The sequence below is a fragment of the Pelagibius sp. Alg239-R121 genome, assembly GCF_947331435.1.
Taxonomy (GTDB): domain Bacteria; phylum Pseudomonadota; class Alphaproteobacteria; order Kiloniellales; family Kiloniellaceae; genus Denitrobaculum.
The window spans coordinates 168508-399193 of sequence record NZ_CAMZOF010000006.1; the positions used below are offsets into that span (position 1 = coordinate 168508).

At 57.7% G+C, this 230686-nt stretch carries 209 protein-coding genes and 4 tRNA genes (2 of these 213 running past the window's edge); 134 read left to right on the plus strand and 79 right to left on the minus strand.

The genetic code is table 11. The annotated features are described in order from the left end of the window. From QMZ18_RS19840 to QMZ18_RS19880, 9 genes are all read right to left on the minus strand, one after another. On the minus strand, positions 1–650 hold the 5' portion of the coding sequence (locus tag QMZ18_RS19840) for an ABC transporter permease (protein ID WP_282608087.1). It extends 325 nt beyond the left edge of the window; 650 of the gene's 975 nt are visible here — the first part of the coding sequence; the start codon lies at positions 648–650; the stop codon falls past the left edge of the window. A gap of 4 nt (positions 651–654) precedes the next feature. After that, positions 655–1788, minus strand: a complete 1134-nt coding sequence (locus QMZ18_RS19845; protein ID WP_282608088.1) for an ABC transporter permease — start codon at positions 1786–1788, stop codon at positions 655–657. Then, positions 1785–3359, minus strand: a complete 1575-nt coding sequence (locus QMZ18_RS19850) for an ABC transporter ATP-binding protein (RefSeq protein WP_282608089.1) — start codon at positions 3357–3359, stop codon at positions 1785–1787. The genes QMZ18_RS19845 and QMZ18_RS19850 overlap by 4 nt, the downstream gene beginning before the upstream one ends. 142 nt (positions 3360–3501) lie before the next feature. Further along, positions 3502–4497, minus strand: coding sequence for a BMP family protein (locus tag QMZ18_RS19855; protein ID WP_282608090.1), 996 nt, complete (start codon positions 4495–4497; stop codon positions 3502–3504). A gap of 293 nt (positions 4498–4790) precedes the next feature. Then, positions 4791–5801 (minus strand): peptide ABC transporter ATP-binding protein, encoded by a 1011-nt coding sequence (locus QMZ18_RS19860; RefSeq protein ID WP_282608091.1) that lies wholly within the window; start codon positions 5799–5801, stop codon positions 4791–4793. After that, on the minus strand, positions 5798–6829 hold the full coding sequence (locus QMZ18_RS19865; RefSeq protein ID WP_282608092.1) for an ABC transporter ATP-binding protein: 1032 nt from the start codon (positions 6827–6829) through the stop codon (positions 5798–5800). The genes QMZ18_RS19860 and QMZ18_RS19865 overlap by 4 nt, the downstream gene beginning before the upstream one ends. A 2-nt stretch (positions 6830–6831) precedes the next feature. After that, positions 6832–7752 carry an ABC transporter permease subunit gene (locus QMZ18_RS19870; protein WP_322097255.1) on the minus strand — a complete coding sequence of 307 codons (921 nt, stop codon included), beginning with the start codon at positions 7750–7752 and terminating at the stop codon, positions 6832–6834. Between the two features lie 22 nt (positions 7753–7774). Continuing rightward, on the minus strand, positions 7775–8785 hold the full coding sequence (locus QMZ18_RS19875) for an ABC transporter permease subunit (RefSeq protein WP_282608094.1): 1011 nt from the start codon (positions 8783–8785) through the stop codon (positions 7775–7777). Between the two features lie 185 nt (positions 8786–8970). Further along, a complete protein-coding gene (locus QMZ18_RS19880) occupies positions 8971–10560 on the minus strand; it encodes an ABC transporter substrate-binding protein (protein WP_282608095.1) in 1590 nt (529 codons plus the stop codon). A gap of 643 nt (positions 10561–11203) precedes the next feature. Between QMZ18_RS19880 and QMZ18_RS19885 the strand changes: the two genes are divergently transcribed. The 11 genes from QMZ18_RS19885 to QMZ18_RS19935 all read left to right on the plus strand — a co-directional run bounded on the left by QMZ18_RS19885 (position 11204) and on the right by QMZ18_RS19935 (position 28353). Then, positions 11204–12688: a sigma-54 dependent transcriptional regulator gene (locus QMZ18_RS19885; protein ID WP_282608096.1), complete on the plus strand. Its 1485-nt coding sequence runs from the start codon at positions 11204–11206 to the stop codon at positions 12686–12688. Positions 12689–13112: 424 nt separating this feature from the next. After that, entirely contained in the window at positions 13113–14813 is a 1701-nt protein-coding gene (locus QMZ18_RS19890; RefSeq protein WP_282608097.1) for a long-chain fatty acid--CoA ligase, read from the plus strand. Positions 14814–14941: 128 nt separating this feature from the next. Next, the gene (locus QMZ18_RS19895; RefSeq protein WP_282608098.1) at positions 14942–15388 is read left to right on the plus strand and encodes a MerR family DNA-binding transcriptional regulator; all 447 of its coding nucleotides are present in this window, start codon (positions 14942–14944) and stop codon (positions 15386–15388) included. Between the two features lie 2 nt (positions 15389–15390). After that, a complete protein-coding gene (locus tag QMZ18_RS19900; protein WP_282608099.1) occupies positions 15391–16533 on the plus strand; it encodes a thiolase family protein in 1143 nt (380 codons plus the stop codon). Beyond that, on the plus strand, positions 16530–18863 hold the full coding sequence (locus QMZ18_RS19905) for a 3-hydroxyacyl-CoA dehydrogenase/enoyl-CoA hydratase family protein (RefSeq protein ID WP_282608100.1): 2334 nt from the start codon (positions 16530–16532) through the stop codon (positions 18861–18863). Before QMZ18_RS19900 ends, QMZ18_RS19905 begins: the two co-directional genes overlap by 4 nt. A gap of 44 nt (positions 18864–18907) precedes the next feature. Continuing rightward, the gene (locus QMZ18_RS19910; RefSeq protein ID WP_282608101.1) at positions 18908–20692 is read left to right on the plus strand and encodes an acyl-CoA dehydrogenase C-terminal domain-containing protein; all 1785 of its coding nucleotides are present in this window, start codon (positions 18908–18910) and stop codon (positions 20690–20692) included. 174 nt (positions 20693–20866) lie between these two features. After that, positions 20867–22684, plus strand: a complete 1818-nt coding sequence (locus QMZ18_RS19915; protein ID WP_282608102.1) for a DUF1302 domain-containing protein — start codon at positions 20867–20869, stop codon at positions 22682–22684. A gap of 39 nt (positions 22685–22723) precedes the next feature. Next, the gene (locus tag QMZ18_RS19920; RefSeq protein WP_282608103.1) at positions 22724–24088 is read left to right on the plus strand and encodes a DUF1329 domain-containing protein; all 1365 of its coding nucleotides are present in this window, start codon (positions 22724–22726) and stop codon (positions 24086–24088) included. Between the two features lie 185 nt (positions 24089–24273). Then, positions 24274–25284: a YCF48-related protein gene (locus tag QMZ18_RS19925; protein WP_282608104.1), complete on the plus strand. Its 1011-nt coding sequence runs from the start codon at positions 24274–24276 to the stop codon at positions 25282–25284. 60 nt (positions 25285–25344) lie between these two features. Continuing rightward, positions 25345–27705 (plus strand): RND family transporter, encoded by a 2361-nt coding sequence (locus QMZ18_RS19930; RefSeq protein WP_282608105.1) that lies wholly within the window; start codon positions 25345–25347, stop codon positions 27703–27705. A 117-nt stretch (positions 27706–27822) separates the two neighbouring features. Then, positions 27823–28353, plus strand: a complete 531-nt coding sequence (locus QMZ18_RS19935; protein WP_282608106.1) for a thioesterase family protein — start codon at positions 27823–27825, stop codon at positions 28351–28353. A gap of 83 nt (positions 28354–28436) precedes the next feature. On the opposite strand, the gene QMZ18_RS19940 is transcribed toward QMZ18_RS19935, so the two are convergent. Together QMZ18_RS19940 and QMZ18_RS19945 are read right to left on the minus strand one after the other, a co-directional pair. After that, the gene (locus QMZ18_RS19940) at positions 28437–29207 is read right to left on the minus strand and encodes a GNAT family N-acetyltransferase (RefSeq protein WP_282608107.1); all 771 of its coding nucleotides are present in this window, start codon (positions 29205–29207) and stop codon (positions 28437–28439) included. 110 nt (positions 29208–29317) lie between these two features. Then, the gene (locus QMZ18_RS19945; RefSeq protein WP_282608108.1) at positions 29318–29572 is read right to left on the minus strand and encodes a hypothetical protein; all 255 of its coding nucleotides are present in this window, start codon (positions 29570–29572) and stop codon (positions 29318–29320) included. Positions 29573–29894: 322 nt separating this feature from the next. On the opposite strand from QMZ18_RS19945, the gene QMZ18_RS19950 reads away from it, so the two are divergent. The 3 genes from QMZ18_RS19950 to QMZ18_RS19960 all read left to right on the plus strand — a co-directional run bounded on the left by QMZ18_RS19950 (position 29895) and on the right by QMZ18_RS19960 (position 32534). Then, complete coding sequence (locus QMZ18_RS19950; RefSeq protein ID WP_282608109.1) at positions 29895–30623, plus strand: hypothetical protein; 729 nt, start codon at positions 29895–29897, stop codon at positions 30621–30623. A 74-nt stretch (positions 30624–30697) separates the two neighbouring features. Continuing rightward, complete coding sequence (locus tag QMZ18_RS19955; protein WP_282608110.1) at positions 30698–31537, plus strand: hypothetical protein; 840 nt, start codon at positions 30698–30700, stop codon at positions 31535–31537. A gap of 370 nt (positions 31538–31907) precedes the next feature. Next, the gene (locus QMZ18_RS19960) at positions 31908–32534 is read left to right on the plus strand and encodes a hypothetical protein (RefSeq protein ID WP_282608111.1); all 627 of its coding nucleotides are present in this window, start codon (positions 31908–31910) and stop codon (positions 32532–32534) included. Positions 32535–32542: 8 nt separating this feature from the next. Here the strand turns inward: QMZ18_RS19960 and QMZ18_RS19965 are convergent, their stop codons facing one another. After that, positions 32543–33574: a histone deacetylase family protein gene (locus tag QMZ18_RS19965; RefSeq protein ID WP_282608112.1), complete on the minus strand. Its 1032-nt coding sequence runs from the start codon at positions 33572–33574 to the stop codon at positions 32543–32545. 249 nt (positions 33575–33823) lie between these two features. Here QMZ18_RS19965 and QMZ18_RS19970 point away from each other — a divergent pair, with 249 nt between their 5' ends. Further along, positions 33824–35515, plus strand: a complete 1692-nt coding sequence (locus QMZ18_RS19970; protein ID WP_282608113.1) for a thiamine pyrophosphate-binding protein — start codon at positions 33824–33826, stop codon at positions 35513–35515. Positions 35516–35588: 73 nt separating this feature from the next. Here the strand turns inward: QMZ18_RS19970 and QMZ18_RS19975 are convergent, their stop codons facing one another. The 11 genes from QMZ18_RS19975 to QMZ18_RS20025 all read right to left on the minus strand — a co-directional run bounded on the left by QMZ18_RS19975 (position 35589) and on the right by QMZ18_RS20025 (position 45635). Then, entirely contained in the window at positions 35589–36125 is a 537-nt protein-coding gene (locus QMZ18_RS19975; protein WP_282608114.1) for a TadE/TadG family type IV pilus assembly protein, read from the minus strand. 94 nt (positions 36126–36219) lie between these two features. After that, positions 36220–36720 (minus strand): TadE/TadG family type IV pilus assembly protein, encoded by a 501-nt coding sequence (locus QMZ18_RS19980; RefSeq protein ID WP_282608115.1) that lies wholly within the window; start codon positions 36718–36720, stop codon positions 36220–36222. A gap of 104 nt (positions 36721–36824) precedes the next feature. After that, positions 36825–37799: a type II secretion system F family protein gene (locus QMZ18_RS19985; RefSeq protein ID WP_282608116.1), complete on the minus strand. Its 975-nt coding sequence runs from the start codon at positions 37797–37799 to the stop codon at positions 36825–36827. Next, positions 37796–38806 (minus strand): type II secretion system F family protein, encoded by a 1011-nt coding sequence (locus QMZ18_RS19990; RefSeq protein ID WP_282608117.1) that lies wholly within the window; start codon positions 38804–38806, stop codon positions 37796–37798. Before QMZ18_RS19990 ends, QMZ18_RS19985 begins: the two co-directional genes overlap by 4 nt. Further along, the gene (locus QMZ18_RS19995; RefSeq protein WP_282608118.1) at positions 38806–40548 is read right to left on the minus strand and encodes a CpaF family protein; all 1743 of its coding nucleotides are present in this window, start codon (positions 40546–40548) and stop codon (positions 38806–38808) included. Before QMZ18_RS19995 ends, QMZ18_RS19990 begins: the two co-directional genes overlap by 1 nt. Positions 40549–40553: 5 nt before the next feature. Beyond that, a complete protein-coding gene (locus QMZ18_RS20000; RefSeq protein ID WP_282608119.1) occupies positions 40554–41789 on the minus strand; it encodes a P-loop NTPase in 1236 nt (411 codons plus the stop codon). Further along, positions 41786–42523: a CpaD family pilus assembly lipoprotein gene (locus tag QMZ18_RS20005; protein WP_282608120.1), complete on the minus strand. Its 738-nt coding sequence runs from the start codon at positions 42521–42523 to the stop codon at positions 41786–41788. The genes QMZ18_RS20000 and QMZ18_RS20005 overlap by 4 nt, the downstream gene beginning before the upstream one ends. Before the next feature lie 22 nt (positions 42524–42545). Then, complete coding sequence (locus QMZ18_RS20010) at positions 42546–43934, minus strand: type II and III secretion system protein family protein (RefSeq protein WP_282608121.1); 1389 nt, start codon at positions 43932–43934, stop codon at positions 42546–42548. Next, positions 43931–44836, minus strand: coding sequence for a Flp pilus assembly protein CpaB (gene cpaB, locus QMZ18_RS20015; RefSeq protein ID WP_282608122.1), 906 nt, complete (start codon positions 44834–44836; stop codon positions 43931–43933). The genes QMZ18_RS20010 and cpaB overlap by 4 nt, the downstream gene beginning before the upstream one ends. A gap of 9 nt (positions 44837–44845) precedes the next feature. After that, positions 44846–45343, minus strand: a complete 498-nt coding sequence (locus QMZ18_RS20020) for a prepilin peptidase (RefSeq protein ID WP_282608123.1) — start codon at positions 45341–45343, stop codon at positions 44846–44848. A 112-nt stretch (positions 45344–45455) separates the two neighbouring features. Next, entirely contained in the window at positions 45456–45635 is a 180-nt protein-coding gene (locus QMZ18_RS20025; protein WP_282608124.1) for a Flp family type IVb pilin, read from the minus strand. Between the two features lie 328 nt (positions 45636–45963). Here QMZ18_RS20025 and QMZ18_RS20030 point away from each other — a divergent pair, with 328 nt between their 5' ends. Continuing rightward, the gene (locus QMZ18_RS20030) at positions 45964–47460 is read left to right on the plus strand and encodes a cobyric acid synthase (protein ID WP_322097245.1); all 1497 of its coding nucleotides are present in this window, start codon (positions 45964–45966) and stop codon (positions 47458–47460) included. Positions 47461–47504: 44 nt separating this feature from the next. Here the strand turns inward: QMZ18_RS20030 and QMZ18_RS20035 are convergent, their stop codons facing one another. From QMZ18_RS20035 to QMZ18_RS20070, 8 genes are all read right to left on the minus strand, one after another. Next, positions 47505–48200 (minus strand): fumarylacetoacetate hydrolase family protein, encoded by a 696-nt coding sequence (locus tag QMZ18_RS20035; RefSeq protein ID WP_282608125.1) that lies wholly within the window; start codon positions 48198–48200, stop codon positions 47505–47507. A gap of 70 nt (positions 48201–48270) precedes the next feature. After that, positions 48271–48606: an iron-sulfur cluster assembly accessory protein gene (locus QMZ18_RS20040; protein WP_322097256.1), complete on the minus strand. Its 336-nt coding sequence runs from the start codon at positions 48604–48606 to the stop codon at positions 48271–48273. A gap of 77 nt (positions 48607–48683) precedes the next feature. Then, a complete protein-coding gene (locus QMZ18_RS20045) occupies positions 48684–49061 on the minus strand; it encodes a DUF59 domain-containing protein (protein WP_322097257.1) in 378 nt (125 codons plus the stop codon). Between the two features lie 56 nt (positions 49062–49117). After that, positions 49118–50404 carry a cysteine desulfurase gene (locus QMZ18_RS20050; RefSeq protein ID WP_282608127.1) on the minus strand — a complete coding sequence of 429 codons (1287 nt, stop codon included), beginning with the start codon at positions 50402–50404 and terminating at the stop codon, positions 49118–49120. Positions 50405–50418: 14 nt separating this feature from the next. Beyond that, positions 50419–51717 carry a Fe-S cluster assembly protein SufD gene (gene sufD / locus QMZ18_RS20055; protein WP_282608128.1) on the minus strand — a complete coding sequence of 433 codons (1299 nt, stop codon included), beginning with the start codon at positions 51715–51717 and terminating at the stop codon, positions 50419–50421. Positions 51718–51765: 48 nt separating this feature from the next. Continuing rightward, positions 51766–52515, minus strand: coding sequence for a Fe-S cluster assembly ATPase SufC (sufC, locus tag QMZ18_RS20060; protein ID WP_282608129.1), 750 nt, complete (start codon positions 52513–52515; stop codon positions 51766–51768). Between the two features lie 55 nt (positions 52516–52570). Beyond that, the gene (gene sufB / locus QMZ18_RS20065) at positions 52571–54025 is read right to left on the minus strand and encodes a Fe-S cluster assembly protein SufB (protein ID WP_282608130.1); all 1455 of its coding nucleotides are present in this window, start codon (positions 54023–54025) and stop codon (positions 52571–52573) included. Between the two features lie 52 nt (positions 54026–54077). Further along, positions 54078–54707, minus strand: a complete 630-nt coding sequence (locus QMZ18_RS20070) for an SUF system Fe-S cluster assembly regulator (RefSeq protein ID WP_282608131.1) — start codon at positions 54705–54707, stop codon at positions 54078–54080. Positions 54708–55003: 296 nt separating this feature from the next. Here QMZ18_RS20070 and upp point away from each other — a divergent pair, with 296 nt between their 5' ends. Continuing rightward, the gene (gene upp / locus QMZ18_RS20075) at positions 55004–55636 is read left to right on the plus strand and encodes a uracil phosphoribosyltransferase (protein ID WP_282608132.1); all 633 of its coding nucleotides are present in this window, start codon (positions 55004–55006) and stop codon (positions 55634–55636) included. A gap of 44 nt (positions 55637–55680) precedes the next feature. Here the strand turns inward: upp and QMZ18_RS20080 are convergent, their stop codons facing one another. Further along, positions 55681–56868, minus strand: a complete 1188-nt coding sequence (locus tag QMZ18_RS20080) for an MFS transporter (RefSeq protein ID WP_282608133.1) — start codon at positions 56866–56868, stop codon at positions 55681–55683. A gap of 48 nt (positions 56869–56916) precedes the next feature. Here QMZ18_RS20080 and QMZ18_RS20085 point away from each other — a divergent pair, with 48 nt between their 5' ends. Next, a complete protein-coding gene (locus tag QMZ18_RS20085) occupies positions 56917–57402 on the plus strand; it encodes an Lrp/AsnC family transcriptional regulator (RefSeq protein ID WP_282608134.1) in 486 nt (161 codons plus the stop codon). Positions 57403–57414: 12 nt separating this feature from the next. Here QMZ18_RS20085 and QMZ18_RS20090 read toward each other — a convergent pair whose 3' ends face one another. Then, positions 57415–58608: a 3-phenylpropionate MFS transporter gene (locus QMZ18_RS20090; RefSeq protein ID WP_282608135.1), complete on the minus strand. Its 1194-nt coding sequence runs from the start codon at positions 58606–58608 to the stop codon at positions 57415–57417. Between the two features lie 215 nt (positions 58609–58823). On the opposite strand from QMZ18_RS20090, the gene QMZ18_RS20095 reads away from it, so the two are divergent. Together QMZ18_RS20095 and QMZ18_RS20100 are read left to right on the plus strand one after the other, a co-directional pair. Further along, positions 58824–59552, plus strand: a complete 729-nt coding sequence (locus tag QMZ18_RS20095) for a hypothetical protein (protein ID WP_282608136.1) — start codon at positions 58824–58826, stop codon at positions 59550–59552. A 74-nt stretch (positions 59553–59626) separates the two neighbouring features. Further along, on the plus strand, positions 59627–60709 hold the full coding sequence (locus QMZ18_RS20100) for a 2OG-Fe(II) oxygenase (RefSeq protein ID WP_282608137.1): 1083 nt from the start codon (positions 59627–59629) through the stop codon (positions 60707–60709). Positions 60710–60736: 27 nt separating this feature from the next. Here the strand turns inward: QMZ18_RS20100 and QMZ18_RS20105 are convergent, their stop codons facing one another. Both QMZ18_RS20105 and QMZ18_RS20110 read right to left on the minus strand, forming a co-directional pair. Then, positions 60737–60979 carry an Lrp/AsnC ligand binding domain-containing protein gene (locus tag QMZ18_RS20105; protein WP_282608138.1) on the minus strand — a complete coding sequence of 81 codons (243 nt, stop codon included), beginning with the start codon at positions 60977–60979 and terminating at the stop codon, positions 60737–60739. 163 nt (positions 60980–61142) lie between these two features. After that, a complete protein-coding gene (locus tag QMZ18_RS20110) occupies positions 61143–62633 on the minus strand; it encodes a DEAD/DEAH box helicase (RefSeq protein ID WP_282608139.1) in 1491 nt (496 codons plus the stop codon). A gap of 229 nt (positions 62634–62862) precedes the next feature. Here QMZ18_RS20110 and QMZ18_RS20115 point away from each other — a divergent pair, with 229 nt between their 5' ends. Together QMZ18_RS20115 and QMZ18_RS20120 are read left to right on the plus strand one after the other, a co-directional pair. Continuing rightward, the gene (locus QMZ18_RS20115) at positions 62863–63405 is read left to right on the plus strand and encodes a hydrolase (RefSeq protein WP_282608140.1); all 543 of its coding nucleotides are present in this window, start codon (positions 62863–62865) and stop codon (positions 63403–63405) included. A 77-nt stretch (positions 63406–63482) separates the two neighbouring features. Next, positions 63483–64193, plus strand: a complete 711-nt coding sequence (locus QMZ18_RS20120; RefSeq protein WP_282608141.1) for an alpha/beta fold hydrolase — start codon at positions 63483–63485, stop codon at positions 64191–64193. Here the strand turns inward: QMZ18_RS20120 and QMZ18_RS20125 are convergent. The 5 genes from QMZ18_RS20125 to QMZ18_RS20145 all read right to left on the minus strand — a co-directional run bounded on the left by QMZ18_RS20125 (position 64177) and on the right by QMZ18_RS20145 (position 69232). Further along, entirely contained in the window at positions 64177–64779 is a 603-nt protein-coding gene (locus QMZ18_RS20125; protein ID WP_282608142.1) for a hypothetical protein, read from the minus strand. The two genes, QMZ18_RS20120 and QMZ18_RS20125, sit on opposite strands and share 17 nt — an antisense overlap. Before the next feature lie 139 nt (positions 64780–64918). Next, on the minus strand, positions 64919–66457 hold the full coding sequence (locus QMZ18_RS20130) for a tripartite tricarboxylate transporter permease (RefSeq protein ID WP_282608143.1): 1539 nt from the start codon (positions 66455–66457) through the stop codon (positions 64919–64921). A gap of 4 nt (positions 66458–66461) precedes the next feature. Continuing rightward, the gene (locus QMZ18_RS20135; RefSeq protein ID WP_282608144.1) at positions 66462–66917 is read right to left on the minus strand and encodes a tripartite tricarboxylate transporter TctB family protein; all 456 of its coding nucleotides are present in this window, start codon (positions 66915–66917) and stop codon (positions 66462–66464) included. Positions 66918–67025: 108 nt separating this feature from the next. Next, positions 67026–67997 (minus strand): tripartite tricarboxylate transporter substrate binding protein, encoded by a 972-nt coding sequence (locus tag QMZ18_RS20140; protein WP_282608145.1) that lies wholly within the window; start codon positions 67995–67997, stop codon positions 67026–67028. Positions 67998–68131: 134 nt separating this feature from the next. After that, the gene (locus QMZ18_RS20145) at positions 68132–69232 is read right to left on the minus strand and encodes an ABC transporter substrate-binding protein (protein ID WP_322097246.1); all 1101 of its coding nucleotides are present in this window, start codon (positions 69230–69232) and stop codon (positions 68132–68134) included. A 109-nt stretch (positions 69233–69341) separates the two neighbouring features. On the opposite strand from QMZ18_RS20145, the gene QMZ18_RS20150 reads away from it, so the two are divergent. Further along, positions 69342–70007, plus strand: a complete 666-nt coding sequence (locus tag QMZ18_RS20150) for a response regulator transcription factor (protein ID WP_282608146.1) — start codon at positions 69342–69344, stop codon at positions 70005–70007. A gap of 3 nt (positions 70008–70010) precedes the next feature. Further along, on the plus strand, positions 70011–71426 hold the full coding sequence (locus QMZ18_RS20155; RefSeq protein ID WP_282608147.1) for a sensor histidine kinase: 1416 nt from the start codon (positions 70011–70013) through the stop codon (positions 71424–71426). On the opposite strand, the gene QMZ18_RS20160 is transcribed toward QMZ18_RS20155, so the two are convergent. From QMZ18_RS20160 to QMZ18_RS20180, 5 genes are all read right to left on the minus strand, one after another. After that, a complete protein-coding gene (locus QMZ18_RS20160) occupies positions 71421–72062 on the minus strand; it encodes a class I SAM-dependent methyltransferase (protein WP_282608148.1) in 642 nt (213 codons plus the stop codon). The genes QMZ18_RS20155 and QMZ18_RS20160 overlap by 6 nt on opposite strands. A gap of 6 nt (positions 72063–72068) precedes the next feature. Next, positions 72069–74216: a N,N-dimethylformamidase beta subunit family domain-containing protein gene (locus QMZ18_RS20165; RefSeq protein WP_282608149.1), complete on the minus strand. Its 2148-nt coding sequence runs from the start codon at positions 74214–74216 to the stop codon at positions 72069–72071. 4 nt (positions 74217–74220) lie between these two features. Further along, complete coding sequence (locus QMZ18_RS20170; protein WP_282608150.1) at positions 74221–75516, minus strand: TRAP transporter large permease; 1296 nt, start codon at positions 75514–75516, stop codon at positions 74221–74223. Continuing rightward, positions 75513–75995 (minus strand): TRAP transporter small permease, encoded by a 483-nt coding sequence (locus tag QMZ18_RS20175; RefSeq protein WP_282608151.1) that lies wholly within the window; start codon positions 75993–75995, stop codon positions 75513–75515. The genes QMZ18_RS20170 and QMZ18_RS20175 overlap by 4 nt, the downstream gene beginning before the upstream one ends. A gap of 131 nt (positions 75996–76126) precedes the next feature. Beyond that, entirely contained in the window at positions 76127–77140 is a 1014-nt protein-coding gene (locus QMZ18_RS20180; protein ID WP_282608152.1) for a TRAP transporter substrate-binding protein, read from the minus strand. A 99-nt stretch (positions 77141–77239) separates the two neighbouring features. On the opposite strand from QMZ18_RS20180, the gene QMZ18_RS20185 reads away from it, so the two are divergent. Together QMZ18_RS20185 and QMZ18_RS20190 are read left to right on the plus strand one after the other, a co-directional pair. Further along, positions 77240–78133, plus strand: coding sequence for a LysR family transcriptional regulator (locus tag QMZ18_RS20185; RefSeq protein ID WP_282608153.1), 894 nt, complete (start codon positions 77240–77242; stop codon positions 78131–78133). A 22-nt stretch (positions 78134–78155) separates the two neighbouring features. After that, entirely contained in the window at positions 78156–78695 is a 540-nt protein-coding gene (locus tag QMZ18_RS20190) for an NADPH-dependent FMN reductase (protein WP_282608154.1), read from the plus strand. A gap of 8 nt (positions 78696–78703) precedes the next feature. On the opposite strand, the gene QMZ18_RS20195 is transcribed toward QMZ18_RS20190, so the two are convergent. Further along, positions 78704–79828, minus strand: a complete 1125-nt coding sequence (locus QMZ18_RS20195; protein WP_282608155.1) for a serine hydrolase — start codon at positions 79826–79828, stop codon at positions 78704–78706. Between the two features lie 135 nt (positions 79829–79963). Between QMZ18_RS20195 and QMZ18_RS20200 the strand changes: the two genes are divergently transcribed. The 6 genes from QMZ18_RS20200 (at position 79964) to QMZ18_RS20225 (ending at position 86336) form a co-directional block, all read left to right on the plus strand. Then, on the plus strand, positions 79964–81133 hold the full coding sequence (locus QMZ18_RS20200; RefSeq protein ID WP_282608156.1) for a pyridoxal phosphate-dependent aminotransferase: 1170 nt from the start codon (positions 79964–79966) through the stop codon (positions 81131–81133). 78 nt (positions 81134–81211) lie between these two features. Beyond that, complete coding sequence (locus QMZ18_RS20205) at positions 81212–81664, plus strand: GFA family protein (RefSeq protein ID WP_282608157.1); 453 nt, start codon at positions 81212–81214, stop codon at positions 81662–81664. An 8-nt stretch (positions 81665–81672) separates the two neighbouring features. Then, a complete protein-coding gene (gltS, locus tag QMZ18_RS20210) occupies positions 81673–82881 on the plus strand; it encodes a sodium/glutamate symporter (RefSeq protein ID WP_282608158.1) in 1209 nt (402 codons plus the stop codon). Positions 82882–82979: 98 nt separating this feature from the next. After that, complete coding sequence (locus tag QMZ18_RS20215; protein WP_282608159.1) at positions 82980–83837, plus strand: NHL repeat-containing protein; 858 nt, start codon at positions 82980–82982, stop codon at positions 83835–83837. A gap of 209 nt (positions 83838–84046) precedes the next feature. Further along, complete coding sequence (locus tag QMZ18_RS20220; protein ID WP_282608160.1) at positions 84047–85381, plus strand: hypothetical protein; 1335 nt, start codon at positions 84047–84049, stop codon at positions 85379–85381. A 7-nt stretch (positions 85382–85388) separates the two neighbouring features. Continuing rightward, on the plus strand, positions 85389–86336 hold the full coding sequence (locus tag QMZ18_RS20225) for a triacylglycerol lipase (protein ID WP_282608161.1): 948 nt from the start codon (positions 85389–85391) through the stop codon (positions 86334–86336). A 112-nt stretch (positions 86337–86448) separates the two neighbouring features. On the opposite strand, the gene QMZ18_RS20230 is transcribed toward QMZ18_RS20225, so the two are convergent. Next, a complete protein-coding gene (locus tag QMZ18_RS20230) occupies positions 86449–86778 on the minus strand; it encodes a PAAR-like protein (protein WP_282608162.1) in 330 nt (109 codons plus the stop codon). 393 nt (positions 86779–87171) lie between these two features. Here QMZ18_RS20230 and QMZ18_RS20235 point away from each other — a divergent pair, with 393 nt between their 5' ends. From QMZ18_RS20235 to QMZ18_RS20245, 3 genes are all read left to right on the plus strand, one after another. Continuing rightward, a complete protein-coding gene (locus QMZ18_RS20235) occupies positions 87172–88647 on the plus strand; it encodes a pyridoxal-dependent decarboxylase (protein ID WP_282608163.1) in 1476 nt (491 codons plus the stop codon). 198 nt (positions 88648–88845) lie between these two features. Beyond that, positions 88846–89196 carry a hypothetical protein gene (locus QMZ18_RS20240; RefSeq protein ID WP_282608164.1) on the plus strand — a complete coding sequence of 117 codons (351 nt, stop codon included), beginning with the start codon at positions 88846–88848 and terminating at the stop codon, positions 89194–89196. 64 nt (positions 89197–89260) lie between these two features. Then, complete coding sequence (locus tag QMZ18_RS20245) at positions 89261–89794, plus strand: hypothetical protein (protein WP_282608165.1); 534 nt, start codon at positions 89261–89263, stop codon at positions 89792–89794. Between the two features lie 11 nt (positions 89795–89805). On the opposite strand, the gene QMZ18_RS20250 is transcribed toward QMZ18_RS20245, so the two are convergent. The 3 genes from QMZ18_RS20250 to parE form a co-directional block, all read right to left on the minus strand. Continuing rightward, the gene (locus QMZ18_RS20250) at positions 89806–90567 is read right to left on the minus strand and encodes an ABC transporter permease (protein ID WP_282608166.1); all 762 of its coding nucleotides are present in this window, start codon (positions 90565–90567) and stop codon (positions 89806–89808) included. Then, entirely contained in the window at positions 90564–91490 is a 927-nt protein-coding gene (locus tag QMZ18_RS20255; RefSeq protein ID WP_282608167.1) for an ABC transporter ATP-binding protein, read from the minus strand. The genes QMZ18_RS20250 and QMZ18_RS20255 overlap by 4 nt, the downstream gene beginning before the upstream one ends. Positions 91491–91570: 80 nt before the next feature. After that, positions 91571–93562 (minus strand): DNA topoisomerase IV subunit B, encoded by a 1992-nt coding sequence (parE, locus tag QMZ18_RS20260; protein WP_282608168.1) that lies wholly within the window; start codon positions 93560–93562, stop codon positions 91571–91573. Between the two features lie 93 nt (positions 93563–93655). Here parE and QMZ18_RS20265 point away from each other — a divergent pair, with 93 nt between their 5' ends. Beyond that, entirely contained in the window at positions 93656–94045 is a 390-nt protein-coding gene (locus tag QMZ18_RS20265) for an acyl-CoA thioesterase (protein ID WP_282608169.1), read from the plus strand. A 115-nt stretch (positions 94046–94160) separates the two neighbouring features. Then, positions 94161–94574, plus strand: a complete 414-nt coding sequence (locus tag QMZ18_RS20270) for a hypothetical protein (RefSeq protein WP_282608170.1) — start codon at positions 94161–94163, stop codon at positions 94572–94574. A gap of 95 nt (positions 94575–94669) precedes the next feature. On the opposite strand, the gene QMZ18_RS20275 is transcribed toward QMZ18_RS20270, so the two are convergent. After that, the gene (locus QMZ18_RS20275; protein WP_282608171.1) at positions 94670–95314 is read right to left on the minus strand and encodes a papain-like cysteine protease family protein; all 645 of its coding nucleotides are present in this window, start codon (positions 95312–95314) and stop codon (positions 94670–94672) included. Between the two features lie 1781 nt (positions 95315–97095). Between QMZ18_RS20275 and QMZ18_RS20280 the strand changes: the two genes are divergently transcribed. Both QMZ18_RS20280 and QMZ18_RS20285 read left to right on the plus strand, forming a co-directional pair. After that, positions 97096–98124 carry an SGNH/GDSL hydrolase family protein gene (locus QMZ18_RS20280; protein WP_282608172.1) on the plus strand — a complete coding sequence of 343 codons (1029 nt, stop codon included), beginning with the start codon at positions 97096–97098 and terminating at the stop codon, positions 98122–98124. A gap of 320 nt (positions 98125–98444) precedes the next feature. After that, complete coding sequence (locus QMZ18_RS20285; RefSeq protein WP_282608173.1) at positions 98445–98810, plus strand: Hpt domain-containing protein; 366 nt, start codon at positions 98445–98447, stop codon at positions 98808–98810. Between the two features lie 107 nt (positions 98811–98917). On the opposite strand, the gene glnA is transcribed toward QMZ18_RS20285, so the two are convergent. The 3 genes from glnA to QMZ18_RS20300 all read right to left on the minus strand — a co-directional run bounded on the left by glnA (position 98918) and on the right by QMZ18_RS20300 (position 102245). Continuing rightward, entirely contained in the window at positions 98918–100327 is a 1410-nt protein-coding gene (gene glnA / locus QMZ18_RS20290) for a type I glutamate--ammonia ligase (protein WP_282608174.1), read from the minus strand. Positions 100328–100445: 118 nt separating this feature from the next. Beyond that, complete coding sequence (locus QMZ18_RS20295; RefSeq protein WP_142897311.1) at positions 100446–100784, minus strand: P-II family nitrogen regulator; 339 nt, start codon at positions 100782–100784, stop codon at positions 100446–100448. 267 nt (positions 100785–101051) lie between these two features. Then, complete coding sequence (locus tag QMZ18_RS20300) at positions 101052–102245, minus strand: pyridoxal phosphate-dependent aminotransferase (RefSeq protein WP_282608175.1); 1194 nt, start codon at positions 102243–102245, stop codon at positions 101052–101054. Between the two features lie 195 nt (positions 102246–102440). On the opposite strand from QMZ18_RS20300, the gene QMZ18_RS20305 reads away from it, so the two are divergent. The 53 genes from QMZ18_RS20305 (at position 102441) to gloA (ending at position 158317) form a co-directional block, all read left to right on the plus strand. Next, positions 102441–102517 (plus strand) — tRNA-His (locus QMZ18_RS20305). Between the two features lie 215 nt (positions 102518–102732). After that, positions 102733–104037, plus strand: a complete 1305-nt coding sequence (locus tag QMZ18_RS20310; RefSeq protein ID WP_282608176.1) for a tetratricopeptide repeat protein — start codon at positions 102733–102735, stop codon at positions 104035–104037. A 150-nt stretch (positions 104038–104187) separates the two neighbouring features. Further along, on the plus strand, positions 104188–104973 hold the full coding sequence (locus tag QMZ18_RS20315) for an HpcH/HpaI aldolase/citrate lyase family protein (protein WP_282608177.1): 786 nt from the start codon (positions 104188–104190) through the stop codon (positions 104971–104973). A gap of 62 nt (positions 104974–105035) precedes the next feature. Next, positions 105036–106526 carry an NAD(P)H-hydrate dehydratase gene (locus QMZ18_RS20320; protein WP_322097247.1) on the plus strand — a complete coding sequence of 497 codons (1491 nt, stop codon included), beginning with the start codon at positions 105036–105038 and terminating at the stop codon, positions 106524–106526. A 286-nt stretch (positions 106527–106812) separates the two neighbouring features. Continuing rightward, complete coding sequence (locus QMZ18_RS20325) at positions 106813–107061, plus strand: hypothetical protein (protein WP_282608178.1); 249 nt, start codon at positions 106813–106815, stop codon at positions 107059–107061. Positions 107062–107269: 208 nt separating this feature from the next. Beyond that, positions 107270–107354, plus strand: a tRNA-Leu gene (locus QMZ18_RS20330). Between the two features lie 175 nt (positions 107355–107529). Beyond that, positions 107530–109098 (plus strand): trigger factor, encoded by a 1569-nt coding sequence (gene tig, locus QMZ18_RS20335; RefSeq protein WP_282608179.1) that lies wholly within the window; start codon positions 107530–107532, stop codon positions 109096–109098. Positions 109099–109280: 182 nt separating this feature from the next. Then, complete coding sequence (gene clpP, locus QMZ18_RS20340) at positions 109281–109931, plus strand: ATP-dependent Clp endopeptidase proteolytic subunit ClpP (RefSeq protein WP_282608180.1); 651 nt, start codon at positions 109281–109283, stop codon at positions 109929–109931. A gap of 227 nt (positions 109932–110158) precedes the next feature. Continuing rightward, complete coding sequence (clpX, locus tag QMZ18_RS20345) at positions 110159–111424, plus strand: ATP-dependent Clp protease ATP-binding subunit ClpX (protein ID WP_282608181.1); 1266 nt, start codon at positions 110159–110161, stop codon at positions 111422–111424. Positions 111425–111603: 179 nt separating this feature from the next. Beyond that, the gene (gene lon, locus QMZ18_RS20350; RefSeq protein WP_282608182.1) at positions 111604–114012 is read left to right on the plus strand and encodes an endopeptidase La; all 2409 of its coding nucleotides are present in this window, start codon (positions 111604–111606) and stop codon (positions 114010–114012) included. A gap of 182 nt (positions 114013–114194) precedes the next feature. After that, positions 114195–114467 carry an HU family DNA-binding protein gene (locus tag QMZ18_RS20355; RefSeq protein ID WP_282608183.1) on the plus strand — a complete coding sequence of 91 codons (273 nt, stop codon included), beginning with the start codon at positions 114195–114197 and terminating at the stop codon, positions 114465–114467. A gap of 210 nt (positions 114468–114677) precedes the next feature. Continuing rightward, positions 114678–114753, plus strand: a tRNA-Val gene (locus tag QMZ18_RS20360). A gap of 528 nt (positions 114754–115281) precedes the next feature. Next, a tRNA-Asp gene (locus QMZ18_RS20365) sits at positions 115282–115358 on the plus strand. Positions 115359–115934: 576 nt separating this feature from the next. After that, positions 115935–116300, plus strand: a complete 366-nt coding sequence (locus tag QMZ18_RS20370) for an NADH-quinone oxidoreductase subunit A (RefSeq protein WP_282608184.1) — start codon at positions 115935–115937, stop codon at positions 116298–116300. Between the two features lie 4 nt (positions 116301–116304). Continuing rightward, entirely contained in the window at positions 116305–116844 is a 540-nt protein-coding gene (locus QMZ18_RS20375) for an NADH-quinone oxidoreductase subunit B family protein (protein ID WP_322097248.1), read from the plus strand. A 36-nt stretch (positions 116845–116880) separates the two neighbouring features. Continuing rightward, a complete protein-coding gene (locus QMZ18_RS20380) occupies positions 116881–117504 on the plus strand; it encodes an NADH-quinone oxidoreductase subunit C (RefSeq protein WP_282608185.1) in 624 nt (207 codons plus the stop codon). Further along, positions 117504–118682: an NADH-quinone oxidoreductase subunit D gene (locus QMZ18_RS20385; RefSeq protein ID WP_282608186.1), complete on the plus strand. Its 1179-nt coding sequence runs from the start codon at positions 117504–117506 to the stop codon at positions 118680–118682. The genes QMZ18_RS20380 and QMZ18_RS20385 overlap by 1 nt, the downstream gene beginning before the upstream one ends. Then, complete coding sequence (gene nuoE / locus QMZ18_RS20390; protein ID WP_282608187.1) at positions 118679–119356, plus strand: NADH-quinone oxidoreductase subunit NuoE; 678 nt, start codon at positions 118679–118681, stop codon at positions 119354–119356. The genes QMZ18_RS20385 and nuoE overlap by 4 nt, the downstream gene beginning before the upstream one ends. Continuing rightward, a complete protein-coding gene (gene nuoF / locus QMZ18_RS20395) occupies positions 119356–120645 on the plus strand; it encodes an NADH-quinone oxidoreductase subunit NuoF (protein ID WP_282608188.1) in 1290 nt (429 codons plus the stop codon). The genes nuoE and nuoF overlap by 1 nt, the downstream gene beginning before the upstream one ends. A gap of 9 nt (positions 120646–120654) precedes the next feature. After that, positions 120655–122718 carry an NADH-quinone oxidoreductase subunit NuoG gene (gene nuoG, locus QMZ18_RS20400; protein WP_282608189.1) on the plus strand — a complete coding sequence of 688 codons (2064 nt, stop codon included), beginning with the start codon at positions 120655–120657 and terminating at the stop codon, positions 122716–122718. Further along, positions 122711–123715: an NADH-quinone oxidoreductase subunit NuoH gene (gene nuoH, locus QMZ18_RS20405; protein WP_282608190.1), complete on the plus strand. Its 1005-nt coding sequence runs from the start codon at positions 122711–122713 to the stop codon at positions 123713–123715. Before nuoG ends, nuoH begins: the two co-directional genes overlap by 8 nt. Before the next feature lie 46 nt (positions 123716–123761). Further along, complete coding sequence (gene nuoI, locus QMZ18_RS20410; RefSeq protein WP_282608191.1) at positions 123762–124250, plus strand: NADH-quinone oxidoreductase subunit NuoI; 489 nt, start codon at positions 123762–123764, stop codon at positions 124248–124250. A 114-nt stretch (positions 124251–124364) separates the two neighbouring features. Next, entirely contained in the window at positions 124365–124985 is a 621-nt protein-coding gene (locus QMZ18_RS20415) for an NADH-quinone oxidoreductase subunit J (protein ID WP_282608192.1), read from the plus strand. A 3-nt stretch (positions 124986–124988) separates the two neighbouring features. Next, on the plus strand, positions 124989–125300 hold the full coding sequence (gene nuoK, locus QMZ18_RS20420; RefSeq protein ID WP_282608193.1) for an NADH-quinone oxidoreductase subunit NuoK: 312 nt from the start codon (positions 124989–124991) through the stop codon (positions 125298–125300). Between the two features lie 10 nt (positions 125301–125310). Beyond that, the gene (nuoL, locus tag QMZ18_RS20425; RefSeq protein WP_282608194.1) at positions 125311–127245 is read left to right on the plus strand and encodes an NADH-quinone oxidoreductase subunit L; all 1935 of its coding nucleotides are present in this window, start codon (positions 125311–125313) and stop codon (positions 127243–127245) included. A gap of 4 nt (positions 127246–127249) precedes the next feature. Continuing rightward, positions 127250–128779, plus strand: a complete 1530-nt coding sequence (locus QMZ18_RS20430; protein ID WP_282608195.1) for an NADH-quinone oxidoreductase subunit M — start codon at positions 127250–127252, stop codon at positions 128777–128779. Positions 128780–128794: 15 nt separating this feature from the next. Next, a complete protein-coding gene (gene nuoN, locus QMZ18_RS20435; protein WP_282608196.1) occupies positions 128795–130243 on the plus strand; it encodes an NADH-quinone oxidoreductase subunit NuoN in 1449 nt (482 codons plus the stop codon). Further along, on the plus strand, positions 130240–131028 hold the full coding sequence (locus QMZ18_RS20440) for a biotin--[acetyl-CoA-carboxylase] ligase (protein WP_282608197.1): 789 nt from the start codon (positions 130240–130242) through the stop codon (positions 131026–131028). Before nuoN ends, QMZ18_RS20440 begins: the two co-directional genes overlap by 4 nt. Before the next feature lie 74 nt (positions 131029–131102). Continuing rightward, positions 131103–131882, plus strand: a complete 780-nt coding sequence (locus tag QMZ18_RS20445; protein ID WP_282608198.1) for a type III pantothenate kinase — start codon at positions 131103–131105, stop codon at positions 131880–131882. Beyond that, positions 131879–133573 (plus strand): ribonuclease J, encoded by a 1695-nt coding sequence (locus tag QMZ18_RS20450; RefSeq protein WP_282608199.1) that lies wholly within the window; start codon positions 131879–131881, stop codon positions 133571–133573. The genes QMZ18_RS20445 and QMZ18_RS20450 overlap by 4 nt, the downstream gene beginning before the upstream one ends. Positions 133574–133676: 103 nt before the next feature. Further along, a complete protein-coding gene (gene mce / locus QMZ18_RS20455; protein ID WP_282608200.1) occupies positions 133677–134081 on the plus strand; it encodes a methylmalonyl-CoA epimerase in 405 nt (134 codons plus the stop codon). A 33-nt stretch (positions 134082–134114) separates the two neighbouring features. Then, the gene (locus QMZ18_RS20460; protein WP_282608201.1) at positions 134115–134351 is read left to right on the plus strand and encodes a DUF1467 family protein; all 237 of its coding nucleotides are present in this window, start codon (positions 134115–134117) and stop codon (positions 134349–134351) included. Positions 134352–134898: 547 nt separating this feature from the next. After that, positions 134899–135390 (plus strand): hypothetical protein, encoded by a 492-nt coding sequence (locus tag QMZ18_RS20465; protein ID WP_282608202.1) that lies wholly within the window; start codon positions 134899–134901, stop codon positions 135388–135390. A gap of 265 nt (positions 135391–135655) precedes the next feature. Then, positions 135656–136975: a proline--tRNA ligase gene (gene proS, locus QMZ18_RS20470; protein ID WP_282608203.1), complete on the plus strand. Its 1320-nt coding sequence runs from the start codon at positions 135656–135658 to the stop codon at positions 136973–136975. Between the two features lie 4 nt (positions 136976–136979). Beyond that, a complete protein-coding gene (locus tag QMZ18_RS20475) occupies positions 136980–138227 on the plus strand; it encodes a lipoprotein-releasing ABC transporter permease subunit (RefSeq protein ID WP_282608204.1) in 1248 nt (415 codons plus the stop codon). Between the two features lie 22 nt (positions 138228–138249). Next, entirely contained in the window at positions 138250–138954 is a 705-nt protein-coding gene (locus tag QMZ18_RS20480; protein ID WP_282608459.1) for an ABC transporter ATP-binding protein, read from the plus strand. Positions 138955–139073: 119 nt separating this feature from the next. Next, positions 139074–142547 (plus strand): DNA polymerase III subunit alpha, encoded by a 3474-nt coding sequence (gene dnaE, locus QMZ18_RS20485; protein ID WP_282608205.1) that lies wholly within the window; start codon positions 139074–139076, stop codon positions 142545–142547. A gap of 200 nt (positions 142548–142747) precedes the next feature. Continuing rightward, the gene (rpsB, locus tag QMZ18_RS20490; protein ID WP_282608206.1) at positions 142748–143656 is read left to right on the plus strand and encodes a 30S ribosomal protein S2; all 909 of its coding nucleotides are present in this window, start codon (positions 142748–142750) and stop codon (positions 143654–143656) included. Positions 143657–143752: 96 nt separating this feature from the next. Further along, positions 143753–144679, plus strand: coding sequence for a translation elongation factor Ts (gene tsf, locus QMZ18_RS20495; RefSeq protein WP_282608207.1), 927 nt, complete (start codon positions 143753–143755; stop codon positions 144677–144679). A 465-nt stretch (positions 144680–145144) separates the two neighbouring features. Continuing rightward, positions 145145–145873, plus strand: a complete 729-nt coding sequence (gene pyrH / locus QMZ18_RS20500; protein WP_282608208.1) for a UMP kinase — start codon at positions 145145–145147, stop codon at positions 145871–145873. A gap of 52 nt (positions 145874–145925) precedes the next feature. Further along, on the plus strand, positions 145926–146447 hold the full coding sequence (gene frr / locus QMZ18_RS20505) for a ribosome recycling factor (protein ID WP_322097259.1): 522 nt from the start codon (positions 145926–145928) through the stop codon (positions 146445–146447). A 38-nt stretch (positions 146448–146485) separates the two neighbouring features. Next, positions 146486–147220 (plus strand): isoprenyl transferase, encoded by a 735-nt coding sequence (locus QMZ18_RS20510; RefSeq protein WP_282608210.1) that lies wholly within the window; start codon positions 146486–146488, stop codon positions 147218–147220. Beyond that, positions 147141–148040: a phosphatidate cytidylyltransferase gene (locus QMZ18_RS20515; RefSeq protein ID WP_282608211.1), complete on the plus strand. Its 900-nt coding sequence runs from the start codon at positions 147141–147143 to the stop codon at positions 148038–148040. The genes QMZ18_RS20510 and QMZ18_RS20515 overlap by 80 nt, the downstream gene beginning before the upstream one ends. A 39-nt stretch (positions 148041–148079) precedes the next feature. Further along, on the plus strand, positions 148080–149285 hold the full coding sequence (locus QMZ18_RS20520; RefSeq protein ID WP_282608212.1) for a 1-deoxy-D-xylulose-5-phosphate reductoisomerase: 1206 nt from the start codon (positions 148080–148082) through the stop codon (positions 149283–149285). Between the two features lie 132 nt (positions 149286–149417). After that, a complete protein-coding gene (rseP, locus tag QMZ18_RS20525) occupies positions 149418–150518 on the plus strand; it encodes an RIP metalloprotease RseP (RefSeq protein ID WP_282608213.1) in 1101 nt (366 codons plus the stop codon). 59 nt (positions 150519–150577) lie between these two features. Next, complete coding sequence (gene bamA / locus QMZ18_RS20530) at positions 150578–152866, plus strand: outer membrane protein assembly factor BamA (RefSeq protein WP_282608214.1); 2289 nt, start codon at positions 150578–150580, stop codon at positions 152864–152866. Between the two features lie 4 nt (positions 152867–152870). Continuing rightward, on the plus strand, positions 152871–153449 hold the full coding sequence (locus QMZ18_RS20535) for an OmpH family outer membrane protein (protein ID WP_282608215.1): 579 nt from the start codon (positions 152871–152873) through the stop codon (positions 153447–153449). A gap of 8 nt (positions 153450–153457) precedes the next feature. Beyond that, the gene (lpxD, locus tag QMZ18_RS20540) at positions 153458–154498 is read left to right on the plus strand and encodes a UDP-3-O-(3-hydroxymyristoyl)glucosamine N-acyltransferase (RefSeq protein WP_282608216.1); all 1041 of its coding nucleotides are present in this window, start codon (positions 153458–153460) and stop codon (positions 154496–154498) included. Then, complete coding sequence (gene fabZ / locus QMZ18_RS20545; RefSeq protein ID WP_282608217.1) at positions 154491–154961, plus strand: 3-hydroxyacyl-ACP dehydratase FabZ; 471 nt, start codon at positions 154491–154493, stop codon at positions 154959–154961. Before lpxD ends, fabZ begins: the two co-directional genes overlap by 8 nt. After that, positions 154961–155752, plus strand: a complete 792-nt coding sequence (lpxA, locus tag QMZ18_RS20550) for an acyl-ACP--UDP-N-acetylglucosamine O-acyltransferase (RefSeq protein WP_282608218.1) — start codon at positions 154961–154963, stop codon at positions 155750–155752. Before fabZ ends, lpxA begins: the two co-directional genes overlap by 1 nt. A 4-nt stretch (positions 155753–155756) precedes the next feature. Then, positions 155757–156578 carry an LpxI family protein gene (locus tag QMZ18_RS20555; protein ID WP_282608219.1) on the plus strand — a complete coding sequence of 274 codons (822 nt, stop codon included), beginning with the start codon at positions 155757–155759 and terminating at the stop codon, positions 156576–156578. Further along, entirely contained in the window at positions 156575–157888 is a 1314-nt protein-coding gene (gene lpxB / locus QMZ18_RS20560; protein ID WP_282608220.1) for a lipid-A-disaccharide synthase, read from the plus strand. Before QMZ18_RS20555 ends, lpxB begins: the two co-directional genes overlap by 4 nt. Before the next feature lie 30 nt (positions 157889–157918). Further along, positions 157919–158317, plus strand: coding sequence for a lactoylglutathione lyase (gloA, locus tag QMZ18_RS20565; RefSeq protein WP_282608221.1), 399 nt, complete (start codon positions 157919–157921; stop codon positions 158315–158317). 63 nt (positions 158318–158380) lie between these two features. Here the strand turns inward: gloA and QMZ18_RS20570 are convergent, their stop codons facing one another. Both QMZ18_RS20570 and gltX read right to left on the minus strand, forming a co-directional pair. Then, positions 158381–159691, minus strand: coding sequence for a citrate synthase (locus QMZ18_RS20570; protein ID WP_282608222.1), 1311 nt, complete (start codon positions 159689–159691; stop codon positions 158381–158383). A gap of 111 nt (positions 159692–159802) precedes the next feature. Next, positions 159803–161215: a glutamate--tRNA ligase gene (gltX, locus tag QMZ18_RS20575; protein ID WP_282608223.1), complete on the minus strand. Its 1413-nt coding sequence runs from the start codon at positions 161213–161215 to the stop codon at positions 159803–159805. A gap of 265 nt (positions 161216–161480) precedes the next feature. Here gltX and QMZ18_RS20580 point away from each other — a divergent pair, with 265 nt between their 5' ends. After that, the gene (locus QMZ18_RS20580) at positions 161481–162416 is read left to right on the plus strand and encodes a carbohydrate kinase family protein (RefSeq protein ID WP_282608224.1); all 936 of its coding nucleotides are present in this window, start codon (positions 161481–161483) and stop codon (positions 162414–162416) included. A gap of 176 nt (positions 162417–162592) precedes the next feature. After that, complete coding sequence (locus QMZ18_RS20585) at positions 162593–164818, plus strand: ComEC/Rec2 family competence protein (RefSeq protein ID WP_282608225.1); 2226 nt, start codon at positions 162593–162595, stop codon at positions 164816–164818. 81 nt (positions 164819–164899) lie between these two features. On the opposite strand, the gene lexA is transcribed toward QMZ18_RS20585, so the two are convergent. From lexA to QMZ18_RS20615, 6 genes are all read right to left on the minus strand, one after another. Continuing rightward, positions 164900–165607 carry a transcriptional repressor LexA gene (lexA, locus tag QMZ18_RS20590; RefSeq protein WP_282608226.1) on the minus strand — a complete coding sequence of 236 codons (708 nt, stop codon included), beginning with the start codon at positions 165605–165607 and terminating at the stop codon, positions 164900–164902. A 274-nt stretch (positions 165608–165881) separates the two neighbouring features. Further along, complete coding sequence (gene glp / locus QMZ18_RS20595) at positions 165882–167096, minus strand: gephyrin-like molybdotransferase Glp (RefSeq protein WP_282608227.1); 1215 nt, start codon at positions 167094–167096, stop codon at positions 165882–165884. Further along, positions 167096–167572: a cyclic pyranopterin monophosphate synthase MoaC gene (gene moaC, locus QMZ18_RS20600; RefSeq protein ID WP_282608228.1), complete on the minus strand. Its 477-nt coding sequence runs from the start codon at positions 167570–167572 to the stop codon at positions 167096–167098. Before moaC ends, glp begins: the two co-directional genes overlap by 1 nt. A 16-nt stretch (positions 167573–167588) precedes the next feature. Beyond that, a complete protein-coding gene (gene trpC / locus QMZ18_RS20605; RefSeq protein WP_282608229.1) occupies positions 167589–168428 on the minus strand; it encodes an indole-3-glycerol phosphate synthase TrpC in 840 nt (279 codons plus the stop codon). Beyond that, a complete protein-coding gene (gene trpD / locus QMZ18_RS20610; RefSeq protein ID WP_322097249.1) occupies positions 168425–169462 on the minus strand; it encodes an anthranilate phosphoribosyltransferase in 1038 nt (345 codons plus the stop codon). Before trpD ends, trpC begins: the two co-directional genes overlap by 4 nt. Positions 169463–169493: 31 nt before the next feature. Next, complete coding sequence (locus QMZ18_RS20615) at positions 169494–170072, minus strand: aminodeoxychorismate/anthranilate synthase component II (protein ID WP_282608230.1); 579 nt, start codon at positions 170070–170072, stop codon at positions 169494–169496. Positions 170073–170347: 275 nt separating this feature from the next. Here QMZ18_RS20615 and QMZ18_RS20620 point away from each other — a divergent pair, with 275 nt between their 5' ends. Continuing rightward, the gene (locus QMZ18_RS20620) at positions 170348–171664 is read left to right on the plus strand and encodes a divergent polysaccharide deacetylase family protein (protein ID WP_282608231.1); all 1317 of its coding nucleotides are present in this window, start codon (positions 170348–170350) and stop codon (positions 171662–171664) included. Beyond that, positions 171651–172250, plus strand: a complete 600-nt coding sequence (locus QMZ18_RS20625; RefSeq protein WP_282608232.1) for a nucleotidyltransferase family protein — start codon at positions 171651–171653, stop codon at positions 172248–172250. The genes QMZ18_RS20620 and QMZ18_RS20625 overlap by 14 nt, the downstream gene beginning before the upstream one ends. A 121-nt stretch (positions 172251–172371) precedes the next feature. On the opposite strand, the gene QMZ18_RS20630 is transcribed toward QMZ18_RS20625, so the two are convergent. Next, entirely contained in the window at positions 172372–173181 is an 810-nt protein-coding gene (locus QMZ18_RS20630; RefSeq protein ID WP_282608233.1) for a helix-turn-helix transcriptional regulator, read from the minus strand. A 120-nt stretch (positions 173182–173301) separates the two neighbouring features. On the opposite strand from QMZ18_RS20630, the gene QMZ18_RS20635 reads away from it, so the two are divergent. From QMZ18_RS20635 to QMZ18_RS20655, 5 genes are read left to right on the plus strand one after another with little or no spacing between them, the layout of a single operon-like run. Further along, complete coding sequence (locus QMZ18_RS20635) at positions 173302–174423, plus strand: ABC transporter ATP-binding protein (RefSeq protein WP_282608234.1); 1122 nt, start codon at positions 173302–173304, stop codon at positions 174421–174423. A 32-nt stretch (positions 174424–174455) separates the two neighbouring features. After that, positions 174456–175616 (plus strand): PotD/PotF family extracellular solute-binding protein, encoded by a 1161-nt coding sequence (locus QMZ18_RS20640; protein WP_282608235.1) that lies wholly within the window; start codon positions 174456–174458, stop codon positions 175614–175616. A gap of 22 nt (positions 175617–175638) precedes the next feature. Then, a complete protein-coding gene (locus tag QMZ18_RS20645) occupies positions 175639–176490 on the plus strand; it encodes an ABC transporter permease (protein WP_322097250.1) in 852 nt (283 codons plus the stop codon). 10 nt (positions 176491–176500) lie between these two features. Beyond that, a complete protein-coding gene (locus QMZ18_RS20650; protein ID WP_282608236.1) occupies positions 176501–177319 on the plus strand; it encodes an ABC transporter permease in 819 nt (272 codons plus the stop codon). Further along, positions 177316–178113, plus strand: coding sequence for an SDR family NAD(P)-dependent oxidoreductase (locus tag QMZ18_RS20655; RefSeq protein ID WP_282608237.1), 798 nt, complete (start codon positions 177316–177318; stop codon positions 178111–178113). Before QMZ18_RS20650 ends, QMZ18_RS20655 begins: the two co-directional genes overlap by 4 nt. 210 nt (positions 178114–178323) lie before the next feature. Here QMZ18_RS20655 and QMZ18_RS20660 read toward each other — a convergent pair whose 3' ends face one another. After that, the gene (locus tag QMZ18_RS20660) at positions 178324–178518 is read right to left on the minus strand and encodes a hypothetical protein (RefSeq protein WP_282608238.1); all 195 of its coding nucleotides are present in this window, start codon (positions 178516–178518) and stop codon (positions 178324–178326) included. 270 nt (positions 178519–178788) lie between these two features. On the opposite strand from QMZ18_RS20660, the gene QMZ18_RS20665 reads away from it, so the two are divergent. Then, positions 178789–179592: a polyphosphate kinase 2 family protein gene (locus tag QMZ18_RS20665; RefSeq protein ID WP_282608239.1), complete on the plus strand. Its 804-nt coding sequence runs from the start codon at positions 178789–178791 to the stop codon at positions 179590–179592. A gap of 332 nt (positions 179593–179924) precedes the next feature. On the opposite strand, the gene QMZ18_RS20670 is transcribed toward QMZ18_RS20665, so the two are convergent. From QMZ18_RS20670 to QMZ18_RS20685, 4 genes are all read right to left on the minus strand, one after another. Further along, entirely contained in the window at positions 179925–181847 is a 1923-nt protein-coding gene (locus QMZ18_RS20670; protein ID WP_282608240.1) for an alkyl sulfatase dimerization domain-containing protein, read from the minus strand. A 72-nt stretch (positions 181848–181919) separates the two neighbouring features. Then, complete coding sequence (locus QMZ18_RS20675; RefSeq protein WP_282608241.1) at positions 181920–182303, minus strand: hypothetical protein; 384 nt, start codon at positions 182301–182303, stop codon at positions 181920–181922. Positions 182304–182324: 21 nt separating this feature from the next. Next, entirely contained in the window at positions 182325–182984 is a 660-nt protein-coding gene (locus QMZ18_RS20680) for a hypothetical protein (RefSeq protein WP_282608242.1), read from the minus strand. Between the two features lie 254 nt (positions 182985–183238). Further along, the gene (locus tag QMZ18_RS20685; protein WP_282608243.1) at positions 183239–184018 is read right to left on the minus strand and encodes a 2OG-Fe(II) oxygenase; all 780 of its coding nucleotides are present in this window, start codon (positions 184016–184018) and stop codon (positions 183239–183241) included. 137 nt (positions 184019–184155) lie between these two features. On the opposite strand from QMZ18_RS20685, the gene QMZ18_RS20690 reads away from it, so the two are divergent. Further along, positions 184156–185061, plus strand: a complete 906-nt coding sequence (locus QMZ18_RS20690) for a LysR family transcriptional regulator (RefSeq protein WP_282608244.1) — start codon at positions 184156–184158, stop codon at positions 185059–185061. 12 nt (positions 185062–185073) lie between these two features. Here the strand turns inward: QMZ18_RS20690 and trpE are convergent, their stop codons facing one another. Together trpE and QMZ18_RS20700 are read right to left on the minus strand one after the other, a co-directional pair. Further along, positions 185074–186609, minus strand: coding sequence for an anthranilate synthase component I (gene trpE / locus QMZ18_RS20695; RefSeq protein WP_282608245.1), 1536 nt, complete (start codon positions 186607–186609; stop codon positions 185074–185076). Between the two features lie 10 nt (positions 186610–186619). Further along, positions 186620–188515, minus strand: coding sequence for a SurA N-terminal domain-containing protein (locus QMZ18_RS20700; RefSeq protein WP_282608246.1), 1896 nt, complete (start codon positions 188513–188515; stop codon positions 186620–186622). Between the two features lie 395 nt (positions 188516–188910). On the opposite strand from QMZ18_RS20700, the gene tpiA reads away from it, so the two are divergent. The 6 genes from tpiA (at position 188911) to QMZ18_RS20730 (ending at position 194658) form a co-directional block, all read left to right on the plus strand. Next, the gene (gene tpiA / locus QMZ18_RS20705; protein ID WP_282608247.1) at positions 188911–189660 is read left to right on the plus strand and encodes a triose-phosphate isomerase; all 750 of its coding nucleotides are present in this window, start codon (positions 188911–188913) and stop codon (positions 189658–189660) included. Positions 189661–189950: 290 nt separating this feature from the next. Then, the gene (gene secG / locus QMZ18_RS20710) at positions 189951–190292 is read left to right on the plus strand and encodes a preprotein translocase subunit SecG (RefSeq protein ID WP_282608248.1); all 342 of its coding nucleotides are present in this window, start codon (positions 189951–189953) and stop codon (positions 190290–190292) included. A 133-nt stretch (positions 190293–190425) separates the two neighbouring features. Next, positions 190426–192054, plus strand: coding sequence for a CTP synthase (locus tag QMZ18_RS20715; protein WP_282608249.1), 1629 nt, complete (start codon positions 190426–190428; stop codon positions 192052–192054). Positions 192055–192123: 69 nt separating this feature from the next. Beyond that, entirely contained in the window at positions 192124–192972 is an 849-nt protein-coding gene (gene kdsA / locus QMZ18_RS20720) for a 3-deoxy-8-phosphooctulonate synthase (RefSeq protein ID WP_282608250.1), read from the plus strand. A 92-nt stretch (positions 192973–193064) separates the two neighbouring features. After that, positions 193065–194342, plus strand: a complete 1278-nt coding sequence (gene eno, locus QMZ18_RS20725) for a phosphopyruvate hydratase (RefSeq protein WP_282608251.1) — start codon at positions 193065–193067, stop codon at positions 194340–194342. Positions 194343–194439: 97 nt separating this feature from the next. Next, positions 194440–194658: a hypothetical protein gene (locus QMZ18_RS20730; protein ID WP_282608252.1), complete on the plus strand. Its 219-nt coding sequence runs from the start codon at positions 194440–194442 to the stop codon at positions 194656–194658. Positions 194659–194676: 18 nt separating this feature from the next. Here QMZ18_RS20730 and QMZ18_RS20735 read toward each other — a convergent pair whose 3' ends face one another. Beyond that, a complete protein-coding gene (locus QMZ18_RS20735) occupies positions 194677–195291 on the minus strand; it encodes an SCO family protein (protein WP_282608253.1) in 615 nt (204 codons plus the stop codon). Positions 195292–195565: 274 nt separating this feature from the next. Further along, on the minus strand, positions 195566–196156 hold the full coding sequence (locus QMZ18_RS20740; protein WP_282608254.1) for a hypothetical protein: 591 nt from the start codon (positions 196154–196156) through the stop codon (positions 195566–195568). A gap of 436 nt (positions 196157–196592) precedes the next feature. Between QMZ18_RS20740 and QMZ18_RS20745 the strand changes: the two genes are divergently transcribed. The 8 genes from QMZ18_RS20745 (at position 196593) to QMZ18_RS20780 (ending at position 204884) form a co-directional block, all read left to right on the plus strand. Beyond that, entirely contained in the window at positions 196593–196928 is a 336-nt protein-coding gene (locus QMZ18_RS20745; RefSeq protein WP_282608255.1) for a septum formation initiator family protein, read from the plus strand. A 169-nt stretch (positions 196929–197097) separates the two neighbouring features. Continuing rightward, positions 197098–198165: a pyruvate dehydrogenase (acetyl-transferring) E1 component subunit alpha gene (pdhA, locus tag QMZ18_RS20750; protein WP_282608256.1), complete on the plus strand. Its 1068-nt coding sequence runs from the start codon at positions 197098–197100 to the stop codon at positions 198163–198165. A gap of 88 nt (positions 198166–198253) precedes the next feature. After that, positions 198254–199627 (plus strand): pyruvate dehydrogenase complex E1 component subunit beta, encoded by a 1374-nt coding sequence (locus tag QMZ18_RS20755; protein WP_282608257.1) that lies wholly within the window; start codon positions 198254–198256, stop codon positions 199625–199627. A gap of 21 nt (positions 199628–199648) precedes the next feature. Further along, a complete protein-coding gene (locus QMZ18_RS20760) occupies positions 199649–200980 on the plus strand; it encodes a pyruvate dehydrogenase complex dihydrolipoamide acetyltransferase (RefSeq protein ID WP_282608258.1) in 1332 nt (443 codons plus the stop codon). A 15-nt stretch (positions 200981–200995) separates the two neighbouring features. Then, a complete protein-coding gene (gene lpdA / locus QMZ18_RS20765) occupies positions 200996–202399 on the plus strand; it encodes a dihydrolipoyl dehydrogenase (protein ID WP_282608259.1) in 1404 nt (467 codons plus the stop codon). A gap of 57 nt (positions 202400–202456) precedes the next feature. Next, entirely contained in the window at positions 202457–203428 is a 972-nt protein-coding gene (lipA, locus tag QMZ18_RS20770) for a lipoyl synthase (RefSeq protein ID WP_282608260.1), read from the plus strand. 172 nt (positions 203429–203600) lie between these two features. Then, positions 203601–204080 carry a GNAT family N-acetyltransferase gene (locus tag QMZ18_RS20775; RefSeq protein ID WP_282608261.1) on the plus strand — a complete coding sequence of 160 codons (480 nt, stop codon included), beginning with the start codon at positions 203601–203603 and terminating at the stop codon, positions 204078–204080. Between the two features lie 351 nt (positions 204081–204431). Continuing rightward, on the plus strand, positions 204432–204884 hold the full coding sequence (locus QMZ18_RS20780) for a type II toxin-antitoxin system RatA family toxin (RefSeq protein ID WP_282608262.1): 453 nt from the start codon (positions 204432–204434) through the stop codon (positions 204882–204884). A 47-nt stretch (positions 204885–204931) separates the two neighbouring features. Here the strand turns inward: QMZ18_RS20780 and QMZ18_RS20785 are convergent, their stop codons facing one another. From QMZ18_RS20785 to QMZ18_RS20800, 4 genes are read right to left on the minus strand one after another with little or no spacing between them, the layout of a single operon-like run. Then, a complete protein-coding gene (locus tag QMZ18_RS20785) occupies positions 204932–205651 on the minus strand; it encodes a CPBP family intramembrane glutamic endopeptidase (protein ID WP_282608263.1) in 720 nt (239 codons plus the stop codon). A 59-nt stretch (positions 205652–205710) separates the two neighbouring features. Then, on the minus strand, positions 205711–206214 hold the full coding sequence (locus QMZ18_RS20790; protein ID WP_282608264.1) for a CinA family protein: 504 nt from the start codon (positions 206212–206214) through the stop codon (positions 205711–205713). A 6-nt stretch (positions 206215–206220) separates the two neighbouring features. Then, on the minus strand, positions 206221–206706 hold the full coding sequence (locus QMZ18_RS20795; RefSeq protein WP_282608265.1) for a phosphatidylglycerophosphatase A: 486 nt from the start codon (positions 206704–206706) through the stop codon (positions 206221–206223). 17 nt (positions 206707–206723) lie between these two features. Continuing rightward, on the minus strand, positions 206724–207929 hold the full coding sequence (locus tag QMZ18_RS20800) for a bifunctional 2-C-methyl-D-erythritol 4-phosphate cytidylyltransferase/2-C-methyl-D-erythritol 2,4-cyclodiphosphate synthase (protein WP_282608266.1): 1206 nt from the start codon (positions 207927–207929) through the stop codon (positions 206724–206726). Positions 207930–208110: 181 nt separating this feature from the next. On the opposite strand from QMZ18_RS20800, the gene ccsA reads away from it, so the two are divergent. The 16 genes from ccsA to QMZ18_RS20880 all read left to right on the plus strand — a co-directional run bounded on the left by ccsA (position 208111) and on the right by QMZ18_RS20880 (position 226745). Then, positions 208111–208917 (plus strand): cytochrome c biogenesis protein CcsA, encoded by an 807-nt coding sequence (ccsA, locus tag QMZ18_RS20805; RefSeq protein ID WP_282608267.1) that lies wholly within the window; start codon positions 208111–208113, stop codon positions 208915–208917. Between the two features lie 359 nt (positions 208918–209276). Further along, a complete protein-coding gene (gene dusB / locus QMZ18_RS20810; RefSeq protein WP_282608268.1) occupies positions 209277–210263 on the plus strand; it encodes a tRNA dihydrouridine synthase DusB in 987 nt (328 codons plus the stop codon). Further along, positions 210260–211432: a nitrogen regulation protein NR(II) gene (locus QMZ18_RS20815; protein ID WP_282608269.1), complete on the plus strand. Its 1173-nt coding sequence runs from the start codon at positions 210260–210262 to the stop codon at positions 211430–211432. Before dusB ends, QMZ18_RS20815 begins: the two co-directional genes overlap by 4 nt. After that, the gene (ntrC, locus tag QMZ18_RS20820; protein ID WP_322097251.1) at positions 211429–212877 is read left to right on the plus strand and encodes a nitrogen regulation protein NR(I); all 1449 of its coding nucleotides are present in this window, start codon (positions 211429–211431) and stop codon (positions 212875–212877) included. Before QMZ18_RS20815 ends, ntrC begins: the two co-directional genes overlap by 4 nt. Before the next feature lie 70 nt (positions 212878–212947). Further along, positions 212948–215323, plus strand: a complete 2376-nt coding sequence (locus QMZ18_RS20825) for a PAS domain-containing sensor histidine kinase (protein WP_282608270.1) — start codon at positions 212948–212950, stop codon at positions 215321–215323. A 6-nt stretch (positions 215324–215329) separates the two neighbouring features. Continuing rightward, entirely contained in the window at positions 215330–216718 is a 1389-nt protein-coding gene (locus QMZ18_RS20830; RefSeq protein WP_282608271.1) for a sigma-54 dependent transcriptional regulator, read from the plus strand. Between the two features lie 59 nt (positions 216719–216777). Beyond that, positions 216778–218154, plus strand: coding sequence for a Trk system potassium transporter TrkA (gene trkA, locus QMZ18_RS20835; protein ID WP_282608272.1), 1377 nt, complete (start codon positions 216778–216780; stop codon positions 218152–218154). An 81-nt stretch (positions 218155–218235) separates the two neighbouring features. Then, positions 218236–219099, plus strand: a complete 864-nt coding sequence (dat, locus tag QMZ18_RS20840; protein WP_282608273.1) for a D-amino-acid transaminase — start codon at positions 218236–218238, stop codon at positions 219097–219099. After that, a complete protein-coding gene (locus tag QMZ18_RS20845) occupies positions 219096–219782 on the plus strand; it encodes an HAD family hydrolase (RefSeq protein ID WP_282608274.1) in 687 nt (228 codons plus the stop codon). The genes dat and QMZ18_RS20845 overlap by 4 nt, the downstream gene beginning before the upstream one ends. 119 nt (positions 219783–219901) lie before the next feature. After that, the gene (gene hfq / locus QMZ18_RS20850) at positions 219902–220156 is read left to right on the plus strand and encodes an RNA chaperone Hfq (protein WP_282608275.1); all 255 of its coding nucleotides are present in this window, start codon (positions 219902–219904) and stop codon (positions 220154–220156) included. A gap of 29 nt (positions 220157–220185) precedes the next feature. Further along, complete coding sequence (gene hflX, locus QMZ18_RS20855; protein ID WP_282608276.1) at positions 220186–221514, plus strand: GTPase HflX; 1329 nt, start codon at positions 220186–220188, stop codon at positions 221512–221514. Positions 221515–221716: 202 nt separating this feature from the next. Continuing rightward, the gene (groES, locus tag QMZ18_RS20860) at positions 221717–222004 is read left to right on the plus strand and encodes a co-chaperone GroES (RefSeq protein ID WP_282608277.1); all 288 of its coding nucleotides are present in this window, start codon (positions 221717–221719) and stop codon (positions 222002–222004) included. A gap of 14 nt (positions 222005–222018) precedes the next feature. Beyond that, on the plus strand, positions 222019–223671 hold the full coding sequence (gene groL, locus QMZ18_RS20865; protein ID WP_282608278.1) for a chaperonin GroEL: 1653 nt from the start codon (positions 222019–222021) through the stop codon (positions 223669–223671). Positions 223672–223884: 213 nt separating this feature from the next. Next, the gene (locus QMZ18_RS20870; RefSeq protein ID WP_282608279.1) at positions 223885–224688 is read left to right on the plus strand and encodes an inositol monophosphatase; all 804 of its coding nucleotides are present in this window, start codon (positions 223885–223887) and stop codon (positions 224686–224688) included. Between the two features lie 30 nt (positions 224689–224718). Then, positions 224719–225426 (plus strand): hypothetical protein, encoded by a 708-nt coding sequence (locus QMZ18_RS20875; RefSeq protein WP_282608280.1) that lies wholly within the window; start codon positions 224719–224721, stop codon positions 225424–225426. Positions 225427–225443: 17 nt separating this feature from the next. Next, on the plus strand, positions 225444–226745 hold the full coding sequence (locus tag QMZ18_RS20880) for a radical SAM protein (protein ID WP_282608281.1): 1302 nt from the start codon (positions 225444–225446) through the stop codon (positions 226743–226745). A gap of 108 nt (positions 226746–226853) precedes the next feature. Here QMZ18_RS20880 and QMZ18_RS20885 read toward each other — a convergent pair whose 3' ends face one another. From QMZ18_RS20885 to mazG, 3 genes are all read right to left on the minus strand, one after another. After that, entirely contained in the window at positions 226854–227378 is a 525-nt protein-coding gene (locus QMZ18_RS20885; RefSeq protein WP_282608282.1) for a GFA family protein, read from the minus strand. Positions 227379–227438: 60 nt separating this feature from the next. Further along, entirely contained in the window at positions 227439–228131 is a 693-nt protein-coding gene (locus QMZ18_RS20890) for an aspartate/glutamate racemase family protein (RefSeq protein WP_282608283.1), read from the minus strand. Positions 228132–228202: 71 nt separating this feature from the next. Beyond that, positions 228203–229048: a nucleoside triphosphate pyrophosphohydrolase gene (gene mazG / locus QMZ18_RS20895; protein WP_282608284.1), complete on the minus strand. Its 846-nt coding sequence runs from the start codon at positions 229046–229048 to the stop codon at positions 228203–228205. A gap of 510 nt (positions 229049–229558) precedes the next feature. On the opposite strand from mazG, the gene QMZ18_RS20900 reads away from it, so the two are divergent. Then, a protein-coding gene (locus QMZ18_RS20900; RefSeq protein WP_282608285.1) for a PEP-CTERM sorting domain-containing protein crosses the window boundary here: on the plus strand, positions 229559–230686 show its 5' portion. The gene runs 129 nt beyond the window's last position; the window shows 1128 of its 1257 coding nt (coding positions 1–1128); it begins with the start codon at positions 229559–229561; its stop codon lies off the right edge, out of view.

Here is a 230686-nt window from a genome sequence, read left to right on the forward strand (position 1 = left end):
CAGAGCAGGCCGCAACACATCATAGCCTGGTACCGAAGTGCCGTGACGGAAATACCGGCCGTATCCACGGCAGATGGATTTTCGCCCACTGCCCGCAGGCGCAAGCCGAAACGTGTGCGGTATACGACCCACCAGGTCAGGGGGACTGCCAGATAGGCGACGTAGACGAGCAGGTTATGCCCGCTGATGATCTCGCTGTAGAGGGCACCGATGACAGGTACGCCTGTCAGGGCCTCGGCACCTGGCCAAATGAGGGGGCTGAAGCGTGCGTCGTTGGTGAGTGCCGGTGTCTGCCCGCCGCGCGAGAACCAGGCAATACCCAATGTTACGGTCAGCCCGGCGACCAATATGTTGATGGCAACGCCGCTGACCACTTGATTGCCCCGGTGGGTAATACAGGCAAACCCATGAACCAGAGCAAGAACAACCGAGATGCCGATTCCGCCGAGCAACCCCATCCAGGCTGAATTCATGACATAGGCTGCCGAGGCGGCAGCAAAGGCGCTGGCCAGCATCTTGCCTTCCAGGCCGATATCGATGACGCCCGAACGCTCGGCGTAGAGTCCGGCAAGAGATGCGAGCACCAGTGGTGTGGCCACGCGGATCGTGGCGTCGAGGGTGGAGACCAGAAGTACGAAAAACTCATCCATCGCCTTAGCCCTCCGCCGCAGATGCGCGCCGGGCGGCGGCCGATGCCAGGATAAAGTAAATCCGTTCCACGGTTGGCTTAATCATCAGGGCGAGGGCACCGCTGAAGAGAATCACCAGTCCCTGAACCACTTCGACCATCTCTCTTGTGACCTTCGGCATGTCGAAGGAGAGCTCGGCGCCGCCTTGATAGAGCGTGCCGAATAGCAGGCTGGCGAAGATGATGCCGACGGGGTGATTGCGGCCCATCAGTGAGACGGCGATGCCCGCGAAACCATATCCGAGCTGGAAGTTCAGCAGCAGCCGGTGATGTACGCCCAAAACCTCATTCAGGCCGACGAAGCCGGCGAGACCACCAGAGACGCACATTGCCAGGATAACGATCTTTTTCGGATTGATTCCGGCATAGACGGCGGCAGTTTCGTTAAAACCCACTGTCCGGATCTCGTAACCCCATCGGGTTCGCCAGATGAAACCCCAGATCAGAACGCAGCAGACCAGGGCCCAAAAAATCGAGAGGTTCAGGGGCGACCGGGTAATCTCCACACCGAACCAGGCGAATGCCTCATGCATGAACGGCAGCCAGGCAGATTGCGCGAACTCCCGGCTTTCGGGAGACATCTGACCCGGTTGGATCAGGACGTTGACCAGCAGATAGACCATCAGCGCAGAAGCGATGAAATTGAACATGATGGTCGTGATGACGATGTGGCTGCCGCGGTATGCCTGCAGGTAGGCGGGGATATAGGCCCAGGCCGCACCGAACAAGGCTGAGGCCGCAATGGAGATCGGTAATATCAGAATGAACGGCAGACTGTTGTCGAACAGCAGCAAAGCAAGCCCAACGCCGAGACCGCCAATGTAAGCTTGGCCTTCACCGCCGATATTGAAAAGGCCGGCGTGAAAGGCGACGGCAACCGCCAGGCCGGTGAAGATGAAGTTTGTGGTGTAATAGAGGGTGTAGCCGATACCCTCTTCAGTGCCGAAGGCACCCCATATCAGGATCCGCACGGCTTCGATCGGATCCTCGCCGATCAGCAGAATAATCAGGCCAGACGCCAGAAATGCCAGCAGGATGTTGATGAAGGGAATGAGACCAACGTCGACCCAGCGTGGCACTGTACCGGAAATCACTCTCATAGTTCGGCTCCCGTACTTGCCGGCGCTGTTCCTGAAGCGGGAGCCGCTTCCTGGGCGTCCGGCGCGGCGTTGGCCATCATCAGCCCGAGCAAGCGTTCGTCGGCGTCTTTGGGGGCGACTTCGCCGACGATCCGGCCTTCAAACATCACCAGGATGCGATCGCTCAGCGACATAATTTCTTCGAGTTCGACAGAGACCATCAGGACTGCGGCACCTGCGTCTCGCATGCTCACCAAATTCTTGTGAATGTACTCGATTGCACCGATGTCCACACCACGCGTCGGCTGTCCGACAAGCAGCACATCGGGTTTACGGGCCATTTCCCGCGCCAGTACGATCTTCTGTTGGTTGCCGCCTGAAAAATTGGCGGACTTTAGGCTGGGTGTTGGAGGCCGGACATCGAACGCCGCCATTTTTCCGGCGCAATCCTCCACGATCGCCTTGCGGTCCATGAGAATGGAGCCGTTATAGGCTTTATTCCTGTGGTAGCCGAGAATGGCCGATTCGTCGGCGGTAAAGGCCGTCACCAGCCCCATGCGATGACGGTCTTCCGGCACATGCGCGACCCCGAGATCGCGAAACTCGCGGGCGTCCAGGTGAGATTCGCGCGTTATCACAGTGCCATTGAGTTCGATCCGGCCCTTACTCGGGGCGACGATTCCAGAAAGCGCCTCAAGCAATTCGCTTTGCCCATTGCCCGAAACGCCGGCAATGCCAACGATCTCACCGCGGCGCACTGTCAGACTGACGTTATCAAGCCTGGGCACCCCATCGCTGTCGATGACCGAAAGGCCTTCGACTTTTAGGGCCGTCTCGCCGACCTGGGCTTCGTATTTGTCGACCTTTAGCAACACTTTGCGGCCGACCATCAATTCAGCCAGCTCTTCCTTACTGGTTTCGCTGGTTGTCCGGTGAGCAACCATTTCGCCGCCGCGCATGACGGAGACACCGTCGGTAACGGCCATGATTTCCTGGAGTTTGTGGGTGATGAGGATGACCGTCACGCCCTGGTCCTTCAGGGCCTTCAGGATCCTGAAGAGTTGGTCCGTCTCCTGCGGCGTCAAAACACCGGTCGGCTCATCGAGAATCAGGATTTCGGCACCCCGGTAGAGCGCCTTGAGAATCTCTACCCGCTGCTGCAAGCCAACCGGCAATTCACCCGCGAGCGCGTCAACCGGTACGTCGAGACCGTATTCACGCTCCAGCCGTTCGAGCTCTTCGCGGGCTGTATCGATGCCCTTGTCCAGCAGCGCGCCGCCTTCGGCGCCCAGCATGACGTTTTCCAGCACCGTAAAGGGATCGACCAGCATGAAATGCTGGTGGACCATGCCTATTCCGGCAGCGATCGCTTCGTGCGACCCGCGTATTTTGGTGGCTTGGCCGTTGATCAGGATGTCGCCGCTGTCGGCTTCGTAAAAGCCGTAGAGGATCGACATCAAGGTCGATTTGCCGGCACCGTTTTCGCCGATGATGCCGTGGATCGTGCCCTTGTCGATAGCGAGCGCAACGTTCTTGTTGGCGTGGACAGGGCCGAAAGACTTATTGATTCCCCGGAGTTCGATCGCGGTCATAGATGAGCCAATCGTTGAGCCGGAAGATAGACGGAACTAATTTCCGTCTATCTTCCTGGTGCTTTCCGAACGACGGTTTCGCGCGCTTCGACTTCTCCACAACGATGTGGGAGAGGCAGTTACAGCGCAAAAGACACGTCGATTAGTAGCTGCAGCTATTGTCCGACATATAGTCGTGGACAGTGATGGTGCCGGCAATGATGTCAGCCTTCACCTTGTCGACCATGGCCTGCATCTCTGGAGTGATCAGACCTTTGTTGTGCTCATCAAGAGCCCAGTCGATGCCGCCTTCGGCAAGGCCGAGGACCTGAATGCCTGGTTTCCAGGTGCCGTCCTGCGCCCCTTTGAAGGCATTGTAGGCGGCAACGTCAACCCGCTTCAGCATTGAGGTAAGCATGGTGCCCGGATGCAGGTAATTCTGGTTGGAATCAACACCGATGGCCAGCTTGCCGCTGTCCTTGGCGGCCTGATAGACACCGATGCCGGTTCCGCCGGCTGCTGCATATACGACGTCGACACCCCGGTCGAACTGGCTCTTTGCAAGCTCGCCACCCTTGGAAGGATCGTTCCAGGCCGCAGGTGTCGTACCCGTCATGTTCTGAATGACTTCGGTGCTCGCACCGGCGTGTTTAGCGCCTTGCTCGTAACCGCAGGCGAAGCGGCGAATCAAAGGAATGTCCATGCCCCCGACGAAGCCGACCTTACCGCTCTGTGACGCGGCGGCAGCCAGTGCACCTACCAGGAAAGAACCTTCCTGCTCTTTAAAGACGACCGACTGCACGTTAGGCAGATCGACGACCATGTCGATGATGGTGAAGCGCGTGTCCGGAAACTCCTTGGCGACCTTTTCCATCGCCGGGCCCTGTGCGAAACCGACACCGACAACCGGGTCTGCGCCGCGCTGTGCCATTTTGCGAAGGGCCTGTTCACGCTGGGTTTCGTTCGTAACCTCGAACTCGCGATAGCTAATTCCGGTTTCGGCCTTGAACTTTTCGACGCCGTTATAGACGCCTTCGTTGAACGATTTATCAAACTTTCCGCCCATGTCGAAGACCACGGCGGGTTTCACGTCAGCCGCGCTGGCGCTGGCGGCGGACAGAATTATTGCTGCTGATGCGGCAAGTAAAATCTGTTTCATTCGGAAGCCTCGTTTCCCTGTCATATCGGAGGTTGCAGTCTATTGTTATCCATTCAGCCGACTTTGTCGCGGCTGTTCTGGCGTTCGATCGTTTTCCCCGGTTCAGAAAAAATCGTAAATCAGCTTCTGGATTATATTAGTGGAGCGCGAATCACGTTCCTGATTGATTTACCTGGGATCGATTTATCCTTGATGATCGACATTTCTTGTCCATCTGGTCAAGTTTTATATGTAGAACACAAACGTTTATTAGTGAAGTGATCAGGAAACAGCCCTCGGAGATTTTTTCGATGTCAGGCCGCAGTTTGATCCTGGTTGATCGTGTCTGCAAAATGGCAGGCAACCTTTTGCCGGGGGAAGTCGGTGAGTTCCGGCCGTTCCGTGCTGCAGCGTGCTTCGGCAAAGGGGCAGCGCTGATGAAATGCGCAGCCCGAGGGCGGATTGATAGGCGACGGCAGTTCGCCCTTCAGCTTGATGCGCTCGACTCTGTGGCGTGGATCAACGGCCGGCGTACTGGCGAGAAGCGCCTTGGTATAGGGATGCATCGGGTTTTGGAAAATCGCATCTCTCGGTCCGTGTTCGACCGGACGGCCGAGATACATCACCATCACTTCGTCCGCGATGTGGCGCACGACACTGAGATCATGCGAGATAAAAAGATAGGCGAGGTTGAATTCCTCCTGCAGGTCCATCAACAAATTGAGAACCTGGGCCTGGATTGAAACATCGAGTGCGGATACCGGTTCGTCAGCGACCAGGATACGAGGCTGCAACATCAGTGCCCGGGCCACCGCGATGCGCTGCCGCTGACCGCCGGAAAACATATGTGGGTAGCGATTGTAGTGTTCGCGCCGCAGACCAACCTTGGTCAGCATCTCAAGCGCACGTTCTTTGCGTTCGGCCGCCGAGGCATCGCTGTTGATCACCATCGGCTCTTCCAGAATCGTCCCGATCTTTTTCCGCGGATTGAGCGAGCCGTAGGGATCCTGAAATACGATCTGAACGTCCTGCCGCAGACGTTTCATCTCTTCACTGCTGGCATGGGCGACGTCGGCACCGTCGATGAGCAGTTCACCGGCCGTCGGTGTTTCGATCAGGGTCGCAACTCGGGCGAGGGTAGACTTGCCGCAGCCGGATTCCCCGACCACAGCCAGGGTCTTACCGGCCTGGAGGTTGAAACTTGCGCTCGCCAGCGCCTTGACGGTCTTTGGTTTGCTGAAAAACCCTCCACCAATGTCGTAATGACGGGCAAGCGACCTGGCTTCGAGGACGCTTTGAGAGTCGTGGTGCAACTGTTCGCTCATGCCGTGCCTCCTGGCGCTGTGCCGCCTGTTTCATCGGCTGCCGACGCGCTGGACGATCCGGGAACCGATACAGGCAGTGGAAAATGACAGCGCACGAAGCCGGTGTGATCGGACGCCAGTTTAGGGGTCCGGTGTTGGCACTCATGCTGCATAAAACGGCAGCGTGGATTGAAGAGGCAACCATCCGGCCGGTCGCCGGCACCCGGTACCACGCCGGGAATGGTCGAAAGGCGCGATCCCTCGACACTGCGCTCCGGCAAGGCATCGAGAAGGGCGGAGGTGTATGGATGCCTGGGGCCTTCAAATAGGTCTTCGACACTTCGGACCTCAACCTGTTGCCCGGCGTACATGACCGTCACTCTTTGCGCGGTCTCTGCGACCACACCCATGTCGTGCGTGATAAGCACCATCGACATGCCGCGATCCCGTTGAAGGCTGCGCAGCAGGTCCAGGATTTGCGCCTGGATGGTCACATCGAGCGCTGTGGTGGGCTCGTCTGCGATCAGGAGGCGTGGGTTGCAGGAGATCGCCATCGCGATCATCACCCGTTGACTCATGCCGCCTGATAGCTGATGCGGAAACGCGTTAAGTCGCGATTCCGGAGCGGGAATTCCGACCTGCTCCAACAGTTCGATCGCCCTCCGCCGGCGCTCGGGCCGCGGCAGTCCCTCATGCACCTTCAAAGATTCCATGATTTGGAAGCCGACAGTGAAACAGGGGTTGAGGCTGGTCATCGGCTCCTGGAAGATCATGGCAATGTCCTTGCCGATGATCTCGCGGCGTTGTTTCGCCGAAATCTGCAAAAGGTCAGTTCCGTCGAAGCTCAATCGATCAGCCGTCACCGTTGCGGTTGGTGGCAGTAATCCCATCAGGGCCAGCATTGTGACCGATTTGCCTGACCCGGATTCGCCGACGACGCCGACCAGTTCACCAGACTGAATATCGAGATTAATGCCGTCGACGGCGCGGAAAGGGCCATGAGCGGTCTGGAATTCGACGGCGAGGTCGCGGATTTCAAGCAGTGCCATGGTCAGCTCCGCTTCAACTTGGGATCAAGGGCATCGCGTAAGCCGTCGCCCATCAAATTAAAGGCCAGCACCGAAATCAGGATTGCAAGTCCGGGGAAGGTCACGACCCACCAGGCGCGCAGAATGAAATCGCGGGCCTCTGAGAGCATGGTGCCCCATTCCGGAGTCGGCGGTTGTGCGCCCATTCCCAGAAACCCGAGCGCCGCCGCATCGAGAATGGCGGTCGAAAAGCTGAGGGTCGCCTGGACGATCAAGGGGGCCATGCAGTTCGGCAGTACGGTGATGTACATCAGCCGGAAGATTCCCGCACCGTTGACCCTGCTGGCGGTCACGTAATCTTTTGATAGTTCCGACATGACAGCCGCGCGGGTCAACCGCACGAAATGCGGCTGCAGCACGATGGCGATGGCGATCATGGCGTTGGTCAGGCTTGGCCCGAGAATCGCGACAAGCACCAGTGCCATCAACAGGCTGGGAAACGCGAGGATCATGTCCATCAGGCGGAGGATGATGGTGCCGATGAAGCCCGGGAAAAAACCCGCAATCAGGCCCAGGGACACGCCCAGAGTGAGAGAGATCGAGACAACGATTACGCCCACAAAGAGCGATTCCCGCGAACCGTAGATCAGGCGCGAGAGGAGGTCTCGACCGACAGCGTCCGTGCCGAGCACGAAAGACCAGCTTCCACCTTCCTGCCAAGCCGGCGGTTGCAGCAAGTGATCGCGATACTGCTCGCTGGGCAAATGTGGTGCGACGACGTCGGCAGCCAGTGCGATCACAATCAAGAACAGCACGACGAAGAAACCGGCTACCGCGCCTTTGTTCTCGCTGAAATAATGCCAGAACTCCCGAACAGGATGAATTGGCGCGGCTTCCGGTGTGGCCGAAGGACTCCCGGAGGGGTCTTGCGGGTTCGCGGACATATCTGTGGTTACGGCCATGGGATTACCTGGCGTGTCTGATTCGAGGATTAATGAGGCCGTACAGCAGGTCGACAATCAGATTGACCACCATAACGATTGCAGCGATCAGCATGAGGCCGCCTTGGACCGAGGGGTAGTCACGGCGGAAGATCGAGTCGACCATCCACTTCCCAATACCCGGCCAGGCGAAAATTGTTTCGGTCAGGATCGCGCCTGCCAGCAGCACTCCGACCTGCAGACCGATCACGGTGATCACCGGTATCAGGGCATTGCGGAGTGCGTGCAGTCCGACCACGCGTCCTGGCGGCAGGCCCTTGGCTCGCGCTGTGCGCACGTAGTCTTCGCTCAAGACCTCCAACATGGCGGAGCGGGTCTGGCGCGCAATGACGGCGAGTGGGATGGTTCCCAGCACGATTGCGGGCAGAATTAAGTGACTCAACGCTGAGGAAAAGGCGCCTTCTTCATCCGACAGCAGGGTGTCGATCAGCATGAAACCAGTGACCGGCTCGAAGTAATACAAAACCGAAATTCGCCCCGATACCGGTGTCCAGCCGAGGATCCCCGAGAAGAAGATGATCAACAGCAGACCCCACCAGAAGATGGGCATGGAAAAGCCGGTCAGGGAGATCCCCATAACCGTGTGGTCGAAAACGCTGCCGCGCTTGACGCCCGCGACGATACCGGCGGGCAGGCCGATGACAATGGCGAAGACAATGGCAAAGAGCGCGAGTTCGAGCGTTGCGGGGAACAGCGAGAAGAATTCGTCGAAGATCGGTTTCTTCGTGACGATCGAGGCCCCGAGATCGCCTTCGAGCAGCTTACCCATGAAAACCAGATACTGCTCCCAGATGGGTTTGTCGAAACCGAATTGCGCCATCAACTGCGCGTGCCGCTCAGGCTCGATGCCACGCTCGCCGGCCATGAGTTCAATGGGGTCGCCTGGAAGAAGCCGAATGAAGGAGAAAGAGATGATTGTCACGCCGATGAAAGTCGGCAAGAGCAATCCGATACGGGTCAATATGAATTTAAGCATTGGTCCACCTAGAGCGCGTGGGTTCTTGAGTTAAAACAATCAAGAACATGTTTCGCCCTCTGACCTACAGACCGGGAGACTGATCCGATTTTGCTCTAACGCAAAGCAAACCGATCAACCTCTGAGGAAACTTCGGGAGGGGCCAGCGCCCCTCCCGAAATTCTGCCTACAGGCGTTCCCGAATTTTACTTCAGGTCGACGCCGTAGAAAATGTGACCGCCAAGCGGGTGGACACGGAAGTCGACGACTTCATTGCGGACCGGCATGAAGACGACCGAATGCGCGATGGTCACCCAGGGAGCTTCCTCCTTGAAGACCAGCTGTGCTTCTTCGTACAGACGTGTGCGCTCTGCCGTATCGGCGGTCTGCTTGGCTTGCTTCAGCAGATCGTCGAATGGCTTGTGGCACCAGCGTGCGCGGTTGGCACCGGAAGCGGCGTCGCAACCCAGTAGGACATAAAGGAAGTTGTCCGGATCGCCATTGTCACCTGTCCAGCCCAGCAGCACGGTTTCGTGCTCGCCTGCCTTGGAGCGCTTGAGGTACTCACCCCACTCGAAGGTGACGATCTCAGCTTCGACGCCGACCTTGGCCCAGTCCGCCTGGATCAGTTCAGCCATCCGACGCGCATTGGGGTTATAGGGACGTTGTACCGGCATGGCCCAGATGTTGGTCTTCAGGCCTGATACACCGGCTTCGGCGAGCAATGCCTTAGCCTTCTCGGGGTCGTAAGCGTAGTCCTTGGTGGACTCGTTATAGGACCAGATTGTCGGTGGGATCGGGTTTTTCGCGATCTTGCCGGCGCCCTGGAACACAGCATCGATGATCGCCTGCTTGTCGATCGCCATGTTGAGAGCCTGACGGACCCGCTTGTCGGTGAAGGGGGCTTTTTCCGTGTTGAAAGCGAGGTAGCCGACGTTCAGGCCTTCTTGCTCCAGAAGGTTGACGTCGCTGTCGCTTTTCATGGCTTCGATGTCAGCCGGGTTCGGGTAAGGCATGACATGGCATTCGCCAGCTTTCAGCTTCTGATAACGTACCGAAGCGTCCGGCGTGATGGAGAAAATCAGAGTGTCGAGTTCGGACTTGCCGGCCCAGTAGCCATCGTTGGCCTTATAGCGGATGACCGCGTCTTTTTGGTACTGTTGAAGCTGGAAGGGGCCGGTTCCGACTGGTGCCAGATCGACCTGCTCAGGCGTACCTGCCTTTAACATCTGGTCCGCGTATTCCGCAGACATGATCGATGCAAAGTCCATTGCCAGATTGGCGACGAAGGGGGCTTCCGGCTTGCTGAGAACGAACTTGACCGTGTAGTCGTCGATCTTTTCCACCGTCTCAATGATATCCGGCATGCTCATGCCTTCGAAGTACTCGTAGGAGCCTCCGGAAACCTTGTGATACGGGTGGTCTTTATTGCCTTGGCGTTCGAAGCTGAAGATCACGTCGTCGGCATTGAAATCCCGGCTGGGCGTGAATGCTTTGGTGGTGTGAAACTTAACGCCTTTGCGCAGCTTGAAAGTATACTGCAGGCCGTCGTCGGAAGCCGTCCAGGATTCAGCCAGACCCGGAATAACAGTGGTCGATCCACGTTCAAACTCGACTAGGCGATTGAAGATTGGATGCGATGAGGCATCGAAGGTGGTTCCCGCTGTATAAAGCGCTGGGTTAAAGCCTTCAGGGCTGCCTTCCGAACAATAGACCAGTGTTTTGGCACCGGCAGAAGCTCCAAAGGCAACACTTGCGGCAATCGCAACGGATGCCATCCATAGTTGGCGTCTCATGATTTAATTCCCTGCTGTTTAGGTCTGTATTCTCGCCTACTCTTGGTGAGTTGGGTAGGCGTATGGGGCATCAAGCTAGGCGCTTGAGATGCCTCTCGTCAACGGCATTTCTGGAACCCGAGCATGGTCGGTCGGGTGCGCCCACGCTTTGTGCAAGCCCCTGCAATGTCCCACTTTCGGCCGCTGGAGCACGGGGATAAACGCTAACATCATGAGTTGATTGATTCATTTTGGATCCAATATCCTATCATGATTTTGTCTGTTATCGATCACAGGCGTAGCGGGGAGGGGGGGCAAAAAAAAATGAACGAAACCCCGGTTGGATGCGCCACAGAATAAAAGCTGTGCGACCTTCCACCTACTATTGTATGCGGGGCTCAAAAGGAGTCGTTCGCGCGTTAGGAGGATGCAGTGGTTTAAACGGTCTTATATGCCATATTACGGGAAATGCTTTGCGTATTTTTACGTACTGGTAGTGGTCAGTGAAGTACCATATGTAAAGTTCCAGTATCGATCGCTTTCGATTACGCTGGTGTGCGGTTCTGAATCATGGTGAAAAGACCGCTGAACCAACAGATTGTCGACCAAAGAGCGTTTTTAGTAATTATGGCCCGATGCACCGCGCCGAGGACTATGTGAAGTCATGTTGCGCAGTAATTTGATACCTGCGGAGGTTAAGCCGCTAAAGGTTCTCCTGGTCGAGGACAATCTTTCTCTTGCGAAGCTCTACGTGAGTTTTCTGCAGGCCGAGCCGGTGATTTTAAACCATGTCGCCAATGGCGAGGATGCAATAGAGGCTATTAAAAGCGATCAGCCCTCGGTCGTCGTGCTTGATCTGCAGCTACCTGACATGAATGGGATCGAGATCCTGAACTGGATTCAGGACGATGGGATCGACACTGCCGTCATCGTGGTCACTGCCGATGGTTCCTTATCCACTGCGGTCGAGGCAATGAAGGCCGGGGCGCTGGATTTTCTGGTCAAGCCTTTCAATCAGGAACGCCTGCTCGTCACTCTCCGCAATGCGCTCGAGCGTCAGCGGCTCTCGGCAATCGTCGAAAAGGTCAAGGGCGGTTATCCGCGTGAATCCTATTGCGGCTTCATCGGCGCGTCCGTTTCCATGCAAGCGGTTTACCAGGTGATAGATTCGGCTGCCCAGAGTAAGGCGACTGTCTTCATCACCGGTGAGAGCGGCACCGGCAAAGAAGTCTGTGCCCAGGCGCTCCATGACTTGTCTCCCCGCAAGGACAGTGCCTTCGTGCCGATAAACTGCGCCGCCATTCCAAAGGAGTTGATGGAGAGCGCGATTTTCGGTCACGTCAAAGGCGCATTCACCGGTGCAACTCAACATCAGCATGGTGCAGCTAAGCGGGCTGACGGCGGGACTCTATTTCTTGACGAAATTTGCGAAATGGATGCGGATCTGCAGACCAAGCTTCTGCGCTTCATTCAAACCGGTAGTTTCGAGCCGGTCGGCAGTCCCAAAACCGAAGCGGTGGATGTGCGCTTCATCTGCGCGACAAATCGGGATCCATGGGTGGAAGTTCAATCCGGGCGGTTTCGCGAGGACCTCTATTATCGGCTTCATGTCATTCCGGTCCAATTGCCGCCGCTGCGCGAACGCGACGATGATATCCTGACCCTGGTGCGTCATTACATCGGCATCTATGCGGAAGAAGAAGGTAAGGCCTTTAAGGATGCTTCCGACGAGGCGGCGCAGGTGTTACTGAACTACTCCTGGCCAGGCAACATTCGCGAGCTGCAAAACGTTATCCGCAACGCGGTTGTGCTTTACGATGCCGAACTGGTGGAGCCGGCGATGCTGCCGGCGAAGATTGCGCAAATGGGGGCCTTTCGAACCTCGCCCGCTGTAAAAAATCTGTCCCTGCCGCGGTCCAGCGACAGGGTCTCTCCGATGGACGAAATGACTCTGTCGGAGCGGATTGTCCCGCTCTGGCAGCTGGAGAAAGAAGCCACCGAGCAGGCGATAGAACTCTGCGGCGGCAACATCGCAAAAGCGGCCGCCTATCTGGGAATTTCTCCGTCGACAATCTATCGCAAGCGAGTCGCGTGGGAAGCTCACGAATCGGCCGCTGCCGCTCAATCCGCGTCACGCGGGCATCAATAATCCAACGCTGCGGTATTTTTACCGACTCAAGTCAATTTAGGCTTGATCGGACACTTCTCATAACAATCTGATATTAAATAAAGAATCGCAACGGCGATAGATTTCGTTTAACGCTAAGTTCACGTATGCGTTAAGTTCTTGACGTATTCGATTGAATGAACTCTATTCGTGATTAAGTCGTCACGGCAAGAGCAGTGGTCGACATAGAGTGGAATACAGCGTCAGGTTGTTGTAATAATTGCGTCGTGCTTCACGTTAATAGTGAAAGGCCGTTAGGGCCGGATCACGATAAGGAGGAGCCATTGGGACTGTCTGTATCAAAGTTTCCGGTGTTGGCAATTTTGGACGCCTCCGGCGTTGAAGCGGCTCTTGAAGAAATAACTCCGGACCGGATCGCGGTTCTTTGTGTTTTAGGAGGGCGGTCGTGACGACACTGTCAGAAACGGCGATGCCCTGGGCGGCCAAATATCCACCGGACATCGACTGGCATACAAAGGTCTCGGACGAACCGATGCCGGCGGTGCTGGACCGGCAGGCGGCGAAAGACGGCAGCCGGAACTGCATAAATTTCCTCGGCCGGATCTCCAGCTATGGTGAGGTCGCGAAGTTTTCTGACCGCATGGCGAAGGGCCTGCAGGCACTCGGTGTCGGTAAAGGTGACCGGGTTGGCTTGTTTCTGCCGAATACGCCTTATGCCGTTATTGCTTTTTACGGTGTCCTGAAAGCAGGCGGCATCGTGGTGAACTTCAATCCGCTTTATGCGGACGAGGAAGTTCGAAAACAGATCGACGACTCTGGCGTCAAGATCATGATCACGCTCGATCTCAAGATGATGCTGCCAAAGCTGCAGCGGATGTTGGGACGGCCGCCGCTGGAAAAGATTGTGGTTTGTTCAATGTCGGCGGCGCTGCCCTTTCCGCAGTCTCAGCTGTTTCGTGTCTTTAAGCGTAGCGAGATTGCTTCGGTCCCTAATGACGATCAGGTCGTCAGCTACGAATCCGTGACCGAAAACGACGGCGACTACGTTCGGCCCGAGATCGATTCGCGTAAAGATATTGCGGTTCTGCAGTATACCGGCGGGACGACCGGCCTTCCCAAGGGTGCAATGCTCACCCACGCAAACATCGCGATCAATGCGCGCCAGGTTTCACTCTGGGATGGGGAGCCGTCGGACTATCAGGAACGGGTTCTTGGTGTTTTGCCGCTTTTCCACGTCTTCGCGATGACGGTTGTCATGAATGCGTCAATTGTCGTGGGTGCTGAAATGATTCTTTTACCCAGATTTGACGTCATCACGACCTTGAAGACTATTCAAAAGAACAAGCCGACCCAGTTCCCCGGCGTGCCGACTCTGTTCAACGCCATCGATCAGGAACCCACAGCGGATAAGTACGATCTGTCGTCCATCAACATCTGCATCTCCGGTGGCGCCCCGCTGCCGGTCAAGATCAAACAGGCTTTTGAGAATAGGACCGGATGCAAGTTAGTTGAAGGTTACGGCTTAAGCGAGTGTTCGCCCGTTGCCGCCTGCAATCCGGTCGAGGGACTGAACAAGGAGGGCGGTATCGGACTGCCGCTTCCGGAGACGAAGATTGAGATCCGCGCCCTCGACGACCCGGACAAGATCATGCCGTCAGGTGAAAGCGGAGAGGTTTGTGTGGTCGGGCCGCAGGTCATGGCCGGTTATTGGAACCGGCCGGACGAAACTGCGCGCACTATTCGAAACGACCGTCTGCATACCGGCGATATTGGTTATATGGACGAAGACGGTTTCACCTTCATCATTGACCGCTTGAAGGATATGATCATCTGCAGCGGCTACAACGTTTATCCGCGCACGATCGAAGAAGCGATCTATCGCCATCCTGCGGTTGCCGAGGTGACGGTTGTGGGAATTCCCGATGACTATCGGGGCGAGGCACCAAAAGCTTTCATCCGTCTCAAGGATGACCACGACCTCGAAGTCGACGACCTCAAGGCCTTCCTAAAAGACAAGATTTCTCCGATCGAGATGCCGCAGGAAGTCGAGTTCCGTGACGAATTGCCCAAGACCATGATCGGAAAGCTCTCAAAAAAGGAACTGGTGGCCGAAGAGCATCAGAAACGTGCAGTGCCTGCATCATGAACGGCAGAGCATCATGAACGGCGGCATTGCGAAATGCGGCGCCGCAAAAGTGGTAACCGAAGGGACGCTTGTCAGCGGCCATTGGAATCGCTTCCGCCCGAGATAGGTTAAAGACGGATGTTCGCTCTATGACCAAACTCTTGACCGTGACTGAACTGGCCCGCGAACTGGGTGTTACCGCCCGTGCGATCCGATTCTACGAAGACAAGGGGCTGATCTCACCGCAGCGAGTGGGAAATCGACGGGTCTACAGCAACCGGGACCGAGGACGCCTGGTGCTGATTCTGCGCGGCAAGCGTCTCGGTTTTTCTCTACGCGAAATTCGCGAATGGCTGGAGCTCTACGACGCCGGGTCCGATCAGCTTGAACAGATGAAGCGGTTGCTGGCCCTGACCCAGGATCGCCTGGCGACACTTGAATCACAGTACGACGATCTCGAAGCAACCATCGAGGAACTGCGCGAGATTGAAGCAGAGGTTTTGGAACACCTGAAGGCCAACAAGGGTGCAATTGGAACCGCAGCGGATGCGGACTCGCCAAACGACCCCTTACGCCCAAGACGCAAGAGGAAATGAAGATGCATAAGAACGTGGTTATCGCGGGTTACGCCCGCTCACCATTTCACTTCGCGAAAAAGGGCGACTTGAAGCGTGTGCGACCCGACGAGTTGGCCGGACAGGTGGTCAGAGGGTTGGTCGAGAAGAGCGGTGTCGAACCGAATGATATCGAAGACCTGATCGTGGGTTGCGCCTTTCCGGAAGCTGACCAGGGCTTCAATGTTGCCCGGCTGATCGGCTTCCTCGCTGATCTGCCCCGCTCGGTCGCCGGGACGACGGTCAACCGCTTTTGCGGATCTTCCATGCAGTCGATCCATATGGCCGCCGGCGCGATCCAGATGAACGCCGGCGAGGCCTTTATCTGTGCCGGCGTGGAATCCATGAGCCGCGTACCTATGTCAGGCTTTAATCCGATGATCCACCCGGCGCTCGCTGAGAACTACCCTCAGGCCTACATGCCCATGGGTGAGACCGCTGAAAATGTTGCCTCCAAGTATGATATTTCGCGGGACCGCCAGGAGGAGCTGGCAGTCGACAGTCATCGCAAGGCTGCCGAAGCGCAGCGTGAAGGCAGACTGAGCGACGAAATCATCCCGATTGTTCAGGGCAATCACACCGTGGACAGCGACGGCTGCGTGCGGCCGGACACCAGTGCCGAGACTCTCTCCGGCCTCAAGCCCGCATTCCGGGCGGACGGGATCGTTACGGCGGGAACTTCTTCGCCGCTGACCGATGGCGCGTCCGCCGTTTTGGTCACCTCCGAAGATTATGCCAAAGCCAACGGCCTGAAGGTCATCTCGCGCATCAAGTCAGTTGCAGTGGCCGGCTGTCTGCCGGAGATCATGGGCATCGGACCGGTTGGCGCGACCAAGAAGGCGCTGGAGCGGGCGGGCGTCACCATCGACGATATCGACGTGATCGAGTTGAACGAGGCCTTTTCCTCTCAGGCACTGGCCTGCGTCCAGGACCTTGGCATCGATCTGTCCAAGGTAAACATCGACGGTGGGGCGCTGGCTATCGGTCATCCTCTCGGTGCCACCGGCGCGCGGATCACCGGTAAGGCGGGCCAGATCATGCAGCGCGAGGGCAAAGGCCTGGCTCTGGCCACACAGTGCATCGGCGGCGGGCAGGGGATCGCCACTATTCTGGAGAATGCCGCATGACCATCGAAAAGGTTGCTGTTATTGGTGCCGGCGTGATGGGAGCCGGCATTGCGGCTCACGTTGCGAACGCCGGAATTCCAGTCATGCTGCTGGATATTGTTCCCGAAGGCGCCAAGGACCGGAATGCTATCGCTGCCGGTGCGGTCAAGAAGATGCTGAAGGCTGATCCAGCCCCCTTCATGTCCAAGCGAACCGCCAAACTCGTGACGCCCGGCAATATCGAAGACCATCTCTCGGACATTGCCGATTGCGACTGGATTGTCGAGGTCGTCATAGAGCGTCTGGATATCAAACATGCGCTCTATGAGAAGATTCAGGCCGTGCGCAAGCCTGGCTCCATCGTCACTTCCAATACCTCGACACTGCCTTTGGCGAAACTGATCGAGGGAATGGGCGAGGACTTCGCGAAGGATTTCGCGATCACGCACTTCTTCAATCCGCCGCGTTACATGCGCCTGTTGGAAATCGTCGCCGGTGAAGCGACGCGGCCCGATGCAGTTGCCGCCTTGAACGATTTCGCCGATCGCCGGCTGGGCAAAGGTGTCGTCCTTTGCAATGACACACCGGGATTCATTGCCAACCGGATCGGCACCTTCTGGATTCAGTGCGCGCTGGTCGAAGCGATGGATCGCAAGCTGCCGATCGAGGAAGTCGATGCGGTGATGGGTAGGCCGCTTGGCATTCCCAAGACCGGCGTGTTTGGCTTGATGGATCTGGTCGGAATCGACCTGATGCCGCATGTCGATAAGGGGCTGGGCGATAACTTACCGGATAGCGATGCTTATCAGGAGCTGCGCCGCGAACTGCCGCTGATCGAAAAGATGATTGCCGATGGTTACACCGGCCGCAAAGGCAAGGGCGGGTTCTATCGTCTGAATAAAGAGGGCGGTAAAAGAGTCAAAGAAGCGATCGATCTGTCTGACGGTACCTATGCGCCGGCCAAGAAAGCCTCGCTCGCATCTGTCTCCGCGAGCCGTAAAGGTGGACTGAAAGCCCTTATTTCCCACGATGATCGCGGCGGCGCTTACGCTTGGGCCGTGATGTCGAAGATCCTGGCTTATGCGGCGGCGCTGGTGCCCGAGATCGCGGACGATGTTCCTGCCATCGATCGGGCCATGAAGCTTGGCTACAACTGGAAATTCGGCCCTTTCGAGCTTATCGACAAATTGGGTGCAGGCGACTTCGCTGCGCGTTTGAAGGACGAAGGCCGCGATGTTCCGCCACTGTTGGAAAAGGCATCTGCCGCGGGTGGCTTCTACCGGGTTGAGGACGGAAAACTTCAGTTCCTGGGAGCCGATGGTGCCTATGCGGACCTGCAGCGTCCGGATGGCGTTCTTCTGCTGGAGGATATCAAACGTGCCGGCGAGCCGGTCGCCAAGAATGGATCCGCCAGCCTCTGGGACATTGGCGATGGTGTTGCCTGTCTGGAGTTCCATACCAAGCTGAATACCTTCGATCCTGAAATGCTGAAGATGGTCGGCAAGGCAGTTGCGCACGTGCCGAACAAGGGCTTTAAGGCGCTGGTGATTTACAACGAAGCGAGCAACTTCTCTGCCGGTGCCAATTTGGGCCTGGCGCTCTTTGCCGCGAACACCGCCATGTGGCCGTTGGTCGAGGAAATGGTCGAGCAGGGCCAAAAGGCGTTTCTTGCATTGAAGCGTGCACCCTTTCCCGTGGTCGGGGCGCCCTCTGGTATGGCGCTCGGCGGTGGTTGCGAAGTTCTGCTCAGCTCGGACGCCATTCAGGCACATGCGGAAAGTTATATCGGTCTGGTCGAGGTTGGTGTCGGGATTGTGCCCGGCTGGGGCGGCTGCAAGGAAATGCTGCTGCGTCTGGCTGCCGATCCCAAACGGCCGCGCGGACCGATGCCTCCGGTATCGGCGTCGTTCGAAACCATTGGCACTGCGAAGGTTGCGAAGTCAGCCTTTGAGGCCAAGGAATTCGGTTTTCTGAAGGCAAGTGACGGTATCACCTTCAACCGTGAGCGCCTGCTTGCGGATGCCAAGGCCAAGGCGTTGGCGCTGGTCGAGGGCTATGAGGCACCGGAAGCCGCCATACTTACGCTGCCCGGACCTTCTGGCGCTGCTGCGCTCCGGCTCGCGTTGAAGGACCTGACCGCGCGCGGACTGGCGACGCCACACGATCAGATCGTCGCGGGTGGTCTGGTCGAGGTGCTGACCGGCGGGGTTGAAGCGGACATCACAGAACCGGTATCCGAAGAAGCCGTGCTCAAGCTCGAGCGCGAGACCTTCATGAACTTGATCAAGACCAATGGCACGCTGTCACGCATGGAGCACATGATCGAAACCGGCAAGCCGCTGCGAAACTAAGGCCCGATCCGCGAGACAAGCGGAAGAAATCGAGGAACTTTAAAATGGTTACCTACGCTGCACCGATCGACGACATTCGTTTCGTGATGAACGAACTTTTCGACTACGACAACTCCATCCCGACCCTGCCGGGGTTTGAGGATGCGACCTCTGACGTGGTCGAGGCGATTTTGGAAGAAGGCTCCAAATTCTGCGTCAACGAGCTTTTGCCGTTGAACCTGCCGGGCGATGCAGAGGGCTGTCATTACGAAAACGGTGTCGTGCGTACGCCGAAGGGCTTCAAGGAAGCCTACAAGGCGTTCTGCGACGGCGGTTGGACCGGCCTCTCCTGTGATCCGGATTATGGCGGACAGGGGCTCCCCAAAACCCTGCAGTTCATCATGAGTGAGATGATCGTCTCGACCAACCTTAGTTTCGGCATGTATCCGGGACTTTCCCACGGCGCCTATAACGCCTTGTCGGTATACGGCAGTGACGATCAGAAGCAGACCTTTCTACCCAGACTGATCGACGGCACTTGGTCGGGCACCATGTGCCTGACCGAGCCGCACTGCGGCACCGACCTGGGCCTCATCCGCACCAAGGCGGAACCCGACGGCAACGGTGCTTACAAGATCAGCGGCACCAAGATCTTCATCTCCGCCGGCGAACATGATCTGACCGATAACATCATCCATCTTGTGTTGGCGAAGCTGCCCGACGCACCGCCGGGCAGTAAAGGAATCTCGCTCTTCATCGTGCCGAAGTTCCTGGTCAAGGAAGACGGCACGCCCGGAATGCGCAACGGCGTTACCTGCGGCTCGATCGAGCACAAGATGGGCATTAAAGCCTCTTCGACCTGTGTGATGAACTTCGAAGAAGCGGAAGGCTATCTGGTCGGCGAACCGCACACGGGCATGGCGTCGATGTTTGTCATGATGAACACCGCGCGTCTGGACGTGGGCATCCAGGGCCTCGGTCTGGCGGAAACTTCCTATCAGACGGCGGCGGCTTACGCCAAAGACAGGGGGCAGGGGCGCTCGCTCAGTGGCACCAAAGCACCGGAGAAAGCGGCGGATCCCATCATCGTACATCCGGATGTGCGTAAGAACCTGCTGACTATGCGCGCCTACAACGAATCGGCGCGGGCGCTGGCGATCTGGATCGGCATGGAAGTCGATATTTCGGAAAAGCATCCGGATGCCGACCGCCGACAGGAAGCCGACGACCTGGTTGCCTTGATGACCCCGATCATCAAGTCCTTCTTCACCGATTATGGCTTCGAAGCCACGAACCTGGGTGTGCAGATCCATGGCGGTCACGGCTACATCCATGAATACGGCATGGAGCAGTTGGTGCGCGATGCGCGCATCGCGCAAATTTACGAAGGTGCCAATGGCATCCAGGCGTTGGACCTGGTCGGGCGAAAGCTGGGTCAGGGAATGGGGAGGTTGCTCCGCCGTTTCTTCCATCCTGTGGCTGGTTTTATCGAGGAAAATCAAGAGTCAGCGGAGTTGATGGAGTTTGTCCTCCCGCTTGCCAAGGCGTTCGGGCGTCTGCAGCAGGCGACGGGCTGGATTGCCCAAAACGGTTTAAGGGATCCGGAAGAGGCGGGCGCGGCATCAAGCGATTACCTGCGGCTCTTCGCGCTGGTGGCTTTGGCCTATATCTGGACGCGAACCGTCAAGGTCAGCATGGAAAAGATGGATGAACGTCCGGACTTCTATCGAGCCAAAATTGCCGTCGCGCGCTTCTATATGACCCGTTTGTTGCCGCAGTCTTCGTCGCTCTTTGCGACTATTATGGCGGGCAAGGCACCCCTGATGGAACTGGAGGAGATCGCGTTTTGAGATAACGCAAGACAACGGAGCTGCAAGCAATCGTTACTCCCAGTTGGAGAGAAAGATAAAAAAACGCTGCAGCTGGAATGGGATAGGGCTAAACTGAATAAAGAGTGTAAAGGACTCGAAGCGGGCGATTACTTTGAAGCGGGTATTCGAGCGCTGGGAGGATAAGGGGGTAAGATGAATTCCGTATCCGGTTTGTTGCAAAACAACCCACGGCTGACGGGTATGTTTGCCAAGACTTCCATGATTGCAGGTTTGGGTGTGGGCGCGGCGACAGTGATCGCATTGCCCGCTGTTGCAATCGATTTTGATTGGAACAACGGTGCCATTAGCGGCTCGTTTGATACAACGGTTTCGACCGGCGTCTCGGCCCGGACCCAGGGGCACGATCATCGGCTGATTGGTGTCAATAATGGTGGCACGGCCAATTCGATCAATGGCGACAACGGTAACCTGAACTATGAGAAGGGCGACATCACCTCGGCGAATGTCAAGGCGACGCACGAGCTCTCTCTTAATGCCGGTGACTTTGGTTTCTTTGGCCGCGCGTCATACTTTTACGACACCGCGATCATGGATGGGGAAACCGCGCGTACAAATTTGGGGGATGAAGCGAAAGGCCGCGCCGGCCAGGACTTCGAGCTGCTCGATGCGTATGTCTATGGCGATTTCGATGTTGGGGATGTCCCGGTAACGGTGCGCGTCGGCAATCAGGTGCTGAGCTGGGGTGAAAGCACCTTCATTCAGAACGGCATCAACACCATTAACCCGATCGACGTGACTAAGTTCCGGGTCGCAGGCGCCGAGATTCGCGAAGGCCTGGTGCCTGTGCCGATTATCGACGTCAACGTTGGTTTGACCGATAAGCTATCGATTGAAGGCTTTCTGCAGCTCGAGTGGGACAACACCGAGATCGAGCCTGAAGGGACCTTCTTCTCCACCAACGATTTTGCGTCACCAGGCGGGCAGTTCGTCTTCCTTGGTTTCGGTCAACCGCCGCTGCCGACCGACAATCCGCCGACTATCGCGGCGAATGCGCCCGTCGGCACGACGATTCCTCGTGGGCCGGACCGGAGCGGGACCGACAACAATCAATGGGGTGTCGCGCTGCGCTATTTTGAACCCGAACTGAACGACACGGAGTTCGGACTTTACTACATTCAGTACAACAGCCGACTGCCAGTATTAAGTGCCCGGACGGGGACGCTCGCGGGGCTGGGTGGGGGCAACTATGCAGGCTCTGCTCAGTTCTTCCGGGAGTTTCCGGATGATATCAAACTCATCGGCGCCAGTTTCAATACCGAGATACCAGGAACCGGCATCGCGCTGCAGGGTGAATACTCTTTCCGTAAGGACCAGCCGCTGCAGGTCGACGATGTTGAACTTCTGTTTGCTGGTTTGTCACCAATTCCGGCAACGCCGTTCGGAACTCAGGGCCAACTTGGAGCTTTCGGTTTTGACGAAGAAATTTCAGGCTTTCGTCGCAAGGACGTAAGTCAAGCACAGGCGACAGCTTCCAAGGTGCTCGGGCCGACGTTCGGGGCTGATCAGATTGTTCTGGTTGGTGAAGTCGGTGGCACCTACGTCCACGACATGGAAAATAAGAGCGAGCTGCGCTACGAAGGGCCAGGTACCTTTACCAGCGGCAACAGCTTCTTCACCGGAGCAGGTCTCCAGCCGGCCACGCAGGATGGCGGTTTCGCCGATGCCTTTTCTTGGGGGTACCGCCTCAGGGCACGGGCCGAGTTCAACAATGCTATCGGACCGGTCAATCTGCAGCCCGGGATCGCGTTTTCGCATGACGTCAGTGGAACGACCCCGTCTCCATTGTCAAATTTCGTCGAGGACCGTAAGACCGTAACCCTGTCCCTGGGAGCGACCTATCTCGACTCGCTGCGGGCCAGCATCGCCTATACCTCGTTCTTTGGCGGTGGTGCGTTCAACCTATTGAACGACCGTGACTTCGCGTCATTCGTCGTCAGCTATTCGTTCTAGAGTGCGACCGAAAACCGTGACGCACGGGAGGAGAATTTTATGAAACTGGCATCAAAGCCGCTTGCTTGCGGAGCGCTAGCGCTCCTGCTGGCTGCCCCGGCCGCATTTGCCAAAGTGTCGTCGGAAGAGGCGGCAAAACTGGGCACGGAACTGACGCCGATGGGCGCGGTCAAGGCCGGCAATGCCGATGGCACGATTCCGGCATGGGATGGCGGCATTACCACGCCACCAGCCGGCTACCAGCCGGGGATGCATCATCCCGATCCTTATGCGGGCGATGCGGCGATTACGACGATCACGCCGGCCAATGTCGATCAGTACAAGGACAAGCTGTCCCCTGGTCAACTGGCGATGTTCAAGCGCTATCCCGATAGCTGGAAGATGAACATCTATCCGAGCCATCGCAGTGCCTCCTATCCGCAAAGGATTTACGACTTTGCGATTGCAAATGCGACGACGGCGGAACTGACGCCGGACGGCAACGGTGTGCTGAATTCTCGTGAGTCGATTCCATTCCCGATCCCGCAAAACGGTCTGCATGCCGTTTGGAACCACTTGTTGCGCTATCGTGGGGACACTGTTCGCCGGATCATTGGACAGGTCTCGCCGACGTCGGGCGGTTCCTACAATCTGGTCAAGATCGACGAACAGATCTACCTCGCCTACGCTCATGAAGGCGCATCGATCGAGAGTATCGACAACACGCTTGGTTACTTTCTTCAGGAGGTAACCGCACCTGCTCGTCTTGCAGGGACAATCCTGCTGGTGCATGAAACGCTAAATCAGGAGCTGGAGCCACGCAAGGCCTGGACCTACAATCCGGGTCAACGCCGCGTACGCCGCGCGCCCAATGTCGCCTACGACAATCCAGGCACCGCATCCGACGGCCAGCGGACAAGCGATCAGCTGGATATGTTCAATGGCGCGCCGGATCGCTACACCTGGGAGCTGAAGGGACGGCGCGAAATGTATGTGCCCTACAACTCCTACAAGCTTCACAGCGATTCCCTCGAATATGACGACATCATTCAGGCCGGACACCTCAACCAGGATCTGACCCGCTATGAATTGCACCGGGTCTGGGAGGTCGATGCGACGCTCAAGGATGGTACCAGCCACATCTACGGTCGCCGGACGTTCTATTTTGACGAGGACAGCTGGCAGATCGTCGCCGCCGATCAATACGATGGGCGTGGCGAAATTTGGCGCGTCTCCGAGGCACACAATATCAACTACTACGAAGTGCCTCTCCTCTGGGAAACGGTAGTTACTCAGTACGACGTCCAGAATGGCCGCTATCTCGCGTTCGGATTGAACAACCAGGACCGTATCGAAGTCTTCAACCAGGATCTCGGGTTGAAACAATTCACGCCTGAGGGCCTGCGGCGTAAAGGCCGCCGTTAGAGACTGATCGTTTTCACCGAACAAAAAAGTGAATCAGTCTCGACATCATATGGTTGGAGCGCGGCTGTTGAAGCGTTTCATGGCAGCCGGCCGGCATAAGCCGGGCCGGCTGATCTTTTGAGGCCATATTCCAACAGCTATAGAAACGTCACGCAGATGGATTTCGCTCGAATTGGATCGTTGATATGAGACTCTGTGACTGGCTGATGCGATCCACACCGCTTTGGGTGGCGTTTGTGGTCGGTTTGCTTGCTGTTGCATCAAATAGTGCCTCAGCGCAACAGTCGGCCGCGACTGCCGATACGCAGGTGGAAGAGTCGGAACTTGCTGACCTTGCGAGCCGGTCACTTCTCCTGGACGTGGTTCAGAATGCGAATCGCGTCATTGCAGTTGGCGACCGGGGTCATGTGCTTTTGAGCGACGATCCCGCTTCGAATTCCTGGAAACAGGTGGTCGTCCCCACGCGTTCAATGCTGACGGCGATCGCCTCCGGTGGCGACGGTCAATTCTGGGCGGTCGGCCACGATGCGGTGATCCTGAAAAGCACCGATAGTGGACAGAGCTGGCAGCTGCAAAGCCGTGACGCCGAACTCGAAGCGCCACTTCTCGATGTCTGGTTTGAAGAAGGCAACCATGGCTTTGCCGTGGGGGCTTATGGTTTGTTCTACGAAACTTCCGACGGCGGGCAGAATTGGGAACAACGGAGCATCGACGAGGAAGAACCGCATTTCTATACGCTATTCGAGTCCGCCAATGGTTCGCTTCTTCTTGCCGGCGAGTTCGGATCTATTTTGAGATCCCCAGATCGGGGGGAAACCTGGGTGAGGCTGGAAAGCCCCTACGAGGGGAGTTTTTTCGGTGGGCTGGGATTATCCGACGGGACGCTTCTGCTCTTCGGATTGCGGGGCAACCTCTTTCGTTCAACTGACAACGGCGAGACCTGGATTAAGATAGATACCGGCGTCACCGCTTCGCTGCTTGGGGCGACGGAACAGTCGGACGGCCAAGTGGTCATCGTGGGGCTCAGTGGTACCTTGCTGCGAAGCAATGACGGCGGACAGAGTTTTACCCTGACCGGCGGTTTGCGCCGCGAAGGCCTGAACGCCGTATTACCGTCAGACGGAGGTGGCCTGCTTTTGGTCGGTGAGCGGGGTGTTTCGCTTTTGACAGACGCGACAGCGGGAGCCGTGCAGTGAGATCAAGTTTGACGTCCCGACCTGTGAGACGATGCCCATTCGAAGAAAGGCATGATGAGCATGTCTGACGCTAAAGCGCCGGCCAGCGCCAGATCACCGCTGCTCGCAAAGATCGAAGAGCTGATCTTCGGGCACAGGAAGATCATTTTGGGATTCTTTCTGCTCGCGACGCTCTTCATGGGCTATCAGACATCTCTGCTGCGTATCGACGCAGGCTTCGAAAAACAGCTGCCGCTGCGCCATCCCTATATGCAGACCTTCATCCAGCATAAAGAGGAATTCGGCGGTGCCAACCGGCTGTTGATCGCGGTCAGGGCCAAGGACGGCGACATTTTTACGCCCGCTTTTTTCTCCGCGATGAAAGCGGTCACGGACGAAGTGTTCTTCCTGCCAGGCGTGAACCGCAGCACGGTGCGCTCCATCTACACGCCGAATGTACGCTTTATCGAGATTGTCGAAGGCGGGTTCTCGGGCGGCAATGTCATTCCCGCGGAGTTCAAGCCGACACCGGAATACCTGGCCGAAGTGCGTGAGAACATATTGAAGTCCGGGGTTGTGGGGCGGCTTGTCGCCAACGACTTCAGCACTGCGATGGTTTCGGCACAATTGGTCGAAATAGACCCGGCAACAGGACAGCGGCTGGATTACCTGAAGGTTGCAGAACAGCTTGAAGCCCGGATCCGAGATAAATACGTCGATGAAGATGTCGATGTTCATATCATCGGCTTCGCCAAGGCGGTTGGGGATATCGCCAACGGCGCGCTTGGCGTGATCCTCTTTTTCGGCATCGCCTTCGTGATCACCGCGGCAATCGTTTATCTCTTCACCCATTCGCTCAGGATGACCCTGCTGCCGCTATTCTGCTCCCTGGTGGCTGTCGTATGGAACATGGGACTCTTGACCCTTTTCGGGTTCGGTCTGGATCCCATGTCGATCCTGGTTCCGTTCCTGGTGTTCGCGATCGGCGTGTCACACGGTGTACAGATGATCAATGCCGTGGGGGCCGAGGTGTTCGATGGTGCGGATAATCTCAGCGCCTCCCGCACGGCATTCCGCCGGCTTCTCCTGCCTGGCGGTGTGGCCTTGCTGAGCGATACCATCGGCTTTCTGACAATCCTGCTGATCGAAATCCGGATCATCCAGGAACTAGCGGTCACCGCCAGCCTGGGCGTCATGGTGATCATCCTGACCAACCTGATCTTGCTGCCGATCCTCCTGTCGTACGTCACCCTGGGCGACAGCTACCGCAAACGCATGCATGAAGGGGCCAAACGCCGTGAGCCTCTCTGGCGTCTTCTGGCCAAGGTTGCCGATCCAAAAGTCGCCCTTGGCAGTATCGTCTGCGCCCTGCTGCTGCTGGCCTGGGGGCTTTACGAAGCGCCAAATCTAAAGATCGGCGATATTCATGCGGGCGTTCCCGAGCTCCGGCAGGATTCGCGATACAATCGGGATACAGCCGTTATCACTGAACGCTTCTCAATTGGCGTGGATGTCATCACCACTATTGTAGAGACCGTTCCCGACGGCTGTATCGAACATGACATCATGGACCGCATTGACCGCTTCCAATGGCAGATGGCGAACGTGCCGGGCGTGCAGTCGACCATATCCATGCCGCAGGTGGCCAAAGTCATCAACGCGGGTTGGAACGAAGGCAATTTGAAGTGGCGGATTCTGCCCAGAAACCCGCAAACCATGGTGCAGGCGGTTTCCTCCATCGAGACCTCGACCGGTCTGCTGAATAAGGACTGCAGCGTCCTGCCGGTCTTGATCTTCACCGAAGACCATAAGGCAGAGACGATTGCCCGGGTGATCGAGGCCGTGAAGGCTTTTGCGGAAGAGAACAACAGCGACCGCCATACCTTCCGCTTGGCCACCGGCAATGTCGGAGTCATGGCCGCGACAAACGAGGTGGTGCAGGCCGCGCAGACCGAGATGCTGTTGTGGATTTATGCAGCCATTATCGTGCTGTGTTTTGCGACATTCAGATCCTGGCGCGCGACCCTCTGCATCGTATTGCCGCTCAGTTTAGTGTCTGTGCTCGGTTATGCGGTGATGAGTCTGCTGGGGATCGGCCTGAAAGTCTCCACCTTGCCGGTCGCGGCACTGGGTGTCGGTATCGGTGTTGACTATGGCATCTACATTTTCAGCCGCTTTCGCACGCTGCTGAACGAAGGCGGTCTCGGTCTGCACGATGCCTATGAAGAAACTTTGAGAGTCACCGGCAATGCGGTGCTGGTGACCGGGCTGACATTGGCGATCAGCGTCAGCACCTGGGCGTTTTCAGCACTGAAGTTCCAGGCTGATATGGGCGTCCTGCTGGCCTTCATGTTCTTGGCCAACATGCTGGGCGCTCTGCTGCTGCTCCCGTCACTGGCCTTTGTCGTTTACTCCTTTCTGCGCCGTAAGCGCGGCGCCTGATTGCGATTTCGTCAACAAACTCGGCGCACGAGACTTTGACCAACTCATAAGAGGGTGACTCCAAGTTCCTGAGCATTTCAGTCGGGAACGATCGCACTCTGGATAACAAGCACGAAGATGAATCTTATATTTCGCCTGTTTCGCGTTCTCCTGGCCGGATTGTTCCGGTCCAAGGTGGGCTTTCTCGATGAATCCGTGGTGTCGTTCCGGGTTCTACCCAACGACCTCGATTTTAATCTGCATATGAATAACGGCCGATACCTCACGATCATGGATCTGGGCCGGTTCGATCTGATGCAGCGCAGCGGTCTGACGGGAATCGCGATTAAGAACCGCTGGATGCCTGTCGTTGCGTCACAGGTGATCAACTACCGCCGGTCCTTGGCACCCTTTCAACTTTACAGCCTGCACAGCCGTATCCTCGGGTGGGACGAGCGCTTCGTATATTTCCTTCAGCAGTTTCGCAGTGATGGAAAATTGGCGGCTTCCGCGTTGGTAAAGGCCGGTATCGTCGCCAATGGCAAAAGCCTGACGATAGAGGAGATGCTCCCGCTTGTCGGCTACATGGGACCCAAGCCACTGCTGTCGCCGGAGGTTACGGCTTGGCGCGGCACTGAGGAATGGTTGCGATCCGGCGCAGATGGCTAACACCAAGGCGCATTGAAATGCTCCATAGAGATTGTCTAGAGGGGCCACCAGGTCGGAGAAGGTGTGTGGACGATACCGCCGTTTTAAGCGAAGGCTTGGGCAGCGATCGCATAATAATGCTTTGGACGGGCAGCCGTTTCTTTAACTCCCCGAAGCATAATCGGCGGCTTGTCGTCTTCTTCGAACCCCAGGGATTCAAGGACTGGAAAGAGAGACTTCTGGCGGGCTGGGAGGTCGATCCGGAAGGGCCCGTCGCTGTTTGCCGTTAAAGCCGCCACTATGGCCAGGGCAGCATCGTCATTGGGGGCGATGATTGGACCCAGGACGGCAAGTTCACCCTGTCTGACCAGAAGCCCATAGCCTGTGGCGGCTGCGCCTTCGAACAGAACGCAACCGGTTTTTGCCTGGTCGATCCTATGGCCGAGAAGGCAGTCGCGCCGATAGCCAAAGGCTGCTGCATCGAGATCGATAACGGTATTCGTCAAACGCTCATCCAGAGGCGCCAACCTGCGATCGTTTGCGTGGGAGGTGACGGCCGAAGTTGGAACGTTCGTAGGCGCGACGAATTTGTGCAGGGTCTCGACAGTTCGAAACCCAAGCTTCTCATAGAGTGGTAAGCCGATCAGAGTGGCAATCAAGGAAAGTGGAACGGGCGGCTGGCTGTTGGAGGCCCAGCGGATGGCTTCTCTGACTAAGGCTTCGCCCAGGCCCCGACGGCGCGCTTTGCTGTCGACAATTACCATACCTAGAGCCGCCGATTGAACGCTGCCGGAATCTCCATAGGGAATGACAGCTGCGCTAGAGACGATTTCGCCCGAGTCAGCCCGATGACCGAAGACGTTGCCCGAACGCAAAATCGTTAGCCAGTCCTCTGAACTGTGAGGCCAATTCTGAGCCAACGAAAGTTGCCGAAGGCCGCTCAGATCATTCAAAGAGAATTGCGTGATTGGCCAAACCTGTCCGATCATTCCGCCTGTTCATCGTCGTCTTGAGTTCTGGCCAATTCGTCCATAAGACGTTTTGCAAAGGCGCCGTTGTCGGTACGTGCCAGCAAAAACTGCTCTATGACCTTGCGCGCGGCCTTTTTGTCGTAGGGTTCCGACTCCGGATTGTCGACCTTCTGCTGTACCTGCTTCAGAATTTCGGGATCAATCGACTCTCGTAATTCGGCAAGCTGGCGGAGGAGGGCTTCGCGATCAACGGGTTCGTCTTCAGCCATAATTTGCAATCGGAGTAGTTGAAGGATGGGCAGTGGTTTGCGATCACTCGAAGCTTATGCCGAATCATTGTGTTTGGCTATCTTACCGAGATGGCCGGAGTCTGATCGTTTTCACTTTGAATCCGGGGGAAACTTGATTCAGCCTCTTATTCTTTAGACTAGGGGCTGATTCATGTTCTTGAGACACGCGCTTGCAGGCACGACAAAGGGATGGTAATAATAATTAGTAAACCATAAAATGTAGATAAAAAACAATAGGTTAGAGAATTTTCTGAATTCACTGAACCTAACACGCACGGAAGTTGGAAAGAGTTAGCAGTCGATGTCGCTTGGGTTGCACGAACGTAGAGCGAAGCGCCGCCGCCAGTTTTGGTGGGGTGTTATCAAGTGGTTGGTGGCTTTGGCCGTAATCGGCGCGCTGGGAGTGAAGGCCTATTTCACGGGGTCCGATATTGCACAGCGCGATTTGGTTGCCGAGCAAGAGAAGACCTCGAAGCTGACCGGAGAACTCGCTGCTGTCAATCAGACGGTCACTGATCTCAAAGCCCAACTGAATACGGCGAAACTCTCCGCTAACGATTGGCAAAAAAAGTACGAATCAGATGTCCCGACCGGCGCGCTGAAAGAGGTGCTGGACCTTGCAAGTGGCAAGCTCAGCAACGGCGTGGATATGAACCGTCTGCGGTTCCTGATCGGTTCGGCACAGAATGAGCGCAGCTGTGACAACGCGCCGGTGACTAAGCGGTTCTTTGTCGGGACTGACCTCTACAGCGGAGCAAACGACTCGGTTTCTTTTGCGAAGTCTGCGATCACGATCACTGCCAAAGGTGCGTCCGCAAAAGATCCGGCCGGTAATGTCGAGGCCTGGTACGACGCGGCTCAGCCGGTGAAGGTGAATTTCACCATTATCGGCGGCAAGGCAATCGAGGAAAGCGGCAAGCTCCCGCTGCATCACTCGGTCGTGGTCAATGATTCGGAGTACCGCTTCAGCCTGACTGAAGGTCCACGTGGCTTCGTTATTATTTCCGGCGATCGCTGCGATTATCCCTGAACCGCAAATCACCTGGACACAAAGCATGGCGTTCCTTCAGTTTACGGTTATTGGCGCGGCCTGAAAGGCTCTGAATGCTCGCCGAGTGGTTCCGATATCTGACCACGCCATGTCCGAGGCACCTGCGCGCACTTGGATATCCTCAACAGATTATTGCGACCCACGCACGCTACCGGCGTTGCGAGGACGCCTGGCGCCCGCATCTCGAAAGCACGAAGTCTTTCATCTTGGAGAGTGCTGCCGGGGCAAGCGGCAACCGGCGCGCTGTGATCCTGGGCTCGGGGTCTCTCCTCGATATTCCTCTCGCCGAACTCTCGAGAGATTTTGAGCAGATCGAGCTTGTCGATATTCTGCATCTCCCCTGGGTCAAGCGCCGGGGCTTACGATATCCCAACGTTCGCTTTCACGATCTGGATGTCACAGGGCTGTGCGAATCTTTGGTTTCACTGGAAAAACTTGGACGAGGTGCGCAAGGGCGGCAAACCGAACTTCCACAGACAGAACCGCAGTCTCTGGAACAAAGTTTGAGCTGTGGTCCCATCGATTTTCTCGTTTCCGTAAATCTTCTATCACAACTGCCGTTGATGCCGAGCGCCTTTCTCGAAAAGCGATGCCCGGCCTACACGGACGCAGATCGGAAGGCCTTCTCACAAGGCCTGATCGTCAATCACCTTCACTGGTTAAAAGCACACACAGATCAGGTGTGTTTGATTACCGACCTGGAGCGGTCGATCTGTGATGGAGCGGGTCATGAGATCGACCGGGAAGACGCGCTTTTTGGGGTTGCGCTGCCCGCGCCGGATCGCGAGTGGATGTGGGATATTGCCCTGCAGCCCGAGGTTCACCCTCTGCATGACCTTCGGCACAGGGTTGGGGGATATTGCAATCTGCGCGAATTTGACTTCGCTTCATGAGGTCTGAATTCAGGGGCCTCAAACTCTCCTTTTCACGTCTCTGATATTTCTGTTGAAGCCCAAGAAAAATTCAAGAGCAGCAAATTGTCTTGCGTGCATCACCCTTCACTGGTTCTAGGACGGCTAATCGCCCTGAGAAGGTGACATAGTGCACCAATCAGAAGAACGTTGAGAGTTTTGACGCTCCGTGGGCAAAGGCGCTTAGCAGGGGCAAAGACGGGGCGCAATTGAAGTCAGTTTTGGCTGGCTTCTCTCGTTTTATGTACATCAACGTGATTTTCATCTACTAATACTAGTAGAGCGAGCACTCTCTTTAATTCTGTAAGTACGTTCCAACTTTGCCATATTGAGTAATGATTGGAGTCGTTTGGTGCCTGGTTTGTACCGTGCAAAAGTGGAAGGCAAAGTCATTTTAGGACGTGCTGGTTTAGCACTCCCTTTTACGCCCTCCGATGGTCCTATCTGTTTCGCGCAAGACCATAAGAACTTTTTCGTCTCTCCGATGGTCAACGACTTTAAAAACCCTAAAGCTCCATGGGTCGGTAATCCAGGGCAGCTGCCAGGTGGCGGGATTAAAACCTTCCACATGGACAACTGCGTTACGGTCTGCGTTGCAGAATTGCAAATGAATGCTGGCAATGGAAACTGTTGGAGCCGGGCATTCTTCGCCCACCTGTCAGGAGGAAACTGGGACTGGTGCGACTCAGGTGAAAAATTCAAAGATTTTTCGCTAACCGTGAATCCGAATCTTTGCTATTCGCTCGTTATCGCAAACTTCAGAACAGGGACAGGGACGACAATTGAAAAAATCCTGAATTCCGGATTTCCAGTCGAAAAAATGTCGGTTTACATCACAAATATGGGCACGACTGATGTTGCGGTCGAGTTCAGGAACAAAGGCGAATTTGGATTAATTCACTGGTCGGGTGGTAGAAGCGACGAAGAACCTAATGGGTTCGACCCAAGGGGCATCAAGACCTATTTCAACCTTTCCTGAGATTAAGATTAAGCGGAAAAGCCCTCAAGGAAGCTCACCAGATTACTGCCCAACGCGGGGTTCGCGTAGCCGCCCTCCTGCACGATGACACTTGGCAGTGCCAGCCTGCCTATGACCTTGCCGATTTCGCCAAAGCCCTCGGTCGTGACGGCCAAGCCGGCAAAGGGGTCGCTTTCGTGGGCATCGAGCCCCAGGGCGACAACCAGAGCGGACGGCGCAAAGGCATCGATCTGTGTGCAGGCGCTATCGAGTGCAGCCAGGAACGGCTGGTCTCCCGAACCCCGGTCCAGTGGGAAATTGAGATTGTAGCCTATTCCAGCCCCTTCGCCGCGCTCGCTCGCGTAACCCCAATAGAAGGGATAGAAGTGTTCGGGATCGGCATGGATCGAGATCGTCAGGACATCGTCCCGACGATAGAAGATGCCCTGTGTTCCGTTGCCGTGGTGAAGATCCACATCCAGGATGACAACGCGCTCATGATCCTGCCTTAATTCCTGGGCGGCGATCGCTGAATTGTTCAGGTAGCAGAAGCCGCCAGCCATATCGGCAAAGGCGTGATGGCCCGGCGGGCGGCAGAGTGCGTAGGCAGCCCGCGCGCCGTCCTCAAGTTGTCGGGTGGCATGAACGGCCGTGTTCATCGATGCCATGACCGATCGCCAGGTCGTTTCTGAAATGGGACAGGCGGTGTCGGCCATGTGGTAGCCCGCTTGTCCGACGGCGGAGGCCGGATAACCCATGGCGATTCCATGGGGCCGCCCATTCGGATGGACGTTGGGTATGACTTCTTCGGAGGCTCCTTCGATCTGACGCCAGCGGTCGTATATGCCTTGCAGAAATTTCAGGTACTCGGGCGTATGAATAGCAGCCGCGGGCGCCAATCCGTAGTTGACGGGCTCAGTGATCTTGAAGCCTGATGCCCGGCCGGCCTCCAGTAAAATGTCGGCGCGTTCCGGGGTTTCCGGATTGGGTTTGGTCGCGCCGCTGGAGAGAAAATGCGCCGGATAATGTTCACTCTGGATTGGGCTGAAGACGAATTTCATCGCGGGTCACCTTGGGCAGGATTTGAGTTGATGCAAGCATGGAGCCTGATCGTGCGGTCAGATGGCGACTTACCTTCTTGATCGATTCAATCAAATGCGATCTCACTCTAGAAAGCGGGCAGGGGTGTGCCAAGCGGTGTTTGTGGGATAATCCACACTGCCGTCCTTAACAGACGTCGCTCCGCGATTGCTGTCCACATCACATCTGGGCTATGAAGTCATGGCTTCAAATCACGAAAGATACTCAGCATGACATCTCAGGGGAATATGCGGACGGGTGGCCGGATTCTGGTCGATCAGCTCCGGATACATGGTGCGGATATGGCGTTCGGCGTGCCCGGCGAAAGCTACTTGGCGGTTCTCGATGCGCTCTACGACGTGCCTGAGATTTCATTCCGGATCTGCCGGCAAGAGGGCGGAGCTGCCATGATGGCGGACGCCTATGGCAAGCTGACCGGCCGGCCGGGTCTGTGCTTCGTGACGCGCGGGCCGGGCGCCACCAGCGCAAGTGCCGGCGTGCACATTGCCTACCAGGATTCAACGCCGATGATTCTCTTCATTGGCCAGGTCGGCCGAGACATGATCGAGCGTGAGGCTTTTCAGGAAATCGACTATCGACGCATGTTTGGCCAGATGGCCAAGTGGGTGGCTCAGATCGATGACGCGGACCGTATCCCTGAATACCTGGCACGTGCCTTCGCGACGGCCACCTCTGGACGCCCGGGGCCCGTCGTTCTTGCCTTGCCGGAAGACATGCTTCGCGACCTGACCGGCGCTGCGGACGCGGCACCCTATAACAGTGTCGAGGCTCATCCCAGTGCATCCGACATGGATCGTCTTGGCAGTCTCCTTGCGGCGGCAAAGAGTCCATTGATGATTCTGGGAGGTACTTCTTGGGATGCAGAGGCCTGCCGGAACATCCAGAGCTTTGCGCAGACACATGGTCTGCCGGCCGCGGCCTCGTTCCGATGCCAGGACTATTTCGATAACAGTCATCCGAATTACGCGGGCGATGTCGGTATCGGAATCAATCCCAAGCTCTCTGAGCGGGCTAAAAACTCCGACCTGGTCCTGGTGGTCGGTGCCCGTTTGGGCGAGATGACGACCGGCGGCTACAGTCTTTTTGATTCGCCGCGCCCCAAGCAACCGCTTGTGCATGTTCACGCCGGTGCTGAGGAACTCGGGCGGGTTTATCAGGCCGAACTGGCGATCAATTCGGGGGTCAAGGCGTTCGCTGCAGCGGCGGCATCACTTACAGGCCCCAGCGCATTGGACGATGCGCGCAGACAGTTGGTTGCGACTGCGCGCAGCGACTATCTGGAATTCATTCAGACGCCGAAGATACCGGGCGACCTTCAGATGGGCGACATCATGGGCTGGTTGCGCGACCGCCTGCCTGAAGATTCCATCATCACCAACGGAGCGGGGAACTACACGACCTGGGTCCACAGGTTCTATCAGTACCGCAGCTTTCCGACACAGCTTGCGCCGACCTCCGGGTCGATGGGGTACGGAGCGCCGGCAGCTGTGGCAGCCAAGTCCGTCTTTCCTGAGCGAACCGTGGTTTGTTTCGCCGGCGACGGATGTTTTATGATGCACGGACAGGAGCTCGCAACCGCTGTCCAATATGGCCTGAAGATCATCATTCTGGTGATCAACAACGGCATGTACGGGACGATCCGAATGCATCAGGAGCGGGCTTATCCGGAGCGTGTCAGCGGCACTGAGCTCGTCAATCCGGATTTCGCCGCTTATGCGCGCGCGTTCGGTGCTAACGGTGAACTGGTCGAGCAGACAGACGAGTTTGCGCCTGCTTTCGAACGCGCGATGGCCGCCGATGGTCCGACGGTCATAGAAGTCCGGATCGATCCGGAAGCGATTACGCCAAAGGCAACCCTTTCGGAAATCAGAGCGGCGGCGAAGGCAGCGGCAGGCAGCTAGACACTGTTGTGGCATTCCGGCGCTGGAGCACGAGTGGTTTACTCGCTTCCGTAGTCTCGGCGCGGCTTCTTTTCTAAGGAGTCGCCAAGCTGCTCAGATCCCCCAGGCGCGGTTGCCGGTAAGCGGTCTGGACTATTACACCTTCCGGCAGGAGCTGGCCCGCACCGACCAAGTTCTTGAGCACGTCGAGAAAAATGGGTTCGTAGTCGAAGTAGACTTCGGCCGTGATGATATTCTCGTTGTCGCGGACAAGGAAACCCGATGGCATCGACGCGGTATCGCCGACACCGCCGACGGCACTTGCCGGAGTCAATGGACCACCGCCTGTGATCTGCCAGGTAACCTCAGCCGAGTCACCCGGGTTTTTATAAACCGAACTGACGATGACACCGCCACTTGTCGCCAGATCGAATGGCAATACCACTTCGACCGCGGCGTCCATGAGCTGATTAATTTCGGCTGCCGAGATGTTGGATGGGCGGGACACGAGGTCCGACATTGTCGCTGCCGCCCGATCCAGCTTTTGGTTCAACAGCATGTAACGTGCCGCGTCGAAGGCACCAAGCAGGGTCAGCAGAATAATTGGTGTCACCACAGCAAACTCCACCATGGTAGAGCCTCTTTCGTTCGACGATAACGACCGAAGACGAGACCAGGTCCAGCACCGCAAACGATTAAACTGTAATTTCTTCATGATGGTCTCCTTACTCTTCGGAATAAGGTTCATTGCGCACGGCAACGGTTGCCGACATCGGAAGGTTTCCATCCGGACCGCCGAATACAGCAAAGACAGGTGTCATGAACTCCCATTCGTAGTCGAGTCGGTAGAACACGACGTCATTTGCATCACCTGCACCTGGCGTGCCCGGACCGGTGTCATCACCCGTGAAGTCGGGGTAGACGGTCATCGTGACGTTCGCGTCGGAGATCTCGATCAGGCCGTGCGTATGCTGCTCAACGATTTCGAGAATCTTCTCCTGCCTTTTTGCAGGATCCGGCTCCTGGCCGGTAACACCGAAACGGGCGGCTTCGCGAAGGCCGCCCTCGGCCAGGGAGAGGGTAAACATCACCATCGCGACTTCCAGGGTGCCGAATAGCATCAGGAGAAACGCCGGGAGTATCAGTGCGAACTCCGCCGCGGCGATGCCGTCTCTGGCACGCGTGAATTGATGAATGAGCTGTTTGGTCTGCGGCATAATAGACATCAGTCTCGATCCTTGGTCATGTTTGACTTGGACAGGAGATACCGCTTCCTCCTCTGGCATTGTCCGATAGAACTGTCAGCCGGCATCCGCTTACGCAGTGCCTTCTACATCGTGCTCAGGGCATCGATGGTGTTCACGATTGCCGGCCCCAGCAGCACAACGAACAGAGGCGGCAAAATGAACATGATCATCGGGACAGTCATCATAGCGGGGAGCCGGGCTGCTTTTTCCTCTGCCTTAAGCAACCGCTCTTCACGGGATTCGGAACTCATGACCCGCAATGACTGCGATAAAGGCGTACCGTAACGCTCGGCTTGAATGAGTGTATTCACCAGGCTGCGGAGCATCTGAAGGTCGGTCCGCTGCGCAAGATTGTCGAGGGCGGCCCGGCGCTCCGGAAGAAATCCAAGTTCCAGACCGGTCAGGCTCATTTCATCGGCGAGCTCAGGTGCCGACCCCGCCATTTCCTGCGAAACCCGGTTCAGGGTTGCGTCGAGGCTCAGACCGGCTTCTGAACAAATCACCATGAGGTCGAGGCCGTCTGGCAGGGACTTACGGATCGATTCCTGGCGTTTTTGTGCGGCGTTCTTGATGATCGTGTCCGGCAGGTAGGCGCTGATGCCGACGGTGGCGACGCAGGCCACGAGTTTCATGCTGGCAGAAAGGCCATAGCTGTTGAAGCCGTAAAACACGAGGATGGCAAGGCCACCCAATACAACGGGGAGGGCCAGTTTGAAGAAGAGGTAACGCACCACTGCATCTTTTGACCGCCAACCCGCGCGCATCAGCTTCGCCGATATGTTGCCGGCTTGCGCAGACTTCATGAGCTGCATGCGATCGACGACCTGCCGCATGAAGGATGCGGAGTTCAGGCGTTCTTTCCGCCGTCGCGGCGCCAGCATACCGCCGCGCAGTGCCTCGCGCTGTTCGGCAATCAGCTTGGCACGCTTCTGCGAGGGGTCGCGGTGCAGCAGCGAAGACCAGACCGCGGCAAAGCTGATCAGCACGGTGATCGCAGACATGACGATAATCAGGTCTTCGATCGTGACGCCGGCTGGAAGGTAGCGCTCTACGCTCATATCTCGAATTTCACCATCTTGTACATCGTGCCGATACCGATCGCGAACATCGCGAAACCGCCGGCGAGCATCAGATTGCCGCGCGGATCGTGTATCAGGGTCATGACGTATTCGCGGTTAATAAAGTACAGCAGCAGGAACATGATGAAGGGCAGGCTGCCGATGATGTAGGCACTGGCCTTGGCTTCCGACGACATGGCCTTAACCTTCAGTTTCATCTGTTTGCGCTTACGCAGAACGTCCGAGAGGTTTGTCAGGGTCTCGGCCAAGTTACCGCCGGTTTCCGTCTGGATTGAAAGTGCGACCGTGAAGAAGTTGAATTCGGGGATCGACAGGCGGCCGGCTGTTTCCCACAGGGCGTCATCAATCTTGGTGCCGATTTTGACTGCGTCGAAAATCCGCGTCAGCTCTTCACCGACCGGTCCGGGTATTTCCTGACCTGCGGATTTGATGGATTCTGCGATTGGCAGACCCGCTTTCAAACCGCGGACCATAAGGTCGATTGCATCGGGAAAGTGCGTGACGAACTGCAACTGCCGGCGTGATGCCATGTATCCCAATACAAAGTGCGGCAGACCGATCGTACCGAAGATTCCGAAAAGGCCGGCAACGATGCCTGGGAGACCTAGAAAAACTTTGGCGAACGCGAAGGCGATCAGACCACTGATCGCGCTGATCATGAGATAACGGCCCAACGCAGGTTTTACGCCCGCGCGTTCCAGTCTGTTGCGCAGGAGATCGGGGCGGGGCAGGGCTGTCTTAATCAGCCGGTCGATAAAGGCGTACTTACTGTCCGTTGTTGAGCGGCGCACGCTGACAACGGTCTGTACCATTGCGGGTGTTGCGCCCTGATCGCCTTTGACCCTGTCGATCCGCCGCTTAAACTGCCGTGTCGCGCCGTTTCCGGCAAAGGCAGCGGCGATCAGCATGACACCGCCCAAGATTGGCAGCGACATCAGTATCAGGGTGGTGGTCGGATCGGCACTGCTCAGAAGGGACAAATCCATTACATCGCCTCCAACAGTCGCTGCTCCAGGCCGAAGTAGGCAGCCTTGGTGGCAAAGAAGGGACGAAGACCGGACGATTTGAAGCTGCCCTGCAGATTGCCGTCAGGTCCTTCGCCTTCGAATTCGAAGGTATAGAGGTCCTGGGTCGTGATGATGTCGCCTTCCATCCCGACGATCTCGGTAATATGGGTCACCCGCCGCATGCCGTCCCGCATACGCGAAATCTGGACGATCATGTGAACGGCATCGGCGATCTGGGTACGCACCGCCTTTGCCGGCAGATTGATGCCCGCGAGACCGATCATGTTTTCAAGACGCGTCAGACCTTCGCGCGGTCTATTGGCGTGGACGGTGCCCAGTGAACCGTCATGACCCGTATTCATGGCCTGGAGCATATCCACGGCTTCGGCGCCGCGAACCTCACCCAGGATAATCCGGTCAGGACGCATACGCAGTGTGTTCTTGACCAAATCCCGCATGTCGATTGCGCCCTCGCCCTCCAGATTGGCGGGCCGGGTTTCCAAACGAACCACATGGGGCTGCTGTAGCTGCAGCTCGGCGGCATCCTCGATGGTAACGATCCGCTCGCCCGGGTCGATCATCTGAGACAGGGCGTTCAGCAGGGTGGTTTTACCGGAACCGGTACCGCCTGATATCAGGATATTCAAGCGGCTGCGCGCGGCGATTTTCAGCACCATCGCCATTTTGTCGGATATGTTTCCCTGCCGGGCCATCACGTCCAGCGTGATGCCTTTTTTGGCAAACTTACGAATGGAAATTGATGCGCCGTCGATGGCGAGTGGCGGGATGATGATGTTGACACGACTGCCATCCAGCAGACGGGCGTCGACCAGGGGTGTCGTCTCGTCGACACGCCGGCCGATCTGCGCGACGATACGCCGTGATATGTTCACGACGTGATCGTTGTCACGGAATTTAATATCCGATAACTCGAGCTTTCCGCCTCTCTCGACGTACACTTGATAGGGACCGTTCACCATGATGTCGGTGACTTTTTCGTCCGCAAGCAAGGGCTCGAGCGGTCCAAGGCCCAGCATGTCGGCCAACATCAGTTCGACGACACCAAGCTGCTCAGGGCCGTTCAGCCTGATTTTCTCTTCGGCGAGGACCTCGGAAACGATTTCACCAAGTTGACTGGACAGTTCTTCGCGCGGCAATTGGGAAGCTGCGGAGACGTCGAGCCGCTCCATCACCTTGGCGTGAATGGCGTCCTTCGCCGATTCCACGGTGTCGGTGATCGGTACTTTGGTTTCAAGCCGACGTTCATCAACCTTGAATACATCGTTCAGATCTTCAGCGGGAGACTGCGGTGCAACCGGCTTGTCCGCGCTTGTCTGCTGCCGTGGTTCCGGTGCAGAGGTGGCGCGTGCCGGGGTCGGTCGTGCTTGGGCGGCCGGTCGGGCAGGGGTCTGGGCTGCGGATGCCGCTGACGCTGATGCCGAGGAACGGGGATGCTGTGCACTGACCCAGTTGATCAGTTCAGTCAGCAGCGTCCGGCGTTCCAGCAGATTGAGGTCGTTGGGCTGTTTTTCGAGTTCGGCGCTTACCAGTTGGCCAAGACGAAGACCAAGTTCAGGGCGGGAAAGCTGAGAAACTTCATGACCTTGAAGAGCCTCCGCGACCTTGGGTTTCATCTGCTCGACATAGGGCGCTAAATCCGCCCGCGTTTGCGAGGGAGCCTTGCCGGGTTTTGCATTCTGGCGCTGTGCGAATATCGACATACAGGTTATTTCTTCTTCAGCCAGTCACGCCAGGATTTCTTATTCTTGCCCGTGTTTGTTGACTTACTGTTGTCCAGAACGTCGGCAGTGCGTGTGAGCGTCTTGCTCGCTTTGCTTCGGCTATCGGCCTGGACCAGGGGTTTACCGGTGTTGGAAGCCAGATTGAAGGCTTTGCGGTCTTCGCTGATCTGAAAGTCGACCTTTCGGCCAAGTGCCTTCTGAAAATCACCGAGCTGCATCGCCTGTGCGGCGCCGCCGGTGCGGTTGGCGATGACTTTCACCACTGAGTTGGGACTTGCCTCTTCGATACCTGCGAGCACACGAATGGAGTCACGCAGACCCGACAAGGTCAGTTCGGTCACCAAAACGACCTGAGTTGCAGCTTCGAAAACGCCTTGCCGCATGCCGACGGCGGACCGTGGCAAGTCGACGACGATGCAGTCATGTTCACGGCCCAGGGCATCGAACAACGCGCCTGTCGCCGCCGGGTCAAACAGCATCTCGTGATTTACGGTTTCTTCGGTCGCCATGACGGATAGCTTTTCCGTCAGCTTGGCTGTCGCGCTCGAGATGAAGAGGCTGTCGATACGGGATGGGTTCTCAAGCGCCTCGCGCAGACCCCGTGTCGGCTCCAGATCGAGCGAAAGAGCGATGGTTCCGAATTCCAGGTCCAGGTCGATCAACGCGGTGCGCTTTTGTTTGCGCTCGGCCATGCTCCAGGCGAGGTTCACCGCAACAGTCGATGCGCCGCATCCGCCTCTGGACCCCACGACCACGATTTTCTGAATAGCATCGGGGTCGGCAGCGGGTGCTTCAAGCTCTTCGTCGGGCTCCTCGATTTGCTGGAGGACACCGATCAGGGCCTTCTCGGTGATCGGTTTGACCAGATAGTCCGAAATACCGGCACCGATCATCTCACGATAAAGATTGATGTCATTCATCGACCCGATGCCGACCAGACGGGTTTCCTCGGAAAAGGCAGCCGTAAGGGAAAGCATTGCGGTCAAGGGTGAGGAAGAATCCCCGATGTCGACGATCAGGACGCGCGGAAGCGGTGCTTCAGTCAGATACTGCATCGCTTCGTTGCTGCCGCCGTCGCGGATGACCGTCTCGGCATAGAACTGCCGGGTCACTGCGTCGATGACGTCGTGGGTCTGGCCGTCGCTTACGAAAGCTGCACATTCCGCGAGCGGCGTAAGCTCGGCGTCTTCCGACGCGAAGAGGTCTTCAGCCGTACTCATTCCTGTTCAACCTCCTTGGTCGCGAGGATCTCGTCGAGGGGAATGATTTCACCTGCCCGATAACGCTCGATACCCAAAACCGCAGCGGTGCCGTCTCTAGGCCCGCCAGGTGAACCGCGCTGCAGGTCGGCCGGATTGGCGACCATCAGCCCAAGATTGGTCTTGTTGGCGCAATCCCTTAGCGCAGTCGGCCGTTGTCCCCGTCCAGGTGCGGTGCTGCTGCAGTCAGGCATGGCCACGAGTGTGCGCGTGACAATGATTGCGATGCGTTCATCCGGTGCCCGCTGAATGGTGATCGGCCTCTGTGCGACGTACGCTCTCAGCCCAAGGTTGGCGAGCTCGAGCCGCAGGGCTTCAATCCGCTCCTCTGTCTCCGGCAGATACTGGTTGTCTTCCGCGCGTAAACCGTCCAGTTGTATGCGGTCATCTCTGCGAATGCCTTTACTGCGCAGAAAGCTCATTAAGTCGCTGCGTTCGCTTTCGGTGATCGTCGAGGCGCCGACAGGAAATTTCACCGCGTAGGCCTGCATGACCGCCTGGGTCTCCAGTCCCGCAATGGAGTCCATTTGGCGCCAGTTGCCGGTCAGGAACGCGTTTTCCACAACGCCAACAGTACTGTCGTAGACGAATTGCGATGCATCCGCCTCGGTGAATTCCGCTTGTCCATTGTTGCAGGCACTGAGAAGCAGGCTCGCTGCGACGAGTGCCGGCGTAATAAATCGCTTCGTTTGCACTGGGTTTTGCATCTCGCTCACTCTACTCAAGGATAAAGCCCAAGGGGCGCGGCAGTTCTGCAGCCGACGACGAAGTCGCTGGGAGTGTCAAACTGGATGCCGTGCCGCCAACCTGCGTCTGGGCAGCGGTGCCGTCAGTCTGGTTCGATTCGACATATGCATCGGTCGGCAGCGGCAGTGGCTGCGAAACCGGGCGTACCAGATAAGGAGTGACAATGATCACCAATTCGCTTTCGCTGCGCTGGAACCGGTCACTCGTGAAGAGTTGGCCGAGGATCGGGATGTCACCCAGACCTGGCACTTTACTTGTCAGCTGCTGGGTATCGTCGAGCAGCAGCCCGGCAATCGCAAAGCTCTGACCCGAACCGAGCTCGACGGTCGTTTCCGCACGGCGTGTCGCCAAGGCCGGGATAACCAGATCGGCAATCGTAACGGCACCGTTTTGTGAAAGCTGGCTGACTTCGGGGCGCACCCGCATGCTGATGAGGTTTTCGCCGATCAGCGTTGGCGTAAAGGCAAGGCTGACGCCGAACTCTTTAAACTCAATCGTGATGTCTCGGCCGCCGGCGTCATTGGTTTCAGCGCCAACGGGCACCGGGAACTCACCACCAGCCAGGAAACTGGCCGTTTCGCCTGATAAGGCCGTCAGGTTGGGTTCAGCAAGCACCGTCACCAACTCATCATCGGCGAGCGCGTCGATCAGCACATTCAGATCCAGTGGACCTGGCGTCCCCGCAGCGGAGAAGAAACTGGGCGAAGCGTCGGCGAGAATTCGCGAGGTGTTGGTGAACAGGCCAAAGTTAAAAGCACCATCGGCAATTGCGCTCCAATCGAAACCGAACTGCTCAAGGACTTCTTTCGAAACCTCGGCAACCCTTACACGCAGGTTGATCTGATTGGGGGCCGTGACCTGGATTTGATTGATGATCTCTTCAGGATTGTTCACAAAGCGCGTCGTAACCCGCACGGCGTTTGCTGCTTCAGTCGCCGTATTGGCGGTGCCACCAAGGATAATCCCGCCGTCAATCGAAACTGCCGTGATCTGAGCACGTGGCGCGACAGCATCCAATGCCGTGCGCAGCCGGCTGAGGTTATGACTGACACTCAGTGTCAGGTTTGCGATGACATTGTCATTGCTGTCGACGGCAAAGAGGGTCGTTTCGCCGGTCGCCTGTCCAAAGACATAGATCAGTTGCGGCGACTTGACGTTGACGTTTGCGATCTCGGGGTTGGCCACGAACACGGACACCGCCGATTCTTCAAGACGCAGAAGCTGACCCTCGTTGACTTCAAGTTCGATCGGTTCACCCGTCGCCGGTGCTGCGTAGCCGACGATATCGGCCCGTGCACCAACCGGCAGCACCAACGTCAGCAAAAGCAACGTTGAAAGGAATGTGCGGAAAATCTTCATTGGGCCCCTACCACTTCGATGTCGAGTTCCTCGACCTGACTGCCCCTTGCAATCACGACCTTCAAATCATTGGCGCCCGGGCGAGGTACGAGGACGCTAACATCGCTCTCCCAGGTATAGGTTTTTCCGGATTCAGGCTCGGGTTCGCTCATGGGATCCTCGCCATTTACCAGACGCTCGAGCTCTTCTTCGTCTTTCGCAAGGCTGCGTAGACTCAAGGACAGCTGTCCCAAACCACGTACCGCGGCAATCATTTCGGCTTGTTTCGGCGTCAGCTCGAGCGTTGCGGTATCTGCGACCGTAGGTTCGCTTTCGCTGTCGTTATTGGTCACTTGGTCGACCGCCAGGATACGGACATTGGTCAAAATGGTCTCGCTCGCCCGGCGCTCGTTGCGATCTTCCAGGGTCGAATCCTGAATCGTATGGCTGAGGATCAGATCGACCCGGTCTCCAGGGAATACGAAGCCGCCGATGCCTGAGGTTTCGTTGACCTCGATCGAAACAGCACGAAAACCCGGTTTTAAGACCGCGGCGAGAAATCCACGCTCACCCGGCGCGACGACGCGTCCCAGTACCATCGGATCACCACCGACGATAGGCTGGCGGGCGACGGACCCAAACAACGTGGTCTCGTCGAAGTCATCTTTGATCAGATAGCTCTCGGATATACCGTCATCCGGCCAGGCCTGCCATTCCAGGTCGGTTTCCTGAAGGAAGGTGCCGACAGGAATATCGACTTTCGCAATCAACACGTAGGTGAGTTCCGGCTCCGGCAGAATTGGTGCTTCCGCTGAAACTTGAGCAGGCGCGCGCTGGGCATCGAGCCAGTTCTTGGCAACGAACGCCGTGCCACCAATCATGAAGAGGGCGCCAACGATCAAGAGTATGTTTCGTATCGACATGGCTTTAGCCTATCTCAGCAGTGTGAACGCTACGTAAACGGCACCGACTGCAATGGCGACACCGTAGGGCATTGGTTTCTTTGCGAAAGTTTCAGAATCGCAACTTAATCCCTGTGGTAAAAATGGGACCAGAAAAGAAGCTCGATGAGTTAACCAGAGGCCGATCGCGATCAACCCGCCGGAGAGAGCCATCAGAAGAGTGAATTCAAGAAACAGGGCAGGACCCGCCCAGAGCGACACTGCCGCGAAGAGTTTGACATCTCCGCCGCCGCAAATTTTTAAAGCAAACAGACCAAATCCCACGACCAGGGAAGCCGCTGCGATACCTGTCGCGGAAACCCAATCGATCGCCCCGCCTGATGACAGAACAAATGCTGGATACAGGATAATGAGTGACAGACTGTAGACGTTCGGGAGCGTGAAGCTCTTCACGTCGCTGTAGGCCGCGGCTGCTACAACCAGCGCGAAAATACAGACAGTTGTGTCATTGAGAATATCGTAGAACATTGGATTTAATTTGGTCCCCGGAGCAAAGAGGGCCGAGGGGCGTTACGCACCTCGGCCCATTCTCTGTAGATTGTTCAGACGAAACCAGTTGCCGGGCCCGTCTGAAGCTGGATCACGGCGTAGAAGCAGTCTTCAGCTCAGTGCCGACGCGGCCGAACATGTTCTGAAGCTCATCACCCATCGTGGTCAGGGCGGCAATGGCGGCGACCGAAACCAAGGCGGCAATCAGGCCGTACTCAATCGCAGTTGCACCTGATTCGTCGTTGAAAAACGCTTTTACAGTACCAAACATTCTTAGAACCTCCAGTTAGCAGAAAACCTGATGACGATATTGGCCTTAAGTGATTAAAGAAAAGTAAATATAGGTAAGCAAAAAAACCTGTAAATTATTGTTAAACAACGAAAAAAAACCTATTTATTTGCATAAATACAGTATAAATATAGAGAAAAATTTGTCTAAAATTTTATATTCTAATATTTTGCAGGAAAATTGGGGATTTAGAGGATGTAATCAAGTGTAATACACGGCGACTTCAGAGAAATTGTGCCTGGGGTTATCGCTTGTTGCGTTGATGATTAGAAGGCGTTTAGGGTCGCGCTTTGCGTATGAAATTCTGGGAATGACGGGGGCGTCGGTGCCGAAAGCAGCTGCGGCCATAATGTTTCAGGGAACGGGGTCCGACGTTGGGAAGTCGTTGCTGGTGGCAGGGCTTGCCCGCGCCTTTTCGCGGGCAGGTCTACAGGTTCGGCCCTTTAAGCCGCAAAACATGTCGAATAATGCGGCCGTGACCGTTGATGGCGGAGAAATAGGCCGCGCACAGGCGCTTCAAGCCCGCGCCTGCGGTTTGACTCCGCACACGGATATGAACCCGGTTCTCTTAAAGCCGCAGAGCGAAACGGGCGCGCAGGTGGTTGTCCAGGGCAAGGTCATTGGAAGTGCCAAGGCCCGGGAATACTGGGCGATGAAACCAAGTTTGATGCCTGCGGTGCTGGAAAGCTTCGAGCGCCTGAGGGAAGATTGCGATCTGATCCTGGTTGAAGGGGCGGGCAGCGCCTCGGAAGTGAACCTGCGCGCAGGCGATATCGCCAATATGGGCTTTGCGGAAGCCGCGGACGTGCCAATCATCCTGATTGGCGATATTGACCGCGGAGGCGTAATCGCCAGTTTGGTCGGGACGGCAGTGGTTCTTCCAGAGTCAGAACGAAATCGTATAAAGGGATTTGTAATCAATAAGTTCCGCGGGGATGCCAATCTCTTCTCCGAAGGTCTGGAGATCATTACCGCGCAGACGGGGTTCGCATCACTAGGAATTGTGCCCTATTGCGAAGCTGCGCGCCGGTTACCGGCCGAAGACTCGGTTCAACTCTCAACGGCACCAGATAAAGCCGCCGCTTCCGGCGATATCATTGTGGCTGTACCGGTATTGCCGCGAATTTCGAATTTTGACGACTTCGACCCTCTGATTGCAGAGCCCGACGTTTCTGTTGTGTTTGTGCAGCCCGGGCAGGTGCTTCCTGTTAACGCCGATCTCATCGTACTCCCGGGATCGAAAGCCACGCTTTCCGATCTTGCGTTCCTGCGGGCGCAAGGGTGGGACATCGACCTCATGGCGCATTGCCGTCGTGGCGGGCAGGTCATTGGTCTCTGTGCCGGTTATCAGATGCTTGGCCGCCGGATTAGCGATCCTCAGGGCATTGAAGGCGCACCCGGCGAAGCAGCTGGTCTAGGCCTGCTGGCGGTGGAGACAGAATTATCCGGGAACAAGACCCTGGTGGCGGCAGAGGGCGTTGAACTCGCGACCGGTGAAGCCATCAGCGGCTACGAAATGCATATCGGAACCACTGCGGGTCCAGGCGTCGATGCAGCCATGATTGAATTGGCAAGCGGAAGAGACGGGGCTGTATCTGCCGATGGGCGGGTTGCCGGCTGTTATCTGCACGGTATCTTCTCTGCCGACGGTTATCGGCAAAGCCTGCTGGCACGCTTTCGGCAACGCCGCGGATCAGGGTTGAATTACGAACAAGGGGTTGAGGATGCCCTGGACGCCCTGGCCGACCATTTGTCAGCCCATCTTGATTTAGATCGAATCCTTGAAATCGCGCGCGCCAAAACTTGATCAGCTCAACGTAAACGGCGCGAGGCTCATAGCCGGTCTTGTGATCAGTCGGCGTCTTCGATTGAGAAGCGCAAGGGTGTGAGGCCCTCGATTGTGGCTTCAATCCGGTCGCCAGGCAGGACAAAACCGACGCCTGAGGGCGTCCCGGTGAAGACCAGGTCTCCGGGCTTCAGTTCGAACATGCGGGAGAGATAAGAGACGATCTCCGGAACAGACCAGATCATTTCCCCTAAATCGGCGTCCTGGCGGGGGCGGTCGTTGACGGTGAGTGCAATCTGTCCTGCATTCATCTGCGGGCAGCCACCTTTGGGGGTCAGCAGACCACAGGGTGCAGAGCGGTCGAAGGCTTTGGCGGCTGTCCAGGGTAGACTGCGGTCCTCGGCGACTTGCTGCAGGTCCCGTCGTGTTAAGTCAACGCCGACAGCATAGCCAAAGATGTGGTCTTCCGCCTGTTCCGGGGGAATCTCATAGCCGCCCTGCATAATCGCAACCACAAGTTCGACCTCGTGATGCAGACTGGCGGTCGCGGGCGGATAGGGCAGGGACTCTCTGTCTCCCACGATTCCGTCGCTCGGTTTGTTGAAAAAGAACGGCGATTCCCGATCCGGATCCCGCCCGGTTTCCAAAATGTGAGAGACGTAGTTATGGCCGACGCAGTAGATCCGTCTGACGGGAAAGCGTTCGGAGCGCCCGACGATGCCGACCGATACGGTGGGTTCAGGCGGAAAAAGGTAGTCCATTGAGGGGGATGCGACTTTCTCGCTCTGTCGTGCCTTGGGCGGCAGTATTGTTCTTTAACGCCGGTCTTCTTTAGACGTGAAAGCTCTCGCCGCAGCCACAGCGTCCCTTTTCGTTGGGATTGGTGAACACGAAGCCGGTTTGAAATTTATCTTCAACGTAGTCCATTTCGCTGCCGATCAAAAACATCACGGCGGTCGGATCTATGAAGATCTTAACGCCCTTGTCCTCGACGATGTCTTCGAAACGCCGCTGTTCTTCGGCATACTCCACGACGTAGCTCATGCCCGAGCAACCACGCGAATTGACGCCGACGCGCAGGCCGAGTACCGGCTTTTCACTGCGTCCGATCAGCTCCTTGACCCGGTCCGCCGCAGCGTCGGTCATGGTGATCATGGGTTTTGACATATCGAACATGGCGGTCAGTCTACCTCAGATTTCTCAAGAGTTATATGGGCAGAAAACTTAATTTTGGAATAGTTCTTTCAAAATAGCCCGAGAGCCAGCTGGGCATCTTCCGACATCCTCTCGGGAGTCCAGGGCGGATCCCAGATCAGTGTGACGGCAACTTCGCCCACTCCTTCTGCCCCGGCAACGGCTCTGGCCACATCGAAGGGCATTTCCCCAGCGACCGGGCAAGCCGGTGCGGTCAGGGACATTTCGATTACGACCGAGCCGTCTTTAGCAATATCGATGCTGTAGATCAGGCCCAGATCGTAGAGGTTCACCGGAATTTCCGGATCGTGCACGGTCCGAAGCGCTTCGATCACCGTATCCTCGTCCGCAACCTTGGCCCCTGGTTCCAGGGGTGCGCCGGCCCGGGCCGTCAGTTCTTCGCCCTCGGCTACCTGGCCGCCGGGCATGAAATGCGCAAGACCAGGACCACCGGCGGAATCGAGGGGATGTTTGAATTCGCTCATCAGCCCAGCAGCTCCTTGACCTTGTAGAGTGCGGCAACCAAGGCATCGACCTCCGCACGGGTGTTATAGAGGCCGAAGGAGGCGCGCGCGGTCGCGCTGACCTCGAAACGCGCCATTAATGGCTGTGCGCAGTGATGGCCGGCACGTACGGCGACGCCTGCCCGGTCAATGATGGTGCCGATATCGTGGGCATGTGCGCTATCCATGACGAAGGAGACGATGCTAGCCTTCTCCTGGGCTTGACCAATGATGCGTACACCTTCGATCTCGGACATACGCTCTGTCGCGTACGCCATCAGGCCGTGCTCGTGGGCAGCAATACGCTCCTGGCCCAAATTTTTGACGTAATCCACTGCTGCGCCGAAGCCGATTGCCTCGATAATGGCCGGCGTGCCCGGCTCAAAGCGGTGCGGCGCTTCTTTGTAAGTGGTTTTCTCGAAGGTCACCCGGTCGATCATCTCTCCGCCACCGTGATGGGGCGGCATGGAGTTTAAGATGTCGAGTTTACCATAGAGCACGCCAATCCCGGTGGGACCGTAAACCTTGTGGCTGGAGAAACAGTAGAAGTCGGCATCCAGGTCCCGCACATCGATCTTCATGTGCGGTCCCGCCTGACAGCCGTCAACCAGCACCTTCGCGCCGGCGGCGTGAGCGAGGCGGATGACTTCCTTGATCGGTACGATGGTCCCCAGGGCGTTGGAGATATGGGTCATCGCCACGAGCTTGGTCTTCGGGCTCAAGAGTTCCTTGTAAGTCTCGAGCATGAGGTTGCCATCGTCATCGATGGGCACAACCTTGATGACGATGCCGGTCTCGTCGCGCAGCAGCTGCCAGGGAACGATGTTGGCGTGATGCTCCATTTCGGAGATCAAGACTTCGTCTCCGGCTTTCAGGAAAGCCCGGCCATAACTGAAGGCCACCAGATTGATCGCTTCCGTTGCACCGCGCAGGAACACGATCTCGTCGCTGCTTTCGGCGTTGATGAACCCGGCAACCTTATCGCGCGCCGCTTCGAAGGCGTCGGTCGAGAGCTGGCTGAGCCGGTGAAGACCGCGGTGGACATTGGAGTAGTAGGTCTCCATGGTCTCGCGCATGCTGTCGATCACCACGGCCGGTTTTTGTGCGCTTGCCGCATTGTCCAGATAGACCAAAGGCTTACCGTAAACTTCCTGACCTAGAATCGGAAAGTCTCTGCGCACGGCTTCGACATCGTAAGAGGCGATCGAGTTATCGCCGATCGACGTGGCAACCGCCGCGTCTTGGGGGGCCAGTGTCGCACCGCTCATGCTCTGCTCCATTGTCATACCGCCAGCCAATCCGAGATTTTTTCAAGAAACAGATCCTGCAGCTCCACCGCGCCAATTTCACTTACGGACTCTGCAAGAAAAGCTTGTATTAACAGTGCTTTTGCTGAGGTTTCTGAGAGTCCGCGGGAGCGCAGGTAGAAAAGGGCATCATGATCGACTTCGCCGGCGGAGCAGCCATGGCTGCATTTTACGTCGTCGGCGTAGATCTCCAACTCCGGCTTGGCATTAATCTCCGCTGTGTCTGTAAGCAGCAGGACCTTGTTCAGCTGATGGCCGTCGGTCTGCTGGGCGTTGGGCCGGACGACGATGCGTCCCTGAAATACACCGCGCGAACGTCCGTCCAGCACGCCTTTGAAGACTTCCCGACAGGAGGTTTGCGGCGCCAGATGCTCAACGACCGTGGTGGTATCGCAGTGCTGTTGGCTGCGCATCAGGTAACCACCGTTCAAATGGCAGTTCGCCCCCTCGGCCGTTAAGTTCATCTTGGTTTCATTCCGCGACAGAGCGGCGCCGACACTCAGCGTATAGCCGTCGTAGAAGCTGTTGCCTGCGAGCTCTCCGTTCGTCGTACTGGTGTGAACCGCGTTCTTGCCCTCGGCCTGGATCCGGTAGTGGCGCAGCGTCGCATCTTCGTCGAGGGTCACGTCGTTCGCCGCGTTAATGTAATAGGCAGAATCGTCCAGGCCCAGATGATGCTCAAGAATCGTCGCTTCGCTGCCGGCGCCCAGGGAAATCAAGTTCCGCGCGTTATGGGCAAAGACGCCGTTCTGCGCTGAATTGACGTGGATTACTTCCAGTACCCGTTCAAGCTTGCAGCCAGCGTCGAGCTGCAACAGCAGGCCATCGCGCATCAATGCCGTGTTGAGGGCGACGAGAGGCTGGTCTTCAATGCCCTTATGCTGAGCCAGCAGCCTTTCCACGCACTCAGGCTCGTCTTCGGACAAAGCGGCTACCCCGCCGATAACAGCACCTGCCGGCAGATCCGCCAGATCGGACAGGTCAGCGCGAAAATCACCGTTTACAAAAACGATCCGATAGGCGCTGCCATCGGGTAGAAGACTGGGCGCTCGGTCGATACTGACCGGCCTCGGCGCAAGCGACTGCCCGTCCAGCTCAAGCTGCGTTAAGTTGCGCAGATTGGTGTATTTCCAGGACTCTCTGCGCTGAGTCGGCAGGCCGCTTGCGGAAAAGGCATCCATGGCCCGGTCCCGCAGGGCTGTCATCCACGGCAGGGCTGACCCGGGGAGCTCCGGTTTGAGGCTGTCGTACTGATCGACAAAGGGGGTGGTCATTGCGTTATCTTGCTTCATGCCTGGTCTTAACTGCTTGCTGCGATGTGCTTACGCGGCTTGGCCGGTGAACTCCGCATAGCCTTTCTTTTCAAGCTCTTGTGCGAGGGTCTTGTCGCCGGATTTGACGATGCGTCCGCTGGCCAGCACGTGCACGAAGTCAGGCACGATGTAATCCAGCAGGCGCTGATAGTGGGTAATCACCAGCGTGGCGTTTTCCGGCGACCGCAGCAGGTTCACACCGTCCGCGACGGTCTTCAATGCGTCGATATCCAGTCCGCTGTCGGTCTCATCCAGGATCGCCAGGGTCGGTTCCAGCACGGCCATCTGCAGGATGTCGTTGCGTTTTTTCTCGCCGCCCGAGAAGCCGACGTTCACGGCGCGCTTGAGCATGTCGCTGGAAACGCCGAGCTGTTTGGTCTTTTCGCGGATCACCTTCATGAACTGCATGGCGTCCAATTCGTCCTCGCCGCGATACCTGCGGATAGAATTGAGCGCTTCCTTCATGAAGGTGGTGTTGGTGACGCCTGGGATTTCGACCGGGTATTGGAAGGCCAAGAACAGGCCTTCGCCGGCACGCTCTTCGGGCGCCATCTCCAGAATGTTCTTGCCGCGGTACAGAACCTCGCCTTCCGTGACCTCATAGCCATCCCGGCCGGTCATGACATGGGCAAGAGTGCTCTTGCCCGAGCCGTTGGGACCCATGATTGCGTGCACTTCGCCTGGCTGGATGGTCAGGTCAATGCCGCGCAGAATCGGCTTGTCTTCGACGCTGGCATGGAGGTTTTTGATTTCGAGCATTACGCTTGGAACCTTCGTTATCTTATTGTTTTCAAATCATCTATGGCTGTCGGTGTTATCCGACACTGCCTTCGAGGCTGATTCCGACAAGCTTCTGGGCTTCGACGGCGAATTCCATGGGTAGCTGCTGCAGCACTTCCCGGCAGAAGCCGTTGACCACCAGGGCCACCGCATCTTCCTCGCCGATGCCGCGCTGCCGGCAATAGAACAGCTGATCTTCGCTGATCTTCGATGTGGTAGCCTCGTGCTCGACCTGGGCCGTCGAATTGCGGCTTTCGATATAGGGTACGGTGTGGGCGCCGCACTTGTCTCCGATCAGCAGCGAATCGCACTGGGTGTAGTTGCGTGCGCCTTTCGCCTTGGCGCCCATCCGCACCAGACCGCGATAGGTGCTTTGCGATTTACCGGCTGAGATTCCCTTGGCGATGATGCGCGAAGTGGTGTTCTTGCCCAAATGGATCATCTTGGTGCCGGTATCGGCCTGCTGCATGTTGTTGGTGATGGCGATGGAGTAGAACTCGCCGACCGAATTGTCGCCCTGCAGGATGCAGCTTGGATACTTCCAGGTGATCGCCGAGCCGGTTTCAACCTGGGTCCAGGAGATCTTGGAGTTGCGTCCGCGGCAGGCACCGCGCTTGGTGACGAAGTTGTATATACCACCCAGGCCGTTTTCGTCGCCAGGATACCAGTTCTGAACCGTTGAGTATTTGATCTCGGCGTCGTCCAGCGTGATCAGCTCGACCACGGCGGCATGCAGCTGGTTTTCATCGCGCATCGGCGCCGTACAGCCTTCCAGGTAGCTCACATACGAGCCTTCGTCGGCGATGATCAGGGTGCGCTCGAATTGGCCCGTGTTGGCGGCATTAATCCGGAAATAGGTCGAGAGTTCCATCGGGCAGCGTACGCCCTTGGGGATGTAGACGAAGGAGCCGTCGGTAAAGACCGCTGAATTCAGGCAGGCATGCTTATTGTCGCCGTAAGGAACGACAGAACCGAGATACTTTCGCACCAGATCGGGGTGGTCTTTGATCGCTTCGGAAATGGAGCAGAAAATCACGCCTTTTTCCGCAAGCTTGGCTCTGAACGTCGTCGCGACCGAGATGCTGTCGAAGACGGCGTCGACGGCCACGCCCGCAAGCATTTCCTGCTCCCGCAGCGGAATGCCGAGCTTTTCGTAGGTGCGCAGCAGTTCGGGATCGACCTCGTCCAGGCTCTTCGGCCCTTCCTTTGTCTTCGGCGCTGAGTAGTAGTAGGCGTCCTGATAGTCGATGGCTGGGAAGTCGACCTTGGCCCATTCAGGCTCAGGCATGGTCAACCATTGCTCATAGGCACGCAGACGCCACTCAAGCAGCCACTCCGGCTCTTCCTTTTTCGCCGAGATAAAGCGGATCGTGCTTTCGTCCAGACCTTTGGGTGCGGTATCGGCTTCGATGTCAGTAACGAAACCGTACTTGTACTTATCGTCCGCAAGTGCACGAACTTGATCTACCGTCTCAACTGTGGCGGCCATCGCCAATTTCTCCTAGCTCGTCAATACCTTAACGGCGTTTTCTGATAAGTCTCTACGCGTTGCCGCGTTGTGGTTCGCGTTCTGTCTCGTCGCTTGCCGGCACACCGAACATCGGCAGGGCGATGCTCATATCGGCCAGCGTGACGCTCGACAGCGCCGCATGAATGGCAGTGTTGACCCGGTTCCAGTTACCGCGCATCGGGCAGAGGGATTCTACCTCGCAGTTACTCTCGGCACCTTCGACGCAGGCGGTCAGTGCAATGGGGCCTTCCAGCGCCTGAATGATCTCCGCCATGGTGATATCTTCTGCCGCACGGCTCAGCGCATAACCGCCGGTCACACCGCGCTGAGAGGTCATCAGACCGGCCCGGGCCAAGGTGCCGAGCAGTTTCGAGACCGTCGGCAGCGGCACGCCGGTATCAGCGGCGATATCATGGGCGCTGTTCGTTTCGTCCGGGCGCAAGGCCATCTGGGACATCACGACGACCGCGTAATCTGTAAGCCGATTCAGTCTGAACATCTCGATCTCCAGGGCGCGCCGTCCATAGCTATCTTGCCAATCCTCGTCGCGGTTCTCTTCGACACCAGACGCGCGTGGAACCCGGAAGGCTTCCTTTTCGGTGTCGGTAGGAAGAGGTGTCTGAAACGAGATTTTTCCGACGTGCCATCTAATCCATACCATTTTGGTCCAGTTTAACTTTTTAATCCAGACCAAATCAGTATGGATTTAAATATAACAGCGAAAACAAAACGCAAGGGCAATTGTTGAAGAAGTTAGTGCGAGTAATTCTCATTAGCGATTAAATTTAATTTCCACCTGATTTTGCAGGCTGCTCAACGTGTTCTGGACAGGAGGCATCCGCTCTTTTATCAATCGCCGACGTAAATCCGGCGCCGGTGCGCAGCGTTATTCGCCAACTGCGGCAGAACAGCGCAGGGCATCTTCACGGAGCATGGGCAGGGAAGGCAAAAAGAACCATGAGCAAAAACCTCAAGATCGTCGAACACCCGCTGGTGCAGTACAAGCTGTCGCAGATGCGCTCGAAAGACACGCCGTCCGCGGATTTTCGGCGCCTGCTGCGCGAGATCAGCCTGCTGCTCGCCTACGAAGTGACACGAGATCTTCCGCTCGCCGAAGCCGAGATCGAAACACCGATGGCACGGGCCATGCTGCCGGTCTTGAAAGACCTGGAACCCTGCTTCATTTCGATCCTGCGTGCCGGTAACGGGATTCTGGAAGGCATGCTCGATCTTCTGCCCTCGGCCCGGGCCGGTCACGTCGGCCTCTATCGCGATCACGAAACCCTGGAAGCGATCGAGTACTACTTTAAGGTCCCCGAAGATATGACGGGTCGGCTGACCATCGTCTGCGATCCGATGCTGGCCACGGGCCATACCGCGGTTGCGGCGATCCAGCGGCTCAAGGATGCTGGGGCACAGCACATCAAGTTCGTCTGCCTGCTTGCGGCACCCGAAGGCGTCAAAACCCTGATCGAAGCTCATCCCGACGTCCCGATCTTTACCGCGGCGCTGGATCAGAAACTCAACGAAAAGGGCTATATCGTCCCGGGTCTTGGGGATGCCGGCGACCGGATCTACGGAACCAAATAGGCAAGGTAAGGTCACCGGAGCCAATCAGTCCACCGATTGAGTCGTTATTGGCCACTCCGGACTGGATCCGTTCTCCCCCGCAACAATCTGCACCAACCGGTGACAGCAGCGGCCAGCAAAAAGCCTGCGGCCAGCAAAGCGATGCGTGCCAACCCCTGCTGCTCGTAAATCAGACCAAAGAGCGCGGCACCGCTCAAGGCGCCCAGATAAGTCACCGCCGAGTTGATGCCCAGAACTGCGCCGCGCGCCTCGCCCGCGGCGGCACTGAGCAGCAGTACCAGGATGTTGAGTCCGAAGTGGTTGAGAAAACCCCAGAGCAGGCAGATGCCGAGCAGCAGGCTCAAATCGGCACCGGCGGGCACAATCGCTGCATAGGTTAGGCCAATGCCGAGCAGAGCAAAGGGAAAGAGCCTCTTTGCATCATAGCGATCCAAAATACCATCCGCGAGGCTTGCTGCCCCAAAGCCTATTCCGTAGGCCAGCGAAAACAGACCGGCGAAGGAAGTCGAGGCACCAAGTCTGCTGCGCACATGATCGCCAATGAAGGGGTAGACACCATAGAAAGCGATCATGTAAGCGAAACAGATCATCAGAAGCAGGGCGATATCGCCTGTAACGGCATCGCGCAGCGATCGTATAAAAGACAGGCGGGCACCAAGGTCGTTCGGCTGATCATTGGGGATCAGACGCAGACCCAGCAGTGTCGCAAGCGCCAGGAGGCCGAGAGTGGCAAAGCACGCGCGCCAGCCCAATGCGTCCGCAATCACCGCTGAAACCGGTACCCCGAGCACCAACGATAGCGACCAGCCGGTCAGAACCCGCCCGAGCACGCGTGCTTCCTGACCCTTCGGCGCGGTTTTTGTGGCTAGGGCATAGGTCGAGGGTAGAACCACACCCGCGCCTAAACCGGCCAGGGCCTGTGCCAGGGCGAGCATGATCCAGTTATGTGCGAACGAGCTCAGTGCGATACCGACAAAGAGGGCCAGCAGTCCGCGCAACAGCATTTTCCTTGAACCAAAACGATCGATCAGCGGCGCCAACAGCACTGCCGACAGCGCGGTTGCGCCCCCATAAGCGGCGATCGCCCGGGCTGTGATCGCGGGGCTTGTCTCGAGCCCCTGCGATACGTCTGTCAGGATTGGGCTGAGCACGAGGGAGTTGGATCCGACAGTGGCGACCACGCCGAGAAGAACGACTGTCGTATAGCTACTGGATTTATTTACGTTCGGCATAAAGCTATAATCACCGAATTAAATTCGGTCGCAACGAGGTTTTGAACGATGTCGAAAGAAACGAATGAGCTTCGGAGTAACGGGCGCACAAAGGCGGTCCCGGATGCAAAAGACCGAATGTTGTTAAGGCTGTTGTCGCAGGACGCAACTGCGTCATACGCCGATTTGGGCGAACGGATTCATCTCTCGCCACCAGCCGTGCATGAACGGGTAAAGCGCCTTAAACGCGACGGCTATATAAAGGCCACGGTGGCCCTGTTGGATGGGGAGAAGATCGGGCGGCCTCTGCTATCTTTTATTCACGTCGACACCTCCGGTTGGGGGGCGAAGTCGCCGATGCGCGCCCTCGCGGAGCTGGACGAGGTGGAGGAGATCCACACGGTAACCGGTGATACCTGCGTGGTCCTGAAGGTGCGCATGCCTGGAACCCAGGCCCTGGAAGACCTGCTCGCTCGGATCTACAAGATCGACGGCGTGAAGGGGACCCGAAGCTATGTGGTGCTCAGCACCTACCTGGAGCGGGGGCCGAGTTAACTTGATCACTCGCTATTGTGGAACGGTTCTATCCGCGTCCGCTTCTTCTGCTGCTCTCGGAAAACTCAAGAGCCGAAACGCGAGCAGGATGGCGAGGCCTGCCAGTCCTGCCATGGCGAAAAAGGCAAATGCGGGGCTCTCACTGTAGAGCAGACCTGCCAGCAAAAGCCCCAGGCCCATACCAAGGCCGCCCGAGATTGCTGCATAAAGGCTCTGCGCCGTAGCTGCCGATCCCTTGGGCGCGCGTCTGGCGATGAAATGCATGGCACCCAGGTGGGTGGCGCCAAAGGTTCCCGCATGCAGCAACTGAACCCCGACCAACGCGGGCAGCCAAGTGGTTTCGCCGATCACCAGCCAGCGCACGACTCCGCAAGCGCCGCCGATGAGCAATAGCAGACTGGGGCGCAGGCGGCCGGTGATCTTGCCGCTGACGGCGAAAAGGAAGACTTCAGCGACGACGCCTTCCGCCCAAAGCAGGCCGATCACGCTTTCGCTGTGACCCGCAGCCTGCCAGTGGATCGTCGAGAAGGCGTAGTAAGTCGCATGACTTGCCTGCAGCAGACTCGCACAGACCAGAAAGATCAGAAAGCGGGGCTGCAGCAAAGGACGCCAACTTCCCTTGTTCTGCCGGGGGCTCTCCGACCGTTCCTTGCGTTCATGCCTTTGACCGGGCAGGGCGACGACCGTGCCAAGCGTGATCAGCAGCAGGACGACCAGCAAAGGAAGAAACGCGTCGATACCATAGCTTTCGACCAATGGTCCGGCGGCGGCCGCAGCGGCAATAAAACCGATCGATCCCCAGAGCCGGATACGGCCGTAGTCGAGCCCCTGGCCATAGACTGCCGCCAGAGTCTGGCTGTCGCAAAGCGGCGGCAATGCGTGCATAGCCGCAAGTGCAATCAGGCTGATGGCCAGAATCATCCAAAAGCCGGCAGCACCTGAAAGAAGCGCAAACGCGGTAACGGCGATCAGAGCAACTGCGATCATCGTGGCTTTCGGCCGTCCGCTGCGATCCGAAATCTGTGCGAAGCCCGGTGTTGTCGCGATTTTGAGCCAGGATGCCGTGGCCAGCAGCGCTGCAATTTCCTCGGCACTCAGTCCTTTTGCTCCGAGCCAAAGAGGCCAGAAGGGAATGTAAATACCGATGGCCGCGAAGATCGCAGCATAAAAGGCCGCGTAGCGAACCGAGAGTTGTGTGCTCGACATGAAATCTGGGCGGGATTGGTTGATTCGGCGCAAGATTGCACGCGATCCGGCGCAGGTAAAGTTATTAAATTCAATATTTTAGATGGCATTTCTCGTATTGCACGTTTGAGGACGTGGTATTTCCTTCAGAGCCTTTTATGCTGTTTGCAAGCGAATGAATAAGCGGCGTGCCAGCTTGTCTGTACAAGTTGGCTTTTGGGGAAGGTGAATCTGAAATGGCATACTGTCTCGACTACGCCAAGATGGCGATTGCGTCCTATTACACAAATACGCGGCAATACTATGACTCACCGCCGGGCTATATGGTCGATGACTGGAAGGTTCAGAAATTCGTCAAGGGCGGCCTGTTCGGCGACGGTTTTCAAGGCGCAATTTTCCAAAAGGGTAAGGATGTGGTGGTCAGCTGTTGCGGCACCAATCCGGATCAGCTCGGGAAGCTGTTCCAGGATGCCATTGCTGACATCAAGATTGCGCTCGGCTGTATTCCTTCGCAGGCCAATTCGGCAGGCAAGTTGATAGATGAGGCGAAACGGCTCGTCGGACCTGATGGGCGCGTCACCGTCACCGGGCACTCCCTGGGAGGCGGATTGGCACAGGTCTGCGGAATCACGCGCAACGTGCCCTTTGTAACCTTCAATGCCCCCGCAATGCGTAATGCAGTGACGTCGGGCGCGCTTGGTAAACGCTTGAAGGAGGTTCCTGGAAACGTTGTTGTGTCTACGACCGGGCCTATGCCGGGCGCTGCGGCGACGGGGCTGAATTTCGCGCTCGATACGGATCTGGTTTCGACTCACGTTCTTGGGCGGGATCATCTTGGCGTCGTTGTCGAAATGCCGAACGTGCTGGGAGAAAAAAGCATTGTCGGTGCCCATAGCCCGGAAAACTGCTGGCAGGCAATCCTGGCAAGCGACTGGTCGCACATCGATCCCTTTGAGGCCCTTTAAGCAGAATGATCGTCGGACTTGTCGGGGGAAGTCTGAGGGATCATGCTGTTGGCAGCGAGCGATTGGGGGTGGGGATGACCAAGCTTACTGACGTTCCGATTCCGTTTGATACGGCGCTGCAGCTCGAAGCCGGCGATCGGATCGACCCTTTTTCGTTGCCTGATCAAGATGGTTTCACGTTCCAAAGCCTGTCAGACACGGTCGCCGGCTTGCCGATGTTGCTGGTCTTCGAGTGTTCCAGGGGCGAAGCGGATCCGGATTTCGAAAGAGACCTGTCCGACCTTAGAGATCAGCTCGATCCTGGATTGACGGACGATGTCGTCATACTGGCGATCACACGCCGGACAGAAGGGGAGAATGGCCATCTTCGGGATCGCCTCGGACTGTCCATTCATTTCCTATCGGATCTTCAGGGCTTGCTGTTCAGAGCCTGCGGACTGGAGCCCGCGCCATCTGGCTGTGGTGTGGTTGCGCTTGTTCTGGACCAGCAGGCGCGCGTCTGCGGTATCATGGGCGGCCGCGGCGGTTACATCAGACAAGCCCTGGACTTGCTGAAAGCCACTGCCGACGAGCAAGAGCATGACAGGCTGCGTGCCCATGCGCCGGTCATTGTGGTCAAACGGGTGCTGACGCCCGAAGACTGCGCCCGGCTCATTCAGATCTGGCACCAGCCGGTTCCGGTCTGGACAACGGACGGACTGGTCTGCGACGGCCATGAAGCCGAGCCAGGCGACTTCAAGGTTCAAGGCGAAGAACCTTACAAGGTCTTGCAGTACGTGGTTCGTGACCCGCAGATACAGCGCTATCTCGATGCCAAGATCATCCGCAGGATCAAGCCAGAGGTCGAAAAGGCGTTCCAGACCGGATTTTCCAAACGTGAAGAATACCGGATCGCAGCCTATGGACCGGGCGATTACCTGGCGCCGCATCGGGACAACCCGACAGCCAAGACCCGCCATCGGCGTTTTACTGTGTCCGTGACTCTGAATGCCGAGGAATTTGAGGGGGGCGCGCTACAGTTTCGCGAGTATGGCGGGCAGGAATACCTTGTAGAGACCGGTTGCGCGATTATCTGGTCCTGTTCGCTACTCCATGAAGTCCGGCCGGTGACCGCGGGGCGGCGCTTTATCCTGGGGACACATTTTTTTGGAGATTGAGGCAGCTCACCGCACGCAAGACTGCGTTTATCCGAAAGCCTTATAGGCGACGATCGTGAAGGTGTCCTTGATCCCGGGCAGGGTTTGGATCGATTCAGTGACAAAATGCCCGATGTCATCCTTGTCCCCGAGGAAACACTTCAGCATCAGATCATACTGACCGGACGTCGAATGCACCTCTGAAACCTGCTCGACGGTTTGGACGGCCTGATCTGCAACTTGGTAAGCTTTGCCGAGTTCGCATTTGATATTGACGAAGATAGTCTGCATTTCGCGTCAAGAACTCCACTGAAACGCCGGTCTTCGGCGGGGGCAGGGGCTGTCACTGGGAATCTAAAGTGCGATTGTTAAGCTGGCAAAGAAAAATGGGCCCGAGTTGGGGCCCATTTTCTTGACAGTCTCATTTTGCGCAACAGTCGAAGTGTGACTGCGATCACGCAACCTGTGCAGAACGAAGCATAAAGGCCGGTGTGTGGTCACCGAATGCGCTGCTGTTATCGGCTGCATCATCGATATCGTCACGCGATGAGGCCGGCGCGGTCTTGGTTCTGGCCGGTTTTGCTTTCGCTGCGGGCTGTCGCCGTGGTTTCGGCGACTCAGCCACGACATCTGGCTGTTCGGCATTCGCAGGATCATCGTCGCGATCGCTGACGACTTTCAGGCGTGCATTAGAATTGCTTTTGCGGCCGTCTGAAGTCTTGCGGCCCCTGGATCCACTGCGGGGCTCGCTGGTGCTGCGCGAGCTGCTGCGCCGTTTGCGGCTTCGTCCGCCAGCTTCCTCCTCAGCACTCCAGCCTTCAACGTCCTCAAGCTCGACAATCGGAATATCGCGTTTGATCACCGCGACGACGTTTGCCAGCGCGCGGCTTTCTTCGGGTAATGCCAGTGTAAAGGCTTTACCCGAACGCCCGGCGCGACCAGTGCGTCCGATCCGGTGCACGTAGTCCTCGGCATTTATCGGCACATCGAAGTTAAAGACATGGGAGACTGCGGGGATATCTAGACCGCGGGCCGCCACATCGGAACAGACCATAATCTCGGATTTGCTGTTCTTGAAGTCGTCCAGCGTCTCCATGCGGACCGGCTGAGCCATGTCTCCGTGCAGAGCGACAACCGAAAACTCATGCCTTTTAAGAGATTTGAACACAATGTCGACATCGCGTTTGCGATTACAGAAAACGAGACCGCTCTTGACCTCTTCGCTTTTGATCAGACCGCGCAATGCAGCGCGTTTGGCTTTTGCGTCGCCGGAGACTTTCACCAGGGCCTGCGTGACCGTCTCTGCCGCCGAGGCAGGCGGGTCGACAGAAATTTCTTTTGGGTTCATCAGGAAGGCGTCTGCCAGGCGGCGGATCTCCGGCGCCATGGTTGCCGAGAAGAACAGGGTCTGACGGATCTTCGGCAGCAGCGAAACGATGCGCTCGACGTCCGGGATGAAGCCCATGTCGAGCATGCGGTCAGCTTCGTCGATCACCAGAATTTTAACGTCGGCGAGCAGGATCTTGCCGCGTTCAAAGAGATCGAGCAGCCGTCCCGGCGTTGCGATCAGGACATCAACACCGCGATCCAGCTTCTTCTCTTGTTCGACAAAAGACGAACCGCCGATCAGCAGAGCCATCGAGAGCTTGCCGTGCTTGCCGTACTTTTCGAAGTTTTCCGACACCTGTGCGGCGAGTTCGCGGGTCGGGGCAATGATCACTGACCGCGGCATGCGGGCGCGCGCCCGGCCACTGGACAAGATGTCGATCATCGGAAGTGTAAAGCCAGCCGTCTTGCCGGTGCCTGTCTGCGCACAGCCAAGGACGTCACGCCCCATCAAAACATAGGGGATAGCTTGTTCCTGAATCGGCGTCGGGGTGTTGTAACCAGAATCGTTGACTGCCGTCAGGATCTCTGGACTTAGTCCAAGATCAGAAAAATTCATGTAGCTCAATCAGTTGGAGAGGTGTCTGCTTAGCTAAATCCAGCCTTACCTGAATCATGGGATTTGCTGCACGATCACATTGGCCGCATCATAAGAAATTCAACCATTCTGTCAAAGAAAAAAGATGTGAAACGCTTTGAGTTGCTGTGTCTTAAATTAGTCGTGTGTAAGATTTATTCGCATTAGCTGTGGTTTGTTAACTATAAATTACGGTGGTAAGACAGGATTCATGCTGATTCAATCTGAAAAGTCGCTGCTGCTGATCATCGATGTGCAAGAACGACTCGCCCCTGCCATTTTCGATGCGCCGCGCTCAACAGCGAACATTATCAAACTCTTGACGGCTGCCCAGCGCCTTAACCTGCCCCGGCTGGTGACGGAGCACTACCCGGGCGGCCTTGGCACTACTCTGGCTGAAGTGGCTGCATTTGTTTCAAAAGAGGATGTGTTCGAGAAGATTCACTTTTCATCCTTAGCCGAACCGGGATTTCAGGAGCGTTTGCAGGCAAACGGGCGCCGTCAATTGGTCGTTGCGGGGATGGAGACGCATGTCTGTCTTCTACAAAGCGTGTTAGACCTGCATGAAGCCGGCTACGATATTTTCGTCGTTGCAGATGCAACCGGCTCACGCACCGCAGAGAACGCCAGCCTCGCAATTGAGCGGATGCGTGCTGCAGGCATTCAGATCGTTTCGACGGAAATGGTGATCTTTGAATGGATACACCGCGTCGACATCGATTGTTTTAAAGAACTGTTCGCGCTTATAAAGTAAATCTATTCTGCGTGATTTCGGTAATTCGGCTGAGGTTCGCCACGCCTGTTCCGTAAGGTCTTCTTGGGATACGAAAAGTGACGACTTCTACCGAAAGCCTTGTCTTCCTGCCCGGGCTCATCTGCGACCATGCCTTATGGCGCGAGCAAATGATCGCCTTTTCCACTCAGTTTGACTGCCGCGTCGCGGATTTGACCGGATCGGAGACAGTAGGCGAAATGGCGCAGTCGGTTTTGTCCGATTCGCCGCCGCGCTTCAATCTTGCCGCACTTTCCATGGGGGGCTATGTGGCGTTTGAAATTTTGCGGCAGGCGCCGGAGCGGGTCGCGAAACTCGCATTGCTCAACACGAAAGCGCGTCCCGACTCGAAAGACGAGACGACGAGGCGTAAGGAACTGCTAAGCGCCGTCGGTGTTGGCAACTTCAAGGGGGCGACCGGCAGGCTGCTGCCGCTGTTCATACACGAAGACCGTTTGAGCGATGAAGATCTGACCGCTGAAATCGAACAAATGGCGGAACGGGTCGGCAAGGATGCTTTCGTCCGACAGCAAAAAGCGATCTTATCCCGTCCCGACAGCCGCCCAGGATTAAGCAGGATATCCTGCCCAACCCTGGTGATCGGCAGCCGCCAGGACCGCCTGACGCCGGTTGATTGTCACGAGGAAATCGCGGAAGGCATTCCAGGTTCCGAGCTGATTATCATTGAAGACTGCGGTCACCTGTCGCCGATGGAGCATCCCGACAGAGTGACCGAAGAACTTCAAGGTTTGTTCAGCGAATCCGCCTGAGACGATTTCCGTCGCGCCGGTCCGGGTTATCCAATGGGAAGAGATTGAGAGTGGCTTCCTGGATCAGCTTGTGAAACCGCGGATCACTGGAAGATGCGGGACGGGGTGCCGTTCCTGCTATCGAGGAGAGTCGGCGGTCGTTCACACAATAGACCGCGACGACACGAAGATCGCTGCCGCCCGGTTGGGTCGAAGCCGGTCTGTAGGCGTCTTCCGGATTTGCACAGAGCTTTTCCGGCCGCGCGTTGGTCGGAGCATCCAGCACCATCACGACGTGATAGGGCGAATTCTGCTCCGGCGGAACCTCGGTGTCGAAGGCCAGTTTTGGCCGGAATGTTGCACCTGTCATGGCCGACGTGGTGCTGCGATCGACCTGAGGCTTTGCCTCGTTGAAAGGATTGCCGATCACTTCGGTTTTAACCGGTCCTTTTCCCGCCAGATAGAAAAGGTCTTCCGGGTCGTAGTTGTCCAGTTGAACCGGCCGCAGCACGGTTTGGTTCGCGCAGGCGGTAAGGAACGTCAGCAAAGCGGCTGATATTGCCAACTTTGTCGTCAAAGATCTCGCGGATCTGGTTTTCTTGTTCATCGTAACTCTTCAACAGCTGTGGCTGCACTCGTACGTGACAATATGGTGGGCGTGGATTCCGCTCTCCATGGCCAGTATCACACATTAACGTGAGATTGTCGTTACACAGTCAAAAACCTTGGACAGCCCGGGCAGAGCCTCAACCGCCTTCGCCGGCTGCCTCCTGCCGCCGTTTCATGAGCCTGGAGAGATAGGGCATGATCATCGGCACGAAGAGGATGGCTGCGGCAATCACCAGGATCGAGAGTGTCAGCGGGCGCTCCCAAATGAACGACCAGGAATCGTTGTTGATGATCAGAGCCCGGCGGAGGTTTTCCTCCATCATACCGCCCAGAATGAAGCCGAGCAGCATCGGTGCCATGGGAAATTCCAGCAGGCGCAACCCCACAGCTGCAACGGCGAAGATCACCATCAGCTGAATGTCGAAGGCGTTGAAGGAGACGAAATAAACCCCGATCAGTGAGAAGAACAGGATCATCGGGATCAGGACGGTCGAGGGGATGGCGAGGATTCGCGCGATATAGGGGATCAATGGAAGATTTAGAATCAGCAGCACGACATTGCCGATGTACATGGAGATGATCACCGACCAGAACACGCCGGGATTATCGACGAAGAGGCGCGGCCCCGGTTGGATGCCGTAGGAGATCAAGGCGCCGAGCATGATGGCGGTGGTGCCGGATCCTGGAATACCAAGTGTCAACAGTGGCACGAAGGAGCCCGAGCAGGCGGCGTTATTAGCAGTCTCCGGTGCCGACAGTCCGCGCACAGAGCCTTGTCCGAAGAGCTTGCCTTTTATCGGCCCGGCAACGCGCTGTTCCATACCATAGGCGAGGAAGCTTGCGATGGTCGCACCGGCGCCGGGGAGGACGCCTATTATAAACCCGAGGACCGAAGAGCGGCCGATCACCGGTGCCATCTCACGCTTATCCTCAGGCGACAGTTTCATGGATCCCAGATTCTTCTGGGCTTCCATTTCACGCTTCCGGTCTTCGTCAGACTTTGGCTTCAAGACCTGCATCAAGGCTTCGGAGAGAGCGAAGGTCGCCATAGCCAGCAGCAGGAACGAAATCCCGTCCGTGAGATCGATCATGCCCATCGTAAAGCGCTGAACACCCTGGGTCTGATCGGTGCCGACCGTCGAAATCATGAGCCCCAAGACCGTCATCACAAGCGCCTTGACAATGTTGCCCTTGCCCGCGAAGGCCGCGACAGCGGTCAGGCCGAGCACCATCAGCGCAAAATAATCGGTCGATTGGAAGGCGAGTGACACGGTGGCCAGCGACGGGGCGGCTATTAAAAGAAAGATTGCGGCGATGGTGCCGCCGGAAAAGGATGAGTAGGCGGCGATGGCCAGGGCCTTGCCGGCCTGGCCCTTACGCGCCATGGGATAGCCGTCAAATGCGGTGGCCACGGTGCCGGCCACGCCCGGTGCATTGATCAGGATCGACGAGGTCGAACCGCCGAAGATTGCTCCATAGTAGACGCCGGCCATCAGAATCAGGCCGGTAGCCGGATCGAAGCCGTAGGTGATGGGGATCATCAGCGCAATGGCGGAAATCGGACCGAGGCCCGGTAACATGCCGATAAAGGTGCCGACAAAACAGCCGACCGTGACCATCATCAGGTTGATGGGCGATAGCGCGGTGCCGACGCCGGTAAGAATTCCGTCAAGCATGTCGCTACCCCCGCAAAAATTCAGGCCAGGGTTCGATAAAGACGCCCAGCAGCTGCGTCATTAAAACCCAGAAAAAGAGCACCACCGGAACCGACGCCACGAGTATCAGCCACAGGCGCCGTTCACCCAGGATCAGAATGCAGGCGATCAGGAACAGACTGGTCGAAATCAGAAATCCGCCCGGACGAACCGTCAGGCCATAGAGAACCATTGCGACGCAGACGATGGCACCACGCTTCCAGAGAAAACCGCCAACCTCAGGCCGCGCATCGCTACTCGGCTTGATGATCATGGTAAGCGACAGAAGGATCCCAAGAACGCTCAGGGCCTCCGGCATAGTGCGTGCGGTAAAGGCGGCCTGCGCCTGAAACGGCAACAGCGGTATGTCAAAGATCAACAGCCCATAGGCCACGGAAAAGGCCAGGAGCAATACTCCGCCAATGCGGTCATTGGTCAGCATGGTGGTTTCCCCGGAATCTCGATTGGCGCAGACTTATGTGCGGCCAGAACAACGCCGCCGGAAGTGACGACTTCGAAGCAGTCACCTCCGGCAGGTTTTCATCGGGTTCTAGAGGAACCCGAGCTCTTTCATCAGGGCGCCGATCTCGGCTTCCTGGCCTTCCAGGAAGGTCACGAAATCAGAACCGGGATTGTAGATCTTCACCCAGCCATTGCGTGAGCGGACTTCTTCCCATTCTGCGGTCGCGTACATTTTTTCCAGCGCCGCAGCATAAGAAGCCTGCTTTTCCGCGGAGAGACCCGGAGGTCCGAAGAATCCGCGCCAATTTACGAATTCGGCCGGGTTACCGGCTTCCTTGCAGGTCGGTACGTCCTTGGCATCGGCCAGACGGTCCGCCGCAGTCACGCAGAGAATGCGTACCTGACCCTGCTTGGACATTTCGAGCGCTTCGCCCAAACCCGTTGACAGAGCCTGAATTTCGCCGGACAGAAGCCCGGCCATGGCTTTACCACCGGCATCGTAGGGCACGTACTTCACCTTGGTGGCATCGGCACCACCGGCCTTCATGACCATGGCCGCGACCAGATGGTCCATACCGCCGGCAACGGAACCTCCGCCGATGGCGACCTTGGTCGTGTCAGCCTTGTAGGCAGACATAAGGTCATCCATGGACCCGATTTTAGAGTCGGTGTTGACGACCATGGCGGCGTAATCGCCGATGGTGCCCGCGACCGGTGTCAGATCCCGGAACGACTGCGGGAAGACCTTCTGCAGCGACCGAATGACGATCGGCGTGGAGTTCACCATCAGGGTGGCACCCGCCTTGTCCGCCGTCTCGATGATGTGGGCGATGGCTTTGCCGCCGCCGCCGCCGGACATGTTTTCGTAGGACGCGCTGCCTACGATGCCAGCCTTGGTCAGCGCTTCGCCGGTGCCGCGGGCCGTGCCGTCCCAGCCGCCGCCGGCGCCGCCGGGGATCAGAAAGTGAATGGAATCGATGTCGGCAGCCGAGGCCGGAACCGATGCTAGAATGGCCGTCGCGGAAATGGCGGCAACGACGCCCTTGTACAAGAGCTTCATGGATATCCTCCCAAATTACGTAGGCAGCCGGACTTCTCCGAGTCTCGGCTGTTACCTGCCAGAAAATCAGATGAAGCTGTCACGAAGCTGACATTGCACCGCACAAACGGCATTTTCGAACGTGGAGACCCGCACTACTGGGCGCGCAGGGCCTCGTTCCAGCGGCTGATCAGGCGCTCGCGCTTTACCTGATCCAGATAAACCACGAGTCCCGGACTGACCGGTACGGGACGCAAACGGCCTTCTTCCTGAGCACGCAGTCCGGCCGCCGTGTTCTCTCCGGTGAGCGCGGGGTGCAGCGCCGGCAGGCGGACGTCACGCGAGATGACTTCCTGGCCTTCGCGGGATATCAGAAAATCCAGGAAGGCGGCGCCGAGATCCGGCGACTTTGCGGCGCGGGGGACCAGGCCAATGCGGGACATGACTACTGTATAGTCTTCCGGCATGATGATGCCGATGTCCGGATTGCTCGCCGCCCAGGAAGCCGCGTAGGAGCCCAGAATGTTGTAACCGAGGGCAAAACGCCCGTCGGCGACGCGCTCCAGGATGGCGGAAGAATTCGAATAGAGTTTGACTCCGGCCGAACCCATTGCCCGGACCAGCTGCCAGATATCGCGGTAATGTTCCTGATCCCGGGCCAGAAAGAAAAACCCGAGTCCGGCGCGTTCGATATCGTAGGTGCCGATTCTGCCGAAGATCTCGTTGTCGCTGTTATAGAGATAGTTGATCAGGGCTGCGCGGGTTCGCGGCGGTGTGTGGTCTGCGAAGGACGGCTTGTGGTAGACGATAACGGCCGGCTCAAAGGTCACGCCGAAGGCCGCATTGCGCCAGGTCGCCCAGTCAGGCAGCAGGTTGGCTGAGGGCAGGTTCAAACTGGCCGCATAACCGTCATTGGCGAGCTTTACCTGCAGGTCCATGGCCGAGGAAAACGCCACATCGGCGGTGGTGCCGTCCCGATCGCTTTCGTCCAGGACGCGGGCGTAGATTTCCAGTGTCTGGAGTTCGGAATAATCAATCGCGATAGATGGATTGGCGATCTGATAGCTGTCGATCAGGGGACGGGCGATCTCTTGATCCAGCGAGCTGTAGATGGTGAGTACGCGGCTGTTGATGTCTCCCGACTTTGCCGGAAAGAGGGTCCCGGCGGCGGCGGCCGGGGCGAGGGGGCAGAAATACGCCACAAACGCCGCAAACATAAAGGCGGTAAAGAATGCAAGATTTCGACGTTTCCCCATGCACTCAGCTTGCCCGACCACTGCGTGCTTCACAAGTGGACCACTAAGCAATAGCGTTGGAAGCAGATAATGCGTTGGCGAAAGAACAGCGTGACAGGGGGAAAAGGCGTTGCGCCTGCTGGTGGTGGAAGACAACGAGACCTTGGCACAGGGTCTGACGACGGTCCTGAAGGGAGCGGGCTATGCCGTCGACCGGGTGAACGACGGTCACTCGGCCGAAGCAGCGCTCTTGACCACGGCCTACGATCTTGTCGTGCTGGATCTGACTCTGCCCGATATGGATGGCTTGGACGTTCTCAAGAGGTTGCGCCAGCAGCGCGACGATTGCGCCGTCCTGATACTGACGGCGCGCGGCGCCTTGGACGACCGCATCCGCGGGCTCGATCTGGGCGCCGACGATTACATGACCAAGCCCTTTGAAGTGCCAGAGCTCGAAGCTCGTGTCAGGGTCCTTTTGAGGCGAAGGGCGGGCCTTCGGTCCTCGCAGCTCGATTTTGGGGCGCTCTGCCTGGATCTGTCGGCCCGGCAAGTGACCCTCGACGGTGAGCGTATCGAACTGCCGGCGCGCGAGCTTAATGTTCTCGAGGCATTACTGCTGCGCGCCGAGCAGGTGGTGTCCAAACAGCAGATCATCGAGAGCCTTGCGGATTTCGACGACGATATCAGCGAAAACGCGGTGGAACAGTATGTCAGCCGCGTGCGGAAACGCCTTGAACCCTCGGGTTTGAAGATCCGCACGGCGCGCGGCCTCGGTTACATTCTGGAAGCCGGCTGATTCATGGCTGTATCCAGTCAGAATCCTGAGCGCAAACACCATTCTCTTCGGCGCCGGCTGCTGTTGCTTTTACTGGTGCCGCTCTCTCTTATCGGTTTGCTTGCGCTGATTGATGCCTACCGGGATGCCAGAAACACCGCGAACGAGATTTCAGACCGTGTGCTGTCCGGCTCGGCACTGGCGATCGCCGAGCGGGTGATTGTTGGAGAAGACGGAGAGCTGGAGGTTGACGTTCCCTACGTTGCGCTGGAAATGCTGACCTCGGCTGCGCAGGACAGGGTGTTCTATCGCGTCGAAGGGCCCGACGGGCTTTTCATCACCGGCTATGAAAAACTTCCGGTGCCGGAGGGAAGCTACAACGAAACCATCGGCAATCGCGCCCGCTTTTCCGATGCGGTTTTTCGAGGCGATGCCATCCGGCTGGCAACGCTCGACGGGGCTGTCTCGACCGGAACGCGCTCGATCCCCTATCGTGTGGTGGTGGCGGAAACCACCAATGCCCGACAGACATTGGCACGCGACATCCTGATCCGCACGGCAGTGCGCCAGGCATTGCTGGTGGGAATTGCGGCCATTATTGTCTGGATTGGCGTTACGCGTGCACTGAAACCGCTGCAGCGTCTGGAAGAAGCCATCGGACGGCGAAGCCTGGACGACCTTCGCCCGATCGAGCACGAGGTGCCTAGCGAAGTTGAACAGCTGGTGGTCTCGATCAACGGTTTCATGCGCCGCCTGGGCGGCGCGCTGGAAGCGCTGCGGCATTTCACCGGAAATGCGAGTCATCAGTTGCGCACGCCGCTGACAGTCATCCGCACCCAACTTGAACTCACACGACGGGCGGAGACAAATGGCGATGCAGCCTCCGCGTTGCAGGTTGCGGATGGCGCCGTCATTCATGCAGAGCGCACTCTGTCTCAATTGCTGTTGCTTGCGCGTGTCGATGAAGCCTCGGCCGACAGTTTGAGCGATGCTACCTTCGATCTGCGGCAGGAGGCACAGACAACGACTGCCGGATACCTGTCGAAGGCGCGGGAAAAAACTGTCGATCTTGGCTTTGAAGGGCCGGATGCGCCCATCGAGATCAAGGGCGATGCGATGCTGTTTGGCGAGCTATTGCGGAACCTGATCGAGAACGTGATCGCTTACGCCGGCGAAGATGTGACCGCGACGGTACGTGTGGGGCGCGATCGGACGAATGCGTTCCTGGAAGTCGAAGACGATGGGGTTGGAATCGATCCCGGAAATCGCCGCAAAGCCTTGGAGCGGTTTGTCAGGTTCTCACCGGACGATCAGGCCGGGGCAGGTCTTGGTCTCTCGATTGTTTCTGAAATCTCAGAGCTATTTGAGGCGAGGCTGGAGCTGTCGAATGGCGCGGAGGGCAAGGGTTTACTGGTGCGGGTCACCTTTGCCCAGTCATGACGACGCCGACGCCTTTATCGATGACTTTCCTTGCAGGAAACCCGTTCCCCATATCCATTGCGTGACTTTACCATCGCTTCCTACGCCGGGGTGAGACTCAATCGTCACAGCTTCGAAGCCGGATGCCTTGAGCAGCTGTACGAGCTTCGGGACATCCATCGCACAAAAATAACGCCCCAGATCGTCGGTCCAGTCCTGAGAGGCTTCCTTGAAGCTCGCCTTGAAAATTCCACCGGGCCGCAGACTCCGCACCACCTTTGCAAAGACTTCGTTTAGGTCGTTTGAAGATACATGAAGCAGAGATGCGGCTGCCCAAACAGCGTCAAACTCGTTTGTGAATTTGAGGTCGAGGAAATCGGCAACAATCACGTCCTGTCCTGTCCGCGTTTGCGCAATGGAGGCGAGCTCTGGGGATCCGTCGAGGGATGTAACCTTAAAGCCCTGTTTCAACAAAGCGAGGCTGTCGTGACCACCCCCGCAGCCAAGGTCCAGAACGCTCGCACCTGGAGGAAGCTGTGCCGCAAACCCTTCGCGCTGTTCGGTGAAGCCAGGCGAAGGATTGTGCTTCGCATAGTTTTCGGCATTGCAGGCATAGAATGCCCGGGTTTGATCGACTGGTCGTTTTCTCTTCGCCATACGGCGCTATTCTATAGCCTTCCAGACCACGTTCTCCAGCAGCTTCGATACATTGTTCTCATAGTCGTTCCAGGGCAGGCTGCCGCAGAAGGTGATGGAGCCGGTGGCGAAGACGCTGCCGCCGCCGGGGACTTCGAAATAGACCATATCGGCGCGCAATAACTTTTCCTCGGGCTCGCCAGCCCAGTTGGTCAGGTGGGTGAGCTGTTCTTCGGGCACCAGCATGAAGTCTTTGCCGTGCTTTTCCGAACTTGCCAGGACGGTGCAGTTTTCCGGCGTGCCGAGGCGCTGGTCCGCACGGTCCAGCTCGAAGCCGGCAGCGCCGCTGCCGCTGAAGCCGAAGTCACCGAGCAGATCGCCTTCGACGCCTTCGAAAATCCAGTCATACTGCGGATCGAAGCACTTGCGCCGGTAATAGGAGCCGTTGAATTCACCCTGGGCCGAGAAGCCGACCCCGGCGAGCATTTGGGGTGGGCGTCCATTACGGCGCCAAAGGCCGCCGTAGTTGCCGTCGAAGGCGTTGTAGTATTCGCCGGGCTCCGCTGCCCAGGCACGGATGCCGTCCTCGGCCCGGCGGATCTCGATCGCACCGTCTTCTTCCTGGTGCAGGGCGATGCGCCAGTAAAAGCCGTTGCCGCCGAGATAGAGCAGGTTGCCGCCGTTGTCGCGGTAGTTCTGAAGGGCATCCAGGGTTTCGCGGGTGTGATATTCCGGGTGACTCGTGGTCGTGACGGCGTCATAATCGGCGATAGCCGAGACGCCTTCATCGTGCAGTTCCCGGTCGGTGATGACATCGTAGTCGATGCCCTTGGCATGCAGCCAGGAGATCAGGTGGCTGTCCGCCTGGAAATGCCGAAGACCTGAACCCTCGCCGGTTCCGAAAGTCAGATAATCCGGCCGAAGATTGAAGAGGGGTCTGCGATGGGAGGCATGGCAGATGCCTGAGTTATCGGAGTGATAGTTGTAAGTTGAGAGGCCGTAGTCCCGATGTTCCGCAGCGTTATGGGGATAAGCGTCCCAGGCCGTGATGCGCGCCTGCCAGGAGGGATCGTAATCGGGACGCGCGTGGTTGCCGTAGACCGCATAGGTGAAGGTGGGAATCAGCACGCAGAACCTTGATCGTGGCTGTCCCTTTGGGGCGCAGACATAAAACGGCATGGCATCGGCGTGCACACCGCAACGAATGTGCATCACATAGACACCTGAAGGGAGGTCTGCGGGTGGTGTGAAGGTAAAGTCCGTTTTCCAGCCGAAGTCGTAGATATCGTCGTCGTGGAAGTGAATTGCGCCGTATTGCTCGCGCGCGTGCCGCCAGCACATTTCGCTGGCATCCCAGTTCGCGCCGGTCATGGCGCGCGCGGGTAGATTGAACAGCCGGGCATCAACGTCGTTGGGGCCGTCATCGCGAAGCCTTGTGGAGGAGATATCTCTTGAAAAATCCCACCGCGCAATGACGCTGCCCGCTGTTGCTTCGGGCCCACCGAAGATCGTCGGCGCCTCAATCTTACCGTTGAAGTGATCGCAAGCTGCGTGATCATGCCAACGAGCGGCAATGCAGACGGGGCCCTCCAGCGCCGATGGCTCGATAGGATTTGCGATTTTCTGCGTGATCTCAGCGGCGCCGGGCGTTGCGGACTTGATGGGAATTTGCCGAAGTGTAGCGCTGCTGGTTCTTGGGTTGTAAAGAGCGTCCAAGCGGTACCAGCAGCGGAGCTCCAGGACCGTTGAGGTCGTGAGCTGGTTGCCACCGATGCAAAACGCGGCGGCTCCGGTTTCGTTGAGTGAAAGCGTGACCTCACCGACGCTCAGTATTGTCTGCTTCGCTGGTTTTCGAAGCGTCGGGAAAATCAGAACCGAGAGCAGAAAACCCTCGTCATGCGGCAAGGTGACCTCGGTGTCGGTAATGCCGTATGAACCTGGAAAGAAGGGCTGAAACCTAGACGGAAAACTCTGCTCCGGAAACGCGTCTTCAACCGGTTCTTCGATGATGCCCGGACCATCCGGATTGGGGTCGGCGGAGATCGAACGGGTCAGCCAGGCCTGGAAGGGCTCGGTCGCGTTCGAGGATATCTTGAAACCGATGGTCTCGCCGGGACGCAATGAGAGGCGGTCCGAGTATCCAGCCAGAGGGACTGTGGATGTTGTGTTCTGCATTACGCTAAAAAAGCCGCTTTCCATAAACGAGATCGGGCAGGAAGGTAACCCAGTCCGAGAAGAAGACGAGCAGCAGAATCATCAGAACGTAAGGAATCAGCAGCGGCAGGACGCCTACGGAGATCTGTTCGATGGAGACGTTACTGATACGTGCCGCAACGAAGAGGTTCACACCGATGGGCGGGGTGAGGAATCCGATCTCGCAGGTCATCACGGTGAAGATGCCGAAGAGGACCGGATCGACACCCAGACTGGTCACCAATGGGAGGAAGACCGCCGTAAAGATAATGATCTGGGGAATGCTCTCGAGCCACATGCCGACGATGATGTAGAACACACCGATCATCAGCAGGATAAGCCAGGGGTACTCCTTGAAACCCTCGAACAAACCCAGGATCGACAGCGGGATATCGTAGAGCGTGACCAGTTGGCCGAAGGCCTTGGTGGACCCCAATATGAAGAGCACAGTGCCGATGACGATGGCGGTGAACTTGAAAGCTGCAAAGACCCTTTCCAGCGTCAGTCCACGATATATGAAGAGGCCGACAAAGAGGCCGTAGAAGACGGCGACGCCTGCCGCTTCCGAAGGCGTGAAAACGCCAGTATAGATCCCGCCCAGAATGAGCACCGGCGCAAAGACCGCCCACTTGCCGTCCCACAGGGCCTCGAGCAGAGGCTTCCAGGTAAAGCGTTCCCCGGTGCCGCCGTAATTGTTTCTGGCTGCGACGATGAAAGTCACCACCATCAGCATCAGGCCGAGCAGCAGGCCCGGCAGGATGCCGGCCAGGAACAGCCGCGGGATCGATTCATCCGAGACCAGGGCATAGATGATCAGCAGGTTGCTCGGCGGGATCATGCTGCCCAGGGCACCGGCTGCTGCTGCGATGGCCCCGGCGAAACGCGGCTGATAGTTCTCTTCCTTCATGGCCGGGATAGTGATCGAGCCGATCGCGGCGGTGGTCGCGGGCCCGGAACCGGAGAGAGCGGCGAAGAACATGCAGGCAACCACTGTAACAAGCCCGAGACCGCCCTTGTAGGCGCCGACCAGCCGCTGGGCGATAGTCACCAGCTTTTCCGACATGCCGCCCTGTTCCATCAACTGTCCCGCAAGCACGAAGAGCGGAATGGTGACCAGCGGAAAGGGCTCGAAGGCGGTCCAGGCAGATTGCGCCATCAGGGTCAGCGGGATATCCGCGATCAGAACGCCCGCGACCGTGGCGATACCGGCAGCGAAGGGGATGGGAACGCCGATAGCCATCGTAAAGATGAAGACCGCCGCCATGACGAGAGGGCCATTCATAGCGGGAGACCCTTCCAGCCGGATTTACCCCAGCGCCAATAGACCTGAAGGATACGAAACAGCATGAGGACCAGCGCAGCGGGCACGACGATCTGCACCCAGCGCTGCTCGATCCCCAGGCCGGGCGTGATGTAAGTCACTTCGAACAGCAGCTTGGTGTATTCGATGGTTTGGGTGACCATGAAGACGACAAAGCCGAACCAAAGCGCATCGGCCAGGACCACGCTCGCGATCTGAAGTTGGCGAGGCAGGGCGTTGACCAGCATGGTAATGCGGATATGCGCCCGCTCGCGCACCGCCATTGACGCGCCGAGGTAAACCGCAAAGATCATCCCATAGACGGCGGTTTCTTCCGCCCAGGCGCTTGCCGAGGAGAAGACGAAGCGCAGGATCACTTGAAGCATGACACTGCAGGCCACAACAGAGAGGCAGATCGTGCAGATGACTTCTTCGAAGGATTTGTCGAGTTTCGATAACACTACGAGCAACTCCGGCGGCGATGTTTCAGTCGCGCACTATGGCAGCACAGGACGGAAGACCCTGAAGCGGGAAGGCGGCCGGCACTTAATCGTCGAGTGCCGGCCTTCATCCAAACGATTGGAGGCGGTGTTTACTTCGCGGCAGACCTGATCGCTGTCAGCAGGGCCTTGAAGTCGTCGCCCTTTTCGGCCGCATAGCGGTCCTGCACGCGTTGACCCGCTGCGATGAAGTCGCTCTTGTCGAAGTCGACCGTCTGCATGCCGCCCTGGCCCTCGGAGGTCAGGAAGGACCGGATCTCGGCGATCTGCTGGGACATGGTTTCCTTGTGGAAAACGCCTGCTTCCTTGGCAGCGCGCATGACCGCGTCCTTCTGCGCGTCGTCCAGCTTGCCCATAATTCGCGAGCTGGCGAACAATGGCGAGAAGTAGGAGAAATGCTCAAGCGCGGTGAAGTAAGGCATGATCTCATAGAACTTCTGAGACTTGATGAAAGAGGTGCCGTTGTCCGCACCCTCGACCGTCCCGGTCTGCAGGGCCGTCGGTGTATCGGCCCAGGGCAGGGGAATCGGTGCGGCGCCGAATTCCTTGAAGGTGTCGATCATGACCTGGTTCTTGGGTACGCGGACCTTCAGGCCCTTCATGTCGGCCATGGACTTGATCGGATTGCGCGCGTTATAGAAATCACGGTCGCCGACGAAACCGAAAGTCAGCAAATGGACCTTGGTTGCACCGTGCAGCTTGCTTGAGAAGTCCGCACCGACATCACCTTCCAGCACCTTATAAGCGTGTGCTTTGCTTTCGAAAACGTAAGGCAGGACAAAGGCGTCCATCAGTGGGAAGTGCGGTGAGACGTTGTTGCCGGTGATGATGTGCATATCGACCGTGCCGAGCTGCATGGCCTTGAAGGCTTCGTCCTCGGTGACCAACTGCGCACAGCAGCGCACTTTTACGTCGATCGTGCCGTTCGAGTACTTCTCGGTAAGCTCTTCGAATTTGTTGGCCAGCACGCCGTAGGTACTGGTTTCCGCCGCCGCATAGCCGAGGTTGATCGTGACGTTGTCGGCCTGCGCGCTTGCGCTTCCCAAGGCTGTTAATGCAAGCACAGCCGTAGCTGCGCTCAATTTTCCTGCTGTTTCCCAGAACATCGGACTCTCCCACCATTATATTGTGTTCCCAGGATATTGAGCCGCAGAACGATCGATGTATAATATTATATCAGTCACTATTGATACCTTTTTGATATCATGCGTTTTGGCATTAGACATATCCGTCATTTCACCGCAGTGGCGGAGGAGCTTCATTTCCGCCGTGCGGCCGAGCGCTTGAACATGGCGCAGCCGGCCTTGAGCCGGTCTATCAAACATCTCGAAGGGCAGATCGGGGTCCAGCTTCTTGAGCGCACGAACCGCAGCGTCAGCCTGACCAAAGCGGGAGAAGTCTTTCTGGAGGGGTGCCATTCCATGCTGGCGAACATGGAAGGCGCGGTTACGCAGGCCCGTAAGGCGAGCATCGGCGAGATCGGCCATCTCGTGATCGGCTATACGGATTTCGCCATCAGTGGCGCCTTACCCCAGATCCTGCAGGATTTCCGGCAGCGGTACCCGGGTATTACGGTCGAGCCGATCCACCACGTAACCATGCGGCAGCTCGAAGGGCTTGAGTCCGAAAAACTGGATTTTGGATTTATCACCGGGCCTTTTGACCGGCCCGGATATCATGGTGTGGTGGTGCAGGACGATGCCTATGTGGTCATTTTCTACGAAGGCCACCCGCTGGCGAAAAAGAAGTCCGTGACACTTTCCGAACTTGCCGATGAGCCCTTTGTCCTCGGCAGCCCGAATGATTGGCAGCACTTTCACGATCACTTGAACCGCCATTGCCGTGCCGCCGGTTTCGTCCCGAAGATGGTGCAGCAGGCCTATAACTCGGAGGGGATCTTCGGGCTGATCGCCTGTGAGATGGGAATTACGGTTCACACCGAGTGTGCTTACAACTATGTAAGAAAGGGCTTGGTGGTCAGGCCGATCCGTGGCCTCGACGAAACCTTAAAGACCATGGCGGTCTGGAAAGACAATGAGCGCTCACCGGCGCGCAGAGTCTTTGCCGACTTTCTGCTGGAACAGGCGGGCGGGTCGTAGAACTAAACTTGGGGGCAATCACTTGAAGAAGATACTGGCATTTTCCGGCAGCAGCAGCTCACGCTCGATCAATCAGAAACTGGTTCGTGCCGCGGCCGGTCATCTTGAGCCCTCTAATGTCACCGTCATCGATATCCGAGACTATCCCATACCGATCTATTCCATCGACATCGAGGAAGGTGAGGGCTTTCCCGAGAATGCGCTGCGTCTGCGCGCGCTGTTCAGTGAACATGACGGCTTTCTGATTTCCTGCCCGGAGAACAATTCCTCCATTACGGTGATCCTGAAGAACGTGATCGACTGGATGTCCCGGATGGAAGGCAAGATCTTTCAAGAAAAGCCAGTGGTGCTGATGTCGACCACGCCCGGAAAAAACGGAGGGCGAACCAATCTTGAGCACATGGCGAAGCTGATGCCATGGTGGGGAGGGTCGGTCGTCGCAACCTTCAGCCTTGCGCGTTTTCAGGATACTTTCGATGTCGAGGCCGGTGCGCTCCGCGATGCGGAGCAACAGGCTGAACTGCTGGCTGCTGTGAAGGCCCTGGAGGTTGCGGTTGGGTAGGCTTGTTGTCAGGGGCGTACCAGGGCGGCCAAGACGTAGTCGACGATGACGGTGACCGGCAGCCGCCAATCGCCGGGCTGATTGTAGTTGCCCGCAGTGATCACGATGGCGAGGTCGAAATTCGGCATGATCATCAGCCGCTGACCACCGTTGCCGAAGGCCGCCATCCAGGGCTCGCCGGTGACCGGTGAGGTGCCGAGCCACCATTGGTATCCATATTCAAGAATGTCATCGACACGGGCGCGCGGCGTGAGGGATTCAGCTAGCCAGTCCTCCGGAACCAGCTGTTTGCCGTTCCACTGCCCCCGATTTAGAACGACTTGTCCTATTTTTGCCAGATCACGCGGTCTCATGCGCAGGCCGGAGGCGGCTGCGGCTTCGCCGTCTATCCCCTTGACCCACTCGACGTCGGAGATGCCCAGCGGGTCGAAGAGTTTATCCCTGGCAAAGTCGAAGAGAGGCTTGCCGCTGCCGCGCGCAATCAGCTTGGCGAGTAGGGCGGTTGTACCGCCGTTGTACTGCCATTGTGTACCGGGCTTGGTTGCGAATGGACGGTCAAGAACGAAGCGGTATCGATCCGGCGAGAACTCCATCGCGATCTCACTGTTATTAGGATCGTCGTAGGGCAGGCTTTCGTTCCACTGAGTGCCGAGCCGCATGGTCAGGGCATCGGCCACGGTCATACGGCGGCGATCGGAGTCTGCCGCGAGGTCTTTGTACTCGGGAAAGCTATCCACGATGGGCGCATCCAGTGCCGGTGCGAGTCCTTCCTGAAGGGCGATACCGTAGAGCAGGCCGACGATGCTCTTGGACACTGAGCGCAGGTCATGTTTGGTCTCGGCGTCGAAACGCACCAGACTCAAGGACCTTCCCCAACGCTCGTCGAGTCCTTCGTAGTAGCGCTCGAAGACCAGTTTGCCGTTCCTGACAACCAGGACCGAATGCAGTCCGTCGAGTTTCCCTTCCCCGACAGCAGCGTCAAGCTTTTCTGCCACGTCGGATTGAAAACCTGCCGCTTCAGGAGTGATGCTCTGCCAAGATTCTGCGGTGGCGGATTGCGAAGACAAAGTCAACGGCATAAGCGGACCTACAAGGGCGAATACGAAGCGGAGAAGTGTGGATGTTGCAGCCATCAGTGATTGTACCTCGCTCTGAGTATAGCGGCAACGCGACAACTCGCTGTACAGCTCTTGCTCCGCGATTTTAAGCTGCTATGACTCGACTCCCGGTATTCCCGCTCGGGCCTTCATCAAACAGGATCTTTTGCTGTGCGTTACTCCCCTCGCGTCGACCGTATTGCCGGTGAAGGTGCCGCCGCCTGGCGGATCCATATGGAAGCCGTCGACGCCCGTCAGCGCGGTGAAGATATCATCGTCATGAGCATTGGCGATCCGGATTTCGCCACGCCGCCGGCGATCGTTGAAACCGCAGTACAGGCATTGCAGGCCGGCGATACGCACTACACCGGTATTGCCGGGCGTCAGGAGCTACGGGCCGCGATTGCGAGGGAGGTCGAGGCTTGCGGCGGTCCGGCCGTTACAGCGGAGAATGTGATTGTGCTGGCAGGCGCGCAAAACGCCTTGTTTTCGGCATCTCTCTGCCTGTTTTCGCCGGGTGACGAGGTGATCGTCCTTGACCCCATGTATGTGACCTACGAGGCCACGGTGCAGGTCTCGGGTGCAAAGCTGGTTTCCGTGCCCGCGCTCCCAGACAGTGGCTTCCGGCCTGATCTGGACGCCATCGAAGAGGCAGTGACTGAGCGCAGCCGCGCCATTATGTTCGCCAACCCCTGCAATCCATCCGGCGTTGTCCTGACCCGGGAAGAACTCGAAGGCATTGCCGAGATTGCCAGGCGTCATGATCTCTGGGTGATATCCGACGAGGTCTACGGCTCGCTGACCTTCGAGCAGGACCACATCATGATCGCAGGTTTGCCTGAAATGGCGGAGCGGACCGTGACGGCGGCAAGCCTCTCGAAATCCCAGGCCATGACCGGCTGGCGTACCGGTTGGATGGTCGGCCCCAAGGAGTTGATCGCCCATGCAGAGCACCTTTCGCTCTGTATGCTTTACGGACTGCCAGGTTTCATCCAGCAGGCGGCGCTTACGGCGCTGGGGAATGCCCGCGGCGAAATGGACCGCATGCGCGATATTTACCTGTCGCGCAGGAACCGGGTGATCGAAGGTTTAGAGGGCGCCGGCAAGCTTTCGGTCGTGCCCTCGGAATCCGGAATGTTCCTATTGGTCGACGTGCGGGAAACCGGCATGACGTCGCTGGATTTCGCCTGGGCGCTCTATCGGGAGGAAGGCGTCTCGCTGCTGGATGCGGCGGCCTTTGGCAGCAGCACTGCGGGTTACGTTCGTTTGTCCTACACCCTGGGAGATGAGGCGCTGGACGAAGGTTGCCGCCGGATCTGCCGCTTCGTGTCGCGTCTTTGATCCAGACCTGTGTGTTGCATCGCTGTTATAGTTCGCGGCGTGGATACAGTCGTCGGTTAAACCAGAGGCGAAGCAAACATGACGGATCGGTCCGGAAATTCCATCGAAGGCGGCTGCATTTGCGGCGCGGTGCGCTATCGCGTCTCCGGGCAACTGGCTGACGTTATCGCCTGCCATTGCCGCGAATGCCGGCGTATGAGCGGTCATTACTATGCGGCCACTGCCGCATCACAGGAGGCTTTTGAAATCACCGAAACTTCGGGGCTAGCCTGGTTCGGATCCTCCAAAAGCTCGCGCCGCGGCTTTTGCCGGGTTTGCGGCAGCAGTCTTTTCTTTGATCACGGTCCGAATGAGCCCGTTGGGATTGCAGCAGGGTCAATCGACGGCAAGCCGACCCTGAAGCTTGCCGCCCACATTTATGTCGATGAAGCAGGCGATTACTATGCCATCGACGATAATGTGGAGCAGTTCGACAGCCTGCGCTGGCGCAATGGTGGTTGGGACAAACTTCGGCATGACGATCCGCGCTGACGGCAGTTATGACACCAAGCGTGATCCTGGTTGACGACTTCATCGCCTATACCATCGGTATCGTCGTATACTTCGTCGGTATGCGCCTTACCGATCACATCGGTTTTTTGCGCACCTATAATATTCCGGAGCCGGTGACCGGCGGGGTGCTGGCCGCGCTGGTTGGACTCGGTATCTTTCTCGCGACCGGGATGGAAATCGACTACGACTTGGAGACACGCGATACGCTCCTGGTCTATTTCTTTACGACCATCGGTCTGAACGCCCGGATTTCCGACCTCTTGGCCGGCGGTCGTCCGCTTCTCATTCTTCTTGGGTTAACACTGGGCTACATCGTGTTGCAGGATGTGGTCGGTGTGTTAGCCGCGCAAGCCATCGGACAGCCCAGCGCCATAGGCATACTGGTCGGATCGGCGTCTCTGATCGGCGGGCATGGCACGACCATCGCCTGGGCGCCGGAGATCGCCGCAAACTATGGGGTGCCGAACGCCTTGGAGATCGGTGTTGCGGCGGCGACCCTGGGTTTGGTTATGGCGAGCCTGCTTGGGGGGCCCATCGCCAAGTTTCTCCTGGCGCGTCATCGCATTTCTGACGTGGAGACCAACGGCATGATCGTTGGCATCTCGCACGAAAAGGAAGACACGGAACAGATCAACCACGTCAGTATCATGGCGGTGATCCTGGTGATGCACATCGCCATTATTATTGGCTTTACGGTAAATGAAGCGCTTGAGGAAATCGGACTGAAGCTGCCGCTATTCGTTTCCTGCCTTCTGGTTGCCATTCTTCTCTCGAACACGGTGCCCTACATTTTTCCAAAGATGCATTGGCCGGCAAGAACCAAAGCGCTTGCGGTTATGTCCGACTTTTCTCTGGGGCTTTTTATCGCCATGTCCCTGATGTCCATGCAGCTCTGGTCGATCGCGGATCTCGCGGGGCCGCTTCTGCTGTTGTTGGCGCTTCAAGCGGGGGTGACGGTGGCCTTCATCTTGTTGGTACTGTTTCCGCTGATGGGGCGGGACTATCTGGCCACCGTGCTGAGCGCAGGCTTCGCAGGTTTTGCTCTCGGCGCAACTCCGACTGCGGTTGCCAACATGACGGCGGTGACCAAAACGCATGGTCCAGCGCCGACCGCCTTCATCATCCTGCCACTGGTGGGCGCCTTTTTCGTCGATATCACCAACGCCTTCGTGATCCAGTTTTTCCTGAATTGGTGAACCAGGCCATTTGCTCGAAACCTGTTCGACTGTTCTTGCGCAGCGGTTTTTTAACCTTGGAGTTCCGTATCGCGGGACGCCAGTTTTGGAGATAAGACATGTTCTATCGGCTTGCCCTTGTTTGTCTCGTCGGCTATTCGGCCCTGTCCGTGGCTATCGCAGCGCCTGAGTTTGAGTTTCTCGGCGCCAGCAGTGCTGATCTGGACAATCCGCACGATTTGAAGCTGTCGCCCGATGGGCGTTATCTCTTTGTCTCTGACGTGGACAACAACCGCGTTGCGATCCTGGATCCCGAGAGCCTGGATCTTGTTGCAGAGTTCGGCAGCGATCATCAATCGGGAACACATGACGTTGACTTCGATGCCGAGGGGCGCGCGTATATCGCGGACACCCGGAACAACCGGGTCACGATTTATGAGATGAAGGGTACGGATGCGACTCTGGCCGGCGAGTTGAAAGAGGGCATACGCGGGCCGGAAGGTGTTCTTGCCCACCCCAACGGCCGCGTCTACGTGGCCGGTGCCTGGTCCGGCAATGTCATCGTCTACGATCAGGGCGAAGTGGTCGGCGCGCTGGAGGGCTTGTCTTCGCCGCATGATCTGGAACTGGTGCCGGGGGGCGACATCTGGCTTTCGGACGCCGGCAATGACCGTATGCTGTTGCTATCACCTGATCTGGAAATCAAGCAGGAATGGGCGGGGGCGCCCTATAACTTTAACGGAGTGCGCTATCAGGACGTTCTGCCCGACGGGACAGTGATCGCGGCCGACAAAAACAGTCACTCGGTCAAGATCATTGCTGCCGACGGCACTCTTCTGACAGTGCTGGGAACAGGAAGACCGGAAAAAGGGGCGGGCAAGTTCACCACGCCGGAGGGCGTCGAAGTACGCGGCGATATCGTCTGGATTTCGGACTCCGGCAATGACCGGGTGGTGAAGTACCGGATGATATATTGATTGCTGAGCGTTTTCCCCGAAGCAAACAGCCTCAAATTTTACGTACGAAATCAACTCCACGCAGATTGAGAGGCAGCCAAAGTTGAAGCGAGTTAAACGTGAAGTGCTCGAAAGACGGGGTGCGCAGGTGTTCCATTTGGCGACAGGCCAAATGCTTTATGGCAGACTTCTATTCGAATTTGTCTGCATCTGCGCGGGGAGGGTGATTGATGGCGGAAGTTGCGACTGTGATGCCACTTCACGAGGTGCCGGCGTTCAGGGGCTTAAAGGAAGTCGCCAAGGAGTTCGGTGTTGAATTCACGCTGTTCGGCGGCGCGGCGACCCGCGCGCTGATGTATATGCATTACCGGCCGGGCGAGGACTTCGATCTATTCAACCTGACCCCCTTCACCTCCGATATTGACCTCTGGCACAACGGCGAACGCGAGGACACGCCGAACATTATGCAGGCGATCAACGAGACGATTCTCTTTGCGCCCTGGTGCCGTTGGGCTCTGCAGGATGCCGATATCGGCAAGAAGGCGGCGGTAAACCGGTCGCGCTCGACGCGGGTACCGCTGCGCTCCCTCGCGCTCAGCACCCTGGAATCCATGGAGATTCCCACGGCTGCAATCGAGGATCTTCAAGCCCGCCGGGTCAGTTTCGAAAGAAACGAGGCTTATCGGCAGAGCGACTTCGCGCGCAAGGGCCGCGATGCAGAGATTTTCGGCCTGATCATGGCCTTGAACCTGCTCGCCGACATGCGTGATATCGCAGGAGAGGGGGAACTGACTGAAGAGGAAGAGGCTTTGCGCTGGGTGACAGCGCCCGACGCCTGGCAGGAGCTCTACGCTCCTGTGGATACCGGCCGCCTGACCACACGCCTGTGGCATCTGCTTGCGTCTTACATGGCGCGCAGCAATCCGGGTTCCTCCCGGGCCGCCGATGTCCTGATCGAATTCGCCGGTCAGAGCGAGGGCTTGCGTTCGGCGAAGGTCGATCTGCAGGGGGTCTTCTTCGATGGTCAACCGTTGAGCGCCTCCAAGATGACCGCTGCCGGGGGTTTCAGGGTGCCGGAGCTCTCGCCCGAAGTGGTGACCGGGGTAGAGGCGCAGACCGCCTTCGAGAAAATCTGCACGGAGCTGCAAGAGGCCGGTTTGCCCGCGCACGATCTGCCGCAGATCGATCCGGCCTTCGAACTGATCGGCGTGGTGCCTGAAATCACAGTGCGCGGCGAAGCCGGTACGCGTTACGAAGATGGTGGTAATCCGGACAGCGTGTTCGAAAGCTGGAGCCCGGCCGACTTCGTTCACCTCGCATGGCAGGACGACGGCGGCGCGAAGTCAGATCTAAATCCTGGCCATCTGAATCCTGCGGGCATGACGGCCTGTGTGTTGCCCCGCGTGGCCGACCAATCCTACGGCTGGGCCAACGCCGCTGCGGTCGGCGGGCGGTTCGCGGGTGGCAGAAACTGGATCCGGGTCGACTTGCAAGACACCACCGACCGGGGGCGTGACGCGAAGGATAAGCCAGCGAGCATCCTTATCCTTCAGTCGCGGTTGTGAGGGCGCCATGTACGGACTGAAACGTATCAGTGCGCAGGCGAGTGACAAACACGCCGTGGTCATTCTGCACGGTATCCGCCAGACCCGCGACCATCTCGCAACACCGTTCGGCGAAGCCCTGGTCAAACTGGTGCCCGACAAGGATGTCTATGTCTACGGCTACGACCATACCAGGGAGCTTGTCACCAACGGCGTCCATCTTGCAGACAGCATAACGGCGAAGCTGAAGGCCGAGCGTATCGATCTGGTCGGTTACAGCATGGGCGGGTTGGTGGCACGCCTCGCCGCTTCGGACAGATTCATCGAGAACCTCCACACGGTGGTGACCATCGCGACTCCCAATCGCGGCTCCCTGGGGCCGGCGCAGTTGAGCCTGCTGGGGCAGATGGTGCTGGGGACGTTCCGGACCCTGTCGCCACTCGCACCCGGAACGGCAGGCGTCAAAAACCTGACCGAGGCAGCGAAGATCATGTCCGACCGGCGCGATAGGTTGAAGAGCCAGTATCCGCCATCAGAATCACCGGTTGCGCACCTGCGCTTCGCCAGCATTCCTGCACTGTTTTACCATCCTGACCGCAGCGAATTCGCTTTCGGGCCCTCTGTCCAGCTCTCACTTGCCCAGAAACTCGTCCGGGGTGTCGGCCTGAAGTGGCAGCTCGACGACATGGACAAACCGCATGACGGAATCGTCACGGAGAGTTCCAGCAACCTGACCCGGCAGGATTCCTTTGATTGGTCGGAAGTCCATATGGCGGAACCGGGGCAGAACGGCGAGCCGCCCCGCTGTCATGCAGTGCTGGACATCCACCGGCACCACGACCATGGCTCTATCGTAGCTAAGGCCGCGTCGGAAACGGCAGAATTAGTTGCTGCCTTGCTGATGAGTGGCGACTGGCGGAATTTGGAAGCGGAACATCCTGCGCTAAAACAGCGGTTGAGAACGACTTGGGCGTAATCTACCCACCGGTGGAACCACTTCGTCGGAAATCAATGCCATCGGCCGCGAGTGACCCTTGCGGAGCCTTTCGCGCTAATTCTGCCGCGCCGATCCACTCATAGGGCGGATGCTAAAGCTTTTTTATGACGCCTCCCGAAGTGCAATGGCACATTGCGAAGCCGCTGACATTTGCACTTGTGGGATCGCCTCCCAACCACTGACCGACGACTTTCGGTATGCAGGGGCTTGGAGTCATAACGCCCTGCGCCGCAGCCGTTGCCGCTAATGTCATAGGATCATTCATCGAGCTGCACATACCAAAGGCTGGTACGTTCACCAGTGGTATAGTTTCACCGGCTTGTGCTTTGCCTGACGGTTGCATTGATTGGAAGGCGCCGGGTGAGGTGCCGAAAGAACACGAAACCGTATCGCCGTGTTTCAGAATGTTTTCATCAGGCATTATCATCTCCCAATTGATCCTGGCCTCTTTCTCGCTGAAGGAGTCGGCCCCTGTTTTGTTCCGTGACGGAAACTATAGTCATCGCTAGTAAAACGTGTACCAACTAAATTGTGTCGCGTCGATAATTCGTTAAATTGCGAGCCATTCTTAATTGTATTGAAAGCTGTTATTTTGCCATTTTTACGAGTGGTCGAACTTCTTGCTGAGGTGAGACTGGTCAGCAGGTTCAATGCCTTATGAAACCTTCAATTTATTTAAAAGATATTGAGAGGATGAAGCTATGACTTTGGCGATGACAGATGCCGGCCGGGCAGCCTATAACAGATTGGAAAAACCACTTCTGATATGTCCTGCTCTCTCAGTTTGGACTTCACATTTTTACCGAGGCCGAAAATGACATGCCCAGCCACTGGCGCCGATTCGCCGGAACGCTCACTCGACCCCGAAGACTGGACTGAATTCCGGAAGCTATCGCATGCCATGCTGGATCAGGCGCTCGACCACATGGAAGCGGCGACGGAACGCCCGGTCTGGACACCGGTGCCCGACGAGGCGAAGCAAGCGCTGGTCGAACCAGTCCCGATGGAGGGCCAGGGCACGGCGCAGGTTTGTGAAGATCTCACGAAACACGTGCTGCCCTACGCCACCGGCAACACGCATCCGCGTTTCTTCGGTTGGGTGCATGGAGCGGGAACGCCGGGCGGCGTGATCGCCGATACCATGGCGTCGGCCATGAATTCCAATCTCGGCGGCCGCGATCACGGTGCCGTCTATGTCGAGCGGCAGGTTGTCGACTGGTGCCGGCGGCTGTTCGATTTTCCCGAGACCGCCAGTGGCCTGGTCGTAAGCGGGACGTCGATTGCCACGCTCATTGCGCTGACCACCGCACGTTACCAGAAGGTTGACTATGACGTGCGCCGCCGCGGCGTGCAGCCAAGCGAAGGCAAATTGGTGGGTTATGCATCTGCCGAAGCCCATAGCTGCATGGCGCGCACCTTCGATCTCATGGGGCTCGGCATGGATGCCCTGCGGACAGTGCCCGTCGACGAGGCCTACTCCATGGACATCAACGCTTTACGTGCGGCAATCGAGACCGACCTTGCGGCGGGCAAGATGCCCTTCTGTGTGATGGGCTCCCCCGCGACAGTCAACACCGGCGCGATAGATGACCTCGATGCCATCGCGGATGTTTGCAAAGAGTACGATCTCTGGTTCCATGTCGACGGTGCTTTCGGCGCCGTGGCTGCCTTGAGCGAAAACCTGCGGCCGCGCATGAAGGGGATCGAGCGCGCCGACTCCATCGCCTTCGACTTTCACAAGTGGATGCATGTGCAGTACGACGCGGGTTTTGTGCTTATTCGCAGCGAGGAAGCTCATCGCGAGGCCTTTACGCTGCGCCGGGAATACCTGACCGCGTCACCGCGCGGTCTGGCGGCGGGCAATCCCTGGTTCTGCGAATACGGTCCGGAACTCTCGCGTGGCTTTCGGGCGCTGAAGGTTTGGTTCGCGCTGAAGGAACACGGCATCAAGCGGATCGCGGAGAAGGTCGACGATAACTGCCGGCAGGCGGCCTATCTCGGTGAACTTGTGCAGGCGCACCCGGATCTGGAGTTGTCGGCGCCGGTCTCGCTAAACATCTGCTGTTTCCGCTTCGTGGCGCCGGACATGACGACGGAGGCGTTGAACAAGCTCAACTCCGAGATCGTGATGGATTTGCAGGAATCGGGCGTTGCCGCGCCCTCGACCACCAAGCTCGGCGAGGTTAACTCGATCCGGGTGAACATCACCAACCACCGAACGACCACGGCGGATATGGATTTGCTGGTAAATGCGGTGGCGGGTTTGGGGCGGAAGGCGGTTGAAGTCTAAACCGCAGATATCTACCAAGTTGAATTGAGTTTCGTCATGCTAAGTCCGAGAGATGTTGCTTTTGTTGGGTGTCGCTTGCTTGCCTTGTTTTTTGTGTTTCAAACTAATAACTGGCTCCCGGCAGCGGAGGCACTCGTTCTACGGGCTTGGGCCTTGTTGGAGCCCACAGCTGTAACGGCTGTCACGGGCTCTCTGGCGATGTTTGCTGGTATCGTGTTCCAGTTAGTTCTTCAACTGGCGCCAGCCTTCGTGCTCTGGTTCGGCGCGACCTGGATCTCTCGCCGAATCTACCCGACCGCCGTAGGCGAAGCTGTAGAGGGTTATTGGGACCGTAAGGCGGTACTGTCCGTAGCTGTGGCAGCTTTTGGTCTCTTAGTATTAATTGTGAGCCTGCCCGGCTTGGTCAATTTATTCTGGGTCGCGCAGGGCGTTTACTCAATTTTGTCGTTCTTTAACATCGACGCGCTTTTTTCCACGATTATTGGAATCGTCTGTATCGTTGGGTCGGATTCCATCGCGCACTTCGTGACGCGACTAAGGCGTTGGTGAGGAGCTAGTGCTTCGCAGACCGGTGATCGGTGTCATCTTCGCATTGATGCTTACGGGAGAATCTATGGCTGCTGCTGTAAGCATTGAACTGGCATCCGGGACGGCGCTTGAGGAGGCTGGTGAAGCGCAGCTCTATCGGATACTTGCGCGCTATGATCTTCAGTCCTTAATCTTCACGCGGCGGGTGCGGATCGAGAGCCGCGTCATTCCCCACAGTCATCCTGTACTCACTCTCAACACGCGCCACCTGGACGACGACGAGTTGCAGTTGGCGACCTTCCTGCATGAGCAGGTCCACTGGTTTTGCAGCGAGAAGGAAGAGGCGGTCGACGCGGCGATTGCTGACTTAAAGCTTCTATACCCGGAGGTTCCTGTCGGCGCTCCGCAGGGTGCACGTGATAAGTACAGCGTCTATCTGCACCTGATTGTGAACTTGCTCGAACTGGATGCCCTGGAGCGGCTGCTTGGACAGAAGAAGGCAAAGGCGGTGATCGCCCGCAAGGATTACTACCTCTGGATCTACGACAAGGTTTTGCAAGAGCGGGCCAAGATCCGGCCCGTACTCAGGGAACACGGCTTAGAGCTACCGCGAAGCTAGCCGCGTGCTGATCAGTTTTTCAGCCGATACCCGGTCTTGAAGATCCACCGGACCATGATCAGACAGATCACGAGGAACAGGGTCACCATGCCCAGGCTCGTCCCGAGGCTCACGTCGGCGATCTCGTAGAAACTCCAGCGGAAGCCACTGATCAGATACACCATGGGATTGAAGAGGGTTACCGTCTGCCAGACCGGCGGCAGCATGTTGATCGAATAGAAGCTGCCGCCAAGGAAAGCAAGGGGCGTGATCACCAGTAGAGGGACGATCTGCAGCTTCTCGAAGCTGTCGGCCCAGATGCCAATTATGAAACCGAAGAGGCTGAAGGTGATCGCTGTCAACACCAGGAACGTCAACATCCAGAAGGGGTGTGCGACCTGCAATGGGACGATCAGACTGGCGGTGCCCAAGATGATTAGTCCAAGGATGATCGATTTAGTGGCAGCCGCGCCGACATAACCCAGCACGATCTCGAAGAAGGTGATGGGGGCCGAGAGGAGCTCATAGACCGTGCCCGAGAACTTGGGAATATAAATGCCGAAGGAGGCATTGGAGACGCTTTGGGTCAACACCGACAGCATGATCAGCCCTGGCACGATGAAGGTGCCGTAACTGACGCCGTCGACCTCGGTTATGCGCGAACCGATTGCGCCGCCGAAGACGACGAAGTAAAGGACCGTCGAGATGACCGGCGCGACGATGCTCTGGGCAATAGTGCGCCAGGTGCGGTTCATTTCGAAGAGGTAGATGGCCCGGACGGCGCGCAGGTTCATGACGGCCTCTTCACCAAATTGACAAAAATTTCTTCGAGCGAGCTCTGCGAGGTGCTGAGGTCTTTGAACTTGATGCCGGCTTTGTCGAGTTCGTTCAGAAGAGACCGGATGCCCGTGCGTTCGGCCTGGGTGTCGTAAGTATATACTAACTGCAGACCGTCGGCGGACAGCGCCAGTTCGTGACCGGCCAGTTCCGTCGGGATGGCTTCTAGGTTCTGTTGAAGCTCAACCGTCAACTGCTTCTTACCCAGTTTGCGCATCAGTTCGGTCTTGGCGTCGACCAGTACGATCTCGCCATTGTTGATGACCCCGATGCGGTCGGCCATCTCCTCGGCCTCTTCGATGTAGTGGGTGGTCAGAATGATGGTTACGCCGGAATCACTCAGCGTTTTGACAACAGCCCACATGTCCTTGCGCAATTCGACATCAACACCGGCTGTGGGTTCGTCGAGAAAAAGGATTTGCGGTTCGTGCGACAGCGCCTTGGCGATCATCACTCGGCGTTTCATGCCACCGGACAGGGCTATGATCCGGCTGTCCTTCTTGTCCCAGAGGGACAGTTTTTTCAACAGTTGCTCAATGTGGCCGGGATTGGCAGGTTTGCCGAAGAGGCCGCGGGAAAAGTTAACTGTGGTCCAGACCGTTTCAAAGGTATCGGTGGTCAGTTCCTGCGGCACCAGACCGATCATGGAACGGGTTTTGAGAAAGTCGTCGATGATGTCGTTGCCGCCGACGGAAACACTGCCTTGGGAGGGATTGAGTATGCCGCAGATAATGCCGATCAGGGTGGTCTTGCCGGCGCCGTTCGGGCCGAGCAGCGCGAATATTTCACCCTTTTGAATCTCCAGGTCGACGCTTTTCAGCGCCTGGAAGCCACCGGCATAGGTCTTGGAGAGTTGAGAGACGGAGATGATGTTGTCCATCGTTGCCTATCTAGCACATGTGCCGAGATTGGCAACCTGGATCGATCAAACTCAGAAGAGGTCTGAGAGCAGTACCGGGTTTAGACGTCGATATCGGCGACGAACTTGGCGTTTTCCTGGATGAAGTTGAAGCGCATTTCCGGCTTCTTGCCCATCAGGCGTTCGACCATATCCGCGGCGTCCTTTTGACGGCCGGCTTTGTCTTCTTCGAGGTCATCCGCCTCCACAATGGTCACGCGCAGCAGCACACGTTTCTTGGGATCCATTGTTGTTTCTTTAAGCTGCTTTGCGGGCATTTCACCCAGGCCTTTAAAGCGGCTGACTTCGATCTTGCCGCGGCCCTTGAAGTGGCTGGCCATCAGCTCGTCTTTATCCATATCGTCCATGGCATAGACGGAATCGCCACCCTGGGTCAGCCGGTAAAGCGGCGGCTGTGCCAGGTAGAGGCAGCCGGATTCGATCAGGCCGGGCATCTCGCGGTAAAAGAAGGTCATAAGAAGTGACGCAATATGCGCGCCGTCGACGTCGGCATCGGTCATGATAATCACGCGCTCGTAGCGTAGTTTATCAAGGTCGAATTGACCTCGGAGCCCGCAGCCCAGGGCTTGGGAGATATCATTGATTTCCTGATTGGCCTTCATCTTCTCGACCGATGCGCTGGCTACGTTCAGGATCTTACCGCGCAGAGGCAGAACCGCCTGAGTTTCGCGCGAACGGGCCTGCTTTGCAGATCCGCCGGCGGAATCGCCCTCGACCAGGAAGATCTCGGTATCACTGGAGCGGCTGCGCGAACAGTCCGCCAGCTTCCCGGGTAATCGCAGTTTGCGGGTCGCGCTCTTGCGGCTCTGTTCCCGGTCCTGGCGCCGCTTCATCCGTTCTTCGGCCCGCTCGATCACGCGCTCCAGCAGGACCCTGGCGCGCTCCGGATGTCCGGACAGCCAATGGTCAAAGTGATCGCGAATCTGACTTTCGACCAGCTTGGTTGCCAGTGGGGTCGCAAGCTTTTCTTTGGTTTGTCCCTGGAACTGCGGATCACGGATGAAAACCGACAGCAATGCACAGGCGCCACCGAGGACGTCTTCGGCCGTAATGACAGAGGCCTTTTTGTTGCTGACCAGTTCGCCGTAGGCTTTCAGGCCGCGCAGCAGCCCCGAACGCAGGCCGGCATCGTGGCTGCCGCCCTCCGGCGTCGGGATGGTATTGCAATAGGAAGAGACGAACCCGTTTTCATCCATGGGCCAGGAGATCGCCCATTCGACCCGGCCTTCGTCACCGGAGAATTTGGCTTCGCCGACGAAGGGCTCTGGTGTGAGCATACGCCGGCTTTGAAGGCTGGCGGCGAGATAGTCTTCCAGGCCGTTGGGAAAGTGGATGACCTGATTTTGCGGGACATCGGTGCCTTCGACCAATGTCGGATGACAGCTCCAGCGGATTTCGACACCGCGATAAAGATAGGCCTTCGAGCGAGCCATCTTATGGAGCTGGGCGGGCCGGTAGCGCGGCGCCTCACCGAAGATCTCGCTGTCCGGCCGGAATACGATTGTTGTGCCGCGGCGGTTCTGGACTGAACCCATGGCCTCCAGTGCGCCGAGCGGGACGCCGCGGCTGTATTCCTGGCGGTACAGTGTGCGGTCGCGAGCCACCTCGATGGCCAGCTTGTCGGCCAAGGCATTGACCACCGACAGGCCGACACCGTGCAGGCCTCCGGACGTCGCATAGGCCTTCTGCGTAAATTTGGCGCCCGAATGCAGGGTGGTCAGAATGACCTCCAGCGCCGACTTGTCCTTGTACTTGGGATGCGGATCAACCGGGATACCGCGGCCGTTATCGCGGATCGTGACCTGGTTATCCAAACCCAGTTCCAGCTCGATGCGGCTCGCATGTCCGGCGACGGCCTCGTCCATGGCGTTATCGAGCACCTCGGCGACCAGATGGTGCATGGCGCGTTCGTCATTGCCTCCGATGTACATACCGGGGCGATGGCGGACGGGCTCGAGTCCCTCGAGGACTTCGATATCTTTTGCGGAGTAGTCGCTCGTGTCTGCGGCGACGGACTGGAACAGATCTGACATAGTCTGCATTATATGGAGGCGGGCAGGAGCCACGCAAGCAGATGATGTAGCCTTTCTGTGGAAAACTACCAGATTTAGTAAGGATTTACGGCGATGACCGAAGAACCCGGCGCCACGCGCCGCGATCCCGCGCTGCGCACCCTGGCCATGCCCGCGGATGCCAACCCCAATGGCGATATTTTCGGCGGCTGGGTGCTCGCACAGATGGATTTGGCGGGTGCGGTGCCGGCCGCACATCATGCCAAGGGCCGAATCGCGACTGTCGCCGTAGAAGCGATGCGCTTCCACAAGCCGGTCTTCGTCGGCGATCTGGTGAGCTGCTACGCGAAGATCGTCAAGATCGGGACCACCTCGATGTCGGTGCACGTGGAGACCTGGGCTGAGCGCCGGCTGGATGGCTCTGAGGTCAAAGTGACCGAAGGCACCTACGTCTATGTCGCGATCGACGAGGAGGGGCGCCCGCGTTCGGTCGCGGACCAATGACTAAACGCAGTAGTACTCCTTGGTATTATGCGTTCACTTGACGGTGACTGTCCCGATCGTCTGATTGCAGGTAAAACAGCAACGGAATGAGGAGACAGCTTTGAGGATGGATGCGATGACAGAAGTACGGGGGAAAAGGAACCGCGCCGCAACGTCTGGCATGATGACCGCGGTGCTGTTCGGGGCTGGTCTGTTTTTCCTGCAGCCGTTACCGGCCCAGGCAGGCGGTGCCGATGTGGTTGGCGTTGAAGCGGTTCAGGACAATGCCGGAAAGTGGCGGTTCAACGTGACCGTGGCTCACGCGGATGAGGGCTGGGACCACTATGCCAACAAATGGGATATTGTTGCGCCCGATGGCACCGTCCTAGGAACCCGGGTTCTGCATCATCCCCATGAAAACGAACAGCCGTTCACACGCTCACTTGGCGGTGTCGAGATCCCGGCTGATATCACCGAGGTGACTCTGCGGGCCAACGACAGTCAGCATGGCTATGAAGGCAAGCCCTTAGCGGTCAAACTGGAGCGCTGACGAAGGTCCTGAATCTGATCATTTTTCACTAAACCAGCAAGAAATGACCAGACTCGAGCCGGCGCAATCATAAAAGGCGGAATGCGTCAGCGGGTTCAGTGAGATATTGCATTGCTGCGGGGCCGGGTGGTGGGCAAGCTGGACTCTGTGCTCGTGCGCTGAAGAACCAAGCCGCCCAGTACGGGTAACTTGCACATCATGCTGTACTTTTTCGCCTTTGTGCCCTCCCATTTGAAGAACGCATTGAACTCGTCGATGGTGCATTCCCAGTTCGCGCCTCGCGATCCAGGGTCGTGGATGACGACCTTGCTGTCGCTCTCCCTGGCGCCCACCAGTACCACTGCGTGCCCTCCGGTCAGCTTGCCCTGTTTGATCCAACCTCTGCGCACGAAGCAAGGGCCGCAGGCCCGCAGAATCTCGGCCAGTTTGCGGCAGGTCCAACGCTTGTCCGATGGCAGCGGGACAGCGGTCAAGCCCTCGTTCACCACCAACTGCTCATATCCGGCGCTCCCCATAGCAAGAGCCGCTGTGTTGCCGTTTTTGTCGACTTTTTGAGGGCTGCCGTCTGGCTTAAGATAGTGATCCGGAACACCGAGCCTTGGGCCTTGTTCCCGGTAGTAGCCGAGCATGCTGACAGCGGCATACCAGCACCCGGTCGGGTCGTCCCTGGTATCACCTCCTGCGTGGCCGCCGATGTTCTTTTGCGTCACGTAAGGCACATTGAGATAGATATCGGCCATCGTATTGCCTTCCCCAATTGAGATTTCAGCAACTGGTTCTTTATCTTTAACACCAGTGCTTCCAACATCCTGATTATGGCATGAGATCACTCTATTCGCCAAAACGCTTTGCTGGCATCCATGTGAGCCCTTCCGCTATCCAGCCTTAGTTCGTGCTTTCTGTTTTGGGCCAAGGTCCCCATTTGACGCAGGCCGAAAGCCGACCGATCCGCCCGCAAAGGGACGTTCTGACAGGCGGTTCAGGCAACGAGTCTTCTACAGCGTGCTTTCTATTCCTGCCGACGCAATCGTCGCAAAGCCATATCGCCTCCCAAGTGGGAGCAGTTATAAAAATGGTCTTTCGTCTGTTGAGCAGGACTGTTTGCGAAGTTGAGGTCTGTGGTTTTTCGAGGTGAAAGGAGAGAGCGGACTGCTGATTACATTAACGCATCAACGAATATTGCGATTCGTTAACTAAAAGCCTTAACCTTGTTCCCTTATCGATAGGGCCGCGTGTGGGCTGATAGCTTCGGACCGTTGTATAGAGGCTATGCCTACCAAAACCCGCAAAAATCAGCGCGTTAACCAGAGTCGACCTTGCGTCGAATTGGTCTGAAATCGATACCTGTTTCAGCGAAATTTGTATAAAATGTAGGATATCGTTTAAAACAGTTGAATATTTTTGTAACAAAGATTATGTTCCCTTTGCTGCGGCGCACAACGTCTTCAACTTGAGCGCCTGGCAGACCGAAAGCGGTGTATGCTCTGGTCACATCCGTCAAAGCGAGCAGAATAGCTCTCAAGCGCGCCAATGGCGTGAAGGGGCTTTTTTCTGCCTCCGCTGACTTCGGACCCGGCTTTGAAATCGAGCGCCTCGTTTGGCTTTGAGTTCTTTTGCAGGCTGGTTTGAAATTGGATTGAGATGGATGATTGCAGGCGCCGTCGGCGGTTTCCGGCGTCAGAGTAAGATCGAAGTCACTTTTTTGACTGCGCTCTTAAGTCACAGCAGGGGTCACTGTCATCGCGCGGTCTGGAGTCATAGATTGATACCGGTGCGCCGAATATTGTTGCTAGCGAACTTCTAAGAAGTGTCTGGTTGGAGGTAAGAATGAGCGATCAGTCAAACACCAAGCCCGAGTCGGATCGCGTCTATGAGAAAAAGACGCGTAACTGTCTCAAGTGCCGTGAAAAATTTCCGAGCGAATGGCCGGGCGAGCGGATTTGTAAAACCTGCAAATCCTCAACAGCTTGGCGCGAGGGAATCGCAGCCTAAGGTTTGGTGGCCGGCTGAAAGGCCGGCACCGCAGGCATCCCTGCGCGGATGCTGCGTTAAACACGAACGCCACCGTCGTCTCTAGATCACGGTGGCGTTCGTGTTTTTACGTTTTGCCGTGAATTTGTGACTGCACGCGGTTTTCAGCTCCGGGACATATCTGAAGCTCCGTTGCCTCTGGCGTAAGATCGACGCCTTACGAGAGTCTGATCGTTATGTTCTTGATTGTTTCAGCCAAGAACATGAGCGCACCCTCGCAGTCCTGTAATGTCGATTGAATCCGAAGCTCCCACCTCGTCGACCACACTCCCCTTAAACACGCACGTCTTGCTCGCCGCCTGCCGGTTCTGAGCGGGCTATTCCGTGGTTCAGAGCCTCAAGTATCCGGAAAAATTAGCAAAAAATGGAATTAAGCGGTGTCACCTGCAGCAATTATCGTAATAGACTGTTGAACAACTAAAAGAGGTACAAACCTGAGGAATAACATCGGCGCTGATGATATTGACGCGTCAGAAAAATGGGGAAGGCAATGCGAAACTTGTATTTTTTACGAGGAGCCGCGGCGACTCTTTTCGCCCTGTTCATAACCACGGTGCCCGTTAAGGCCGCTACAATCGACTACACCCAGCTTTTTGTTTTCGGCGACAGTCTATCCGATTCAGGGAACATTTTTAACCTGACGGGTGGAACCTTCCCGCCCTCTCCACCCTACTTCCCGGGTCGTTTTTCGAATGGACCCAACTGGGTGGATCAGTTCGGCGCGCAATTAGGTCTCAACCCGACGTTGGGGACGGACCCGGGCTTGAACCCGGTGGCACCACCGTCGGACGGGATCAACTTTGCGTACGGGGCGGCGACCAGCGGCGCCACCACGATCGCCCATCTTGCGACGGGGAATCCAGCGCTTAGCGTACTGCCTGGCCTGACGCAGCAGATTCAGCAATTTCAATCGATCTACGCAGGACCAAATACACCTGATCCCGACGCACTCTTCGTTCTCTGGATCGGTGGTAACGATTATCTGTTCGGTATCAATGATCCTGCGACCGTCCTGGCGAACATCGAAAACGCCATCAACACTTTAAGCGGTTTGGGAGCAGAGAACTTTCTGATCGCCAACCTTCCGGATTTGGGGGAAACGCCTCTTGCCGGATTCCAGGGAGCTGAGGGTCCCTTGAACGCGGTCACCCAGGTTCACAACGACGGTTTGGAGCAGTTGTTAGGCACTTTGGATGGAAACTTTTCTCTGCTGGACATCAACGCGCTGTTCAAAGAGGCCTTGGCGGACCCGGCAGCTTTCGGCTTCAACAATGCCGAAGATGCATTTTTGCAAACCTGCTTCGTGAATGGCCAGTTCGTTTGTCCGCCGGGTACGAGTCCGAACGATTTCGTTTACTGGGACGAGGTTCATCCGACAACGGCTGCGCATCGTGTGATTGCTGGCAGGGCGGTGGATCTCATCGATGTTCCGGAGCCTTCGACGATTCTGTTGATGTCTGTCGGTTTGCTCGGTCTCGGTGTCGCAAATCGGCGCCGGAGCCGCAAGGCCGCCCGGTAGCTTAAACTTTCGGCGCGTAAGTACTTAAAGGAGCGGCCTGTCCGGTGGCAGGCCGTTTTTTTGGTTTCCGCTGAGGCGACATTATGGGCAATGGCCGAAAGTGCCGCCGGATTGACGGGCGGACTGGAAGGCGGCCTACATAGAATCGCGTACGGTTCTCTTATTTCGCCGATTCAGTGAAAAACGATCAAACTCTATAGTAGAAAGCAAACTTTAACGCTTAATCGTGGATAGTTCGCCGACGGTGCCTGATTTGGGGGTCTCGGCACCGTTGGACTGCTGATGGCAGTCTTGGACGTTGTTTCGGCGGAGTGCTTTTCATGGGTCGCGACTTAAGTGAACTGGAAGCGCAGATTCAGGCGAAGCTGCGGGATTCCTTCATTGTCGCCGCTCAGGAACGTCTCGATGCCACGATTGCCGCCTTTGAATGCTTTACCAGCGAACGGGGCGAGGAGGCGCTTGACCAGATGTCCCGCGCCACGCACGACTTGAAAGGAATGGGGGATTCCTTTGGATTCCCATCAATCACGCTGATTGCCGTACAGGTCGAACAGATTCTGAAATCGGCCACCTCGGACGATCCCAATCTCTTTCAGGGACTGCGCCGCTACTTCGACCTCATGAGTGAGATCCTGTCAGAAGGCGCCGACCCGGGCGTTGAGACTACCGCACAACAATTGGCCTGAGCTTCTGCATTTTCACGGGTAGAGTCTTGCTCTCAGATCCTGCCGCAAAAGAAAAAGCCGGGGCAGATGGCCCCGGCTTCTGAGTGTCAGTTCGATAGCAAGGACAATCAAACTGAATAGTACATGTCGAATTCGACCGGATGCGGCATGTGCTCGAAACGGTAAACCTCTTCCCACTTCAACTCGGCATAAGCAGCAATCTGATCCTTCGAGAAGACATCGCCGGCAAGCAGGAAGTCGTGATCGGCTTCCAGGGCCTCGAGAGCTTCGCGCAGAGATCCGCAAACCGTCGGAACGTCAGCCAGTTCCTCCGGCGGCAGATCATAGAGATCCTTGTCCATCGCTTCGCCCGGATGGATCTTGTTTTTGATGCCGTCAAGGCCAGCCATAAGCATCGCCGAGAATGCGAGATAGGGGTTGGCCGTCGGGTCCGGGAAGCGAATCTCGACGCGCTTGGCCGCCGGGGCTGCACCATAGGGAATACGGCAGGACGCAGAACGGTTCCGGGCTGAATACGCCAGCAGGACAGGGGCCTCAAAGCCTGGAATCAGGCGCTTGAAGCTATTTGTCGAGGGGTTGGTGAAGGCGTTCAACGCTTTGGCATGCTTGATGATGCCGCCGATGTAGTAGAGGCAGGTCTCGGACAGGCCGGCATAGCCGTCGCCGGCGAAGGTCGGCTTGCCTTCCTTCCAGATCGACTGATGGGTATGCATGCCTGAGCCGTTATCGCCGGCCACCGGCTTCGGCATGAAAGTAGCTGTCTTGCCGTAGCTGTGCGCGACGTTGTGAACAACGTACTTGTAGATCTGCAGTTCGTCGGCGGCTGAGACCAGAGTGTTGAACTTAACCCCGAGTTCGTGCTGCGAGGGCGCGACTTCATGATGGTGCTTCTCGACGGTGACGCCCATTTCGTCCATGACGGTAACCATCTCGGCGCGCAGGTCCGTGCCGGAATCAACAGGTGGGACTGGGAAATAGCCGCCTTTGACAGGCGGGCGATGGCCCATGTTGCCGCCTTCGAGATCGCTGCCCGTGTTGTAAGGGCCTTCTTCGGAATCGAAGGTGAAGAACGTCTCGTGCGGGTCGGTGGCAAAGCGGACGTTGTCAAACACGAAGAATTCGGCTTCGGGTCCGAAATAGGCAGTGTCGCCAATGCCGGATGACTGAACGTAGGCTTCTGCGCGGACGGCCGTCGAGCGCGGATCGCGGCTGTAGAGCTCACCGGTTGAAGGTTCGACGATGTTGCAGAACAGGATCAACTGGGGCTGTGCGGCGAAGGGGTCCATGACGGCGGTCGAAAGATCCGGCTTCAGGATCATGTCGGACTCGTTGATGGCCTTCCAGCCGGCGATCGACGAGCCGTCAAACATGATGCCGTCGACCAGTTCGTCTTCACCGACGGCGCCATGGTACATGGCCAGATGCTGCCACTTGCCGCGGGGATCCGTGAAGCGGTAGTCGATGTACTTAACATCGTTCTCTTTGATCATTTCGAGGACTTTTTTCGGGTCAGACATGCTCACGATTCCCGTGTTTGGTAGTTGTTGATAAAAACGATAGAGGCAGAAACCCAGTTCCTGCCCGGTAACTCATGGTGCGCTGGAAGGACAGAAATCCGTTCCAGCGGAAAGGGGATTAGACGGCATCGGGGCCGCGTTCACCTGTTCGAATTCGAATGGATTCGTCGATCGTGCTGACGAAGATCTTGCCGTCGCCGATCCGACCGGTTTGCGCCGCCTGCTGAATGGCTTCAACAGCCCGTTCGACAAGTCCGTCTTCCAGCACGACTTCGACCTTTACCTTCGGCAGAAAGTCGACGACGTACTCGGCACCGCGATACAGCTCCGTATGACCTTTCTGGCGCCCGAAACCCTTGGCCTCGGTTACGGTGATACCCTTGATCCCGACTTCGTGCAGGGCTTCCTTCACTTCGTCGAGCTTAAAGGGCTTGATGATCGCTTCGATCTTTTTCATTTCAGGGTACAGGCCTTTCGCTGATTTGCCGGATCTCTTAAGAGAACCTTAAGCTCGCACTAGCACAGCGCGTGCCAACTCTGCATTTCCCCGAACTGTGAGAGAAACGCTTGTTAACTTGGTAAAGTTTTTTCACTTTGGCACAGGAGGGTGCATAATAAAAAGGCGTAATGACCAAAAAATAGGCAATTTATCGCGTAAATTCTGTGCAAATGGCGGGCGGCAAGTGCCAGCTATCAATTTTATCTTTTCCGGCCGTCGTCCTGATCAGAGGTGTGTTGCGAGCCAGCCTTCCATGCGTCCGATGGCTTCTAGAATATTCTCGGTGGAATTTGCGTAGGAAAGACGCAGGTAGCCTTCGCCGTACTGACCGAAGCTCGTGCCGGCAATGGCGGCGACGCCCGCGTCTTCCAGCAATGCAGTCTCCAACTCCTTGGCGGTTTTACCTGTCGCCTGAATGTTGGGGAAGGCATAGAACGCGCCGCCAGGTTCGATGCAGGATATCTTTGGCAGTTTGTTGAGCTCTTCGACCACGACCCGCCGGCGCGCATCGAAAGCTTCCCGCATCTGATCGACGGCGTCCTGTGGTCCCTCCAGGGCAGCGACACCGGCATACTGTGCGGCGGCATTGACACAGGAGTGGCTGTTGATGGCGAGTCGGGTTGCCAGATCCACCAGGGATTCAGGCCAGACGGCATAACCCAACCGCCAACCGGTCATGGCGTAAGTCTTGCTCCAACCATCCAACATGATGAGACGGTCACTAATCTCCGGATAAGAAAGCAGGCTGACGTGCTCCCGTCCGTCATAGAGCAGCTGGCTGTAGATTTCGTCGGAGAGAATGGTCACCTGGGGATGTTCGACGAGACCGGCGACCAGGCGGTCGACTTCGTGCTTAGGCGTCACCCCGCCGGTCGGATTGGCAGGACTGTTGAGAATGATCAGTCGCGTGGCCGGCGTGATCCGCGACAGCACGTCTTCCGCGGAAAAGGCAAAACCGTTTTTTTCCAGCAGCGGTATGGGAACCGCCTTAGCGCCGCTGAAATTGATCGCCGACTCGTAAATCGGGAAGCCGGGATTAGGATAGAGTATCTCGCTGCTCGAATCCCCGAACATCATGATGGCAAAGAACATCGTGACCTTGCCGCCAGGCACAGCCACCACCCGGCCGGGATCGACCTGGATTCCCAGACGCTGGTGGATATCCGCGGCAACCGCTTCACGCAGCTCGGGGATGCCGTTGGCGGGGGTATAGCCGTGATGGCCGTCGCGCAGCGCCTTGATTGCCGCCTCTACAATATGTTCGGGGGTTAGAAAGTCAGGTTGTCCGATGCCCAGATTGATCACGGATTTTCCGCCGGCTTCCAGCGCTTTCGCGCGGGCCAGAACCTCGAAGGCACTTTCGGTGCCAAGCCGTTGCATGGCGGTAACGGGATTGGGGGCCGAGGCAGGCGTGGACATAGAGGGCTCCGTGATCTTTGCAGAGGTGTTTCGATGGGAGGGATTGGTTAGCAGACTACGACCGCATGCTTATGCTCTACAAGTCTCACCATCGTGCTTGACGGCGTCCGGGCGCAGAGTATAAACAACGCCATCCTGCGGTGAAGAGGCTTGCTTGGCGAACAGCTGGGCATGGTTTGCGAGATCCAGGTGATGGTGGCTGTAGCTCAGTTGGTTAGAGCGCCGGTTTGTGGTACCGGAGGTCGCGGGTTCAAGTCCCGTTAGCCACCCCAATATTCTTCTCATGCAATCTATTCTGAACAATCTTTACCACCGCCGGATTTGATCCCCTTCGGCCGGGGGAGTGCCATGGCGTGTCATTATTACGCGTTGCTTGCCGCAGTGTTGGTCTGCGGCTATCGTCTCCGCGTGCTATCCCGCGTCTGAACAGGGTTTTGATACGATGCACCCGGCCGTCAGGCGAGTCGCCTTTTTTGCAGTCGTGATCATGATTTCTGCGGCCGGTCTTCGGCCTCAAACTCTGTTGGCACAAACTTCGACCTTTGAGGACGGGCTGGCTGCCTATAAGGCAGGTCGGAACCAGGAAGCCGAAAGGATTTGGAGGCCGCTCGCCGACGCCGGCGATGCGCTGGCGCAATATAGCCTTGGCAAACTCTTCGAAACAGGTGGTGGCGGTACGCCCGACTACGAGGCCGCTGCACGCTGGTACGCTCTGGCTTCACAGCAGGATATGGCAGCGGCCCAGAACAATCTCGGTCTGATGTATGCGCAAGGCAGAGGTGTTCCACGCGACCCGGCACGTGCGGCACAGCTGTGGAGCCGTTCCGCCAATGCCAGCAACCCCATGGCCCAATACAATCTGGGTTTGGCTTACTTCCGGGGAGAGGGCGTTGGCCAGGATCAGGTGGAGGCTGCAGTCTGGTTTCATCTCGCCGCTGATGCCGGTGTCGGCGAAGCCCAGTTCGCCCTCGGCCAGATGCATCGGCTCGGGCTGGCTTTGCCGCAGGACGACCGACGCGCGCTGCATTGGTATGAGCGTGCAGCGAAAAAGGGTCATGATGACGCCAAGGTGCAGGCAAAGCGCCTGACGTCCCAGGGTGTTCAGCCAGCTCAACCGATTGATGTTTTCCCGCCTGATCCCCTGGAACAGCCTACAGCGAAAAAGCCAGAATCAGAGGGGGTGGCGACTGCACCGGCCGGTAAGACGGAAATTCCAGCTGACCAAAGCACCTCGAAGAATGAACCCGTCGATGCTCGAAAACCGAACCTTTTGAGTGGTAATGGTGCCGGAGCTGCTCAGGGTGATGGTCAAGCTCCCGAACTGGCAGAACCGCAGCTTGCTGGAACGGCAAAGGCCGGCAGCACGAATGGCGGATATCAGCTTCAATCACGCCTGATTCGTCCCGATCCGGAACCAGGTAATTCCCAGAATCGAGATAAGGCCCAGGCTCAAGGTAATGCCCTGACTCAAGGGACGGGTCCTGACCAAAAACCTGCCGTACAAACTGCCCGCGCGGCACCTGTGGCTCAGGCCACTCCAACCGGAACTCTGCTTTGGCTGCTGTCGAGCCGGAACGAAGCTCAGGCCCGGGATCTGTTGAAAGAGGCAGAGACCGATTATGCCTCTGCTCTGTCCGGACAAGAGCTCACCCTGCTGCGCGACGGACAGGCTGGCGGAAAGCCCTTTATCAGGTTGGTGGTGAAGACCGCTTCGACCGCGCAGGCAGACGAGACCTGTGTCAGGATTCGAGAAATCAACAGCCAGGCCTTCTGTTCGATTCTGGTTCGCTAGTGCCTGCCTACCGTCGTAGACTTAAGAAGAATCCAAATCCCCCCGCAGCTTCGTTCGGCAATTTGAACCACTAGGTTAGGTTGCAGCGGGGAGGCGGAAGCTGTGCCACCGCCGGGCGTTAGCCCCTACGGAAAGAACCATGGAGTAACAATGACGAGCCTAAAAGCGGACATCGAATCGAAAAAACATCTCTTTGGCTGTTGGATCGAGCTGTATTCGCCCTTTGCTACCGAAGTCGTGGTTCAGGCCGGGTACGATTTTCTGATGGTTGATCTGGAACATGGTCCCGGTTCCGTCATGGATGCAGCGCTGCAGCTTCAGGTCGCGCAGGGCGGCACAAACGGTGGACCTCGTTGTCACGGTCTTTGTCGGGTGCCGCAAAACGACGACAGCTGGATCAAGAGGGTGCTGGATGTCGGCTTTGAGGGTGTCATGATTCCTGCTGTGGACTCTGTGGAAGATGCACAGCGTGCCGTAGCCTCCTGCCGTTATCCGCCTGCGGGCCGCCGTGGCATGGCCGCTGCTATTGTGCGCGCGGCACGCTATGGCCGGGATTGCTGGGATTATGTCGAAGCGGCAAACCGCGAGGTTCTGGTCATCTGCCAGATCGAAAGTGCAAAAGCGGTCGAGGCCGTGGAGGATATTGCGCAGGTGGAAGGTGTCGACCTGCTGTTCGTCGGACCGTCCGATCTGTCTTCGGACATGGGTTACGTCGGGGAGGTCGATCATCCTGAAGTGGTGAAGGCGACTCAGCGCGTCGAGCAAGCCGCAAGAGCGGCCGGCAAGATGTTGGGGGCCATTCCGACGCCCGCACGCAGTGCGCAGAACCTCGTTGATGCGGGTTACGAGCTTGTATTGGCCGGTGCTGACACCATTTTGCTCCGTGATGCCGCTGATGCTCATGTAGTGAGCTTGAAATCGGGCGTAACGCTCTGATTTATAATCTATCGACTTGAGTTGTTGCCGACTTGAAATCGGCGAAGATAGGCGAGGATGGAGTGCAGGAGCGCCACAGCGAACTGATCAATGTGTCCCAGATGTATAAGGCCGACGCGGCAGCGGTCACGGCTGGAGTGTCAGGGACGACGCTGATGGAGAATGCCGGTCAGGCGATCTTCGATGCCATTGTGGCCCGCTGGACCCCGCGCCCTTTGCTGGTGCTCTGCGGTCCGGGAAACAACGGCGGAGATGGTTTTGTTGTTGCCCGACTGCTGAAGGCCGCAGGCTGGAATGTCGATCTAGCGCTGCTCGGTGAGGCTTCTCGTTTGACCGGTGATGCCGCCCATCACGCAAAGCTCTGGACCGGAGAGGTTCTGGCATTTGATCCGGTGGTCATCGAAGACAAAGCCTTGATCGTCGATGCCCTCTTTGGTGCCGGGTTGTCGCGTCCTCTCGATGGGCGGGCCGCGATGATGGTGCGCGCGGTCAATCGCGCCGTGGGGCAGGGCAGCAGTAAAGTGATTGCGGTCGACGTTCCCAGCGGGATTTCCGGAGACAGCGGAGCCGTGCTCGGAGATCTCTGCCTGACTGCTGAGCTGACCGTGAGCTTTTTTCGCCCAAAGGTCGGACATCTGCTGCTCCCCGGGCGCGACGCGGCTGGTGAGCTTGTGGTGGCGGACATCGGCATTCCGGATGCCGTTCTGGACAGTCTGAAAATTGCCTGCCATCGGAATGATCCCGCGATTTGGCGCGACAGCTTTCCGCGCCGTAGTTCGTCCAGCCATAAGTATACCGCAGGGCACGCTCTGGTTTTGGGCGGCAGCGAAATGACTGGCGCCGCCCGTTTGGGGGCGCGTGCTGCGTTGCGCATCGGAGCAGGGCTGGTTTCCATCGCCGCGGCTTCCACTGCACTTCAGATTTACGCACTCTCTTCGGCCAGCGTGATTACATTGGCTTGCGATTCGGTCGATGAATTAGAAAACCTGCTGCGCGACCCGCGCAAAAATGCGGTCCTGATCGGGCCAGGCTATGGGACGAACGAACTGCTGCGCGAACTGGTGTTGGCTATTTTGCGGCGTGACCGTGCGACCGTGCTTGACGCAGATGCGCTAAGCATCTTTGGAGCCGACCCCCAAAGCCTTTTCAATGCCTTGGGGTCGAATGTTGTGCTCACTCCGCATGACGGCGAGTTTCGCCATCTGTTCCCCGATATGACCGGTGACCGCCTGAGCCGGGCACGTTCCGCAGCCGCACGCAGTGGTGCAATTGTCGTCCTAAAAGGCAGCGACACGGTCATTTCAGAGCCGGGCGGCAGGGCGGTCATCAATGACAATGCGCCGCCCTATTTGGCAACCGCCGGTTCGGGTGACGTCCTTGCCGGTTTGATCCTGGGGCTGCTGGCACAGGGGATGCCGCCCTTCGATGCGGCAGCGGCGGCCGTGTGGATGCATGGTGAATTGGGACGCAGCCTCGGCGCCGGTCTTATCTCCGAGGATCTGCCGGAGAGACTTCCGCAGGTGCTGAGTTCGCTTCTAAAGAGTTTTTCGTAAAGCCCGACCAGGGAACCGGACGCGGTTAACATGTCTTCGGGGCTCTGGCGCCGCATCAATTTAAATCGGCGATGAATCAATGGGCTACCCTAAAGCCATCGAGGAGCGCCAGCTTGCTTCATTGGATGAAGAAGCGGCAAAAAACCCTGAAAAACCAATGGTAGAATAGATAAAGTTTGAGTTTTAACTCAAGTTTAACAACTCTAGTGCGAAACTGATAATTGAGTTTTTCCATAAACTCGCATACCGGACAGGTAGAACGGCAACAACTTGAATGTGATCCAGGATGGGACAGTGGTTCAAAATTGATAGGACGCGCCCGGAAGTCAAAGCGGGAGCAGTGTTTCGCTGCCGGCTTCCCAGTCATGTCGTCGAGACAGTTGAGGTCATTGAAGTCGGCCCCGACGCAATGGGCGTCCCTCATGTAAAATACAATCTCGTGGTTGCCGGTGGTACTATATCGAGCTTCGCCGAGATGAGAACCCTAGGCCTTGAGACCTTTGCCAGCCGCTATAACGAGCCGGTGTCCGTTTAACGAGCGGCCTGACGAGGCAAATACCCCTTCCAAGACCCTCTCGCTATGAGCCTGCCGTCCCCCAATGCCTGTTGATAACGCTTTTTGACGGCGTTTTCGCTGAAATTATCCCTTAGATCCGGCAAATAGAGTCTCCAGCGCTTTTCCTTTGCGTGAGCCTGTTGCACCCGGCGCGTCGATGTTATACACCGGCGCGTTCGCGCGTCTCGCGGGCGTGGCGGAATTGGTAGACGCACTGGTTTTAGGTACCAGCGGAGAGATCCGTGGGGGTTCAAGTCCCTCCGCCCGCACCACGCGATCGAACAAGGGAAACAGAACAACGGATGCCGGGTCGTCCCCGTTCAGGCATCAGTAAGCTTCTATCCCTTTTAACTCGCACCGCAGATCCGCGGTCGAGAGAGCTTCGTGGTTCGATGCCGATTGCATGATTCCCATCGGTCGGCGGAATTGAACCCTAGGAATGAACTGTTGTTGATCCGCCCGCCGGCTTGTGAGCCGGAGTGTGCTGCGGATGACGAAAAAGACGCGAGAGAGGCCGAGCCGCCAATGCAGGTCACGGAAACACAAGCCGAAGAGCTGAAGCGCGAATACACCATTGTGATTCCCGCTACGGAAATTGATGAGAAGATCGACGGACGCCTCAAGGAGCTCAGCGGACAAGTGAATCTGCCGGGCTTTCGTCCCGGCAAGGTCCCGATGTCGCTACTCAAGCAACGTTTCGGCAAGTCAGTGCTTGGTGAAGTGCTGGAAAAGGCCGTCACCGACAGCTCGAGCCAGGCTCTAAGCGAGCGCAGCCTACGGCCTGCAATGCAGCCGAAGATCGAAGTGACGTCCTTCGACGAAGGGAAAGACCTCGAGTACACCATGTCGGTCGAGCTGCTGCCGGACGTTACGCCGATGGATTTTGGCAGCCTGGAGCTCGAGCGCATCAAAGTCGCCGTGCCGGATCCCGAGGTCGACGAAGCCCTGGAGCGTATTGCCGAGTCCCATAAGACGTCTAAACCGCTCGACAAGCCGCGCAAGGCCAAGCTGGGCGATGTCGTCATTATCGACTTCAAGGGCACCGTCGATGGCGAGGCGCTGCCAGGCATGGCCGCGGAAGATCATCACTTGGAGCTGGGTTCGAACCAGTTCATTCCCGGCTTCGAAGATCAATTGGTCGGCGTCAATGTCGACGACGATTGCGAAGTCAAGGTGACCTTCCCGGACACCTATGGCAACGACAAGCTGGCCGGGCGTGAAGCTATCTTTGAGGTTAAGGTTAAAGGCATCGAAGAGTCTGTTCCTGCCGAGATCGACGACAAGCTGGCTGAAGCCCTTGGTGCCGAGAACCTGGATGCAATGAAATTGCGGGTCCGCGAACAGATTGAGGGCGAGTACGCCAAAGTCGCGCGGTCACGTCTGAAGCGCGAACTGCTCGATAAACTAGCCGACGGTCATGATTTTGCAGTACCGGCCGGCATGGTGGACGTCGAGTTCGAAGGGATCTGGAAGCAGGTCGAGGAAGAGCGCAAGCAGGGCGACGTCGACGACGAGGATGCCGGCAAGGACGACGAAGAACTGAAGACTGAATACCGGGCCATCGCCGAGCGCCGGGTGCGTCTGGGACTGTTGCTTTCGGAAGTCGGCAGCGGCAATAACATCGACGTCAGCCAGGACGAAGTGAACCGCGCACTCTTTGCCGAAGCTCAGAATTATCCGGGCCAGGAGCAGCAGGTGTTCGAATACTATAAGAACACGCCCGAGGCGCTGGCCAATCTTCGCGCACCGATCTTTGAAGATAAGGTGATCGACTTCATCACCGATCTTTCTAAAGTGACCGAGAGGGAATTGACACCGGACGAGCTGCGCAAAGAGTTCGAAAGCGAATCGGCTGAAGCCGAAGCAGCCGAATCGAAGCCGGCCGAGAAGAAAAAGCCGGCAAAAAAGAAGCCTGCCAAGAAGGCTGCTGCGAAATCCGACGATAAAGCCGCATCAAAATCACCTGCCAAGAAGGCGGCAAAAAGCACTAAATCCAAGAAATCTGCTGAGGAATAGCGGAACCTTAAGGATTACTCTGTGATCCTGGCTTGGTTAATCGGGTGATCCGGCCTATATCACGGAAGCAACGTGGTTAACGGGATTCGGACGAGGTGGCGATTCGATCGCAAAGAACGCCTCGTCTGAACCTTGGCCCGGCAGTTCGGAAGGCGGATGAATGACAAGACTAGGTGGCAGGAATGAGTGACCCACGTGACATTGTAATGAACACCCTGGTGCCGATGGTGGTCGAGCAGACCAGCCGGGGCGAACGGGCTTATGACATCTATTCGCGCCTGCTCAAGGAGCGGATTATCTTTTTGACCGGCCCGATTCATGACGGCGTGGCAAGTCTGATTTGTGCGCAGCTCCTGTACCTCGAATCGGAAAATCCGAGCAAAGACATTTCTTTCTATATCAATTCGCCCGGTGGCGTCGTGACGGCCGGTCTGGCCATGTACGACACCATGCAGTACATCCGCCCGCCGGTTTCGACCGTCTGTATCGGTCAGGCCGCATCCGCGGGTTCTCTTCTGCTGATGGCTGGGGCACCTGAAAAGCGCTTTGCGCTGCCCAATTCGAAGATCATGGTCCATCAGCCTTCCGGCGGTTTCCAGGGGCAGGCAACGGACATTGAAATTCATGCCCGCGAAATCATCAAAACCCGTGCGCGCCTGAACGAACTCTACGCGCAGCACACCGGACAGCCGGTCTCTGCGATCGAAGATGCCATGGAGCGGGACAAGTTCATGAGCGCCGAAGAAGCCAAGGAATTCGGGCTGATCGACGAAGTCGTCGAGAGCCGTCCCGATGCGGACGCAGCCGATGGCAAATCGGGCGCTGACAAGTAATTGACCGCGGCACCGGCTTGAAGGCAACTCAATGCGTCGCCATCTGGTCTGTGTTAAGGTTATGTTGAGCGCTCGAGGCTATAGTGTTGAGAGCGGTCAACCGAAGGTTGGTCATGTGGACGACAGGCTAACCCGGTAGATAAAAATGACAAATTTGTCATTGTGTGCCGGTGGGACGTCTGTCTAACATGATTTGTAATTGAATCGAGCTTCGAGGCGTAACAGCCATGACAAAGTCGAGCGGTAGCGACTCGAAAAATACCCTTTACTGCTCTTTCTGCGGGAAGAGTCAGCATGAAGTTCGAAAACTCATCGCCGGTCCGACGGTGTTTATCTGCGATGAATGTGTCGAACTTTGCATGGATATTATCCGTGAGGAGCATAAGACGACGCTGGTGAAATCCAGTGACGGCGTGCCCACACCACGGGATATCTGCACGGTGCTTGACGACTATGTTATCGGGCAGTCGCACGCCAAACGCGTGCTGTCGGTTGCGGTGCATAATCACTATAAGCGCCTGGCACATGGCACAAAATCTGCCGATGTCGAATTGGCCAAGTCCAACATTCTACTGGTTGGGCCGACCGGTTGCGGTAAGACGCTGTTGGCGCAGACACTGGCACGCATTCTTGATGTGCCCTTCACAATGGCGGATGCCACGACGCTGACCGAAGCCGGTTACGTCGGTGAAGATGTCGAGAACATCATTCTGAAGCTTCTGCAGTCTGCCGACTATAATGTCGAGCGGGCGCAGCGCGGCATCGTCTACATCGACGAAGTTGATAAGATCAGCCGGAAATCCGACAACCCGTCGATTACGCGGGATGTATCGGGTGAGGGCGTTCAGCAGGCACTGTTGAAGATCATGGAAGGGACCGTGGCTTCGGTTCCGCCGCAGGGCGGGCGTAAACATCCGCAGCAGGAATTCCTGCAGGTTGATACGACCAATATCCTGTTCATCTGTGGCGGTGCATTTGCCGGTCTCGACAAGTTGATTGCCGGCCGCGGCAAAGGGTCTTCGATCGGCTTTGGTGCCGATGTGCGTGGTCCCGAAGAACGCACGACTGGTGACGTGCTGAAGGACGTCGAGCCTGAGGACCTCTTGAAGTTCGGCCTTATTCCGGAATTCGTCGGACGTCTGCCCGTTGTGGCGACGCTCGAAGATCTGGACGACGAGGCCCTGGTCGAGATCCTGACTCAGCCGAAGAATGCACTGGTAAAGCAGTACCAGCGACTCTTCGAGATGGAGGATGTCAGTCTGCAGTTTGCGGAAGATGCGTTGAAGGCGATCGCGGCGAAGGCGATCAAGCGCAAAACCGGTGCTCGCGGTCTGCGTTCTATCATGGAGGCTATCCTTCTGGAGCCGATGTTCGATCTTCCAAGTCTGGAAGGGGTCGAAGAAATGGTTATCAACGGCGAGGTTGTCGAAGGACGGTCGCAACCGCTTTATATCTACACTGACCGACGTGATGACGTTGAAAGCAGTGCATGACGCGGTTTTCTCGTGTTTTTTGCATAGATTGCGCCTAGGCCAGTCGGTTTCCAATCCCGACGCAGCCCTTGAAGATGACAACTTTAGCTATCAGATCTTTAGGCGACGGCCGGGGCGGTCCTAAGTGCCCCGGGTTCCGGTTCGGTAACGCCGAGCCGTCGCAAGATTAAAGAGGAAATATGTTGGAAATTCCACGCGGCAATCTCTATCCGGTCCTTCCGCTTCGCGATATCGTCGTGTTTCCGCACATGATCGTGCCCCTTTTCGTCGGGCGCGAAAAGTCGGTCAAGGCCCTTGAAGACGTCATGAAGGACGACAAGCAAATCCTTCTGGTGACGCAGAAAAATGCCGCTCAGGACGACCCGACGCCCGCCGATATCTATTCGGTTGGCACGGTCGGCACTGTGCTTCAGCTGCTGAAGCTGCCAGACGGCACGGTGAAGGTTCTGGTTGAAGGCGGTCAGCGCGCGAAGATCGCGAAATTTGCTGATACTGAAGAGTTCTTCCAGGCTTACGCCGAAACAATGGACGATGATGCCGGTGACGACCGGGAGCTCGATGCTCTGGCGCGCACCGTCGTTTCCCAGTTCGAGCAGTACATAAAGCTGAACAAAAAGATCCCGCCGGAAGTTTTGGTCTCGATCAACCAGATCGACGAGCCGAGCAAGCTGGCCGATACCATTGCGTCGCACCTGACCCTGAAAATTTCCGAAAAGCAGGAACTGCTCGAAAGCGAGAGCATCAGCGACCGCCTGGAGAAGGTTTACGCTTTCATGGAAAGCGAAATCGGTGTGCTTCAGGTCGAAAAACGTATCCGCAATCGCGTAAAACGCCAGATGGAGAAGACTCAACGCGAGTACTATCTGAATGAGCAGCTCAAGGCGATTCAGAAGGAATTGGGTGAGGGCGAGGACGGCCGTGACGAACTAGCCGAGTTGGAAGAGAAAATCGCCAAAACCAAGCTGACCAAGGAAGCACGCGAAAAGGCCGTTGCCGAGCTGAAGAAGCTGCGCAATATGAGCCCGATGTCCGCTGAAGCGACGGTCGTTCGGAACTATCTGGACTGGATCGTCTCGATTCCCTGGAAGAAGCGGACCAAGGTCAAAAAGGATATCGTGCACGCCAACGAGATCCTGGATTCAGATCACTATGGCCTGGAGAAGGTCAAAGAGCGGATCATCGAATACCTTGCGGTTCAACAGCGTATGCAGAAGATCAAGGGACCGATTCTCTGTCTGGTTGGACCACCGGGTGTCGGTAAGACGTCGCTTGGCAAGTCCATCGCCAAGGCAACCGGTCGTAATTTCGTCCGGATGAGTCTTGGTGGCGTTCGGGACGAAGCCGAAGTGCGCGGCCACCGCCGCACCTATATCGGCTCGATGCCCGGCAAAGTCATTCAGAGTATGAAAAAAGCCAAGTCTTCGAATCCGCTGTTCCTGCTCGACGAGATCGACAAGCTGGGTGCGGATTGGCGCGGTGATCCGTCGTCGGCTTTGCTGGAAGTGCTCGATCCCGAACAGAACAACACCTTCAACGACCATTACCTGGAGGTCGATTACGACCTTTCCGACGTGATGTTCGTGACCACGGCCAATACGCTGCGCATGCCGCAACCACTGCTTGACCGTATGGAAGTGATCCGGATTCCCGGCTACACCGAAGACGAGAAGGTTCAAATCGCGACTCGGTATCTGATTCCGAAGCAGAAGAAAGACCATGGCGTCAAAGACGAGGAATGGTCGATCGCTGACGAAGCGCTTCGCAACCTTATCCGGCTCTACACCCGTGAGGCCGGCGTGCGTAACCTTGAGCGTGAAATCGCAAATCTGATTCGTAAGGCAGTCAAAGAGATCGCCATGGGTGAAGTTACCCAGGTTGATGTAAATCCCGACAATCTCGATAAGTATGCCGGTGTTCCGCGTTACCGTTACGGCGAAGCGGAGCAGGAAGATCTGGTCGGCGTGTCGACCGGTTTGGCCTGGACTGAAGTCGGCGGCGAGCTGTTGTCGATCGAAGCCGTGACCGTGCCTGGCAAGGGTAAGGTTTCTTCGACCGGTAAGCTTGGCGACGTGATGAAGGAATCCATTCAGGCGGCTGAGTATTACGTAAAGAGCCGCTCGATCGAGTACGGCATCAAACCGACGGTCTTCGAGCGCAAGGACATCCATGTCCATGTTCCCGAAGGCGCGACTCCGAAAGACGGCCCGTCGGCCGGTGTTGCAATGGTCACAGCGATTGTATCGGTGCTGACCGAAATTCCGATTCGCCGGGATTTGGCCATGACGGGCGAAGTCACACTGCGCGGCAGGGTGCTTCCGATCGGCGGACTTAAAGAAAAACTGCTTGCTGCTCTACGTGGAAATATTAAGACCGTTCTCATTCCGCAAGAAAACGAAAAGGATCTCGCCGAAATTCCAGAGAATGTTAAGGACGGGCTTGAAATCATTCCAACTTCTACTGTTGATGAAGTTCTGGAGCATGCTCTCGCAAAAAAGCTGACGCCCATCGAGTGGGTTGAGCCGGCAGATGTGGACGCTGCACGCGGCTCTTCGAGCGACGATGGACGCAGCGGAGTCATCACCCACTAAGCTCAAGATGTGAATGCGACTCGGGTAGAGAGGCTTTTGACCAAAAAAGCCTCTCAATCCCTAGGTTTTCTCGCGTTTCTTCGATTGACGTTGGGGGTTTTACCGGCTTAAACTCCGACCTCCTCAGAGTGGTTTTTCCCATTTCTATTTCCTAAATCCCGACATTTGGAGGGGGTACTAACGTGAACAAAAACGATCTGGTTGCCGTTGTTGCTGAGAATTCAGACCTGTCAAAAGCTGACAGCACCAAAGCTGTTGATGCCGTCTTCGACGCGATCACTTCATCTTTGAAGTCTGGTGACGAAGTTCGCCTCGTTGGCTTTGGAACTTTCTCCGTTGCCCAGCGTGCAGCGTCTGAAGGCCGCAACCCGCGCACCGGCGAAAAAATCAAGATTCCTGCGTCCAAGCAGCCGAAGTTCAAGGCTGGTAAAGGTCTCAAGGACGCCGTCAACTAACTCAGAATAGATTCGCGCTGAGGACGCCGGCCGCCCTGGCCTTGGTTAGGGCGGCCGGCTGGCGTTTCGTTCAAGTGTTCATTGGGACCCGCGAGCGTTTCGCCTTTGTCTTCAGCCGAACTTTTGTTTGCCGTTTTCTTTTATTGTTTTGGACGGGTTGATCCCGTATAGAAACGCCAGCGACTTAAAAGTCGCAGCATTGATGTCGTGGGGCGATTAGCTCAGTTGGTAGAGCATCTCGTTTACACCGAGAGGGTCGGCAGTTCGAGCCTGTCATCGCCCACCAGACATCCTCGTGCAGCGAACCTCCAGATCTCTGAAAGCAGAGATCGTTTCCCAGATCCACAATTTATGTAATTCCTACTCTCCGCGAATCGGGCATCGACTCCGTCGTGCCGAAACGGATGGCGTACTGGAAGCCGATCACTCTCGCAGTTTGGACCTGGGATAGATCGTCTTTGGGAAGTGCGAATCGATGGTCTCTGCAGCGCATCGGGTCCTCAGAAATTTGCATCGTTCTTTCGCGGCTGTGCTTACCGGGGCCTGGCCGGCGACCTCTGCGATTCGAAAGTGATTTGGAACTGTCGCGATCCACTGGCAACCGGCATTGAGAAGGCGGTTGTGGACATGACTGTCTTCAGTTTTGGAGTTGTTCCTGCACTGTAAGGCCTTCTCGACTCGGCCGGGCGGACCGGTTCGGTCAATCTTCGATCATGCTTTTGGCATGAAATCGAAAAAAGCCATCGGCCAATGCTTGACACCTGCGGGGGGAGGGAGTACATCACCGCAGCCCGCTACGGCGGGGCCCTTTTAAGGGGGTGTAGCTCAGTTGGTTAGAGCGCCGGCCTGTCACGCCGGAGGCCGCGGGTTCGAGTCCCGTCACTCCCGCCACTCTTCCTAAAATTTAGATTTTTTCGATGCTTGGAACACTGATTCCGGCGAACTGATCGTTCCTGAGACTCGGACTCCAGCGCTCAGGATCGACGATCTGATGATGGAGTCGGATCAAACAGGGCTTCTGGCCGGGCTGTGGTGTCCTCCCGGCGCGTCAGAAGCATGTTGCAGGTGCATCCGATGCGTCAAATCGTCTAAGCCCTTCCTATGGCTCTGCAGTCATCGAAACAATTTGTAGAAAATTAACTATAAAACAATGAATTGTTAGCAAATTCGACCTATTCATCGATCCCGTCGCGGGAGTTGTTTGCGACGAGAAAGCTGATCGCTATTGGTTGGGTTTTTCTGCGGTGCAACAAAAAATATCCGCTGGCCGCAATCGGGCTGCGTTTGATGCTTTTCCCCGGCCCGTCTTGGCCGTATATTGCGACAAATTCGTGGCATTCGTTGCTGCGCTGTGGCTTAAGACATGGCAAGCGCTTTGTCTGAGACGATAACAAGCCCGAAATGGGCGGCAAGTGCACTGCACCAAAGCGTCGAGAGGTTGGCGCGTTTTGTTGGAGATCAAATCGAATGGAAGGCCTGTTAGCCGAATACCTGCCGATCCTTATTTTTATCGGGATTGCCGTGGGCCTTGCCGGCGTTATGGTTGCGGCCTCTTACATTGTCGGACGTCAGCGCCCCGATTCGGAAAAGATATCGGCATACGAATGCGGCTTTGAAGCCTTCGACGACGCACGGAGCAAATTTGACGTAAGATTTTATCTCGTCGCTATCCTGTTCATTATCTTCGATCTGGAAGTCGCGTTTCTGTTCCCCTGGGCGGTGGCTTTGGGGGATATCGGCCTATTTGGTTTTTGGTCGATGGTCGTCTTCCTTGGCATCCTGACCATCGGATTTGTCTACGAGTGGAAAAAGGGTGCGTTGGAATGGGAGTAGCACGATGAGTTCCGTTGATGCAGGTGCGCCGATTCCCGCAGGTACACAGCAGGATAAAATCCTTTCGGCAGTGACCGATGAGATCACCGAAAAGGGATTTGTGATTGCCCAGATGGACAAGCTGGCGGCATGGGCGCAGTCGGGATCGCTTTGGCCCATGACTTTCGGTCTGGCTTGTTGCGCCGTGGAGATGATGCACACGGCCTGCAGCCGCTATGACATGGACCGTTTCGGTGTTGTGTTCCGTCCGTCGCCACGCCAGTCCGACGTAATGATCGTCGCCGGCACCCTGACCAACAAAATGGCGCCGGCATTGCGCAAGGTTTACGACCAGATGCCCGAACCGCGTTGGGTGATCTCCATGGGATCCTGTGCCAACGGCGGCGGCTACTATCACTATTCCTATTCCGTCGTGCGCGGCTGCGACCGCATCGTGCCCGTCGATATCTATGTTCCCGGCTGTCCGCCGACGGCCGAGGCTCTGCTCTACGGCATCCTTCAGCTCCAAAAGAAGATAAAACGCGAAGCCCTGCTTGTCCGCTAGGCGGGATCGCTTCGCCATCACATCTGGCAGATTCCTATGAATGAAGCCCTCAATGATCTCGGTGAATATATCAGCGCTGCACATGCGCAGCGTGTGACCGGGTTCGAAGTCATCGCCGATGAACTGATAATCCTGTGCAATCGCGATGCGATTACCAAGGTTCTGACTTTTCTTCGGGATGATCAGAATTGCCAGTTCAAACAACTGGTCGACCTGACTGCCGTGGATCACCCGTCGCGTGAAGAACGCTTCGACGTGGTCTACAACCTGCTTTCGCTCAAACTCAATCAGCGCATCCGAGTGAAGATCGCGACGGACGAATCCACAATGGTCGCTTCCGTTGCCGATGTCTTTTCCTCGGCGATCTGGTTTGAACGCGAGGCCTGGGACATGTACGGCATCTTCTTTGCCGAGCATCCGGACCTTCGTCGCATGCTGACCGACTACGGTTTCGAAGGCCATCCGCTGCGTAAGGACTTTCCGCTGACCGGTTATGTCGAAGTCCGCTACGACGAAACCCAGAAGCGGGTGGTTTACGAGCCGGTCAATCTAACTCAGGAGTTCCGGAGTTTCGACTTCATGTCGCCCTGGGAAGGCATGCTGCATTTGCCCGGTGACGAAAAGGCCGATGCGGAGAATGGCGAAGAGGGGGCCGCCTGATGGCCGAACAACAAATCAAGCCGATGACGCTCAATTTCGGTCCGCAGCACCCTGCGGCCCATGGCGTTCTCCGGCTGGTGCTCGAAATGGACGGCGAGATCATCGAGCGCGCGGACCCGCACATCGGTCTGCTGCACCGGGGCACGGAAAAGCTGATCGAGCACAAGACTTATCTTCAGGCCGTGCCGTACTTCGATCGTCTGGACTATGTCGCGCCGATGAACCAGGAGCATGCCTTTGCTCTGGCGACGGAAAAACTGCTTGGGATCGAAGTCCCGCAACGCGGCCAATACATCCGCGTGCTTTACTGCGAAATCGGGCGGATCCTTAATCATCTTCTGAACATCACGACCTTCGCCATCGACGTCGGTGCCATGACCCCGATCCTCTGGGGGTTTGAGGAACGAGAGAAGTTGATGGAGTTCTACGAGCGCGCCTGCGGTGCGCGGCTCCACGCCGCTTACTTCCGTCCCGGCGGTGTACATCAGGATCTGCCGGCCGGCCTTCTCGAAGATATCTCCGCGTTCTGTAAGACCTTCCCGAAGGTCATCGACGACATGGAAGGCCTGCTGACCAACAACCGGATTTTCCGTCAGCGCACGGTGGATATCGGCATCATCACGCGGGAGGAAGCCAGCGACTGGGGTTTCTCCGGCGTTATGCTACGCGGCTCGAACGTGCCATGGGATCTTCGCAAGTCGCAGCCTTACGATTGCTATGAAGAACTGGAATTCGACATTCCCGTTGGCAAGAACGGTGACTGTTTCGATCGCTATCTTTGCCGCATTGAGGAGATGCGTCAAAGCCTGCGCCTGATGGAACAATGCATTGAAAAAATGCCGGACGGTCCGGTAATGACGGCTGATCACAAGATCACACCGCCGCGACGCGCAGATATGAAGCAGTCGATGGAAGCGCTCATCCATCATTTCAAACTCTATACCGAGGGCTACCACGTGCCACCGGGCGAGACCTACACCGCCGTCGAAGCGCCGAAGGGCGAGTTTGGCGTGTTTCTTATCTCCGACGGCAGCAACAAACCCTACCGCTGTAAAATCCGTGCGCCCGGGTTTGCGCATTTGGCGGCCATGGACTACATGTGCCGCGGCCATATGCTGGCGGACAGCGTGGCGATTTTGGGATCAATGGATATCGTGTTCGGCGAGGTCGACCGATGAAGGTTACGAGTTACGCACAAGGGTCTGCCGAAGGCTTTTCCTTTACACCCGAAAATCTGGAAATCGCCAACAAGTTTGTCGCGCGCTATCCGGAAGGCCGGCAGGCCAGCGCAGTGATCGCATTACTGGATCTGGCCCAGCGCCAAAGTGACGGCTGGCTGCCCGGGGCGGCGATCGAATATGTCGCCAACTTCCTCGAGATTGCGCCGATGCGTGCGTTCGAGGTTGCCAGCTTCTACACCATGTTCAATCTGAAGCCGGTCGGAAAGCACTTCATCCAGGTCTGCCGTACCACGCCTTGCTGGCTTCGCGGCTCTGATGGTTTGTCAGAGGCCTGCAAGAAAAAGCTGGGTGTGAAATTCGGGGAAGTTACCGAAGACGGGCTTTTCTCGGTGATCGAAGTCGAATGTCTGGGCGCCTGCGCCAACGCGCCGATGGTGCAGATCAACGACGACTATTACGAAGACCTGACGCCGGAGCGTATGGCGGAGATGATCGACGATCTGCGGGCCGGCCGGGAATTACCGGTCGGGTCACAGATTGGCCGTCTGACTTCTTCGCCGGAAGGCGGACCACAGACTCTCCAGGATCTGCCGCCCTTTGACGGTAAGGCCGTGAAGATGGCGCCGGAGCCCGGCAGCGCCGAAGTGGCACCGAGTGGGGAGGAGGGCTGATGCTGAGCGATAAGGACCGCATCTTCACCAACCTTTATGGTCAACATGACTGGGGGATCGACGGCGCGCGCGAGCGCGGCATCTGGGACGACACCAAGAGTCTGCTGGCCCTGGGCCGCGAGGAGATTGTTGAGCAGATCAAGGGCTCCGGTTTGCGCGGCCGCGGCGGCGCGGGTTTCCCGGCAGGGATCAAGTGGTCTTTCATGCCGAAGGAAAGTGACGGGCGACCGGCCTATCTGGTGGTGAATGCCGACGAATCCGAACCCGGCTCCTGCAAGGACCGCGAGATCATGCGCAACGATCCGCACCGGCTGCTGGAGGGCTGTCTGGTCGCCGGTTTCGCCATGGGGGCTCAGGCTTGCTACATCTACATTCGTGGTGAGTATTACCTCGAATCTCAGCGCCTCGAGGCAGCCGTGGAGCAGGCGTATGCAGGCGGCTTTTTGGGCAAGAACGCCTGTGGTTCCGGCTACGACTACGATCTCTACATTCATCGCGGCGCTGGTGCTTACATCTGTGGGGAAGAAACCGCGTTGCTGGAGAGCCTGGAAGGCAAGAAGGGACAGCCTCGTCTGAAGCCGCCTTTCCCGGCAGCGGTCGGCCTCTATGGCTGTCCGACCACAGTGACCAATGTCGAAACCATTGCCGTCTCACCGACAATTCTGCGCCGCGGCCCCGACTGGTTCGCCGGTTTTGGGCGGCAGAACAATGCGGGCACTAAGATCTACAGCATTTCGGGTCATGTGAATAAGCCCTGTAACGTCGAAGAATCGATGAGTATTCCGCTGAAGGAATTGATCGAGAAACATGCCGGCGGCGTGCGCGGCGGCTGGGATAACTTGCTGGCGGTCATCCCCGGCGGCTCCTCGGTCCCGATGTTGCCGAAATCGATCTGCGACACGGTTCTGATGGATTTCGATGCGCTGCGTGAGGTCAAGTCGGGCCTGGGCACGGCGGCGGTGATCGTGATGGACAAGTCGACCGATATTGTGGAAGCGATTGCCCGTCTGTCGCATTTCTACATGCATGAAAGCTGTGGCCAGTGCACGCCCTGCCGCGAAGGCACCGGTTGGATGTGGCGCGTAATGACCCGGATGGTGAAGGGGGAAGCGGACGTCGATGAAATCGACACGCTGCTGGACGTCACCTATCAGGTTGAAGGCCATACTATTTGCGCACTGGGTGACGCGGCTGCCTGGCCGATCCAGGGTTTGATCCGGCATTTCCGTCCCGAGATGGAACGCCGGATTCTCGAGTATAAAAAATCCAAACAGGCAGCGGCGGAATAGGAGACCTTTATGCCGAAGCTGACCATCGACGATCGCGAGATCGAGGTCCCCAGCGGACTGACGGTTCTCCAGGCCTGTGAACTGGCCGGCGTCGAGATTCCCCGGTTTTGTTATCACGAGCGACTCTCGGTTGCGGGCAACTGCCGCATGTGCCTGGTCGAGATGGAGCGCGCACCGAAGCCAATCGCCTCCTGCGCCATGCCGGTGGGCGAAGGCATGGTGATCAAGACCGATACGCCGACGGTCCACAAAGCCCGTAAGGGCGTGATGGAATTCCTGCTGATCAATCATCCGCTAGACTGCCCGATCTGCGATCAGGGCGGCGAGTGTGATCTGCAGGATCAGGCCATGGCCTTCGGTTTCGACCGTGGCCGCTACGCCGAGAACAAGCGCGCGGTCAAAGAAAAATTCATGGGCCCCCTGATCAAAACGATCATGACCCGCTGTATTCAATGCACGCGCTGTGTGCGCTTCTCCACCGAGATTGCCGGTGTCGAGGAGATCGGTCTGGTCAATCGCGGCGAACATGCCGAGATCACTACACTGGAGAAGGCCGTTGATTCGGAGCTGTCGGGCAATCTGGTCGACGTCTGCCCGGTCGGCGCCCTGACCTCAAAGCCCTACGCCTTTACCGCGCGCCCGTGGGAACTGCGCAAGACCAACTCGGTCGACGTGATGGATGCGGTCGGCTCCAACATCCGGGTTGATACCCGGGGCCGTGAAGTCATGCGGGTTCAGCCCAGGCTGCATGAAGACATCAACGAGGAATGGATCTCGGACAAGACGCGCCATGCCTGCGACGGCTTGGGACGTCAGAGGATCGATCAACCCTATGTCCGCCGTGACGGCAAGTTGGTACCGGCGTCCTGGGAAGAGGCCTTCGGTGCAATCGCGTCAAAGATGGATGGCTTGGCAGGCGAAAAGATGGCCGCGATTGCCGGCGATCTCTGTGACGCTGAATCCATGTTTGCCTTGAAGCAGATGATGAACGGACTGGGCTCGGAAAATTTGGATTGCCGACAGGACGGCGCCAAGCTCGATGCCTCGACCCGCGCAGCCTATATATTCAATTCTTCCATCGCCGGGATCGAAGCCGCCGATGCCGTTTTGCTGGTCGGGACAAATCCGCGCTGGGAAGCACCGCTGATCAATGCACGTCTGCGGAAACGCTTCCTGGCAAGCGGCCTGAAAATTGGCATGATCGGTCCGCAGGTCGATCTGACCTATCAGGTCGAGTATCTCGGCGCGGGCGGCGAGACATTAAAGGACGTCGCCGAAGGCCGCAGTTCCTTCTCGGATATCCTGAAAAACGCCGAACGGCCGATGATCATCGTCGGTATGGGCGCCCTGGCGCGAACAGATGGTGGCGCGGTGCTGGCTCTTGCCCGCAAACTTGCCGATGAATTCGGCATGGTGTCCGACGATTGGAACGGCTTCAACGTTTTGCATACGGCGGCATCGCGGGTCGGCGGCCTGGATCTTGGCTTCCTGCCGGGTGAAGGCGGGCGCGATTTGGAAAGCATTCTAGACGGTGCTGGAAAGGGCGAGATCGAACTGGTCTACCTGCTTGGCGCCGACGAGATTGGCATGAACAATCTTGGGAAGGCATTCGTCGTTTATCAGGGCCATCACGGAGATGCTGGCGCACACCGGGCCGACGTCGTTCTGCCGGGGGCGGCCTATACTGAAAAGAATGCCACCTACGTCAATACCGAGGGCCGGGTGCAGCTTGGCCGTCTGGCCGGATTCCCGCCGGGGGATGCCCGCGAAGACTGGACGATTATCAGGGCACTTTCCGCCCAGGTCGGTGAGGGGCTGCCATACGACAATCTGGGTCAGCTGCGTCAAAAGCTGATCGAGGCCCACGCTGTCTTTGCCGCAATTGATCAGGTGCAACCGGGAAGCTGGACCGACTTTGGTGCAGCGGGAGATCTCGAAGCGGCTCCCTTCGCATCGCCTGTCGCAAATTTCTACATGACAGATCCGATTAGCCGGGCTTCAGACACCATGGCAAAGTGCACCGAGGCCTTTGTGCTCGGTAAGCAAGAGGGGGCAACCGGAACCGATGGCTGAATTCTGGACCGGCTACGGGCTGCCGACAGTCACAATCGTCGCCTATATCATTGCGATCATCGTGCCGCTTCTGGGCGCCGTCGCCTATCTGACCTATGCGGAACGCAAGGTGATCGGAGCCATGCAGCTGCGCAAAGGGCCCAACGTGGTCGGCCCCTTCGGATTGCTGCAGCCGCTGGCCGATGGTGTGAAGCTGCTGTTCAAGGAAACCATCCTGCCGGCGGGCGCCAATAAGGTCGTCTTCGTCATGGCGCCGATGCTGACCTTTATCCTCGGCATGGTCGCTTGGGCGGTCATTCCCTTCGACGAAGGCGTTGTGCTGGCCGACATCAATGTTGGCATTCTCTATCTCTTTGCGATTTCTTCGCTGGGCGTTTACGGCGTGATCATGGCCGGTTGGGCGTCGAACTCGAAGTATCCCTTCCTCGGCGCGCTGCGTTCGGCGGCACAGATGGTGTCCTACGAAGTCTCCATGGGCTTCGTGATCATCACGGTCCTGATCTGTGTCGGATCCCTGAATCTGACGGATATCGTGATGGCGCAGAAGACCATCTGGTTCGCCGTCCCGCTGCTGCCCATGTTCGTGATCTTCTTCATTTCGATTCTGGCGGAAACCAACCGCTCGCCCTTTGATCTGCCCGAGGGCGAATCGGAGCTGGTTGCCGGTTTCTTCGTCGAATACTCGGCCATGACCTTTGCGCTCTTCTTCCTGGGCGAATACGCCAACATGATCCTGATGAGCGCGATGACCGTGATCCTCTTCATGGGGGGGTGGTTGCCGCCGCTGGAGATTCTGGGCTTCATTCCGGGGCCGATCTGGTTTTTCGCAAAAATTGCGATGGTGCTCTTCTGCTTCCTGTGGGTTCGGGCAACCTTCCCACGCTATCGCTACGACCAGTTGATGCGTCTGGGCTGGAAGGTGTTCCTCCCGTTCTCGCTGTTCTGGGTGGTTCTGACGGCCGGTGTGGTTGTCGCGTTTGATCTGTTTCCGAAGTGATGCAGCATCGTGCGCAAAACAAGTTTGTGAGTAAGGGGTAAGGCCTATGGCTTTTCTCGATCGTACAGCCCGCAGCTTCCTCTTGGGCGAGTTGATATCCGGCATGAGCCTGACCTTGAAGTATTTCTTCAAGCCCAAGGTGACCTTGAACTACCCCTTCGAGAAGGGGCCGCTGTCTCCGCGCTTTCGGGGCGAACATGCGCTGCGCCGCTATCCGAACGGCGAGGAGCGCTGCATTGCCTGCAAACTTTGCGAGGCGATCTGCCCGGCGCAGGCCATCACGATTGAAGCCGAACCGCGTGACGACGGCAGCCGCCGAACCACGCGTTACGACATCGACATGACGAAGTGCATCTACTGCGGTTTCTGTCAGGAAGCCTGTCCGGTGGATGCCATCGTCGAGGGACCGAACTTCGAGTTCGCGACGGAAACCCGCGAGGAGCTTTTCTACAACAAGGACAAGCTGCTTTCGAACGGGGACCGTTGGGAGACGGAGATTGCTCAAAACCTGGCGCAGGATGCGCCGTACCGTTAAGCCGAAGCGAAGAGCGGCCTGTGCCAATGCGGGCCGGGTTGCTGGGGGGAAATCGATCTTGGGTACTTCCCGAATACTGGTTCGGCGCAATGCCGGACCCAAAGGACTAAAAACATGATCGTCCAGGCGCTCGCATTTTATCTGTTCGCCGCAGTCACGGTCGCCGCCGGTGTGATGGTCGTTTCGGCCCGTAACCCGGTGCATTCTGTGCTGTTCCTGATTCTGGCCTTCTTTAACGCCGCCGGACTGTTCGTGCTGATGGGCGCGGAGTTTCTGGCCATGATCCTGGTCGTGGTCTACGTGGGTGCGGTCGCAGTTCTGTTTCTCTTCGTCGTGATGATGCTGGACATCAACTATGCGGCCATGCGCCAGGGCTTTTTGCAGTACCTGCCGGTGGGCGCGTTGATTGGACTGGTCCTGGTGGTCGAGCTGGCGCTGGTCGGCTTCTCCTGGGTGGCGTCATCGCCTGACGCGCCGGCTTCGTTGGCAGGCGTTCCGATCCCGCCGATCGACGAGGTTCACAATACAAAGGCCATCGGTCAGGTGGTTTACACCAAGTTCGCCTATCTGTTTCAAATGGCCGGTCTGGTCCTCCTGGTCGCGATGGTCGGGGCAATTGTTCTCACACTGCGTCAGCGCGAAGGCGTTCGGCGCCAGTCGATCTCGGCGCAGGTCTCCCGGACTCGGGAAGAGGCGGTTGAGATCAAACAGGTACCGACGAGGAGCGGGGTCTGACATATGTTTGAAATTGGCCTCGAGCACTATCTGACCGTTGCCGCGATCCTCTTTACCCTGGGGATCTTCGGCATTTTCCTGAACCGTAAGAACGTGATCATCATCCTGATGTCGATTGAGCTGATGCTGCTCGCGGTCAACATCAACCTGGTGGCTTTCTCGACTCACCTCGGCGATCTGCTGGGCCAGATCTTCGCGATGTTCGTCTTGACCGTTGCGGCTGCCGAAGCCGCGATAGGTCTGGCGATCCTTGTGGTCTACTTCCGGAACCGCGGATCCATCGCGGTCGAAGATATCAATATGATGAAGGGCTGAGGACGCCGTTATGGACGTAGTAATTGTCGGCTTACCGCTGGCCGGAGCGATCATAGCAGGACTGTTCGGCCGCACCATCGGCGACCGGGCTTCGCAGATCGTGACCTGCGCTTTCATGCTGCTGGCCGCGGGCCTTTCCGTGGCGGTCTTCTTCGATGTCGCCATCGGCGGCAACGCCAGGACGACCGAGCTCTTCACCTGGATCAATTCGGGCGACTTCGAGCTCTCCTGGGCTCTGCGTGTGGATACCTTGACGGCGGTCATGCTGATCGTGGTCAATGGCGTTTCCTCGATGGTACATGTCTACTCGGTCGGCTACATGTCGCATGACAAGCACCGCCCGCGCTTCTTTGCCTATCTGAGCCTCTTCACCTTCTTCATGCTGATGCTGGTGACGGCCGACAACTTCGTGCAGATGTTCTTCGGCTGGGAGGGCGTCGGTCTGGCGTCTTACCTGCTGATCGGTTTCTGGTATGAAAAGCCCAGTGCCTGTGCCGCGGCCATAAAGGCTTTCCTGGTCAACCGGGTCGGCGATATCGGCTTTGCCCTGGGCATCATGGGGGCCTTCGTGCTGTTCGGTGCGGTCGGATTCGATCAGGTCTTCTCGGCGGTCGAAAGTCAGAAGGACGCGCAGTTTGCCTTTATCGGCATCGAAGGGCATGCCCTGACCATTATCTGTATCCTGCTGTTCGTGGGCGCCATGGGTAAGTCGGCGCAACTGGGGCTGCACACCTGGCTGCCGGATGCCATGGAAGGCCCGACCCCGGTCTCCGCGCTGATCCATGCCGCGACCATGGTAACCGCCGGTGTCTTCATGCTGGCGCGGTTGTCGCCGATGTTCGAATACGCGCCGACGGCGCTTGAACTGGTGACCTATATCGGTGCCGGCACGGCCTTCTTCGCCGCTACGGTCGGATTGACGCAGACCGACATCAAGCGGGTCATCGCTTATTCGACCTGTTCGCAGCTTGGTTACATGTTCTTTGCCCTGGGTGTTTCGGCCTACGGCGGGGCCATTTTCCATCTCTTCACGCACGCCTTTTTCAAGGCGCTTCTGTTCTTGGGTGCAGGTTCGGTGATCCATGCCATGTCCAACGAACAGGACATGCGCAACATGGGCGGCATCTACAAGTTGATCCCCGCCACCTACGGCTTGATGTGGATCGGCTCGTTGGCCTTGGCCGGCATCTGGCCATTTGCCGGATATTTCTCGAAGGATCTGGTGCTTGAGGCTGCTTACGCCGATCACAGCGCCCATGGCGGTTTTGCCTTCTGGCTCGGCATCGCCGCAGCCTTCATGACCGCCTTCTATTCCTGGCGCCTGCTGTTCATGACCTTCCATGGGAAGCCACGCGCGAGCAAGGAGGTCATGTCCCACGTCCATGAATCGCCGATGGTGATGATGATCCCGCTGATTGTGCTGGCGGTGGGCGCGGTGTTCTCTGGCTTGCTAGGGTACAACTATTTCGTCGGCGACCTGCGCGTCGAGTTCTGGGGCGAAGCGCTCTTCGTACTGCCGGAGAACGACACGATCGAGGCTGCACATCATGTGCCTGGATGGGTGCCTTGGCTGCCTTTCGTCGTGGCGGTCAGCGGTATCGGCCTTGCGTGGCTGTTCTATGTCGCGAAACCGGACCTGCCGCAGACTTTTGCAAATGCCGTCCGGCCGCTCTACCTCTTCTCCTTCAACAAGTGGTACTTCGATGAGCTTTATGATGCGCTGTTCGTCCGACCGGCCATGGCGCTTGGGCGGAAGCTCTGGAAGGCGGGAGACGGGGCGATCATAGACGGCTTTGGGCCCGACGGTGTGGCCGAATCGACCCGAAATCTCGCGCAGCGGATCTCGGCACTACAGACCGGTTACGTCTACCACTATGCGTTCGTCATGCTGATCGGCGTCGTCGGACTGGTGACCTGGTATTTCCTGACCCAGGCTGGAGTGTGATCGCATGACTGACCAGATGCTCTCCATCATCACCTTCCTGCCGCTTGTCGGCGTCTTCTTCATCCTGGTCTTTATCCGCGGCGATGAAGAGGCTGTTGCGCGCAACAGCCGTTACACGGCGCTCTGGACTTCGCTGGTGACCTTCGCGGTCTCGCTCACGCTGTGGTTCGGATTCGAACGTGGCACGCCGGAGTTCCAGTTCGTCGAGGAATACAATTGGATCCCGTCGCTCGGCTTGACCTACCGTATGGGCGTTGACGGTATCTCCGTCCTCTTTGTGCTGCTTTCCACGCTTTTGACCCCGCTTTGTATCCTGGCCAGCTGGGATTCGGTGAAAACCCGTGTGCGGGAGTACATGGTCGCGTTCCTGGCGCTCGAAACGCTGATGGTCGGCATGTTCTGTGCGCTCGACTTCATGCTGTTCTACGTCTTCTTCGAGGGCGTGCTGATTCCGATGTTCCTGATTATCGGGATCTGGGGCGGCGCCCGCCGGGTCTACGCGGCCTTTAAGTTCTTCCTCTATACGCTGCTCGGCTCGGTCCTGATGCTGCTCGCCATCATGGCGATCTATTTCCAGACCGGAACGATGGATATCGTAACGCTGGTATCCAACGCCCAGATCCCCGGCAATATGCAGCTGTGGCTGTGGCTAGCGTTCTTCGCTTCTTTTGCCGTCAAGGTGCCGATGTGGCCGGTTCACACCTGGCTGCCGGATGCACACGTCGAGGCGCCGACGGCCGGTTCCGTCATTCTGGCCGGCGTTCTGCTGAAGATGGGGGCTTACGGCTTCCTGCGTTTTTCGCTGCCGATCATGCCCGAGGCTTCGGCTTACTTCACGCCGCTGGTCTTTACGCTGTCGATCATTGCCGTGATCTATACCTCACTGGTTGCCTTGGCGCAGGAGGACATGAAGAAGCTGATCGCCTATTCGTCCGTCGCACATATGGGCTTTGTGACCATCGGTATCTTTACGATGAACCAGCAGGGCATCGAAGGCGCGATCTTCCAGATGCTGTCGCACGGCATCGTCTCAGGCGCTTTGTTCCTCTGCGTCGGTGTGATCTACGACCGCATGCACACCCGCGAAATCGATCGTTACGGCGGGCTGGTCGAACGCATGCCGGCTTATTCGGTGATTTTCATCGTGTTCACGCTGGCGTCGGTTGGCCTGCCTGGGACGGGTGGTTTCGTCGGCGAATTCCTAGTGCTGGTCGGGGCCTTTCAGGCAAACACCTTGGTGGCATTGCTGGCAGCAAGCGGCATGGTGCTGGGCGCGGCCTATATGCTCTATCTCTACCGGCGCGTGATCTTCGGCCGCCTGACCAAGGAGGATCTGATGACGATTCTCGATATGAATTGGCGGGAAAAGGCGGTTTTTGCACCGTTGCTGGTCATCGTACTCTGGATGGGGATCTACCCGGTTTCTTTCCTCGACGTGATGTCGGCGTCGGTGAGCAATTTGATCGAAAACTACAATGCCACTCTGGCGGCTTCGGACGGTGTGTCCCTGGCCAGCCTCTGGTCGGACAAGTAAGGCTAGGAAGCGGATATGATTTCTGCAGATCTCATGGCGGTATTGCCGGAACTCTTCCTGGCCTGCGCTGCGATCGGACTGCTGATGCTGGGCGTGTTTCGCGGCAACAGCGCCACCCAGTTGGTCTCGACTCTTTCAGTTGTGACTCTGATCGTGACCTTTGCACTGATTGCGCTGCCACCTCGGCCGGAGACGGTCGCGTTCGGCGGTCTGCTGACCATGGACGGCTTCGGCGATTTTATGAAGCTGCTGGTTTTGATCGGGTCCGGCGTGTCGATCGTGATGGCTCAGCGCTACATCCAGCGCGAAGACATGAACCGTTTCGAGTTTCCGGTGCTGATGCTGTTTGCCACTCTCGGCATGATGGCCATGATCTCAGCCAACGACCTGATTTCACTCTATATGGGGCTCGAACTGCAGAGCCTTTCGCTTTACGTAGTTGCCGCCTTCCGGCGTGACAACTTGCGCTCCAGCGAAGCCGGGCTGAAGTATTTCGTCCTCGGCGCTCTATCGTCGGGCATGCTGCTGTATGGCAGTTCGATGATTTACGGCTTCACGGGCACGACAAACTTCGATGGGATCGCTCAGACCTTCGCGGCAAGTGCCGGAAACGATATCCCAATCGGTTTGATCGTCGGCCTGGTCTTCCTCTGTGCCGGCCTTGCCTTCAAGGTCTCCGCCGTGCCGTTCCACATGTGGACACCCGATGTCTATGAAGGTGCGCCGACTCCGGTCACCGCTTTCTTTGCGACCGCACCAAAGATTGCGGCCATGGCGTTGTTCATCCGTGTGCTGATGGAGCCTTTCGGCGGCCTGATTGATCAATGGCAGCAGATCGTCTTCTTCGTCTCTGCGGCCTCGATGATCCTGGGCGCCTTCGCGGCGATCAACCAAAGCAACATCAAGCGACTGATGGCCTATAGCTCGATCGGTCATATCGGTTACGCGCTGATCGGTTTGGCGAGCGGGACCGAGCAGGGCATCAGCGGTATTGTGATTTACCTGACCATCTACGTTTTCATGAATCTCGGAACCTTCGCCTGCATCCTTTGCATGCGTCAGAAGGACCGGATGGTCGAAGGGATCGATGACCTCAAGGGCTTGAGCAAGACCCAGCCCATGATGGCCCTGGCCCTGGCGATTTTCATGTTCTCCATGGCAGGTATTCCGCCGCTCGCAGGCTTTTTCGGCAAGCTCTACATCTTTCTGGCAGCGATTGAAGCCCAGCTCTACATCCTTGCTGTGCTCGGTGTCCTGACTTCGGTGGTCGGCGCTTTCTATTATCTGCGTATCATCAAGCTGATGTATTTCGATGAGCCCGCCGAGAGTTTCGATCGCCCGATCGGTCGCGAAATGACGGCAGTACTCATAATTACGGGCGTCTTTACGCTGCTGTTTTTCGTCGCTCCGGGACCGGTGGTCGATAGTGCCGCCGCTGCCGCTGCCACCTTGTTCCCGGGATGACTTCTGGGGCAGCTGGGGCACCGCCGGGCGGCTTACCGGTCTTGCCGCCAGTTTTCAATTTGATCGCGCTGGATAGCGTCGGCAGCACGAACGACGAAGCGCGGCGGCTTGCCGAAGAAGGTGCAGCGCACGGCACGATTGTCTGGGCTGGCGAGCAAACCACGGGCAGGGGCCGTCAGGGCCGCAGCTGGACCAGCCCGCGCGGCAATCTCTATCTCTCTCTGGTGTTGCGTCCCGAGTGCGCCTTGAGCGAGGCGGCCCAGGTGAGTTTTGTCGCCTGTGTTGCGCTTGGGGAGGCGGTCGCTGCCTTGGCGGGCAAGCAGGTCGTGGTGACCTATAAATGGCCCAACGACGTGATGTTCAATGCCAAGAAAGGTGCGGGGGTTTTGCTCGAATCCAAATCCACGCCCGCGGGCGGCCTGGATTGGCTGATCCTCGGCATGGGGACCAATATCGAACATTTCCCGGACGATGCACGTTATCCGGCCAGTTCGCTCCGCAAGGAAGGTGCCGATACGACCCTGGTACCGGCAATTTTACTGGAAGAACTTGCCCGGCAACTCGATATCTGGCTGGAGATCTGGCGCAATCGCGGATTTCGAGATATCCGTGCGGCCTGGAAGGAACGCGCGCAGGGGCTGGGTAAACCGATTGAAGTCCGTCTTCCCAAGGAAACCCTTACCGGTGTGTTCGGTGATTTAGACGGCGACGGCGCACTGTTATTGAAAAATGCCGATGGCGGCACGCGGACCATCACCGCGGGCGATGTCTTTCCCGGGGCCTGACGCATTTTCGATGACAGGCACTACGGCGTGACGCCGATAGGAAATGGCGGCGGGTAAGCCGATCGGAGACGAAAATGCTGCTGACGATTGATTCTGGAAACACCAACGTTGTCTTTGCCGTTTACGACGGTGAAGATCAACGCGCGGTCTGGCGCGCATCGAGTGATCCGAGACGGACAGCCGACGAATATGCAGTCTGGCTGTCCCAACTGATGGCCTTGAAGGATCTGACGCTCAAGGATGTGACCGGCGTGATCATCGCCAACGTCGTGCCGGCAGCGCGCTTTAGCCTGCGCAAGCTTTGCACGCTTTATTTCGACTACGAACCCCTGTTCATCGGGGCACCCGAAGTGGATCTGGGTATTCAGAACCTCATAGACCGGCCGGAGAGTGCGGGCGCGGACCGCCTGGTGAATGCGGTCGCCGCGCATCATTTGTACGGCGGCCCGGCGATCGTGATCGACTTCGGCACGGCAACCAACTTCGATATTGTGGATGGTGACGGCAACTACATCGGCGGTGTGCTGGCACCCGCAGCGCAGCATTCGGTGGAAGCGCTCTACCGGGTTGCAGCACAGCTGCCGCGGGTTTCGATCGAACGCCCTGAAAAGGTTATCGGCAAGGATACCGTACCGGCCATGCAGTCAGGCGTTTTCTGGGGCTACGTCGGCCTGATCGAAGGCTTGACCAGCCGGATCAAGAAGGAATTCGGACAGGACATGAGAGTAATTGGCACCGGTGGATTGGCGCCGATCTATGCCGCTGCGACGGATGCGATTGACGACGTCGACCAGGACTTGACCTTGCGGGGGCTTGTACTCGTGTACGGTCACAATACGGCGGAGAAGGCATGAAGCCAAAGCTCAATCCCGGCAATGACGAACTCTTCTTCCTGCCGCTGGGCGGGGCAGGGGAGATCGGGATGAATCTCAATCTCTACGGCCATGACGGCCAATGGCTGATGGTCGATCTTGGGATTACCTTCGCCGGCCCCGAACTTCCCGGTGTCGATGTGCTGATGCCCGATCCCCGTTTCATCGTGGAGCGGCGCGAGCAGCTGGTCGGTTTGATGCTCACCCACGCTCATGAAGACCACATTGGCGCAGTGCCTTATCTCTGGTCGCAGCTGCGCTGTCCGATCTATGCGACGCCCTTCACGCGTTCGATGGTGGAGCGCAAGCTTAAGGAAGCCGGCCTCTACGAAGCGGCACCGATCACGGAGATCCCAATGTCGGGAAGGTTCTCGGTCGGGCATTTCGAGATCGAGCTGATCACGCTCACGCATTCTATTCCCGAACCCAATGCCGTGGTCATCCACACGCCTGCAGGCAATGTCCTGCATACCGGCGACTGGAAACTGGATGACGATCCGCTGGTTGGGGACACCTTCGACGAAGCCCGTCTGAAGGCGCTTGCCGACGAAGATGTCCTGGCCATGGTCTGCGACTCGACCAATGCCCTCAATGCCGAAGAAACCGGTTCGGAAAGCGAGGTGCGCGAGCATCTGATGGAGCTGGTGGGTGGCTTGGAACAGCGTGTCGCCATCGCCTGCTTCGCCAGCAACGTTGCACGCTTTGAGACCATCGTGCGGGCGGCGGAAGCGCATGGCCGGCGTGTCGCGCTTCTGGGCCGTTCCATGCACCGGATTCACGAGGCCGCCAGGGAAAACGGCTACATGCCGGATCTGCCGCCGTTTCTTTCGGAAAAAGATATCGACTATCTGCCGCGCAACGAGGTGCTGCTGCTCTGTACCGGAAGCCAGGGCGAGCCGCGGTCCGCACTTTGGCGCATTGCCCACGGCGACCACCGGGAAGTCCATCTGGACGAGGGAGATGCAGTGATCTTTTCCTCGCGCGTGATCCCAGGCAACGAAACCTCGATCTTTGCGTTGCAGAATACCCTGGTAAAGCGGGGGATCCAGGTGATTACCGACGACGACGCCTTCATCCATGTTTCGGGACATCCAGGCCGTCCGGAACTGGCTCAGATGTATCAGTGGGTCCGGCCCCGCGTTGCTGTGCCGGTTCATGGCGAGCAGCGTCATCTGACGGCGCATGCGGAACTGGCACGCGAATGCCAGGTGCCGGAGCAGATTGCGGGCGAGAACGGGGCGCTGATCCGTTTGGCGCCGGGGCGCGCAAAGGTGATCGATCAGGTGCAGACCGGGCGTCTGGCCGTCGAGGGCAGCCGGCTGCTCAGCACCGAGAGCCCGATCTTGCGGGAGCGTCAGCGGATGGCCTACAACGGCGCGGCTGCGGTGACTCTGGCCCTGAACGCGAAGGGTACGCTTGTCGATGAGCCTCAGTTGACCTTTCACGGTGTCTATGACGACGATCTGGACGAAGATCAGATCGATGATGTACTTGATGCTATCGAACAGGCGATACAAAGCCTTCGCCCGGCTGAGCGCCGGGATGATGCCTCAGTTGCGGAAGCTGTGAGAGTGGCGGTGCGACGATCGGTCAAGCGGGATCTGGAGAAGAAACCTGTTACGACAGTGCATGTTGTGCGCCTGGAGTCTGATCGCGTTCCACTGAAGCAGTGAAAGGCCTGAGTCAGCCTCGAATTGAACAATATGGAAGGCGATTGACGTCCTTGATAATTTCAATCAAGAACGATCGCATTCCAGCGAAAGCGGAGAGTTAAAGATGATTGGTCGACTGAATCACGTGGCAATAGCCGTCCCCGATCTGGATGCTGCCGTTGGGCAGTACCGGGATATGCTCGGCGGAACTGTCTCCGCGCCGCAAGCGCAGCCGGCGCATGGCGTGACTGTGGTTTTCGTGGAGCTGCCGAATACCAAGATCGAACTCTTGCATCCGCTCGGCGAGAACTCGCCGATTGCGGCCTTTCTTGAGCGCAGCCCAAGTGGCGGTATTCATCACCTCTGCTACGAGGTTGATGATATCTACGCTGCGCGCGACAAACTGAAGGCGGAGGGCGCGCGGGTACTGGGCGACGGCGAGCCCAAGATTGGAGCCCATGACAAGCCGGTGCTGTTTCTTCACCCCAAGGATTTCTGCGGCGCTCTGATCGAGCTGGAACAGGCGTAAGAGCGCAAACCAAAGCGGGCAGAAAGTCATCCTATGAACTGGTTTACCGGCATTCTGGTCTACGTCATCGTCTGGTGGGTCGTACTTTTCATGGTGCTGCCGTGGGGTGTGCGCCGCGAAGAGAACCCGGAGGAGGGGCACGAGGCCGGTGCGCCGGTCAATCCCATGCTGGGGCGCAAGGTCCTCATCACCTCTGGTATCGCTGCGGTTATCTGGGGTGCCGTTTACGTCGCGATCGAAAAAGGTCTTTTGCCGTTTAGCGTCAAGTAGGCGGCCGAACCCAATCTTCCCACCGCACCGCTTCTTGACCGTTTTGCCAAAAAATAAGGCAAGCCCTCTGATGAGAAAGGCTTGCCACATTAAATAAGCGCTTTGTCTTTTTGCCGCGAGTTTTTCACTCGCTTGAATGTCTCAAACTGTCGGGCCCCCTAAACTTGGACCGTACCGCGCGGGCGGCTTATAATTTTTAGTTGCACTCTTGTAGATCAAGTTCTTCAGGCCGTCACGAAATTTTTCGGAGAAATCCGCCATATTTTCGCTGCACTGCAGCAAAAATATGGCAAGCGAGAGCAGAAAACCGGCGGATTTCTGTGCAAAAAATGGTATTTGCATAAGACCTATTACGATGGTTAAGACGGCTGTTAACCGAACCAATTGGTCGGTATCGGAGTGCGATTCCCGATTCTGATTGTTCTCTATGCTGCGGCGCCGAACTTTTGGGCATTTGCCGCAAGAATCCTTCCGGAGGAGAAAAGGCGTTGTTATTTCCTTAACGCGCGCGTTTTACGCTGCAGGGATGCGTCGCACCGGAATCCCTTTGGTTCTCAAAACGCTCACGGGCTGCTGTTGTCTGCTTTTATGCAGCGCGGTTGCCGAGAGGGCGGCGCTTGGTGCCCAACAGGCGGAAGAGACCGGTGACGCTAAGCGGACTGTTACTGTTGAATTGAGCCCCACGCAGTGCCGGCGTTTGACCCGGCATGAGCCCAGCGCAGATGTAGCATTTCAGCCGGGCGTCGACGCGCGAGGCCGCCCGGTTGCCCCGGTGGACCTGAACGCAGATGGCCAAGGCTATGTGCCGCGGATAGAGCCACCGAAGCGGATCGTAATCCCAATCGAAATCGATCTCTTCGATCGCTTTGGCATTCCGGTAAATCCTGCGCTGTTTGAGGCCGATGCCCAGGTGGGCGAAGTCGTCTATGAAAACGGCAAGCTCTATTATAACGGCCAGCGGCTGGCTGACGGTGCCTCGGACGAGATTATCCAGCGTTGCCGTGAGCGGCTGGAGGCTGAAACGGCGATCCCACGCTAAAGCGCAGTCCTCTGCTAATCATGCGATTTGGAGCTGATTCACGTGTTTTGACGAGATCACGAACAGGTTCCGAAAAAGCATGATCTGCGCTTGCCGCGGGATTTACCTGTCTCAAAGCCTGTGATCGACCCGGTAATTCCCTGGTGCTGCCATGGACATGCCTTATTCCATCCCATATACAGAACTCGGTTTTGTTCATTCGGTTGCAGCCGCTCGTTTTAAGCTGGCTCACCTGGCCTGTCGTGTTTGGCTCAAAGAGGAATAGATGCGTCTCTCCAACTATTTTATGCCCACGCTCAAAGAGACGCCGACTGAGGCGCAGATTGTTTCGCACAGGCTGATGCTGCGTGCCGGGATGGTGCGTCAGGCGAGCGCCGGCATCTACTCCTGGCTGCCGCTTGGATTGCGGGTGCTTAAGAAGATCGAGCAGATTGTACGCGAAGAGCAGGATCGCGCCGGAGCGCAGGAACTGCTGATGCCGACGATCCAGTCTGCCGATCTCTGGAAGCAGTCTGGGCGATACGAAGACTACGGCAAGGAAATGCTTCGGATCGTGGACCGGCACGAGCGCGAAATGCTCTACGGACCCACCAACGAGGAACTCATCACCGAGATCTTCCGGAGTTCGGTCAAGAGTTACCGCGATTTGCCACGCAATCTCTACCACATCCAATGGAAGTTCCGGGACGAGGTCCGCCCGCGCTTCGGCGTCATGCGCGGCCGCGAATTTCTGATGAAGGATGCCTATTCCTTCGATATTGATCGCGAGGGCGCAAAACGGGCTTACAACAAGATGTTCGTGGCTTATCTGCGAACCTATGCGCGGATGGGGCTCAAGGCCATTCCGATGGCAGCGGACACCGGGCCGATCGGCGGCGACCTCAGTCATGAATTTATCATCTTGGCGGATACCGGCGAGAGCGCGATTTTCTGCCACAACGACTATCTGGATGCCGACGTGCTCGCGACAGACGTCGACTACGGCAGTGATCTGCAGCCAATCGTCGATTCCTGGACCAAAGCCTATGCGGCAACGGATGAAAAGCACGACCAGGCCGAGTTCGAAGCGCAGGTTCCCACCGATAAGCGGGTCGAGCGCCGGGGCATCGAGGTCGGGCATATTTTCTATTTCGGCGACAAATATTCCAAGCCGCTTGGGGCCGAGGTTGTGACGGCGGACGGTGCGCAGGTGCCGGTTCACATGGGGTCATACGGGATCGGCGTTTCGCGCCTTGTCGGCGGCATCATTGAGGCCAGCCATGATGACAACGGGATCATCTGGCCTGAATCCGTGACGCCCTTCAAGGTGGGCCTGATCAATCTGCGGGCCGGTGATGCGGACTGTGTGAACGCCTGTGACGGCGCATACGCAACACTGGAAGCTGCCGGTGTCGAGGTGCTTTATGAAGACCGCGACAGCGGAGCGGGCGCCAAGTTCGCGGCCATGGATCTGATCGGACTGCCGTGGCAGCTCGTGATCGGTCCGCGCGGTCTGAAGAACGGCGTCGTTGAGCTGAAAAACCGGAAGACGGGCGAGCGCGAAGAGCTCACCCTGGATGCTGCGATCAACAAGCTGACGAGCTGAATTCATGATCTTTGACGCTTTCGAGCGATTGGTTGCGATGCGCTATCTGCGCACGCGCAGGAAAGAGGGCTTTATCTCGGTCATTGCCTGGATTTCCCTGATTGGGATTGCCCTTGGGGTTGCGACCCTGATTATTGTCATGGCGGTGATGAACGGGTTCCGAGAAGAGCTGTTAGGCCGGATTCTCGGTGTTAACGGCCACTTGACGCTGTACGGGACCTCGCGGCCGATTACCGATTATGCGGATGTCAGCGAACGGGTGCGGGCCCTGACGGGGATTCACAGCGTCAATCCGCAGGTTCAGGGCGAGGTCATGGTGACCGCCCGCAGTGTCGCCACCGGCGGCCTGGTACGCGGCATGATTGGAGACGACCTAAGATCACGAAGCCTGATCGCAGATAACATTGTCTCTGGGTCCATCGAAAAATTCGGCGGCGACGACGGTGTGGCAATCGGACGGCGCCTCGCCAACAAGCTTGGTCTTAGGGTCGGCGATCGTGTGAACCTGGTCTCGCCGAACGGCAACACGACTGTTATGGGGACGGTCCCACGGATGAAGGCCTATCGGATCGACGCTCTGTTCGAAGTCGGCATGTTCGAATACGACAGCAGTTTTATCTATATGCCGATCCCGGCGGCACAGCTGTTTTTCCGTCTTCCTGAACAAGCGAACGCCATTGAGGTGTTCCTGGACGATCCCGATCAAATGAAGACAGTGCTGCCGGAGATCATGGCAGCGGCCGGCGAGGGCCTGCAATCGCGGGACTGGCAGAGGGCCAACTCGACTTTTTTCAATGCGATCCAGGTCGAACGAAACGTCATGTTCTTCATTTTGTCCCTGATCATTCTGGTGGCTGCCTTCAACATTCTTTCCGGCCAGTTCATGCTGGTGAAGGACAAAGGGCGGGACATTGCGATTCTGCGGACCATGGGTGCCACGCAGGGACAGATCATGCGGATCTTTTTCCTGAGTGGCGCGAGCATCGGCGTGGTCGGCACGATCGCCGGGTTTATACTCGGTGTCGCGTTTTCATCGAACATCGATACCATCAAGCAGTGGCTCGAAAACCTGAGCGGAGCCAGGCTGTTTCAGGCGGAGATCTATTTTCTGTCGAAGCTCCCGGCGATCGTGGATCCTGTAGAGGTCGTCCAGGTGCTTGGGATTGCGATTGTCCTATCATTCCTGGCGCCTTTGTTCCCTGCCTGGCGGGCCGCCCGTCTGGATCCGGTGGAGGCGCTTCGTTATGAATGACGCGTCACCAATGAAAAAGCAGATGGCGGAAAAGACGGCGGGAACTGCCGGTGCCAATGGCAGCGCGCTGCGTCTTGAAAAGGTCAGCAAGACTTTCCATCAGGGCGAAAACGATCTGGCGGTGCTGCAATCCGTATCTCTGAACATCGAACCGGGAGAGCTGGTGTCGTTGGTCGGCCCTTCGGGCGCCGGTAAGTCGACCCTGCTGCATATTGCGGGGCTCCTGGAAAGTGCAGATAAGGGCGAGGTCTGGATCGGCGGCAAGCCTTCCTCGAAACTCAACGACCTCGGGCTTACTTCTCTGCGGCGTTCGACGATCGGCTTTGTCTATCAGTATCACCATCTCCTGCCTGAATTTTCGGCGCTGGAGAACATCGTGCTACCGCAGATGCTGGCTGGGATCGATAGGCAGGTGGCCGGTAAACGGGCTTTGGAACTGCTTGATATGGTGAAGCTGGCAGACCGCGCCGAACACCGGCCAGGCCAACTCTCAGGCGGTGAGCAGCAGCGTGTCGCCATCGCGCGCGGTTTGGCGAACGCTCCGGCGATTTTGCTGGCCGACGAGCCGACAGGAAACCTGGATCCTGAGACCGCCGATTCGGTTTTCGCGATCTTGGTGGACTTGGTGCGCAACGTCGGTCTTGGAGCGCTGATTGCGACCCATAATCTCGACTTGGCCGCGCGGATGGATCGCACCTTGCGATTCGAGCATGGACGGATTTCCTAGCGGCGTTAGGGGGATGCCGACCTAGGTTGCGGCATCGTCATAGTTCCTGTGGATAACTTGCTGCATGTTGCCGCCTTGTTCCGGCTGACAGCTTAAGACAGGCGTGGAATCTTTTAACCATGTCACATTCCGATTTCGTCCACCTTCGAGTCCATTCCGCCTTTTCGCTGTCCGAGGGCGCCATCAAGGTCAAAGACCTGATTGAGCTCTGCCGCAAGCATGATATGCCGGCTGCTGCGATTACTGACAGCTGCAACCTCTTCGGCACGCTTGAGTTCGCCTTTACAGCCAAAGGCGCCGGTCTGCAGCCGATTATCGGCTGCCAGCTCGCGATCAGCCGCAGCGATGTCGACGTACGCACGGCCGTGCGGCCCGAACCGGATCAGTTGCCGCTGCTCGTGCAGAACGAGGCGGGTTATCTGAATCTGATGAAGTTGGTGTCCAAAGCTTTTCTGGAAACCGAACCCGGCGATTCGCCCCAGATCGATATGGAAAGCCTTGCGGCTCATTCGGAGGGTTTGCTCGCCTTGAGTGGCGGGCCCGCCGGTGCGGTTGGGCGGTTGCTCAACAATGGCCGGGACGAAGAAGCCGCAGAGGAATTGCAGCGCCTCGCAGAGATCTTCGAAGGACGTTTCTACGTCGAGGTTATGCGGCATGACCTACCGGAAGAGCATGGCATCGAAGAGCGCCTGATCGATCTGGCCTATCGCTTCGATTTGCCGTTGGTTGCGACCAACGACGTCTTCTTTGCCGACGAAGGCATGTACCGGGCGCATGATGCGCTGCTTTGTATTGCCGAAGGGGCTTACGTCGTTCAGGACGACCGGCGAAAGCTTACAGTTCAGCATCGCTTCAAGACGGCCAAGGAGATGCGGGCTCTTTTTGCCGACCTTCCAGAGGCTGTCGACAACACCCTGGTGGTCGCACGCCGCTGTTCATACTTTCCGGAATTCGTTGCACCGATTTTGCCAGCCTACACCACGGAAGCGGGCAGAAGCGAGACGGAAGAGTTGCGAGCCCAGTCTGAAAAAGGATTGGAGGCACGCCTCCAGGCTCAGGTCTATAGCGAGGACATGGGAGAGGCCGCCCGGCAAGAGTTGGGAGACACGTACCGCAAACGCCTGGATTATGAGTTGGGCGTCATCGAGCAGATGGGTTTTCCCGGTTACTTTCTGATTGTTGCCGATTTTATCCAATGGTCGAAGGGGCAGGGAATACCCGTCGGGCCTGGACGTGGCTCTGGTGCCGGTTCCGTTGTCGCCTGGGCCTTGACGATTACTGACCTCGATCCGCTGCGCTGGGGGCTGCTGTTCGAGCGTTTTCTCAACCCCGAACGTGTGTCGATGCCTGACTTCGACGTGGATTTCTGTCAGGACCGGCGTGACGAGGTTATTCGTTACGTTCAGGAAAAATACGGTCACGATCGTGTGGCGCAAATCATTACCTTCGGTAAGCTTCAGGCCCGCGCGGCACTCCGCGATGTGGGACGTGTCCTGCAGATGCCCTATCCGCAGGTCGACCGGATCAGCAAACTGGTACCGAACAACCCGGCGAACCCCGTGACCCTGCAGGAGGCCATCGACGGCGAACCGCAGTTGCGCGACATGCGCCGCGACGATGAGACGGTGGCCCGGTTGCTGGATGTTGCTCTAAAGCTGGAAGGTCTCTACCGCCACGCTTCAACCCACGCCGCGGGCGTGGTGATCGGCGACCGGCCGCTCGACGAACTGGTGCCGTTGTACCGCGATCCGCGTTCGGACATGCCGGTGACCCAGTTCAACATGAAGTTTGTCGAGCAGGCCGGCTTGGTGAAGTTTGACTTCCTGGGCCTCAAGACCCTCACCGTTCTTCAAAAAGCCTGTGAGTTCATCGTCCTCAACGGCGGAGAAATAGACCTCGAGGCGATACCGCTGGATGACAAGCGCTCCTTCGATATGTTGAGCCGCGGTGACACGGTTGGCGTGTTCCAGCTGGAATCCTCGGGCATGAGAGACGTCTTGAAGCGGCTGCAGCCTGACCGTTTCGAGGACATTATCGCCGTCGTGGCGCTCTATCGCCCCGGACCAATGGACAACATCCCCAGTTACATCCGGCGGAAACATGGACAGGAAGAGCCCGATTATCTTCACCCTACACTTGAAGGAATCCTGAAAGAGACCTACGGCATCATGATCTACCAGGAGCAGGTCATGCAGATTGCCCAGGTGCTTTCGGGCTATTCACTGGGCGGTGCCGATCTGCTGCGGCGTGCGATGGGTAAGAAGATCAAGGCCGAGATGGAGGCCCAGCGCAAAATCTTCAACGACGGTGCGGTCAAGAACAACGTCAACGCCGAAAAGGCGGACGAGATCTTCGATCAGGTGAACAAATTCGCAGGCTACGGTTTCAACAAGAGCCACGCGGCAGCCTATGCCTTGGTCGCATATCATACCGCGTACCTGAAGGCTAATTTTCCCGTGGAATTCATGGCGGCCTCCATGACCTACGATATGAACAACACCGACAAGCTCAATGTTTTCAGACAGGAATTGAGCCGGCTGAAAGTTCCGCTTCTGGCGCCTGATCTCAACCGCTCCAATGCAGATTTCAACGTAGAGGTCATGGAGGACGGCAAGAAGGCCGTGCGCTACGCCCTGGCGGCCGTGAAGAACGTTGGCGGTGCGGCCATGCAGAGTGTGGTGGCCGAGCGCGAAACATCGGGTAACTTCAAGGACATCGCGGATTTTGCCAATCGGGTGGATTGCCGCGCAGTCAATAAGCGCCAGATTGAGAACCTGGCATCGGCTGGCGGCTTCGATTCAATCCTGGCGAACCGGCACAAAGTCTTTACGGGTGCGGATATCGTGATGCGCCATGCGGTCGTTGCGGCCAGCGAGCGGGAGAGCGCGCAGGTAAGCTTATTCGGCGACGGCGCAGGGGCCGTGGTTAATGCGCTTACCTTGCCGGATCTTCCGGATTGGCCCGAGATGGAACGTCTGAAGCGCGAGTTCGATGCCATCGGCTTTTACCTCTCGGCCCACCCTCTGGACGCTTACAAAAAGATTTTGGAGCGCCTGCGGACCAAATCGGCCGCTGAGCTGGTCGTTCAGGCAAAACGCCGCGATGCAGGTATCCTCCGCATGGCGGGAATTGTAATCGGCAAGCAGGAGCGGATGTCACAGCGGGGCAATCGCTTTGCCTTTGTGCAGCTATCCGATGCGACCGGCGTGATAGAGGTCATGCTGTTCTCCGAAATTCTTCAGGCATCGCGTGAGCTTCTGGATTCCGGCGAGCCTCTGATCGTGACCATGACGGCCGACTCGCGAGAAGGCGAGGATCCTCGCTTTCTGGGGCAGGCCATACGCCTTCTGGATGAGGCCGCGGCGCAGACCGATGCTGGCTTAAAGCTTTATATGAACGATGATAAGCCATTGGAAAACCTCAAGTCTGTCCTTGAACGACAGGCAGCGAGAGGTAAGGGACGGGTATCTCTGGTTCTGGATCTCGAGGATGGGCAGGAACTCGAGATGGAGCTTCCAGGGGCCTATCAGATTTCTCCTCTGGTCCGGCAGGCAATTAAAGCCATCCCCGGCTTGATCGTTGAGGACGTCTGACGGCCTGTTGCCCTGGCGCGGCAAGATCGTCGATTTAGCCTGAATTTCACTTGCAATTGGCTGTCTGCGGGGCTATCACCCCGCTCAACAGCAACACACACGTGGGTTTTGCGGAGGCTGGGGAGAAATCCCGGTCTTCGATCTGGTGTCCGGATAGTCCGGATGAACGGCCCACGGAGGTAGAACCGGAGAAAGTTTTTATGGCGCTTCCGACATTCACAATGCGTCAGCTGCTCGAAGCTGGCGTTCATTTTGGTCACACCACCCGTCGTTGGAATCCAAAGATGTCCCCATACATCTTTGGCGAAAGAAACGGCATTCATATCATTGACTTGGAGCAGACTGTTCCTTTGCTGCATCGGGGCCTTGCCTTCGTGCGCGAAGTCGTAGCAGGCGGCGGCCGGGTTCTGTTCGTCGGCACCAAGCGTCAGGCCAGCGAGCGCGTCGCTGATACGGCCAAGCGCTGCGGCCAGTACTACGTCAACCATCGCTGGCTCGGCGGCATGCTGACCAACTGGAAGACCATCTCCCTGTCGATCCGCCGTTTGCGCGAAGTTGAGACGCGGCTGGTCGAAGCTCAGAGCGGTCTGACCAAAAAAGAACTCCTTAATCTCACCCGTGAGCGCGACAAGCTTGAGCGTGCGCTTGGCGGCATTAAGGAAATGGGTGGTCTTCCCGACGTGATCGTCGTGATCGACACCAACAAGGAACACATTGCGATCGCCGAGGCCAACACGCTGAATATTCCGGTGGTCGGCATCCTCGATTCCAACTCCAGCCCGGACAACATCACCTTCCCGATCCCGGGTAACGACGATGCGATCCGCGCAATCAGCCTCTACTGCGACCTGATGGCCGAGAGCGTTCTCGACGGTATTCAGCAGGAACTGACGGCAAGCGGTACGGATATCGGTGCTGCCGAAGAGGCGCCGGTTGAGAAACTGCCTGAAGCCGCTGCCCCTGAAGCCGCTGCCCCCGAGGCCGCTGCTGAGGCTCCCGCCGCTGAAGCCCCAGCTGCCGAAGCTGCTGCACCGGCGGAAGCCGCTGCTGAAGCTCCCGCTGCAGAGGCCGCTGAAAAGGCTGAGCCCGAGCAGGCTGCTCAGGCTTAACATTCCCGCCATCAGTGAGTTCAGAACGGCGGCAATTGGCCGCCGTTCTTATAAAAACCACTTCTTACCACTCTGTTATTCGGAAAGACGATCACCATGACCCAGATTACCGCAGCGCTCGTGAAAGAACTTCGCGAGTCGTCAGGCGCCGGCATGATGGACTGCAAAAAGGCGCTGACCGAGACGTCCGGCGACCTGGATGCCGCTGTCGATTGGCTCCGCAAAAAAGGCTTGGCGGCTGCTGCCAAAAAGGCCGGCCGGGTGGCATCAGAAGGTCTTGTCGGTGTAGCATCGGAAGGCACCAGCGGTGCCGTGGTTGAGGTCAACGCGGAAACCGACTTCGTTGCCCGTAACGATAGCTTCCAGGGTTTTGTGAGCACCTGTGCCACCATGGCTCTGAACGCCGGCGGCAATCTCGATACGTTGCTTGCAGCCAGTTATCCCGACAGCGGCGCAGTCCTCTCCGACCAGCTTACGACCATGATCGCCAAGATCGGCGAGAACATGTCGATCCGCCGTACCGCGCAGTTCTCGGTCGAAAGCGGTGTCGTGTCCTCTTACGTGCACAATCAGATCGTGCCCGGTCTCGGTAAGATCGGTGTGCTGGTTGCTCTGGAATCGACCGGCGACACTGCCAAGCTCGCGGCCCTCGGCAAGCAGTTGGCCATGCATGTTGCGGCTGCTCATCCGCAGGCCCTCGACAAGGGTGACGTCGATGCCTCGTCCCTGGACCGTGAGCGTGAAGTGCTGAGCGATCAGGCACGGGCCAGCGGTAAGCCTGAAGAGATCATTGCCAAGATGGTCGAAGGCCGCCTGCGCAAGTACTACGAGGAGGTTTGCCTCCTGGAGCAGACTTATGTGATCGATGGCGAGACCAAAGTCCGTAAGGTAGTTGAGAACGCAGCCAATGACGTCGGTGCACCGGTGAAGCTTACCGGCTTTGCACGCTTCCAGCTCGGTGAAGGCATCGAGAAAGAAGAGGCCGACTTCGCTGCTGAGGTTGCTGCCACGCTTGGCGGCTGATCGGATGCGCATGAACCGCGTGTTCATGCTGCCGATAGATTTTTTCAAGGCTGGTCGGAATTGATCCGACAGCCTTGGATCGTCTTCTTGAGTTGAAGTCAGGAAGAGGGCCTCTGTGCTGATTTGCACGGGGGTTTTGCGTGAGGCTGATAATTGAACGAAACGGCGCTTAGGGGTTTCGCGATGCGGTATAGTTTCGTGTATTATGCGCCGTCTTGCCGATTCGTCGCCTCATGTTGGACGTATTCGCCTGTCACTTAGTCTGGCCGGGCCATTGGTCGGACCAGAAGCGGCAGCCGGTCCAATTCATCTGGCCGGAGCGGTGCGGGCGTAATGACCTGAAGCGTTCTTGGCGATAGAGTGCGACGGAGAGGCTGATTTTCGCTTTTCTTTGACTAAAAGAGACGCGATCAGACTCGATAAAACAACGCCGGGGCAATACCCCCGACCCGATAAGGAGATCCCATGGCCGACAGTCCGAAATACAAGCGCGTAATGCTTAAGATTTCGGGAGAGGCCCTTATGGGGTCGCGGGAATACGGGTTGGATCCGGCGACGGTCGATCAGATCGCTGGCGACGTGCGTGACGTCAATCAACTGGGGATCGAGGTTTGCCTGGTCGTCGGCGGCGGAAACATCTTCCGGGGGCTGTCCGGCGCAGCGGCTGGAATGGAACGCTCGACCGCTGACTACATGGGAATGCTGGCGACGGTCATCAACTCGCTGGCACTGCAGAACGCTCTAGAGAAGCTCGATGTGGACACGCGCGTGCTGTCGGCCATTCCCATGGCGACCGTTGCAGAACCCTATATCCGGCGCCGTGCCGTGCGGCATATGGAAAAGGGACGGGTGGTTATTTTCGGGGCCGGAACCGGTAATCCTTTCTTCACGACAGACACTGCGGCGGCTTTGCGCGCTTCGGAAATGAGCTGCGACATTTTGCTTAAGGGCACCAAGGTCGACGGCGTCTACGATGCCGATCCCGTGACTGTTCCCGACGCCAAACGCTATGACTGCTTGACCTACATGCAGGTTCTGACTCAGGATTTGGGTGTAATGGATCACTCCGCCATTTCCCTGGCGCGGGAAAACTCGATTCCGATTGCGGTCTTTTCGATTTACCAGCCGGGGGCCTTTGCAGAAGTGCTCCACGGAAATGGCAGATTCACCATCGTTCGGCATGATTGTGCATAGTGAGGTATAAGCCGTGTCACAGGATCCAGATCTAAGCGATATACAACGCCGCATGGACGGGGCGCTGGAGGCCCTTCGCAAAGAGTTCGTCGGTCTCCGCACCGGCCGGGCCTCGGTCGGGCTGCTGGAGCCAATTATGGTCGAGGCCTATGGCTCCTCGATGCCGATCAACCAGGTTGGGACGATCGGTGTCCCCGAGGCGCGGATGCTGACCGTCCAGGTCTGGGACCGTTCCATGGTCGGCGCTGTTGAGAAGGCGATTCGCGAATCGGGGCTCGGCCTGAACCCCTCGCCGGATGGCCAGCTAGTGCGTGTGCCGATTCCTCCCTTGTCGGAAGAACGGCGCGTCGAGCTTTCCAAGATTGCGGGCAAATATGCGGAACAAGGCCGGGTGGCGGTCAGGAATGTCCGGCGTGACGGCATGGAAATGCTGAAGAAGATGGAAAAGGATGGCGATATTTCGCAGGATGAGCACCATCTTTGGAACGAAGAAATCCAGGACTTGACCGACCAGCACATCAAGCTGGTCGACGAGGCCCTTGCGCAAAAAGAGGAAGAGATCCTTCAGGTATAGGGTCTAAACCGGTCATCTAGGGTCCCAGGCACAGCTCCATGGATACGCTGCAGTCATTCTCAGGTGAAAAGCCGACGCATATCGCCGTCATCATGGACGGCAACGGCCGCTGGGCCAATGCGCGCGGGCTGCCGCGTACGGCCGGACACCGGCAGGGCGCCGAATCAGTGCGCCGTACGGTCAAGGCCGCGATGAAGCTGGGGATTCCCTACCTCACGCTTTATGGTTTTTCCTCGGAAAACTGGAGCCGTCCCATGGCCGAGGTCGAAGACCTCATGGGGCTGCTGCGGCGTTACCTGCGGAGCGAACTGGCGAAGTTTCACGAGAACGGAATCCGTCTTCAGGTGATCGGTCAGCGCGACCGTCTGCCCGGGGATATTGTGCGTCTGATCGAGGACGCGGAGAAGACCACCAAGGACAATGACCAACTGACCCTTGTCATGGCCCTCAGTTATGGCGGACGGCAGGATATTACGACGGCAGCCCGTCGTGTGGCCGAGGCCGTGGCGGCAGGCAAGATAAAGCCGGAGGAATTGGACGAAACCCGTTTTGGATCTTATCTTTGGACTGATGGTATTCCCGATCCGGACCTTCTGATCCGCACCTCGGGTGAGCAGAGAATCAGTAATTTTCTACTTTGGCAGTCGGCCTACAGCGAACTGGTGTTCGTTGAAAAGCTTTGGCCTGACTTCGATGAAGACGATCTGGCCGACGCAATCAGAGAATATCAACGGCGTGATCGGCGTTTCGGTGCGGCAGCTGACTCTGGATAGCCTGAGCCCCCTGACGCAGCGGGTTCTGGCAGCAGTTGTTTTAGCGCCACCGGTTCTGCTTGCCCTCTACTACGGCTCTCCCTATAGCGATCTGCTCATGCTGCTGGCGTCCGGTATAGCCGCCTGGGAATGGGCGCGACTGTGCGGGCGCGGGCAGCTAAGTACTACAGGCTGGTTGGTCATCACTTCCGTTGTCGTCGCGGTCTTCACTGCAGCACTGGGATTCTACGCGATCGCTGCTTGGATTGTCGTCGTCGGCGCCATGGGGACGGCCGTGATGGCAGCGAACAAACAACATCCGTCGGTCTCCTGGCTGGTTGGCGGCGTGATTTATCTTTCCTGGGCTTTCATCTCTTTTATCTGGCTTCGCGAGACGGAAAACCTCGGCTATGTGGGGATTTTTTGGCTGCTGTTCGTCGTCTGGGCTACGGATATCGGTGCCTATGTCGCAGGCCGGACGATCGGAGGGCCTAAGCTGGCGCCGCGTTTCAGCCCAAATAAAACCTGGGCTGGCTTGGTGGGCGGGGCAGTTGCCGCGGTTTTGGTCAGTGTCGGTGTTGGAATCTGGTTCACTTCTAGCGGAATCCTCGCCTTGTTTCCCACACCTTGGGCGTTCTTGATTGGAGGCGCCGCTGTACTTGCTGTGATTTCTCAGGCCGGCGATCTTTTTGAATCCCACCTGAAACGCCAGTTCGATGCCAAGGATTCAAGTAACGTCATACCCGGACACGGCGGTGTATTGGACCGGGTCGACGGATTGCTGGCCGCCAGCCTGGCCACTGCGGCATTTGTGTGGCTGGGTACGCAGGCGGGATTGTAGTATGTTGCGCGCAACGCCGAACAGCAGCCGAGAGCAGCTATGACACCGTCACGGGCTTCATCAAATACGGCATTGCAACCCGAAACCGGCAAACGCAGAGTTTCCATCCTCGGTTCGACCGGATCTGTCGGCCAAAGTACGATCGATCTGATCGAGCGAAACCCGGAAAGCTTTGAAATCGTTGCCCTGACCGCAAACGGCAGCGCAGAGGCTCTGGCTGAACAGGCACGCCGTCTGGATGCGAAGTTGGCGGTGGTGGCCGATGAAAGCGCCTATGGGGCGCTGAAGGACGCGCTCTCCGGTAGCGGCATCGAAACGGCTGCCGGGCGCGACGCCCTAATCGCCGCCGCCGAAGTGCCTGCGGACTGGATCATGGCGGCGATCGTCGGTGCGGCGGGCATGGAACCAACTCTGGCCGCTATCCGCCAGGGCGTGGCGGTCGGCCTGGCGAACAAAGAGACCCTGGTTTGCGCCGGCGCCTTGATGAAGGCGGAGATAAAGGCAAGCGGGACGACGCTGCTGCCGGTCGATTCAGAGCATAATGCGATTTTTCAGGTCCTTGATGCCGAACGGCGCAACACGGTCGAGCGCCTGATTTTAACGGCGTCCGGCGGCCCTTTCCGCACTTTCTCCAAGTCTGAGATGGCGGCAGTGACGCCGGCACAGGCTCTTGCGCATCCGAATTGGGACATGGGTGCCAAGATTTCGATCGATTCGGCAACCATGATGAACAAGGGGCTCGAACTGATCGAGGCGGTTCACCTGTTCGATATGCCGGAATCAAGCATCGATATCCTGGTGCATCCCCAGTCGGTCATCCACTCTATGGTCTCGTACGTGGATGGCTCGGTACTCGCCCAACTGGGAATGCCGGATATGCGTACGCCTATTGCCTACAGTCTTGCCTGGCCTGAGCGGATGTCCGCGCCGGTCGACCGGCTGGATTTGACAAAAATTGCCGAACTCTCGTTCGAAGCGCCCGACCCGGAACGTTTTCCATCGTTGCGTCTGGCACGTGAGGCCTTGCGAAACGGCGGTGACGCCCCCACTATCTTAAATGCTGCCAATGAGATAGCGGTCGCCAGCTTCCTAAAAAACGCGATTGGATTTCTGGAAATCGCGGCGATTGTTGAAGAAACGCTGACAGGTCTGCCGAACGGCCAGTCGGCGTCGCTCGACGATGTGGTTTCCGTGGATGCAGCCGCGCGGCGCTACGCGCTCGGCCTGATCGAGCAGGCAGCGTAGACCCGGGACACGTTCAGGTGATCCCGGCTATCTAAATGAGGTCGAAAGACCTAAGTGGTAGAGTGCAGTTGACCGCCGTCACCGGAATTGTTCCGGCGCAGGCAAGGTGTTGGTTAATTCGGACGGAACGATATGGAATTTCTTAATGTGTTAACCGGGACGGTCTTTCCCTTTTTGGTTGTTCTGACCGTACTCGTCTTCGTTCACGAAATGGGCCATTACCTGATCGCTCGCAAGAACGGTGTCCGAGTTGAGGTCTTTTCGATCGGTTTCGGTCCGGAGATTTTCGGGTGGACGGATCGGGTCAACACGCGCTGGAAATTTAGCCTGATCCCGTTGGGCGGCTACGTGAAGATGTTCGGCGATGCGGATGTCGCCAGTCGGCCCTCGGACGCCCCCATGACCGAGGAAGAGCGCCAGGTATCATTTCAGGCCAAACGCCTGGGGCAGCGCGCCTGGATTGTCGCAGGCGGGCCGCTGGCGAATTTCCTGCTCGCAATCGTCATCTTCGCCGGGCTTTTCATGTATATCGGACAGCCCTTCACGCCGGCGACGGTTGGTGAGGTCATTCCCGATTCGGCTGCAGCCGAGGCAGGGTTTCAGCCCGGTGACCGGATCATCCGGGTCGACGGCAGCGATGTTGAGCGCTTTGAAGAACTACAGACCATCGTTCAGCTAAGCGCAGGACGCGCGCTGGAGATTGACGTTCTGCGGGATGGCGCCGAAATCGGACTTACGGCCGCTCCCAAGCCGGCTACGCAGGAATCTTTCGGCAGCGAACAGCAGATCTGGCGACTCGGGATCAGCCGGAGCGGCGCTGAATACAAGCGCCATGATCCTTTGACTGCAGTTTGGCGTGCCACGCTCGAGACCGTCAGCGTTACCGGCAACACCCTGAAGGCAGTCGGCCAGATGATCACCGGCGACCGCAGTTCCAAAGAATTGGGCGGCCCTCTGCGAATCGCGCAGATGTCAGGGCAGGTCGCCGAATTCGGATTCCTCAATCTGTTGTCACTTTTGGCGATTCTCTCGGTCAACCTCGGTCTGATCAATCTCTTCCCCGTCCCCATGCTTGATGGCGGTCATCTCTTCTTTTACGCGATTGAGGCGCTGCGTGGACGACCACTGGGCGAGCGTGCGCAAGAATACGGTTTCCGTATCGGTCTGGCTCTGGTATTGAGCTTAATGGTCTTTGCGACGTGGAACGACCTCGATCACTTTGGGTTGTTTTGAGGTATCTGGGTACATAGATCGGTTCTTCACCTAAGTAAGGTGTTCGGGGGTTTTGTAACGTGATTCGTGTGCCATGTGCGGCCTTGGTGCTAGGGCTATGGCTTTGCAGCATCTTAGGGGCCGCTAGTAGTCCGGCATATGCGCAGGAACTGCTGTCCGGAGGTCGCATTGACGAGATACGTGTCGAGGGTAGTCAGCGTATCGAGCCGGAGACTGTACGTTCCTACATGCGGGTCAACCCCGGCGATAATTTCGACCCCGTTGCACTGGATAAATCCCTCAAGAGCATTTTTGCCACCGGACTGTTCGCAGATGTAACCCTGCGGCGTCAGGGCAATGCCCTGATCGTCAACGTCGTTGAGAATCCGATTATCAACCGGATTGCGTTCGAAGGTAACGACCGCCTGGACAATGAGGTCCTCGAGGCCGAGGTGATTCTGAGGCCGCGCGTGGTTTTCACGCGGACTAAGGTTCAAAAGGACGCTCAGCGGATTCTCGAGCTTTACCGGCGCTCGGGACGATTTGCGGCGACGGTCGAGCCCAAGGTCATTCAGCTTCCTCAGAACCGGATCGATCTGGTCTTTGAAATCAGTGAAGGTGAGCTCACCGGGGTCAATGCGATCAACTTCATCGGTAATCGCGAGTATTCGGATGGCCGGCTCAGAGAAGCCATCGCGACCAGCGAGTCGGCGTTTTACCGAATTCTCTCCTCGACCGACACTTACGACCCGGACCGCCTGACCTTCGACCGAGAGCTTCTTCGCCGGTTTTATCTGAGCGAAGGCTATGCCGATTTTCGGGTGAATTCGGTAGTTGCCGAGCTGGCGCCGGACCGCGAGGGCTTCATCATCACCTTCACGGTGGTTGAGGGGGAACAGTATGACTTCGGCAAGATCGACGTTGAGACGACGCTGCGGAACCTCGATCCTGAACAGGTGCGCGATGCGCTGCTGACCGAGGAAGGCGACACCTACGATGCCAGCGCCGTCGAAGATACGGTTTCGAACCTGACCGACGCCGTCGGCAATCTGGGGTATGCCTTCGTCGATATCCGACCCAAGACCGATCGTGATCCCGAAAACCGGAAGATCGATATTGTTTTCGATATCCAAGAGGGGCCCAAGGTCTTTGTCGAGCGAATCGATATCGAAGGCAACACCCGCACTCTCGATAAGGTCATCCGCCGAGAGTTCCGGTTGGTAGAAGGCGACGCCTTCAACAGTACGAAACTTCGCCGCTCGCGCCGCCGCATTCAGCGCCTGGGCTTTTTCCAGACCGTTGACGTGGACAACACTCCCGGCAGTACACCGGACCGGACAGTGGTCAAGGTGAACGTCGAGGAGCAGTCCACGGGCGATATCAGTTTCGGCGCGGGATTCTCAACACAGTCCGGCCCCTTGGCTTCCGTCGGTATTCGTGAACGAAACCTTCTGGGACGTGGTCAGGATCTTCGGTTTAACGTTTCTATCGCCGGCAGCGGTACACAGGCGGACATCAGCTTTACTGAACCCTACTTCCTTGACCGGGAGCTGGCGGCCGGTTTCGACGTTTTCCGTGTAACCACTGAAGACGACGCGCGGGCGTTCGATGAAGAGCGGCTCGGTTTCTCCCTACGTGGCGGTTATGCGCTGACCGAGGATATTCGGCACGTGGTCCGCTATACGCTTGAAGACACTGACATTTCCGATGTGGACGACGATGCCGCGATCCAGATTCGAAGTGAAGAGGGCAAGTCCCTGCGCTCAAGCATCGGTAATGACTTCACTTACGACACCCGGGATTCGCAGTTCGACACGCGTGAAGGCGAGATCGTCCGGCTCCGCACGACACTTGCCGGGCTCGGTGGCGACCGCCATTTCTTCAAGGCGTCTCTTGCGGGCGGTTACTACTATACCGTTGCCGACGACTGGACCTTCAGTACCCGTGGTGAGGTTGGTCATATTGTCGGGATCGGCGAGGATACCCGGATTGCCGACAGGTTCTTTGTCGGCGGATCGCGCCCGCGCGGATTCGAGATCGGCGGTATCAGCCCGCGTGATCGTGCCAGTGACGATGCCCTGGGGGCGAACCAGTTTTACGTGGGCACCCTGGAGCTGACCTTTCCGCTCGGTCTGCCTGAAGAGTTCGATATTCGTGGCCGGCTCTTTACCGATGTCGGTGCGTCATTTGGTATAGACGGCTCTGATAGAGGGGTAGATGATAGCTCTAGCCCGCGTGTCACAGTTGGCACCGGGGTTTCGTGGAACTCTCCCTTTGGCCCGATCGTCGTCGACTTAGGCCTTGCCGTGGTTAAAGAAGACTTCGACGAAACGGAGATTCTTAACTTTAGCTTTGGAACGAACTTTTAATCAGATGAGCCAGCGTGTATCCGCTTGTGCTGCGCAGCTGCTGCGGCTGGTAATCTTGGTCAGTTGCCTATGTGCGCCGGCCCTGGCACAAGCGCAGACCGAAGCCGCCAATCCGGCGGTGATCGGTATCCTGGACACTCAAAAAGTTCTCCGCGAGTCCGTTGCGATGCGTAGCCTGTCGAAAGAGATGGAAGCGCGCCGCAGCACCTTTCAGGAAGAATTGCGGCAGCGTGAAGACGAGCTGCGATCGGCCGATCAGGAACTGGCCCGGCAGCGTTCGATCCTCTCCGCCGAGGCGTTCGCTGAAAAACGCAGCGAACTGGAACAGCAGGTGGCGTCTCTTCAGCGTCAGGTGCAGGCCCGGCGCAAAGAGCTGGACAGGGTCTATGGCCAGGCGGTGAAACAGGTTCAGGGCGCGCTTGTGACGATCGCCCAGCAGATTGCAACCGAACGAAAGCTGGATTTGGTGTTGCCGAAGACTGCCGTGGTTCTGGTTCGCAATGATATGGAAATCACGGACGAGGTGGTTAAGCGCCTCAACGAGACTTTGACCGAGGTGACGGTTCCCTCGCCTCAAAATTAAGGCTTACTATGGCTGATCCCCGCTTTTTTACCGTTGCGGGTCCCTTTACCCTCAGACAACTGGCGGACATCGCTGGTGCCGAGATACCGGACACAGCGGATCCTGAGCAGATTTTTACTGACGTTGCGCCGCTTGATACCGCTGGTACAGGCGATGTCAGCTTTCTGAATAATCGACGCTATATCGGACAGTTCGAAAACAGTGGGGCGGGGGCCTGTATCGCCGAGTCCCGTTTCGCTGCAAAGGCACCTGAGGGCATGGCGCTGTTGCTCACAGACAAGCCTCACAGAGCCTACGCCAAGGTTGCCCAAGCCTTTTATCCCTCGCCCAAACGGCAGGCGGACATTCACCCCTCTGCGGTTATCGATTCCAGCGCCGTCATTGGGGCGGATTGTGAGATTTGCGCGGGCGCCGTAATTGGCGCTTCGGTCGAATTGGGGCAGCGTTGCCGGATCGAGGCGAACGCGGTTATCGAACCCGGCGTGGTGATTGGCGACGACTGCCTGATTGGTGTCGGTGCCTCCCTTAGCCACTGCATGATAGGCCAGGGTTGCAAAGTACATCCCGGCGTGCGGATCGGGACGCGTGGATTCGGATTCGCGATGGATCCGGAGGGTTATGAGGACGTACCCCAACTTGGCCGCGTAATTATCGAAAATGACGTTGAAATCGGAGCGAATTCAACAATTGACCGGGGTGCGGGACCGGATACGGTCATAGGCACCGGCACAAAGATTGATAATCTTGTACAAATCGGGCACAACGTGCGCCTCGGGCGCGGGTGTGTGCTGGTTGCACAAGCTGGCATGGCCGGCAGTTCCGAGCTTGAGGATTTTGTCGTCATTGCGGCAGGATCGGGTGTGAACGGTCACACGAAAGTCGGTAAGGGCGCGCAGGTAGCCGGTAAGTCCGCGGTTATGCGGGATGTTCCACCCGGGCATACGGTTGGTGGCATTCCAGCAATACCGCTTAAGGATTACTTCCGTCTCGTGACGATGTGGCAGCGCCAATTAAAAGAAAAAGGCCAAAGAGGGAAGGTCGATGAGTGAGCTTGAAGTGGCCCGGCCTGCGGTCAGGTCAGCCGACATCATGCGGATTATGGAACTGATTCCGCATCGTTATCCGTTTTTGCTGATTGATCGTGTCGAAGAGATCGTTGTTGGTGAAAGTGCGGTCGGCGTTAAAAACGTTACGATCAATGAACAGTTCTTTCAGGGACATTTCCCGCGACAGCCGGTTATGCCAGGTGTTCTGATCGTCGAAGCCATGGCACAGACGGCTGCCGTTCTCGTCGTCGAAACGCTCGACGGCGAAGCAGCTGGGAAGCTGGTTTATTTCATGACGATCGACTCGGCCAGGTTCCGCAAACCAGTCGTGCCCGGGGCGACGATCAAGATCCACGTTGTAAAGGAACGGAACCGCAGAAACGTGTGGAAGTTCCGCGGAGAAGCCCGTGTCGAGGGTGCTTTGGTTGCCGAAGCAAAATTCTCCGCCATGATCATGGATGATTGATGGCTGAAGTTCATTCCTCATCGGTGGTTGCACCAGAGGCTGTCCTGGCCGATACGGTCAAGATCGGTCCCTTCTGCGTGGTGGGGCCTAGTGTCGAGCTCGGGGAAGACGTTGTGCTTCACAGCCACGTTGTGGTTGAGGGACGCACGAGCATCGGCGCGCGGACACAAATCTTTCCCTTCGCGTCGATCGGGCATCAGCCGCAAGACCTCAAGTTCGGTGGCGAAGAGTCGACCGTCTCGATCGGGAGTGACAATATCATCCGCGAACATGTTACCATCAATCCGGGTACCAAGGGCGGTCATATGAAGACCGTCGTGGGAAACGGTTGTATGTTGATGGTTGGCGCCCATGTTGCACACGATTGTATTCTTGGCGATCACGTTATCCTGGTGAACAACGCGACTCTCGGCGGACACGTCGTGATCGGCGAAAACACCATTGTCGGCGGTTTGGCTGCGATCCATCAGTTTGTGCGTGTCGGCCGGGATGCCATGATCGGTGGCATGTCGGGTGTTGAGAATGACGTTATTCCTTACGGCATGGTGACGGGTGAACGTGCAAGCCTCAATGGTCTGAACCTGATCGGCATGAAGCGTCGAGGCCACGAGCGAAGCGCCATCGTAGAGCTCCAGGATGCTTACAAAAAACTCTTCTCAGAGACGGGTAACTTTGCCGACCGGCTCGACGAATTCAACGCCGATGAAAGCGACAGCGCACCGGTGCGCGATGTATTGACCTTCATACAAGGCGAGTCTTCTCGCGGACTCCTTCACCCGAAGAAAAAGTAGCGGCATGGCACCTAAGCTCGGCATCTTGGCTGGCTCAGGCGAGCTGCCGGTCCGTATTCGTAATCACTGCCATATGCAGGGGCGCGAGGTCTTCGTCGTTGCGTTCAACGGCCATACAAACCCGGAGGTTGTTGATGGGGTCGAGCACGTCTGGACCCGGCTTGGCGGTGCCTATTCGGCACTAAAACCGCTTCGCGATGCCGGTGTCAGCGAGTTGGTCATGGCGGGCGCCGTCCAGCGCCCGAGCCTCGGTGATCTTCGCCCTGATTTCCAGGCTCTCAAGTTTTTGACCAAGATCGGCTCCGCAGGCCTCGGTGATGACGGCATGCTGAAGGCGATCATCAGCTATCTCGAAAACGAGGGTTTTCGGGTCGTCGGGATCGACGATGTCCTGGGCGATATCCTGGCGACCGACGGCGTCATTAGCCGTATCGAGCCAGATGAGGAGGCTTTGGCGGACATTGACCGCGGTGTCGCCGTAGCGCGTGCACTCGGCGCGCAGGATGTAGGACAGTCGGTGATCGTCCAACAAGGTTTTATCCTGGGCGTGGAGGCGGTTGAAGGCACAGATGCCTTGATCGCCCGCTGTGCAAAACTGCGCCGATCCGGTTCGGGCGGCGTGCTGGTAAAGGTTAAGAAACCGCAGCAGGAGCGCCGCGCGGACTTGCCGACGATCGGGACAGTGACGGTTCGAAATGCAGCGGAAAGCGGACTTCGCGGAATTGCCGTCGAAGCCGGCGGATCTCTGATCGTCGACCGGGATGCTGTCCGGGCCGCAGCGGATGAAAGCGGTATTTTCGTGGTTGGCATCGAGGTGCCGCAATGACGACGCCGGTCCTGACCGGTGCCGGCCAGGACACCGGACCGGTTTCAAATCCAGATACGGGCCCAGATTCGGGCCCAGATTCAGGCCCGGATGCAGGGCACGACGTGGCCACTGGCTCAATGCCGCTGATTTACCTGGTGGCGGGCGAACCTTCAGGCGATCTGCTTGGTGCGCGGCTGATGTCAGCGATCGACGACTTGACCGAGGGGCAAGTGCGTTTTGCGGGTGTTGGCGGGCCGAACATGGTGGCGCGCGGACTTAAAACCCTATTTCCGATCGACGAGCTCGCAGTCATGGGGATTGTCGAAATTCTGCCCCATGCCCTTAAGATTTTTCGCCGGATCAAACAGACTCGGGCCGCTGTGTTGCGTGATCGCCCGGCCGTCCTGGTGACAATCGATTCGCCCAGCTTCACCCTCGAAATTGCGGAAGGGCTGAAAGGCGAGGGGATCCCGCTGGTCCATTATGTGGCGCCCCAGGTTTGGGCCTGGAAGGCCTGGCGGGCGAAACATGTGGCCAAGTATCTGGATCTGCTTCTCGCACTCCTGCCGTTCGAGCCGCCCTATTTCGAAAAACATGGCCTGAGGACCAAGTTCGTTGGCCATCCGGCAGTCGAAGGCCGAGGCCAAAGCACCGCCGTACAGGCAGACACAGCCGCTACGGATGTGGGCAGCTTTCGTCAGCGCTACGGGATAGCTGAGAACGCCCGCGTGGTTTGTGTACTCCCTGGCAGCCGTAAAGGCGAGGTATCGCGTCTGAGCAAGGTGTTTGGCGAGGGCCTGGAACAGTTGGCTGAACAGGTTCCGCATCTCCATGCGGTGGTGCCGACTGTCTCCAATGTTGCGGCCCTGGCGCGCGAGCAGACCGCAGCTTGGCAGATTCCGGTGACGGTGGTTGAAGGCTTCGCCGAGAAGCACGATGCGTTTCAGGAGAGCGAAGCGGCCCTGGCTGCCTCCGGAACGGTCGCCGTGGAACTGGCCGTTGCAGGCGTGCCGACCGTCATCGGTTATCGGGCAAACGCAATCACTGCCTGGCTGGCGCCGTATATTCTGAAGATCAAGTATGTCAGCCTGCCGAATCTGTTGCTGGATCGTCAAATAGTGCCTGAGCTCCTGCAGGGCAGCTTGACCCCGCAAAGCATTGCGTCAAACCTGTCAGCATTGATGGAAGGCGGCGATCAGCGGCAGCGCCAACTGGATGAATTTCAAAAGGTGGTGGGCGTGCTGACTCCGGACGGCGAAAGTCCGAGCATGGTTGCAGCGCGCCAGATCCTTGCCCAGATAAAACACCTACCAGCAACCGGCCGCTAAGCGAAGCGACCGAACAGGGGAGAGCCCAGCATGTCGGATAATTTCAAGTTTCTACACACCATGATCCGGGTGAAGGATCTGGATAAATCGATCGATTTCTACACCCGGCATTTGGGTATGAACTTGATCCGCAGAAACGACTACCCCAGCGGCGAGTTCACGCTGGCCTTTGTCGGTTACGGCGACGAGACCGATCACACAGTGATCGAACTGACCCATAACTGGGGACAGGAGGAGCCCTACGATTTGGGGAGCGGCTTCGGCCATTTGGCAATCGGTGTGCCCGATATCTACAGCACCTGCGAAGGGCTCGAAAAAGAGGGCGTAAACATCCCACGTCCACCGGGACCAATGAAGCACGGCGGTAGCGTAATCGCCTTCATCGAAGATCCGGATGGATACAAAGTTGAATTGATCGAGAAAAAGTAACGAAAAAGGGCGCCGGAAAATTCCAGCGCCCTTTTTCTATCCTATAACCGGTTCGGTTGAATTTTACGAGCGGTCGCTCAGGTTCGGGTATTTACGTCCGGTGTTTCCGGTGTAGAGCTGACGTGGGCGGCTGATCTTCTGGTTCGGATCCTCGATCATTTCCTTCCACTGGGCGACCCAGCCGACCGTGCGCGCCAGGGCGAAGAGAACGGTGAACATCGAGGTCGGAAAGTTCATCGCCTTCAGAATGATGCCTGAGTAGAAGTCGACGTTCGGGAACAGCTTCTTTTCGGCAAAATAGGGATCGCTCAGGGCTACCTTCTCCAACTCCATCGCGAGTTCGAGCAAGGGATCTTCGACACCCAGCTCGGCCAGAACTTCGTGACAGGACGTCCGCATGACGGCGGCGCGCGGGTCGTAGTTCTTATAGACGCGGTGACCGAAGCCCATCAGGCGGAAAGGATCGTCCTTGTCCTTGGCACGTTGGATGAACTCGGGAATCCGGTCCTTATGGCCGATTTCCTGCAGCATCTTGAGCACTGCTTCGTTGGCACCGCCGTGCGCAGGGCCCCAAAGCGAAGCAATACCCGCCGCAATGCAGGCGAAGGGATTCGCGCCGCTCGATCCTGCGATCCGGACCGTCGAAGTCGAGGCGTTCTGTTCATGGTCGGCGTGGAGAATGAAAATCCGGTCCATGGCGCGGGCCAGCACGGGATTGACCACATAATCTTCAGCCGGAACCGAAAAGGTCATCATCAGGAAGTTTTCGGCGTAGTTCAGATTGTTGCGCGGATAGACGAAAGGCTGACCGACGGAATACTTGTAGGCGTTGGCAGCAATGGTTGGCATCTTTGCGATAAGCCGGTGCGACGCGACCATCCGCTGATGCGGATCGCTGATGTCGGTTGAATCGTGATAGAAGGCGGACATGGCGCCAACCACGCCGACCATGATTGCCATGGGATGCGAATCCCGGCGGAAACCACGGAAAAAATTCATCATCTGCTCGTGCAGCATGGTGTGGTAAGTGATTGAATTCTCGAAAGTCTTTTTCTCTGCGACGTTCGGCAATTCACCATGCAGCAACAGATAGCAGACTTCCATGAAGTCACTCTTTTCGGCCAATTCCTCAATGGAATAGCCGCGGTGCATCAGAATGCCTTCTTCTCCATCGATGTAGGTGATCTTGGATTCACAGCTGCCCGTTGAGGTAAAGCCTGGATCGTAGGTAAAGCAATCTGTCTGTGCATAAAGCTTTCTGACATCGATGACGGATGGTCCTGCCGTCCCTTCCAATACCGGCAGATCCCAGGATTGGTTGCTGCTGTTATCGGTGAGGGTGAAGCCTTTGGTGTTTGCGTTGGTATCTGTCATCGCACCGTCCCTTCTACATCGCATTCGTCTAGATTCGACGCGGAGCATAGATTCCGAAAGCTTATCAATCAATTACCGTTGTGCTGCATCGCAAAAATAGGCGTTAACCATCTATAATTGCTCGGAGATTCTTGCGATGCATTCCGCCTTTCCGAGGATTGACATGACCTCGAAGATACCCGGAGATACATTAGAGCCGGTGACGGACGCACGTAGGGGTTGAGCGATGTTGCCAAGCTTTTCGTCGGTTGATTCGGCAAAGTCGTGAACGGCTTGCTCTATCGTCCCGTCGTTCCAGGTTTCGATGCCTTCAAGACGAGGCAGGACAGCGGCAAGCCGTGCTTTGGCCTCGTCGGAAAGAATCTTTTGGGCCTTGGCGTTGACCAGCAAGGGGCGTTGATTGGTATAAACGCGTGCGGAATCAACCAGTTCAACCATGGTTTTTGCCCGAACTTTCAAGCCGTCGATCCCCCGGCGCAGATGATCTGCCGCGATATCGCTTGGCGCTTGCCCGTCTTCAACCGTCATGCGTTCGCATACCAGCGCAGTGAGGCGCTCGCCGTCGGCCTCGCGCAGATAGTGACCATTCAGGTTCGCGAGCTTCGTGAAATCGAATCGGGATGCGGATTTGCCGACACCGTCGAGGTCGAACCATCCGATCGCCTGCGCAATCGAGATAATCTCGTCGTCGCCGTGCCCCCAACCCAATCGGAGAAGGTAGTTAAGCAATGCTTCCGGCAGGTATCCCATGTCGCGGTAAGCCTCGACACCCAGGGCGCCGTGACGTTTCGAGAGTTTCGCGCCGTCAGGACCGTGAATCAGTGGGATGTGCGCAAAAGCCGGCACGTCCCAGCCAAAGGCCTGGTACAACTGGTATTGCCTAAAAGCGTTGGTCAGGTGGTCATCACCGCGAATCACATGGGTTACGCCCATATCGTGATCGTCGACCACGACGGACAGCATATAGGTCGGGGTGCCGTCGGCGCGCAGCAGGACCATATCGTCAAGCTGATCGTTGCCCACGGTCACTTCGCCCTGAACGAGATCTGTTATGACCGTGCTGCCGTCTCGCGGCATTTTAAGGCGTACTACGGGCGCGATATCATCGGGAGCCTCGGAAGGGTCGCGATCACGCCAACGGCCGTCGTAGCGCATGGGCCGGCCCTCTGCGCGGGCGGCCTGACGCATGGCGTCGAGTTCTTCGGGGCTGCAATAGCAGTGATAGGCCTTGCCCTGCGCAAGCAGCTCTCCGACCAGCGCTGCATGGTGTCCGGCGCCTTTCGATTGATAGACAACGTCTCCATCCCAATAGAGGCCGAGCCAGTCGAGCCCGTCCAGAATCGCGTCGATCGCTTCGCTGGTGGAGCGTTTCCGGTCGGTGTCCTCGATTCTCAAGCGATAGCTGCCGCCATGATGCTTGGCGAAAAGCCAGTTAAAGAGGGCGGTTCTTGCGCCTCCGATATGCAGGAACCCTGTGGGCGAGGGCGCAAAACGGGTAACGACCGGCGAAGCGGTTTCGGGCATGTTCTTTGTCCAAAAATAGAGTGTCTCGGAGTTTCCCGCGCTCTTTAGCACATCAATTCCGCTGCTGCCATGTTGACGCACGGACGGATGTATCGACGTATTGGGATGTTTCCCCCGGTACCCAGATGCTGGAGCTTGGACAATCGAGAGGTTATAGCTCATGGCAGGGAAGTGAGATGGCTTCAGGTGGCATTAGAAAGCGGTTACTGCAGTGAACCGCGAACTGCTTTTGAAAGCAGCAGACAAATGGCTATGGAAGGGTTTTATGGCGCGTTTCTTTTGCTTTGGCGGGGCGCATTTCGACCGCACGGCGCGCTGCAAAACGACATTTTTGTCTGGCGCGTCAAATCCGGTCGCTGTAACGAGCAGTTTGGGCGGGGCCGCGCTGAACACTGCATTTAACCTCAAGCGGTTAGACGGCGACGTTTCACTGATTTCGATCCTTGGCGATGATGCTGCTGGTGAATCAGTCGCACGGGCTATGAGCAGTCTGGGGTTGGCGCGTGACGGATTGATCTTTCGGGCACATCAGGCGACAGCCACCTATACGGCCATATTGGACCGGGAGGGCAGTCTGGTCGCGGGCCTGGCCGATATGGATATTTACGAAGACGTACTGGCCGCAGAATGTCTTGAAGCCCTCAACGCTCTTCCTCACGTTCCAAAGGCTGGCGACTATGCTTTTTTGGACTGTAACCTCCCCGAGGTCGTCCTTGCGGATCTGACCGAGGGTTTGGGGTGCCTCGGCGTTAAGATCGCGGTTGCGGCAATCTCACCTGCAAAGCTAAGGCGTTTGGTTAGTTCCATGGACAGGATTGATTTTCTCTTTTGTAACATTGCGGAACTTGCTGCCTTGACCGCTCAGGACATCAGCGACGATGCGGCGCTTTCGGAATCGGCGAAGCATATCAGTTCGGAAAGAAACCTGACCTTGTTCGTCACGCGGGGAGCAAAAGGGGTGAAGCTGTTCGATCGGGGGACGCCCGGTGATTATCCAGCTGCTGCGGCGGAAGTGATCGATGTGAATGGCGCCGGTGACGCCTTTGCCGCCGGCACGCTCAGCGCCCTGGCGCGGCAACGGACCTTGGCGCAGGCAATATTCCTGGGGCAAGCGGCGGCCGCATTGACACTGGAGATATCGGGCTCCACGACACCGGGTCTTAGCTGGGACGCCCTTCAGGCGCGGCTCTCCAAGGCATAAGTTACAGATGAAACTGTCAAAAGCACTGAGAGCGAAGGAAGTGCAGTAGAGAGTCGAAAGGCTGCTAAAACGGTTCATTTCCTCTTTCGGTTGATTTACCGCTAAACTAGAGCCAGTTCGGATGGCATCGCCATAGGCGGCCCATCGGCCGGATGTGTTTATGGGGTTTCCTGAGGTTGGCGGAATCGGCGGTAAAGCAGGCTTTCTGGCGGCGGGTGGAGCATATCCGCCTCTTTGCGTCCGCGACTCTGGCTTTAAAAATGCTCTCGCGAACGAACCTCCTGGACCGCCTTCATGCCGAACGGGACCGTTGGGCACTCTGGCTGCCTGTGTTTTTTGGCTGCGGCATCGGTGCCTATTTTTCCCTGCCCATAGAACCGCCGCCCTTGACTGGGCTTGTGCTTTTCGCACCGGCTTTTGCCGCTCTGATCGTCCTGCGAAAATCTCAGTTTTGGGGCGCATTATTCCTGGCTGGCGTCTTTGTTTTACTTGGTTTTTCAATCGCGCAGTGGCGAAGCCACTCACTGAAGGCACCGATCCTCGAGCGCTCCGTTGGTCCTGTTGAGGTTCGCGGGCGCGTGGTTTCGGTCGAGCCCCGCTCGCGCGGCGAACGCCTGGTCCTTGAAAGACCCAAGATCGGCCGGCCGTCTGACGGGCAAACGCCTGCGCGTATTCGCATCACACTCTCAAGCGGTGCCGAAGGCCTTTATCCCGGGGACTGGGTGGTCGGGACAGCGAAGTTGGGTCCGCCACCTGAACCGGCGATGCCGGGCGCATATGACTTTGCACGTGCCGCGTACTTTCAGCGCCTTGGTGGTGTTGGTTTCGCCTATGGGCGATTCGAAAAGCTTTCCGGGGTGACTTCGGACGCAGGCCGGAATGAGGCTGCACTCCCCGGCCGCCTGGCACGCCGCTGGGAGATCTGGTGGGCCGATCTGCGCCATCGCTTGTCTGAGCGTATCGTTGACGCACTGCCAGGCCGCTCTGGCGCCGTTGCAGCGGCTTTGATGACCGGAGAGCGTGGAAGGGTCGCTGAAGGGCATCTCGAGGCCCTCAGGGACGCGGGGCTCGCCCATCTTCTGGCGATTTCAGGCCTCCATATCGGTCTGGTCGCAGCAGGTCTCTTTTTCGGTCTTCGCGGTCTCCTGGCGTTGATACCAGGCCTCGCGTTGAATTATCCGATCAAGAAATGGGCGGCCTTAACCGCTCTGCCGGGTGCCTTTGCCTACCTTATGCTGGTCGGGGCCACGATCCCCGCTCAGCGGGCTTTTCTGATGACCGGCCTGATGCTCTTAGCGGTGCTCCTGGACCGGCGGGCTCTTTCCATGCGCCTGGTTGCCTGGGCGGCTATGGCGACGCTGCTGCTTGCGCCCGAGAGCCTGCTGTCGGTCAGCTTCCAGATGTCATTCGCGGCTGTCACTCTGATGATTGCGGCCTACGAAGGACAGCGGGGCCGGTTTCTAAAGTCGGGTGCAGACTTCTGGAGCTTTGGGAGCCTCGTCCGGTATCTCATTGCTATTGCCGTGACTTCTGCAATTGCAACGGTCGCGACGGCCCCATTCGCGGTCTACCATTTCAATCATCTCGCACTCTACGGCGTTTTCGCCAATGTCGTCGCCGTCCCGATCACTGCTTTTTGGATTATGCCGTCGGCTTTACTGGCGTTTCTCATGATGCCTTTCGGGCTCGAGGCTTTGCCGCTTTGGGTGATGGGGATCGGCATCGAACTGGTGATTGGGACGGCCGAAGGGGTATCTGCCTGGCCGTCGGCGGCGCTAACCGTCTCCGCCATGCCGGACTGGGGGATTATCGCCGCGGCAGCAGGGGGGCTTTGGCTCGCGATCTGGTCGGGAACCTGGCGGTTCCTTGGGGTCATTCCATTGGCCGCGGCTGCTGTGTCGGTTGCGCTCTGGGCACCACCCGACATTCTGGTTTCGGCTGACGCCCGTTTGCTCGCAGTCAGGCTTGCAGACGGATCTATGTGGCGCTCAAACCGTGCAGTGAACCGCTTTGCCGCTGATATCTGGTATCGCCGGGCCGGTATTGATCCAGATTCCGATAGTAAGGGCAGGGCCGATGGAAAGAGCAGGGCAGCCGGCAGCGGTCTGCCGCAATGCGACACCCTGGGATGCATCTTTTACAAGGAATCCACGACCGTGGCCTTGGCCAGGACAGCCGGTGCCATCACGGAAGACTGTGCGTTGGCCGACCTTATGGTCAGCCTCGTTCCGGTACGCATTGACTGCAAACATCCGAAGACCGTCATAGACCGCTTCGATCTATGGCGAAACGGGACCCACGCTATATGGATCAACGACGCTGGCATTCGTGTCGAGACGGTTGCCAAATCGCGTGGCACACGACCGTGGGTCCAGCGCAGAGGCGCAACACAAGCGCGTTAAACTCTCGAAACACCAATCTCGACGAAGTATCAAAAAGACAGGATAAGCGGCTGATCCAAAGGATTATTATCCGATCGCGGATTAGTACCGCCGAAGCAGTCCGACAAGCCGCCCCTGAATCTTTATCCGTTCGGGCGGAAAGATCCTGATTTCATAATTTTTGTTGGCCGGCTCCAACGCGATCGCACCGGATTTCCGGCGGAGGCGTTTTAGCGTGGCTTCTTCGTTATCCACCAGGGCAACCACGATCGCGCCGTTATCTGCCGAGTCCGTTCGCTCGATGATGACGGTGTCGCCGTCGAGAATACCTGCTTCGACCATGGAATCGCCGTCTACTTCCAAGGCGTAGTGTTCGCCGTGACCAAGAATAGTCGAGGGCACATCCACGTAGGTCGAGTAATCGCGAAGGGCTTCAATCGGCGTACCCGCCGCGATGCGTCCATACAGCGGCAGCTGAAGACTGTCCCGTTCTTCCGGTGCGTTCGCGGGGCCATTGCTGGTCGATACGCCCGAGAAACGTCCTTCGATGACACTGGGCGTAAAGCCCGCACTGGGCTGCGGCTGCTTTTCCATATCCTCTGGCAAACGCAGTATTTCGATGGCTCTTGCCCGATGGGCGAGCCTGCGAATAAATCCCCGTTCTTCCAGAGCGGTAATCAAGCGATGAATACCCGACTTGGATTTAAGGTCCAGCGCTTCCTTCATTTCATCGAACGAAGGAGAAACCCCATGTTTAGATAAATGTTCGTGAACGAATATTAGGAGTTGGTGCTGCTTCTTTGTCAGCATGCGAATTATCTCCGAAAAAGTGACCCACAAGATGTAGAACAAAACAAAAACGTCAACACATGTTCTAGTTTAGTTCACGTTTTCGGTCAAGCATTCTGTGGATAAATCTCGTTACAGCTGAGTCCTTAGCGATCTGCATCTGATTCTTGAGATCGATTCGCAGTTCCTATGACCGAATCACCCACCCTGAATCCTACGGATCGATGAGATATCAAGGGGCTGATTCACGTTTTTTACTAGAACTGTAAGAACGGTCAGACATCAGATGATCTGCTCAGATACCGGAAAACTTTCCGCTCAGAGGCAGTATGTCGACTGTAACGCCGCTTTCTAACGCAGCATCATGCGGCTTGCGGACAATCAGGCAGTCCGCGCGGGCCAATGTCGCCAGCATGGAACTGTCCTGCCGGCCAAAGGGCGTCGCCATGCGTCTGCCTTCTCCGTCCAGAGAGATCTTTGCGCGCAGATAGTCCTGCCGACGGTCGTTGGCGGGCAGGTTACTGCCCAGGATGGCAGACTCGAGGGCCAAGGCGTCTTCGGTGATGCCCAGCAGGCAGTCGAGGGCGGTCCGCACAAAGAGGACCGCACAGACCAGACTGGAAACCGGGTTCCCCGGAAGTCCCAGCATGGGGGTTCCGCCGATCTGCCCGAAAATCAGCGGCTTGCCCGGACGCATGGCAATCTTCCAGAAATCGACTTCGAGGCCGCTGTCGCCGAGCCCGGCACGCACCAGGTCGTGGTCGCCAACCGATGCGCCTCCGGAAGTGATCAGCAGGTCGGCGCCGGCAGCGCCTTCAGCGATCGCAGCCAAAGCATCGCGATTGTCCGGAGCGATGCCCAGATTGATGGCCTGACCGCCGCAGGCGGTGACAAAGGCTGAGAGTGACAGACCGTTGGAGCTGACGATCTGGTTCGGCCCTTTAGGATCTCCGGGCATGACAACTTCGTCGCCGGTGGCGAGTACGGCCACACGGGGCCGCCGGCGAACGGCAAGCCAGGGTAGATTCATGGCCGCCGCAAAGCCGACATCCCGCGCCGTGAGGCGCTGCCCGGCATGCAGTCCCACATCGCCGGAACGGAAGTCGAGGCCTGCGGGCCGGACGTAGTTACCTTGAACGGCGGATGCCTTTACCGTGACCTGGTCTTCAGAAGCGTCTGTATCCTCTTGAATTACAATGGAATCACTACCGTGTGGCAAGGGGGCTCCGGTAAAGATCCGCGCTGCCTGACCTGCCTGAATCTCGCCGTCATAAGAGCCGCCGGCAGGCACGCGGGCTGCGATCTCCAGTGTTACAGGGACGCTGGCGACGTCGGCCGCCCGGACCGCATAACCATCCATCGCGGAGACGTCGTGGGGCGGCTGGGTGACCCGGGAGACGGCATCGCTTGCCAGAACCCGACCCAGCGCCTCCGAGACGCTCACCGTTTCGGCAGGTAACGGCTTGAACGCTGCGCGGACACGAGAGAGAGCGTCTTCGACCGACAGCATCACATACCCTCGTAAACGCCGGATTTGCCGCCGGATTTATGCAGCAGCCGGACCTCTGTGATGCGCATGCCGCGATCGACCGCCTTGCACATGTCATAGACGGTAAGACAGGCGACCGAGACTGCGGTCAGAGCCTCCATCTCGACTCCGGTCTGGCCGGAGACCTTGCAGCGCGCGGTGACGTCGACTGCTGATCTTGCCGCGTCGAGACTGAGCTCGAGTTTCACGGAACTGAGCATTAAGGGATGACAGAGAGGAATGAGGTCCGCCGTCCGTTTGGCGCCCATGATGCCTGCGAGCTGGGCGACGGTGAGCACATCGCCTTTCTTGACGTCGCCATCCGCAATTAACGCCAGGGTTTCGGGCTGCATGATTACGGAACCCTTTGCAATCGCAACACGTTCGGTTGTCTCCTTTTCGGAGACGTCGACCATGACGGCGTTTCCATCCGCATCGAAATGCGTAAGTTCGGGCAATTTATCCTCCAGGTTTTTAAAGTGTGCCTGCGCTCTGGGCCTTAACGCCATCGGCCGATGGCGCCGGTTGGTCGAGCAGGGCAGCCGTCGCGGTAGTCACGTCGTCCTGGCGCATCAGGGATTCACCGATCAAAAAGGTCGTCGCCCCGACCTTTGCCATGCGGGCGAGGTCGGCAGCTGCATAGAGGCCGCTCTCCGCAATCAGAAACTTATCCTCGGGGACCCGTGCCGCGAGGGACTCCGTGGTCGCCAAATCGATTTCCAGAGTCTTGAGGTTCCGATTGTTGATGCCAAGCAGTGGCGACCGCAGAGCCAGGGCGCGGTCAAGTTCTTCGCCATTATGGACTTCGACCAGCACGTCCATTTCCAACTCAAGTGCAGCCGATTCGAGCTCGGCGGCCTGTGCATCATCCAGCGCCGCCATAATCAAGAGCACGCAGTCCGCGCCGAGTGCCCTGGATTCGATGATCTGGTAGGGCTCCAGCATGAAATCCTTACGCAGGACGGGCAGGGATACGGCGGCACGGGCCGCCTGGAGGTAACTGTCGTGTCCTTGAAAGTAGGGCTCGTCGGTCAGGATCGAGAGGCAGGTTGCCCCACCCGCTGCATAGGCTTGTGCGAGCAGCGGCGGATCAAAATCCGCCCGGATCAAGCCTTTACTCGGCGAAGCTTTCTTGATTTCGCAGATCAGACCGTATCGTCCAACCTTCGCGCACGCCGCTAAGGCCGCGTGGAAACCGCGAACGGGACCGGCCTGGGCCGCGCTGGCTTCGAGGTCGGACTGCGGAATGCGCTGTTTGCGCTCGGCAATGAAGGCGCGTTTGTCGTCACAGATCCGCCGGAGAACGTCACTCATGCCGCGTGGCCTGAGTTGGTGATCTCGATCAGATCGGCCAGAACCTTTGCAGCGGCGCCACTATCGATGGCTTCTGCGGCCATTTCGACACCCTCCTTGAGGTTAGCGACCTTGTTGGCAACGATCAGCCCGCCGGCCGATCCCAGAAGCACAGCGTCCCGGAACGCGCCGGCCTCGCCGTTCAGCATTGCGCGCAGAGCGGTCGCATTGTGGTCAGCGTCACCGCCGAGCAACCCTTTGAGGTCTCCGCGCGGCAGACCGGCCTCTTCCGGCGTGACCTCGAACGTCCGGATCTCACCGTTATTCAACTCCGCAACACAGGAGACTCCGGTGGTCGAGAGTTCGTCCAGGCCATCGGCGCCATGTACCACCCAGGCTTTTTCGTGACCGAGGCTTTTCAGGACTTTCGCAAGGGGTTCGACCCATTCAGGTGCGAATACACCAATGATCTGATGCTTGATACGGGCTGGGTTGGACAGAGGACCGAGAAGGTTGAAGATGGTGCGGGTGCCGAGCTCAACCCTTGTCGGGCCGACATGGCGCATGGCGGAATGGTGCCGGGGCGCCATCAGGAAGCAGGTGCCCACCTCCCTGAGACTCTTCTCCATCAAGGGCACTTCGGCCTCGATGTTTACGCCGAGGGCGGTCAGCACGTCGGCGGCTCCGCTCTTGGATGAAAGCGCGCGGTTTCCGTGCTTGGCCACGGCAACTCCGCAGGCTGCGATGACAAAAGACGAGGCGGTCGAAATGTTCAGAGTGCCTTTGGCGTCACCGCCCGTCCCACAGGTGTCGATGGCGCCGTCAGGCCCATCCACGGTCAGCATCTTGGCCCGCATGGCCCGAACGGCGCCGGTCAGTTCCTCCACCGTTTCGCCACGCACCCGCAGTGCCATGAGGAAACCGCCCATCTGGGACGGCGTGGCATTTCCCGACATCATGATGCCGAAGGCCGTCTCGGCCTCCAAAGAAGATAGCGGCCGCCCGGTTGCGACTTGGGCGATCAAGCCCTTCAGATCGTTCATATCGCCGTTCATCGGCGCTCTCCCCGTAATCTCGTTGCGGCGTTCATGCAGCCGATTTCGTTATCTTCAGGAAATTGTCGAGTAGCGCGTGTCCGGCCTCCGAAGCGATACTTTCGGGGTGAAACTGGACTCCGTGCAGTGGCAATTCCTGATGGCGCAAGCCCATGACGACGCCGTCCTCTGTACGGGCCGTGACCTGCAGACAGTCGGGAATGCTGTCGGGTTCCAGGGTCAGGGAGTGATAACGCGTTGCGGTCAGGGGCGTAGGAAGCCCCGCAAACACGCTGTCACCTTCATGACTGACCGGACTGAGCTTGCCATGCATGGGTGAGGGCGCGCGCACGACTTTGGCGCCATAGGCCTGGCCGATAGCCTGATGGCCGAGACAGACGCCCAGGATCGGGTAGTTGCCTGCTGCCTTCTCGATCAGTTCGAGGCAGATTCCGGCCCGGTCCGGATCGCAGGGACCCGGTGAAATCACAATTCCCTCGGGCTTTAGCGCCAGCGCTTCCTCTGCAGTCATGCTGTCGTTTCGCCAGACCTCTACCGTCGCGCCGAGTTCGCCGAGAAAGTGATAAAGGTTGTAGGTGAAACTGTCGTAGTTATCGATGAGTAACAGCATTTCAATGACTTATCTGGTGTTATCGCAGGGCTCTCGTGAAGCTTCAGGCCGTTATAGCAGGTTGCGAATGAGCGCGAAAGCGAGGCCGTACATGACTGTAACTGAGCTGGTTATGGCATTTTAATGCGCGGTATTTCCTAATGGATTGGAAAGGCGAATTGCATGTCAATCAGGTTAAACGATCGGCAGCATCTGTTGTTTATTATGGTAAACGTGGCAGGATGCGCATCTTCTTTCTCGGCGTGATCCCGGAGCAGAAACGGAAAGCCTGACTGGTGGCTGGAAAAGCGAAACAAAAGGCAGAAAACGGCCGCGCTGTGCGCTGGCTGAAATACCTGGCGCCTGCGCTTTTGCTGCCGGTTGTCGTGGTTGGCGGGCTTTATGCCGGCGCTATCTTCTTGACCGATCCGGCCGATCAAACTCCATCGGACGCAAAGGAATCCCCGGCGGCTGGGCAGGAAGCGGAGCTTACCGATCGCGGTACGCCGCAGGTGCCCTCCGAAGCAGTTGCGCCGGAGAGGGCAGCGATCCCAGGGAAGAAGACCGATAACGGGCCGCTTAATCTGGATAACCTGCGGATTACCGACACCATTGTTCGCGACGGAAGCGGCGGGGAAGAGAAAGGTTTTCTGCCGGACAACAGTACCTTGCCGACGACCGTTAAGGAAAAACCGAAGGCGGTTGAAGAAACGGTAGTCTCCAAGCCGGCCACGGAACCCACTGTCGCGTCGGGTGTGAATCCGTCCGTTGTTGCCGAAGACGAAACCGAGCCCGTAGCGCCGAAGCAAAAAAATGCAGACGGGGCCGTCCCGCCGCTTTGGCTGAGAAATGCCACGACACCGAAGGCGACCAAGGGGCAACCCATGATCGCCGTGGTGATCGATGACCTCGGCCCGAATTTCAAGAATGCGCACCGTACGATTGCCTTGCCGGCGCCTCTGACCCTGGCGTTCCTTCCCTATGCCAATCACCTGGAGGACCTCACCTCGAAAGCGCAGGCGTCGGGTCATGAATTGTTGCTTCACATGCCGATGGAGCCTGAGGAGAGCAGTCAGAATCCGGGTGAAAACGCACTGCTGACGGGGTTGGAGCCACCGGAGCTAGAGCGACGCTTGACTTGGAGCTTGGATCGCTTTTCTGGCTACGTCGGCCTGAACAACCACATGGGCAGCAAGTTCACCAAGTCGGAACCCGGCATGCGCCTGGTCATGTCGGAGCTTGCCAAGCGCGGCCTGCTGTTTCTGGATTCCCGTACCATCGCCGAGAGCCGGGCCGAGGACGCAGCCGCAGCCTTCATGGTGCCCTTTGCACAGCGGGATATCTTTATCGACAACGATCACCAGAATCTTGGTTCGATCCGGGCACAGCTTACCCGGCTCGAAGAGCTGGCGCGCCGAAAAGGCTATGCCGTGGCGATCGGGCACCCCCACAACGGGACGCTTGAGGTGCTGGAGAAATGGCTGCCGGAGGCCGCGAAAAGGGGCTTCGCATTGGTGCCGATCTCAGAAATTGTCAAACAGCAGCTCCAGCTAGCACGCGCCGGCACTGCTTTATCGACGCCGCAAGCTGGAGACCTGCGTGCCGAACCCTGAACAGGAGGCTTTTTATCTAAGCCGCCTGGAGGCGATCCTGCGCACCGACACTGAGATCTGGCCCAGCCTGAAACTGGCGCGCGCACTCGCTTTGCCTGACTGGCTTATCGCCAGCGGCGCGATCTATCAGACCGTTTGGAACGCTTTAACTGGAAAGCCCGCAGGTTACGGCCTGAAGGATATCGATCTGATCTATTTCGACGGTACCGATGTGAGTTGGGAGGTCGAAGACAAAGCCATCAAACGAGTCGCCGAGGCCTTCGCAGCGGCGGAGATCTCCACGCCGGTCGAGACAAGGAATCAGGCGCGTGTGCATCTTTGGTTCGAGCAGCGCTTCGGTGCGCCGTACGAAGCCTTGAGCAGTTCCGCAGAGAGCCTGACCCGTTATGCCAGCACGACCCATGCAGTCGGGGTTCGGCTGGAGAGAGACGGGCGGATGACCATAGAAGCGCCCTTCGGCCTTACGGACGTCTTCAATCTCGTCCTGCGCCCGAACCCGCATCTGGACAACAAAGGCACCTACGACGAAAAAGCTGCCCGTTGTGCCGAACTCTGGCCGCAGGTGCAGGTGATCCCTTGGCTCTAACCTGCTGAAGCCTCACCGCTTATTGACTGAATGTCACCCGGCCCGTCTGATCCTACTGTTCGCAGGTGGCGGCCGGTTGCGACAGCCGATAGATCCATTGGATCGGAGGCATCAACGAGATTCAAGCGCCGGTAAATCGTGTGTCCGGGTCGGCTACCAGAGTTTCGATGAACTTGGAAAACAGCTCACCTTGAGAATTGATGCGCAGCTTGGAGTATACGTTGCGGCGGTGGATCCGGACTGTTCCGGGAGATATTTCCAGAATACGTCCGACGGCATCAGCCGAATGCCCCTTGAGGGTAAACTCGACGACCTGGCGCTCACGCGGAGTCAGTATGCCCTCGCCGATATTTGAAAAGGCCGCCTCGACACTCTGATGCAACGACGAGTCCGAAACCTCGCTGTCGATGGTCCCGAACAGAGTTGCCAGATTACTCCAGTGGCGTAGGCAACTCGCCTGTACGATAGGCCAGAACTTTTGCAGCTGCCGGAATTCTTTGGCCGAAAAGGTCTTTCCCGAACGCATGAGCGAAATGACGACGAAGGCTTCGCCCGGAAGGGCGATAAAGAACCCGATTTCTTCGGCCAGTCCGGTGCGGGCGTAGTAGCTTCGGAAATACTCCCCCTGAAAGAAACGGTCCGGGGCCAGGTCGCGGATCCGATAGAGGCCTGGCTCAACACGGTTCGCGCAAGCCAGGAAAAAGGGATCGAGGATGTAAGGCCCTTCCTGATAGTCCTCGACGAAGACCTTTCGCTTGCTTTGCGGGAAGTCGTCGAACAGGTCCATCGGGCGCGCTGCGCCGAGGTAGCCGAATATGACCGTGTAATCGAATGGCGCTATGCCCTGACAGGCATTGGACAGATTGGACGCGAAATCATCCGTGCCGATCTTGGAGATCAGGGCGCCCGTCGCCTCAATCCACTTATCCATTCCCATCCTCGCGTATCACAATAGAACTATTAAAAATGTGGTATATACAGCCAAATGGCTTTTCCGTACAATTTTTCCCATACAGATAGTATTCATCGAACTGTAAAAAGATACCCATAAATGAACAGTGCGGGATATGGTTCGGGTGCTGCCCCCAAAAATTCAATGATAATTGCAGAGCTGCGGGGCGTCTCGAAACGGTTCGGTGAGGTCTGCGCAGCAAGTGATCTGAACCTGTCGATCGGAGAGGGTGAATTCCTGTCGTTCCTGGGGCCCTCGGGCTGCGGAAAGACAACTGCATTGCGCATGCTGGCAGGATTCGAAACGCCGACGGAGGGCGATGTCCTGCTTGACGGCGAGGTGGTCAACAATCTCGACGCGCACGTTCGCCCCGTCAACATGGTGTTCCAGCACTACGCACTTTTCCCACATATGACCGTGGCGCAAAACATCGGCTACGGCCTGCGTCAGATCCGGCCCCGCATACCGAAGGCGGCAATCGCGGAGAAAGTCGGTAAAGCCCTCGCGACAGTCCGGCTGGTCGGTCTCGAAGATCGCCGCATCTGGGAACTGTCCGGCGGGCAGCAGCAGCGCGTTGCACTGGCCCGCGCGATCGTGAACGAACCCAAGCTGCTGTTGCTGGACGAACCGATGGCGGCGCTGGACAGAAAGCTGCGCAAGGAGATGCAGATCGAGCTGCAGAACCTGCAACGCCAACTGGGCATTACCTTTGTGCTGGTGACGCATGATCAGGAAGAGGCGCTTTCGATGAGCGACCGGATCTGCATCATGCGCGACGGAAAAATCATTCAGATCGGCAGTCCCCAGGAACTCTATGACCGCCCGCGAAACCGCTATGTGGCCGGGTTTGTGGGGACGTCGAACTTCTTCGATGGCAAGGTTACGGGAGCATCGCAAGACCTGACTTCGGTTTTGCTTCAAAACGGTGCCGAGGTGACCGGCCGAGCCATGGCAGAGGTGAGCGTCGGGCAGGAGATTTGTATCAGCGTGCGCCCTGAGCAGATCAGACTGTGCAGAGACGGCGAAGGGGAATCCGTCGTCGTCTTGAACCGGATCTTCCTTGGCGAACACACCGAATACCTCGTGATGCACGAAACGCTTGGCGAGTTTCTTGTCCTTTCACCAAGACAATCGGAACTGAACGACGGCCCCTTCAATACAGGCGATGCGCTTTCGGCGGCATGGGATGTCAGTGCCGCGCTCGTCCTGGACCGCAATTAAAAAGGTGTCACCAACCCTCAGGGAGAAGAGAAATGGTTAAAAAAAATGACTACATCTCAAAACAGAAATTCATTGATGAGCTCTACCGCTACAAGCGCGGATCCGTCACACGCCGCCACTTTCTGAATGTGACCGGACTAGGCGCTGCAACCGCGGTCCTGGGAACTGCCGTTCCGGGTCTGCGTTCGCGTCCCGCATTCGCCGCGGGCGATATTGGGGACCGGGTCATTCTGGCGACCTGGCCGAATTACCATGACCCGGACAACTTCGATGCCTTCACGGAAGCCACCGGCGCCGCCGTTCAAGTCAACGTTTTCGGCTCCAACGAAGAAATGCTGGCCAAGCTTCAGGCCGGAGGCAGCGGCTGGGACGTCTACGTGCCCACCAACTACACCATCACGACCTATGTCGCAGAAGGCTTGATCGAGCCGTTGGATACCGCCCGCTTACCCAACTACGACGCGTCGGCTTACGACCCTCGTTTTTCGGACGCCGGATCGGTGGACGGGACACTCTATGCCGTGCCCAAAAACTGGGGAACCACGGGCTTTGCCGTCAACACCTCCAAGACCGGTGGCCGCGCAATGAAATCCTGGAAAGACTTCTGGGATATCACGAAAGAGGATTTTTCCGGCCGCACCATGGTGCATGATTACCAGCTGACCACGATTGGCAACGCGCTGAAATACTTCGGGTATTCCTTCAATTCGATCGATGAAAAGGAACTGGCGGAAGCCGAAAAACTTTTGATCGATGCCAAGCCGCATCTCTTTGCTATCTCATCGGACTATCAGCCGTCCATGCGCAACGGCGACGCCTGGATGACCATGTGCTGGACCGGTGACGGCAAACAGCTGAACGTGGATATTCCCGAGATCGACTATGTGCTGGGTGTCGAGGGCGGTGAGCTCTGGAGTGACTACTACGCCATTCCAAAAGGTGCGCCGCATACGGACGCGGCCTATGCGCTGATCAACTTCCTGCTGAATCCGGAAATCAACGCCAAGGAAGTCCTGGCGCATGGCTATCCGTCAGCGGATGCGCACACCAACAAACTGTTGCCGGAAACGCTCCTGAACGATCCGATCCTCTATCCGGCCCAAGAACTGTTGAGTGCGCTGGAGTTTGGCGCTGCGGCGACTCTGACCGATCCGAACCGTGCCGAGTTGATGGCGCGCTTCAAGTCGGCCTGATCAAGAGACGGATGAGAACACCGTGACTCACGGAACACGCAACCTGTTGCTCCTGGCACCTGCCGGCACCTGGTTTCTGGTAATGCTCTTATTGCCGCTGACGGTTGTTCTCATCTTCAGCTTTGGCGAACGGGGGACGTCCGGCGGCTACGCCCCCGCATTCGTCCTGGATCAATATGCCAACCTTCCGGCACGCTGGACGGCGTTCAAAAACACCCTGACGCTGGCGCCGATCGGCACGCTGGCGTCTCTGGTGATAGCCTACCCCTTGGCCTATTACCTTGCCGTCAAGGTCGATCCGAAATGGAAAACGACCCTGCTTGTGCTGGTGATCGTGCCGTTCTGGACGTCCATCCTGATTCGCAGTTACGCATGGATATTCCTGTTGGGCGGGCGCGGGTTACCCGCTCTGCTGGACTGGGTCGGTATTGAGGATGTCCGTCTGATCAACACGCCCTTTTCCGTACTTGTCGGGATTATCTACGGTTACCTGCCGCTCATGGTGTTCCCGATCTTCGTCAGCCTTGACCGGCTTGATAAACGTCTGCTCGAGGCTTCATCGGACCTTGGGGCAAAACCCTGGCGCACCTTCCTGCAAGTCACCTTGCCGCTGTCGGTCCCCGGTGTCGCGACAGGCTGTATGCTGGTCTTCATTCTGCTGATGGGTGAATTCCTGATCCCGGCGCTGTTGGGCGGCGGTAAGGTTTTCTTCGTCGGCAATGCCCTGGTCGATCTGTTCCTGCAATCCCGTAACTGGGCCTATGGTTCGGCGGTCGCCGTCGCCCTTGTGGTGGTCATGCTGATCACCGTCACCATCTACATGCGGTTTATCAATCGTCTCGGCGTAAACCGTGAAGACGTTTCGATGGTGTAGGGGGGAACCGATGAAGCTCTACGCCGTTTTCGTCTATCTGTTCCTCTATATTCCTGTGGGCGTCATCGCGCTGTTCAGTTTCAACGCCGGCCGTCACGCGAGCCAGCTGCAGGGGTTTTCTCCGAAATGGTACGGCAAGGCCCTGTCCAATCCCTTCGTGATGGATGCCCTGGAAACCAGTCTGATCGTCGCCTTCGTGTCCGCGTTTTTGGCGAGCCTTTTCGGCACGATGGCGGCCGTGGCGCTGCAGGGCATCAAGGGACCGCTGCGCAAAACCTTTGATTTGCTGATCTACGTGGCCGTCATGATTCCGGGGATCGTCATTGGAATCGCAACGCTGATCGGCCTGGTGACGGTCTTCGATCTTTTGAACCCGTTGCTCGCCGCTCTCTGGCCGGACGGTGCCACTCCGCCCAGTCTCCACATGGGGATGGGTTCGCTGATCGCCGCGCATGCCATGTTCCTGATGGCCCTTGTGATCATCATCGTCCGGGCGCGTCTCGCGGGCATGGACCGATCGCTGACCGAAGCATCTTCGGATCTTTACGCCACACCATTCGGAACTTTTCGGCAGGTGACCCTGCCGCTGATCTTTCCGGCGGTTCTGGCCGGATTTTTGCTGTGTTTCACCTTCAGCTTTGACGACTTCATCATCGCCTTCTTCGTCGCAGGTTCCGAAACGACGCTCCCAATCTATGTGTTCTCATCGATACGACGCGGTGTGACGCCCGAAATCAACGCGATCGGCACCATGGTTCTGGCCGTGTCGCTTGTCACCCTTGCCATGGCCCAAATCCTTCTACGCCGTGGGGGACGTACACCCAAATGAACCTCGCGCAAACCGGACTCAAACATGGCTTCGGTCCCCTGTTGCAGGGCAAGGTCGCGCTCGTGACCGGCGCCGGATCGGGTATCGGACGGGCAGGGGCGATGGCAATGGCCAGAGAGGGAGCACAGGTCGTGGTTACCGATCTGGACGGCGCAAAGGCCGCTTTAGTTGCCGGTGAGCTGATCGGTGAAGGTCACGGTGCGGTTTCGGAGGGCCTGGACGTCACCGACGATGCTGCAATGCGTGCTGTCGTCGACCGTACGGTCGAAACTCTGGGACGTCTGGATATTCTGCACTCCCATGCCGGCTATCAGGCCGAAGGTGACCTTGAACAGGTTTCACTGGAGGATATGGATAGGTCTTGGCTGATAAATGTTCGATCGCATTTCATCGCGGCCCGCGCGGCTGTCGGGCATATGAAAGCCCGAGGCGGGGGCAGCATCATCATCACCTCGTCCAATTCGGGCGTGCAGTACGACCGGGAGATGATTGCCTACGCCACGACCAAGCACGCGACCGTGGCAATGACCCGACAGATGGCCGCCGATTACGCCAAGTACAACGTCCGGTTCAACACGCTCTGTCCCGGCTTCATTGACACACCGTTCAATGCGGGCTTCGAAAAGCAGATGGGCGGACGGGACGGTCTTGAAAATTACATCGCACAGAGCATTCCCATGGGGCGGTTCGGCACCACGGATGAGATCGCGAATTCGATTCTGTTCCTGGCATCGGACATGTCGTCCTTCATGACCGGGCATGCACTGGTCATCGACGGCGGGGAATGCATTTGATCCAGTAGGAACCCGTGTGTTCAAACGGACGTATGATTCAACCTTCAAAAGTTCCCGCAGATTATGCCGCAGTTTTTTTTGAGGCATGTCGCAACAGACCGGCACACGATGCCGCAGAGAATCAAAGCTGGAGCCGTTTGCGTTTCGGTTCCTTCACGAAAAACGCAAATTTTCCCGCAAAATTAACGGCTGCAGCGCAACCTGCAGACGTCAATCCAGTTTGTGGCCGAAGGCGCGCATGGCCTTGTCGCGATGCTGCAGTTCTTCTTTTGCCGCACCGACAGTTTCGACCATCCGAAGTTTGCCTTTCCGGTCGCGCAGGCGCGTGAACTGTTTCAATTCCCGGACTTTCGCTCTCATAGCGCCGCGTTCGCGGCCGGTCAGCCTTTGAAGATCTTCCGTCATATCCGTCGTCCTTGAGTCTGATCGCCTTTCACTGATCCAGTGAGAGGCGCGAATCAGCCTCTCTGATCAATTAATTAGAGGACGAATCACGTCCTTGATTGTTTCAATCAAGGACGATCGCGCTCTTAGCAATTTGTCCGACTTGCTGACCAGGAGTTTACACCCCTTTGGGCTTCGCGCCTTGAGACAAATCAATCACGCTTGTCCAGTTTTTGGGTTCAAGCGATCATTGACAGTGATTGTGGATGTGATTGAACAGACGAGGGCGCGATGTCGAAGACCAATAAGCACAAAGGAAAGCTCCGCCTTTCGAAAGTCGACATGGATCAGGAGTTGGGGCGAGAGGTCTATCATGAGCAGCTTGCGAAGCTGCAGACCAAACTTTTGCGTATTCAACAGACTTACCTGCATACCGGAGATAATGCGGTCATTGCTTTTGAGGGTTGGGACGCGGCCGGAAAGGGGGGCACAATCCGGCGTATGTCGGCTGTTCTCGATCCGCGTGGCTTCAAGGTTTGGCCAATCGCAGCGCCCAAGCCCCATGATCTTGCGCGACATTATCTGACTCGATTTTGGGAACGCCTGCCGTCACAGGGCGAGCTCGCGGTGTTTGATAGAACCTGGTATGGCCGTGTGTTGGTCGAGCGGGTCGAGGGCTTTGCCAAGCCACGGGAATGGAAGCGGGCCTACGAGGAGATCAATGATTTCGAACGGCTGATGACCGATAACGGTACTCGCCTGGTGAAGCTTTTCCTGCATGTCACGCCGGAGGTGCAGCTGGAGCGGTTCGAAGCGCGTCTGCATGATCCGATGAAACGCTGGAAGCTGAGCTACGAAGATTTCCGAAACCGCGACAGCCGGCCGGCCTACGAAAAGGCCATCAATGACATGTTCGAGCGAACCTCAACCAAAGCTGCGCCCTGGCACGTTATCCCGGCCAACGACAAGAAATTTGCCCGGATCGCAGCCATGGAAATCATCGCCGACTGCCTCGCCAAAGGCGTCGATCTGAAGCCACGGCCCTTGGACGAGAAGGTGAGAGAAGAGGCCGATAAGCTATTTGGTGCGGAATGATCAGACTCAAGCCTGAGGGCTACTCTGAAGTTCGTTGCGCCCAAGCGTTTTCTGCGCTGGGCGAACAGGACGCGTCAGCACCGCCGCTCAGCACAGTCCGAGCACACACAGACGCGTCCAGCGTCGTGGGAGCCTTAGCCAACGCGGGACAGTCAATGCAGACTTTCAGATCACGCTGACCATGATCTGAATGCGTCGCGAGACATCGATGCAGGTTCCTTTTTGTCGTTTCCGACCTGGACGTCAGATCCGGTGAGGAAGTAGGTCGCGCCAACGTGCGTGCTGATTAACCTTTGAAAACTTCCTCGATCTGCCTTACGAGCAGGGTTGGTTCACCGGACGGTCAGATTGATCCCATTCGGGTTTGTGGGGGGATCGAAGTAGGAAAAAAAGGCACGAACATCGTCGCGTGTCCCACCCTCCACTTTGACATCTCCGTTGTCTATCCCGGCCAGCAGGCCCGTCAATGGCGTATATGGCGTGTCCGCATGGACTGGATCGCCTTCACCGACAATGGTGACATTTCCGATCAGAATGCGGTTCATGTAGTCTTTTGTGGAGATGATCGTCAGGTCGGGTTCAGGGGGCAGTTTTTCGTGGTATTGAACGATCCCGCGCCGGATTTCCAGCCCATGGTCTTCGTCTGTGTCCGTGAGGCGAATCCCGAGCGTGAGTTCGGTCCCGGCCGCTTTGGCCGCGTCCAGCCGCGTGGTCATCATCTCGATGATCTTTCCGGCGGGGAAGGATTGAATGACATCGGGCGAAGTGAAGGCCAGCCCTCCTTCCAATACTTCGCCGTCTAGTTCGGCGGCGGCAGTCAGCATCCAGTTTCGCCAGTTGATTGAGGTCTGCTCGGCTGCCCAGAGGCGATAGGCATTGGCTTTCAGGTTCCGGGCCTCAGTGTCGTCGGGTTCGACTCGGATGACGTAGGTTAGAAGCTCGGCGGCCCAACTAAACTTACCATCCGCGACAGCGTTTTCCGCAGTCGAGAATAGCTTGTCTCTGCCACCCATCAGATCGACATAGGCCGCCGCGCGCTCCATGCGTGGAAGCGGCTGTAGTTGCCATGGATCGGCTTCGAAAAAGCCGAGGTATCCGACATAGATCTGGCGGACTGCATGGGCAACTGTGCCGTAAAACTCACCCAGCCAGGGATGACTTGCCAAATGATCGGGGAGGGTGACCACTTCGACCAGTTCGTCGGGAGTCATTCCGAGGTTCATGTATCGGATAGTCTGATCATGCACGAATTGAATGGCATCGCGGTAGGCGGTCAGAACCGACTGAATGTCGTCATAACCCACGACGGCCCGGCCGTGGCTCGGCGCCATGTAACGCGCGGGAAACTCACGCAGGATGTCGATGCTTTTGTACCACCGCACCGGATCGCGGAACTTGGTCCCGCGGATGGTGTGGAGGTTCGGAAAGGATTCACCCTGCAGGACTTCTGCCGATTGCAACAACTCCAGATCTGGGAACCAGGCAACGATTTCGTCCGGTGTTTCGCTCGGGACAAACTTCAACTGCACTTTCACGCCGGCAATTTCCACATCAAGAGTATCGGTGAAAGTTATGGTCGGTGGGATAAAGGTAACAGAGCCGACGAGGGCGCGCGGGCCGATGCCATCGTTGACCGATCCATTCTCGCCGTGCTCCAGGTAGGACGCGCCGGTAAAGGAGGAGCGTCGCCCTAGAATTGGGCCGAGATTGCTGGCCCAGTTGACTACGCGGTTGAGCAGCGTCTCATGCGCATAGATGTCGACCCTACCCGCCGCGACGTCCTCGGCAGAGGCGAAGGCTTTGACGCCGGCCACATGATCGATGTGATTATGGGTATAGATCACCGCCCTCACCGGCAGGTCGGTGATCCGGCGGAAGGCCTGCAAGATGGTCGCGCCTGATTCGGCCGTCAGCGGCGGATCCACGATAATGATGCCGTCGTCGCCCACGACCATCAGGGTATTGGTGAGATCATAGCCGTAGGCCATATAGGCGCGATCCCCCATCTTCACCATCGCTTCATCCATTTTTCGCGAATGCTCGCTCAGGCGGGGATGAATCTTGGGCGAAGACTCGGTGTAGGCAAGATTTCGGCCTGAGCGTTCAAGAATGCTGATTCCAGGATCCTTGCCAAACCATAAGCCAGTTTCATCAACGTCTGCCGCTTTCGCTGACGGCGGCAGGCTCAAGAGGAAGAGGGTGACAAGCAAACAGCAAGGCGCGAGGAATTTGGGCGAGATCGGATCTTTGGCCATCGTAGGAGTCTCCCGTTGCAGATTTATTGCCTTTGTCGCCGATTTTCGTTGATGCTTTGCTGAAGTCTCCGATCACTTGAGAGGATTGAGAATGATCGGCGAAGAGAACTCTTTGACGTTCCACTCGGGCCCCAGGCTATCTGATCGTATCGGATAGTATTGTGCTTCGGCACCCCAGCGAACCGGCAACTTGCCGACACGAAACAACCCTACCGTCCCCAATCCCACAGGCAGGGAAAGGCGGTCATCGGCCTCCGCCTGCCAGTCGACCCTTATGTTGGGGGTCATGCCGATCAATTGAGTGTCGTTCAAACGCCAGTTTATGAAGTACTGGATATCGGTCTGGCTGGTGTCGTCCCGGCTGTCGTCGCCGGCATAGGACCACCAATGCTGCGCGAGCGCGCCGATGTTCCAATTGTCGAGACCGAGACCCCCGGTTTTATTGCCCAGGCGCACCGCAAGTGCGGCCGGTCCGGCTTACCATTTTCCCTGACCAAGCACCTCGTCGCTAGCTGTTGGGAATATCAGGCTCAGACCGGCACCCCAGACGAAGCCGTCGGTGCGGTTGGGACCAGCAAGGGTAAGCAGCACGCTGTCTCCGAGACCATTGGTTCGGCCGAAGGGATCGCCTGCGATGGAAGTAAGCCGGTCGTCGGTGGCAATCTCTCCCTGGTTCAGCCCAACCAGATCACCGGCGGATGAGTCTAGAGGCGAACTGATAAACTGAATGACCGGGCGAAAGATCAGATTCCAATCGCCGTTCAGGATCGGCGCGGGCATGACCGGCTGAACCTTAAGTGAATTCAGGACCTCTCGGTCATTGGCCACGTCGCCTTCGAAGATAGCGACATCGTTTTGGGTTACCAACATCCAGACATCAGACAGCGGATTACTGGATTTTTGTGCGAGTTCCTTCAGCTCGGCATCTTCAGCGAAAGGCTTTGAAACAGCTTGTGCAACAACGTCGTTCTTAAATTCAACTTCTCCTGTAAGTTGATTTTCGGGTGAGAGTATTTGGTTAAATGCGGAGGAGGACAAAGGCGCGAACGTCAAGAGTATCGACAGCATGCCAACAGTGACTGCTGCGAAGAAGAAGCTTGGTAACGCCCCATGCGCGCCCTGAGATGCAGGGAGCATCACACCAGCCAATTGCTGTTGAACACCCTGTCGACAGGATCTCGACTGAATACCTGCATGGACTCGTACTCTGCAAATTCTGCAGCAAGTCGAAATTGCCACGTGGTTGGTATTGCAATTTTAGGTTGTTTAATAAGCCAGAATCAAGTGCCGCGGTCAAGCAGAGTAGTGGGTTGCAAACAGGCGAAGACGGTTAGCGACGAAACGTTTCTTATCAGTTCGATCGATCCGTTTCTCTGGTTCGACTTCTGCCGTCAGCCGGTCCGGCCGTAGAAGGTCATTCTGGCTTCTTCTGACAGCGAAACTCCCGGCTTCGAATTGTAGGCGAGTACGGCGAGCATGCGCGTCCGTGCCCCCTCGTTGGGCGCGACCCTGTGGATGGCGTTCCGGCCTCTGAACAGCACGAGCGCGCCGGCATTCATCGACAGCCGCTCAACCTCGACACGCCCGTTGAGCACCTGGGCGACGCCCTCGTAATTCATCTCGCCGGCATCGGCATTCCGGGTGTCGCGGACATATTCAAAGCTGCCGCCACGCTCAGGAGGCTCGATCATCAGGGTGATCGCAAAGGAAGAGTTGTCGAAGTGCCAACCCAGTTCCTGTCCGGTCTCTGCATAGTGGATGTTGATCGAAGACAGGGAATCGGCGTAGTCGTGGAGCTCGGTCTCTCCCAGGGTTTCACAGAGGAAGTCACGGAACACTGCCGCGTTGTAAAGCGTCCGTAACGCAGAGTCGTCAGGCACCTGGTCGTCCGTAATGCAGCCCTTTGAGGAGACAACCATCCGGTTGCGCGTGTGATCGGCGGAAAAGGCCGGGTCAGGCGCGCTGAGATAGACGGTGTGGTTCTGGCTGCAGAAGTAAGCCTTGTCGCGATTGGCGCTGCCTTCTGCGCGGACAGACTCCGTCGCCTCCGGGGTCATGAATCCTGGCATCACGAGAACGCCTTTTTCATTGAGGGCCGCGCGGCAGCGGGCGCGAAAAGACTGATCTTCGAGTGGATAGGTTGTGAGGTCGACGATCCCGTCCAGTTCCATGGTATCCCTCCTTTTACAAGCCGGTATTCAATGAGCCGGTCTTCAGCGATCCAGGAGATACTAGCGGTTCGATAAGATTAGAAAAAATTGTTTTAATAGAGCTATTAAAAAAGAAAAACTTACTTTATGACTTGAGCATGATTAGAATTACGCTTCGTCAGTGTGAGTATTTTCGTGCTGTCGCACAGAGCGGCGGAATTGCTTCTGCATCACGGAACTTGGGAGTTTCCCAACCCGCCGTCGCCCAGGCGATCACGAAGCTGGAGGCAATCACCGGCCTGGTTTTGTTTCGGCGGCTTCATGCCCGTGGCATGGATCTGACCGGACAGGGTGAGGAGTTTCTGCGTTACGCCAACGATCTCTTGAGCTGTGCCGGCAAGGTTACCAAGGCCGTTACGGAAATCGCGGACCATCGGCGGGGTACCATCCGGCTTGGCTGTTTCCAGTCGATCGCGCCGTTTTGCCTTGCACGGATCGTGCGAGGATATCGCGAGCGGGCACCCGGTATTGCGCTGGAAGTCTCGGAAAAGCTCCAGGACGAACTGACGGATGCCATTGAGGGGAACGAACTGGACCTGGCTATCATGTACGACCTTGGCCTGGACCCAGGCCGGATGAGCTGGCAGGAACTTTCCGCTGCGCCGCCTTATCTGATTGTGCCTCCCGGTCACCGGCTCGCAGAAAGAAATCGCGTGTCCATTCGGGAGATCGCGTCAGAGGACTACATCCTTTTCGACGCTCCCCAGAGCAGGGAGTACTTCTTTGCGATCTTCGAGCGCCACGGCATTCGGCCTCGTATCGGCCTTCGCTCCACATCGATCGAATCCGTCCGCTGCAGTGTCGGCAACGGTCTCGGTGTTTCGATCCTCGCCATGCGCCCGGCGTCGGACGAAACCTATGACGGACAGCGGGTTGTTTCGCTCGAGCTGGAGGAAATCCTGCCGCCGACCCGCATCGTGATCGCATATCCAAAGGATCGCACGCCAGGTGAGCTGCTGCTCCCCTTTGTGCGCTTTTGCCAGGACGTTTTTACGGACCTGTAGGACCTGAAGCCTTCAAATATTGGACTTCTGAGAAGCGAACCTGACCGCTTCCTCTGCGGCACGCACAAGGGCGCGGGCCTTGTTGCGGCATTCCTGGTATTCGCCCTCGGGAACGCTGTCGGCGACCACGCCGCCGCCGGCCTGGATGTAGATGGTGTTGTCTTTGACAACGGCGGTGCGCAGGGCGATGCAGGTATCCATGGTACCGGTTGCGCCGAAGTAGCCGACGGCGCCCGCGTAAATGCCACGGCGGTCCGGCTCCAGCTCGTCGATGATCTCCATGGCCCGGACCTTGGGGGCGCCGGAAACTGTACCGGCCGGAAAGCCGGCATAGAGCGCTTTCATGGCGTCGTATTGCGCGTCCAACTCGCCGTCCACGTTGGAGACGATGTGCATGACGTGGCTGTAGAGCTCGACCAGCATCTTTTCGGTGACCTTCACCGAACCGACCTTTGCGACACGTCCGACGTCGTTGCGGCCCAGGTCGAGCAGCATCAGATGCTCCGCAAGTTCCTTGGGGTCGGACAGCAGGTCGGCAGCCAGCTCCTTGTCTTCCTGCGGCGTGGCCCCACGCTTGCGGGTGCCGGCGATGGGCCGGATCGTCACCTGTCCGTCGCGCAGGCGCACCAGGATCTCCGGGCTGGAGCCGACGATCGAGAAGTCGCCCAGGTTCAGATAGAAGAGAAAAGGCGAGGGGTTGATCCGGCGCAGGGCCCGGTAAAACGCGAAAGGCGGCAGCTCGAACGGGATTGCGAAACGTTGGGAGAGCACGACCTGAAAGATGTCGCCGGCCAGGATGTACTCCTTGGCCTTGTCGACCATTTGGTGAAATTCCGCTTGAGTGACGTTGGACGTCGGCTCCGGCAGGACTGTATCGCCCATGTAGACGTCCCGGCCGCGCGGCACCGGCTGTTCGAAATCGTTGACCACTGCGGACAGGCGAGCGTAAGCGGCCTCGTAGGCATCGCGCGCGGAAACAGCATCATCGGGCCAGACCGGTGTGACAACCGTCACCTGATCCTCTACCCGGTCGAAGATGGCGATGACCGTCGGACGAATGAACATACCGTCCGGAACGCCCAGGAAGTCGGGGTTCTGGTCGGGAAGATGTTCCATCAGACGCACGGTTTCATAGCCCAGGTAACCGATCACAGCCGAGGCCATGGGCGGCAGGCCTTGGGGCAGATCGATGCGGCTTTCCGCGACCAGCGCCCGCAGGCTATCCAGCGCACCACCGTCCAGAGGATTGAAGGTTTCCAGATCCTGCAATGCGTTCCGGTTGATTTCCGCCTGATCGCCACGGCAGCGCCATATGACGTCCGGTTTGAATCCGAGGAAGGAATAGCGGCCGATATTGGTGCCGCCTTCGACCGACTCAAAGAGGACGGAATTTGGCTGCCCTTCGGCGAGCTTCAAAAACGCTGAAACCGGCGTTTCCAGATCGGCGATCAAGGTGGTCCAGACCACCTGCGCTGCACCGGTCCCATAAATCTCGGCGAAGCCGTCGAATTCCAGGCCATCAGATTTGGGCCCAGATGATTCCTGCATGCTCATGGGATCAGAACTGAGACAGGACGGTATCGAGGTTTCGGTTGTTGATGTCGACGGAATAGCTGCTGTTCAAAGTGACCATGAACTGGCTGACCAGATCGTTCTGCATCCGGCCGGCGAGATTGGTCTGTAGGGTCTTGATGGCAGTATCGGCGGTCGCTGCCGGCGCAGCCGCGATCTCGGTCAGCCGAGCGACCATAATCCCTTCGGCATCATCTACGACGTCCGCCTTACCCTGCTGAAGTTCAAACAGCTTGGTGGGCAGATCCAGGGGAATGCCGGGGGTTGGGGTCGTATTGAATCGCCTCAAGGCAGGGGTCGTGGTGAGCGAAAGACCCGCTTCCTCGGCAAGGGCGGCAAAGTCACCACCGTTGTTAACGGCTTCAGAGAGGACTTTCGCCTTTTCGTTCAGCAACCTCGTGACTTCAGCTTCTTTCCAGGCCTCGATCACGTCGTTGCGGACATCTGCCAGGGGTTTCTTGGCCGCTGGAATGACCTCGAGGGGCCGTACCACGAAGTAGCTGCCGTCCGCAGTTTCCGTCAGCAGGCTATCCTGGCCGACGTCCGTCGAAAAGACAGTAGTGATAAAGGTCCTGTCATCCGGCAAATCAGCGATCTTTTCGCCACTGGTGCCGTTGCCACTGCGGTCTACGCGTTCGAAGTTTTCGACCTGCAGACCCAAAGCGCCTGCGGCTGCTTCCAGCGAAGAGCCGCCGGCCATAGTGTCGTCCAGAGAATTGGCGAGACTGATGGCGGTGTCTGTCGCCAGATTCAGCTTGAGATCGCTGCGGAGTTGATCAGCGACGTCCTCGAACGGCGTGATCTTACCCTCCTGGATCTCGCTCACCAGCGCCAGATGCCAACCCAGGGGACTCTGAACGGGCTCGGAAACACCGCCTTGTTCGACCGCAAAAGCGGCTTCCGCAAGTTCAGGAAGCTGCCCGGACAGTTCAGACCGCGACACCAGTCCCAGCGATACCGGTGTTCCGGCACCGGTTTCGCTGGCGACTGCGCTGAAATCCCGGCCTTCGCGAACCTTGGCAAGGGCATCCTTGGCGTCGTCTTCGCTTTGAAAGAGGACCTGGGAAACGGAACGAAGCTCAGGAATCGAAAGCTCTTCCTTGCGCAATTCGTATTCATCGCGCAGCTGTTCATCGGAGACGGCAACTTCGCCGGTCAGCTTATCGGGACGGATTTGGAGCACGCTGATTTTGCGGTACTCGGGGGCAAGGAAGCTGCCCGAATCATTGTCATAGAAGGTTTGAACTTGCGCGTCCGTTGGTTCCGGCAGGTCTGTGATGCTGTCATTGCGGAACACCACCGTTTCGGCGGTCCGGGTCTCTCCGCTGTAGCGATAAAGGGCATCGGCCAGTGTCCGTGGGGTCATCGCAGCTGAAGAAATGGCGCTGGTCAGCTGTTGGCGCTGAATATCGCTGGTCAGGCCGGCCAGAAAGGTCGTCTCGGTGAGGCCGCTATTGCGCAGAGCCTGTTCGAATTGGAAAGCGCTAAACCTGCCGGTCGCGTCCTGGAAGGCCGGTAGGGTGGCGATCTGCTCGCGCAGTTGATCGGACGTCACAACCAGGCCGAGCTCGTTCGCGTGCTGCTCAAAGAGCGCGCGGTTGACCAAACGGTCCAGAACCTGCCGGACGATGCCAAGAGCCTGTGCCTGCTCGATATCCAGCCTGCCGCCGAATTGTGGTCCCAGGCGACCCAGCTCCTGGCGTAGATTTCGGCTGAAATCCTGCTGACTGATCGAGACCTTGCCCACTTCCGCGACGGAATAGGAGTGTGTCGGACCCTGAAAGATGTCACCGATACCCCAGGCGCCGAAGCTTGCGATCAGGAGTGTGAAAAGAGTGATCGTGACGATCTTTTTGATCGGGTTCGTTTTTTTGTCGGCCATGACGGTGGCAAATCCCTGGTTACAGCAACGGTTATTCGACGTCTGCTTACGGCGCTATCGGCACAGGCGGAAACCTATCGAATTGCGCGGCATATTAGGTAGCGCCTGAGGTGCGGGCAACACGCAAATGCCGTCCGGCACCCGAGGCGTTGTCCCGAGCCATTTTGACAAGGCGGCCGTCCCCGCAGTTGGATTGAGCAAGCGGCCATGCTAGGTAGACGCAAAACACTGGAGACTCCGGCTTTTTACGACGAAAGCTGATGTAGGGCGTGATCGGCTTTGATCGAAAGGGTCAAACTCGTGAACTGCTCTCCAGCTCACTGAATAATAGAACGGTTCTCGCGTTATTTTGGTTCGACATAAACGTTCAAGCTCTTGATATGGAGACGAAAAGCATGCGGCGCAAGTTGATTGCCGGGAACTGGAAGATGAATGGTTTGCGCGCCGGTGGCGCCGCTCTGGCGGGTGGTTTGGCCGAGAAGTGCCGCGCTGAAGCTTTGACGTGTGATTTTCTGGTCTGTCCGCCGGCCCATCTGCTGATTCCGGTATCCGAAGCGATCGCCGGCAGCGGCATCGCGCTGGGCGGCCAGGACTGTCACACGGGGGCTTCCGGGGCGCATACCGGCGATCTCAGCGCCGAAATGCTGGCCGATGTGGGCTGCAGCTTTGTTATTCTGGGCCATTCTGAACGCCGCGCCGATCACGGTGAGGGCAGCGATCTGGTCCAGGCGAAGGCTCTTGCGGCGGCGAGAGCCGGCCTGAAGGCAATCGTCTGTGTCGGCGAAACCGCCGATGAGCGCAAGGCGGGGCGGGCGCTCGAGGTGATCGAGACGCAGATCCGGCAGTCTCTGCCTGAAGGGGCGGGCGCTGAGTTGGTGGTTGCCTATGAACCTGTCTGGGCGATCGGGACCGGTCTGACAGCGACTCCGGCGGATGTGGCGGAGGTTCATGCACAGATCCGGCAACTGCTTGTTGAGCTCTGTGGGGCCGGGGTTGGGGACGCGATTCGCATTCTTTACGGCGGTTCGGTCAAACCGGCGAATGCAGCGGAACTGATGGCCGTCGACAACGTGGATGGCGCGCTGGTCGGGGGCGCCAGTCTCAAGCTGGAGGATTTTTGGGCGATTGGCAGCAGTTGCCCCTAGCCATCCGGCTCGCAAAGAGCTAAATACCCAGCGTTCCCGAAGGGGTCCGGTTCGTATGACGGACGAGACTCCTGAAAGGATGACAGATTTTATAGTGGCGCCCTGACCGGCGCAGGCCATTGTTTGATACCGCCAGCGGGCCGACCAAAGCCCAGCGGAACATCTTTGGGCCTGCGCGGCTTTGCAATGGGTGCCTGTTGAGATATGGCCGTTTAGGGTAATGATCCGCACGGTTAGCGATCCGGGCGAAATATGCTCTGGTACGGCCGAGTTACTGAAAGACTGATACGATGAACAATGTTGTTTTGGTGATCCATTTGCTTTTGGCGCTGGCGATGATTGGCGTCGTCTTGCTGCAAAAGAGCGAAGGCGGCGGCCTGGGAATCGGTGGCGGCGGCGGTAGTGGCGGTTCCGGCGGCATGGGCGGTTTCCTGACCGGCCGGGGTACGGCGAACCTTCTGACCCGCGCAACTGCCGTACTGGCAGGCCTGTTCATGCTGAGCAGCCTGGGCCTCACGATCCTGGGTAATCAGTCGATTGATCGTGGCTCCATTGTTGACGATTTGCAGTCGCCAGCAGCGCCTATTGAGTTGCCGCTGGATCCGGCAGCGCCGCCGGTGCCGCAGAACTGATAAGGGTGATGGAAGCGGCATCACTCGAATAGGAATTGCACCGGCCCGGTACTCGGGGCCGGAACAGAGAATTTAGTGTCGGTATGTCCGCTTGGGCACAGCCCCGACGGAACAGCGTTTTGAGCAAGGGTTGATGACGCGCTTTATTTTTATCACCGGAGGGGTCACCTCCTCACTCGGAAAGGGGCTTACTTCGGCGGCCCTGGGTGCACTTCTCCAGGCAAGAGGCTTTAAAGTCCGCCTTCGAAAACTGGACCCCTATCTGAACGTCGACCCGGGCACGATGAGCCCCTATCAGCACGGCGAAGTCTTCGTCACCGACGATGGCGCGGAAACCGACCTCGATCTCGGCCACTACGAACGCTATACGGGGGTCGCTGCGCGCCGCAGTGATAACGTCACAACCGGCCAGATCTACTCCAAGGTCCTGCAGAAGGAACGCCGCGGCGATTATCTCGGCGCCACGGTTCAGGTCATCCCGCACGTTACCGACGCGATTAAGGAATTTGTGCGCAGTGACGTGACCGATGAAGATTTCATCGTCTGCGAGATCGGCGGCACAGTTGGCGATATCGAGGGACTGCCGTTTCTGGAAGCCATTCGCCAGTTGGGCAACGAACTCGGCCGGGAACGCAGCATCTTCGTTCATTTGACGCTTCTGCCTTACCTGGCCTCAGCCGGAGAACTTAAGACCAAACCGACCCAGCATTCGGTCAAGGAACTACAGTCGGTCGGTATTCAGCCGGATGTCATGGTTTGCCGCTGTGAGCACGAGATTCCGATCGACGCCCGCCGCAAGATCGCGCTGTTCTGCAATGTGCGCCAGGAAGCGGTGATCCAGGCCCTGGATGTCGACACCATCTACGCCGTTCCACGTGCTTATCATGAAGAAGGTTTGGATGAGCAGGTCTGCCGGCATTTCGGTCTGGGCGATGCGCCACAGCCGGACCTCAGCCGCTGGGATTCGGTCACCGACCGTATCCGGCAGCCGGATGGCGAAGTCACTATCGGCGTGGTCGGTAAGTACACCTCCTTGCTGGATGCCTATAAATCCTTGGCTGAAGCGCTCACTCACGGTGGGATTGCCAACAATGTCCGGGTCAAGGTCAATTGGCTCGATTCTGAGATTTTCGAGCAGGACGGCGCGATCCACGCACTGGAGAACGTCCACGGCATTCTGGTGCCGGGCGGTTTCGGCGAACGTGGATCGGAAGGTAAGATCGCGGCGGCTGGTTTCGCACGTGAACGCAACGTGCCGTATTTCGGGATTTGCTTCGGTATGCAAATGGCCTGCATTGACGCGGCGCGCAATCTGGCGGGCATCGAAAAGGCGGCTTCGACCGAATTCGGACCAAGCGAGGATCCGATTGTCGGTCTGTTGACCGAATGGACCCACGGCAATCAGGTCGAACAGCGCAGCAGCGACGACGATCTGGGCGGCTCCATGCGTTTGGGGGCGTACCCCTGCACGCTAAAGGAAGGCAGCCGGGTCAAGGAAGCCTACGGCGTCGAGAATATCCAGGAACGCCATCGCCACCGCTATGAGGTCAACATCAACTATCGTGATCAGTTGGAGAAGGCGGGTTTGCTGTTCTCGGGCTTGTCGCCGGATGGTGAGTTGCCCGAAATCGTCGAGCTTCCGGAACATCCCTGGTTTATCGGCGTTCAGTATCACCCCGAACTGAAATCCAAGCCCTTCGACCCACATCCCCTCTTTACGTCTTTTGTCGCGGCCGCCGTTGCGCAGTCGCGCCTGATGTAGAGCGAGAGGATCTTTACGGGCCGCGGGATCCAGACGGCAAAAAATCGCAAGATAAGGAAGTTGGCAGGAATGGCGCAGGCGAAGCATGTAGAGGTCGGTCCCGTCACCCTTGGCAATGATCTGCCGTTTGCCCTCATCGCCGGGCCCTGTGCCATGGAAAGCCGCGCTCATGCGCTCGAAATGAGCCATGCGCTGACCGAGATGGCATCAGAGCTGGGCATTGGCCTGATCTATAAATCCTCCTTCGACAAGGCAAACCGTACCAGCTTGACAGCCGGCCGCGGAATCGGCCTGAACGAGGCGCTGCCGATCTTCGCCGAGGTGCGGGAGACCTACGGCTGTCCGGTGCTGACCGATGTGCATACCGCGGAGCAGTGCGCTCCCGTAGGCGAGGCCGTCGACGTGCTGCAGATCCCGGCTTATCTCTGCCGGCAGACAGATCTGCTGGTTGCGGCTGCCAACACCGGCAAGGTGGTTAATGTGAAGAAAGGGCAGTTCCTGGCGCCCTGGGATATGAAGAATGTGGCCGCCAAGATCACTGAGAGCGGCAATCCCAATGCTCTGGTTTGCGAGCGAGGCGCCTCCTTCGGCTATAACACGCTGGTATCGGACATGCGTTCGCTGGCAATCATGTCTGCGGATATCGGCGTTCCCGTGGTCTACGACGCAACCCATTCGGTTCAGCAGCCGGGCGGCCGCGGGGGATCATCGGGCGGACAACGCGAATTCGTGCCGGTTTTGGCCCGGGCTGCGATTGCAGTCGGCGTTGCAGCGGTCTTTATGGAAACCCATCAGGATCCGGATTCTGCGCCCTCGGACGGCCCCAACATGGTGCCGCTGCACCAGCTCAAAGACCTGATTTCGACCTTGATGGCGATCGACGCGGTTGCCAAGGCCAATCCCGTTTCGCTGACCTAACCCGTTTTATCGATTTAAACCGCAATTCACTGCCGGACAGGCTGCCGACAGCCGCCGGATAACGAAAACCAAAGCTTGGAGCAGGACATCCCATGACGGCGATCGTAGATATTCGAGGGCGTGAAATTCTTGATTCGCGCGGTAATCCGACCGTTGAAGTTGACGTCACCCTGGAAAATGGTGCTTTCGGGCGCGCCGCGGTGCCTTCAGGGGCTTCGACCGGCGCGCATGAAGCGGTCGAGCTGCGCGATGCCGACAAGGGACGCTATGGCGGCAAGGGTGTGCTTAAGGCGGTGGAAGCGGTCAATCACGAGATCTTCGATGTGCTGTCCGGGCTGGATGCCGAGGATCAGCTCAAGATCGACCAGACTATGATCACTCTGGACGGGACATCCAACAAGGCGCGCCTGGGTGCCAACGCCATTCTGGGTGTCAGCCTGGCCACGGCGAAGGCTGCTGCCGAGGACGCAGGTCTGCCACTCTACCGCTATGTCGGTGGTGCCTTCGCACGGACTCTGCCGGTCCCCATGATGAATATCATCAATGGCGGTGCTCACGCGGATAATCCCATCGATATCCAGGAATTCATGGTGATGCCGGTTGGCGGCGCCAACGGCACGGACGCTATTCGGATGGGGGCGGAGATCTTCCAGTCGCTCAAGAAAGCGCTGCAGGATGCCGGGCACAATACCAACGTCGGCGACGAAGGTGGCTTTGCGCCCAACATTGGTTCGACCGAAGAGGCATTGAACTTCATTTCAAAGGCCGTCGATTCCGCCGGCTATAGCCTGGGTGACGATGTCATGCTGGCGCTGGACTGTGCCTCCACGGAGTATTTCAAGGACGGCAAGTACGAGCTGGCAGGTGAGGGCAAAACTCTGGATCCCGCAGCCATGGTCGACTATCTGGCAGCGCTCTGCGACCGCTTTCCAATCCTCTCCATCGAAGACGGTATGGCCGAAGACGATTGGGACGGTTGGAAGCTGCTGACCGAGGCGGTCGGTCATAAGGTTCAACTGGTGGGCGACGACCTCTTTGTGACCAACCCCAAGCGCCTGGCCGACGGCATCCAACGCGGTGTGGCCAATTCGATCCTGGTGAAGGTCAATCAGATCGGCACGCTCTCAGAGACTTTGGAAGCGGTCGATATGGCCCACAAAGCCGGTTACACGGCAGTGATGTCCCATCGTTCGGGCGAGACCGAGGATGCGACCATTGCCGATCTTGCGGTCGCCACCAACTGCGGCCAGATCAAAACCGGCTCCCTGTCGCGGTCCGACCGCTTGGCCAAATACAATCAGTTGATCCGCATCGACGAGGAACTGGGCGCTGCGGCGCACTATGCAGGGCGAAGTGTCCTACGGGGGTGAAATCGTTTGCGGTAGGGGAGGCGGAGGCAAAGCCCTTGCAGCTTTGCTTCCGACTTCCCAATTTCTGAAACGTTGCGTTTGTGCTATCATTGGAACCATGTCAGACCGGGATTTGAAATCGAACCAACGACAGGATGCCGCTGTCGTCGAAGGTGACCGCGCGCTTCGGTTCGCCATAATCGGGTTTTTTAGCCTGATTGCGATTGCCGCAAGCGCCTTCGTGGCCTTTCCGTCGCTGGGCGCCGTGTTTCTAGATTCCTACAACCAGCAGTATCAGGCCAGGGTCACCGAAGCGGTGATCTGCCGTTTTCCGTAACAGCGCTCGCAGAACTTTCTACAGTAGCTCTTTAATCGCCGCAGCCATGGTTTCGGGCGATGCGTCGTGCCTGAACACCAGCAGCAGGTTCCAGTTCTCATCCAGCAGGTAACTGTAGGAACTGTGGTCGACCGGATAGTCGATCGGATCAATATCTTTGCGCAGCGCATAATAGACCCGAAAATCCCGCGCCACCGCGTCGATCCGTTCCTTGGGGCCGGTCAGGCCTATCATCCGCTCGTGAAACAGGGTGACGTAATCCGCCAAGTGTTCCTGTTTATCGCGCTCCGGGTCGACCGTGATGAAGAGAGGGCGCAGCTTGTCCCCGTCGGTGCCAAGGATATCGAGAGCTGCCGAGATGTCCTGCAGTGCCGTTGGACAGATATCCGGGCAGTAGGTGTAGCCGAAGTAGAGCAGAACCTTCTCGCCCTTGAAGTCGGCCTCGGTGGTTGAGCGCCCGTTATGATTAATGAGATCGAAGGGGCCGCGCGTGTCGAAGGGAACAGAAACGACACCCGTGCCGGACGGCGTCTTCTCCTGGGTCAGGCGGGAGCCAAGGATCAAGCCGGTTGCGCCGATTGCCGCAACGCCGATCATGATTCCGAAAATCAGGAGAGAACGATGTGAAAGCATGCGGTCGGTTTTATACAGCGCGATTCACCGATCGTTCAATAGCCGGTTGAATCAGAGTGAGATAGAGCCGGAACGGCTCGGCGGTCTATTTTGAGACACAAGTTATCACTGGCCAACTGACCATGGATGGAGCTGACGATCGGTTCAATGACGAGCGACAGCTTCATTTCGCCCTTTCAGGGCAGGTCAAACCTTCTCAACGGCTGAGTCATCCGTTCTTAACCGCTGTGAAAACTTGACCCCGCCCCGATGGCATCCAGATTTCCAACAGAAACTAGTTGGCCAGGGATTGTGCCAGCTTTAACACGTCATTCGGTGTCCACCAGACTTGGTGCGCTTTTTTGAGCACGGATAAGTGCTGCTTCTTATTCAGGCCGGCGCGGATCACGCGTGCGGCGATCGTCGAGCAGTTCTTACGCATGAGCCGGTAGTGACTGCCGGGCTTGGTCCGGATCGAAGTCCATTCCGCGAGCATGTCGACCATCCTCAGGTTGGGAAGAGGGATCATGTGCTCGGGCAATCGGTAGTCTTCCTCCTCAGTACCGCTATCGCCTGCTTCCGAACAGCAGTCATCAAAGAATGAGCTTTTTTCCGATTCAACCATTCTTGTCGGCAAGATGTCGGAGGGACCGGCACCGTCTCCTCCAGGGAACCAGCTCGCGTAACCCTCGGTGTCCAGCGCCCGCTCAATGCCTGCGGCGGGACGGATGAAGACGGCGGCGTGGCCGATACCATCCACAGGCTCCCAAATACAAGCCGTGGGCATTTTTAGCGTTTGATATGCTGCAATCACCGCGTGGGACTGGACGTTTGGGTTGGGGTTGACTGCCGACCCTTTCGCAACCTTGATTGTACCTCTGAACACGACACCTGCCTCCTGAATCATTAGTTTGAAGCACGCCGAAGCCTGAAAGTGTGGGGAACCTGCTTGAACGCGTCTACATACCAGAAGTTGGTGATTTTTCTTTTCGCGATGACTGGAAGTAGGCCTGCAGAGAGTTTTCCACTCCAAGCAGTGCCACTACCGTTGCCTGTGTAGTCTGCTGTCCGCGCAATCGCCGCCGTGGTTGGCCGTGCGGAAGAGGAAACCAGTCTGCCAAAACAGTTCCTACCGGTTCGCCGGTGAACAGGAATTGAAAAGAACCTATTCCTTCGATTGATCTCATCTCACCCGACGCCAGGAGTCCAAAAGGAGTCCAAAAGGGGAATGGATGGGAATCAATTCCGATGAAATGAATCATATTGGAATCATTGTGTTTTTTCGGTTGACCGAAGGAATCAAACTGTGATTCGCTCCCCTCATGTCAATTGCCTGGGAAATACGCAGCCGCGCACGTTTTATCCTGCCAAGGGTTCTGGCGGTCTGCACAGTCGTTTACTTCGCCTACCACGCGGTGGAAGGCGATCGCGGCTTTTTGACCTGGCTGGCCTTGAAGCAGGAATTGGCGCAGGTGCGAACTGCCCAGGCCGAGCTGCGGGCGGAACGCGACGAATTGCAGGGACGGGTCTCTCTGTTGCGGCCTGATAACCTGGACCCCGATTTACTGGAGGAGAGGGCGCGTGATGTTCTCAACTATGGCCGGGAAAGCGAAGTGATCCTAATCACCCCGCGACGTAAAAACGGCACAGAAAACTGACCATTGAGACATGAAAATTTTAGCATTAATCGAAATTAGGTTAATAATTAAAATATTACGCTAAATCAATATCTTAACTATTATTGCAATTATAACTGTTTCCCCGTATTGTGGCGCAAATGACGGGGGCTTGCCCCTGTGCAATCACGCGTAGTCAAGGGGGGAGCCAATGGCGACCAAAAAAGCCCCGGCCAAGAAGCCGGCGGCGAAACGCAAGACGGCCGCTGCCAGTGCCACAAAAGCCGCCGCAGCGAAGTCTTCCGTAGCGAAAGCATCCAAGGAAGACCTTCTCCATTACTACAAGGAAATGCTGGCCATCCGGCGTTTCGAGGAGAAAGCCGGACAGATGTACGGCATGGGGCTGATCGGTGGTTTCTGCCACCTTTACATCGGCCAGGAAGCTGTCGTCGTTGGAATGCGCGCGGCGACCACCGAAAACGACACGGTGGTGACCTCCTATCGAGATCACGGCCATATGCTGGCCTGTGGCATGGACCCGGACGGTGTAATGGCCGAGCTCACAGGCCGCCGTGGCGGTTACTCGAAGGGCAAGGGTGGTTCCATGCACATGTTCAGCCATGACAAAAAGTTTTATGGCGGACACGGCATCGTGGGTGCGCAGGTCCCGATCGGCACCGGTATCGCCTTCGCGCACCAGTATTTGGAAGAACCGGCCGTCAGCCTCACCTACCTGGGTGACGGCGCGCTGAACCAGGGGCAGGTCTACGAGTCCTTCAATATGGCTGCTTTGTGGAAACTGCCGGTGATTTATATCATCGAGAACAACAAGTACGGCATGGGCACGTCGATCGAGCGCTCTTCGGCGAAAAGCACCGAGCTGTACCATCGCGGTCAGGCCTACGGCATTCCCGGACAGCAGGTTGACGGCATGGATGTTCTGGCAGTCAAAGAGGCTGGCGAGAAGGCGGCCGATCATGCCCGAAACGGCAAAGGGCCTTTCATCCTTGAAATGATGACCTACCGCTATCGCGGCCACTCCATGTCGGATCCGGCAAAGTACCGCTCCAAGGAAGAGGTGCAGAAGATGCGCCAGGAGCGTGACCCTATCGAGCGCCTGCGCGGCATGATGCTGGATCAGGGCCTTGTCGAAGAAACCGAGCTCAAGGATCTCGACCGTGCGGTCAAGGCCCGGGTTTCCGCTGCCGCCGAGTTCGCGCAGAACAGCCCCGAACCAGATCCGTCAGAGCTTTTCACCGACATCTACGTCGAGGCTTAAACGCGGTGCCCGGCCGTCATGTGGCTGGCACCACTCATGAGCCCAAGTTCTTGACTTAAGACTGAATTCTTTCCCGGAGAGGGACCCCATGCCGATTGAGATTTTAATGCCCGCACTCTCGCCGACCATGACCGAGGGTAAGCTGGCCAAGTGGCTGAAAAACGAAGGCGACGCTGTCGCCTCGGGCGACGTCATCGCTGAGATTGAAACCGATAAGGCGACGATGGAGGTCGAAGCCGTGGACGAAGGCGTTCTCGGCAAGATCCTGGTCGCGGAGGACACGGACGGCGTTGCGGTGAATACGCCGATTGCGATGCTGCTGGAAGATGGCGAGGACGCTTCTGCATTGACTGCGGCTCCGGCGGCGCCTGCCGCCGCACCAGCGCCGGTCGTTGCCGAGGCACCGGTGCCTGCAGCATCCGTTGCCGCCAATGTCGCGGCGCCTGCGCCGGCAGCCGAACCAGACTGGACAGGCGATACGGTGACCCTGACCGTACGCGAAGCCTTGCGCGACGCCATGGCCGAGGAAATGCGGGCCAATTCCAAAGTCTTCCTGATGGGTGAGGAAGTCGCCGAATATCAGGGCGCTTACAAAGTCAGCCAGGGGCTTCTTGATGAGTTCGGCGCCAAGCGCGTGATCGATACGCCGATCACCGAGCACGGCTTTGCCGGCTTGGGGGTCGGTGCAGCTTTCTACGGCTTGAACCCCATCATCGAGTTCATGACCTTCAACTTCGCCATGCAGGCCATCGATCACATCATCAACTCCGCTTCCAAGACCCGTTACATGTCCGGTGGCCAGGTCAGCAGCCCAATCGTGTTCCGCGGCGCCAACGGTGCGGCCTCGCGTGTCGGCGCCCAGCACTCGCAGTGCTACGCCAGCTGGTACGCGCACTGTCCGGGCCTCAAGGTGGTTTCGCCTTATTCGGCGGCCGATGCCAAGGGCCTTCTGAAGTCGGCGATCAGGGATCCGAACCCTGTGATTTTCCTGGAGAACGAAATTCTCTACGGACAAAGCTTTGAGGTGCCGGACTCTGCAGATTGGACCGTGCCGATCGGCAAGGCCAAGGTCGTGCGGCCGGGAACCGATGTCACGATCTGCGCGTTTTCGATCATGGTCGGCAAAGCGATGGAGGCTGCCGAGGCTCTGGCGGCCGAAGGGATCTCCGCCGAAGTCATCGACCTGCGCAGCCTGCGTCCGCTGGATACCGAGACCATCGTCGCGTCGGTTCAGAAGACCAATCGCCTGGTCTCGGTCGAGGAAGGCTGGGGCTTTGCTGGTATCGGTGCGGAACTCGCTATGCAGATGATGGAAAGCGCCTTCGACTGGCTCGATGCGCCGGTCAAGCGGGTCTGCGGCCCTGATGTGCCCATGCCTTATGCCGCCAATCTCGAAGTCCTGGCCCTGCCGCAGTCGTCGCATATCGTGACTGCCGCAAAAGAAGCCTGTTATCGCGCGTAAGCGGCGAGGGAGAGAAAAATCATGCCGATAAACATACTGATGCCCGCTCTGTCGCCGACCATGACCGAGGGGACGCTCGCAAAATGGCTCATGAAGGAAGGCGATCAGGTTTCCTCCGGTGATGTGATTGCCGAGATCGAGACCGACAAGGCAACCATGGAAGTCGAGGCGGTCGATGAAGGTACTCTGGCCAAGATCGTCGTGGCCGATGGTACCGAAGGGGTCGCGGTCAATGCCGTGATCGCGGTGTTGCTGGAGGAGGGCGAAGACGCTTCGGCGATCGACGCAGCTTCCGCTGCCGCTCCGGCCCCTGCTGCTGCCCCGGCGCCGGCCTCAGCTCCCGCACCGGCCCCAGCAGCGCCTGCTGCTGCACCCGCCGCATCTCCTGCACCTGCAGCCGCGCCTACGGCCGTGAGTGGTGGCCGAATCTTCGCCAGCCCGCTGGCCCGGCGCATGGCCGAACAGGCCGGTCTCGATCTTGCTGCCATCGCCGGCAGCGGTCCCAAGGGCCGTGTCGTCAAAGCCGATATCGCGGCTGCCGTGGCCGCCGGCACTGGCAAAGCGGCTGCCGCACCTGCCGCTGCCGCTCCGCCACCCGCTGCCGCTCCTGCCGCAGCCGGGCCTGTCGCTGCCGGGCCTTCGGCCAAGCAGACCGCAGATCTTCTGGGTATGGCCTACGAGCAAGAGCCGCTCTCGGGAATGCGCAAAACCATTGCAAAGCGTTTGACGGAATCCAAGCAGACCGTGCCGCACTTCTACCTGACCGTGGACTGTCAGGTTGACGAGCTGCTCAAGGTCCGCAAGGAACTCAACAGTCGTTCCGACGCCTACAAAGTCTCGGTCAACGACTTCGTCATCCGTGCCGCGGCCATCGCACTCAAGAAGGTCCCAGCGGCCAATGCCTCCTTCGATCCGGAAGGCATGATGTACTACGAGCACGCCGATATCTCGGTCGCCGTGGCTACCCCCAGCGGTCTGATCACGCCGATTATCAAGGCGGCGGAAGGCAAGGGACTGGCTACAATTTCCAATGAGATGAAGGATCTCGCGGTCCGCGCCCGTGACGGCAAGCTGAAGCCAGAGGAATACCAGGGCGGGACCTTCTCGGTCTCCAACCTGGGCATGTTCGGCGTGAAGGAATTCGCAGCCATCATCAATCCGCCGCAGGGCTGTATTCTTGCGGTTGGTGCGGGTGAGCAGCGTCCCGTAGTCAAGGACGGCGCGCTGGCCGTCGCCACCGTAATGAGCTGCACCCTGTCGGTCGATCACCGGGTGGTCGACGGCGCGGTTGGGGCTGAATTCCTGGCGGCCTTTAAGAAGCTGATCGAAGATCCGATCACGATGTTGTTGTAGGAAGGGGCTGGAAAGATGGCTGATACCAACTTCGACGTCGTAGTGGTCGGCGGTGGCCCCGGCGGTTACGTGGCTGCGATCCGGGCGGCGCAGCTGAAAATGAAAGTGGCTGTGGTCGAGAAACAGCACCTGGGCGGCATCTGCCTGAACTGGGGTTGTATTCCGACCAAAGCGCTGCTGCGCTCTGCTGAGATCTATCACTACATGAATCATGCCGATGCCTACGGCCTCTCAGCCAGCGGTGTCAGCTTCGATCTGGAAAAAGTGGTCAAGCGCTCCCGGGCCGTCTCCAAGCAGCTCAACGGCGGTGTCGGGCATCTGCTGAAGAAGAACAAGGTTACGGTCATTGATGGCGAAGGCAAACTCGCCGGTCCGGGAAAGCTGAAGGTCACGAAAGACGGTAAGGCGGTTGCGGACCTAACCGGCAAGCACATCATCCTGGCGACGGGCGCGCGGGCACGTTCCCTGCCGGGTCTGGAACCGGACGGCAAGCTGGTCTGGACCTATATGGAAGCGCTGGTGCCTGACATCATGCCAAAATCGATGCTGGTGATCGGCTCCGGTGCCATCGGGATCGAGTTTGCCAGCTTCTTCAAGACCATGGGGGCCGACGTCACCGTGGTCGAGGTGATGCAACAAATCCTGCCGGTTGAGGACGAGGAAATCGCCGCCCATGCCCGTAAACGCTTTGAAAAGCAGGGCATGAAGATCATCAGCGGCGCCAAGGTCACAGGCCTGAAGAAAGCCGCCAACTCGGTAACGGTCTCGGTGGAAGACGCCAAGGGCAAGACCAGCGAAATCACTGTGGATCGTGTGATCTCGGCGGTCGGCGTGGTCGGCAATATCGAAGGACTGGGTCTGGAGACCACCAAGGTCAAGACCGACCGGGGCTGCATTGTTGCCGACGAGTTCCTGCGCACCGACGAGCCGGGTATCTACGCGATCGGTGACGTGGCCGGACCGCCCATGCTGGCCCATAAGGCCGAGCATGAAGGCGTGATCTGCGTCGAGAAGATCGCCGGTCTGCCACACGTACACCCCATGGACAAATCCAAGATCCCCGGCTGTACCTACTGCCATCCGCAGGTCGCCTCGGTCGGTATGACGGAAAAAAAGGCCAAAGAGGCCGGACGTCAGGTCAAGGTCGGGCGTTTCCCCTTCATGGGCAACGGTAAAGCCATTGCGCTGGGTGAGCCGGAGGGCATGATTAAGACCGTGTTCGATGCCAAGACGGGTGAACTGTTAGGCGCGCATATGGTGGGGGCCGAAGTCACCGAATTGATTCAAGGCTTCGTCGTTGCCATGGGGCTGGAAACCACGGAAGAAGACCTGATGCACACGGTCTTCCCGCATCCGACTCTCTCAGAGATGATGCATGAGTCGGTGCTTGACGCTTACGGCCGCGTCATCCACATGTAAACTCTGATAAACTGCCATTGGGATGATGCCATGGCAGGCAAAGGAAGCAGATAGAGCATGAGCAGCGAAAGCACGACGGTGACGAAGCCGGAAGAAAAACGCGTCCGGCATCCGGAAAAGGCCCACAAGCCCGATAATCCGATCCGCCGCAAGCCGGAATGGATCCGCGTCAAGGCGCCGACCTCTAAGACCTACCAGGAAACCCGTAAGATTATGCGGGATAACAACCTCTCTACGGTTTGTGAGGAAGCGGCCTGCCCGAATATCGGCGAATGCTGGTCCAAGAAGCACGCAACCATGATGATCATGGGCGAGATCTGTACGCGAGCCTGTTCCTTCTGCAACGTGGCGACGGGTAAGCCCAATGCTTTGGATACCTTCGAGCCGACCAACGTGGCGGCTGCCGTAGCCAAGCTGGGCTTGAATCATGTCGTGATCACTTCGGTCGATCGAGACGATCTGGACGACGGCGGTGCTGCGCACTTTGCCGAGGTCATCCGGGCGACCCGCGAGTTGTCGCCGGGGACCACCATCGAGATCCTGACTCCCGACTTTCTGCGCAAGGAAGGCGCGCTGGAGGTGGTCGTGGCGGCGAAGCCCGACGTCTTCAATCACAATCTGGAAACCGTGCCGCGGCTTTACGGCGAGGTCCGTCCCGGTGCGCGCTATTTCCACAGCCTGCGCCTGCTGGATCAGGTCAAGCGCATCGATCCGACCATCTTCACCAAATCCGGCATCATGGTCGGCCTGGGTGAGGGGAAGGAAGAAGTTCTGCAGGTCATGGACGATCTGCGGGCCGCCGATGTGGACTTTATGACCATCGGCCAGTACCTGCAGCCGACCCCCAAACACCACGTCATCGATCGCTTTGTCACACCCGACGAGTTCGGCCAGTACAAGACCATGGCGCTGGCCAAGGGCTTCCTGGTGGTCGCCTCCACACCCTTGACCCGGTCGTCCTACCACGCTGACGAGGATTTCAAGCAGCTGCGCTCGGCGCGGGAACAGAAGCTGGCGGTCAACGGCTAGCTTTTTACGAGCGGTCTGCGGCCGTGTGGAACTTTGCGATCGATAGCTGTGCGTGCTGAGACCCGCCGTAAGATTGGCCGATGCATTCACACGCCTATCCTTCGACGCAGATTTGATGCTGATGGCGTTGAAACTGCGCCCACAGGGAGTTTCGACAGGTAGCGGGAAGATTATGTCCCTTTTAATCCGGACCGCCCGGGAGGATGACGCGAGCGAGATGGCGCGTCTCATCAATGAAATAATCGCGATTGGCGGTACGACCGCCCACCGCCAGGCATTCGACGAGCCAGGCATCATCAGTGATTTCATTTCACCGAAGCTCGGAATCTGCTGTTTCGTGGCAGCAGACGGGCCGCAGCTCTTAGGGTTTCAAGCGCTCGAATGGTGTGACCCGGAATGGTCCGGCGAAGATCGATTGCCTGCGGACTGGGCGGTTGTCGCAACCTATGTGGATCCCCAGACCCACAAGAGAGGAATCGGACGCGCGCTGTTCTCTAAAACGGCGGAAGCTGCGAAGGCGGCAGGTGTCTGCTTTGTCGACGCGACCATTCAAAGGGAAAACACCGGCGGGCAGGCATTCTATCAGGGAATGGGCTTTACGGATTACCGTACGGGTGTTGAAACCGTTTCTAAGCGGTTTGCGCCGGTCTGAATGTCCGTTTGGCAGCGGTATTGCCGGCGGATCAATGATCAACGTCTCGCGAACCCATGTTTCCGAATGCGCTGTATAGGAAAGATCGAACAGATCGAATTTCTCACCATCGAGTATAAATATGATCTCCCCATTACCGATAAGTTGAAAATTGCCTGTGCCTCAATGCAATCCAAGTATTACCTCAGGATGTTCACCCCCAATCAGCCATACAGCCGTTCGATCCACTAGAGTGCGGTCACTCTTTAATTCGAAATCAGAAAAACAAATAGTCTGCGTAGAATTCGGTGTGCTGCGGCGCACAAGCTGTGGTAACACCGGCGCTCATGACATTTAGAATAATACGATCGTATGCCGACGCACGCTGAACGGCGGGTTCTTCCCTACACGCCGGAACAACTCTACAAACTGGTCGCGGAAGTCGAGCACTATCCGCAGTTTCTGCCGTGGTGCGTCGCCGCTCGTATTCGCGAACGGCGCGAGAACATGATTGTGGCCGACCTGGTCATCGGCTTCAAGATGATCCGGGAGCGCTTTACCAGCAAGGTGGCGCTGGACCCTGAGGGCAGGAAGATCCACGTGACCTATGCCGAGGGTCCCTTCAAGTACCTGAACAACCACTGGCGTTTCGAGGAGCATCCCGAAGGCTGTGTGATCGATTTTTATGTCGACTTCGAATTCAAATCCAAACTGCTGCAGAAGATGATCGAAGCGCTGTTCCACGAGGCCGTCCGCCGCATGGTCGCCGCCTTCGAAACCCGCGCCGACGCGCTCTACGGGCATCAGCCTAAAGTTGGCGGTTAGAGCAGAATCTCGCTCTTTCCATGGGTCGAAGAACAGTCGGAAAGCCGTTATCCAGCGGCCTGTTCAAAGGCGCCACGGTACATCAGCGTATAAAGACTGATCACGCCGAAGGCATTGAAGACGCCGTGGGTGATGGTCGCTGCCAGGACGGAACCGCTTTTCTCGGTGATGAATGCGAGTATCGCCCCGACAAGCGCAAAAATCGGAATGAGAAAAGGCACGCCATGCAGAAATGCGAAGAAGGCCGAAGAGATCGCGACTGACGCCGCAACAGACATGTGCTGTCTGAGCCAGCCGTAAAACAGGCCTCTGAAGGCGATTTCCTCCGTGAGAGGAACGATAGCGCCCGTAACCAGAAGACTAATCAGCAGATTGCTGAATGACGGGCCGCCCCCCACAAAGATATCGATTTGCGGGTTGTGAAAGGGCTCTTCCTGCATTGTCCGCAGGACTTGAATGACCAATCCGCTTATGAAGACCGTTGCGATGCCGGCTACGGCCGCACGCACAATCCAGGTTTTCGAGACAAGAACGATGCCAAGATCGGAAAGCCGCAGACCGCGCCGTCTGATCACGATGAAATAGATCGAGGCCATCACGAGGAGCGAGTGAACGGTCAAAAACAACATACTGTCTGTGACCGTGGGCGGGGAAGGCGCGGCGCCCGCAAGTTGATCGGAATCAGGAGTATTGAAAAAGGCAAAGGGCAGCAAGCGCTGCCCGAGCAGGCTGATAATCAGAACCGCGACAAGATCGTACGCTGGCACCGTGCCGAGTGGATTTCTTCTTCCGCGGTTTTGCGGACTGCCTGGAAAGGACATTCCGGCTACTGCACCGTCGACGGCGTGGCCAATGCCGCGAGACCGTCCAATGCCGCCTCGACGGTGGCCTGGCGGACATCGCCGCGGCTGCCTGGGAAGTTCAGCTTGCGGTGCAGTGGTGGTTCTCCACGCCGGCAGAGGCCCATGTAGACAAGCCCTACCGGCTTTGCGTCGCTGCCGCCCCCTGGCCCGGCGACTCCGGTGACGGCGACCGCGATATCGGCGGGGGAATGGGCGAGCGCCCCGGAGGCCATTGCTTCGGCAACTTCCGCGCTCACAGCGCCGTGGGCGGCCAGCAGAGATTCCGCTACATCGAGGAGCTCCATCTTGGCTTCGTTTGAGTAGGTGACGAAGCCCCGTTCAACAACGTCGGAGGAGCCGGCGATTTCCGTCAGGCAACCAGCGATCAGCCCGCCGCTACAGGATTCGGCGGTCGTGATCTTCAGGCCCGCAATGCGGCAGTCTTCCAGCAGCTTTTCGGCGGCGCTGAGCAGTTCGGCAGGAAACAAAGTCTGTTACTCCAAGACCCAGATGATTGTGATCAGGGCGACGACGGCGTAGCCGGCTGCGAGAATGTCGTCAGCCATGATTCCGAAACCACCCTTCAGCTTTCGATCCGCCAGGTTGACCGGCCAGGGTTTGACGATGTCGAACAGGCGGAAAAGCACGAAACCCAGCAGATAGTATTCGAACTCAAGGGCCACGGGCACAAGTGTCAACCACTGGCCCGCGACCTCGTCGACGACGACGGAGCCCGGGTCTTCCCGGCCGAGACGCCTGGCGTAGAGATCGCTGGCCCAGATACCGATCAGGAATATGGCGACCGCTGCCGCAGTTAGAAGCCAGGGGCCGCCGAGCCAGGTTAAGGCGGCGGCGAAGGGCAGGGCGGCGAGGGATCCCCAGGTGCCGGGAATCTTGGGCAGGAGGCCCGAGCCAAACCAGGTGGCGATCAGGGCCGCAGGATGAAAAGCGGAGAGCGGCCCGTCATCTGAAGCAGGCAAAGAGGACTGCGGGTGCGTCATGTCTGAGGATCGGCAGTGGGCGGCAAGAGAAGGCTAGCCGTAGCTTGGGCCGCGATGCCTTCACCGCGTCCGGTAAAGCCCAGGCGTTCGGTGGTTGTTGCCTTGATATTTACCCGCTCCGGATCGCAGTTCAGGATTTCGGCGACCCGAAGTCGCATCTCCGCCCGATGTGGACCGACTTTCGGCGCTTCGCAGATAAGCGTGACGTCACAGTGGATAAAGCGGCCGCCCCGTGCCGTCACCAGTTCCATCGCATGACGGAGAAAGAGTGCAGAATCCGCTCCCTTCCATTTCGGGTCGGAAGGCGGAAAATGTTGCCCGATATCCCCGGCCGAAAGCGCACCCAGGATCGCATCGGTCAGGGCATGAAGGCCGACATCGGCGTCTGAATGGCCCTGCAGGCCGCCGCTGTGTGCAATTTTGACTCCGCAGAGTGTGACCGCATCGCCAGGCCCGAAGCGATGCACATCGAAACCGTTGCCGGTTCGGGTCTCCAGTGTTGCGCTATTCAGCCAGCGCTCGGCGCGTGCGAGGTCTTCTGCAGTGGTCACCTTGAATGTCTCCGTCGCGCCTTCAATTAGCTTTACACTGTGCCCGGCGGCCTGCGCCACCGCAGCGTCGTCGGTCAGACCGCCGGCTTTAGGCATTTCATCATCTGACGCATCGCTGGCGGCCAGGTCACTGTGAGCGGTCAGAATCTCCTGAAATCTAAAGCCCTGCGGCGTCTGTGCCCGCCACAGGTTAGTGCGTTCAACAGTGCCCGAAATGGTATCGGCGTCACCGCGTTTTAAGCTGTCGACCACGGGCAGGGCGGCGACGGCACCGACGTCCTGGTCCAGCGCCTGGATGACCGCGTCGATAACGGATTTGGGAACGAAGGGACGTGCAGCATCATGGATGAGCACTTTTTCGGGTGCATGCGCTGCTAGACTCTCGAGGCCCAGGCGGACTGACTCCTGACGGGTTTTTCCACCCAAAGCCGGCGATGGAAGTTCGATATCGCCAATCGCCTGCTCGTAGAGTGCCCTGTCGTCGGGATGAATGACCACCTGAATGTGATCGACGTCCGGATGCGTAAGGAAGTTGTCGACGGCATGCCGCAGGACCGAACGACCCGCCAGCGCTGCATACTGCTTGGGGACTTCACCGCCAAAGCGTTGGCCGCGTCCTGCGGCGACGATGAGGGCGCAGACACCCGTCATGGGATTACAGTTCCTTTCTATCGTCGGCCCTGTTGGACCCGATGCACACCTGGCCTTATGCCAGGCTATGAATCCATGACCTAAAGTTCCGTTCGGCTCACGGAGCGGAATTGGTCACCTTGTCAAGGCGCGACATTAGAGTCTCCTGTTGCTGGCGCCAAGAGGTGATATATAGAGGATCATGATCAGCAATACGCTCCTCAATCTCTCTGCCGCAGTTGCCATGCTGCCCGTGGCGATAGCCGCATATCGCTCAACTTCGGATCGTCCGGGAATGCCGTTTTGGGCGGCGTTGTTGATGGCTGTCGCCGGGCCGGGTGTTCTGGTCGTTTCGGAGACGATGACACCAGCATGGAACAGTGGATTCAGTTTGGCGCTTTGGGTCACGGTTGCCGTCAGCATCTGCTTGTTCGCCTGCGTGGTGCTTGCAACTCGGGAAGCCTGGCGGATCACGCCTCTGCTGATACCCTATCTGATCCTGCTGGCGCTGCTTGCTATGGCCTGGAGCGGGGTCTCAAGCGCAACCGTTCTTACCGCCGAAGTGGATTTCTGGCTGCAACTCCATATTGCCACTTCTGTCGGCACCTATGGACTCTGCACTATTGCTGCGACGGCCGGAGTCGCCGTTTATCTCAAGGAACGTGAACTCAAGCGCAAGCAGACGTCTAAGCTTGGGCGTCTCTTGCCGTCGGTTGTCGACGCCGAACAGTTGCAGCTCAGATTGCTTGCTTTGGCGGAGCTCGTACTGCTGGTGGGAATTGCCAGCGGTATGGCCAGGGGCTATCTGACCGAGGGGCACGTTCTATCGCTCGACCACAAGACCCTTTTGTCCGTCTTGGCGTTCGTCCTGATCGGTGTATTGCTTACCATTCAGTGGCGCAGCGGCCTTTATGCTAGGCAGGCGACACGGTCCGTGTTGATTGCATATCTGCTGCTGACACTTGCCTATCCAGGCGTGAAGTTCATCCTGGATGTCATTATTGCCTGACATCCTTACTGCCTGACATCCTTCAATCCGGATGGCTTCGGATTAATGGATTTTTGGGCTCCCGCAAATGGTCAGTTTTTTCCGGGTGTGCGTTCGAGAAAAAAGGGACGCCCTCTGATTTGTTTGACGGGAGGTATTTCCCGCTCTCGCTGAATCAGTGAAAAAAGCTCAGCTTATATCGGCTGAAACATCTACTTATGCCTTTCGAAAACTTTCTATAAATATTGTTTGCTTACTATATGCATCGGTAGTAACGAATTTTGTGCTTTGGAACCTTTCTAATTTTTTTGTTTCCTTATTTTTCGCAAACAGGTAAAAAGTGGCCTAGTGATTAGGCATGAATAGGAACTGCCTAAAAAATGGGCATATTGATAAACGACGTTGTTATTGAAGACCCTGTGATCCTGGCTCCCATGTCGGGTGTGACGGACATGCCGTTTCGGCGTCTGGTCAAGAGAATGGGGGCAGGGCTCGTGGTTTCGGAGATGATCGCCAGTCAGGCGATGATCCGTGAGACCCGTGAATCCATGAAGATGTCGAGCAATTGCGCCGAGGAATTTCCCATGGCCGTGCAGCTCGCCGGCTGTGATCCCGAAGTCATGGCGGAAGCGGCGCGTCTCAACGAAGACCGCGGTGCGGCCATCATCGACATCAACTTCGGTTGTCCGGTCAAAAAGATCGTCAATAAGTTCGCAGGCTCGGCCCTGATGCGTGAGGAACGCCTGGCTGCGCAGATCCTGGAGGCTGTGGTCAAGGCGGTCTCCATCCCGGTGACCCTTAAGATGCGTACAGGCTGGGATGAAACCAGCCGAAACGCTCCAACCTTCGCCCGCATCGCAGAGGCCAGCGGTATTCGTATGATCACCGTGCATGGCCGGACCCGTTGTCAGATGTATGGCGGAAAAGCCGATTGGGCCTATGTTCGGCAGGTGAAGGAGGCGACCCGGCTGCCGGTCATCGTCAATGGTGACATCGAAAGCCTCGAAGATGTTACGGCCGCGTTGGCACAGTCCGGCGCAGATGGCGTAATGATCGGACGCGGCGCCTATGGCCGGCCATGGTTCCTGAACCAGGTCATCCAGTTTTTACGAAGCGGCGAGCGTCTTCCGGATCCGGGCGTCGTCGAGCGACGCGATGTGCTGCTCGAGCACTACGAGGCTTTGCTGGAGCACTACGGCACGCGGACCGCGGTTCCTATCGCGCGCAAGCATATCGCCTGGTATTGCAAGGGGCTTCACCGCAGCGCCGAATTCCGGGTTTCCGTCAATCGGGAGAGCGATCCCGAGCGGGTGAAAGGAATGATTCGGGATTTCTTCACCGAACAGAGTGAGCGGGCGGCGGCATGATGATTGGCCTGCCAAACGAAACCAGGCCCGAAGCGGAAGGTTCTGTTTCGGAATGGGAACAGGGCAAAAAACAAAGTAAAGCTTTCGAGGGACCGCAGCTCGATGCGGGAACGATCGTCAATGCGCTCGCGGAACCCATATTCGTGGTCGATAACGCCGGCTGTGTCTGCTTTGCGAATCTGGCGGCCGAACAGTTCCTGGCCACCAGTGCTTCGGCGTTGCTGGGGCGTCCGCTGGCCGAAATCCTACCGCCCGACAGTCCGGTCTTTTCACTGGTTGAGCACGTACGGGTGGGCGGCCAATCGGTTTCGGAATATGGCGTGACCATCGAAACACCTAAGATCGGCTCTCACTTCGTTTCGGTCGAGGTTTCGGCGGTATCCGATTATCCCGGCGCCGTCGCAGTATCAATCCAGGAGCGCTCGATCGCGCGCAAGATCGACCACCAACTGGTGCACCGCAACGCCGCGCGTTCGGTGACTGCCATGGCGGCGATGCTGGCGCATGAAGTGAAGAACCCACTATCGGGCATCCGTGGCGCGGCACAGCTGGTGGAGCAGAATGCCGGGCCGGAAGACCGGGAACTGACGCAGCTCATCTGTGACGAAACCGATCGTATCGTCGCTCTGGTCCAGCGGATGGAAATGTTCTCCGACGAACGGCCCCTCGAACGCGACGCGGTCAACATCCACGAGGTGCTGGGTCATGTGCGCCTTCTGGCCCAAAGCGGCTTTGCCCGCGATGTGCGTTTCGTCGAAACCTACGACCCTTCATTGCCCCCGGTTTATGGAAATCGCGATCAATTGATCCAAGTGTTGCTCAACCTCGTAAAAAATGCAGCCGAGGCGGTTCCGAAAGATGAGGGGGAAATTATTCTTTCGACAAGATTTCAGCAGGGCGTGCGTTTGACGGTTCCGGGCAGTCGTGCGCGCGTCGAACTTCCGCTTACCGTATCCGTGACCGATAACGGCGGCGGCATCCCGGAGGACCTCAAGGCGCACCTCTTCGATCCCTTTGTCTCGGCCAAAGCAGGGGGGACGGGACTGGGACTTGCGCTGGTCGCAAAGATCATCGGTGACCACGGTGGGGTCATTGAGCTTCAGAGCGCGCCGAGAAAAACCGTCTTTCAAATGATGTTGCCTAAGGCACCGAAGGAGATCCGGGCATGATGCGAACCGGCAACATACTCATTGCCGACGACGATCGAGCAATCCGTACCGTACTCTCACAGGCGCTTGGCCGGCAGGGCCATACGGTTCAGACGACCGGTACGGCTTCCACGTTGTGGCAGTGGGTGAGTGATGGCGCAGGTGATCTGGTGATTACCGATGTGGTCATGCCCGACGAAAACGGCCTGGACCTCATTCCCCGAATTAAAAAGCTGCGGCCCAACCTTCGCGTAATCGCCATGTCGGCACAGAACACACTCCTGACTGCGGTCAAGGCGACGGAACGCGGCGCATTTGAATATCTACCCAAACCTTTCGATCTGCGTGAACTGGTAAGCGTGGTGGAGCGGGCCTTGTCCGAACCTCAGGGGAGCGCATCTGTCGCTGAACTCGATCCGCGTATTGAGGACGAACGCCTGCCGCTGATTGGCCGGTCCCCGGCGATGCAGGAGATCTACCGGGTCTTGGCGCGCCTTATGGGAACCGACCTTACGGTCATGGTTTACGGCGAGTCGGGGACAGGTAAGGAACTGGTGTCCCGCGCATTGCATGATTACGGCAAGCGCCGGCACGGCCCCTTTGTCGCTATCAATATGGCGGCTATTCCACGCGAGTTGATCGAGAGCGAGTTGTTCGGTCATGAAAAGGGCGCGTTTACCGGCGCCTCGAACCGCTATGCGGGACGCTTCGAGCAGGCCAGTGGCGGTACACTGTTCCTAGATGAAATCGGTGATATGCCGCTGGAGGCCCAGACCCGGCTGCTGCGCGTCCTGCAGGAGGGCGAATACACGACCGTCGGCGGCCGCACACCGATCAAGGCTGACGTCCGGATCGTCACTGCAACCCACCGCGATCTGCGCCAGATGGTACGTCAGGGACTGTTCCGGGAAGATCTTTATTACCGGCTCAATGTGGTTCCGATCCGCCTGCCGCCGCTGCGTGAGCGCAGTGAGGACATTCCCGAGCTCGTGCGCCACTTCTTTGCCCAGGCACAAGACGAAGGACTGCCGGCAAAGTCTCTGGAATCCGATGCGTTGGACGATCTGAAGCGTTATCGCTGGCCCGGAAATGTGCGCGAACTGGAGAACGTCGTCCGGCGGCTGATCGCCCTCTACAGCCAGGAAATCATCAGCCGGGATGTGGTTCGTGCGGAATTGAGCGATTCGCCTGCTGACGAGTCGATTGGCGTGCCTGCGGATGAATCTCTCGGGGATGCCGTCGAGCGGCACCTGCGTGACTATTTCATGGCGCACGGAGAAGCGTTGCCCGCTTCGGGTCTTTACGAACGCATTCTGCATGAAGTTGAGCGGCCGCTCATTGAATTGTCGCTATCGGCTACACGTGGTAATCAGATACGTGCGGCTAAGCTGTTAGGCCTAAACCGCAACACGCTGCGTAAAAAAATCAGAGACCTGGACATTCAGGTGGTTCGCGGCGTTAAGTAGCCTATTGATTCCAGAACTGAGGACGACTCCCTATGGGAGATCACAAGCGTCTGACGGTATGGCGGCAGAGTTGAGTACGACAGCATCGCAGGACGGCTCCAAGGCAGCCGATGAGGCCGCGATAGAAGCCGCAGCCGAACCAGAAAAAGCGAACGGTCCCGGCCCGAACGAGGGACGGTTGCGTCGATTCGTCGTCTGGGCGCACCGCATCAATCTCGAACGCAAAGTGGCGCTGTTGCTGTTGGTCGCTGCGATTGCTTCGGGCACTGCGACCTTTGCCGCCATGACCGACAATCTGCCGGTCACGCTTGATCCGCTGTCGGTATTGCTTCTCCTCAACCTGGACCTGGTCCTTCTGCTGGGTCTGTTTGCACTGATCGCACGACGGCTGGTCATCATTTGGGTGGCGCGGCGGCGCGGCCTGGCGGGGGCGCGGCTCCATTCGCGGCTGGTCGGGCTTTTCAGCCTGGTTGCTGTGATGCCGACCATTATCGTGGCCACGCTCTCCTTTATCCTTCTGGATTTTGGTCTTCAGGGGTGGTTCAGCGACCGGGTCAGCACGGCGGTGAAGGAATCCTTTGCCGTCGCCAATGCCTATCTGGAGGAACATCGCCAGACGATCGGCGCGGATGTCATTGCGATGGCACAGGATATCAGCCGTGAAGGCAGTGCCGTGGCCTACAACCCGCAGCGCTTGAACCAGGTGTTGAGCGCGCAGGCGGCTCTACGCTCTCTGACCGAAGCCATGATCGTTGATTCGTCTCAGCGCGTGCTGGCCCGCGCCGGGTTTAGTTTGTTGCTCGATTTCGATCCTCAGGTGCCCGAGTGGGCGCTGAGGCGTGCGAGCGAAGGCGAAATCGTCATCCTGACTTCGCCGACCGACGACCGGGTACGTGGTCTGGTCCGCCTGGATACAATCAGCGATACCTACCTTTATGTTGGCCGATTGATCGACCCCAGAGTGCTTGGGCATATCGACCGGACCCAGGGGGCGGTTCGGCTCTACGAAGAGCTGGAAGGTAAGCGATCGGGCATGCAGTTGACCTTCACCGCTATCTTCGTGGTCGTGGCCCTGATGCTGTTGCTGGCTTCGATTTGGGTGGGGTTGGCTTTCGCCAACCAATTGACGGTCCCCATCGGAAAACTGATCGATGCCACCGGAAGGGTCAGTGAAGGCGATCTGACCGTGCGGGTTCCCGATCAGGACAACCGGGATGAGATCGGCAGTCTGGCGAGGGCGTTCAACCGCATGACCGGTGAAATCCAGAGCCAGCAGGACGCTTTGCTGGATGCCAACATGCAGCTCGATGAACGCAGCCGCTTTATCGAGGCGGTGCTGGGAGGCGTTACGGCGGGCGTTCTGGGTTTGGACGGTGATGGCAACGTTACCTTGGTCAATAAGACTGCGAGCCAATTGCTGGAACGTTCTGAAGGGTCAATGCGAGGCAAAAACATCGGCGAAGTGCTCGTCGATGTCGAAGATCTGGTCAGCTCCGCGCGCCGGAGGCCACGCCGACGCAGTGAACGGCAAATCACCCTGACCCAGTCCGGCGGACGGATCTGTACCATGATGGTCCGGGTGGTTGCCGAGGTGGACGATCAGGGAGTGAATGGTTTTGTTGTTACGTTGGACGATATCAGCGAACTGCTGTCGGCCCAGCGCAAGGCAGCCTGGTCAGACGTCGCACGACGGATCGCTCATGAAATCAAAAACCCCCTGACGCCGATCCAGCTTTCGGCGGAACGCCTCAAGCGGAAGTATCTGGGCGAAATTACCAGCGATCCGGCAACCTTTGAAATTTGCACCGATACGATCGTACGTCAGGTCGGCGATATCGGACGTATGGTCGACGAATTCTCATCCTTTGCGCGTATGCCCGCACCGGTGGTCGAGGATGTCGATCTGAAACACTTGAGCGAACAGGCCGTCTTTCTTCAGCAGACGGCGCATCCCGAGATCGACTATTTGCTTGAATGCGATCAGGAGACGATGGTGACCTCATGCGACCGGCAGCAGGTTACACGGGTCCTGACGAATCTCTTGCTGAACGCCGAAGAAGCGATCGAAGGCCGTGAAGAGGAAAGCGGGCAAGAGGAGAAGCAGGGCGAGGAAATAAGAGGCCGGATTATCCTGCGCTTAATGGACCTTCCCGAGGGATTGGTGATTGAAATTGAGGATAACGGAAAGGGGTTGCCGGATGTCGCGCGCGACCGCTTGACGGAGCCCTATGTAACCACGCGCAAAAAAGGCACAGGTCTTGGACTGGCGATTGTGAAGAAAATTATGGAAGATCATGGCGGCTCCTTCGGTTTGGCGGATGCTCCAGACTACGGCGCCAAGGCCCGCCTCGTTTTCCCGCGGAACGATGAGGCGACTACGGGGCAGGGGACGGCCGACGGTCCGTCTCAGGGCGAACCGTCTGCTGTTAACAAGGCTAGGGTTTAGTAGCGAATGGCTCGCGATATTCTGATTGTTGATGACGAAGCGGACATCCGTCTGCTGATTACCGGCATCCTTTCCGATGAAGGTTATGAAACCCGCGATGCCGCTAACAGTGACGGAGCCCTCGAAGCATTACGCGCACGGCGGCCGAATCTGGTAATCCTCGATATCTGGCTCGACAACAGCAAACTCGACGGCCTGCAGCTGCTGGAAGTCATCAAGAGCGAGCATCCGGGTGTTCCAGTGGTGATGATATCCGGGCACGGAACCATCGAAACCGCGGTGAAGGCGATCACGCGCGGCGCCTATGATTTCATCGAAAAGCCGTTCAAATCCGACCGGCTGCTCCTGATCATCGAGCGCGCCATCGAAGCGGCCCAGCTGCGTAGCGAGAACGAGGAGTTGCGGCTGCGTGCAGGTCCTCAGGCCGAGCTGATCGGCGAATCACCCGCGATCAACCAGATCCGCCATGCGATCTCCAAGGTGGCACCCACCGGCAGCCGTGTGCTGATCACTGGACCAGCCGGTGCCGGCAAGGAGGTTGTTGCCAGGCTTATTCATGATCAATCCCGCCGCAGCGCTGCACCCTTCGTCGCGATGAACTGTGCCGCGCTGCACCCCGACCGGCTGGAAATGGAACTCTTTGGGACGGAGGCAGAGGCCGAGAATTCGGGAGGCTTGAAGGTCGGCACTTTTGAACAGGCGCACGGCGGCACCCTGCTGCTCGACGAGGTGGCGGATATGCCGCTGGAGACCCAGGGTAAGATCGTCCGTGTGCTTCAGGAGCAGTCCTTTGAGCGTGTCGGCGGCAGCCGGATGGTCGAAGTCGATGTCCGGGTCATTGCCGCAACCAAGGAAGATCTGCCGCGGCTGATTTCCGAAGGCCTCTTCCGGGAAGACCTCTATTACCGGCTGAATGTCGTTCCCCTGCAGGTTCCGGCTTTGCGCGAGCGGCGCGAAGACGTTCCAACGCTGATCGAGCATTTCATGATCCGCGCCGCCGGCGCGACGGGGCTTCCACAGCGGTCTGTCTCTGATGACGCCATGGCGGCACTGCAGGCGCACGACTGGCCCGGAAACGTCCGCCAACTCCGCAATGTGATCGACTGGATATTAATTATGGCCGTCGGCGATCCACGCGAAGTGGTTCGGGCCGATATGCTGCCCGCCGACATCAGTAAGGTGACGCCGAACAGCTTTGCTGAGAACACGGAATCCGAAATAATGGCGCTGCCGTTGCGCGACGCTCGAGAAATCTTCGAGCGCAAGTACCTGGAAGCACAGGTGACGCGGTTCGGCGGAAATATATCGCGCACCGCATCTTTTGTTGGTATGGAACGCTCCGCATTGCATCGCAAGCTGCGTTCTCTGGGGATTAATTCTTCCGGGGGCCAGTAGACGGCGAAGGGTTCGTAGCAAGGGGTGAGTATCCTGCTCCTTGGTATAAAGGCGGATAGATGAAAGTTTTGATCTGTGGCGCGGGCCAAGTGGGCTTCAACATCGCGCGCTATCTCTCTGGCGAAAATGCCGACATCACGGTGATCGACCAGTCGCCGGAGTTGATCCGCAAGATCTCTGACTCGCTGGATGTTAAGGGACTGGTGGGATTTGCGTCCCACCCCGACGTGTTGGAGCGCGCCGGCGCGCCCGACGCGGACATGGTTATCGCGGTGACCTATGCCGACGAAGTAAACATGGTCGCCTGCCAGATCTGCCACTCGATCTTCGAAGTCCCGACCAAGATTGCCCGGGTACGTCATCAGAGTTATCTGGCGCCGGTCTGGTCCGATCTTTTCAGCCGGGAACACATGCCGATCGACGTCATCATCTCGCCGGAGATCGAAGTCGCACGTGCGATCGAACGGCGGCTGCAGGTGCCGGGGGCCTTCGACGTGCATCCGCTGGCGGACGGCAAGGTGAGTATGATCGGCGTGCGCTGTAACCAGGACACGCCGATCCTGAACACGCCGCTGCGTCAACTTACGGCGCTGTTCCCGGAACTCCATATCGTCATCGTCGGGATCTGGCGGGACGGCAAGGGGTTCGTTCCTACGCCCGACGACGATCTGCGGGATGGCGACGACGTCTACTTCGTGTTGGAAAATTCTCATCTACTGCGCGCTATGGCGGCCTTCGGTCACGAAGAGAAAGAAGCCAGGCGGGTCGTTATTATCGGCGGCGGCAATATCGGTTTGAATCTGGCGACGGCAGTAGAGAAGAATCATCCGCAGGTTTCCATGAAGCTGATCGAAGTCGATAAGCGCCGCGCCGAGAAGGTAGCGCAGGGACTGGAGCGCGCCGTGGTCATTCATGGCAGCGCCCTGGATACAGAAATCCTCGAAGAAGCCAATATCATGGCCGCTGAGACCGTCGTTGCGGTTTCCAATGACGATGAAGTCAATATTCTGGCGTCGCTTCTGGCCAAGCGCCACGGCTGCCAGCGCGCGGTGACCCTGATCAACACCAATTCCTATACGCCTCTGATTGGCAGCCTGGGTATTGATACGGTGGTCAGCCCCCGCGCCATTACGGTCTCCACCATCCTGCAGCACGTGCGCAGAGGCCGGATCCGTTCGGTACATTCCATTTCCGAAGGTTTCGGCGAGATTATCGAGGCGGAGGCACTGGAGACTTCCAGCTTGGTCGGCGTCCCGATCCGCGATGCAAATCTGCCGGACGGGGTTATCGTTGGGGCGATCGTCCGCGACGACAAGGTGATTATCCCGCGCGGCGACACCATCGTCCGGGCCAATGACCTGGTTATTATCTTCGCTATGACCGAAGCCGTGAAAAAGATCGAAAAGCTCTTTGCGGTTAAGTTGGAGTTTTTCTAAAACGAGAGTGCGAAGTTCGGCGACGGCCTGCGCTGTGGTCTGCTTTTATGCATCTTATCTTGATCGAGCAGGGGAAAATCGATGCCACGGCAAGCTTATGTCAATGGTCGTTACACGGCGCACAACGATGCAGCAGTCCACATCGAGGATCGCGGCTACCAGTTCGCAGACGGTGTCTACGAGGTCGTGCCGGTCTACAACGGTATTCTGGTCGACGAAGAGCCTCACCTCGACCGGCTGGAACGTTCCCTGAGGGAGCTTCAGATCGACATGCCGATGTCACGTGCCGCCATGAAACTGGTTTCGCGTGAACTGATGCAGCGCAACAGTCTGTCTCGTGGTTTCGTCTACATGCAGATCACCCGTGGTGTGGCGCCAAGAGATCACAAATTCCCAGCCCAGGCGACGCCGGCCCTTGTCATGACCACCCGTCAGATGAAGCCGCACAGCGCTGAAGTGCTGGAAAAAGGCGTCAAAGTCATCACCTTGCGCGATATTCGCTGGGAGCGTTGTGACATCAAGTCAGTGTCGCTGCTGCCGAACATCCTGGGCAAGCAGGCTGCTGCCGAGGCCGGGGCCTATGAGGCCTGGCAGCTCGATGACGACGGCAATATCACCGAAGGGACTTCGGCCAATGCCTGGATTGTGACCGACAGCGATACCGTGGTCACACGCAATGCCAATTCGGCAATCCTTAACGGTATTACCCGAATTGCACTTCTGGACCTCATCCGTGCAGAAGGTTTCCAGCTGGAAGAGCGCGCCTTCAGCCTGGAAGAAGCGCAGGCCGCGCGGGAAGCCTTCGTTACCTCAAGTTCCTCCTTCGTCATGCCGGTCACGCAAATCGACGATAACCCAGTCGGCAACGGCCATCCCGGTCTGCTGACCATGAAGCTGCGTGAGCGCTATGTCGACTACATGAACGGTCTGAAGGAAGCCGGGTGAGCCAGTTATCCACGGCTACAGGTGCGGGGAGCCTGGTGCGTCCGCGAGCTATCCTGTTTGACTGGGACAATACCCTGGTCGATACCTGGGTGGTGATCCACCATGCGCTGAAGATCACCTTCGAGGCCATGGGGCAGGAGCCCTGGACTCTTTCGGAAGCCAAAGAGCGCGTGCGTGAGTCGGCGCGTGAGGCCTTTCCCAAGCTGTTCGGCGACCGCGCGGAAGAGGCTTTGGGTGTCTTTTACGGCACCTATGAGGCCGATCACCTGGAGATGTTGACGCCTCTGCCCGGCGCAGAGTCCATGCTGCAGTCGCTCGCCGCAGATCCGGAATTGTTTCTCGGGCTGGTCAGCAACAAAAAGGGCACGCTTTTGCGCCTGGAAGCACAGGAACTCGGCTGGGCTCCCTATTTTGGCAGCATGGTTGGCGCGAACGACGCGGAAAAAGACAAGCCTGCGGCCGCAGCCGTGGAGATGGCGCTGGCGCCGAGCGCTTTGAAGGCGGGGCCGGATGTCTGGTTTGTCGGTGATACGGATATCGATATGGCCTGCGCCGTGGCAACGGGATGCACTGCCGTGCTGTTGCGTCCGGATCCACCCGGAACAACGGAGTTTGCAGGTTGCCGACCTAATCACTATATAGACGGCTGTGGTGCCCTGATTGACCTCGTTCAGGCGTCATAACGCAGAGAATCCGGTGCCTTTGGCAGGTTTGTATGACCAAAGCTGTTGCGGCGGCGAGGCGCAGACCCCAAGATAACGGGTAACGATAACAATATAAGAAAAATAAGAAGGGGACTCTCATGCCGGCTGAAAAATCTCAGAATGTGCAGGACGTCTTTCTCAACCACATCCGGAAGAACAAGATTTCGGTGACGGTTTTCCTGGTAAACGGTGTCAAATTACAGGGTGTAGTGACCTGGTTTGATAATTTTTCCGTACTATTGCGACGGGATGCGCATTCGCAGCTCGTCTACAAGCACGCCATCTCCACGGTGATGCCGGCACAGCCGATTCAGCTGTTCGAGCCCGCCAAGGAAGACGGCGAAGAAGGCTGACTATAAAAACAACACGGCTTAATTCGTCTATGGGGAAAGAGAAGGACACGCTCGATTTCAGAGTCACGCGCAACGCGAAAATCCGCGCGCTGGTCCTTCACCCCGAACTCAGACGTTCAGATGCCGCGAGCCGTAGCGCCGAGGCCAATCTGCAGGAAGCAATCGGTTTAGCCCAGGCCATCGAGCTGGATATCGTCCACGCCGAGGTCGTTGCCGTGCCCAGACCGAAACCCGCAACTTTGCTGGGCGGTGGTGCCGTCGAACGCATTCACGACCTGATCGAGGCGGAAGCCATTGAACTGGTCGTAATCGATACGGCCCTGACCCCGGTCCAGCAACGCAATCTGGAAAACAACTGGGGCAGCAAGGTCATCGACCGGACCGGTTTGATCCTTGAGATCTTCGGAGCCCGTGCTAGGACCAACGAAGGTAAGCTGCAGGTCGAGCTGGCCTCACTTAGTTATCAGCGCTCGCGTCTGGTAAGGTCCTGGACCCACTTGGAGCGGCAGCGCGGCGGTGCCGGCTTCATGGGCGGTCCGGGTGAGCGGCAGCTCGAAATCGACCGGCGGCTTATCGATGAACGGATCGTTCGTTTGAAGGCTGATCTGGAAAAGGTCAAACGAACCCGTGAGCTGCACCGTTCCGCGCGCAAGCGCGTGCCCTATCCAATCGTTGCCCTGGTCGGTTATACCAATGCGGGGAAATCGACGCTGTTCAACCGCGTGACATCTTCGGAAGTCAGGGCGCAGGATCTTCTTTTCGCGACACTGGACCCGACCATGCGGCGGGTTCAACTGCCATCCGGTAAGGAGATTATTCTCTCGGATACGGTTGGGTTCATCTCAGATCTGCCGACCGACCTTATCGCAGCCTTCCGCGCAACCCTGGAAGAGGTGACCGAAGCCGACGTGATCGTACATGTTCGTGATATCGCGCATGCGGACAGTGCCGCACAGCGTGAAGATGTGCTTGCGATCCTGCAGGATCTCGATCTGGAAGAAACTCTGGAGAAGAGTTCGATCGAAGCCTGGAACAAGGCGGATCTGCTTGACGGCAGCGCGCGCGAAGAGCTCGAAACGTCCTGCGCCACCCTTCCGGAAAGCCGGGTGATCTGCGCGGCCACAACCGGCGAAGGCTGCGACCGCCTGCTCGACGCTATCGATCGCAAGCTTGCCGAACGGCGGAGCAACATCCGCACGCGCGTGCCCTTAAGCGATGGTGCTACCCTGGCTTGGCTCTATCGGCACGGGGATATCCGGCGACGGCGAGACGAGGGTGAGTTCGCGTTCCTGGAAGTCGGACTCGAGCCCGCCGATGCGGCGCGCTTCGAAAGGCGTCAGGCAGAGGCCGGCAACTGAGCACGAAATCGATTGCGGCCCGGATCCCCCAAATAGCGGATTTCACATAAAAGATCTTGTCCCCACTGGTTGACACTCGTCGCTGCTGGGGCTATATGCCTCCCTGTTAGCACTCAATCCTAGTGAGTGCTAATGAGCCGATCGTCATGGGGCGGCGGCGTAATCTCAACACAATTCATCGATGAAGATGGAGAGACGTTACATGAAATTCAAACCTCTGCACGACCGCGTCGTGGTCGAGCCGCTAGAGCAGGAAGAAAAGTCCACCGGCGGTATCATCATTCCCGACACGGCAAAAGAGAAGCCGATGCAGGGTAAAGTCATCGCAGTCGGCTCCGGTAGCCGTGGCGACGATGGAAAAGTCGTAGCTCTTGATGTCAAGAAGAACGACACGGTGCTCTACGGCAAGTGGTCCGGCACCGAAGTAAAGATCGACGGCAAAACGCTTCTGATCATGCGTGAGTCCGACATCATGGGTATTCTTCAGTAAGGAGCTGAAAGCACATGGCTGCTAAAGACGTAAAATTCAGTAGCGACGCGCGCAACAAAATGCTGCGCGGCGTCGATATTCTCGCCGATGCCGTTAAGGTAACTCTGGGCCCTAAAGGCCGTAACGTTATTCTCGACAAGTCCTTCGGCGCTCCGCGCACCACCAAGGACGGCGTGACTGTTGCCAAGGAAATCGAACTTGCCGATAAGTTCGAGAACATGGGCGCCCAGATGGTCCGTGAAGTTGCCAGCAAGACCAACGATCTTGCCGGTGACGGCACCACGACTGCGACGGTTCTGACCCAGGCGATTGTCCGCGAAGGTTGCAAGGCCGTTGCCGCCGGCATGAACCCGATGGACCTCAAGCGCGGCATCGACCTCGCTGTCGAGACCGTAATCGGTGATCTCCGTAAAAAATCCAAGAAGATCTCCACGACTGCCGAAGTTGCTCAGGTCGGCACCATCTCTGCGAACGGTGAAGCCGAAATCGGTGCCATGATCGCAGAAGCCATGGAGCGCGTCGGCAAAGAAGGCGTCATCACGGTCGAGGAAGCCAAGTCCCTGGCAACTGAACTTGACGTTGTCGAAGGTATGCAGTTCGACCGCGGCTATCTGTCGCCGTACTTCATCACCAACGCCGAGAAGATGATCTGCGAGATGGAGAACCCCTTCATCCTGCTGCACGAAAAGAAGCTCACCGGCCTGCAGCCGATGCTGCCGCTTCTCGAAGCCGTCGTTCAGTCCGGCCGTCCGCTGCTGATCATTGCGGAAGACGTCGAGGGCGAAGCCCTTGCGACTCTGGTGGTCAACAAGCTGCGCGGTGGTCTGAAGGTTGCTGCGGTTAAGGCCCCTGGTTTCGGCGATCGCCGTAAGGCCATGCTCGAGGACATCGCGATCCTTACGGGCGGTCAGGTTGTTTCCGAAGATCTCGGCATCAAACTCGAAGGTGTGACCCTCGACATGCTCGGCACTGCCAAGCGCGTCAGCATCACCAAGGAAGAGAGCACGGTCATCGACGGTGCCGGTAAGAAGAAGGCCATCGAAGCCCGCTGCGGTCAGATCCGTGCGCAGGCTGAAGAGACCTCTTCCGACTACGACCGTGAGAAGCTTCAGGAGCGTCTCGCCAAGCTCGCTGGCGGCGTTGCCGTTCTGCGCGTCGGCGGCGCGACCGAAGTTGAGGTGAAGGAGCGTAAGGATCGTGTTGAAGACGCGATGAACGCCACCCGCGCCGCGGTCGAGGAAGGCATTGTTTCCGGCGGTGGTACTGCGCTGCTGAACGGGATCAAGGCGATTGCCAAGCTTACTCCGGATAACGACGACCAGAAGGTCGGCGTGGACATCGTCCGTCGTGCCCTTCAGGCTCCGATCCGTCAGATCGCCGAAAACGCCGGCGTTGAAGGCTCGATCGTCGTCGGTAAGGTCACCGAAGCCAAAGCCGGCATCGGTTACGACGCTCAGAACAATGCCTACGTGGACATGTCCAAGGCTGGTATCATCGACCCGACCAAGGTCGTGCGTACTGCACTGCAGGATGCCGCTTCGATTGCTGGCCTGATGGTCACGACCGAAGCCATGGTCTCCGAAGCACCTGAGAAAAAAGACGGCGGTGGCGCTCCTGCAATGCCCGATATGGGTGGCATGGGCGGTATGGGTGGCATGGGCTTCTAAAGAAGTCCAAACACCCTGCGCATGGTGCTTCTGCGCTGTGCTCACGCAAAGAGATTGGGGGTTGCCTTTGGGCGGCCCCCTTTTTCATGCCGTCTCCATTTGGCCTGCTTTTCCATGCTTTCGCGCTGATTTCCCTATAAAGTCGGACCAGCGATTCCTTTTCAGGTTTCCAGGCCGTTCGTTCCAAACCCGCTGAAAGGTACCTTTTTCACAATGATCGACGTCGACCGCATTACGAAAATCATCAAAGAAACGGCCGACGAAGAGGTTTTACCTCGTTTTCAGAAGCTTAAAGAGAGCGAGGTCAGCGAAAAGGCGCACGGCGAAGTCGTGACCATTGCCGACACCGAAACGGAGCGCGTTTTGACCGACCGGCTCTCAGCCGCACTGCCGGGATCGCATGTGGTCGGCGAAGAATCTGTTTCGGCCGATCCGGCAGTCATGGATTTGTTGGAAGGCCCTGAACCGGTCTGGATCATCGACCCGATCGACGGCACCAGTAACTTTGCGAGCGGAAAGCCCGTCTTTGCGGTGATGGTTGCTCTGGTGGTGGCAGGAGAAACCCGCAATGGCTGGATTCACGATCCCATCGGCGCACGTAGTCTAACGGCGGAGCAGGGTGGAGGGGCCTGGATTGGGGCGGAGCGTGTCTCAGTTCGAGACAGCGTACCTGCCTTGGATATGTCCGGTACACTCCATGCCAGTCAATACGCATTGCCCGATACGGCGGCCAAGATCAAGGAACGCCGCAGCCGTGTGCAGGCCATCCCCAGCCTGCGCTGCGCCGGGCATGAGTACTTCCGGCTGGCGACGGCTGAGATGCATTTCTCCCTCTTCACCCGCCTGATGCCCTGGGATCACGTAGCAGGTTGCCTGATTCAGGAAGAGGCGGGCGGTGTCGCTCTCTGTTTCGACGGAACACCTTATTCGGCACTCAGACACCGAGAAAAAGGCCTGATGATCGCTCCTTCGCGCGATTCCTGGCAGGATCTCTATCGGACACTTTTATCGGATTGACGCCAATAAAATGCCGGAGACAGCTTGAACATGAAGGAAAGTCGACCGGTTACGCTACATGATGTCGGCGAAGTCGCCGCGACCACCGGGCGGATACTGACTTTTCGGCCGGCCGTTCCGGATATCAGGCGACTGGGCTGGCTCTACCTGAGCTTTGGCTTGTTGTCGGCCTGGCTGGTGGGTATTGGCCGTTACTGGGACAATGAGCGGGCCGAACCTTGGCAGGCGCTCGGGTTAGGGTCGGTCGCCTATGTCTTTGCAATGGCAGCGCTGATTTGGATTTTGCTTTACCCGTTGAAACCCAATAACTGGCGCTACCTGAACATCCTAATCTTCGTATCACTGACATCTCCGCCCGCGATCCTCTATGCCATTCCGGTTGAACGCTTTATGTCGCTCGCGAATGCGCAGACTATCAACGTCGCATTTCTGGCGGTGGTTGCGCTCTGGCGCGTCGTACTGCTTTGGTTGTTTTTGCGCCGGTCAGCAGGCCTCAGTTATGTCGATCTCTTTGTCGGATGTTTTCTGCCGTTAACGCTGGTGGTCACGGTGCTGACGGGACTCAATCTGGAACACGTCGTCTTCAATATTATGAGTGGCCTCGCTCCGGAGGATGTGTCTGCGAACGACGCGTCCTATGGTGTATTGGTAGCCATCACGACTGTGTCGATACTGGCGCTGCCATTCCTGGCCATCACCTATCTCGTCCTGATTTGGCTGAAGTTTAAATCGCGATGAGACTCGGGCTGATCGCGATGAGCGGCGTACGTGCCCAGAACACCGAACTCAACAGGCTCGGCCTGACCCTGCCGGGATTTGTCGAGCGAAACAGGGTTATTGCCTCGCTGCCGAGCCTCTCGCTGCTCACCCTTGCCGGCATGACTCCGTCAGACTTCGAGGTGACGTACTTTGAAGTCCCTGATCTGGCGTTGTTGGAGAACTTACCCGGCACCTTCGACTGCGTTGCGATTGCGAGTTACAGCGCGCAGATAAAGGACGCATACCAGTTGGCCCTACGTTACCGGCAGGCTGGAACCAAGGTCATTCTCGGCGGATTGCATGTTACGGCACGCCCGAGAGAAGCCGCAAAGTACGCAGATTCACTCGTGCTTGGGGAAGCTGAGCCAGTTTGGCCACGTGTCCTGGCGGATCTTAAAACGACGCACCTGCAGCCGGTCTACGATGCCCGCGGGACGCAGTTCGATCTGCAAAAAGCACCGATGCCCCGTTTCGATCTCCTGAATCCGGCGCGCTATAACCGCATCACGGTTCAGACCCAGCGTGGCTGTCCCCTGTCTTGCGAGTTCTGCGCCTCCTCAATCCGCATTTCGCCCAAATTCAAAACCAAACCGGTGGAAAAGGTCATTGCGGAGATCCGACGGATCAAATCGGTTTGGCCCAAGCCTTTCATCGAGTTCGCAGATGACAATACCTTCGCCAGCAAGGCGCACGGCAAGCGCCTCGTCGGCGAGGTGGCTAAGGAGAACATTCGCTGGTTTACGGAAACGGACGTTTCCGTCGCAGACGACGATGAGCTGCTTGCTATGCTCGCGGATTCCGGATGTGCACAGCTTCTGATCGGTCTGGAGGCGCCTGATGTGGCATCGCTGAACGGCCTGGAAACCAAGACCAATTGGAAAGCCGGTCGCGCTGAGCGTTATCTCGAAGCCATCGAAAAAATTCAACGCCATGGTATCACGGTCAACGGCTGCTTCATCCTGGGCCTGGACGGACAGGGACCGGAGAGCTTCGACGCGGTGCGCGATTTTGTCCGTGAATCTGCGCTCTATGACGTTCAGGTAACGCTGCAGACGCCCTTTCCCGGTACGCCGCTCTATGAGCGCCTGATGCGCGAAGGCCGGCTATTGGCCGAAGACGACTGGGACAAATGTACGCTGTTCGACGCCATGTTCAAACCTGACGGGATGAGTGTTGAGGCACTGGAGACCGGATTTAAGGGGCTGGTCGAGGATCTCTACAGCGAGGAGTTCACGCAGTGGAGGCGGGGGCAGTTTCGCCGCGCGACACAGACAAAGGATCCTTCAGCCGGTCATTGAGAGACTGTTGGCGACCACTCCATTCGGATTTCCCGCGGCAATGGCAGGCTTTAGCTGGATCTGCGATATCGTGGAAACCGCGGAGGCGTACACACGCAAATCTTAGTATTAGGTTTGGCCGCGCGGTCCGGTTTTCAGGCTTTCCTGATTCGAATGGTTTCGATGTCTGCCGTCGATCCCGACAATTCTCGACGACCCGTCTTTTCCAACGCCCGGTTTGACGTTCGACATCTTTTCGAAGCTGGGCAGCGTCGGATCCAGGTGGTCCCAGGATACGGCGCTGCTGGTGTAAATCACGCGGTCCGGCCTGGCAATTTCGGGGTCGTCCATCGAGGACGTGCGAATCACAACAAGGCCTTTCAGGCCGTCGCGTGTGTGATAGATGGCGCTGCCGCACTTGGGGCAGAAGAACCGGTTGATGCGGTTTCCGCTGTCTGCTGTGCAGGCAAATTCGCTGACGTTCCCCGTCAATTCGAAGGAGTCCGCGGGAATAACGCTATGGGTGGCATGCCCGGTACCGCCGATTTTGCGGCAATCGCGGCAGCAGCAGTGAACGGTCGTGATGAGTTCTGAAGAAGAGCTGTAGCGCACAGCCTCGCAGAGGCAACCACCCTCGAAAACGATATCCATCATCGGGATCCTTTCTTCATCAGCTAAATCAGAGATGCCGCCATCCGCAGGCAGGAAAAGCCTTTACCCTAAGGCGAAGTCCATCGCGGCGCGGGCATGGATTTCGGTGGTGTCGAAGGCGGGAATCTCGAAATCGTCGGCTTTGACCAGCAGACCCACTTCGGTGCAGCCGAAGATCACGCTGTCGGCGCCGGCCTGATGTTCCTGCTCCACGACCCGAAGATAAGCGTTCTTGGAGTCGGGCGAGATAATGCCCTGACAGAGCTCGTCGTATATGACGTCGTGGATGATTGTGCGGCCATGATCATCCGGCACTCTGACCGTGATGCCGTGTCGTTCGGCCAGACGTCCCTTGTAGAAATCCTGTTCCATGGTGTAGCGGGTGGCGAGCAGGAGAGGGTGCTCTACCCCGGAATCCTTGAGCGCCGAGGCGGTGGTGTCGGCGATATGGATCAGTGGGATCCCGACGGCGTCCTGCACCTCCTGCGCCATCTTGTGCATAGTGTTGGTGCAGATAACCACACAGGCCGCGCCGCCTTTTTCGACGCTCCGGGCGGCGCCAATCATCCGCTCGCTGGCCTTGTCCCAATCGCCCGCCGCCTGCAGGGCCTCGATCTCGCCGAAGTCGAAGGACCACATCAGGATCTCGGCCGAATGCAGTCCACCAAGCGCCTCGCGCGCCATGCGGTTCAGCAGCTGGTAATAGATGACCGTGCTTTCCCAGCTCATACCGCCGATCAGACCGATTGTTTTCATATGGCGCTCTTACAGTGAAAGGGTAGGCAGCCGGTGGGCGGCCAATCCGATGGGCGGTCGTCAAAAACCGGTCAGTGCCGCTCCGTGTCTTTGGCGGCCTGCCAGTGGCTTTCCATCTGCTCCAGTGAAGCTTCGCTGGTTTCAATGCCCTGGTCGGCCAGGCGTTGTTCGACCCAGCGAAATCGCCGTTCGAACTTGGCATTGGTGCCGCGCAAGGCTGCTTCGGGTTCGATATTCAGGTGCCGCGCCAGATTGGCCAGGGCGAAGAGTGTGTCGCCCAACTCATCGGCCAGCCGTGCCTGCCTTTCGGCGTTCTGGAGAGACGTGGCTGACGCGGCGCCTGCGTCCATGACTTCCCGCAGTTCGCCGATTTCCTCTTCAATTTTATCCAGAACCTGCCGGGCTTCCGGCCAGTCAAAACCGACACGCGCGGCACGCTTTTGCAGCTTTAGTGCCCGGGTCAGGCCGGGCAGGCCGACTGTGACACCCTCAAGGGCCGAAACGGCCGCTCCGTTTGCCTTTGCAGCACGCTCTTCGGCTTTCTGTTTCTCCCATGAAACCGTCTGTGTCGCCGCGTCGCGCTCGCTCTCGGACCCGAATACATGCGGGTGCCGCCGGACCATCTTGTCGCTGATGGCGGTCGCGACATCATTGAAATCAAAGACGCCCTGTTCCCCCGCCATCTGAGAATGAAAGACGACCTGAAGCAGCAGATCGCCCAATTCGTCCTTCAGGGCAGCCATGTCGCCTTGTTCAATGGCTTCGGCAACTTCGTAGGCTTCTTCAATGGTATAGGGCGCAATCGAGGAGAAGGTCTGTTCGATGTCCCAGGGGCAGCCGCCGTTGCGGTCGCGCAGACGGGACATAACCTCGAGCAGGCGTTCAATCTGATGGGGTGTTTCTGTATCTCGGCTCATGACGCCGAGGAGCATATCTCAAAGGCGATGCAGGGCAAGACCGGTGTGATGACTCTGCCGCGTGATTTCTCCTGGAGTCTGCTGTGAAGTCCGCCATGTTTCGCCGTCGGTCGTCGGGAACAGATGGCGTATCAGGCTTTAAGGGCAGGTTTGGGTGGAACTTGTCGACGGGCTTTACATGTTTTGCGTCATTTCGATGCTCATGACGGAAGAACTGAGTGTGAAAGCATCTAAACCATAAGTATATGTTCTCGTAATTAAGTATAAATACTCAAAAAATATAATAATACACAATAATAATAGTCGAAAAAATTTACATAATAATTAATTAGTACAATAATATATTCAATAAGGTGTTATTCTATAAGGAACATTTTCGATGATGTTTTGTGGCATCTAAATTGCATTTCAAAATCTTGCAGTAATAACGATCTCAGGGTTTCGAATTTCGGGAGAAATACGATCCTGTACGAGGAAAGATCACGGCGAAAGAAGATCAAGGGGAAGGCAATGAAATTTAATAGTTTACACGGCTGGCAGAAATCAAACGTGCTGGTCGCTGCTGGCTTAGTCGCAGTTTCGATCATGTCGGCATCCGAAGCCGGCGCAGCGCCGGTGGTGTACCAGTTCAATGGTCATCTTACGTCAGTCGACGCGGATTTCGGTGCTCAGCTAGGTGTTAATCTGGGGATGGATTGGTCGGCATCCTACGTCTCGAATGGTCCATTGGCCTTTCCAGGCAGCGGCGGACAGCAACTGTCATTCGACGGTCCCTTCACGGTGACCGTGGGTTCGGTGACTTGGTCTCAACCGGCTCCCGGGCCCTCGACCAACTTTTTGAACGATTTTGGTGTAATCGGCGATTCTTTGAATTTCGGTAGCTCTTTCGCTAAGGACACGCTCAATCCGAAGCTTCAATACACAAAAAACGTGGCCTGCGGCCTTAACGGAGCCTTCATCTGTCCGCAAAAGTTCCGCGTCAGTTCGGGGAACGTTATCCTGCAGAGCGCAGATGATGCGATCAACAGTTTGACACCTGGTCAGTCGGTCGATGTTTCCGGTTTCGAGACGAAAAACGAGCTGAGAATCAGATATATCAACAACAGCAATATCTTCCAGAGCTCATTTCCCGTCCTGGGGGTCGTCGACCACTTCAGCGTGTTCTCGACTCAGTCCATTATCCAAAACTTTCAGACCTTGGGTGAACTCCCTCAGACGGATATTCCGTTGTTGTTCGAACTGCCGGACAACGTGCCGACCACGCCTGGCGAAGCCTATAGTTTCGCATCGACGTCAGTGGTTGCAGGCCAGGCGATTGTGTTCGACCCGGAGGTTGCCACGGGATACGAATTCGAAATCGGAAATCCGGAAAACGGGATTTTTTTTGAAACGCTGCTTGTTCCAGGCTTGGGTGGAGACGGTGAATTCGATCTGATCGTCTTCGACGACCTGGGTGATGAGTTCCATTTCGATCTTCTGGCGAACGAACTCTTCGACTTCACCACCATGCTGAATTTCGACGTCACCCGGTTTCTGATTGAAGGCATTGACGCTGCTCTCGGCCTTAACCCTTTGAATACCAGCGCCTTTCCGGCTGTCATTAGCTTTACTGGAAGCGGCAATGTCGATTTGACGCAA

Coding starts and splice junctions, on each gene's coding strand:
- QMZ18_RS20800 (WP_282608266.1), bottom strand. CDS start 207,929: ATGACGGGTGTCTGCGCCCTCATCGTCGCCGCAGGACGCGGCCAACGC.
- rpsB (WP_282608206.1), top strand. CDS start 142,748: ATGGCGCTTCCGACATTCACAATGCGTCAGCTGCTCGAAGCTGGCGTT.
- QMZ18_RS20265 (WP_282608169.1), top strand. CDS start 93,656: ATGACCGAAGAACCCGGCGCCACGCGCCGCGATCCCGCGCTGCGCACC.
- QMZ18_RS20655 (WP_282608237.1), top strand. CDS start 177,316: ATGAACCTCGCGCAAACCGGACTCAAACATGGCTTCGGTCCCCTGTTG.
- dnaE (WP_282608205.1), top strand. CDS start 139,074: ATGTCACATTCCGATTTCGTCCACCTTCGAGTCCATTCCGCCTTTTCG.
- QMZ18_RS20115 (WP_282608140.1), top strand. CDS start 62,863: ATGCTGATTCAATCTGAAAAGTCGCTGCTGCTGATCATCGATGTGCAA.
- nuoL (WP_282608194.1), top strand. CDS start 125,311: ATGGACGTAGTAATTGTCGGCTTACCGCTGGCCGGAGCGATCATAGCA.
- QMZ18_RS20715 (WP_282608249.1), top strand. CDS start 190,426: ATGACGCGCTTTATTTTTATCACCGGAGGGGTCACCTCCTCACTCGGA.
- QMZ18_RS20275 (WP_282608171.1), bottom strand. CDS start 95,314: ATGGCCGATATCTATCTCAATGTGCCTTACGTGACGCAAAAGAACATC.
- sufD (WP_282608128.1), bottom strand. CDS start 51,717: ATGACCACCCCCTTTGTCGATCAGTACGACAGCCTCAAACCGGAGCTC.
- QMZ18_RS20370 (WP_282608184.1), top strand. CDS start 115,935: ATGGAAGGCCTGTTAGCCGAATACCTGCCGATCCTTATTTTTATCGGG.
- trpC (WP_282608229.1), bottom strand. CDS start 168,428: ATGAGTGACGTTCTCCGGCGGATCTGTGACGACAAACGCGCCTTCATT.
- QMZ18_RS20165 (WP_282608149.1), bottom strand. CDS start 74,216: ATGCAGAACACAACATCCACAGTCCCTCTGGCTGGATACTCGGACCGC.
- QMZ18_RS19865 (WP_282608092.1), bottom strand. CDS start 6,829: ATGGCACTGCTTGAAATCCGCGACCTCGCCGTCGAATTCCAGACCGCT.
- glnA (WP_282608174.1), bottom strand. CDS start 100,327: ATGTCTGACCCGAAAAAAGTCCTCGAAATGATCAAAGAGAACGATGTT.
- sufC (WP_282608129.1), bottom strand. CDS start 52,515: ATGCTCGAAATCAAAAACCTCCATGCCAGCGTCGAAGACAAGCCGATT.
- QMZ18_RS19925 (WP_282608104.1), top strand. CDS start 24,274: ATGAGACTCTGTGACTGGCTGATGCGATCCACACCGCTTTGGGTGGCG.
- QMZ18_RS20430 (WP_282608195.1), top strand. CDS start 127,250: ATGACTGACCAGATGCTCTCCATCATCACCTTCCTGCCGCTTGTCGGC.
- QMZ18_RS20665 (WP_282608239.1), top strand. CDS start 178,789: ATGTCGAAGACCAATAAGCACAAAGGAAAGCTCCGCCTTTCGAAAGTC.
- QMZ18_RS20745 (WP_282608255.1), top strand. CDS start 196,593: ATGTCAATTGCCTGGGAAATACGCAGCCGCGCACGTTTTATCCTGCCA.
- QMZ18_RS20450 (WP_282608199.1), top strand. CDS start 131,879: ATGAAGCCAAAGCTCAATCCCGGCAATGACGAACTCTTCTTCCTGCCG.
- pdhA (WP_282608256.1), top strand. CDS start 197,098: ATGGCGACCAAAAAAGCCCCGGCCAAGAAGCCGGCGGCGAAACGCAAG.
- hfq (WP_282608275.1), top strand. CDS start 219,902: ATGCCGGCTGAAAAATCTCAGAATGTGCAGGACGTCTTTCTCAACCAC.
- QMZ18_RS20080 (WP_282608133.1), bottom strand. CDS start 56,868: ATGCCGAACGTAAATAAATCCAGTAGCTATACGACAGTCGTTCTTCTC.
- QMZ18_RS20515 (WP_282608211.1), top strand. CDS start 147,141: ATGAAGACGATCTGGCCGACGCAATCAGAGAATATCAACGGCGTGATC.
- QMZ18_RS20815 (WP_282608269.1), top strand. CDS start 210,260: ATGATGATTGGCCTGCCAAACGAAACCAGGCCCGAAGCGGAAGGTTCT.
- QMZ18_RS20100 (WP_282608137.1), top strand. CDS start 59,627: ATGACCAAGCTTACTGACGTTCCGATTCCGTTTGATACGGCGCTGCAG.
- nuoG (WP_282608189.1), top strand. CDS start 120,655: ATGCCGAAGCTGACCATCGACGATCGCGAGATCGAGGTCCCCAGCGGA.
- QMZ18_RS19880 (WP_282608095.1), bottom strand. CDS start 10,560: ATGAGACGCCAACTATGGATGGCATCCGTTGCGATTGCCGCAAGTGTT.
- QMZ18_RS19970 (WP_282608113.1), top strand. CDS start 33,824: ATGACATCTCAGGGGAATATGCGGACGGGTGGCCGGATTCTGGTCGAT.
- QMZ18_RS20295 (WP_142897311.1), bottom strand. CDS start 100,784: ATGAAAAAGATCGAAGCGATCATCAAGCCCTTTAAGCTCGACGAAGTG.
- QMZ18_RS20555 (WP_282608219.1), top strand. CDS start 155,757: ATGGCACCTAAGCTCGGCATCTTGGCTGGCTCAGGCGAGCTGCCGGTC.
- QMZ18_RS19895 (WP_282608098.1), top strand. CDS start 14,942: ATGACCAAACTCTTGACCGTGACTGAACTGGCCCGCGAACTGGGTGTT.
- QMZ18_RS19980 (WP_282608115.1), bottom strand. CDS start 36,720: ATGTCTATTATGCCGCAGACCAAACAGCTCATTCATCAATTCACGCGT.
- QMZ18_RS19930 (WP_282608105.1), top strand. CDS start 25,345: ATGTCTGACGCTAAAGCGCCGGCCAGCGCCAGATCACCGCTGCTCGCA.
- QMZ18_RS20135 (WP_282608144.1), bottom strand. CDS start 66,917: ATGCTGACCAATGACCGCATTGGCGGAGTATTGCTCCTGGCCTTTTCC.
- QMZ18_RS20380 (WP_282608185.1), top strand. CDS start 116,881: ATGAATGAAGCCCTCAATGATCTCGGTGAATATATCAGCGCTGCACAT.
- QMZ18_RS20760 (WP_282608258.1), top strand. CDS start 199,649: ATGCCGATAAACATACTGATGCCCGCTCTGTCGCCGACCATGACCGAG.
- QMZ18_RS20890 (WP_282608283.1), bottom strand. CDS start 228,131: ATGAAAACAATCGGTCTGATCGGCGGTATGAGCTGGGAAAGCACGGTC.
- QMZ18_RS20090 (WP_282608135.1), bottom strand. CDS start 58,608: ATGTCGAGCACACAACTCTCGGTTCGCTACGCGGCCTTTTATGCTGCG.
- gloA (WP_282608221.1), top strand. CDS start 157,919: ATGTCGGATAATTTCAAGTTTCTACACACCATGATCCGGGTGAAGGAT.
- QMZ18_RS20830 (WP_282608271.1), top strand. CDS start 215,330: ATGGCTCGCGATATTCTGATTGTTGATGACGAAGCGGACATCCGTCTG.
- QMZ18_RS19935 (WP_282608106.1), top strand. CDS start 27,823: ATGAATCTTATATTTCGCCTGTTTCGCGTTCTCCTGGCCGGATTGTTC.
- clpX (WP_282608181.1), top strand. CDS start 110,159: ATGACAAAGTCGAGCGGTAGCGACTCGAAAAATACCCTTTACTGCTCT.
- QMZ18_RS20535 (WP_282608215.1), top strand. CDS start 152,871: ATGAGCCAGCGTGTATCCGCTTGTGCTGCGCAGCTGCTGCGGCTGGTA.
- ntrC (WP_322097251.1), top strand. CDS start 211,429: ATGATGCGAACCGGCAACATACTCATTGCCGACGACGATCGAGCAATC.
- QMZ18_RS19985 (WP_282608116.1), bottom strand. CDS start 37,799: ATGAGCGTAGAGCGCTACCTTCCAGCCGGCGTCACGATCGAAGACCTG.
- QMZ18_RS20235 (WP_282608163.1), top strand. CDS start 87,172: ATGACATGCCCAGCCACTGGCGCCGATTCGCCGGAACGCTCACTCGAC.
- QMZ18_RS20130 (WP_282608143.1), bottom strand. CDS start 66,457: ATGCTTGACGGAATTCTTACCGGCGTCGGCACCGCGCTATCGCCCATC.
- kdsA (WP_282608250.1), top strand. CDS start 192,124: ATGGCGCAGGCGAAGCATGTAGAGGTCGGTCCCGTCACCCTTGGCAAT.
- QMZ18_RS20215 (WP_282608159.1), top strand. CDS start 82,980: ATGTTCTATCGGCTTGCCCTTGTTTGTCTCGTCGGCTATTCGGCCCTG.
- QMZ18_RS20885 (WP_282608282.1), bottom strand. CDS start 227,378: ATGATGGATATCGTTTTCGAGGGTGGTTGCCTCTGCGAGGCTGTGCGC.
- QMZ18_RS20035 (WP_282608125.1), bottom strand. CDS start 48,200: ATGGACTACCTTTTTCCGCCTGAACCCACCGTATCGGTCGGCATCGTC.
- QMZ18_RS20145 (WP_322097246.1), bottom strand. CDS start 69,232: ATGGGGAAACGTCGAAATCTTGCATTCTTTACCGCCTTTATGTTTGCG.
- QMZ18_RS20095 (WP_282608136.1), top strand. CDS start 58,824: ATGGCATACTGTCTCGACTACGCCAAGATGGCGATTGCGTCCTATTAC.
- QMZ18_RS20650 (WP_282608236.1), top strand. CDS start 176,501: ATGAAGCTCTACGCCGTTTTCGTCTATCTGTTCCTCTATATTCCTGTG.
- groL (WP_282608278.1), top strand. CDS start 222,019: ATGGCTGCTAAAGACGTAAAATTCAGTAGCGACGCGCGCAACAAAATG.
- QMZ18_RS20755 (WP_282608257.1), top strand. CDS start 198,254: ATGCCGATTGAGATTTTAATGCCCGCACTCTCGCCGACCATGACCGAG.
- QMZ18_RS19965 (WP_282608112.1), bottom strand. CDS start 33,574: ATGAAATTCGTCTTCAGCCCAATCCAGAGTGAACATTATCCGGCGCAT.
- QMZ18_RS20310 (WP_282608176.1), top strand. CDS start 102,733: ATGATTTCTGCGGCCGGTCTTCGGCCTCAAACTCTGTTGGCACAAACT.
- QMZ18_RS20415 (WP_282608192.1), top strand. CDS start 124,365: ATGATCGTCCAGGCGCTCGCATTTTATCTGTTCGCCGCAGTCACGGTC.
- lexA (WP_282608226.1), bottom strand. CDS start 165,607: ATGCTGACAAAGAAGCAGCACCAACTCCTAATATTCGTTCACGAACAT.
- QMZ18_RS20180 (WP_282608152.1), bottom strand. CDS start 77,140: ATGTTCTGGGAAACAGCAGGAAAATTGAGCGCAGCTACGGCTGTGCTT.
- trpD (WP_322097249.1), bottom strand. CDS start 169,462: ATGAACGGCGATATGAACGATCTGAAGGGCTTGATCGCCCAAGTCGCA.
- QMZ18_RS20460 (WP_282608201.1), top strand. CDS start 134,115: ATGAACTGGTTTACCGGCATTCTGGTCTACGTCATCGTCTGGTGGGTC.
- QMZ18_RS20300 (WP_282608175.1), bottom strand. CDS start 102,245: ATGTCCACGCCTGCCTCGGCCCCCAATCCCGTTACCGCCATGCAACGG.
- QMZ18_RS20670 (WP_282608240.1), bottom strand. CDS start 181,847: ATGGCCAAAGATCCGATCTCGCCCAAATTCCTCGCGCCTTGCTGTTTG.
- QMZ18_RS20230 (WP_282608162.1), bottom strand. CDS start 86,778: ATGCCTGATGAAAACATTCTGAAACACGGCGATACGGTTTCGTGTTCT.
- QMZ18_RS20140 (WP_282608145.1), bottom strand. CDS start 67,997: ATGAAGCTCTTGTACAAGGGCGTCGTTGCCGCCATTTCCGCGACGGCC.
- parE (WP_282608168.1), bottom strand. CDS start 93,562: ATGTCAGATCTGTTCCAGTCCGTCGCCGCAGACACGAGCGACTACTCC.
- QMZ18_RS19850 (WP_282608089.1), bottom strand. CDS start 3,359: ATGACCGCGATCGAACTCCGGGGAATCAATAAGTCTTTCGGCCCTGTC.
- nuoH (WP_282608190.1), top strand. CDS start 122,711: ATGGCTGAATTCTGGACCGGCTACGGGCTGCCGACAGTCACAATCGTC.
- groES (WP_282608277.1), top strand. CDS start 221,717: ATGAAATTCAAACCTCTGCACGACCGCGTCGTGGTCGAGCCGCTAGAG.
- QMZ18_RS20615 (WP_282608230.1), bottom strand. CDS start 170,072: ATGCTGTTACTCATCGATAACTACGACAGTTTCACCTACAACCTTTAT.
- QMZ18_RS20640 (WP_282608235.1), top strand. CDS start 174,456: ATGGTTAAAAAAAATGACTACATCTCAAAACAGAAATTCATTGATGAG.
- QMZ18_RS20160 (WP_282608148.1), bottom strand. CDS start 72,062: ATGGCGAAGAGAAAACGACCAGTCGATCAAACCCGGGCATTCTATGCC.
- QMZ18_RS19845 (WP_282608088.1), bottom strand. CDS start 1,788: ATGAGAGTGATTTCCGGTACAGTGCCACGCTGGGTCGACGTTGGTCTC.
- QMZ18_RS20780 (WP_282608262.1), top strand. CDS start 204,432: ATGCCGACGCACGCTGAACGGCGGGTTCTTCCCTACACGCCGGAACAA.
- nuoK (WP_282608193.1), top strand. CDS start 124,989: ATGTTTGAAATTGGCCTCGAGCACTATCTGACCGTTGCCGCGATCCTC.
- sufB (WP_282608130.1), bottom strand. CDS start 54,025: ATGGCCGCCACAGTTGAGACGGTAGATCAAGTTCGTGCACTTGCGGAC.
- QMZ18_RS19885 (WP_282608096.1), top strand. CDS start 11,204: ATGTTGCGCAGTAATTTGATACCTGCGGAGGTTAAGCCGCTAAAGGTT.
- QMZ18_RS20155 (WP_282608147.1), top strand. CDS start 70,011: ATGGCTGTATCCAGTCAGAATCCTGAGCGCAAACACCATTCTCTTCGG.
- mazG (WP_282608284.1), bottom strand. CDS start 229,048: ATGAGCCGAGATACAGAAACACCCCATCAGATTGAACGCCTGCTCGAG.
- QMZ18_RS19945 (WP_282608108.1), bottom strand. CDS start 29,572: ATGGCTGAAGACGAACCCGTTGATCGCGAAGCCCTCCTCCGCCAGCTT.
- QMZ18_RS19860 (WP_282608091.1), bottom strand. CDS start 5,801: ATGAGCGAACAGTTGCACCACGACTCTCAAAGCGTCCTCGAAGCCAGG.
- QMZ18_RS20315 (WP_282608177.1), top strand. CDS start 104,188: ATGACGAGCCTAAAAGCGGACATCGAATCGAAAAAACATCTCTTTGGC.
- QMZ18_RS20125 (WP_282608142.1), bottom strand. CDS start 64,779: ATGAACAAGAAAACCAGATCCGCGAGATCTTTGACGACAAAGTTGGCA.
- QMZ18_RS20385 (WP_282608186.1), top strand. CDS start 117,504: ATGGCCGAACAACAAATCAAGCCGATGACGCTCAATTTCGGTCCGCAG.
- QMZ18_RS19995 (WP_282608118.1), bottom strand. CDS start 40,548: ATGTCGATATTCGCACAGCGCCAGAATGCAAAACCCGGCAAGGCTCCC.
- QMZ18_RS19900 (WP_282608099.1), top strand. CDS start 15,391: ATGCATAAGAACGTGGTTATCGCGGGTTACGCCCGCTCACCATTTCAC.
- mce (WP_282608200.1), top strand. CDS start 133,677: ATGATTGGTCGACTGAATCACGTGGCAATAGCCGTCCCCGATCTGGAT.
- gltS (WP_282608158.1), top strand. CDS start 81,673: ATGACACCAAGCGTGATCCTGGTTGACGACTTCATCGCCTATACCATC.
- QMZ18_RS20520 (WP_282608212.1), top strand. CDS start 148,080: ATGACACCGTCACGGGCTTCATCAAATACGGCATTGCAACCCGAAACC.
- QMZ18_RS20000 (WP_282608119.1), bottom strand. CDS start 41,789: ATGAGTACGGCTGAAGACCTCTTCGCGTCGGAAGACGCCGAGCTTACG.
- QMZ18_RS20255 (WP_282608167.1), bottom strand. CDS start 91,490: ATGGACAACATCATCTCCGTCTCTCAACTCTCCAAGACCTATGCCGGT.
- QMZ18_RS20250 (WP_282608166.1), bottom strand. CDS start 90,567: ATGAACCTGCGCGCCGTCCGGGCCATCTACCTCTTCGAAATGAACCGC.
- QMZ18_RS20875 (WP_282608280.1), top strand. CDS start 224,719: ATGAAGGAAAGTCGACCGGTTACGCTACATGATGTCGGCGAAGTCGCC.
- QMZ18_RS20325 (WP_282608178.1), top strand. CDS start 106,813: ATGGGACAGTGGTTCAAAATTGATAGGACGCGCCCGGAAGTCAAAGCG.
- lipA (WP_282608260.1), top strand. CDS start 202,457: ATGAGCAGCGAAAGCACGACGGTGACGAAGCCGGAAGAAAAACGCGTC.
- QMZ18_RS20070 (WP_282608131.1), bottom strand. CDS start 54,707: ATGGTATGGATTAGATGGCACGTCGGAAAAATCTCGTTTCAGACACCT.
- frr (WP_322097259.1), top strand. CDS start 145,926: ATGGACGGGGCGCTGGAGGCCCTTCGCAAAGAGTTCGTCGGTCTCCGC.
- QMZ18_RS20660 (WP_282608238.1), bottom strand. CDS start 178,518: ATGACGGAAGATCTTCAAAGGCTGACCGGCCGCGAACGCGGCGCTATG.
- QMZ18_RS20635 (WP_282608234.1), top strand. CDS start 173,302: ATGAACAGTGCGGGATATGGTTCGGGTGCTGCCCCCAAAAATTCAATG.
- QMZ18_RS20685 (WP_282608243.1), bottom strand. CDS start 184,018: ATGGAACTGGACGGGATCGTCGACCTCACAACCTATCCACTCGAAGAT.
- trkA (WP_282608272.1), top strand. CDS start 216,778: ATGAAAGTTTTGATCTGTGGCGCGGGCCAAGTGGGCTTCAACATCGCG.
- QMZ18_RS20285 (WP_282608173.1), top strand. CDS start 98,445: ATGGGTCGCGACTTAAGTGAACTGGAAGCGCAGATTCAGGCGAAGCTG.
- cpaB (WP_282608122.1), bottom strand. CDS start 44,836: ATGTCGATACGAAACATACTCTTGATCGTTGGCGCCCTCTTCATGATT.
- QMZ18_RS19950 (WP_282608109.1), top strand. CDS start 29,895: ATGTCGCTTGGGTTGCACGAACGTAGAGCGAAGCGCCGCCGCCAGTTT.
- QMZ18_RS20185 (WP_282608153.1), top strand. CDS start 77,240: ATGCGTTTTGGCATTAGACATATCCGTCATTTCACCGCAGTGGCGGAG.
- QMZ18_RS20680 (WP_282608242.1), bottom strand. CDS start 182,984: ATGCTCCCTGCATCTCAGGGCGCGCATGGGGCGTTACCAAGCTTCTTC.
- trpE (WP_282608245.1), bottom strand. CDS start 186,609: ATGCAGGAATCATCTGGGCCCAAATCTGATGGCCTGGAATTCGACGGC.
- QMZ18_RS19955 (WP_282608110.1), top strand. CDS start 30,698: ATGCTCGCCGAGTGGTTCCGATATCTGACCACGCCATGTCCGAGGCAC.
- eno (WP_282608251.1), top strand. CDS start 193,065: ATGACGGCGATCGTAGATATTCGAGGGCGTGAAATTCTTGATTCGCGC.
- clpP (WP_282608180.1), top strand. CDS start 109,281: ATGAGTGACCCACGTGACATTGTAATGAACACCCTGGTGCCGATGGTG.
- QMZ18_RS20775 (WP_282608261.1), top strand. CDS start 203,601: ATGTCCCTTTTAATCCGGACCGCCCGGGAGGATGACGCGAGCGAGATG.
- nuoF (WP_282608188.1), top strand. CDS start 119,356: ATGCTGAGCGATAAGGACCGCATCTTCACCAACCTTTATGGTCAACAT.
- QMZ18_RS20110 (WP_282608139.1), bottom strand. CDS start 62,633: ATGAATTTTTCTGATCTTGGACTAAGTCCAGAGATCCTGACGGCAGTC.
- QMZ18_RS20205 (WP_282608157.1), top strand. CDS start 81,212: ATGACGGATCGGTCCGGAAATTCCATCGAAGGCGGCTGCATTTGCGGC.
- nuoN (WP_282608196.1), top strand. CDS start 128,795: ATGATTTCTGCAGATCTCATGGCGGTATTGCCGGAACTCTTCCTGGCC.
- QMZ18_RS20225 (WP_282608161.1), top strand. CDS start 85,389: ATGTACGGACTGAAACGTATCAGTGCGCAGGCGAGTGACAAACACGCC.
- QMZ18_RS20730 (WP_282608252.1), top strand. CDS start 194,440: ATGTCAGACCGGGATTTGAAATCGAACCAACGACAGGATGCCGCTGTC.
- QMZ18_RS20045 (WP_322097257.1), bottom strand. CDS start 49,061: ATGCCCGGCGGCCAGGTAGCCGAGGGCGAAGAACTGACGGCCCGGGCC.
- dat (WP_282608273.1), top strand. CDS start 218,236: ATGCCACGGCAAGCTTATGTCAATGGTCGTTACACGGCGCACAACGAT.
- lon (WP_282608182.1), top strand. CDS start 111,604: ATGTTGGAAATTCCACGCGGCAATCTCTATCCGGTCCTTCCGCTTCGC.
- QMZ18_RS19990 (WP_282608117.1), bottom strand. CDS start 38,806: ATGGATTTGTCCCTTCTGAGCAGTGCCGATCCGACCACCACCCTGATA.
- QMZ18_RS19910 (WP_282608101.1), top strand. CDS start 18,908: ATGGTTACCTACGCTGCACCGATCGACGACATTCGTTTCGTGATGAAC.
- QMZ18_RS20010 (WP_282608121.1), bottom strand. CDS start 43,934: ATGAAGATTTTCCGCACATTCCTTTCAACGTTGCTTTTGCTGACGTTG.
- QMZ18_RS20025 (WP_282608124.1), bottom strand. CDS start 45,635: ATGTTTGGTACTGTAAAAGCGTTTTTCAACGACGAATCAGGTGCAACT.
- dusB (WP_282608268.1), top strand. CDS start 209,277: ATGGGCATATTGATAAACGACGTTGTTATTGAAGACCCTGTGATCCTG.
- glp (WP_282608227.1), bottom strand. CDS start 167,096: ATGCTGTCGGTCGAAGACGCTCTCTCTCGTGTCCGCGCAGCGTTCAAG.
- QMZ18_RS20105 (WP_282608138.1), bottom strand. CDS start 60,979: ATGCAGACTATCTTCGTCAATATCAAATGCGAACTCGGCAAAGCTTAC.
- QMZ18_RS20480 (WP_282608459.1), top strand. CDS start 138,250: ATGGCGGAAAAGACGGCGGGAACTGCCGGTGCCAATGGCAGCGCGCTG.
- QMZ18_RS20085 (WP_282608134.1), top strand. CDS start 56,917: ATGTCGAAAGAAACGAATGAGCTTCGGAGTAACGGGCGCACAAAGGCG.
- QMZ18_RS20280 (WP_282608172.1), top strand. CDS start 97,096: ATGCGAAACTTGTATTTTTTACGAGGAGCCGCGGCGACTCTTTTCGCC.
- QMZ18_RS20020 (WP_282608123.1), bottom strand. CDS start 45,343: ATGTTCTACGATATTCTCAATGACACAACTGTCTGTATTTTCGCGCTG.
- QMZ18_RS20690 (WP_282608244.1), top strand. CDS start 184,156: ATGATTAGAATTACGCTTCGTCAGTGTGAGTATTTTCGTGCTGTCGCA.
- tpiA (WP_282608247.1), top strand. CDS start 188,911: ATGCGGCGCAAGTTGATTGCCGGGAACTGGAAGATGAATGGTTTGCGC.
- QMZ18_RS20445 (WP_282608198.1), top strand. CDS start 131,103: ATGCTGCTGACGATTGATTCTGGAAACACCAACGTTGTCTTTGCCGTT.
- QMZ18_RS19975 (WP_282608114.1), bottom strand. CDS start 36,125: ATGGTGGAGTTTGCTGTGGTGACACCAATTATTCTGCTGACCCTGCTT.
- gltX (WP_282608223.1), bottom strand. CDS start 161,215: ATGCCCGAAACCGCTTCGCCGGTCGTTACCCGTTTTGCGCCCTCGCCC.
- lpdA (WP_282608259.1), top strand. CDS start 200,996: ATGGCTGATACCAACTTCGACGTCGTAGTGGTCGGCGGTGGCCCCGGC.
- QMZ18_RS20040 (WP_322097256.1), bottom strand. CDS start 48,606: ATGTCAAAACCCATGATCACCATGACCGACGCTGCGGCGGACCGGGTC.
- QMZ18_RS19915 (WP_282608102.1), top strand. CDS start 20,867: ATGAATTCCGTATCCGGTTTGTTGCAAAACAACCCACGGCTGACGGGT.
- QMZ18_RS20475 (WP_282608204.1), top strand. CDS start 136,980: ATGATCTTTGACGCTTTCGAGCGATTGGTTGCGATGCGCTATCTGCGC.
- lpxB (WP_282608220.1), top strand. CDS start 156,575: ATGACGACGCCGGTCCTGACCGGTGCCGGCCAGGACACCGGACCGGTT.
- QMZ18_RS20220 (WP_282608160.1), top strand. CDS start 84,047: ATGGCGGAAGTTGCGACTGTGATGCCACTTCACGAGGTGCCGGCGTTC.
- secG (WP_282608248.1), top strand. CDS start 189,951: ATGAACAATGTTGTTTTGGTGATCCATTTGCTTTTGGCGCTGGCGATG.
- QMZ18_RS19920 (WP_282608103.1), top strand. CDS start 22,724: ATGAAACTGGCATCAAAGCCGCTTGCTTGCGGAGCGCTAGCGCTCCTG.
- QMZ18_RS20050 (WP_282608127.1), bottom strand. CDS start 50,404: ATGAGCGGTGCGACACTGGCCCCCCAAGACGCGGCGGTTGCCACGTCG.
- upp (WP_282608132.1), top strand. CDS start 55,004: ATGAGCAAAAACCTCAAGATCGTCGAACACCCGCTGGTGCAGTACAAG.
- QMZ18_RS20700 (WP_282608246.1), bottom strand. CDS start 188,515: ATGGCCGACAAAAAAACGAACCCGATCAAAAAGATCGTCACGATCACT.
- QMZ18_RS20880 (WP_282608281.1), top strand. CDS start 225,444: ATGAGCGGCGTACGTGCCCAGAACACCGAACTCAACAGGCTCGGCCTG.
- QMZ18_RS20270 (WP_282608170.1), top strand. CDS start 94,161: ATGACAGAAGTACGGGGGAAAAGGAACCGCGCCGCAACGTCTGGCATG.
- rseP (WP_282608213.1), top strand. CDS start 149,418: ATGGAATTTCTTAATGTGTTAACCGGGACGGTCTTTCCCTTTTTGGTT.
- QMZ18_RS19875 (WP_282608094.1), bottom strand. CDS start 8,785: ATGCTTAAATTCATATTGACCCGTATCGGATTGCTCTTGCCGACTTTC.
- QMZ18_RS19905 (WP_282608100.1), top strand. CDS start 16,530: ATGACCATCGAAAAGGTTGCTGTTATTGGTGCCGGCGTGATGGGAGCC.
- QMZ18_RS20440 (WP_282608197.1), top strand. CDS start 130,240: ATGACTTCTGGGGCAGCTGGGGCACCGCCGGGCGGCTTACCGGTCTTG.
- QMZ18_RS20580 (WP_282608224.1), top strand. CDS start 161,481: ATGGCGCGTTTCTTTTGCTTTGGCGGGGCGCATTTCGACCGCACGGCG.
- ccsA (WP_282608267.1), top strand. CDS start 208,111: ATGATCAGCAATACGCTCCTCAATCTCTCTGCCGCAGTTGCCATGCTG.
- QMZ18_RS20375 (WP_322097248.1), top strand. CDS start 116,305: ATGAGTTCCGTTGATGCAGGTGCGCCGATTCCCGCAGGTACACAGCAG.
- nuoI (WP_282608191.1), top strand. CDS start 123,762: ATGGCTTTTCTCGATCGTACAGCCCGCAGCTTCCTCTTGGGCGAGTTG.
- QMZ18_RS20870 (WP_282608279.1), top strand. CDS start 223,885: ATGATCGACGTCGACCGCATTACGAAAATCATCAAAGAAACGGCCGAC.
- lpxD (WP_282608216.1), top strand. CDS start 153,458: ATGGCTGATCCCCGCTTTTTTACCGTTGCGGGTCCCTTTACCCTCAGA.
- QMZ18_RS20245 (WP_282608165.1), top strand. CDS start 89,261: ATGGCTGCTGCTGTAAGCATTGAACTGGCATCCGGGACGGCGCTTGAG.
- QMZ18_RS20030 (WP_322097245.1), top strand. CDS start 45,964: ATGACGGGGGCGTCGGTGCCGAAAGCAGCTGCGGCCATAATGTTTCAG.
- QMZ18_RS20510 (WP_282608210.1), top strand. CDS start 146,486: ATGGATACGCTGCAGTCATTCTCAGGTGAAAAGCCGACGCATATCGCC.
- proS (WP_282608203.1), top strand. CDS start 135,656: ATGCGTCTCTCCAACTATTTTATGCCCACGCTCAAAGAGACGCCGACT.
- fabZ (WP_282608217.1), top strand. CDS start 154,491: ATGAGTGAGCTTGAAGTGGCCCGGCCTGCGGTCAGGTCAGCCGACATC.
- QMZ18_RS20240 (WP_282608164.1), top strand. CDS start 88,846: ATGTTTGCTGGTATCGTGTTCCAGTTAGTTCTTCAACTGGCGCCAGCC.
- QMZ18_RS19870 (WP_322097255.1), bottom strand. CDS start 7,752: ATGTCCGCGAACCCGCAAGACCCCTCCGGGAGTCCTTCGGCCACACCG.
- QMZ18_RS19855 (WP_282608090.1), bottom strand. CDS start 4,497: ATGAAACAGATTTTACTTGCCGCATCAGCAGCAATAATTCTGTCCGCC.
- tsf (WP_282608207.1), top strand. CDS start 143,753: ATGACCCAGATTACCGCAGCGCTCGTGAAAGAACTTCGCGAGTCGTCA.
- QMZ18_RS20735 (WP_282608253.1), bottom strand. CDS start 195,291: ATGCTTTCACATCGTTCTCTCCTGATTTTCGGAATCATGATCGGCGTT.
- QMZ18_RS20170 (WP_282608150.1), bottom strand. CDS start 75,516: ATGAATGGCCCTCTCGTCATGGCGGCGGTCTTCATCTTTACGATGGCT.
- QMZ18_RS20570 (WP_282608222.1), bottom strand. CDS start 159,691: ATGACAGATACCAACGCAAACACCAAAGGCTTCACCCTCACCGATAAC.
- QMZ18_RS20195 (WP_282608155.1), bottom strand. CDS start 79,828: ATGGCTGCAACATCCACACTTCTCCGCTTCGTATTCGCCCTTGTAGGT.
- QMZ18_RS20630 (WP_282608233.1), bottom strand. CDS start 173,181: ATGGATAAGTGGATTGAGGCGACGGGCGCCCTGATCTCCAAGATCGGC.
- pyrH (WP_282608208.1), top strand. CDS start 145,145: ATGGCCGACAGTCCGAAATACAAGCGCGTAATGCTTAAGATTTCGGGA.
- lpxA (WP_282608218.1), top strand. CDS start 154,961: ATGGCTGAAGTTCATTCCTCATCGGTGGTTGCACCAGAGGCTGTCCTG.
- nuoE (WP_282608187.1), top strand. CDS start 118,679: ATGAAGGTTACGAGTTACGCACAAGGGTCTGCCGAAGGCTTTTCCTTT.
- hflX (WP_282608276.1), top strand. CDS start 220,186: ATGGGGAAAGAGAAGGACACGCTCGATTTCAGAGTCACGCGCAACGCG.